General features: G+C 69.5%; 204 protein-coding genes, 3 tRNA genes and 1 pseudogene (2 of these 208 only partly in view). 102 read left to right on the plus strand and 106 right to left on the minus strand.

Translation table 11 applies throughout. The features are described from left to right. Positions 1-262, plus strand: the 3' portion of a protein-coding gene (locus SM116_RS12420) for a hypothetical protein (protein WP_320941292.1). Its footprint begins 317 nt before the window's first position; 262 of the gene's 579 nt are visible here — the last part of the coding sequence; the start codon falls outside the window, past its left edge; the stop codon is at positions 260-262. 16 nt (positions 263-278) lie between these two features. On the opposite strand, the gene pth is transcribed toward SM116_RS12420, so the two are convergent. Next, the gene (gene pth, locus SM116_RS12425; RefSeq protein ID WP_320941293.1) at positions 279-863 is read right to left on the minus strand and encodes an aminoacyl-tRNA hydrolase; all 585 of its coding nucleotides are present in this window, start codon (positions 861-863) and stop codon (positions 279-281) included. Positions 864-931: 68 nt separating this feature from the next. Next, positions 932-1,564: a 50S ribosomal protein L25/general stress protein Ctc gene (locus SM116_RS12430; RefSeq protein WP_320941294.1), complete on the minus strand. Its 633-nt coding sequence runs from the start codon at positions 1,562-1,564 to the stop codon at positions 932-934. Between the two features lie 205 nt (positions 1,565-1,769). On the opposite strand from SM116_RS12430, the gene SM116_RS12435 reads away from it, so the two are divergent. Next, complete coding sequence (locus SM116_RS12435) at positions 1,770-1,898, plus strand: hypothetical protein (RefSeq protein ID WP_320941295.1); 129 nt, start codon at positions 1,770-1,772, stop codon at positions 1,896-1,898. Here the strand turns inward: SM116_RS12435 and SM116_RS12440 are convergent, their stop codons facing one another. The 5 genes from SM116_RS12440 to SM116_RS12460 all read right to left on the minus strand — a co-directional run bounded on the left by SM116_RS12440 (position 1,899) and on the right by SM116_RS12460 (position 7,069). Beyond that, positions 1,899-2,612 (minus strand): ABC transporter ATP-binding protein, encoded by a 714-nt coding sequence (locus SM116_RS12440; protein ID WP_320941296.1) that lies wholly within the window; start codon positions 2,610-2,612, stop codon positions 1,899-1,901. Then, positions 2,599-3,342, minus strand: coding sequence for an ABC transporter ATP-binding protein (locus SM116_RS12445; protein WP_320944171.1), 744 nt, complete (start codon positions 3,340-3,342; stop codon positions 2,599-2,601). The genes SM116_RS12440 and SM116_RS12445 overlap by 14 nt, the downstream gene beginning before the upstream one ends. A 194-nt stretch (positions 3,343-3,536) precedes the next feature. Next, a complete protein-coding gene (locus SM116_RS12450; RefSeq protein WP_320941297.1) occupies positions 3,537-4,718 on the minus strand; it encodes a branched-chain amino acid ABC transporter permease in 1,182 nt (393 codons plus the stop codon). After that, a complete protein-coding gene (locus SM116_RS12455) occupies positions 4,715-5,743 on the minus strand; it encodes a branched-chain amino acid ABC transporter permease (protein ID WP_320941298.1) in 1,029 nt (342 codons plus the stop codon). The genes SM116_RS12450 and SM116_RS12455 overlap by 4 nt, the downstream gene beginning before the upstream one ends. A gap of 96 nt (positions 5,744-5,839) precedes the next feature. Next, positions 5,840-7,069: a branched-chain amino acid ABC transporter substrate-binding protein gene (locus SM116_RS12460; RefSeq protein WP_320941299.1), complete on the minus strand. Its 1,230-nt coding sequence runs from the start codon at positions 7,067-7,069 to the stop codon at positions 5,840-5,842. A 207-nt stretch (positions 7,070-7,276) separates the two neighbouring features. Here SM116_RS12460 and gndA point away from each other — a divergent pair, with 207 nt between their 5' ends. Then, complete coding sequence (gndA, locus tag SM116_RS12465; protein WP_320941300.1) at positions 7,277-8,725, plus strand: NADP-dependent phosphogluconate dehydrogenase; 1,449 nt, start codon at positions 7,277-7,279, stop codon at positions 8,723-8,725. Between the two features lie 30 nt (positions 8,726-8,755). Here gndA and SM116_RS12470 read toward each other — a convergent pair whose 3' ends face one another. After that, a complete protein-coding gene (locus SM116_RS12470) occupies positions 8,756-10,096 on the minus strand; it encodes an FAD-binding oxidoreductase (protein WP_320941301.1) in 1,341 nt (446 codons plus the stop codon). A gap of 92 nt (positions 10,097-10,188) precedes the next feature. Between SM116_RS12470 and SM116_RS12475 the strand changes: the two genes are divergently transcribed. The 6 genes from SM116_RS12475 to SM116_RS12500 all read left to right on the plus strand — a co-directional run bounded on the left by SM116_RS12475 (position 10,189) and on the right by SM116_RS12500 (position 17,293). Beyond that, positions 10,189-11,220 carry a glycosyltransferase family 4 protein gene (locus SM116_RS12475; protein WP_320941302.1) on the plus strand — a complete coding sequence of 344 codons (1,032 nt, stop codon included), beginning with the start codon at positions 10,189-10,191 and terminating at the stop codon, positions 11,218-11,220. A 60-nt stretch (positions 11,221-11,280) separates the two neighbouring features. After that, entirely contained in the window at positions 11,281-12,411 is a 1,131-nt protein-coding gene (locus SM116_RS12480; protein ID WP_320941303.1) for a glycosyltransferase, read from the plus strand. After that, entirely contained in the window at positions 12,408-13,436 is a 1,029-nt protein-coding gene (locus tag SM116_RS12485) for a glycosyltransferase (protein ID WP_320941304.1), read from the plus strand. The genes SM116_RS12480 and SM116_RS12485 overlap by 4 nt, the downstream gene beginning before the upstream one ends. After that, on the plus strand, positions 13,433-14,926 hold the full coding sequence (locus SM116_RS12490) for a glycoside hydrolase family 130 protein (RefSeq protein ID WP_320941305.1): 1,494 nt from the start codon (positions 13,433-13,435) through the stop codon (positions 14,924-14,926). Before SM116_RS12485 ends, SM116_RS12490 begins: the two co-directional genes overlap by 4 nt. An 82-nt stretch (positions 14,927-15,008) precedes the next feature. Further along, positions 15,009-15,743: a response regulator transcription factor gene (locus tag SM116_RS12495; protein WP_320941306.1), complete on the plus strand. Its 735-nt coding sequence runs from the start codon at positions 15,009-15,011 to the stop codon at positions 15,741-15,743. Continuing rightward, positions 15,740-17,293 (plus strand): sensor histidine kinase, encoded by a 1,554-nt coding sequence (locus SM116_RS12500; protein ID WP_320941307.1) that lies wholly within the window; start codon positions 15,740-15,742, stop codon positions 17,291-17,293. Before SM116_RS12495 ends, SM116_RS12500 begins: the two co-directional genes overlap by 4 nt. 8 nt (positions 17,294-17,301) lie before the next feature. Here the strand turns inward: SM116_RS12500 and SM116_RS12505 are convergent, their stop codons facing one another. The 4 genes from SM116_RS12505 to SM116_RS12520 form a co-directional block, all read right to left on the minus strand. Further along, positions 17,302-18,882, minus strand: coding sequence for an FAD-dependent oxidoreductase (locus tag SM116_RS12505; RefSeq protein ID WP_320941308.1), 1,581 nt, complete (start codon positions 18,880-18,882; stop codon positions 17,302-17,304). Between the two features lie 91 nt (positions 18,883-18,973). Continuing rightward, a complete protein-coding gene (locus tag SM116_RS12510) occupies positions 18,974-20,008 on the minus strand; it encodes a ribose-phosphate diphosphokinase (RefSeq protein ID WP_320941309.1) in 1,035 nt (344 codons plus the stop codon). Next, positions 19,983-21,458 carry a bifunctional UDP-N-acetylglucosamine diphosphorylase/glucosamine-1-phosphate N-acetyltransferase GlmU gene (glmU, locus tag SM116_RS12515; protein ID WP_320941310.1) on the minus strand — a complete coding sequence of 492 codons (1,476 nt, stop codon included), beginning with the start codon at positions 21,456-21,458 and terminating at the stop codon, positions 19,983-19,985. The genes SM116_RS12510 and glmU overlap by 26 nt, the downstream gene beginning before the upstream one ends. 1 nt (position 21,459) lies before the next feature. Beyond that, positions 21,460-21,531 (minus strand) — tRNA-Gln (locus SM116_RS12520). A gap of 87 nt (positions 21,532-21,618) precedes the next feature. Between SM116_RS12520 and SM116_RS12525 the strand changes: the two genes are divergently transcribed. From SM116_RS12525 to SM116_RS12540, 4 genes are all read left to right on the plus strand, one after another. Next, positions 21,619-22,116 carry a MarR family winged helix-turn-helix transcriptional regulator gene (locus SM116_RS12525; RefSeq protein ID WP_320941311.1) on the plus strand — a complete coding sequence of 166 codons (498 nt, stop codon included), beginning with the start codon at positions 21,619-21,621 and terminating at the stop codon, positions 22,114-22,116. Positions 22,117-22,195: 79 nt separating this feature from the next. Continuing rightward, positions 22,196-24,145 carry a primary-amine oxidase gene (locus SM116_RS12530; RefSeq protein WP_320941312.1) on the plus strand — a complete coding sequence of 650 codons (1,950 nt, stop codon included), beginning with the start codon at positions 22,196-22,198 and terminating at the stop codon, positions 24,143-24,145. Positions 24,146-24,233: 88 nt separating this feature from the next. Beyond that, a complete protein-coding gene (locus SM116_RS12535) occupies positions 24,234-24,650 on the plus strand; it encodes a group III truncated hemoglobin (protein ID WP_320941313.1) in 417 nt (138 codons plus the stop codon). Next, on the plus strand, positions 24,647-25,216 hold the full coding sequence (locus SM116_RS12540) for a helix-turn-helix domain-containing protein (protein ID WP_320941314.1): 570 nt from the start codon (positions 24,647-24,649) through the stop codon (positions 25,214-25,216). Before SM116_RS12535 ends, SM116_RS12540 begins: the two co-directional genes overlap by 4 nt. 30 nt (positions 25,217-25,246) lie before the next feature. Here SM116_RS12540 and SM116_RS12545 read toward each other — a convergent pair whose 3' ends face one another. The 3 genes from SM116_RS12545 to SM116_RS12555 all read right to left on the minus strand — a co-directional run bounded on the left by SM116_RS12545 (position 25,247) and on the right by SM116_RS12555 (position 29,156). Beyond that, positions 25,247-27,040: an ABC-F family ATP-binding cassette domain-containing protein gene (locus SM116_RS12545; protein ID WP_320941315.1), complete on the minus strand. Its 1,794-nt coding sequence runs from the start codon at positions 27,038-27,040 to the stop codon at positions 25,247-25,249. A 75-nt stretch (positions 27,041-27,115) separates the two neighbouring features. Beyond that, the gene (locus SM116_RS12550) at positions 27,116-28,045 is read right to left on the minus strand and encodes a 4-(cytidine 5'-diphospho)-2-C-methyl-D-erythritol kinase (RefSeq protein ID WP_320941316.1); all 930 of its coding nucleotides are present in this window, start codon (positions 28,043-28,045) and stop codon (positions 27,116-27,118) included. A 34-nt stretch (positions 28,046-28,079) separates the two neighbouring features. Beyond that, entirely contained in the window at positions 28,080-29,156 is a 1,077-nt protein-coding gene (locus SM116_RS12555; RefSeq protein ID WP_320941317.1) for an aldo/keto reductase, read from the minus strand. Positions 29,157-29,178: 22 nt separating this feature from the next. Here SM116_RS12555 and SM116_RS12560 point away from each other — a divergent pair, with 22 nt between their 5' ends. Next, positions 29,179-31,086, plus strand: a complete 1,908-nt coding sequence (locus SM116_RS12560) for a gluzincin family metallopeptidase (RefSeq protein ID WP_320941318.1) — start codon at positions 29,179-29,181, stop codon at positions 31,084-31,086. Then, positions 31,083-32,378 (plus strand): ComEC/Rec2 family competence protein, encoded by a 1,296-nt coding sequence (locus SM116_RS12565; RefSeq protein ID WP_320941319.1) that lies wholly within the window; start codon positions 31,083-31,085, stop codon positions 32,376-32,378. Before SM116_RS12560 ends, SM116_RS12565 begins: the two co-directional genes overlap by 4 nt. 9 nt (positions 32,379-32,387) lie before the next feature. Here the strand turns inward: SM116_RS12565 and SM116_RS12570 are convergent, their stop codons facing one another. The 5 genes from SM116_RS12570 to rsmI are packed head-to-tail and all read right to left on the minus strand — an operon-like array spanning position 32,388 to position 37,777. Continuing rightward, positions 32,388-33,485, minus strand: a complete 1,098-nt coding sequence (locus SM116_RS12570) for a T6SS phospholipase effector Tle1-like catalytic domain-containing protein (RefSeq protein ID WP_320941320.1) — start codon at positions 33,483-33,485, stop codon at positions 32,388-32,390. Positions 33,486-33,527: 42 nt separating this feature from the next. Beyond that, on the minus strand, positions 33,528-34,400 hold the full coding sequence (gene rsmA, locus SM116_RS12575; RefSeq protein WP_320941321.1) for a 16S rRNA (adenine(1518)-N(6)/adenine(1519)-N(6))-dimethyltransferase RsmA: 873 nt from the start codon (positions 34,398-34,400) through the stop codon (positions 33,528-33,530). A 19-nt stretch (positions 34,401-34,419) separates the two neighbouring features. Next, on the minus strand, positions 34,420-35,337 hold the full coding sequence (locus SM116_RS12580; protein WP_320941322.1) for a TatD family hydrolase: 918 nt from the start codon (positions 35,335-35,337) through the stop codon (positions 34,420-34,422). Next, the gene (metG, locus tag SM116_RS12585; protein WP_320941323.1) at positions 35,334-36,899 is read right to left on the minus strand and encodes a methionine--tRNA ligase; all 1,566 of its coding nucleotides are present in this window, start codon (positions 36,897-36,899) and stop codon (positions 35,334-35,336) included. The genes SM116_RS12580 and metG overlap by 4 nt, the downstream gene beginning before the upstream one ends. 59 nt (positions 36,900-36,958) lie before the next feature. Then, complete coding sequence (gene rsmI, locus SM116_RS12590; RefSeq protein WP_320941324.1) at positions 36,959-37,777, minus strand: 16S rRNA (cytidine(1402)-2'-O)-methyltransferase; 819 nt, start codon at positions 37,775-37,777, stop codon at positions 36,959-36,961. Between the two features lie 23 nt (positions 37,778-37,800). Between rsmI and SM116_RS12595 the strand changes: the two genes are divergently transcribed. Continuing rightward, positions 37,801-39,393, plus strand: a complete 1,593-nt coding sequence (locus SM116_RS12595; RefSeq protein WP_320941325.1) for a dolichyl-phosphate-mannose--protein mannosyltransferase — start codon at positions 37,801-37,803, stop codon at positions 39,391-39,393. 81 nt (positions 39,394-39,474) lie between these two features. Here SM116_RS12595 and SM116_RS12600 read toward each other — a convergent pair whose 3' ends face one another. Next, complete coding sequence (locus SM116_RS12600; RefSeq protein ID WP_320941326.1) at positions 39,475-39,780, minus strand: hypothetical protein; 306 nt, start codon at positions 39,778-39,780, stop codon at positions 39,475-39,477. Between the two features lie 278 nt (positions 39,781-40,058). Here SM116_RS12600 and SM116_RS12605 point away from each other — a divergent pair, with 278 nt between their 5' ends. After that, the gene (locus SM116_RS12605; RefSeq protein WP_320941327.1) at positions 40,059-40,583 is read left to right on the plus strand and encodes a hypothetical protein; all 525 of its coding nucleotides are present in this window, start codon (positions 40,059-40,061) and stop codon (positions 40,581-40,583) included. A 172-nt stretch (positions 40,584-40,755) separates the two neighbouring features. Here SM116_RS12605 and SM116_RS12610 read toward each other — a convergent pair whose 3' ends face one another. After that, the gene (locus tag SM116_RS12610; protein ID WP_320941328.1) at positions 40,756-41,973 is read right to left on the minus strand and encodes a hypothetical protein; all 1,218 of its coding nucleotides are present in this window, start codon (positions 41,971-41,973) and stop codon (positions 40,756-40,758) included. A 997-nt stretch (positions 41,974-42,970) separates the two neighbouring features. Here SM116_RS12610 and SM116_RS12615 point away from each other — a divergent pair. From SM116_RS12615 to SM116_RS12635, 5 genes are all read left to right on the plus strand, one after another. Then, a complete protein-coding gene (locus SM116_RS12615) occupies positions 42,971-45,478 on the plus strand; it encodes a glycoside hydrolase family 65 protein (protein WP_320941329.1) in 2,508 nt (835 codons plus the stop codon). Between the two features lie 361 nt (positions 45,479-45,839). Next, positions 45,840-46,772, plus strand: a complete 933-nt coding sequence (locus SM116_RS12620; protein WP_320941330.1) for an ABC transporter ATP-binding protein — start codon at positions 45,840-45,842, stop codon at positions 46,770-46,772. Continuing rightward, positions 46,738-47,538, plus strand: a complete 801-nt coding sequence (locus tag SM116_RS12625) for an ABC transporter permease subunit (protein ID WP_320941331.1) — start codon at positions 46,738-46,740, stop codon at positions 47,536-47,538. The genes SM116_RS12620 and SM116_RS12625 overlap by 35 nt, the downstream gene beginning before the upstream one ends. 131 nt (positions 47,539-47,669) lie before the next feature. Beyond that, positions 47,670-48,098, plus strand: a complete 429-nt coding sequence (locus tag SM116_RS12630) for a hypothetical protein (RefSeq protein ID WP_320941332.1) — start codon at positions 47,670-47,672, stop codon at positions 48,096-48,098. A gap of 47 nt (positions 48,099-48,145) precedes the next feature. Beyond that, positions 48,146-48,544, plus strand: a complete 399-nt coding sequence (locus tag SM116_RS12635) for a VOC family protein (protein WP_320941333.1) — start codon at positions 48,146-48,148, stop codon at positions 48,542-48,544. A gap of 72 nt (positions 48,545-48,616) precedes the next feature. Here SM116_RS12635 and hemC read toward each other — a convergent pair whose 3' ends face one another. Genes hemC through hemE form a run of 4 tightly spaced genes read right to left on the minus strand, consistent with a single transcriptional unit; the run spans position 48,617 to position 52,455 of the window. Continuing rightward, positions 48,617-49,567 carry a hydroxymethylbilane synthase gene (hemC, locus tag SM116_RS12640; RefSeq protein WP_425563265.1) on the minus strand — a complete coding sequence of 317 codons (951 nt, stop codon included), beginning with the start codon at positions 49,565-49,567 and terminating at the stop codon, positions 48,617-48,619. Beyond that, positions 49,510-50,658, minus strand: coding sequence for a ferrochelatase (locus SM116_RS12645; protein ID WP_320941335.1), 1,149 nt, complete (start codon positions 50,656-50,658; stop codon positions 49,510-49,512). The genes hemC and SM116_RS12645 overlap by 58 nt, the downstream gene beginning before the upstream one ends. After that, entirely contained in the window at positions 50,655-51,323 is a 669-nt protein-coding gene (gene hemQ, locus SM116_RS12650) for a hydrogen peroxide-dependent heme synthase (RefSeq protein WP_320941336.1), read from the minus strand. Before hemQ ends, SM116_RS12645 begins: the two co-directional genes overlap by 4 nt. Positions 51,324-51,375: 52 nt before the next feature. Next, positions 51,376-52,455 (minus strand): uroporphyrinogen decarboxylase, encoded by a 1,080-nt coding sequence (gene hemE, locus SM116_RS12655; RefSeq protein WP_320941337.1) that lies wholly within the window; start codon positions 52,453-52,455, stop codon positions 51,376-51,378. A 66-nt stretch (positions 52,456-52,521) separates the two neighbouring features. On the opposite strand from hemE, the gene SM116_RS12660 reads away from it, so the two are divergent. Then, complete coding sequence (locus tag SM116_RS12660; RefSeq protein WP_320941338.1) at positions 52,522-53,766, plus strand: glutamyl-tRNA reductase; 1,245 nt, start codon at positions 52,522-52,524, stop codon at positions 53,764-53,766. Here the strand turns inward: SM116_RS12660 and SM116_RS12665 are convergent. Further along, positions 53,763-55,628, minus strand: coding sequence for a thioredoxin domain-containing protein (locus tag SM116_RS12665; RefSeq protein WP_320941339.1), 1,866 nt, complete (start codon positions 55,626-55,628; stop codon positions 53,763-53,765). The two genes, SM116_RS12660 and SM116_RS12665, sit on opposite strands and share 4 nt — an antisense overlap. A gap of 10 nt (positions 55,629-55,638) precedes the next feature. Beyond that, entirely contained in the window at positions 55,639-56,475 is an 837-nt protein-coding gene (locus SM116_RS12670) for an aldo/keto reductase (protein WP_320941340.1), read from the minus strand. Positions 56,476-56,530: 55 nt separating this feature from the next. Here SM116_RS12670 and hrpA point away from each other — a divergent pair, with 55 nt between their 5' ends. Continuing rightward, entirely contained in the window at positions 56,531-60,508 is a 3,978-nt protein-coding gene (hrpA, locus tag SM116_RS12675; protein WP_320941341.1) for an ATP-dependent RNA helicase HrpA, read from the plus strand. Further along, positions 60,505-61,578, plus strand: coding sequence for a quinone oxidoreductase family protein (locus tag SM116_RS12680; RefSeq protein ID WP_320941342.1), 1,074 nt, complete (start codon positions 60,505-60,507; stop codon positions 61,576-61,578). The genes hrpA and SM116_RS12680 overlap by 4 nt, the downstream gene beginning before the upstream one ends. Here SM116_RS12680 and SM116_RS12685 read toward each other — a convergent pair. Further along, positions 61,575-62,417, minus strand: a complete 843-nt coding sequence (locus SM116_RS12685) for a sulfurtransferase (RefSeq protein WP_320941343.1) — start codon at positions 62,415-62,417, stop codon at positions 61,575-61,577. The genes SM116_RS12680 and SM116_RS12685 overlap by 4 nt on opposite strands. A 71-nt stretch (positions 62,418-62,488) precedes the next feature. Here SM116_RS12685 and SM116_RS12690 point away from each other — a divergent pair, with 71 nt between their 5' ends. The 9 genes from SM116_RS12690 to SM116_RS12730 all read left to right on the plus strand — a co-directional run bounded on the left by SM116_RS12690 (position 62,489) and on the right by SM116_RS12730 (position 72,618). Then, positions 62,489-63,832 carry an O-acetylhomoserine aminocarboxypropyltransferase/cysteine synthase family protein gene (locus SM116_RS12690; protein ID WP_320941344.1) on the plus strand — a complete coding sequence of 448 codons (1,344 nt, stop codon included), beginning with the start codon at positions 62,489-62,491 and terminating at the stop codon, positions 63,830-63,832. Positions 63,833-63,863: 31 nt separating this feature from the next. Next, the gene (locus SM116_RS12695; RefSeq protein ID WP_320941345.1) at positions 63,864-64,844 is read left to right on the plus strand and encodes a Gfo/Idh/MocA family protein; all 981 of its coding nucleotides are present in this window, start codon (positions 63,864-63,866) and stop codon (positions 64,842-64,844) included. A 28-nt stretch (positions 64,845-64,872) separates the two neighbouring features. Next, positions 64,873-66,063 carry an ROK family transcriptional regulator gene (locus SM116_RS12700; protein ID WP_320941346.1) on the plus strand — a complete coding sequence of 397 codons (1,191 nt, stop codon included), beginning with the start codon at positions 64,873-64,875 and terminating at the stop codon, positions 66,061-66,063. A gap of 9 nt (positions 66,064-66,072) precedes the next feature. Beyond that, positions 66,073-67,143: a sugar ABC transporter substrate-binding protein gene (locus SM116_RS12705; protein ID WP_320941347.1), complete on the plus strand. Its 1,071-nt coding sequence runs from the start codon at positions 66,073-66,075 to the stop codon at positions 67,141-67,143. Further along, positions 67,140-67,997, plus strand: coding sequence for an ATP-binding cassette domain-containing protein (locus SM116_RS12710; RefSeq protein WP_320941348.1), 858 nt, complete (start codon positions 67,140-67,142; stop codon positions 67,995-67,997). Before SM116_RS12705 ends, SM116_RS12710 begins: the two co-directional genes overlap by 4 nt. Next, on the plus strand, positions 67,994-69,223 hold the full coding sequence (locus SM116_RS12715) for a sugar ABC transporter permease (protein WP_425563266.1): 1,230 nt from the start codon (positions 67,994-67,996) through the stop codon (positions 69,221-69,223). The genes SM116_RS12710 and SM116_RS12715 overlap by 4 nt, the downstream gene beginning before the upstream one ends. 178 nt (positions 69,224-69,401) lie before the next feature. Further along, positions 69,402-70,475, plus strand: coding sequence for a sugar ABC transporter substrate-binding protein (locus SM116_RS12720; protein ID WP_320941349.1), 1,074 nt, complete (start codon positions 69,402-69,404; stop codon positions 70,473-70,475). Between the two features lie 89 nt (positions 70,476-70,564). Then, on the plus strand, positions 70,565-71,353 hold the full coding sequence (locus tag SM116_RS12725; RefSeq protein WP_320941350.1) for an ATP-binding cassette domain-containing protein: 789 nt from the start codon (positions 70,565-70,567) through the stop codon (positions 71,351-71,353). Continuing rightward, positions 71,350-72,618, plus strand: a complete 1,269-nt coding sequence (locus SM116_RS12730; protein WP_320941351.1) for a sugar ABC transporter permease — start codon at positions 71,350-71,352, stop codon at positions 72,616-72,618. The genes SM116_RS12725 and SM116_RS12730 overlap by 4 nt, the downstream gene beginning before the upstream one ends. A gap of 84 nt (positions 72,619-72,702) precedes the next feature. Here SM116_RS12730 and SM116_RS12735 read toward each other — a convergent pair whose 3' ends face one another. The 3 genes from SM116_RS12735 to SM116_RS12745 are packed head-to-tail and all read right to left on the minus strand — an operon-like array spanning position 72,703 to position 75,898. Continuing rightward, positions 72,703-74,226 carry an ATP-dependent DNA ligase gene (locus SM116_RS12735; RefSeq protein WP_320941352.1) on the minus strand — a complete coding sequence of 508 codons (1,524 nt, stop codon included), beginning with the start codon at positions 74,224-74,226 and terminating at the stop codon, positions 72,703-72,705. A gap of 3 nt (positions 74,227-74,229) precedes the next feature. Further along, positions 74,230-75,126 carry an LLM class flavin-dependent oxidoreductase gene (locus tag SM116_RS12740; RefSeq protein WP_320941353.1) on the minus strand — a complete coding sequence of 299 codons (897 nt, stop codon included), beginning with the start codon at positions 75,124-75,126 and terminating at the stop codon, positions 74,230-74,232. 4 nt (positions 75,127-75,130) lie between these two features. Then, positions 75,131-75,898 (minus strand): LLM class flavin-dependent oxidoreductase, encoded by a 768-nt coding sequence (locus SM116_RS12745; RefSeq protein ID WP_320941354.1) that lies wholly within the window; start codon positions 75,896-75,898, stop codon positions 75,131-75,133. A gap of 71 nt (positions 75,899-75,969) precedes the next feature. Between SM116_RS12745 and SM116_RS12750 the strand changes: the two genes are divergently transcribed. Next, positions 75,970-76,692 carry a DUF72 domain-containing protein gene (locus tag SM116_RS12750; protein ID WP_320941355.1) on the plus strand — a complete coding sequence of 241 codons (723 nt, stop codon included), beginning with the start codon at positions 75,970-75,972 and terminating at the stop codon, positions 76,690-76,692. 48 nt (positions 76,693-76,740) lie between these two features. Here the strand turns inward: SM116_RS12750 and SM116_RS12755 are convergent, their stop codons facing one another. Then, positions 76,741-79,284 carry an ATP-dependent Clp protease ATP-binding subunit gene (locus SM116_RS12755; protein WP_320941356.1) on the minus strand — a complete coding sequence of 848 codons (2,544 nt, stop codon included), beginning with the start codon at positions 79,282-79,284 and terminating at the stop codon, positions 76,741-76,743. 116 nt (positions 79,285-79,400) lie between these two features. Between SM116_RS12755 and SM116_RS12760 the strand changes: the two genes are divergently transcribed. Then, a complete protein-coding gene (locus SM116_RS12760; RefSeq protein WP_320944173.1) occupies positions 79,401-79,769 on the plus strand; it encodes a VOC family protein in 369 nt (122 codons plus the stop codon). 126 nt (positions 79,770-79,895) lie between these two features. Then, positions 79,896-80,186 (plus strand): hypothetical protein, encoded by a 291-nt coding sequence (locus tag SM116_RS12765; protein WP_320941357.1) that lies wholly within the window; start codon positions 79,896-79,898, stop codon positions 80,184-80,186. A gap of 39 nt (positions 80,187-80,225) precedes the next feature. Here SM116_RS12765 and nhaA read toward each other — a convergent pair whose 3' ends face one another. After that, positions 80,226-82,016 (minus strand): Na+/H+ antiporter NhaA, encoded by a 1,791-nt coding sequence (gene nhaA, locus SM116_RS12770; RefSeq protein WP_320941358.1) that lies wholly within the window; start codon positions 82,014-82,016, stop codon positions 80,226-80,228. A gap of 24 nt (positions 82,017-82,040) precedes the next feature. Between nhaA and SM116_RS12775 the strand changes: the two genes are divergently transcribed. Next, positions 82,041-84,890, plus strand: coding sequence for an aminotransferase (locus SM116_RS12775; RefSeq protein ID WP_320941359.1), 2,850 nt, complete (start codon positions 82,041-82,043; stop codon positions 84,888-84,890). Here SM116_RS12775 and SM116_RS12780 read toward each other — a convergent pair whose 3' ends face one another. Together SM116_RS12780 and SM116_RS12785 are read right to left on the minus strand one after the other, a co-directional pair. Then, the gene (locus tag SM116_RS12780; protein ID WP_320941360.1) at positions 84,891-85,355 is read right to left on the minus strand and encodes a DUF3817 domain-containing protein; all 465 of its coding nucleotides are present in this window, start codon (positions 85,353-85,355) and stop codon (positions 84,891-84,893) included. It abuts the gene before it with no gap. Between the two features lie 61 nt (positions 85,356-85,416). Continuing rightward, positions 85,417-85,833 carry a MarR family winged helix-turn-helix transcriptional regulator gene (locus tag SM116_RS12785; protein WP_320941361.1) on the minus strand — a complete coding sequence of 139 codons (417 nt, stop codon included), beginning with the start codon at positions 85,831-85,833 and terminating at the stop codon, positions 85,417-85,419. A 33-nt stretch (positions 85,834-85,866) separates the two neighbouring features. Here SM116_RS12785 and SM116_RS12790 point away from each other — a divergent pair, with 33 nt between their 5' ends. After that, positions 85,867-86,979 carry a class I SAM-dependent methyltransferase gene (locus tag SM116_RS12790; RefSeq protein WP_320941362.1) on the plus strand — a complete coding sequence of 371 codons (1,113 nt, stop codon included), beginning with the start codon at positions 85,867-85,869 and terminating at the stop codon, positions 86,977-86,979. A 125-nt stretch (positions 86,980-87,104) separates the two neighbouring features. Next, positions 87,105-88,559: a DUF222 domain-containing protein gene (locus SM116_RS12795; RefSeq protein ID WP_320941363.1), complete on the plus strand. Its 1,455-nt coding sequence runs from the start codon at positions 87,105-87,107 to the stop codon at positions 88,557-88,559. Between the two features lie 8 nt (positions 88,560-88,567). On the opposite strand, the gene SM116_RS12800 is transcribed toward SM116_RS12795, so the two are convergent. Both SM116_RS12800 and SM116_RS12805 read right to left on the minus strand, forming a co-directional pair. Continuing rightward, positions 88,568-89,059: a hypothetical protein gene (locus tag SM116_RS12800; protein WP_320941364.1), complete on the minus strand. Its 492-nt coding sequence runs from the start codon at positions 89,057-89,059 to the stop codon at positions 88,568-88,570. A gap of 275 nt (positions 89,060-89,334) precedes the next feature. Continuing rightward, positions 89,335-89,880, minus strand: coding sequence for a hypothetical protein (locus SM116_RS12805; protein ID WP_320941365.1), 546 nt, complete (start codon positions 89,878-89,880; stop codon positions 89,335-89,337). A 193-nt stretch (positions 89,881-90,073) separates the two neighbouring features. On the opposite strand from SM116_RS12805, the gene SM116_RS12810 reads away from it, so the two are divergent. From SM116_RS12810 to SM116_RS12830, 5 genes are all read left to right on the plus strand, one after another. Beyond that, positions 90,074-93,406: a hypothetical protein gene (locus tag SM116_RS12810; RefSeq protein ID WP_320941366.1), complete on the plus strand. Its 3,333-nt coding sequence runs from the start codon at positions 90,074-90,076 to the stop codon at positions 93,404-93,406. An 8-nt stretch (positions 93,407-93,414) separates the two neighbouring features. Further along, complete coding sequence (locus SM116_RS12815; protein WP_320941367.1) at positions 93,415-95,805, plus strand: fibronectin type III domain-containing protein; 2,391 nt, start codon at positions 93,415-93,417, stop codon at positions 95,803-95,805. Positions 95,806-95,822: 17 nt separating this feature from the next. After that, positions 95,823-97,250, plus strand: a complete 1,428-nt coding sequence (locus tag SM116_RS12820; protein ID WP_320941368.1) for a hypothetical protein — start codon at positions 95,823-95,825, stop codon at positions 97,248-97,250. A 118-nt stretch (positions 97,251-97,368) separates the two neighbouring features. After that, on the plus strand, positions 97,369-97,779 hold the full coding sequence (locus tag SM116_RS12825) for a hypothetical protein (RefSeq protein ID WP_320941369.1): 411 nt from the start codon (positions 97,369-97,371) through the stop codon (positions 97,777-97,779). Positions 97,780-97,947: 168 nt separating this feature from the next. Continuing rightward, positions 97,948-98,454, plus strand: a complete 507-nt coding sequence (locus SM116_RS12830; RefSeq protein WP_320941370.1) for a DinB family protein — start codon at positions 97,948-97,950, stop codon at positions 98,452-98,454. A 67-nt stretch (positions 98,455-98,521) separates the two neighbouring features. Here SM116_RS12830 and SM116_RS12835 read toward each other — a convergent pair whose 3' ends face one another. From SM116_RS12835 to nrdH, 6 genes are all read right to left on the minus strand, one after another. Beyond that, positions 98,522-99,136: a TetR/AcrR family transcriptional regulator gene (locus SM116_RS12835; RefSeq protein WP_320941371.1), complete on the minus strand. Its 615-nt coding sequence runs from the start codon at positions 99,134-99,136 to the stop codon at positions 98,522-98,524. Between the two features lie 68 nt (positions 99,137-99,204). Beyond that, a complete protein-coding gene (locus SM116_RS12840) occupies positions 99,205-99,564 on the minus strand; it encodes an SPW repeat domain-containing protein (protein ID WP_320941372.1) in 360 nt (119 codons plus the stop codon). Between the two features lie 175 nt (positions 99,565-99,739). Next, positions 99,740-100,714 (minus strand): class 1b ribonucleoside-diphosphate reductase subunit beta, encoded by a 975-nt coding sequence (gene nrdF / locus SM116_RS12845; protein ID WP_320941373.1) that lies wholly within the window; start codon positions 100,712-100,714, stop codon positions 99,740-99,742. Positions 100,715-100,726: 12 nt separating this feature from the next. Beyond that, positions 100,727-102,862, minus strand: a complete 2,136-nt coding sequence (gene nrdE / locus SM116_RS12850) for a class 1b ribonucleoside-diphosphate reductase subunit alpha (protein WP_320944174.1) — start codon at positions 102,860-102,862, stop codon at positions 100,727-100,729. A 20-nt stretch (positions 102,863-102,882) separates the two neighbouring features. Continuing rightward, positions 102,883-103,320: a class Ib ribonucleoside-diphosphate reductase assembly flavoprotein NrdI gene (gene nrdI, locus SM116_RS12855; protein WP_320941374.1), complete on the minus strand. Its 438-nt coding sequence runs from the start codon at positions 103,318-103,320 to the stop codon at positions 102,883-102,885. 33 nt (positions 103,321-103,353) lie between these two features. Next, positions 103,354-103,587 carry a glutaredoxin-like protein NrdH gene (gene nrdH, locus SM116_RS12860; RefSeq protein ID WP_320941375.1) on the minus strand — a complete coding sequence of 78 codons (234 nt, stop codon included), beginning with the start codon at positions 103,585-103,587 and terminating at the stop codon, positions 103,354-103,356. A gap of 399 nt (positions 103,588-103,986) precedes the next feature. Between nrdH and SM116_RS12865 the strand changes: the two genes are divergently transcribed. Genes SM116_RS12865 through SM116_RS12875 form a run of 3 tightly spaced genes read left to right on the plus strand, consistent with a single transcriptional unit; the run spans position 103,987 to position 107,114 of the window. Then, positions 103,987-105,198 carry an MFS transporter gene (locus SM116_RS12865; protein WP_320941376.1) on the plus strand — a complete coding sequence of 404 codons (1,212 nt, stop codon included), beginning with the start codon at positions 103,987-103,989 and terminating at the stop codon, positions 105,196-105,198. Between the two features lie 9 nt (positions 105,199-105,207). Beyond that, positions 105,208-105,963 (plus strand): alpha/beta fold hydrolase, encoded by a 756-nt coding sequence (locus tag SM116_RS12870; protein WP_320941377.1) that lies wholly within the window; start codon positions 105,208-105,210, stop codon positions 105,961-105,963. Then, on the plus strand, positions 105,960-107,114 hold the full coding sequence (locus tag SM116_RS12875; protein ID WP_320941378.1) for an acyl-CoA dehydrogenase family protein: 1,155 nt from the start codon (positions 105,960-105,962) through the stop codon (positions 107,112-107,114). The genes SM116_RS12870 and SM116_RS12875 overlap by 4 nt, the downstream gene beginning before the upstream one ends. Here the strand turns inward: SM116_RS12875 and SM116_RS12880 are convergent. Next, positions 107,111-108,238, minus strand: coding sequence for an aminotransferase class V-fold PLP-dependent enzyme (locus SM116_RS12880; protein ID WP_320941379.1), 1,128 nt, complete (start codon positions 108,236-108,238; stop codon positions 107,111-107,113). The genes SM116_RS12875 and SM116_RS12880 overlap by 4 nt on opposite strands. A 33-nt stretch (positions 108,239-108,271) precedes the next feature. On the opposite strand from SM116_RS12880, the gene SM116_RS12885 reads away from it, so the two are divergent. Further along, positions 108,272-110,353, plus strand: a complete 2,082-nt coding sequence (locus tag SM116_RS12885) for a S9 family peptidase (protein ID WP_320941380.1) — start codon at positions 108,272-108,274, stop codon at positions 110,351-110,353. A gap of 30 nt (positions 110,354-110,383) precedes the next feature. Here SM116_RS12885 and SM116_RS12890 read toward each other — a convergent pair whose 3' ends face one another. From SM116_RS12890 to SM116_RS12910, 5 genes are all read right to left on the minus strand, one after another. Beyond that, positions 110,384-112,459: a GMC oxidoreductase gene (locus SM116_RS12890; protein ID WP_320941381.1), complete on the minus strand. Its 2,076-nt coding sequence runs from the start codon at positions 112,457-112,459 to the stop codon at positions 110,384-110,386. Further along, on the minus strand, positions 112,446-113,339 hold the full coding sequence (locus SM116_RS12895; RefSeq protein WP_320941382.1) for a carbohydrate ABC transporter permease: 894 nt from the start codon (positions 113,337-113,339) through the stop codon (positions 112,446-112,448). The genes SM116_RS12890 and SM116_RS12895 overlap by 14 nt, the downstream gene beginning before the upstream one ends. Then, positions 113,336-114,319 (minus strand): carbohydrate ABC transporter permease, encoded by a 984-nt coding sequence (locus SM116_RS12900; protein WP_320941383.1) that lies wholly within the window; start codon positions 114,317-114,319, stop codon positions 113,336-113,338. The genes SM116_RS12895 and SM116_RS12900 overlap by 4 nt, the downstream gene beginning before the upstream one ends. 46 nt (positions 114,320-114,365) lie before the next feature. Continuing rightward, a complete protein-coding gene (locus SM116_RS12905; protein WP_320941384.1) occupies positions 114,366-115,682 on the minus strand; it encodes an ABC transporter substrate-binding protein in 1,317 nt (438 codons plus the stop codon). A 239-nt stretch (positions 115,683-115,921) separates the two neighbouring features. Beyond that, positions 115,922-116,197 (minus strand): metal-sensitive transcriptional regulator, encoded by a 276-nt coding sequence (locus tag SM116_RS12910; protein ID WP_320941385.1) that lies wholly within the window; start codon positions 116,195-116,197, stop codon positions 115,922-115,924. Between the two features lie 41 nt (positions 116,198-116,238). Here SM116_RS12910 and SM116_RS12915 point away from each other — a divergent pair, with 41 nt between their 5' ends. From SM116_RS12915 to SM116_RS12925, 3 genes are read left to right on the plus strand one after another with little or no spacing between them, the layout of a single operon-like run. Then, the gene (locus SM116_RS12915) at positions 116,239-117,519 is read left to right on the plus strand and encodes a DUF445 domain-containing protein (RefSeq protein WP_320941386.1); all 1,281 of its coding nucleotides are present in this window, start codon (positions 116,239-116,241) and stop codon (positions 117,517-117,519) included. Positions 117,520-117,539: 20 nt separating this feature from the next. After that, the gene (locus tag SM116_RS12920; RefSeq protein WP_320941387.1) at positions 117,540-117,887 is read left to right on the plus strand and encodes a gamma-glutamylcyclotransferase family protein; all 348 of its coding nucleotides are present in this window, start codon (positions 117,540-117,542) and stop codon (positions 117,885-117,887) included. Beyond that, positions 117,884-118,369, plus strand: coding sequence for a SixA phosphatase family protein (locus SM116_RS12925; protein WP_320941388.1), 486 nt, complete (start codon positions 117,884-117,886; stop codon positions 118,367-118,369). The genes SM116_RS12920 and SM116_RS12925 overlap by 4 nt, the downstream gene beginning before the upstream one ends. 9 nt (positions 118,370-118,378) lie before the next feature. Here the strand turns inward: SM116_RS12925 and hutI are convergent, their stop codons facing one another. From hutI to hutH, 5 genes are read right to left on the minus strand one after another with little or no spacing between them, the layout of a single operon-like run. Beyond that, a complete protein-coding gene (hutI, locus tag SM116_RS12930; protein ID WP_320941389.1) occupies positions 118,379-119,536 on the minus strand; it encodes an imidazolonepropionase in 1,158 nt (385 codons plus the stop codon). A gap of 4 nt (positions 119,537-119,540) precedes the next feature. Next, a complete protein-coding gene (locus tag SM116_RS12935; RefSeq protein ID WP_320941390.1) occupies positions 119,541-120,779 on the minus strand; it encodes a formimidoylglutamate deiminase in 1,239 nt (412 codons plus the stop codon). Beyond that, positions 120,776-121,978 carry an allantoate amidohydrolase gene (locus SM116_RS12940; RefSeq protein ID WP_320941391.1) on the minus strand — a complete coding sequence of 401 codons (1,203 nt, stop codon included), beginning with the start codon at positions 121,976-121,978 and terminating at the stop codon, positions 120,776-120,778. The genes SM116_RS12935 and SM116_RS12940 overlap by 4 nt, the downstream gene beginning before the upstream one ends. 1 nt (position 121,979) lies before the next feature. Beyond that, complete coding sequence (gene hutU, locus SM116_RS12945; RefSeq protein ID WP_320941392.1) at positions 121,980-123,638, minus strand: urocanate hydratase; 1,659 nt, start codon at positions 123,636-123,638, stop codon at positions 121,980-121,982. Between the two features lie 5 nt (positions 123,639-123,643). After that, complete coding sequence (gene hutH, locus SM116_RS12950) at positions 123,644-125,197, minus strand: histidine ammonia-lyase (protein WP_320941393.1); 1,554 nt, start codon at positions 125,195-125,197, stop codon at positions 123,644-123,646. Between the two features lie 61 nt (positions 125,198-125,258). On the opposite strand from hutH, the gene SM116_RS12955 reads away from it, so the two are divergent. The 4 genes from SM116_RS12955 (at position 125,259) to SM116_RS12970 (ending at position 128,549) form a co-directional block, all read left to right on the plus strand. Then, positions 125,259-126,023, plus strand: coding sequence for an IclR family transcriptional regulator (locus SM116_RS12955; RefSeq protein WP_320941394.1), 765 nt, complete (start codon positions 125,259-125,261; stop codon positions 126,021-126,023). Between the two features lie 119 nt (positions 126,024-126,142). Further along, positions 126,143-126,568 (plus strand): MarR family winged helix-turn-helix transcriptional regulator, encoded by a 426-nt coding sequence (locus SM116_RS12960; protein WP_320941395.1) that lies wholly within the window; start codon positions 126,143-126,145, stop codon positions 126,566-126,568. A gap of 92 nt (positions 126,569-126,660) precedes the next feature. Beyond that, on the plus strand, positions 126,661-127,263 hold the full coding sequence (locus SM116_RS12965; RefSeq protein ID WP_320941396.1) for a winged helix-turn-helix domain-containing protein: 603 nt from the start codon (positions 126,661-126,663) through the stop codon (positions 127,261-127,263). Next, entirely contained in the window at positions 127,260-128,549 is a 1,290-nt protein-coding gene (locus tag SM116_RS12970; protein WP_320941397.1) for an MFS transporter, read from the plus strand. The genes SM116_RS12965 and SM116_RS12970 overlap by 4 nt, the downstream gene beginning before the upstream one ends. On the opposite strand, the gene SM116_RS12975 is transcribed toward SM116_RS12970, so the two are convergent. Then, positions 128,470-129,480: a LacI family DNA-binding transcriptional regulator gene (locus SM116_RS12975; protein ID WP_320944175.1), complete on the minus strand. Its 1,011-nt coding sequence runs from the start codon at positions 129,478-129,480 to the stop codon at positions 128,470-128,472. The two genes, SM116_RS12970 and SM116_RS12975, sit on opposite strands and share 80 nt — an antisense overlap. 133 nt (positions 129,481-129,613) lie before the next feature. On the opposite strand from SM116_RS12975, the gene SM116_RS12980 reads away from it, so the two are divergent. Genes SM116_RS12980 through SM116_RS12995 form a run of 4 tightly spaced genes read left to right on the plus strand, consistent with a single transcriptional unit; the run spans position 129,614 to position 134,750 of the window. Then, complete coding sequence (locus tag SM116_RS12980; protein WP_320941398.1) at positions 129,614-130,867, plus strand: sugar ABC transporter substrate-binding protein; 1,254 nt, start codon at positions 129,614-129,616, stop codon at positions 130,865-130,867. Between the two features lie 4 nt (positions 130,868-130,871). After that, entirely contained in the window at positions 130,872-131,975 is a 1,104-nt protein-coding gene (locus tag SM116_RS12985; RefSeq protein ID WP_320941399.1) for a carbohydrate ABC transporter permease, read from the plus strand. Next, positions 131,968-132,888, plus strand: a complete 921-nt coding sequence (locus SM116_RS12990) for a carbohydrate ABC transporter permease (RefSeq protein WP_320941400.1) — start codon at positions 131,968-131,970, stop codon at positions 132,886-132,888. Before SM116_RS12985 ends, SM116_RS12990 begins: the two co-directional genes overlap by 8 nt. Then, on the plus strand, positions 132,885-134,750 hold the full coding sequence (locus SM116_RS12995) for a glycogen debranching N-terminal domain-containing protein (protein ID WP_320941401.1): 1,866 nt from the start codon (positions 132,885-132,887) through the stop codon (positions 134,748-134,750). The genes SM116_RS12990 and SM116_RS12995 overlap by 4 nt, the downstream gene beginning before the upstream one ends. 25 nt (positions 134,751-134,775) lie before the next feature. Here SM116_RS12995 and SM116_RS13000 read toward each other — a convergent pair whose 3' ends face one another. Then, complete coding sequence (locus SM116_RS13000) at positions 134,776-135,288, minus strand: hemerythrin domain-containing protein (protein ID WP_320941402.1); 513 nt, start codon at positions 135,286-135,288, stop codon at positions 134,776-134,778. 126 nt (positions 135,289-135,414) lie between these two features. On the opposite strand from SM116_RS13000, the gene SM116_RS13005 reads away from it, so the two are divergent. Continuing rightward, entirely contained in the window at positions 135,415-135,930 is a 516-nt protein-coding gene (locus SM116_RS13005; protein WP_320941403.1) for an ATP-dependent endonuclease, read from the plus strand. A gap of 66 nt (positions 135,931-135,996) precedes the next feature. Here SM116_RS13005 and SM116_RS13010 read toward each other — a convergent pair whose 3' ends face one another. Together SM116_RS13010 and SM116_RS13015 are read right to left on the minus strand one after the other, a co-directional pair. Continuing rightward, a complete protein-coding gene (locus SM116_RS13010) occupies positions 135,997-136,869 on the minus strand; it encodes an SDR family oxidoreductase (RefSeq protein ID WP_320941404.1) in 873 nt (290 codons plus the stop codon). A 182-nt stretch (positions 136,870-137,051) separates the two neighbouring features. Beyond that, positions 137,052-137,549, minus strand: coding sequence for a YbaK/EbsC family protein (locus SM116_RS13015; RefSeq protein ID WP_320941405.1), 498 nt, complete (start codon positions 137,547-137,549; stop codon positions 137,052-137,054). A gap of 40 nt (positions 137,550-137,589) precedes the next feature. Here SM116_RS13015 and SM116_RS13020 point away from each other — a divergent pair, with 40 nt between their 5' ends. Further along, the gene (locus SM116_RS13020; protein ID WP_320941406.1) at positions 137,590-139,479 is read left to right on the plus strand and encodes a heavy metal translocating P-type ATPase; all 1,890 of its coding nucleotides are present in this window, start codon (positions 137,590-137,592) and stop codon (positions 139,477-139,479) included. On the opposite strand, the gene SM116_RS13025 is transcribed toward SM116_RS13020, so the two are convergent. Next, positions 139,463-140,260, minus strand: coding sequence for a methyltransferase domain-containing protein (locus SM116_RS13025; RefSeq protein WP_320941407.1), 798 nt, complete (start codon positions 140,258-140,260; stop codon positions 139,463-139,465). The genes SM116_RS13020 and SM116_RS13025 overlap by 17 nt on opposite strands. A 112-nt stretch (positions 140,261-140,372) precedes the next feature. On the opposite strand from SM116_RS13025, the gene SM116_RS13030 reads away from it, so the two are divergent. Together SM116_RS13030 and SM116_RS13035 are read left to right on the plus strand one after the other, a co-directional pair. Beyond that, positions 140,373-141,965: an AMP-binding protein gene (locus tag SM116_RS13030; protein WP_320941408.1), complete on the plus strand. Its 1,593-nt coding sequence runs from the start codon at positions 140,373-140,375 to the stop codon at positions 141,963-141,965. Positions 141,966-141,999: 34 nt separating this feature from the next. Next, positions 142,000-142,866 (plus strand): LLM class F420-dependent oxidoreductase, encoded by an 867-nt coding sequence (locus SM116_RS13035; protein ID WP_320941409.1) that lies wholly within the window; start codon positions 142,000-142,002, stop codon positions 142,864-142,866. Between the two features lie 4 nt (positions 142,867-142,870). On the opposite strand, the gene SM116_RS13040 is transcribed toward SM116_RS13035, so the two are convergent. The 10 genes from SM116_RS13040 to galU all read right to left on the minus strand — a co-directional run bounded on the left by SM116_RS13040 (position 142,871) and on the right by galU (position 154,609). Further along, on the minus strand, positions 142,871-144,100 hold the full coding sequence (locus SM116_RS13040; RefSeq protein WP_320941410.1) for an MFS transporter: 1,230 nt from the start codon (positions 144,098-144,100) through the stop codon (positions 142,871-142,873). After that, the gene (locus SM116_RS13045; protein ID WP_320941411.1) at positions 144,097-144,729 is read right to left on the minus strand and encodes an ArsR/SmtB family transcription factor; all 633 of its coding nucleotides are present in this window, start codon (positions 144,727-144,729) and stop codon (positions 144,097-144,099) included. The genes SM116_RS13040 and SM116_RS13045 overlap by 4 nt, the downstream gene beginning before the upstream one ends. Positions 144,730-144,800: 71 nt before the next feature. Next, positions 144,801-146,810: a glycosyl hydrolase family 28-related protein gene (locus tag SM116_RS13050; RefSeq protein WP_320941412.1), complete on the minus strand. Its 2,010-nt coding sequence runs from the start codon at positions 146,808-146,810 to the stop codon at positions 144,801-144,803. A 157-nt stretch (positions 146,811-146,967) separates the two neighbouring features. Continuing rightward, positions 146,968-148,131, minus strand: coding sequence for a cation:proton antiporter (locus tag SM116_RS13055; RefSeq protein ID WP_320941413.1), 1,164 nt, complete (start codon positions 148,129-148,131; stop codon positions 146,968-146,970). Positions 148,132-148,208: 77 nt separating this feature from the next. After that, positions 148,209-149,675, minus strand: coding sequence for an APC family permease (locus SM116_RS13060; protein WP_320941414.1), 1,467 nt, complete (start codon positions 149,673-149,675; stop codon positions 148,209-148,211). Between the two features lie 154 nt (positions 149,676-149,829). Beyond that, positions 149,830-151,725, minus strand: a complete 1,896-nt coding sequence (locus SM116_RS13065) for an APC family permease (protein WP_320944176.1) — start codon at positions 151,723-151,725, stop codon at positions 149,830-149,832. Positions 151,726-151,976: 251 nt separating this feature from the next. Further along, positions 151,977-152,049, minus strand: a tRNA-Ala gene (locus SM116_RS13070). A 64-nt stretch (positions 152,050-152,113) separates the two neighbouring features. Next, positions 152,114-153,001, minus strand: coding sequence for a large exoprotein (locus SM116_RS13075; RefSeq protein WP_320941415.1), 888 nt, complete (start codon positions 152,999-153,001; stop codon positions 152,114-152,116). 76 nt (positions 153,002-153,077) lie between these two features. Next, entirely contained in the window at positions 153,078-153,707 is a 630-nt protein-coding gene (locus SM116_RS13080) for a GNAT family N-acetyltransferase (RefSeq protein WP_320941416.1), read from the minus strand. Positions 153,708-153,724: 17 nt separating this feature from the next. Beyond that, positions 153,725-154,609, minus strand: a complete 885-nt coding sequence (gene galU / locus SM116_RS13085) for a UTP--glucose-1-phosphate uridylyltransferase GalU (protein WP_320941417.1) — start codon at positions 154,607-154,609, stop codon at positions 153,725-153,727. A gap of 60 nt (positions 154,610-154,669) precedes the next feature. On the opposite strand from galU, the gene SM116_RS13090 reads away from it, so the two are divergent. Genes SM116_RS13090 through mscL form a run of 3 tightly spaced genes read left to right on the plus strand, consistent with a single transcriptional unit; the run spans position 154,670 to position 155,981 of the window. After that, a complete protein-coding gene (locus SM116_RS13090) occupies positions 154,670-155,266 on the plus strand; it encodes a 5-formyltetrahydrofolate cyclo-ligase (RefSeq protein ID WP_320941418.1) in 597 nt (198 codons plus the stop codon). Positions 155,267-155,280: 14 nt separating this feature from the next. Next, positions 155,281-155,538 carry an FmdB family zinc ribbon protein gene (locus SM116_RS13095; RefSeq protein ID WP_320941419.1) on the plus strand — a complete coding sequence of 86 codons (258 nt, stop codon included), beginning with the start codon at positions 155,281-155,283 and terminating at the stop codon, positions 155,536-155,538. A gap of 32 nt (positions 155,539-155,570) precedes the next feature. After that, the gene (mscL, locus tag SM116_RS13100) at positions 155,571-155,981 is read left to right on the plus strand and encodes a large conductance mechanosensitive channel protein MscL (RefSeq protein ID WP_320944177.1); all 411 of its coding nucleotides are present in this window, start codon (positions 155,571-155,573) and stop codon (positions 155,979-155,981) included. Here the strand turns inward: mscL and SM116_RS13105 are convergent. Together SM116_RS13105 and SM116_RS13110 are read right to left on the minus strand one after the other, a co-directional pair. Further along, positions 155,978-156,145, minus strand: a complete 168-nt coding sequence (locus tag SM116_RS13105) for a hypothetical protein (protein WP_320941420.1) — start codon at positions 156,143-156,145, stop codon at positions 155,978-155,980. The two genes, mscL and SM116_RS13105, sit on opposite strands and share 4 nt — an antisense overlap. Positions 156,146-156,170: 25 nt before the next feature. Then, complete coding sequence (locus SM116_RS13110) at positions 156,171-159,893, minus strand: AAA family ATPase (protein WP_320941421.1); 3,723 nt, start codon at positions 159,891-159,893, stop codon at positions 156,171-156,173. A gap of 147 nt (positions 159,894-160,040) precedes the next feature. Here SM116_RS13110 and SM116_RS13115 point away from each other — a divergent pair, with 147 nt between their 5' ends. From SM116_RS13115 to SM116_RS13130, 4 genes are all read left to right on the plus strand, one after another. After that, positions 160,041-160,550, plus strand: a complete 510-nt coding sequence (locus SM116_RS13115; RefSeq protein WP_320941422.1) for a methylated-DNA--[protein]-cysteine S-methyltransferase — start codon at positions 160,041-160,043, stop codon at positions 160,548-160,550. 124 nt (positions 160,551-160,674) lie between these two features. Next, a complete protein-coding gene (locus SM116_RS13120) occupies positions 160,675-161,526 on the plus strand; it encodes a LuxR C-terminal-related transcriptional regulator (RefSeq protein ID WP_320941423.1) in 852 nt (283 codons plus the stop codon). A 76-nt stretch (positions 161,527-161,602) separates the two neighbouring features. Next, positions 161,603-161,947 carry a histone-like nucleoid-structuring protein Lsr2 gene (locus SM116_RS13125; RefSeq protein ID WP_320941424.1) on the plus strand — a complete coding sequence of 115 codons (345 nt, stop codon included), beginning with the start codon at positions 161,603-161,605 and terminating at the stop codon, positions 161,945-161,947. 84 nt (positions 161,948-162,031) lie between these two features. Then, on the plus strand, positions 162,032-162,565 hold the full coding sequence (locus SM116_RS13130) for a MarR family winged helix-turn-helix transcriptional regulator (protein WP_320941425.1): 534 nt from the start codon (positions 162,032-162,034) through the stop codon (positions 162,563-162,565). A 25-nt stretch (positions 162,566-162,590) separates the two neighbouring features. Here SM116_RS13130 and mmsB read toward each other — a convergent pair whose 3' ends face one another. Genes mmsB through SM116_RS13145 form a run of 3 tightly spaced genes read right to left on the minus strand, consistent with a single transcriptional unit; the run spans position 162,591 to position 166,157 of the window. Next, complete coding sequence (mmsB, locus tag SM116_RS13135) at positions 162,591-163,490, minus strand: 3-hydroxyisobutyrate dehydrogenase (protein ID WP_320941426.1); 900 nt, start codon at positions 163,488-163,490, stop codon at positions 162,591-162,593. Next, a complete protein-coding gene (locus SM116_RS13140; protein WP_320941427.1) occupies positions 163,487-164,629 on the minus strand; it encodes an acyl-CoA dehydrogenase family protein in 1,143 nt (380 codons plus the stop codon). The genes mmsB and SM116_RS13140 overlap by 4 nt, the downstream gene beginning before the upstream one ends. A gap of 13 nt (positions 164,630-164,642) precedes the next feature. Beyond that, complete coding sequence (locus SM116_RS13145; RefSeq protein WP_320941428.1) at positions 164,643-166,157, minus strand: CoA-acylating methylmalonate-semialdehyde dehydrogenase; 1,515 nt, start codon at positions 166,155-166,157, stop codon at positions 164,643-164,645. A 233-nt stretch (positions 166,158-166,390) separates the two neighbouring features. Between SM116_RS13145 and SM116_RS13150 the strand changes: the two genes are divergently transcribed. Continuing rightward, positions 166,391-167,296: a S1C family serine protease gene (locus tag SM116_RS13150; RefSeq protein ID WP_320944178.1), complete on the plus strand. Its 906-nt coding sequence runs from the start codon at positions 166,391-166,393 to the stop codon at positions 167,294-167,296. Positions 167,297-167,300: 4 nt separating this feature from the next. Here the strand turns inward: SM116_RS13150 and SM116_RS13155 are convergent, their stop codons facing one another. The 3 genes from SM116_RS13155 to SM116_RS13165 all read right to left on the minus strand — a co-directional run bounded on the left by SM116_RS13155 (position 167,301) and on the right by SM116_RS13165 (position 169,483). Beyond that, positions 167,301-167,735, minus strand: a complete 435-nt coding sequence (locus SM116_RS13155) for a cupin domain-containing protein (protein WP_320941429.1) — start codon at positions 167,733-167,735, stop codon at positions 167,301-167,303. A 28-nt stretch (positions 167,736-167,763) separates the two neighbouring features. Further along, positions 167,764-168,750 (minus strand): aldo/keto reductase, encoded by a 987-nt coding sequence (locus SM116_RS13160; RefSeq protein ID WP_320941430.1) that lies wholly within the window; start codon positions 168,748-168,750, stop codon positions 167,764-167,766. Between the two features lie 94 nt (positions 168,751-168,844). After that, positions 168,845-169,483 carry an NAD(P)H-hydrate epimerase gene (locus SM116_RS13165; RefSeq protein WP_320941431.1) on the minus strand — a complete coding sequence of 213 codons (639 nt, stop codon included), beginning with the start codon at positions 169,481-169,483 and terminating at the stop codon, positions 168,845-168,847. A gap of 135 nt (positions 169,484-169,618) precedes the next feature. Here SM116_RS13165 and SM116_RS13170 point away from each other — a divergent pair, with 135 nt between their 5' ends. Continuing rightward, positions 169,619-170,392 carry a G1 family glutamic endopeptidase gene (locus tag SM116_RS13170; RefSeq protein ID WP_320941432.1) on the plus strand — a complete coding sequence of 258 codons (774 nt, stop codon included), beginning with the start codon at positions 169,619-169,621 and terminating at the stop codon, positions 170,390-170,392. Positions 170,393-170,510: 118 nt separating this feature from the next. Here SM116_RS13170 and SM116_RS13175 read toward each other — a convergent pair whose 3' ends face one another. Then, positions 170,511-172,580: a PKD domain-containing protein gene (locus tag SM116_RS13175; RefSeq protein ID WP_320941433.1), complete on the minus strand. Its 2,070-nt coding sequence runs from the start codon at positions 172,578-172,580 to the stop codon at positions 170,511-170,513. A gap of 88 nt (positions 172,581-172,668) precedes the next feature. On the opposite strand from SM116_RS13175, the gene SM116_RS13180 reads away from it, so the two are divergent. Further along, positions 172,669-173,928, plus strand: a complete 1,260-nt coding sequence (locus SM116_RS13180) for a PucR family transcriptional regulator (RefSeq protein WP_320941434.1) — start codon at positions 172,669-172,671, stop codon at positions 173,926-173,928. Positions 173,929-174,214: 286 nt separating this feature from the next. Here SM116_RS13180 and SM116_RS13185 read toward each other — a convergent pair whose 3' ends face one another. Next, entirely contained in the window at positions 174,215-174,604 is a 390-nt protein-coding gene (locus SM116_RS13185; protein WP_320941435.1) for a PPOX class F420-dependent oxidoreductase, read from the minus strand. Positions 174,605-174,735: 131 nt separating this feature from the next. Between SM116_RS13185 and SM116_RS13190 the strand changes: the two genes are divergently transcribed. Further along, complete coding sequence (locus SM116_RS13190; protein ID WP_320941436.1) at positions 174,736-175,485, plus strand: hypothetical protein; 750 nt, start codon at positions 174,736-174,738, stop codon at positions 175,483-175,485. Then, complete coding sequence (locus SM116_RS13195; RefSeq protein ID WP_320941437.1) at positions 175,485-175,730, plus strand: hypothetical protein; 246 nt, start codon at positions 175,485-175,487, stop codon at positions 175,728-175,730. Before SM116_RS13190 ends, SM116_RS13195 begins: the two co-directional genes overlap by 1 nt. 107 nt (positions 175,731-175,837) lie before the next feature. On the opposite strand, the gene SM116_RS13200 is transcribed toward SM116_RS13195, so the two are convergent. Continuing rightward, entirely contained in the window at positions 175,838-177,745 is a 1,908-nt protein-coding gene (locus tag SM116_RS13200) for a potassium transporter Kup (protein ID WP_320941438.1), read from the minus strand. A gap of 333 nt (positions 177,746-178,078) precedes the next feature. On the opposite strand from SM116_RS13200, the gene SM116_RS13205 reads away from it, so the two are divergent. Further along, positions 178,079-179,011 carry an alkaline phosphatase family protein gene (locus SM116_RS13205; RefSeq protein ID WP_320941439.1) on the plus strand — a complete coding sequence of 311 codons (933 nt, stop codon included), beginning with the start codon at positions 178,079-178,081 and terminating at the stop codon, positions 179,009-179,011. Between the two features lie 73 nt (positions 179,012-179,084). On the opposite strand, the gene SM116_RS13210 is transcribed toward SM116_RS13205, so the two are convergent. Both SM116_RS13210 and SM116_RS13215 read right to left on the minus strand, forming a co-directional pair. Continuing rightward, on the minus strand, positions 179,085-180,752 hold the full coding sequence (locus SM116_RS13210; protein ID WP_320941440.1) for a serine hydrolase: 1,668 nt from the start codon (positions 180,750-180,752) through the stop codon (positions 179,085-179,087). A gap of 82 nt (positions 180,753-180,834) precedes the next feature. Next, positions 180,835-182,181: a cation:proton antiporter gene (locus SM116_RS13215; RefSeq protein WP_320941441.1), complete on the minus strand. Its 1,347-nt coding sequence runs from the start codon at positions 182,179-182,181 to the stop codon at positions 180,835-180,837. A 203-nt stretch (positions 182,182-182,384) separates the two neighbouring features. Between SM116_RS13215 and SM116_RS13220 the strand changes: the two genes are divergently transcribed. Beyond that, positions 182,385-183,155: a DUF4386 family protein gene (locus SM116_RS13220; RefSeq protein ID WP_320941442.1), complete on the plus strand. Its 771-nt coding sequence runs from the start codon at positions 182,385-182,387 to the stop codon at positions 183,153-183,155. 149 nt (positions 183,156-183,304) lie between these two features. Then, positions 183,305-184,486 carry an alkaline phosphatase family protein gene (locus SM116_RS13225; protein ID WP_320941443.1) on the plus strand — a complete coding sequence of 394 codons (1,182 nt, stop codon included), beginning with the start codon at positions 183,305-183,307 and terminating at the stop codon, positions 184,484-184,486. A gap of 53 nt (positions 184,487-184,539) precedes the next feature. On the opposite strand, the gene SM116_RS13230 is transcribed toward SM116_RS13225, so the two are convergent. Beyond that, positions 184,540-184,899, minus strand: a complete 360-nt coding sequence (locus tag SM116_RS13230; RefSeq protein ID WP_320941444.1) for a hypothetical protein — start codon at positions 184,897-184,899, stop codon at positions 184,540-184,542. A 73-nt stretch (positions 184,900-184,972) separates the two neighbouring features. Here SM116_RS13230 and SM116_RS13235 point away from each other — a divergent pair, with 73 nt between their 5' ends. Next, a complete protein-coding gene (locus SM116_RS13235; RefSeq protein WP_320941445.1) occupies positions 184,973-185,980 on the plus strand; it encodes a TIGR00341 family protein in 1,008 nt (335 codons plus the stop codon). A gap of 223 nt (positions 185,981-186,203) precedes the next feature. On the opposite strand, the gene SM116_RS13240 is transcribed toward SM116_RS13235, so the two are convergent. From SM116_RS13240 to SM116_RS13250, 3 genes and pseudogenes are all read right to left on the minus strand, one after another. Beyond that, a complete protein-coding gene (locus tag SM116_RS13240) occupies positions 186,204-186,926 on the minus strand; it encodes a response regulator (RefSeq protein ID WP_320941446.1) in 723 nt (240 codons plus the stop codon). Positions 186,927-187,111: 185 nt separating this feature from the next. Beyond that, a protein-coding gene (locus SM116_RS13245) for an IS3 family transposase (RefSeq protein ID WP_320941447.1) occupies positions 187,112-188,304 on the minus strand; the annotation gives its coding sequence in 2 pieces (ribosomal slippage) (positions 187,112-188,017 and positions 188,020-188,304; 1,191 coding nt in all). Positions 188,305-188,384: 80 nt separating this feature from the next. After that, positions 188,385-189,541, minus strand: a pseudogene (locus tag SM116_RS13250) (IS3 family transposase). A 147-nt stretch (positions 189,542-189,688) separates the two neighbouring features. Here SM116_RS13250 and SM116_RS18440 point away from each other — a divergent pair. Both SM116_RS18440 and SM116_RS13255 read left to right on the plus strand, forming a co-directional pair. Beyond that, positions 189,689-189,796, plus strand: coding sequence for a DUF6994 family protein (locus tag SM116_RS18440; protein WP_425563267.1), 108 nt, complete (start codon positions 189,689-189,691; stop codon positions 189,794-189,796). A 329-nt stretch (positions 189,797-190,125) separates the two neighbouring features. After that, positions 190,126-190,494, plus strand: a complete 369-nt coding sequence (locus SM116_RS13255) for a hypothetical protein (RefSeq protein WP_320941448.1) — start codon at positions 190,126-190,128, stop codon at positions 190,492-190,494. A 512-nt stretch (positions 190,495-191,006) separates the two neighbouring features. Here the strand turns inward: SM116_RS13255 and SM116_RS13260 are convergent. Next, a complete protein-coding gene (locus SM116_RS13260) occupies positions 191,007-191,342 on the minus strand; it encodes a hypothetical protein (protein WP_320941449.1) in 336 nt (111 codons plus the stop codon). A 266-nt stretch (positions 191,343-191,608) separates the two neighbouring features. Here SM116_RS13260 and SM116_RS13265 point away from each other — a divergent pair, with 266 nt between their 5' ends. Beyond that, a complete protein-coding gene (locus SM116_RS13265; protein ID WP_320941450.1) occupies positions 191,609-192,055 on the plus strand; it encodes a helix-turn-helix domain-containing protein in 447 nt (148 codons plus the stop codon). Between the two features lie 101 nt (positions 192,056-192,156). Here the strand turns inward: SM116_RS13265 and SM116_RS13270 are convergent, their stop codons facing one another. Genes SM116_RS13270 through SM116_RS13280 form a run of 3 tightly spaced genes read right to left on the minus strand, consistent with a single transcriptional unit; the run spans position 192,157 to position 195,286 of the window. Next, a complete protein-coding gene (locus SM116_RS13270) occupies positions 192,157-193,284 on the minus strand; it encodes a hypothetical protein (RefSeq protein ID WP_320941451.1) in 1,128 nt (375 codons plus the stop codon). Then, a complete protein-coding gene (locus SM116_RS13275) occupies positions 193,284-193,883 on the minus strand; it encodes a hypothetical protein (protein ID WP_320941452.1) in 600 nt (199 codons plus the stop codon). Before SM116_RS13275 ends, SM116_RS13270 begins: the two co-directional genes overlap by 1 nt. Then, a complete protein-coding gene (locus tag SM116_RS13280) occupies positions 193,883-195,286 on the minus strand; it encodes a hypothetical protein (RefSeq protein ID WP_320941453.1) in 1,404 nt (467 codons plus the stop codon). Before SM116_RS13280 ends, SM116_RS13275 begins: the two co-directional genes overlap by 1 nt. A gap of 266 nt (positions 195,287-195,552) precedes the next feature. Between SM116_RS13280 and SM116_RS13285 the strand changes: the two genes are divergently transcribed. Continuing rightward, on the plus strand, positions 195,553-196,251 hold the full coding sequence (locus tag SM116_RS13285; protein ID WP_320941454.1) for an HNH endonuclease: 699 nt from the start codon (positions 195,553-195,555) through the stop codon (positions 196,249-196,251). Here SM116_RS13285 and SM116_RS13290 read toward each other — a convergent pair. After that, positions 196,234-197,131 (minus strand): IS5 family transposase gene (locus tag SM116_RS13290; protein ID WP_320941095.1). Its coding sequence is split into 2 segments (ribosomal slippage): positions 196,234-196,779 and positions 196,781-197,131, totalling 897 coding nucleotides; the frame shifts between segments, so codons are not numbered across the junction. The genes SM116_RS13285 and SM116_RS13290 overlap by 18 nt on opposite strands. A gap of 422 nt (positions 197,132-197,553) precedes the next feature. Here SM116_RS13290 and SM116_RS13295 point away from each other — a divergent pair. The 7 genes from SM116_RS13295 (at position 197,554) to SM116_RS13325 (ending at position 208,450) form a co-directional block, all read left to right on the plus strand. Continuing rightward, on the plus strand, positions 197,554-200,169 hold the full coding sequence (locus SM116_RS13295; protein WP_320944179.1) for a Z1 domain-containing protein: 2,616 nt from the start codon (positions 197,554-197,556) through the stop codon (positions 200,167-200,169). Continuing rightward, positions 200,159-201,982, plus strand: a complete 1,824-nt coding sequence (locus tag SM116_RS13300; RefSeq protein ID WP_320941455.1) for a hypothetical protein — start codon at positions 200,159-200,161, stop codon at positions 201,980-201,982. Before SM116_RS13295 ends, SM116_RS13300 begins: the two co-directional genes overlap by 11 nt. Continuing rightward, positions 201,979-202,875: a hypothetical protein gene (locus SM116_RS13305; protein WP_320941456.1), complete on the plus strand. Its 897-nt coding sequence runs from the start codon at positions 201,979-201,981 to the stop codon at positions 202,873-202,875. Before SM116_RS13300 ends, SM116_RS13305 begins: the two co-directional genes overlap by 4 nt. Beyond that, a complete protein-coding gene (locus SM116_RS13310) occupies positions 202,868-204,229 on the plus strand; it encodes a DUF6339 family protein (protein WP_320941457.1) in 1,362 nt (453 codons plus the stop codon). The genes SM116_RS13305 and SM116_RS13310 overlap by 8 nt, the downstream gene beginning before the upstream one ends. A gap of 64 nt (positions 204,230-204,293) precedes the next feature. Continuing rightward, positions 204,294-206,270, plus strand: coding sequence for an AIPR family protein (locus tag SM116_RS13315; protein WP_320941458.1), 1,977 nt, complete (start codon positions 204,294-204,296; stop codon positions 206,268-206,270). Between the two features lie 79 nt (positions 206,271-206,349). Further along, entirely contained in the window at positions 206,350-207,459 is a 1,110-nt protein-coding gene (locus SM116_RS13320) for a DNA cytosine methyltransferase (protein ID WP_320941459.1), read from the plus strand. Between the two features lies 1 nt (position 207,460). Further along, complete coding sequence (locus tag SM116_RS13325; protein WP_320941460.1) at positions 207,461-208,450, plus strand: restriction endonuclease PLD domain-containing protein; 990 nt, start codon at positions 207,461-207,463, stop codon at positions 208,448-208,450. Here the strand turns inward: SM116_RS13325 and SM116_RS13330 are convergent. Continuing rightward, on the minus strand, positions 208,447-209,442 hold the full coding sequence (locus tag SM116_RS13330; RefSeq protein WP_320941461.1) for an IS481 family transposase: 996 nt from the start codon (positions 209,440-209,442) through the stop codon (positions 208,447-208,449). The genes SM116_RS13325 and SM116_RS13330 overlap by 4 nt on opposite strands. A gap of 143 nt (positions 209,443-209,585) precedes the next feature. Here SM116_RS13330 and SM116_RS13335 point away from each other — a divergent pair, with 143 nt between their 5' ends. Together SM116_RS13335 and SM116_RS13340 are read left to right on the plus strand one after the other, a co-directional pair. After that, positions 209,586-210,080: a very short patch repair endonuclease gene (locus SM116_RS13335; RefSeq protein ID WP_320941462.1), complete on the plus strand. Its 495-nt coding sequence runs from the start codon at positions 209,586-209,588 to the stop codon at positions 210,078-210,080. Positions 210,081-210,636: 556 nt separating this feature from the next. Beyond that, positions 210,637-211,767, plus strand: a complete 1,131-nt coding sequence (locus tag SM116_RS13340; protein ID WP_320941463.1) for a tyrosine-type recombinase/integrase — start codon at positions 210,637-210,639, stop codon at positions 211,765-211,767. Positions 211,768-211,976: 209 nt separating this feature from the next. Here the strand turns inward: SM116_RS13340 and SM116_RS13345 are convergent. The 5 genes from SM116_RS13345 to SM116_RS13365 all read right to left on the minus strand — a co-directional run bounded on the left by SM116_RS13345 (position 211,977) and on the right by SM116_RS13365 (position 216,314). Further along, positions 211,977-212,048, minus strand: a tRNA-Arg gene (locus SM116_RS13345). Between the two features lie 48 nt (positions 212,049-212,096). Then, a complete protein-coding gene (locus SM116_RS13350) occupies positions 212,097-214,079 on the minus strand; it encodes an MDR family MFS transporter (protein ID WP_320941464.1) in 1,983 nt (660 codons plus the stop codon). 167 nt (positions 214,080-214,246) lie between these two features. After that, entirely contained in the window at positions 214,247-214,996 is a 750-nt protein-coding gene (locus SM116_RS13355; RefSeq protein ID WP_320941465.1) for an SDR family NAD(P)-dependent oxidoreductase, read from the minus strand. Beyond that, the gene (locus SM116_RS13360) at positions 214,996-215,505 is read right to left on the minus strand and encodes a dihydrofolate reductase (RefSeq protein WP_320941466.1); all 510 of its coding nucleotides are present in this window, start codon (positions 215,503-215,505) and stop codon (positions 214,996-214,998) included. The genes SM116_RS13355 and SM116_RS13360 overlap by 1 nt, the downstream gene beginning before the upstream one ends. After that, positions 215,502-216,314 carry a thymidylate synthase gene (locus SM116_RS13365; RefSeq protein WP_425563252.1) on the minus strand — a complete coding sequence of 271 codons (813 nt, stop codon included), beginning with the start codon at positions 216,312-216,314 and terminating at the stop codon, positions 215,502-215,504. The genes SM116_RS13360 and SM116_RS13365 overlap by 4 nt, the downstream gene beginning before the upstream one ends. Positions 216,315-216,427: 113 nt before the next feature. Here SM116_RS13365 and SM116_RS13370 point away from each other — a divergent pair, with 113 nt between their 5' ends. The 3 genes from SM116_RS13370 (at position 216,428) to SM116_RS13380 (ending at position 217,848) form a co-directional block, all read left to right on the plus strand. Next, complete coding sequence (locus SM116_RS13370) at positions 216,428-216,865, plus strand: thioredoxin family protein (RefSeq protein ID WP_320941468.1); 438 nt, start codon at positions 216,428-216,430, stop codon at positions 216,863-216,865. After that, positions 216,858-217,334, plus strand: a complete 477-nt coding sequence (locus tag SM116_RS13375) for a DUF4395 domain-containing protein (protein WP_320941469.1) — start codon at positions 216,858-216,860, stop codon at positions 217,332-217,334. The genes SM116_RS13370 and SM116_RS13375 overlap by 8 nt, the downstream gene beginning before the upstream one ends. Before the next feature lie 88 nt (positions 217,335-217,422). Further along, on the plus strand, positions 217,423-217,848 hold the full coding sequence (locus SM116_RS13380; protein ID WP_320941470.1) for an OsmC family peroxiredoxin: 426 nt from the start codon (positions 217,423-217,425) through the stop codon (positions 217,846-217,848). A gap of 6 nt (positions 217,849-217,854) precedes the next feature. On the opposite strand, the gene SM116_RS13385 is transcribed toward SM116_RS13380, so the two are convergent. Both SM116_RS13385 and dapB read right to left on the minus strand, forming a co-directional pair. After that, positions 217,855-218,304, minus strand: coding sequence for a hypothetical protein (locus tag SM116_RS13385; protein WP_320941471.1), 450 nt, complete (start codon positions 218,302-218,304; stop codon positions 217,855-217,857). Further along, positions 218,301-219,053: a 4-hydroxy-tetrahydrodipicolinate reductase gene (dapB, locus tag SM116_RS13390; RefSeq protein WP_320941472.1), complete on the minus strand. Its 753-nt coding sequence runs from the start codon at positions 219,051-219,053 to the stop codon at positions 218,301-218,303. The genes SM116_RS13385 and dapB overlap by 4 nt, the downstream gene beginning before the upstream one ends. Before the next feature lie 22 nt (positions 219,054-219,075). On the opposite strand from dapB, the gene SM116_RS13395 reads away from it, so the two are divergent. Then, entirely contained in the window at positions 219,076-219,552 is a 477-nt protein-coding gene (locus SM116_RS13395) for a GNAT family N-acetyltransferase (RefSeq protein WP_320941473.1), read from the plus strand. A gap of 6 nt (positions 219,553-219,558) precedes the next feature. Here SM116_RS13395 and SM116_RS13400 read toward each other — a convergent pair whose 3' ends face one another. The 3 genes from SM116_RS13400 to SM116_RS13410 all read right to left on the minus strand — a co-directional run bounded on the left by SM116_RS13400 (position 219,559) and on the right by SM116_RS13410 (position 223,813). Continuing rightward, a complete protein-coding gene (locus SM116_RS13400; RefSeq protein ID WP_320941474.1) occupies positions 219,559-220,161 on the minus strand; it encodes a histidine phosphatase family protein in 603 nt (200 codons plus the stop codon). A 91-nt stretch (positions 220,162-220,252) separates the two neighbouring features. Then, positions 220,253-221,302 carry an aldo/keto reductase gene (locus tag SM116_RS13405; RefSeq protein ID WP_320941475.1) on the minus strand — a complete coding sequence of 350 codons (1,050 nt, stop codon included), beginning with the start codon at positions 221,300-221,302 and terminating at the stop codon, positions 220,253-220,255. Positions 221,303-221,536: 234 nt separating this feature from the next. After that, positions 221,537-223,813, minus strand: coding sequence for a polyribonucleotide nucleotidyltransferase (locus SM116_RS13410; RefSeq protein ID WP_320941476.1), 2,277 nt, complete (start codon positions 223,811-223,813; stop codon positions 221,537-221,539). Positions 223,814-224,320: 507 nt separating this feature from the next. Here SM116_RS13410 and SM116_RS13415 point away from each other — a divergent pair. Beyond that, positions 224,321-224,503 (plus strand): DUF5302 domain-containing protein, encoded by a 183-nt coding sequence (locus SM116_RS13415; protein ID WP_320941477.1) that lies wholly within the window; start codon positions 224,321-224,323, stop codon positions 224,501-224,503. A 13-nt stretch (positions 224,504-224,516) separates the two neighbouring features. Continuing rightward, the gene (locus SM116_RS13420; protein WP_320941478.1) at positions 224,517-224,714 is read left to right on the plus strand and encodes a hypothetical protein; all 198 of its coding nucleotides are present in this window, start codon (positions 224,517-224,519) and stop codon (positions 224,712-224,714) included. 55 nt (positions 224,715-224,769) lie between these two features. Here SM116_RS13420 and SM116_RS13425 read toward each other — a convergent pair whose 3' ends face one another. Then, the gene (locus SM116_RS13425; protein WP_320941479.1) at positions 224,770-226,218 is read right to left on the minus strand and encodes a cation:dicarboxylate symporter family transporter; all 1,449 of its coding nucleotides are present in this window, start codon (positions 226,216-226,218) and stop codon (positions 224,770-224,772) included. Positions 226,219-226,393: 175 nt separating this feature from the next. Between SM116_RS13425 and SM116_RS13430 the strand changes: the two genes are divergently transcribed. The 3 genes from SM116_RS13430 (at position 226,394) to SM116_RS13440 (ending at position 229,124) form a co-directional block, all read left to right on the plus strand. Continuing rightward, complete coding sequence (locus SM116_RS13430; protein WP_320941480.1) at positions 226,394-227,656, plus strand: sensor histidine kinase; 1,263 nt, start codon at positions 226,394-226,396, stop codon at positions 227,654-227,656. Further along, the gene (locus tag SM116_RS13435; RefSeq protein ID WP_320941481.1) at positions 227,653-228,336 is read left to right on the plus strand and encodes a response regulator; all 684 of its coding nucleotides are present in this window, start codon (positions 227,653-227,655) and stop codon (positions 228,334-228,336) included. The genes SM116_RS13430 and SM116_RS13435 overlap by 4 nt, the downstream gene beginning before the upstream one ends. 86 nt (positions 228,337-228,422) lie before the next feature. Next, on the plus strand, positions 228,423-229,124 hold the full coding sequence (locus tag SM116_RS13440) for a hypothetical protein (RefSeq protein WP_320941482.1): 702 nt from the start codon (positions 228,423-228,425) through the stop codon (positions 229,122-229,124). 3 nt (positions 229,125-229,127) lie between these two features. Here the strand turns inward: SM116_RS13440 and SM116_RS13445 are convergent, their stop codons facing one another. Together SM116_RS13445 and SM116_RS13450 are read right to left on the minus strand one after the other, a co-directional pair. Continuing rightward, positions 229,128-229,772: an FMN reductase gene (locus tag SM116_RS13445; protein ID WP_320941483.1), complete on the minus strand. Its 645-nt coding sequence runs from the start codon at positions 229,770-229,772 to the stop codon at positions 229,128-229,130. Then, positions 229,769-230,686: the 3' portion of an LLM class flavin-dependent oxidoreductase gene (locus SM116_RS13450; RefSeq protein WP_425563257.1), read on the minus strand. 273 nt of this gene lie beyond the right edge of the window; only the last 918 of its 1,191 coding nucleotides appear in the window; its start codon lies beyond the right edge, outside the window; the stop codon is at positions 229,769-229,771. Before SM116_RS13450 ends, SM116_RS13445 begins: the two co-directional genes overlap by 4 nt.

Genomic DNA, 230,686 nt, shown 5'->3' on the forward strand with positions numbered 1-230,686 from the left:
GAACGCCTCGACGTCGGCGATGCTTGCGGCCCTCACCCCCGTCCGGGGCGAGGTGCTCGTCGCAGAGATCGCGTTCTGGGCGGGAATGATCCTCGGCATCTGGGCCATCGTCCAGGGCATCGTCGCGATCGCGACGCGGCGCGGCCGAGGGTTCGGCATCGCCGCGGTCATCGTCGCGGCCATCGGGCCTTTCGCCTACTTCGTCCTGCTGCTGATCTTCCTGGGCCTGGGTGCGGCGGGAGCGGTTCCCCCGAACGCCTGATCCGGGCGCCGGGCCATCAGGCGCGCGGGGCGTGGTGCTTCTGCTGGGCCGCGACGAGGCCGTCGCCGATCAGCAGCTCGACGGCATCCGCCGCATCAGAGAGCAGGAGCGGCAGCTGCTTGCGATCGGCCGCGCTGAACGGGTCCAGCACCCAGTCCGCCGGGTCCTGCCGGCCGGGAGGGCGCCCGATGCCGACGCGCACGCGCGGGAAATCGGCCGTGCCGAGAGCCTTCGCCACGTCGCGCACCCCGTTGTGGCCGCCGTGACCGCCGCCGACCTTGAGCTTGACGGTGTCGAACGGGATGTCGAGTTCGTCGTGCACCACCACGATGTGCTCGGCATCCACGCCGTAGTACTTCGCGAGCGCGGAGACCGGGCCGCCGGAGACGTTCATGTACGAGTTCGGCTTCGCGAGCACGATCTTCACCGCCCCCGGCCGCAGCCACGTCTCCGCGACACGCGCGTTCGCCTTGTGCGACGAGAACCGCTCGCGGCGGCGCTCAGCCAGTTCGTCGACGACCAGCTGGCCCACGTTGTGCCGGGTCAGCTCGTACTGCGGCCCGGGGTTGCCGAGCCCGACCACCAGCCAGGTCTGCACCATGGATCACATCCTTCTGCACTGAGAAGAGGGGGCGCATCCGCACCCCCTCTTCCGACGTTCTGCGAGGATCAGGCCTCGGTCGAGCCCTCGGCGGCCTCTTCCGACTGCTCCTCGGCGACCGCGGCATCGGCGGCGGCGATCTCCTCCTCCGCGGCGATGCCTGCCGCGGGGATGCTGACCGCGACGACGAGGGTCTCCGGGTCGGCCTGGAGCGACGCGCCCTTCGGGAGCTGCAGGTCGGCCGCGGTGATGTGCGTGCCGTCCTCGAGGCCCTCCACGGAGACCTCGATGTTCTCCGGGATGTGGGTCGCCTCGACCTCGAGCGTGATGGAGGTGGCGTCGAGGTTCACGATCGTGCCCGGGGCGGGCTCGCCGGTGACGACGATGGGCACCTGCACCTGGATCTTCTCGCCCTTCTTCACGACGAGGAGGTCGATGTGCTCGATGATCTGGTGCACCGGGTCCTTCTGCACGTCCTTGACGAGCGTGAGGAGGTGCTTGCCCTCGACGTCGAGCTCGAGCACCGCGTTCGCGTGACGCACGATGAGCGAGACCTGGTGGCCGGGCAGGGCGACGTGCACGGGGTCGGTGCCGTGACCGTAGATGACGGCGGGGATCTTGCCCGCGGCGCGCAGGCGACGGGCGAAGCCCTTGCCGAAGCTGTCGCGCAGCTCCGCGTGGACCTTGGTGTCTTCCGACATGGTGATTCTCCTAAAGCGGGCATGCAGCCCTGACGATGGTCTGTTCTCGACTCGAACGCGTGCGCGTGAGGAAAGCTGCTGCCTGCTCCACCGCGTCGATCACGGACGCCGCGCAGCGCGCAGCATCCCTCGCCGAAGTACGGGAATCGAGTCTACCAGTGCGACCGCTACGATGAAGACGCACCGATCCCGCACAGGAGGCATGATGACCATCGACAGCCAGACCCTCAGCGACGGCATCCTGGCCCTCATCGGCCTCATCGCCGCCATCGGGCTCGTCGGCACCGTCCTCGCGTTCTGGACGATGGGGCGCGCGGCCTACCGCAAGGACTGATCAGGCGACGCCGAGGTAGGCCTCCTTCACGGCCGGATCGGCGAGCAGCTCCCTGCCGGTGCCCGAGCGCGTGATCGAGCCCGTCTCGAGCACGAACGCGCGGTGGGCGCGTGCGAGCGCCTGATTCGCATTCTGCTCGACGAGCACCACGGTCGTGCCCTGCGCGTTGATCTCCGTGATGATCTTGAAGATCTGCCGGATGAACTGCGGCGCGAGGCCCATCGACGGCTCGTCCAGCAGCAGCACCCGCGGGCGGGACATCAGCGCGCGGCCGATGGCGAGCATCTGCTGCTCGCCGCCGGACATCGTGCCGCCGAGCTGCTTCTTGCGCTCATCGAGGCGCGGGAAGAGCGAGAACACGCGATCGTAGGACTCGGCGACGCCGGCGCGACTCTTGAGGCCGAACGTTCCCATGTCGAGGTTCTCGAGCACCGTCATGCCCGGGAAGATGCCGCGTCCCTCCGGCGCCTGAGAGATGCCGTTCAGCACCCGCAGGTGGGCCTTCATCTTCGTGATGTCCTGCCCCTCGAAGAAGATCGACCCCTCCGATGGATGCAGCAGCCCCGAAATGGTGCGCATCGTGGTCGTCTTGCCGGCGCCGTTGGCGCCGATCAGCGACACGATCTCGCCCTCGTCCACGGAGAACGAGATGTTCTGGATCGCCCGGATGCGTCCGTAGTGGACGGAGACGTCCCTCAGCTCAAGCAGCGTCATCTTCAGGCTCCCCGAGGTAGGCCGCGACCACGCGCGGGTCGTTGCGGATGGCGAGCGGGACGTCGTCGGCGAGCTTGCGCCCGAACTCCAGGACGACGATACGGTCCGTGACGCCCATGACGAGCCGCATGTCGTGCTCGATCAGCAGCACGGTGTAGCCCTCGTCGCGGATCGTGCGGATGAGCGCCATGAGGTCGTCCTTCTCCGCAGGGTTGAATCCGGCCGCCGGCTCGTCGAGGCAGAGCAGCTTCGGGTCGGTCGCGAGCGCGCGGGCGATCTCGAGGCGACGCTGAGAGCCGTACGAGAGCTCGCGTGCGCGCTTCTCGGCATGCTGGGCGATGCCCACGAACTCCAGCAGCGCCATGCCGCGATCGATCGACGTCCTCTCCTCGCGCGTGTGCCGCGGCAGGCGCAGCAGAGCGCCGGGGACAGACGTGCGGTGCCGCGCATCCAGGCCCACGACGACGTTCTCGAGGGCCGTCATCTCACCGAACAGCCGGATGTTCTGGAACGTGCGCGCCAGACCCATCCTCGTGATGTTGTGCTGCTTACGGCCCTTGAGCGAGACGCCCTCCAGCAGCACGTCGCCGCTGGTCGGCTTGTACACGCCCGTCATCGCGTTGAAGCAGGTGGTCTTGCCTGCGCCGTTCGGCCCGATGAGGCCCAGGATCTCGCCGCGCTTGATGTCGAACGACACATCGTCGAGCGCGGACAGGCCGCCGAACTTCATCGTCAGGTTGCGGACCTCGACGAGCCTCTCGCCCACCGCGACCGCGAGATCGCGCTCGGACTCGGCGCCCTCGACGAGAGCCGGCCCCTCAGCGTGGTCGGGGATGACCGGCGCGCCGATCGCGTCGTCCTCGACGGGCACGTGTGCCGCGCGGGCGATCTCCGCCTCTTCGCGGGCCCTCTCGTTCTCGTCGGTCACGACGATGCTCCTTCCACGGCCGGTGCCTCAGGCGGCGGGGGCGGGGCGGCCGTCCAGTGCATGGCCCGTCGGGCGAACGCCAGCAGCCGCATCTTCGCGGGGACCAGGCCCTGCGACCGGAACATCATCAGGAGAACGAGGACGATGCCGAAGATCAGGTACTTGTAGTCGGCGATCGCGGTGAATCGCAGGGGGATGTAGGCGACGATCGCACCACCCAGCAGGGCGCCGACCTTGTTGCCGGCGCCGCCGAGCACGACCGCGGCGACGAACAGGATCGAGGTCTGGACGTCGAACTTCTGGTTGTTCACGAAGCCGACCTGGCCCGCGAACAGCGCGCCCGACAGGCCGCCGACACCCGCTCCGAGCGCGAACGCCCACACCTTGTACTTGAACGTGGGGACGCCCATGATCTCGGCGGCATCCTCGTCCTCGCGGATCGCGACCCACGCCCGTCCCACGCGACTGCGCTCGAGGTTGCCCACCAGCAGCAGCACGATGATGATGATCGTGAGAGTCAGCCAGTACCACGGCGCACCGTTCGAATTCGCGAAGATCGGGACCCCGCTCGCGGACTCCCCCGGCGGGTGCCCGACGTTCTGGAACCCGACCTGGCCCTTCATGGCCGGGATGATCGTCGCCAGGATGCGCACGATCTCTCCGAAGCCGAGCGTGACGATGGCGAGGTAGTCGCCGCGCAGACGCAGCGTCGGCACGCCCAGCAGGACCCCGAAGAACATCGTGATCGCGATGGCGAGCGGCAGCGTCCACAGGTAGGGGATCTTCGCGAGCGGCGAGTCCGGACTCGTGAACATCGCGGCCGTGTAGGACCCGACCGCGAAGAACGCGACGTATCCCAGGTCGAGGAGACCGGCATAGCCGATCACGATGTTCAGGCCGACCGCCACGAGCGCGTACACCGCCATGGCGAAGCACGCGAGCTTCCAGTCGTTGCCGGGCTCTGTCGTCAGCGGGAAGAAGTTCAGATAGGGCAGCGCGTAGGCGATCGCCACGACGATCAGCAGCCACGCCCACTGGACGGGGCGCGCGAGCCCGTTCCACCTTTCGCGGAGGTTGAGGAACGGGCCACGCGGCGGAGACGCGATCGACTCCGTCTCGATGGTCTCCCGCGCCGATTCGGCGCCGGGCAGGACCTTGGGGCCTTCGGAAAAGCTCATGCGCGGCTCCTTCCGAGCGTCTGCCCGAGGATGCCCTCGGGCCGGATCAGCAGCACCAGGACCAGTACAACGAACGATACGACATCCGCCCACTGCGCGTCACCGAGGAGGATCTGCCCGTAGTTGGCGATGACGCCCAGCAGCAGACCGCCGAGGAGGGCGCCACGGACGTTTCCGATGCCGCCGAGCACGGCGGCGGCGAACGCCTTGACGCCGAGGATGAAGCCGCCGTTGTAGATGACGCCGGATGGCACCAGCATCACGTAGAACAGAGCGGCGGCACCGGCCAGGATGCCGCCGAGCACGAAGGTGATCATGATGATCCGCTCCTTGTTCACACCCATGAGCGTCGCGGTGTCGGGATCCTGCGCGACGGCGCGGATCCCGCGGCCCGTGCGTCCGCGCCGGATGAAGAGGTCGGTCGCGATCATCAGGATGACCGCGGCGGCGACGATGATCAGCTGCACGTCGTAGATGAGCGTGCCGAACACGTCGAACACGGGATGCTGCACGAACATGGTGATGCTCGGCATCGCGTTCGCACCCGACGGGCCGCCCAGGGGGCCCTGCAGAAGGAAGATCGTGTACTGGATCGCGAACGACATGCCGATCGCGGTGATGAGGAACGCCAGCCGCGGCGCGTTCCGCTTTCGCAGCGGGCGGTAGGCGACGCGTTCGATGAACAGCGCCGTCAGGGCGGACGCGATCATGCCGACCACCATCGCCAGCAGCAGATCTCCGATGATCGCCAGCGGGCCCAGGGTGGGGGCGCTCGGTCCGAAGCCGAGACTCGTGAGAGTGATGACGACGCCGTACGCGCCGACGATGAACACCTCGGAGTGGGCGAAGTTGATGAGGCTGAGGACGCCGTAGACGAGCGTGTAGCCGACGGCGATCAGACCGTAGACGGCGCCGAAGGTGAGGCCGTCGAATGTTGCGCTCCAGAAGTTCTGGACGAGCGCGTTGACGTCGAAGTTGATCCAGGAATTGTCGAGGAACGGTCCGCTGAGGACGAATTCGAGCATGCGGTCTCCGGAGGGGTGTCGGGGGCGGCGGAGCCGCACACGGGCGGCATCACGGGCAGGATGCCGCGGCGCCTGAGGCGCCGCGGCATCCTGATCTCATTGACCGATCGGGCCGATGTAGGCGATCTTGCCGTCCTGCACCTTGTAGCCGTAGACGGCAGGCGCCTGCAGCTCACCCGTGGAGTCCCACTTGTAGTGCTTGCTCAGGCCGTCCTTGTCGTAGGACTTGACCCAGCTCACCAGGTCGGCGCGGGTCTGCTTGCCCGCGTCGATGCCGCTCAGCAGGACCGTCGCGGCGTCGTACCCCTCGATGGAGTACGTGCCGGGCTCGGCGTTGTTGAGCGTCTTGTACTCAGACTCGAACTGCGTGAGGAGCTCACCGGGGATGCAGGGGCAGGTGAAGTAGGCGTTCTTCGACGCGTCGCCGGCCAGCTTGATGAACTGGTCGTCCTTCACGCCGTCGGGGCCGACGAAGACGCCGGTGTAGCCCTTGTTGACCAGCTGCTGGTCGAACGGTGCACCCTCTGCGTAGTAGCCGGAGTAGTACACGGCGTCGGGCTTCGCGTTCAGGATCTTGGAGATCGTGGCCGAGAAGTCCTTCTGGCCGGTCGTCACCTTGTCGGTGCCGACGAGGGCGCTGCCCAGGGCGGCCGACGTCGTGCCGGCGAGGCCGATGCCGTAGTCCGAGTCGTCCTGCACGAGGTAGACCTTCTTGGCCTTCAGCGTGTCGGTCAGGAACTTCGCGGCCGCCGGGCCCTGCTGCGCGTCGTTGCCGAGTCCGCGGTAGAACGTCGTCCAGCCGTTCTTCGTCAGGCCCGGGTTGGTCGCGGAGGGCGTGATGTGCACGAGGCCCTGCTGCTCGAAGATGTTGCCCGTGGCCTTCGACTCGCCCGAGAACGGCAGGCCGACGACGCCGATGATGTCGGCCTCGTTGACCGCCTGCGTGACGGGGCCGGTCGCCTTGTTCGGGTCGCCCTCGGTGTCGAACTTCTTGAACTGCACCTGGCAGTCGGGGTTCGCCTGGTTGTGCTGGTTCACCGCGAGCTGGATGCCGTTGAAGATGTTGATGCCGAGCTGGGCGTTGGGGCCGGTCTCGGCACCGATGTAGGCGATGGTCGTGGTCGACGGGCACTTGCCCTTGCCGTCGCCCTTCGGGAGAACGGCGTCCTTCGGCGTCTCGACGGACGTGACCGCGGGAATGTTGACTTTGCCGCCGCCGGTGGAGGTGCTGCCCCCCGTGGATCCCGACTGATTGGCGCAGCCGGCCAGCAGGACGAGAGCCGCCGCAGCGGTGGCCACCCCCGCAAGTGCCTTCTTACGAATCATGTGATTGCCTTCCGATTTCTTACCGCCGGCAAACGGGTTCACTCGCCGACGAGTTCAAGGTGCGCCGAGAGTATCGCGTCAGCGCCCGGTGCGCACGGTTTGAATCCGGATTGCGATCGATTCGATACTCGGTGTCACGTGCCTGAGAGCGCCCTCCGCGGCCTACTACGCTGAGAATGCACCCGACCCGAACTCGAGGAGAGCACTGTGTCTGAAGCCACCGCCAACATCGGGGTCGTCGGCCTCGCCGTGATGGGTTCGAATCTCGCCCGCAACCTCGCCAGCCGCGAGGGGAACACGGTGGCCGTGTTCAACCGCAGCCGTGCGAAGACCGACGACCTGGTCGCGGAGCACCCCGAGGCCGGCTTCGTCCCGAGCTTCTCGTACGAGGAGTTCGCGGCATCCCTGCAGAAGCCGCGCACGGCGATCATCATGGTCAAGGCGGGCGCGGGCACGGATGCCGTCATCGACGAGCTCGTACGCGTGTTCGAGCCGGGCGACATCATCGTCGACGGCGGGAACGCCCTGTTCACCGACACCATCCGCCGCGAGAAGGCGGTCCGCGAGACAGGCATCAACTTCGTCGGCATGGGCGTCTCCGGCGGCGAGGAGGGCGCGCTGCACGGCCCGTCGCTCATGCCCGGGGGCTCGGACGAGTCGTGGGTGACGCTCGGTCCGATCCTGCGCACGATCGCCGCGGTCGCCGAGGGCGAGCCCTGTGTCACGCACATCGGCCACGACGGCGCGGGGCACTTCGTCAAGATGGTGCACAACGGCATCGAGTACGCCGACATGCAGCTGATCGCCGAGGCCTACGACCTCATCCGGCGCGGCACCGGCAAGTCGCCCGCCGAGATCGCCGACGTCTTCGCCGAGTGGAACCACGGCGAGCTCGAGTCCTACCTCATCGAGATCACCGCCGAGGTGCTGCGCCAGGTCGACGCGGAGACCGGCAAGCCGCTCGTCGACGTCATCGTGGACCAGGCCGGCGCCAAGGGCACCGGCGCGTGGACCGTGCAGACGGCGCTCGATCTCGGCGTGCCCGTGTCGGGCATCGCGGAGGCCACCTTCGCGCGATCCCTGTCGTCGCACCCCGAGCAGCGCGAGGTCTCCGGGTCGCTTCCCGGACCGCTCGAGTCGCTCACCGTCGACGACGCGGATGCGTTCATCGAGGACGTGCGCCTGGCCCTGTTCGCCTCCAAGATCGTCGCGTACTCGCAGGGCTTCGACGAGATCCGCGCCGGTGCGGCGCAGTACGGCTGGGACATCGACCTCGGTGCGGTGTCGAAGATCTGGCGGGCGGGATGCATCATCCGCGCGCAGTTCCTCAACCGGATCGCCGACGCGTACGCGCAGACGCCCGACCTCGCCGTGCTCCTCACCGCGCCGTACTTCGTCGAGGCGCTCGAGCGCGCCCAGGGATCGTGGCGTCGCATCGTCGCCACGGCGGCCACGGGCGGCATCCCCTCCCCCGCGTTCTCGTCGTCCCTCGCGTACTACGACGGCCTGCGCGCCGAGCGGCTGCCCGCCGCGCTGATCCAGGGGCAGCGCGACTTCTTCGGTGCGCACACCTACAAGCGCATCGACCGTCCCGGCACGTTCCACACCCTGTGGTCCGCCGACCGCACCGAGGTCGAGGCCGAAGACACGCACTGAGCCCCGCCGCCGCCCTCGGCGCGGCGCCGATCACAGCGGGACGACGTTGTGATTGCGGGCGAACAGGTTGCGCGGATCCCAATGCGACTTCACCTGGGCGAGCCTCGCCATGGTCTGCGGGGGGTACATCCTGCTCGGAAGCGACGGATCGACCGAGGTCGTGAAGTTGCCGTAGACGGCGACGCCGTGCGCCTCGAGCTCGCGCCACGCGCTGTCCAGTCTCGCGCGCTCGGCGTCGTCGACCAGTCCGGGGATGTCGAACCCGCCCGCCATCGCGAACCACGTCGCGTCGCGCGCGGCGAAGGCCGTGGCATCCGCGCCGACGTCGCCGTACGCTCCGCCCAGCGATCGCAGGAACACGACGGACGCCTCCGTGGACTCGCGGAAATCGACGAGCCCGTCGATGAACGCATCGTCGAGCACGCGGACGAGCGTGTTTCCGCCGAGGAAGCCGGGAAGCTGCTGTCCTGGCTCGGGCTGGGGGTGCTCGAGGAGGATGCCGGCGTAGTCGCGAGGGGCAATGTCCTTCTCGGTCACGCCGTCGAGCGCGAGAAGCGGCGCGAGCGCCGAACGCAGGGCGTCGACGTCGCGCCCGATCCAGCACGCGGCGATGGATCTGCCGCCGGGGGCGCTCGGGTCCATGGCGGGTACGTCCATGTAGGTCACCGTCAGCTCACGGGGGGCCGTGGCGAGGACGTCCCGAAGCGTCCTCAGCACCGGGCGCGGGTCACCCGCCACCCCGAGCTCGGCGAACACGACGCCGTCGAGGTCATGCGCACGGAAGTCGAACCGAGTGACGACGCCGAAGTTGCCGCCGCCGCCGCGCAGTGCCCACAGGAGGTCCGGGTGCGACGCCTCCGTCACCTCGACCACGCGCCCCTCCGCCGTGACGATCTGGGCGCCCACGAGCTGGTCGGCCGCAAGGCCCCAGGCCCGCACCATCCATCCGATCCCGCCGCCGAGCGTGAGACCGCCGACGCCGACGGACGCGGTGTCTCCGGAGCTGATGCCGAGCCCCTGGGCGCCGAGTGCACGCGCGACGTCGCCCCATCGGGCGCCTCCCCCGACACGCACGAGCGCGCCGCCCTCAGGGTCGGCGACCACATCGATGGAGTCGAGGCCGGAGAGGTCGATCAGCACTCCGTCATCGAGCGTGCACCACACGCTGTGGCCGCCTCCGCGCACGACCGCGGGGCGGCGCGAGGCCGCGGCGAAGCGCACGGCCTCGCACACGTCGTCCACGCTCGCGGCGCGGATGATGACCTCGGGGCTGCCGGTGCCCGCAGGGGAGACGCGCGCGGCATCCCATCCCTGATCCGCCGCGGTGAGTACGGTGCCGGCGATGCTCGTCTGAAGGGGTGCGATATCCATGCGGGGCACAGTAGCGCGAGCCATCGACATCGGTGGTGGCAGGGCGTCAAGCCCATCGCGCAGGGCCCTCCGCGGCGCCTACCCTTCAGCTCATGAGGATCGCAATGCTCGGCCCGATCGCCTGGCGCACACCCCCGACGCACTACGGCCCGTGGGAGCGTGTCACCAGTCTCCTGACGGAGGGTCTCGTGCGGCGGGGAGTCGACGTCACCCTCTTCGCCACGGCGGACTCGGTCACCGCGGCACGGCTCGACGCGGTGTCGCCGCACGGCTACGCGGAGGACGCCGCCATGGACGGACGTGTCTGGGAGGCGCTGCACGTGGCGCACGCCCTGGAATCGTCGGGCTCGTTCGACCTCGTGCACAACAACCTCGACTGGCTTCCGCTGGCCTTCGACGCCTTCTGGCGGGCGCCCGTCGTCACGACGATCCACGGGTTCTCAGGCGCCGGCATCCTTCCCGCCTACGCCCGCTCGCGATCGGCCTATGTCTCGATCTCGGACGCCGACCGCTCTCCGGATCTGGACTATGTCGCGACGGTGCATCACGGCATCGACATGTCCGAGTTCCGCGACCTGCCGGCGCGCGGCGACGATCTCGTCGCGTTCGGGCGGATCCATCCCGACAAGGGGACGGCCGAGGCGATCGAGATCGCCGCGCGCGCAGGCCGGCGGCTCGTCCTGTGCGGGATCATCCAGGATCCGGCGTATTTCGCGGAACGCGTCGAGCCGCACATCGACGGGGATCATGTGGTCTACCGCGGCTCGGTGGGTCCGGCGGAGCGCACCGAGGTGCTCGGGAGTGCCGCGGCCCTCCTGCATCCGATCGGCTTCGATGAGCCGTTCGGCCTGTCGGTCGTCGAGGCGATGGCCTGCGGAACGCCCGTCATCGCCTACCGGCGGGGCTCGATGCCCGAGGTCATCGACGACGGCGTCACGGGCTTCGTCGTCAGCGGCATCGAGGAGGCCGTCGCATCCGTTCCGCTCGCCGTGCGACTGGACCCCGAGGCCATCCGGGCCCGCGCCCGCGAGCGGTTCGACGCGGAGCGGATGGTCGACGACTACCTCCGCGTGTACCGGTCGTTGCTCGAAGACCCGAGGTTTGTCAAGTCCCCGGGGATCTGAAGCAGACGGTGCTCTAATACCGGACACGTGCAGGGCGACAGCAGGAGGAAGGCTCACGTCATGCGGTTCGGGATCCTCTCCACCTATCCCCCCACGAGATGCGGTCTCGCGACCTTCACGGCTGCGCTCGAGACGGCGCTCGCCGAGACGGGTCGCGATGAGGTGTTCGTCGTCCGATCGCTCGATGGACCCGGCGGATGCAGCGCGCCGGCCTCTCCCGGGGGGCGGAACCCGCGCGCCGAGCTGGTCGCGGGCGACGGCGCCAGCATGCGACGCGCCGTCGCCGCACTCGACGCGTGCGACGTCGCGATCGTGCAGCACGAGTACGGGATCTACGGCGGCCCGGACGGTGAGGATGTCCTCCAGCTTCTCGCGGAGCTCGAGACCCCGGTCATCGCGGTGCTGCACACGGTGCTGCCATCGCCGTCGGAGCACCAGCGCGCCGTGCTGGAGAGCGTGTGCGCGCACGCCGCTTCCGTGGTCGTGATGACCCGGCTCGCGCGCGAAGTCCTCACCTCCCGCTATCGGGTCGCACCCGACAAGGTCGTCGTCATCCCGCACGGCGTCGCCGCTCACCACCACCCCGCCGTCCCTGCTCTCCGGTCGGAGAGGAGACGCATCCTCACCTGGGGCCTGATCTCCCCCGGCAAGGGGATCGAGTGGGGAATCCGCGCGATCGGGCGATTGCGAGACCTCGACGTCGAGTACGTCGTCGCCGGCCAGACCCACCCCAAGGTGCGCGCGGTGCAGGGCGAGGCGTACCGGGAGCACCTGCGCCAGGTCATCCGGGAGCTCGGTCTCGAATCCTCGGTCACCCTCGACGACCACTACCTGGACGACCGCGAGCTCGACGAGCTCCTCGCCTCGGCCGACGCTGTGCTGCTGCCCTACGAGTCGAGCGAGCAAGCCACCTCCGGTGTCCTCGCCGAGGCCGTCGCGGCCGGAGTCCCGGTCGTGTCCACCGGATTCCCGCACGCAGTCGAGCTGCTCGGCGGCGGTGCCGGCATCATTGCGGCCCACGCCGATCCCGCATCGATGGCGCGAGCCCTGCGCACCCTCCTCGACGCCGATGACGATGCGAGACGCGACAGGCAGGCGGCCGCGGCCCAGACCGCACCCGTCACGTGGACGGCCGCAGCGGAGGACTTCCGGCTGCTCGCGCGATCGGTGCGAGCCGAGCGGGCCGCATGACACCGTGGCGCGACGACGCGGTCTTCGCGCACCTGATCGCGATGAGCGATGACGGCGGCGTCTTCGAGCACGCGCTCCTGGACCGGCCTCGCCGGGACGGGGGGTATTGTGTCGACGATGTCGCCCGCGCGCTCGTCGTCCTCGCACGCGAGCCGCGCCTCGGTCGGGACGAGGCACGGCTCGCCTCGACGTGCCTCGCGTTCGTCGACGCCGCCGTCGGACCGGACGGGCGAGTACGCAACCGCCGGTCGCCTGATGGCGGGTTCACCAGCCCGCCGGCCCTCGGGGACTGGTGGGGCAGGGCCGTCTGGTCGCTCGGCGTCACCGCGGCCCGGTGGCCGGGGCAGGGCTCGGGCGACAGAGCCTTGGCGGGATTCCGGCGTGCCGCATCCCGGCGGTCACCGCATCCGCACGCCATGGCGTTCGCGGCGCTCGGCGCCTGCGAAGTGCTGCGCATCCACCCCGGGGAGTCGGACGCGCGCCGACTGCTTCGGGGTGCGATCGACATGATCCCGACGAAAGGGGACGCCATGTGGCCATGGCCGGAGGAGCGACTGCGCTACGCCAACGCGGTCCTGCCGGAGGCGCTCCTCGCCGCGGGGGACGGACTCGACGACGCGGTCGCGGTCAGCCGAGGCATCGATCTGCTGCGCTTCCTGCTCTCGGTCGAGACGATCGACCGACACCTGTCCGTCACAGGTGTCGGAGGGCGAGGCCCGGGCGAGGGCGGGCCCCTGTTCGACCAGCAGCCCATCGAGGTCGCCACGATCGCCGACGCGTGCGCGAGGGCGTACGAGCTCACCGGAGACAGCGAGTGGCGCGACGCCGTCGGTATGGCCTGGGATTGGTTCCTCGGCGACAACGACACGGGCATCCCCATGCTCGACCCGCAGACCGGAGCCGGCTACGACGGTCTGACCCGCGAGGGCCGGAACGAGAACCGTGGCGCCGAATCCACGCTCGCGATGCTGAGCACGTATCAGCAGGCCCGGCGAGTGGGAGCGATGCGCGAGGTCGCCGCATGAGCCTCACCGCGCACGACGCCCTCATCGACCACGACCCCGGTCGTGTCGTCACGCGTCTGTTCCTCCCCGGAGAGAGCCCGGCCTCGTCCGATGCCCGGGTGGATGCCGTCGTCGCGCGCGTGCTCGCCCTGCCGGCCGATACGCTGCGCGCCGCCGCGGAGCGGGCCGTCGCCGAGTTCGCGGCCCAGCACCGCGATCCTGAGGAGATCCTCGTCTCCCACGCCGAGGCGGTCCTGGATGGAGACGCCCTCACCGGGCGGCTCTCACGCGCGCAGGAGATCGTGATCGGCTCCGTCTTCACCGCCGACTACGCGGTCGAGGGCGCGGCCCTGTGCAACCCGAGCGCCGTGGTCCACCCGTCTCAGGCGGGACTCGGCCCGGATGATCTGCGTCTCGCCGTCTCGGTTCGCTGCATCGGCGAGGGGCACGTCTCGTCGGTCGGCTTCGCCGAAGCCGTCGTCACGGCCGACGGGTCCTGGACCTTCGCGGAACGCGCGCACCCCCTCACACGACCCGCGATCGAGACCGGAGAGTGGTCGCGGGCGCACTTCGCGCACACCCTGGCGGATGACGGCGGACTCAGCGACCTCGCCAGCACCGTCGTCTCGACGCTGCCGGAGCGTTTCCGGCCGGCCGATCTCGAGGCCGCGATCGACCGCCTGCCGTACACCGTGTCGATGCGCCCGAGCAGCATGCCCGTCCTCCACCTCCTGCGCGACATGTGCCGGTCAGCCTACGAAGCGGCCTTCCCCCCGGAGTCCGCGCTGTCCGCCCGCACCCTCCTGCCGGTGACTCCGGAAGAGCACAACGGCGTCGAGGATGCCCGGTTCGTCCGATTCGCCGACGAGGACGGCACGTTCTCGTATCGCGCCACCTACACGGCCTACGACGGCAGCACGATCGCGCCTCGGCTCATGACCTCGCCGGATCTGGTCCGGTTCGCGTTCCACCGGCTCACCGGTTCGGGGGCTCACAACAAGGGGATGGCTCTGTTTCCGCGCCTCGTGCGCGGTCAGCACCTCGCTCTCACGCGCGTCGGCGGCGAGAACATCTCCCTCGCCTCCTCGTCCGACGGCCTGGTGTGGAACGATCAGGGGCCCATCTGCCACCCGCGCGAGCCGTGGGAGCTCATCCAGCTGGGCAACTGCGGGTCGCCGATCGAGACCGAAGAAGGATGGCTCGTGCTGACGCACGGAGTCGGGCCGCTGCGAACCTACTCGCTCGGCGCGGTGCTGCTCGACCTCGACGACCCGTCGCGGGTGCTCCGCCGCACGCGGACTCCCCTTCTGCGGCCCGAGGGCGACCTGGTGCCCGGCTATGTGCCCCGCGTCGTGTACTCGTGCGGCGCCGTCATCCATCGCGGAACGCTGTGGATCCCGGTCGGGGTCGGCGACTCGCGCATCCGCGTGTACTCGATCGGCCTCGACGACCTCTGGCCGATGCTGGAGCCGGTCGAAGACGGTGGTCAGCCGGTACCCGTGGACCTATGACGCGGGCATGAGCTTCCCTTTCACAGCAACGCCATAGCATCCACCATGGATTGTCCCCTTCGACAGGAGCACAATCAGTGCCATGACGTCCCCTGCCGGCTCCACCACCCTGCGTCGCGCGGACGGCAGTGCGCCGCGCATCCTCGTCGTCGACGACGAGCAGATGCTCACCGATCTGCTGTCCATGGCGCTGCGCATGGAGGGCTGGGACGTCAAGTCGGCCGGGTCGGGATTCCAGGCCCTGCAGGTCGCACGCGACTTCGAGCCGGACGCCATGGTGCTCGACATCATGATGCCCGACCTCGACGGCATGTCGGTGCTGCAGCGACTGCGTCATTCCGGCAACGACGTGCCCGTCCTGTTCCTCACCGCGAAGGATGCCGTGGGCGACCGCGTGGCGGGGCTGACCGCCGGCGGTGACGACTATGTGACGAAGCCGTTCTCGCTCGAAGAGGTCGTCGCGCGTCTGCGCGCTCTGATGCGCCGCGCCGGCACCGCCCGCGCGAGCGAGGCCGAGCCGATCCTGCGCGTGGGCGACCTGTCGCTCAACGAGGACAGCCACGAGGTCATCCGCGGCGACGACGAGGTGGAGCTGACGGCGACGGAGTTCGAGCTGCTGCGCTTCCTCATGCGCAACCAGCGCCGTGTGGTCTCCAAGGCGCAGATCCTCGACCGCGTGTGGAACTACGACTTCGGCGGCCGTTCGAGCGTCGTCGAGCTGTACATCTCGTACCTGCGGAAGAAGATCGACCAGGGCCACGAGCCGCTCATCCACACGGTGCGCGGCGTGGGCTACATGATCAAAGCGCCGCAGTGACAGCCCTCGACATCCGAGAGACCACCACGACGACCGAAGAGCCGACCGAGACCGAGGCCGAGACGCGGCCGTCCCGGTGGCGTGGCCTGCGCGGTCCGTGGACACTGCAGACGCGGCTCATGGTCACGATCACGAGCTTCGTCGCGCTCATCCTCGTCGTCGTCGCGGTCGCCACGAGCACGATCCTCGGCGGTGTGCTGCAGCAGAACCTCGACAACAAGGTCGGCGACACGACGAACCTCGCCGCGCAGCAGCTCGTCGGCCTCCTGCGGTCGACCGGCCCCTTCCACGCGGTCACAGCCAACGACGTGCTCAGCCAGGGTTCCTACCCTCCGGGCTTCCTCCTGCTCGTGCGCTCCGGTGCGGGCACAGAGGATGCCGCGTACGTCGACGGCGACCACCTCGTCCCGCTGACGCTCGCGCAGCGGCACGCGCTGACCGATTCGCTCGAGCATCCGGGGATCACGACCGTCTCCATCCCCGGTCTCGGGGCCTACCGCGTCGACCCCGAGATCGTCGCAGGTCAGTACATCATCGTGGGCGGGCTGCCCATGTCGGAGCTCAACGAGACGATCACCCAGATCCTGGTGACGGTCGCCCTCGTGACGGCCGGCGGCCTCCTGCTGCTCGGGTCGGCGATCGCACTCGTCATCCGCGTCGGCCTGCGACCGCTGCGCGCCGTCGCCGACACCGCGACGCGCGTCGCGGCCCTGCCGATGGCGCAGGGCGCGGTCTCGATCGCCGAGCGGGTGCCGCCCGGGGAGTCCGACGATCGCACCGAGATCGGGCGGGTGGGGGCGGCGCTGAACACGCTGCTCGATCACGTCGACTCCTCGCTCGCGGCTCGCCAGCGCAACGAGGAGCGGATGCGGCGGTTCGTCGCCGACGCCAGCCACGAGCTGCGCACTCCCCTGGCCTCCATCCGCGGGTACTCGGAGCTGTCGCTGCGCGCCCTCCAGCACTCCCCCGCACCGGCGGCGGCCGAGACGACCGAGGCGTCGCTGGAGCGCATCCAGGCGCAGTCGCTGCGCATGACGACGCTCGTCGAGGACCTGCTCCTGCTCGCCCGCCTCGACGAGGGTCAGGAGCTCGTCTACGGCCAGGTCGACCTCACCCACCTCGTCATCGAGGCCGTGGGCGACGCCGGCCCCGCGGGACCGGATCACGAGTGGACGCTCGACCTCGACGACACCCCGATCTCCGTCGCGGGAGACGCCGGCCGACTGCAGCAGGTCATCGTCAACCTGCTCGGCAATGCCCGGACGCACACGCCGGAGGGCACCCGCGTCGTGGTCGGCCTTCACCGGGACGGCGACGAGGCGGTGCTCACGGTGCACGACGACGGCCCGGGAATCGACCCGGCGATCGCCGACGAGCTGTTCGAGCGCTTCTCGCGGGCCGACCGCTCGCGCGCACGCAAGACCGGGGGCACGGGCCTCGGCCTCTCGATCGCCCGCGCGATCGTCGAGGCCCACCACGGGTCGATCACGGCAGAGAGCGTGCCGGGCGACACGACGTTCACGGTGCGGCTGCCCGTCCGCCAGCCCTGAGCCGGGGCTCAGTAGCCGCTGAAGGCGTCGGTCGTCAGCGACTTCGCGTGGTCGATCGCCGGCGCGAGATCGGCGATGAGGGCTGCAGGCCCCGAGACGAGCACATGCCGCTCACGCAGATCGGGCACATGCTCGTGCAGGGCGGTGGCGTCGATGCGTGCACCGCCCGCCCACACCCAGTTCGCCGGCAGGTCGGCGGGCTCGTCGCGGGTGAAGACGACGACGGGGATGCCGGCATCCTCGATCTCGCTCCGATACGCGAGCTCCGACGCCTGCGACGCGACGTAGACGAGGACGATGTCGCGGCGTGCGCCGATGCTCCGCAGGTGGCGCAGGTGCGAGACGAACGGCGTCACCCCGATGCCCGCGGCGACGAGCAGGATACGGCTGTCGGGGTTCCGCGGCAGGAGGAAATCGCCCCAGACGCCGGTGACGGCAAGGGTGTCGCCGACCGACCGCGCGGCGAGCGCGCGCTTGTAGCTCGACTGGGGGCCCGTACCCTCGCGGAAGGCGATGCGGACGGACGGCAGGTCCTCCGGAGCGGAGACGATCGAGAACTCGCGCCGAGTGCCGCGTGCATCCGCCTTGCGATGCGGGACCTCGAGCTCGAGATACTGGCCGGGCAGGAACGAGAGCCTGCGCTTGGTGCGGAATGTGAGTTCCTGCGTCGTCGGCGTCGGGGAGGAGCGGCCCTCGAGGACCAGGCGCACGGCCGACCGCACGGAGAACGCGAAGGCCACCGCGTTCCCGATGAGAAGGGCCCACTCCTGGTCGAGTGTGAGCGCGCCGAGGGAGATCGCGCCGAGGTCGATCGGCCAGCCGGCCAGGACGCCGACGATCGCAGCCACGGTCAGCGCCTGCCAGCGTCGCGGCGGCTGCGTCAGGGGCTCGGACACCATGAACGCGCCGAGGAAGAGGAACGGCGACGCCCACAGCTGCTGGGCGATGACGTCGCCGATCGAGAGCGCGAACCCGCCCTGCTGCGTCTGCACGATCGTCCGGACGACGGCCACGACCACCGCGATCACCCAGAACACCGCGGCGACACGCAGCTTCTCGGCGCGGACGAGCACGACGAGGCCGAGCAGCAGCACGACGGGACCGAGGGCCGGCGTGCCGACCCACCAGGACGGTCCACCCAGCGCGTAGGCGCCGCTGATGCCGACGATGAGGGCGACGACGGCCGCGCCGACGGCCGCGGGGTTGAAGATGTGCCGCCCGCGATACGCGAGGAGGTACTTCGATCCGGATGCCGCGACCCCGGCGATCACGAGACCCACGATGCCGAGCGGGTCGGCTGCGGGACGCAGGACGAACAGCAGGATCCCGGTCGTGATCAGCGAGGACTCGAGCCGCCACGGCAGCCGCAGGAGCGCCTGGGCGCCCGCATCCACCGCCGCGCACACGACGGCGAGGACGGCGGCCGTCACGAGCAGCTCGACGGGACTCGGCGCCACGAGACCGGCGAACGAGAGCCCGAAGGCGACCACGGCGAGCAGGGCCAGCGCCAGGAAGGCCGTGCGGTACATCGACACGCGGCCCAGCAGCGCGAACAGGCGACTCCAGGCGGACGTGAGAGCAGAGATCACATGAACAACTCTGCCCTAAGGGCGCGCGACCGCTCGACGCGGCCGACCGTGGTCATGCGCACACGCTTCACGCCCCAGCGCGCGGTGCGACTCAGGCCGCGCCGTCGAACATGCTGGTGACCGAGCCGTCCTCGAAGACCTCGTGGATGGCGCGGGCCAGCAACGGCGCGATGGGCAGCACGGTCAGCCCCGGGAAGCGCTTGGCCGGCGGCAGCGGGATCGTGTCGGTGACGACCACCTCGTCGATCGCGGAATCCTGCAGCCGCTCCGGAGCGGGGTCGCTGAAGACGGCATGCGTGGCCGCGACGATGACGCGCTCGGCTCCGTTCGCCTTCAGGGCCTGCGCCGCCTTCACGATCGTGCCGCCGGTGTCGATCATGTCGTCGACCAGCAGACAGACGCGTCCGTCCACGGCACCGACGATCTCATTGACCGTGACCTGATTGGCCACCTTCGGATCGCGCCGCTTGTGGATGATGGCGAGCGGGGCGCCCAGGCTGTCCGACCACTGGTCGGCCACCCGGACCCGGCCCGTGTCGGGCGAGACGACCGTGAGCTTTGCGCGGTCCTCGGGCGTGAGGGTGCGCTCGAAGTACTCGAGCAGCACGGGCTTGGCGAACAGATGGTCGACCGGGCCGTCGAAGAATCCCTGGATCTGGGCCGCGTGCAGGTCGACGCTCATGACGCGGTCGGCGCCGGCGGTCTTGAACAGGTCCGCGACGAGCCGCGCGCTGATCGGCTCGCGCCCGCGACCCTTCTTGTCCTGGCGCGAGTACGGGAAGTACGGCGCGACGACCGTGATGCGCTTGGCCGACGCGCGCTTGGCCGCGTCGAGCATGATGAGCGTCTCCATCATCCACTCGTTGACCGGGGGCCCGAAGGTCTGGATGAGGAACAGGTCGCAGCCGCGGATCGAGACCTCGAACCGCGTCAGGATCTCGCCCGACGCGAACGTCCGGTACTCGGTCGGCACGAGCTCCGTCTTCAGGTGCTCGGCGACCTGGGCCGCAAGCTCCGGGTGGGAGCTGCCCCGTGCGACGACGAGACGCTTCTTCGTCTTGGCGACGAGGCCGGGGGCGATGTCGTTCGCCCGATCGAGTTCAACGGTCTTCGTCTTGCGCGCCATCGTCCGCCTTCTGTGCGCCGCGGGCTCGGGCGGCGACGTCCGCCGCCCCGGTTCCCGCTCGGTTCTTCTCGACCCAACCCTCGATGTTGCGCTGAGGGGCGACGCTCACGGCGAGGGCACCGGCCGGGACGTCCTTGCGGATGACAGCGCCGGCCCCCGTCTTCGCGCCGTCTCCGATCCTAACGGGCGCGACGAAGACCGTGTGAGACCCCGAGTGCACCTCGTCGCCGATCTGCGTGCGGTGCTTGTTCACGTCGTCGTAGTTCGCGGTGATCGCACCGGCGCCGAGGTTCACGTGGCGCCCGATCGTCGCGTCCCCCACGTAGGAGAGGTGCGGCACCTTGCTGCCTTCTCCGATCACCGCGTTCTTGGTCTCGACGAAAGTGCCGATCTTGCCGTTCTCGCCCAGCACGGTGCCCGGCCGCAGGTAGGACCACGGCCCGACCGTCGCTCCCGCACCGATCACCGCGAGCGTGGCATCCGACCGGCGCACCGTGGCGTTCTCGCCGACCTCGCAGTCGACGAGGCTCGTGTCCGGCCCGATGACCGCACCGGTCGCGACGGTCGTCGCACGGAGGATCTGGGTGTTGGGCAGGAGCGTGACATCCGGGGCCAGCGTCGCCGTGACGTCGATCCACGTCGTCGCGGGGTCGAGCACGGACACTCCGGCGAGCTGCCACGAGCGGACGGTGCGGGCGTTGAGCGTGCGGGCCGCCTCGGACAGCTGCACGCGGTCGTTGACGCCGAGCGCCGTCGCCGCGTCGTCGGCGACGCTCGCCGCGACGGGCAGGGATGCCGACCGGAACAGGCTGACGACGTCGGTGAGGTACTTCTCCCCCTGCGCGTTCGCGGTCCCGACCGAGCCGAGGTGGGTGCGCAGGTGCTCGGCGCGGAAGACGTAGACGCCGGCGTTGATCTCGCAGACGGCGGCCTCGTCGGCCGACGCATCCTTCTGCTCGACGATGCGCGAGACCGAGCCGTCGGACCCGCGGATGACGCGGCCGTACCCGGTGGGATCGTCGACGACCGCGCTCAGGAGCGTGACGGCGGCGCCGCTGGCGCGATGGGTGCGCACGAGCTCGGCGAGTGTCTCCGCCTCGAGGAGCGGCACGTCGCCGCTCAGCACGAGGACGTCGCCGCCGAATCCGGCTCCGCTGATTCCGTCCAGGCGCGCCAGCGCCACCTCGACCGCGCGGCCCGTGCCGGGGACCTCGTCCTGGTCGACGATCACGGCGGCGGGCTCCGCATCCCGCACCGCCGCCGCCACCAGGTCGCGCTCGTGGCGGACCACCACCGCGATCGACTCGGGATCGAGCCGCCGTGCCGTCGTCAGGACGTGCCCGACGAGCGTGCGTCCGCCGATCGAGTGCACGACCTTGGGAGTGGCGGATTTCATGCGCGTGCCCTGGCCTGCGGCGAGGACGACGACCGCCAGTTGTGTGCTGCTCATGCTCCGCCGCCAGGATTCGAACCTGGGCCTCACAGCTCCAAAGGCTGTCGTGCTGCCGTTACACCACGGCGGACCGGTCCCGTCGGACCGCACTCAAGTCTGCCAGGCCTCGACGCCGATGCTGTCCAGGGCTGCGACTGCGCCCGCGATAATGGGACGCGTGGCGCAAGAATCCGACGAGGTCGATCGCATCGTCGGCGCGTGGCTGCGCCAGCGGCCCGATCTCGACTTCTCGCCGCTCGAAGTGCTCTCCCGCGTCGACCGGCTGTCTCGGCACCTCGACCGCGCCCGACGCGAGGCCTTCCGCCGCAGCGACCTCGAGCCGTGGGAGTGGGACGTGCTGTCCGCTCTGCGCCGTGCGGGCGAGCCGTACCAGCTCAGTCCCAAGCAGCTGCTGCAGCAGACGCTCGTCTCGAGCGGCACGATGACGAACCGCATCGACCGGCTGGTCGGCCGCAGGCTCGTGCGCCGGGAGGCCGACCCGGACGACGGGCGCAGCATCCTGGTCACTCTCACCGCGGACGGGCGCACGCGCGTGGATGCCGCCATCACGCGGCTCGTGGATGCCGAGGCCGTGCTGCTCGACAGCCTCTCGCGCGCCGATCGCGAGCGCCTCGCGGGCCTGCTGCGCAAGCTCAGCCTCGGCTTCGACGCCTGACCTGTTCGGAGCCGCTCCCGTGCGGCAGAGTGATGTCACACGGCGAAGTGGACGTCGCATCCGAATGAAGGAGGCCGCCATGGGGGCGCACCCGCTGGATTCTCTGACCGGTGAGGAGTTCTCGCGGACCGCCGCGATCCTCACCCGGGAGCACGGCATCGATGCCGGGTGGCGCTACGCCTCGATCATGCTGCAGGAGCCGCCCAAGGCCGTCGTCAAGGCGTGGCGCGAGGGCGACCCCATCGTCCGCCGCGCGTTCGCGGTGCTGTGGAACAAGCAGTCGAACGAGGTCTACGAGGCGGTCGTGGACCTCACGGGGGACGTCGTGGAGTCCTGGACGCACGTCCCCGGGGTGACGCCGAACTTCACCCTCGACGAGTACCACGACGTCGACCACGCGATGAAGGTGCACGACGACGTGGCGGCGGCCCTCGCGCGCCGCGGCATCCACGACATGGATGCCGTCCTCTTCGACGTGTGGACATACGGGGGCGCCGTCCTGCCCGCCCAGTGGCGCGACCGGCGCCTGGGCTGGGTGGACATCTGGATGCGGGCCATGCCGGGCGGAAACCCGTACGCGCACCCCGTCAGCGGCCTGAAGATCATCGTCGACATGAACACGCTCGAGGTGCTCGAGATCGAGGACGACCATGACGACGGGTTCCCGGAGGTCGACGGGGAATACGTCCCCGAGCTGCGCGGCACCGAGCCGCGCACGGATCTCCGGCCGCTCGAGGTGGTCCAGCCCGAAGGTGTCTCGTTCGAGATCGACGGGAGTCGCATCCGCTGGCAGAACTGGGAGTTCCGGGTCGGCTTCAACTACCGCGAAGGCCCCGTGATCTACCAGGTGTCGTTCGACGACGCGGGGTCGCGGCGCGATGTCGCGTACCGCCTGTCGTTCGCCGAGATGATCGTGCCCTACCGCGACTCGAGCTTCGACCACTATCGCCGCACGGCGTACGACATCGGCGAGTGGGGGCTCGGCTACATGTGCACGTCGCTGGAACTCTGCTGCGACTGCCTCGGCGAGATCCGGTACCTCGACGCCGTGCTGCCCGATACCGCCGGCCGGCCGTGGACCATCGCGAACGCCGTCTGCCTGCACGAGGAGGACAACGCCGTTCTCTGGAAGCACGTCGACCCCGACACCGGCGCCGAGGTGCGACGGCAGCGGCGCTTCGTCCTGTCCGCGCACGCCACGGTCGCGAACTACGAGTACCTCGTCTACTGGCGCTTCTATCAGGACGGGAACATCGAGTGCGAGGTGCGGGCCACCGGCATCATGGTGTCCACCCCGATGGCGCAGGACGACGACAGCAGCCTGACCGGCACGACGATCGACCGCCGGACGTACGCGCCGTTCCACCAGCACTTCCTCATCGCCCGTCTCGACCTCGACATCGACGGGGAGCGCAACACCCTCGTCGAGTCGGACTCCGTGCCCGCACCTGTCAGCTCGTCGAACCCGCTCGGGCTGGACCTGCACACGGCGGGCACCATCGTGGAGTCCGAGGCCGAGTCCGGCCGCACGTACTCGTGGGAGCGGCAGCGCACGTGGAAGATGACCAACCCGGGCAAGCTCAACGCGTGGGGCTCCCCCGTCGCGTACAAGCTCGTGCCCTCGGCATCCATCCCCGCCATGTTCGACGAGTCCTCGCCGATCCTCACGCGCAACCCGGTCATCGGGAGCACGCTCTGGGTGACGCGCCACCACGACACGGAGATGTGGCCCGCGGGCGACTACCCGACGCAGTCCGTGGACGACAGCCACAACGGCATGAGCGCCTGGATCGCCGACGACGAGAGCCTCCTCGACGAAGACCTCGTGCTCTGGTACGTCTTCGGCATCCACCACATCACGCGCGTCGAGGACTGGCCCATCATGCCGGCCGACACCGTCTCGTTCTGGCTCAAGCCGTTCGGCTTCTTCGACCGGAATCCCTCGCTGGATGCGCCGCGTCCGGCGGATCACTGCACTCCCACGGGGTCCGCGGAGCACCACGGGCACGAGCAGCACGACCACCACTGAGCGGGCGCCCGTCAGGACGCCCGGATCGATCACGGTGTGGACGAATTTGAAGTATCAGAATCATTTCTAATCGACTACCGTGTCACACATGGACGACATCGCCGATCGCACCGACATCGAGCGGCTGATCGTCGCGTTCTACACCACGGCGTTCGCCGACCCGCTGATCGGCCCGATCTTCACCGACGTGGCCCACCTCGACCTCGACCGGCACCTGCCGATCATGGCCGACTTCTGGGAGACGGTGCTGCTGCGCGCCGGCACCTATCGGCGCAACGCGCTGCAGCTGCACCAGCTGCTGCACGCGCGGCATCCGCTCGCGGCACGCCACTTCGCGCGCTGGCTCGAGATCTGGACGGCGACCGTCGACGACCGGTTCGCGGGAGAAGTCGCCGAGCGCGCGAAGGTGCAGGCCGCTCGCATCGCCGGGTCGATCGAGCGGCGGCTCGCAGGCGGCAGCGGAAGCGAGCTCGTGACACTGACCCGACGCCCGGAGTCGTCGTGATCGACGCCACCCGCGACCGGGTGGCGCGGCTTCTCGCGGAGGCGGACGGGGCGATGGATGCGGCAGCCGTCGCCGCGGCGGTCGGCATCCACGTGACCACCGCGCGGTTCCACCTCGACCGCCTCGTCGACGCCGGCCAGGCCCTGCGGGCGCCGATGGCCGAAGGGATGCGCGGGCGGCCTCGCGTCGGCTACTCCCCCGCCGCGGCCATGCGGACCGAGCCGTCGCGTGCGGCGATGGTGGCGGCACTCGCCGGGGCGCTGGCGGACGATCCCGACGGGCCCGTCCGCGCACGCGCGGCCGGGCGGGCCTGGGCCGCCACGCTCGGCGGGGCACCCGAGCTCGTCGACGTGCTGGAGCGCCTCGGGTTCGCGCCGGAGTCGGACGGCGACGGCATCCGTCTGCGCGCCTGTCCGTTCCTGGATGCGGCACGCATCCACCCCGGAATCGTGTGCCAGGTGCACCGCGGGATCATCGAGCGGGTCGTGGGCGACGCCGCGGCCGACGTGCGGCTCATCCCCTTCGAGGGCACGCGCGGCTGCCTCGTCGCGCTGCCGATGAGCTGATCGCCTCGCCGAACGGGTGCGGAGCGAACGTCAGCCGAGCTGCTCGCCGAGCTCGAGCCAGCGGTCCTCGAGTTCGAGGAGCTCGGTCTCGAGCGCACCGATGCCGGCCATCTTCTCGCCGAGACCGACGTAGTCGGACTGGTCGTGCTCGGCGAGGGCCGTGCGGTCGGCGTCGATCTGCTGCTGCACGCGGGCCATGCGCCGCTCGATCGCGGCGAGCTCCTTGTCGGCCGCGCGGCGCTCGGCGCCCTGGAGGCCGGCGGAGGCCGGCGCGGCCGCGGCCGGCGCGGCGGCCGGAGGCTGGTTCAGCGCCCGGCTCCGCAGGCGGAGGTACTCGTCGATGCCGCCGGGCAGGTGCCGCAGGCGCCCGTCCAGGATGGCGTACTGCTGGTCGGTGACGCGCTCGATGAAGTAGCGATCGTGCGAGACGACGAGCAGCGTCCCCGACCACGAGTCCAGCAGATCCTCGAGCGCCGCGAGCATGTCGGTGTCGAGGTCGTTCGTCGGCTCGTCGAGGATCAGCACATTGGGCTGGTCGAGCAGGATGAGCAGCAGCTGGAGCCGCCGCCGCTGGCCGCCGGAGAGGTCCTTCACCGGCGTCGAGAGCTGGGTGCTCGAAAAGCCCAGGCGCTCGAGCAGCTGGCCCGGGGTGAGCTCCTGCGCCTTGGATCCGGTGCCGATCGTGTAGCTCGTGCGCAGGCGCTCGATCACGACCCGCACGGGATCGTCCAGGTGCTCGTCCAGCTCGGAGAGCCGCTGCGTCAACGTGGCGACGTGGACGGTCTTGCCGCGCTTCACGCGACCCTCGGTCGGCTCCACCGATCCGTCGACGAGGCCCAGGAGCGTCGACTTGCCGGCGCCGTTCACCCCGAGGATGCCGGTGCGCTCGCCCGGAGCGATGCGCCACTCGATGCGGTGCAGCACCTCCCGGCCGTCGTACGCGACCGAGGCGTCGAGGAGGTCGACGACATCCTTGCCCAGCCGCGTCACCGCGAGCGACTGCAGCGCCACCTTGTTGCGGATCTCGGGCACATCCTCGATGAGGGCGTTGGCCGCGTCGATCCGGAACTTCGGCTTGCTCGTGCGGGCGGGCGCCCCGCGGCGCAGCCACGCGAGCTCCTTCCGGGCGAGGTTCTGCCGTCGGGCCTCGCTGGCCGCCGCCATCCGGTCGCGCTCGACGCGCTGCAGGATGTACGCCGCGTAGCCGCCCTCGAAGGGCTCGACGATGCGGTCGTGCACCTCCCAGGTCGCATTGCAGACCTCGTCGAGGAACCACCGGTCGTGCGTGACGACGAGCAGCGCCCCCGCGTTCGGCGCCCAGCGGCGCTTCAGATGCTCCGCGAGCCAGGCGATGGCCTCGACATCGAGGTGGTTGGTGGGCTCGTCGAGGAACAGGATGTCCCAGTCGCCCGCCAGGAGCGCCGCGAGGGCGACCCGGCGTCGCTGCCCTCCGGAGAGCGCGGCGAGACGGGCGTCCCAGTCGAGATCCGCGACGAGACCTGCGATGACGTCCCGCACCCGAGCGTCGCCCGCCCATTCATGCTCGGCGAGGTCGCCGACGATCGTCGCGCCGACGGTGGCGTCGTCATCCAGTGTGTCCGCCTGGTCGAGCACGCCGATGTGGACGCCGCCGCGCATGGTCACGCGGCCGGTGTCGGGACTGCGCAGGCCCGCCAACATCCCGAGCAGACTCGACTTGCCGTCGCCGTTGCGGCCGACGATGCCGATGCGGTCGCCCTCCTCGACGCCGAGCGTGACAGAGTCGAAGACCACGCGGGTCGGGTACTCGAGGTGCAGGGCCTCGGCCCCGAGAAGATGCGCCATGTTCCTACCAGGGTAGGCGACGCCCGCACCGCTCGACGCGGTGGACGAACCTTCCGTGGGCCGGAGCTGTGTTCCTCAGCGGACGCGGGCGCCGGGTACCGGACCGTGCACGTGCAGCGCCTCGTGACCCTCGGCGCTCAGCACGACCTGCAGGTCGATGGCGGACTCCTCGTTCTCGGCGAGGAACGCGAGCGTCGGACCCGAGCCCGACACGATGCCGGCGAGTGCGCCCATCCGCTCGCCGCGCTCGAGGATCGCGCCGAGCGCAGGGCGCATGCGCAGGGCCGCGACCTGCAGGTCGTTGCGCATCGTGGCGGCGAGCGCCGTCGGATCCCCCGCCCGCAGGGCCTGGAGCACCCCGGGATCGACCGTCGGCCGGCGCCGCACGGGGGCGATGTCGGCGGCGTGCAGCTGCCGGTGGCGATCGAGCTCGCGGTAGACGTCGGGTGTCGACAGGCCCTCCCCGCTCGTCACGATCACCCAGTCGAAGCGCCCGCGCGCGAGGGCGGGGCTGAGCTCGTCGCCGCGGCCGGTGCCGACCGCCGTTCCGCCGAGGAGGGCGAACGGGACGTCGGCGCCGAGCCGCGCCGCGAGGGCATGCAGGTCGGCCGAGGGCAGCCCGGTGCCCCACAGCGCGTCGCAGGCGACGAGGGCTGCCGCCGCATCCGCCGATCCGCCGCCCATGCCGCCGGCCACCGGGACGCCCTTGCGGATCTCGAGGTGCACGCCGCCGGGATAGCCGGTCTCCGCGGCGAGCATGCGGGCGGCGCGCACGGCCAGATTGCGGTCGTCGAGCGGCACGCCCGAGACCTCCACCGTTCCCGACACCGAGACGGTGAAGCGGTCGGATGCCTCGGCCCAGACATCCTCGTGCGCGGAGACCGCCTGGTACGCCGAGGCGACATCGTGGTAGCCGTCCTCTTCGAGGTCGCCGACCTCGAAGAACACGTTGATCTTGCCCGGGGCGCGCACGTGCACGCGGTCGGTGGTCGCGGCCTCGCTCACGTCGCCCTCCGTTCCGCGGATGCGAAGAGCGTCGTCACAGCGTCGACGAGACGGCCCAGAGGTCCACGTCGTCCTCGTCGCCGAGGCCGCTCGAGAGCGTGTCGATGCGCTGCAGCTCCTCCGCCGTGAACTCCGGCCCGTCGAGGGCGGCGAGGTTCTCGTCGAGCTGCTGGGTGCGCGAGGCGCCGATGAGCGCCGAAGCCACGACCGGGCTGCGCAGCACCCATTGCAGAGCCATCTGCGCGAGGCTCTGACCGCGCTCGGTGGCGATGACGTCCAGGCCGCGCACGATCGCCAGGCCCTTCTCCGACAGCGGGGAATCCGGCAGGGAGCGGCGCTTCTGCGCGCGATCGGCGGGGCCGCCGGCGAGGTACTTGCCGGTCAGGAGCCCCTGCGCGAGGGGCGTGAACGCGATGGCGCCGAGGCCCTCCTGCTCGAGGACGCCCGTGAGCCCGTCCTCGACCCAGCGGTTCAGGATCGAATACGAGGGCTGGTGGATGACGAGCGGCGTCCCCAGCGAACGGGCGACGGCGACGGCCTCCGCCGTGCGTTCCGCGCTGTACGAGGAGATGCCGACGTAGAGCGCCTTGCCGTGTCGCACCAGCGTGTCGAGCGCGCCGATCGTCTCGGCCACGGGCGTGACGGGGTCGAAGCGGTGGGAGTAGAAGATGTCGACGTAGTCGAGCCCCATCCGCCGCAGCGACTGCTCCGCGCTGGCGAGGATGTACTTGCGCGACCCGTATTCGCCGTACGGGCCGGGCCACATGTCCCAGCCGGCCTTCGACGAGACGATCAGCTCGTCCCGGTACGGGCGGAAGTCCTCCGCGAAGATGCGGCCGAAGTTCTTCTCGGCGGACCCGTAGGGCGGTCCGTAGTTGTTGGCGAGGTCGAAGTGCGTGATGCCGCGGTCGAACGCGTGCCGCAGCAGGGCGCGCTGGTTGTCGAGTGGGAGGTTGTCGCCGAAATTCCACCACAGGCCGAGCGAGATCGCGGGGAGGAAGAGGCCCGAAGAGCCCACTTGACGGAACCGGGCTCTTGCGTACCTGTCGTCGGCTGCGGTATATGGACGATGAAGGTCGGGGATGTCGTGGTGGAACCGCTCGTCGCTCATCGCACCAGGTTATCGAGCGCGTGTGACCACCGCGATGTATCAGGGAACGGGGCCGCCGGCTCTGTGTCTCGAGTACCGCCCCGAGGGACCGGAGGGGACGATGACGAACCACCCGCCTGTGCGGATGCCCGATCGCCGTGTGCTGCGCATCTTCGCGTTCGATCCGATGACCTCCCGCCTGAGCGGCCGTTTCCTCCCTCTCAGCATCCCCTTCGAGGCGGAGCTCGGACCCGGACCCTCCGGCGAGCTCATCCAGGTCGTCGACTACGACTCGGCGCACGACACGTGGTACTCGCCGGTCGACCTGAACGATCCCTTCCTGCTGGCGCAGGACGGCCTGCGCCCCTCGGAGAGCGACCCGCGATCGCACCAGCAGATCGTGTACGCGGTGGCGATGAGTGTGATCGAGCGTTTCCAGCGGTTCACCGGTCGCCGCTTCCGGTGGCAGGGCGACGAGCGCCTCCGCATCGTCCCGCACGCCTTCGAGGGGCGCAACGCCTACTTCGACCCGGAGCGGCGCGCCGTGCTCTTCGGCTGGTTCCGGGCGGACGAGAGCGACACCGAGGCGAACCTGCCCGGCCAGCTCATGTTCACGTGCCTGTCGACGGACATCGTCGCGCACGAGGTGACCCACGCGATCGTGCACCGGGTCCGCGAGATGTTCACGTATCCGACGAACCCGGACGTCTACGCCTTCCACGAGGCGTTCGCCGATCTGATCGCCCTGTTCCATCACTTCCTCTTCCGGGACGTCGTCGAGGCGGCCATCGCCCAGTCCCGCAGCAATCTCGACGACGCGGAGGCGCTGTTCTCCCTCGCCGACGAGTTCGGGCGCGCCACCGGACGCGGCGGTCCGCTGCGCTCGGCGATCGCCGGCGACCGCGCCGGGCCGCCCGACCCGCGCGCCTTCACCCAGTCGACCGAGCCGCACACGCGCGGGGCGATCTTCGTGTCGGCGGTGTTCGACGCGTTCCTCACCACCTATCGCGACCGCATCGCGGACCTGCGGCGGCTGGCGACGGGGGGCTCCGGCATCCTGGGAGACGGTGAGCTGTCGCCGGATCTCGTGCATCGCATCGCGAACGAGGCGACCACCAACGCCGACCGTCTCCTCGGGATGGTCGTGCGCGCCTTCGACTACCTCCCCGCCGTCGACGTCACGTTCGGCGACGTCGTGCGGGCGGTGATCACCGCCGATCGCGATCTGTATCCCGACGACGAGCTGCGGCTGCGGGCTCGGCTCGTGGAGTCCCTGCGGCAGCGCGGGATCTTCCCTCCGGGCGTGTTCTCGCTGGCCGACCAGGCGCTGCTGTGGCAGCCGCCGCAGCAGCCGCTGAGCCTCGCCGAGGGCACGGCGGCGATCGACCTCGGACAGCTCGTGCGCGAGTCGACGGTCAAGCTCGACCAGACGGCCTCCGTCGAGGGCTCCTCCGAGCGCTCGCGGCGCCTGTTCCGGCAGGCGCGAGCGTGGGCGAAGACCCACGCGTACGAGCTCGGGCTCGACCCCGCCGTGGGGGGCATCGAGGCCCACGACATCCACGTGGCCTTCCAGACGGCGGCCGACGGCCAGCCGCGGCCGCGGATCTTCGCCCAGTTCGTGCAGCGGCGCGAGGACCTCGAGAAGAACGACGGGGTCCGCATCCATGCCGGCTGCGCACTCGTCGCGGCGGTCGACGGGACGGTCCAGTACCTGATCTCCAAGCCGCTCCCGTTCACGGACGCCGCCGCCGCACCGGCGCCGGTGCGCGAATTCGTGGGCGAGCAGGATGCCGCCGGCACCTCGCGGCTCGCCGGCATGCAGTCGTGGTTCGAGGCGGTGGCGGAGGCCGACCCCCTCGCACTGTGGCTCGAGGAGCCCGCGATCAACCGGCTCAGCTTCGCCCGCCTGCACGAGGAGGCCGGCGACGACTCGGAGGGGGACGCGTCATGAGCAGCGGCGTCACGGTCCGCATGTACAACCCCGGCTTCGGCGACTGCTTCCGGGTGACCGTCCACGACGATGACGCGACATGGCGCCTGCTCGTCGACTGCGGAGTGCACAGCCACGGGCGGGTGAAGGTCGGCGGGGTGTCGCGGAGCATCGACGAGATCGCGAAGGCCGTCGTCGCCGACCTCAGCGCCGAATGCGGCGGCGCACCCCACCTCGATGTCGTGGTCGCCACGCATCACCACCAGGACCACATCTCGGGCTTCGCGTGCGACGCGTGGGACGGGGTGGACGTCGACGAGGTGTGGGTGTCGTTCGTCGAGGATCCACAGGATGCGGATGCCGCCGCCCTCCGCGACGGCACTGCGAAGGTCGCGAACGGCCTGCGGCTGGCGGCCGAGCACGCGGCGAGCGCCCGCGCCCCCGGCCGGCCCGCCGAGGAGTGGCCCGCCACGCTCGCGCTCGCCCACGACTTCGCCGTCAACTCGTCGCCGAACCAGGAGGCCATGGGCCGGCTGACCTCCGGGCGCTTCCACGGCGCCGCGGCGCACGTCCGCTTCCTTCCCGACAAGGATGCCGCGGCCAACGTCATCCAGGTCGGCCCGCACGCCCGGGTGCACGTCCTCGGTCCGTCGCGCGATCCGGCGGATCTCGCCCGCATGAACCCGCCCGCGGCGGAGCACTGGCTGACCGGATCGGACGGGACGGACGCTGCCGATCCCGACGCCGAGCCGCTCTTCGACGCCCTGTACCGCGTGCCCCGTGCCGAGCTGCGCGAGCGCATCGGCGAGGAGGCCCTGCGCGCCCGCGTCGCGCTGAAGCTCGGAGATCTCGCGTTCGACGACCAGGCGCTGCTGGGAGCGGCATCCCTGCTCGAACGCTCGGTCAACAACACGAGCGTCTTCTTCGTCCTGGAGGTCGCCGGCCACCGCTTCGTCTTCGTGGGCGACTCGCAGGAGGGTGCGTGGGACCACGTGCTCGACGATCCCGCCGCGCTCGCGCTCGTCACCGCCCCGGAGTTCTACAAGGTCGGTCACCACGGCTCGAACAACGCCACGCCCAAGCGGTTCGTCGAGGGCGTGCTGGGCGACGACGCCTACGCGATGATGCCGGTCGGCCTGGTTCCCGAGTGGGCCGACCAGATCCCGTACCCGGCCCTCGTGACGGCGCTGCAGGACCACCACACGCATCTCGTGCGCGCGGATCAGCCCCCGGCGCCCTCGCACGACGGCGACGTGACGGTGAATGTCGATCCGGAAGGCCTGTGGAGCGAGCTCTCGTTCGAATTCGCGTGACGCCGGAGCCTACGGCGCCGGCGTCGCCGGCTGCGGCGTCGGGGTCTGCGGCGTCGGGGTCTGCGGCGTCGGGGTCTGCGGCGCCGCCCAGCCCTCGTCGTACCAGGTCGCCGAGACCGGGATCATCGGGTGGTAGTCGGGCACCGAAGCGATGCGCTCGCGCACGCTCGCGTGGATGCGAGCCTCCGGCGGAATCGGCCGCGGTCGCTTGACGAGGAGCCGCCACACGGGGTTGTCGCGGTGGACCGCTCCGAGCGCGTTGTCGGTCGTGATCTCGGCGAAGCGGGCGTCCGCGGCATCCGTCAGCAGCAGGCCCTCCTCGCGCGCGCCCTCCAGGATCCAGCGCAACGTGATCGCCGACAGCTTCGCGTCGTCCGGGAACGTCCCGCCCACGTCGGAGTGGATGCCGGCGAACCACACTTCCTCGAGATTCGGATGCTCCGGGTCGACGAGGTACTCGCGGAACGGCCGGCGCCATTCGTCGATCGAGACGGCGTGACGGATGCGGGCGGCATTCGGCAGCTTGCGCGTGTACGGCCACTCCGGGGCGAGGCGGGCGACGCCCATCGCCTTCACGGTGTCCCACACACCGAGGTACGTGATCGGCACGGTGCTGTGGCCGTCGACCTGCTGGGCGAACAGGGCGGAGAAGCGGTGGATCTCGTCCCACGGGATCTTCTTCTCGCCACCGCGACGGGCGTACTCGGCGACGGCGTACTGCAGCTGGTTCTCGGAGCCGGGGCGCATGAGGCCGACGAGCCGCAGCATCCCGACGAGCGCGCGGGCGGTGAACGCCCCGCGACTGAACCCGAACACGTAGACGCGATCGCCCGGCTTCCACTCCTGCATGAGCCAGAGGTAGGCGTCGCCGAGGTTCTCGCGCAGGCCGCCGCCCCAGATCAGGCCGCCGAGGCGCGTGAACCAGCGGGCGAACGGCGTCCAGGCGCCGGGAGCGGAGAACGTGCCCACACCGGGGTCGTAGAAGGCGATCTGCTTCGTCTCGTCGGACAGATCCAGCAGCTGGTAGGCGAGCACGCTGTTCGAGTCGCCCGGTCCGCGCACCTGACCTGCGGTTCCGTCCAGGCAGACGACGAGATTCCTCGGCATGGCGACCTCCCCAGGGCGCGCGTCTATGCGGAGCCTACGCGCCTATCGGGAGGAGGTGGGAACGTCCTGCGCTGATACCTCGCGCGCGACGCGCACGTAGTCGTCGATCCCGAGGTCCTCGCCGCGGGCGGTCGGCGCGACTCCCGCCTGCTCCAGAACCATGGATGCTGCGGCCGCCGACCCGCCCAGCACCTGCGACAGCGCCTGCCGCAGCATCTTGCGGCGCTGCTGGAAGGCCGCGTCGACGATGCGGAACGTGCGGGCCCGCAGCTCCTCGTCGCCGCGGGGCTCGGCATCCCGCTCGAATCCGACCAGCACGCTGTCGACGTTCGGAACCGGCCAGAACACCTGGCGCGACACCGTGCCGGCCAGCCGCCACGGTCCGTACCACGCGGCCTTGACGCTCGGTGCCCCATACACCTTCGATCCGGGGGCGGCCGCGAGTCGCTCGCCGACTTCGGCCTGCACCATGACGACCCCGCGCTGCAGGTGCGGAAAGGTCTCGAGGAAGTGCAGCAGCACCGGCACGCTCACGTTGTACGGCAGGTTCGCGACGAGCACCGTGGGCTCGCCCGGAAGCTGCGTGACCCGCAGCGCATCGGCGTCGACGACCGTCAGCGCGCCCGCCGGCACGCCGTGGTCGGCCGCGGTCTGCGGCAGGCGCTCCGCGAGGCGGTGGTCGATCTCGACGGCGGCGACGGATGCGCCGGCCTCCAGGATCGCGAGCGTCAGCGATCCTAATCCCGGTCCCACCTCCACGACGTGCTCCCCCGGCTGCACACCGGCGACGTGCACGATCTTGCGGACGGTGTTGCCGTCGACGACGAAGTTCTGCCCGAGCTTCTTGGTGGGCGTCACGTCGAGCTCGGCCGCGAGGGCGCGGATCTCGGCGGCGCCGAGGAGAGTCACGGGCATGCGATTCACTGTAGGACGTTCAGTCCTCGAACACTCCGTAGACCTCGACGGTGTTGGCGGCGACCTGCGCGCACAGCTCGTCGAGGTCGGCGTCGAGCTCCTCGGCGAGGAAGCGCATCGTGACGGGCACGAGGTACGGCGCGTTCGGGCGCCCCCGGTGCGGCACGGGGGTGAGGAACGGGGCATCCGTCTCCACCAGGATGCGCTCGCGCGGGGTCACGGCCAGCGCGTCGCGCAGGTTCTGCGCGTTCTTGAACGTGACGTTGCCGGCGAAGCTGAGGTAGTAGCCGCGCTCGGCCGCGATGCGCGCCATGTCGGCGTCGCCCGAGAAGCAGTGGAACACCGTGCGCGCCGGCGCGCCGACGCGCTCGAGCGTCTCGAGCACCGCGTCGTGCGCATCGCGGTCGTGGATCTGCATCGCGATGCCATGCTTCTTCGCGAGCGCGATGTGCGCCTCGAAGCTCTCGTGCTGCGCGGGCTGCCCCGACTCGTCCGTGCGGAAGAAGTCGAGGCCGGTCTCGCCGATCGCCCGCACGCGCGGCTGCGCGGCGAGCTCGTCGATCACGGCGATCGCCTCGGCGAGTCGCCCCGCCCCGGCGTAGGCCGGAGCCTCGTTCGGGTGGATCGCGACGGCCGCGAGGACGCGGGGGTGGGATGCCGCGGCCCACGCCGACCATCGGCTGGACTCGATGTCGCCTCCGGCCTGAACGACGCCCGCGATGCCGACGGCCATCGCGCGCTCGAGCTGCTCATCGAGCGTGAGCCCGACGGTCCCCGAGCCCGTCGAGGGGCCGTCCTCGATCTCGAGATGGCAGTGGTTGTCGTACACCGGCACCGCGAGAGGCTCGGGCGACGCCGGGTACGTGACGTCGCGCGAGCCCTTCTCGCGCTGCCGGACGTACCCCTCGACAGGCTCGCGGACCGAGGGATCCGTCATGCCTGCTCGATGCGCGGGAAGAGCGGCGAGAGGCCGTTCACGCTCGTGCCCGGGCGCAGCGCGCCCCAGCTGCCCGCCTCGCGGATCGGCTGGTCGACGATGCGTCCGACGGTCTCGCCGGCACCGAGCGACATCCACAGCTTCTCGGTCGCGATCGGCATCACGGGAGACAGCAGCACGGCGAGGGCGCGCAGGCCCTCCGCCGCGGTGTAGAGCACGGTGCCGAGGCGGCCGCGCTGCGCGTCGTCCTTGGCGAGCGCCCACGGCTCGTTCTCGGTGATGTACAGGTTCAGCGCGTCGACGATCGTCCAGATCGCGGAGATCGCCTCGTCGGTGCGGAACCGCTCGATCGCCGCATCGGCGGCGGCCGCCGCATCCCGCACCGTCTTCTGGATGCCGAGATCGACCTCGGCGTATTCGCCCGCGACGGGGACGATGCCCTCGTAGTAGCGCTCGATCATCGCGATCGTGCGGGATGCGAGGTTGCCGAAGCCGTTCGCGAGCTCGGCCTGGTAGCGCGCCGACAGGTCCTCCCACGAGAACGAGCCGTCGTGGCCGAACGGGATCGCCGACAGGAAGTAGAAGCGGTACGCGTCCGAGCCGAAGACGTCGGTGATCTCGGTCGGCGCGATGCCGGTGAGCTTGGACTTCGACATCTTCTCGCCGCCGACCAGCAGCCAGCCGTGCGCGATGACGCCCTTCGGCACCTCCAGGCCCGCGGCCATCAGCATGGCCGGCCAGATGACCGCGTGGAAGCGCAGGATGTCCTTGCCGACGACGTGGTAGCCCGGCCAGCGACGCTCGAACTCCGCCTCATCCGCGCCGTAGCCGATGGCCGTGGCGTAGTTCAGCAGCGCGTCGACCCACACGTAGATGACGTGCGACTCGTCCCACGGCACCTTGATGCCCCAGTCGAACGTCGACCGGGAGATCGACAGGTCCTTCAGGCCGTTCTTCACGAAAGAGACGACCTCGTTGCGCGCCGAGTCGGGCCGGACGAAGTCGGGCACGGTCTTGTAGAGGTCCAGCAGCGCGTCCTGGAACTCGCTGAGCTTGAAGAAGTAGTTCTTCTCCTGCAGCAGCTCGAGCGGCAGGGAATGGATCGCGCAGACCTTGAGACCCTCGAACGGGCCCGTGCCGTCGACGATCTCGGACTCGGTCTTGAACTCCTCGCAGCCGACGCAGTACAGCGCCTCGAACTCGCCCGCGTAGATGTAGCCGCGGTCGTAGATCGCCTGCACGAACTTCTGCACCCGCTCCTCGTGGCGCTCCTGCGTCGTGCGGATGAAGTCGTCGTTGGCGACGTCGAGCGTCTTCAGCAGCGGGAACCACGCCTCTGCGACGAGCTTGTCGACCCACTCCTGGGGCGTCGCCCCGTTCGCCGCGGCCGCGCGCAGCATCTTCTGGCCGTGCTCGTCCGTCCCGGTCAGCATCCAGGTGTCATCGCCCGCCTGGCGGTGCCAGCGCGCGAGCATGTCGACCGCCACCGTCGTGTATCCGTGGCCGATGTGCGGCACATCGCTCGGGTAGTAGATCGGCGTGGTGATGTAGAACGAACTCACCCGAAGAGTCTAGTGAGAGCGGGATGCGGCCAGCCGCGGTGTGACGGGCGTCCCCGGGTTCACGCGCGACGCGCGAGCACCGCCTGGTACAGCTCCCGACTCGAATGCCCGGTGTGTCCGGCGACCTCCGCCGCGGCATCCTTCAGGCGCACGCCCGAGCCGACGAGCTCGGTGACCTGAGACACGGCGTCGTCGAAGTCGACCGCGCGCGGGGCGGCGCCGGCGACGACGACCACGATCTCGCCGCGAACGCCGTCCTGCGCCCACGCGGCGAGTTCGGCGAGCGTGCCGCGGCGGACCTCTTCATGGAGCTTGGTGAGCTCGCGGCAGACCGCGGCGGACCGGTCGGCGCCGAAGGCGTCGGCCATGTCGGCGAGGGATGCGGCGACCCGCGACGGCGACTCGAAGAACACCATGGTGCGCGGCTCGGTCGCGACGGCGCGGAGCCACGCGCGGCGGTCGCCGGGCTTGCGCGGCACGAAGCCCTCGAAGGTGAAGCGGTCGGTCGGCAGTCCGGACACCGCGAGCGCCGTGACGACGGCGCTCGGCCCGGGGATCGCGGTGACGGTGACGCCCTCCGCCGCCGCGAGCGCGACGAGGGCGTAGCCCGGGTCGCTGACCGTCGGCATGCCGGCATCCGAGAGCACCAGGACGTCCTCGTCGCGCGCGAGCGCGACGAGGACGCCCGACCGCTCCTTCTCGTTGTGGTCGTGCAGCGCCACGAGGCGCGGGCGGTTGTCGACGCCGAGCGCGGCGAGCAGGCGCTGGGTGGTCCGGGTGTCCTCCGCGGCGACCACGGTGGCGTTCTCGAGAGCCTCCACGAGCCGCCGCGATGCATCCCCGAGATTGCCGATCGGCGTCGCCGCGAGGATGATCACCGCCCCAGCATAGGCTTGTGCGCGTGACGTCGATCGACGAGCCGCTGCTCGCCCATGCCCCGGCCGCGCGCCCGTCGCTGTACGACAGGTGGGCGTGGCGGGTCATGGCCGACCCGGGCCGCGCGCGCTTCTACGACTGGGCGGCGCCGATCGTCATCACGCTGCTCGCGGGCATCCTGCGCTTCTGGAATCTCGCGCAGCCTCACGAGCTCGTCTTCGACGAGACCTATTACGTGAAGGATGCGTGGAGCCAGTGGAACCTCGGCTATCCGTCGACCTGGCCGAACGACGCCGACCGCAGCTTCGCCGACGGCCACGTCGACATCTTCACGAAGGACGGGAGCTTCGTCGTCCATCCGCCGCTCGGGAAGTACCTGATCGGCCTCGGCCTGTGGATCTTCGGCGCCGAGTCGTCGTTCGCGTGGCGCGTGGCGGTCGCCCTCATCGGCACGGCGACCGTGCTCGTGCTGTACTTCGTCGCGCGCCTCATGTCCGGCTCGACGCGGTTCGCGGCGGTGGCCGGCATCCTCATGGCGATCGACGGGCTCGCGATCTCGATGAGCCGCGTCGCGATCCTCGACATCTTCCTCACCTTCTTCATCCTGCTGGCGGTGTGGTTCGTCCTGCTCGACCGCCGGACGCACCTCGAGCGTCTCGCCGTCGTCATCGGGGGCCGCTCCGAGGAGGCGGAGCCGCCCGCGTGGGGACCGGTGCTGTGGCGCCGGCCGTGGCTGCTCGCCGGCGGCGCGGCGCTCGGCGCCGCCACCGCGATCAAGTGGTCGGGCCTGTACGTGCTCATCGGCTTCGGCGTCTACGTGATCGTGACGGATGCGCTCGCCCGCCGGCGCGCGGGAGTCCGGCTCTGGCCGGTGGATGCGCTGCGCCAGGGTCTCGTGGCGTTCGTGTGGGCCGTGCCGATCGCGGCCGTCGTCTACCTCGTCTCGTGGACGGGCTGGCTCGTCACCGCCGGCGGCTACGACCGAGACTCCGCGGGCGCGGCATCCGGGATCTGGGGCTGGGTGCCCGCTCCCCTGCGCGCCCTGTGGAACTACCACCAGGCCATGTATCAGTTCCACGTCGGGCTCTCGACGCCGCACACCTACGCGAGCCCGGCCTGGCAGTGGCCGCTGCTCATCCGTCCGACGTCGATGTACTGGCATCAGGATCAGTTCGGCCAGCGCGGCTGCACGTTCGCCGGCAGCTGCGTGCAGGCGATTTCGAGCATCCCCAACCCGCTCATCTGGTGGGGATCGATCGCCGCGGCGATCTATCTCATCTATCGGTTCATCGTCGCCCGCGACTGGCGCTACGCCGTGATCCTCACCGGCATCGCGACCACCTACCTGCCGTGGCTCATGTACCCCGATCGCACGATCTTCCAGTTCTACACGATCGCGATGCTGCCGTTCCTGATCCTCGCCCTCACCTTCGCCCTGCAGGCGATCGCCGGGTCGGGGTCGAGCGACGCGCACCGGCGACTCGTCGGGCAGCGGGTCGTCTGGATCTACCTCGCGGTCGTCGTGGTCGTCTCGGTGATCTGGTACCCGGTCGTCACCGGGATGACGGTGCCCTACGACTTCTGGCGCCTGCACAACTGGTTCCCGACCTGGGTGTGAGTGACGGGCGCCGCGCGCTGGTCGCGGCGAGGGGCCCGCACGAACGGCACCGGGCGGTTCGGCCCTCCGGGATCGACAAGCTCACGGGGTCGCGATAAAGCCGTGGTCGGGGGCGGGAACGCCGTCCTTCCAGGTGTGCCAGGTGCCGACGATGATGCCGTTGGCGGCGATGTCGCGAGGCTCGAGGACCGAGTAGACCGTCTTCCCGTTTGTACCCTTCCCCGCGTAGGTGAGCGCGCCGGTGGTGAAGTCGGTGTAGGGCGACGAGGCGTCGAAGTTCTCGTGCGTGTACGAGCACAAGGTCCCGCGGGATGAGCACGGCGAAACCTGGCGGCCGCGCTCGAGAGCGTCCCGCTCGCGCGCATCGCCCGCACGCGGTTCCGTCAACGCAAGTGGCGGCCAAGATCGATACTCCGTCGGTCGCCCATTCCACCTCACTCGTGCCCCGGTATCGCGGACGCGCCAAGCACAACCGCGAGCACAAGGCCTGTGCCTTCAGGCCGACCGCGACCCTGGTCGAGCAATGCCGCTTACCCGCTGATCCCTCCGCGCACAGGGCCGCGCGCCGCGCAGGTCGAAAGTCCTCCGCCGTGAGTTGCACGAGGCATACGCTCATCGCGCCCCGGGCAATGGCGACGTGGTTCGAGCCTGAAGGGACGTGCCCTATGGAGACAGACCTGTTCGTCCACTTCGCCGAGATCGCCGGTGTCTTCGTCGGGTTCGGTGCACTGATCAGTGTGCGCAGCGCTCCGGTGAGCGATGTGCACAGTGTTGTCTACCTGCAAGGCGTCCTCGGACTGGGAGTCTGGGTGGTCATCTCCGCCCTCATCCCCATCGCGGTCAGCCAATATGGCGTCGACGACCACTGGCTGTGGCTATCCTGCGCCGTGGTGGCCATCGCCATCTGGGCCATCTTCATGATTGTCTTCAATCGCAGTTCGGATTCCCGACAGCTGAGCCGCAGCCGACAACGGATCGATCGGATCTTCCCCTTTGTCGGACTGCCGCTGAACGTCTGCATTGCGGGGAGCATGGTGCTCATCATCACCAATCTCTCGCCGGGCAACGACGTGGCGCTCTACGTCACGGGGCTCACCGCGGCAGTGATCTTCGCCGGCTATACCCTGCTAGCACTCGTCATGAGCCAACAGCGCGGTTCCGGCGGGGACAAACGACAGGGCGAGCCGTAGAGGCGCGGTCAAGGTAGTACGCCGTCAAGTGAAGCATCATGCCCAACACGAAGCTCCCCCTGCATCCAGCCAACGAGTCGCGAAGGGACCGCTGCCAGGGATGGGTGACGAACGAGCAAATCGCGAAAGACTCTGCGCGGCGGCGTATCTGTCGCAGGCGAACCTGCTGCGCTCACGGAAGGATCGCGTTGAGGAGCCGCTCCGCGTACACCTCGCCCGAAACGCTGATCAGGAACATCACCGTCGGCACGAGCAGCCCTGCGGCGGTGTGGAGCACGGTGTGGCTCGCCGAGATCGTGACCGGGGATTCCCGGATCCGCGTGTAGAGGTCCAGCAGGCCGCGCAATCGCGCTGATTCGTCGGTGGCGGGGTCGACCGTCCGCGGGTCGAACGCGGCGATGCGGTGGCGCAACGGGGCGAGCTGCCGCTCACGAGCGCGCCGCACGATCTTGCGGATGCTGCCTCGGATCCCGAACGTGGTGAGGATCACGGTGACGTAGCCGAAGCCGGTGAATCCGGCCGCGATCGGGAGCACGAGCGGCGAGCGCCACGAGACGAGCACGATCGTGAGGATCATGTAGAACGTCATCCACAGTCCTGTGGCCCAGGCGAACCCGATCTGGGTGGAGAGGGCTCTCCCGACCTCGGGCGAATCGGCGGGGCTCGCCCAGAACAGGTCGTGGTCGTATCGGGCCTCGCGCGACATGACGACCCAGGCGGTGGGTGTCGCGGTGACGGCGCCGAAGTCGAACAGGAGGAGCGCGATGAGCACGAGCGTTCCCGCGGCGATCTGGGTCAGCGCATCGGGCATCAGCAGCCAGGCGCAGCCGAGGGTGGTGACCGTCACGAGCGCGCCACTCAGGACCGCGGTCGACAGCCGCATCCACTTCCGGGCGAATGCCGCGAGGTCCACGGCATCCGACTCGTGGGTGAGGGTGGGAAGCAGCGCCATCGCATCGTTCACCATCGCCTTGAAGCCGGGCCGGGCGGGTTCGTCGAGCGGAGGCATCGCGAGTCGTGCGACCGAGTCGACGAACGCGTAGAAGGCCAAGACGATCACCCAGCCTAGCCAGTTCACGCGCACCCAGTCCCCGGCCACGGCGGTGGCGATCAGCGCCAGACCCAGCCGGGCTACCACGCCGGTCAGTCCCATAGTGACGGAGGCGCCCACGCTGTAGTAGGGCTGGCCGAGCTTGCGCCTTACCCAGTTCTCGGGCCGACGGAAGACGTAGTAGACGTCCGACCCGTAGCGTCGGCAGATCTCCTCTACAGCGGCTTCGAACCGAGCGCTCCGTGCGGGCCTCTCGGCCGCCGGCGAGGCGGGCGGAGCGCCGATCGCCGGCGCGGCAGCGGCGTGCATGCGGGATGCGGTGTCGACCACGTTGATCACCTCCCCAGTGTTGGCTTGGGCGGGCTTGCGCCCGAAGCGTAACGGGCCGAGGGGCCGCGCACGAGGGTCTTTCGTCCTCCCGCGTCCCGCTTCGTGACCGGTCGCGCGGAAGCGCTGCGGCAGGCGGCAGATGAGAGCGGGCCCACTCAGCGGAGGCCGACGGCACCCGCCAACGAGGATGTCGCGACGACGCCCACAACTTGATCGGGAACGAGCGCACGGGGAGCCGTCCGCGAGGTACCTTCACCGGGCGATGCCCGCTGAGGGATCCATCGGACCTGCGTGAAGGTGTCGAGTCACATCTCGCTCTGCATGCTCTCTCGCACTGCGCGGTTCATGAGCAGCTTCTTGATGCCGCTGAGTTCGGCCTCCAGGGTGAAGGTGACCTTCGTTCCTGTTCCTGCGGGTGTGAGGACGTAGCTGCCGACGGGACGGACGGGACCGCTGATGGTCTTGAACGCGTACTTCGTCGGAGCCGGTGTGCGAAGGACCCATCCCGCGCAGGGTCGAAAGTCCTTGGTCCGGGCGGGGCTGGCGGTGTTGGCTGGGCGTCGATCCAGAGACTGCCGCCCTCCTCGGGCGACGGCGGCTGGACGAGGAGTCAGATGTCTGCGCCGATGCTGCCTGGGACTGCTGCAGGGAGCCGCCTCTCGCGGCGCCCGAGATGCTCACACGCCCCGACGCTCGCCGTTCCGGGGCCACTGTGAGGGAGGGGGAGTTGGATCGGGATGCTGGGACCACTAGGTCCGAGCTTGCGGCCCCCACCATTGCAGGGCGCAGCCGCCGACACGCGGCGGCCGCGATGCGCGCGCCATACCCCGCCGTACTACTGGACGTACTCGGCGCAGGTCACTTCAGGGAGCGGCTCCGTCACGGCGGATTCGAGGTGATTCTCCTTCCAGGGAAACGCGGGGCGAGCACCGCGCCGGGCTCGAGTGCCGACGGGTTCCGTTCGGCTGCGGCTCGGATCGGCGTCCCGATCGAGAGTTGCGTGGCGGTGGTCTCTGAACCCAGTCACGCCCGGGCCGCGCGGGAGGCCGGGGTCGGCCTGGTTGTGGGCATCACTGACGTGAAGACCAGGGCTGCGCTCGAAACCGCCGGCGCCGACCGGGTGCTGGACGATATCGGACAATTGGACCTGGGCGGACTCGCGATCGATCCGTGGAATCTGACCTTCTACGGCTTCGACTCAGTGCACGAGGGTCACCGCGAGGCGCTCATGGTGACCGGCAATGGGTATGTCGCGACTCGAGGTGCCCAGGGGGAACGAACCGAGGGCCGTATCCATTACCCGGGCACCTACCTCGCCGGCGTCAACGACACGGCCTCAGCTCGCTCGCATGGACGGACCGTGCGCGAAGAACACCTGGTCAATTTGCCGAACTGGCTAGCGTTCGACCTTCGCATCGGCGCAGGATCTTGGTGGTCTGAGCAAACGGAGTCTGCACTCGAAGAGGAGGTCAGGCGGGTCGACCTGCGCCGAGGTGTGCTCACTCGCACAGCGATCGTGACAGACGGGATCAGGCGCTTGCGTGTGACGCAGACAACGTTCGTGTCGATGCGAGACCGGCATCTGATGATGCAGGAAACCGTACTCGAGCCGCTCGAATGGGCCGGGAAGATCGACGTGCGAAGCGGCATCGATGCCCACGTGCGCAACAGCAATGCCGGCACCGCTGCACGCCACCTGAGCCGACCCCGATTCACTGTGCATGGCGACGCACTGACATGCGAGGTGACCACGAGACACAGTCGCGTCGACGTCGCCTTCGCTGTCCGTCAGAGCGCGCACGGTCAGATCCGCCGGCAGAACTGGATCGACACCGGCACCGCCGGCCTGCTGCACCTGGAAGCAGCGGTTTCGCCTGCAACGCCACTCCGGATCAACAAGACTGCGGCGATCGCATCATCCCGCGATCCGGCGATCGACACGGCCGCGGCCGCAGCATTGCGGCACCTCGACGCGGTACCACCCGACCGCATTCGCCTGCGGCATGAAGCCGCCTGGCAGCGACTGTGGGAACGCTACGGGATCGAGATCGACGCCGACCCCCAGAGTCAGGCCGTCCTCAACCTGCACGTCTTCCATGTTCTCCAGGCCGTATCCGATCACACGCCTGAGGGGGCGGGCATCCCAGCGCGCGGGCTGCACGGGGAGGGATACCTCGGCCACGTGTTCTGGGACGAACTGTTCGTGCTTCCGGTCCTGGGTCTGCGAAACCCGCAGATCGCCCGTACGCAGCTCGATTACCGCTGGAACCGCCTGGAAGCCGCACGCGCGGCCGCGGCGGAGGCGGGTTTACCGGGCGCGCGGTTCCCTTGGCAATCCGGCACCGACGGCACAGAGCAAACCCCTGGCGCCCTCTTCAATCCCCGATCACACCGCTGGATGCCTGATCATTCCGCCCGCCAGCTGCACGTCGGCCTGGCCGTGGCCTACAACGCCTGGCAGTTCTACGAGCTCACCGCCGACCTCGTCTGGCTCGCCGACCGGGGCGCCGAGCTCATCATCGAAGTGGTCCGTCATTTCGTGGCAATGGCCGAGCACGACCCAGCGGATGGACGCTTTCACATCGACGGCGTGATGGGGCCGGACGAGTACCACGACGGGCCACCGACTGCGCCCGGAACCGGACTGCGCGACAACGCCTACACCAACGTCATGACCGCCTGGAGCTGTCGGCGCGCCCTTGACGCGCTCGACCGTCTCCGCGGACATCTCGCGGACGACCTGATCGCTCGCCTCGACATCCGTGCCGAGGAACGTGAGCAGTGGTCGCTTATTGCGACAAGGATGTTCCTGCCCCTGCACGGTCGGGGTGTGATCAGCCAATTCGATGGCTACGACCAGCTCGAGGAGTTCGACTGGAACGCCTACCGGTCCCGCTACGGGAACGTCGAGCGCCTCGATCTCATCCTCGAGGCCGAGGGCGATACCACCAACCGCTATAAGGTCGCCAAACAGGCCGACGTGCTCATGCTCGTGTACACCCTCGGAGTCGATGTGCTCACTGAATTGCTGGATGAGCTCGGCTATCAGGCCGACCTGCACGCCTCACTCGACTACTACCTGCCGAGGACCTCGCACGGCTCGACTCTCAGTCGGGTCGTCACCGCCTCAGTGCTCGCCCAGTTGCGCCCCGACGAATCGTGGCCTACGTTCCGGGAGGCACTCGACGCCGACCTCGACGACACCCAGGGCGGCACCACCCGGCAAGGCATTCACCTCGGCGCCATGGCCGGCACGGTCGACCTCGCCGTTCGAAGCTACGCCGGCCTCAGAACTCGCAACGACGAACTGCAATTCACTCCGCGGCTGCCCGCAGAGCTGCGAGGCGCCTCTTTCCGGCTTCATTACCGTGGCCAGGCGCTCGAGGTGCACCTCGACCACGCCAGACTCACCATCCGATCCCACGCATCCAGCGCGCCACCGATCCAGGTCACCGTGGGCGACCGCAGCGTGGCACTGGCGCCGGGCGCCGAACACAGATTCAGTCTTTCCTGAACACTGACTACCTCACTCAGCCGTTCCCTTCCACACCTTCGGGCCGCCGCCACAGCGGCGATTCTCCATTGCGCGCGGCGCGTGCGGAACAGACAGCGGCCGCACGACGGGTTACCGGGACGAGGGTCGTCCGGCGCCACCAGGCTGCCGTCCGCACCTGCCTCGCACGATGGGCGTCCCGGGTCCAAAGTCCCGGCCTCTCTCCCTGAACCGCGTGCATCCTGGTGAGGGCCGGATGCGTGGACAGCATCGCAACCGCCGACCGCGAGCCACCCGGAGGTGAGAGATGGCCTGACAGCAGGCGTGCGGCGACCCTCGCGGACGCTGCGCCCGTACACCGATTTCCAGGGAGGAGTACGACATGGATCCTGTTCCACCGATCGTCACCCAGGATCTGGCGAAGCGCTATCGGCACAGCCTCGCTTTGGACGGGGTGAGCCTGACGTTGGAGCCTGGTGAGGTGTTCGGCTACCTCGGTCCTAACGGCGCGGGCAAGACCACGACGATCCGGCTTCTGATGGGCATGCTGCGTCCCAGCTCCGGGCGCGCGGTGGTGTGCGGCTTGGATGCGTGGAGCGAGGCTCGGGATGTCCATCGCGTCGTCGGGTATGTTCCCGGCGAGCCTTCGGTCTATACGCGACTCACGGGCGCGCAGCACATCGACTACATCTGCCATCTGCGGGGGCGCAAGGACCACGCCCGCGCAGTCCAGGTGGCCGAGCGACTGTCGCTCGATCTCACCCGGAGGGCAGGCGTGCTCTCCCGCGGCAACCGGCAGAAGCTCGCGCTCGTCCTCGCGGTCATGTCCCGGCCGGCGCTTCTCATCCTCGATGAACCGACGTCTGGGCTGGATCCGCTGGTCCAGCATGAGGTCCACTCTCTCCTGCGCGAACACGCGCAGGACGGCGGGAGCGTGTTCCTCTCCTCGCACGTTCTCGGGGAGGTTCAGCGCGTCGCGACGAGGATCGGGGTCCTCCGCCAGGGCAAGCTCATCGCCGTGGAGCGCCTCGACGAGCTCAGCGCTCGCTCGCTCCACCGCGTCCGCGCCACGTTCGCGACGCCCGTCAGCGTGGAGGACTTCGCCGGAATATCGGGAGTGACAAACCTCGTCGCAATCGGCGAGCGCATGAGGTGCGAGGCGCCGCAGTCCGCGCTCGACGCGCTCCTCAAGCGGATCAGCGCCCACCCGGTCGTCGACTTCGAGTGCGCCGAATCGGACCTCGAGGACATGTTCATGACCTACTACGGAGGCGACCACGATGCTGAGCACCGTGTTCACGAAGTCGCTGTATGACCAGTGGAAGGCCCTGCTGTGGTGGGCCCTCGCCATCGTTCTGCTGATCGCGACCTACGTCGCCATCTGGCCCAGCATGCGGGACCAGCCCTCGATGGCCGACTTCCTCAACCAGATGCCCGAGGCACTGCGGAGCCTGTTCGCTACGACCGGTGCCGATCTCACGACACCGGTCGGCTACATCCAGGTCGAGCTCATGTCGTTCATGGCTCCGATCGTCCTGCTGCTGTATGCCATCGGGCGCGGGGTGTCTGCGGTCGCGGGTGAAGAGGAGGCGCACACGCTCGAGTTGCTCCTGTCCACACCGCTCGCCCGTGCGCGGATCATCGCGGAGAAGTTCGCAGCCATGACCGTCGGCGTCGCCTTCCTCGCCGCCGTCACCGGGTTCTCCCTCGTCCTCGAGGGATCGCTCGCAGATATGAACCTCCCCGCCCAGAACGTCGCCGCAGCCATGGTGCATCTCGGATTGCTCGCCCTCGTCTTCGGCACGCTCGCCCTGGTGCTCTCGGCATCCACCGGTCGCACAGGGCTCAGTCGCGGTATTCCTGCCGCCCTCGCCGTGGCTGCCTACGCGGTCAACGGCCTGGCACCCCTCGTGGACTGGCTGGAACCGCTGCAGAAGTACTCGCCGTTCTTCCAGTACGCCGGACACGATCCTCTCCGCAACGGCATCGACATGACCGACGTCCTGGTCGCTGCCGCAACCTGCCTCGTGCTGGTCGCCCTCGCGGCGATCGGCTTCCGATCCCGGGACACCGCCGCCTGACGAGCAAGGGGACCTTCGGCCCTGGCCGCCTGGGCGGCACCGTGCAGAGTGTGAATATGCCATCCCGACCACCCCTCACGGACAGCACCGGAGACCCCACGCTCAACGGTGGGAGCTCCGGACGCACGACGATGCGATCGGCACAAGTGCTCGGTATCGCGGGGACCGTGCTCGCCGGCATCCCGATCGCCGCGCCACTGGTCCTGCTGCTGGTCTCCCTCCTCACCGGGCGGGGAGCGCGCCTCGACTTCCTCCTGCCCGGCGAACTGATCGTCGCCGTTGTCCTCGGCGGACTGTGCCTGCTCGCGGCGGCGCTCCTGAGTCAGGGACTCCGCGTGATCGTCGGGACCACCCTCGGAGTGGTCGTGGCGTTGTTCGCACTCGTCGGCGTCACGGCGGACGCCACGGGGCTCGCGTCAGGTGCGACCCAGCCCGAGGGATGGCCCTTGGTTGTCGTCGGGACTGTATACGGCCTGTACGTCCTGGCGGTGATCGGTCAGTTCGCCGTCGGGGTGATGCTGTGCCGCCGGCTCTTCGCAGGCGAGCGGCACCGTCGGTGAACCGTCGCCGACGTCCGGCGTGTCGACATCGACGATGAGGAGGCAGCATGCCGCATCCGATCATTCACTTCGAGTTCGGTGCGCCCGACGGAGGGGCGCTCGCCGAGTTCTACCGCAGGCTGTTCGGGTGGGAGGTCCAGCCGGCCGGCCCCGAGTACTGGCTGCTCTCGCCGGGCGCAGAAGGGATCGGGGGTGGCGTGCTGCAGACCAGCCGCGGCATCCCGCCCTATTTCACTGTCTATGTCGCCGTCGACGATCTGGACGAGGCGCTGACGGATGCCGAGAAGCTCGGCGCAGCCCGCATCGTCCTGCCGACGTCCGTGCCCGGCGTGGGACGCTTCGCGATGATCCGCGACCCGGCCGGAAACATGGTGGGCATCATGGAGCAGAGCGAGCCTGGACCGTCGACCACTCCCGCCTCCGAGAGTCCTCTCCCGGCGGCATGAAGTCGTGCAACGGGCTGACCCCAGGTCCCGCCGGTGCCACGCGCTCGAATCAGCCCAGCCGCGAAGCGCGGATCAGCCGAGGGGCGCCAACTCCGCCGCGCCAGCTGCGAGCAGCTCCGCCGCGACGCGGGCGGCGACGTCGGCCGCGGCATCCTTCTGCAGCACGGTCGCGTGCGACGCCGTGAGGTGCGCGGAGCCGTCCGGGGCGTAGATGCGCGCCGTGAGGAACAGCATGTCGTCCTCGACGAACGCGTGCGCGCCGATCGGCGCAGCGCAGCCCGCCTCGAGCTCGGCGAGCACGCCCCGCTCGGCCGACGTGGTGAGGCGCGTGGGGCGGTGGTCGAGCCGCGACACGAGCTTCTCCTCGTCTCGGCGCGTCTCGATGGCCAGCGCGCCCTGGGCGGGCGCCGTCGGCCACGTGTCGAGGTCGAGGAGCTCGGTGACGGCGTCGGAGCGGCCGACGCGATCGAGCCCCGCGGCGGCGAGGATGACGGCATCCAGCCGCCGCTCCGGGTCGTCGGCGCCCACGCGACCGAGCCGCGTGTCCACGTTGCCGCGGATGTCGACGAGCTCGAGATCGGGTCGGAGGGACGCGACCTGCGCACGACGGCGCGGCGAGCCCGTGCCCACCCGCGCACCCTCGGGAAGGGTGTCGAACGTGAGGCCGTCGCGGGCGCACAGCGCGTCTCGCGCGTCGGCGCGACGCGGCACGGCGGCGACCGAGAGTCCGGAGGCCTTCGCGGTCGGCAGGTCCTTGTACGAGTGCACGACGGCGTCGATCTCGCCGGCCAGGAGCGCATCGCGCAGCGCCTTGGCGAAGACGCCCGTCCCGCCGAGCGACGCCAGCGACGCTGTGGAGGTGTCGCCCTCGGAGGTGATCACCACGAGCTCGCCCCCGAGAGCGTCGGCGATCGTGCCGGCCTGGGCGAGCGCCAGGGCGCTGCCCCGCGTGCCGATGCGGAGGGTCACGGCGCGATCCCCGCGACGGCGGGCTTGAATCCGAGGCGCACGTTCTCGCAGCATCCCGGCCGGCACACGTCGAACCACGGCCCGAGTGCGGTGAGAGCGGGCCGTTCGTCCGTCGGCACGCCGTCGCGGCGCTCGAGGACGAGATCGACCAGCCCGCTCACGAAGGCGGGGTGCACACCCGGCGTCGGCACGCGCACCGCGGTCATGCCGTGCGCATCGGCGGTCTCGAGGGCCTCGGTGTCGAGGTCCCACGCGACCTCCATGTGGTCGGAGATGAAGCCGAGCGGCACGATCACAAGACCTGTGACACCGTCGGCCGCGAGCTCTGCGATGCGGTCGTTGATGTCGGGCTCGAGCCACGGCTGGGTCGGCGGACCGGACCGCGACTGGTAGACGAGGTCCCAGCCGACACCCGGGTGGTCGGCCATGACGACCTCGGCGACCGCACGGTGCTGCGCGGCGTACGCACCGCCCGCGCCGAAGTCGAGGTCGCGGGGGCCGGAGCGGTCGGCATCCGCGATCGGCACGGAGTGCGTCGAGAAGAGCACGTGCGTCTTCGCGGTGCCCCCCACTTCCGCCAGCCCTGCCCGCACGCCGTCGACGAAAGGCTGGACGAAGCCCGGATGGTCGAAGAACTGGCGCACCTTGTCGATCGTGACGGTGCCTTCGAGTCCCGTCTCGGCGAGTGCCGCGGCGTAATCCTCGCGGTACTGACGGCAGCTCGAGTACGACGAATAGGCGCTGGTGCCGATGGCCAGGAGCGTCCTCAGGCCCCGCTCGTCGGCCTCCCGCAGCGCGTCGGACAGATACGGAGCCCAGTTGCGATTGCCCCACAGCACGGGCAGGTCGATGCCGCGCGCGGCGAGCTCCGCCTCGAGCGCGGCCTTGAGCGCCCGGTTCTGGTCGTTGATGGGACTCACGCCCCCGAACGCGCGGTAGTGGTGTGCGACTTCCTCGAGACGCTCCTCGGGGATGCCGCGCCCGCGAGTGACGTTGCGCAGGAACGGGATGACGTCATCCTGCCCCTCCGGACCGCCGAAGCTCGCGAGCAGGATCGCACCGTAGGCGACGGGGGCCTCGACGTGCGCGGCGCCCGAGGACGCGGCGGGCGAGGCTGCCAGGACCTGACAGTCGGCGGCACTCACGAGAGCACCTCGGCGAGCTCGCCTGCCTCGATCCGGCGGCCGGCGAAGAACGGGACCTCCTCACGCACGTGCAGACGCGCGTCGGTGGCGCGCAGGTGGCGCATGAGGTCGACGAGGTCGACCACGTCGTCGGCTTCGAGCGCGAGCAGCCACTCGTAGTCGCCGAGCGCGAAGCTCGCGACGGTGTTGCTCAGCACCTGGGGGTAGTCGCGGCCCTTGCCGCCGTGGTCGGCGAGCATCCGGCCGCGCTCCGCGGCGGGCAGGACGTACCACTCGTAGCTGCGCACGAACGGGTACACGGTCACCCAGCCCTTGGGAGCCAGGCCCCGGGCGAAGGCGGGCGCGTGGTCACGGCTGAACTCCGCCTGACGGTGCACGCCCATCGCGTTCCAGGTCGGCAGGAGCGGCGCGAGCTCGCGCGTGCGGCGCAGCACGCGCAGGTCGGCCTGCAGCTGCTCGGCCGAGTCGCCCGTGAGCCACAGCAGGATGTCGGCATCCGCCCGCATCCCCGACACGTCGTAGAGCCCGCGCAGACGCGGTGCGATCTGCGCCGCCGCCTCGGCGAACGGCGCCCTCTCCCCTCCGCCGCCCGACGTGTGGGGGTCGCGGCGCAGCACCGCGTAGAGCGTGAAGAAGTCGGACGGGGACGAGGTCGTGTCTGTCACCCCTCCATCATGCGATTACGAATGCCTGAAGCTTGACCGGGCGCCGAGGCTCTCAGCGAGCTGGAAGCTCGTGGACGAGCTCGACGATGCGTCCGAGCACATCCGGGTCGGTCTCCGGCGGCACGCCGTGGCCGAGGTTGACGATGTGCGCCGGAGCGGCGGCGCCGCGCTCCACGACATCGCGGACGTGGGCCGAGAGCAGCGGCCAGGGTGCGGTGAGCAGCGCCGGGTCGATGTTGCCCTGCAGCGGGACCGTGCCGCCGAGGCGGCGGTTCGCCTCGTCGAGCGGCAGCCGCCAGTCGATGCCCACCACGTCGGCGCCCAGGGCGGGGAGGGCGTCCAGCACGTCGCCCATGCCGAGTCCGAAATGGATGCGGGGCACCTCGAGGCCGCGGAGCGCGTCGAATGCGCGGCGCGAGTGCGGCGCGACGCGGCGGATGTAGTCGTCTCGCGACAGCGACCCCGCCCACGAGTCGAAGAGCTGCACGACGCTGGCGCCGGCCAGCACCTGGGTCTGCAGGAACGCCCCCGTGACGTCGGCGCACCAGTTCAGCAGCGTCGCCCACGCGCGCGGGTCGGTGCGCATGAGGGCGCGGGTGCGCAGCTGGTCCTTCGAGGGGCCGCCCTCGACGAGGTAGCTCGCGACGGTGTACGGCGCACCGCCGAAGCCGATGAGCGGCGTCTCGCCGAGCTCGGCGACCGTCATCGCGACGGCATCCGCAATCGGCTGGAGCGCCTCCGGTTCGATCGGACGCAGGCGCAGGATGTCGGCGGCCGACCGTACAGGCTCGTCGATGACGGGGCCGCGCCCGGAGACGATGCGCACATCCACTCCGGCGAGCAGCACCGGCACGACGATGTCGCTGAAGAAGACGGCGGCGTCCACGCCGTGACGGCGAACCGGCTGCATCGTGATCTCGGATGCGAGTGCCGGCGTGAGGCAGGCATCGAGCATCTCGGTGCCCGCCCGGCTGGCGCGGTACTCGGGCAGGGAGCGCCCGGCCTGACGCATGAACCACACCGGGAGTGTCTCGGGACGGGTGCCCTTCGCAGCCTGCACGAGCGGGCTGGATGCGGTGCGCCCGTCGCGCAGCGGATGGTCGGCGGGCAGGGCGATCGGGGTGGACGGCATCCCCCAAGGCTACGTGGAGTGTCGGTGTCGACCGGCTTCAGCACCTCTGACAGCTAAACTCCCGTCGTGCTCTTCTGCCTGACGGCGAATCACCGCAACACCGATTTCGACGTGCTGGATCGCATCTCGCACGTGACAGGAACCGACGCCGCGGACCGGATCGCCGCGCACGACTTCGTGCGCGGCGTCATCGTGCTGTCCACGTGCAACCGCTTCGAGGCGTATCTCGAGCTCGACGAGTCCCTCCTCGACGGCGGCGCCGTGGCTCGGACGGCCGTGATCGATGCACTGCGCGACGCGGGTGTGGATGCTCCGGATGCCGACGCCCTCGCCGCCTCGGCGGGATCGGTCGACGGCGACGACGTCGTGCACCACCTGTTCGCGGTGGCCTCGGGTCTCGAGTCGATGGTGGTCGGCGAGGAGGAGATCAACGGGCAGGTGCAGCGGTCGCTGTCGGCCGCGCGCACCGCCGGCACCACGAGCACCCTTCTCGAGCAGGCCTTCCAGCGCGCGGCCCACTCGACCCGCGCCGTGCGCGCGAAGGCCGACGTCGCCGCGGGCGGCCGCTCGCTCGCCCGCATCGCGCTCGATCTGGCCGGCTCCCGCGTCACCGACTGGTCGACCGTCCGCGTGCTCCTGGTGGGCACGGGGCAGTACGCCGCGACGACGATCACCGCGTTGCGTGCCCGAGGCGCCGAAGACGTGCGGGTCTTCTCCGCGACGGGGCGCGGTGAGAAGTTCGCCCTGAAGTACGCGGTGCGCGCGGAGCGCGACCTGGGCGAGGCGATCGCCCGCGCGGACATCGTCCTGACCTGCACCGCGCGGTACGTCATCACGGCCGACGACATCCCCGATTCGTCGCCGCGCCTCATCGTGGACCTCGGCCTGCCCCGCAATGTGGACCCCGCCGTCGGCGCGCTCCCGGGAGTGGAGCTCATGGACCTCGAGCTGCTCGGCCGCCACGCCGTCCTGCCGGAGCTCGGCCCCGGCGCGCACGAGCTCGTCGGCAACGCCGCGGCGACCTTCACCGCCGAGCGCGCCGCCGCCTCCGCGGTCGTCGCCGTCCGCACGCACATCCAGAAGCTGCTCGATGCCGAGCTGGCCCGGACCAGCTCCTCGCCCGACGCGGATGCCGTCGCCGCGGCGCTCCGGCACTTCGCCGGCGTGCTGTCGCACACCCCGTCGGTGCGGGCACGAGAGCTCGCCGCGGAGGGGCGCATCGACGAGTTCGAGGCTGCGCTCGGCACCGTCTTCGGTCTCGACGTCGCACCGCGCCTGCGCGCGATCGACGATGAGCGCGCCGCGGGTTAGAGCTCGGCCGGGTCTGTGACCGGCAGCCGGCAGGCGAAGTCGCGGCAGTCGTAGGCGGCCGGCATCCCGTCCACGGCGGTCTTGCCCTCGAACAGGGTGAATCCGGCATCTGCGAAGGCGCGCGCCTGCTCCTCTGTCACGATCGCGAGGACGTCGGACGGGATGCGGCGGGCCGCGGTCACGAGGTCGGCGTCTCCGGCGATCACGACCACCTGTCGTGGCGGGCGCGCCAGCAGCAGCGCCGCCTGCAGCATCGAGCCGTGGGCCAGCGGCTCGGCGAGCGCGCGGGCGGCGTAGCGGCGGACGATGTCGGCAGCCATCTCCCGGTACTCGTCGCCGGCGCCGAGCAGCCACAGCGCGAGCGCGCCGTGCGCGAGGGCGGACGGCGCCGAGGGGTGATCCGAGTCCGACGCATCGGGGGGATGCGGGGTGCCGTGGGCGCGGAGCACCGGATCGGCCCACTCCCGGGGCTGTGCGCGCGGTGTCGTTCCGCCTCGGTCGCCGGCGCTGCCGAGCTCATCCCCCGAGGGGCCGAACGGGCCCAGCACCTGACGGGCGGCGACGGCGTAGGCGACCTCTCCCGTGGCCGCGGCCAGCGCGGCGAGCCCGGCGGCCAGGAGTCCTGCGTCCTCTGCGGTCCCGGCGGCGCGTGAGGGCACATCGTCGAGCGACGCCCGCAGAAGCCGGCCGTCGGCGGAGATGTTCGATTCGAGGACGGCGTCGGCGGCCCAGCGCGCGGCCTCCAGCAGTCGGTCGTCCCCGAGTCGCGTGCCGGCCCGGGCGAGCGCGCCGATCGCGAGGCCGTTCCAGCCCGTGACGATCTTGCCGTCGGTCGCCGGCGGTTCGAGCTCGGCGCGGCCCGCGGCATCCCGCTGGTAGTACCCGCCCTCGCTGCGCTCCCCCGCGATCCAGGACTCCGAGTCCTGGGCGGCGGCGAAGCCGCCGGACGGCTGCTGCAGCACGTTCGTCAGGAACTGCGCGGTGCTGCGGACGAGGTCGTCGCGGCCCGCATCCAGCGACACGTCGATGAGCGTCGCGTTGTCGGTGAGCATGCGCTCGTAGTGCGGCTCGCTCCAGTCGCGCCGCGTCGCGTACCGGAAGAACCCGCCGTCCACCGCATCGCGCAGCGGCGAAGCCGCCATGGCCGCGAGGGCGCGGTCGGCCACCTCCTCGGTGTGCGCGGCGGCGTCGCGGCCGGCCCGCTGCAGGAACCCGAGCGCCGGCGTCATGGGGAACTTCGGGGTCGCGGCATCCGCCCCGCGTCCGGCGAAGCCGCCATGCTGCGGATCCTCCGCGGAGGCCGCGCGGCGAGCGGCGTCCGCCAGCTGGGCGAGGGTGGGCAGGTCGGAGGTCGCGGAGGCTCCGGCCTCCTCGAGGGCTGCGACGACGGCGGATGCGGCGGCATCCACCGTGTCGCGCCGCTCGGTCCACGCCTGCCGCACCGCGCCGAGCACCTGCGAGAACGACGGGATGCCGCCGCGCGGCTCGGGCGGGAAGTACGTGCCCGCGAAGAACGCGCGCCCGTCCGGGGTCGTGAAGACGCTGAGCGGCCAGCCGAGGCTGCGGGTGAACGCGCTCGCTGCGGCGAGGTAGGCGTCGTCGACCTCCGGATGCTCCTCGCGGTCCACCTTGACGCTGACGAACCCGTCGGCGAGTTCCGCGGCGATCTGCGGATCGGAGAACGACTCCCGCGCCATCACGTGGCACCAGTGGCAGGTGGAATACCCGATCGACACGAACACCGGGACGGCGCGCCGCCGCGCCTCGGCGAAGGCCTCCTCGCCCCACGGGAACCACGCGACGGGATTGGTCGCGTGCGCCCTGAGGTAGGGGCTCGCCGAGGTCGCGAGACGCTGGTTCACGGCACCCGGCTCAGTTGACCTCGTTGGGGTCGGCGCTCACGCGGCCCGACCCGTCCGGGTGGTCCAGGGCGTCGATGGCGGCGATCTGGTCGTCGGTCAGGGCGAAGTCGAACACGTGGAGGTTCTCCGCGAGACGCTCGCGGCGCACCGACTTCGGGAAGACGATGTTGCCGTGCTGGAGGTGCCAGCGGATGACGACCTGGGCCGGCGTCTTCTCGTGCGCGGCGGCCGCGTCGGCGACCGCCGGCGTGCCGAACAGGTCGTACTTGCCCTGGCCCAGCGGACCCCACGCCTCGATGCGGATGCCGTGCTGCGCCGCCCAGGTCGTGACCTCGCGCTGCTGGTGCGCGGGGTGCAGCTCGATCTGGTCGACAGCGGGGAGCTCGCCGGTCTCCGTGACGATGCGGTCCAGGTGCGGGACGAGGAAGTTCGAGACGCCGATGCTGCGGGCCAGGCCCTCGTCACGCAGCTCGATCAGGCGCATCCACGCGTTCACGTAGTTGTCGCGCGCCGGGGTCGGCCAGTGCACGAGGTACAGGTCGACCTGGTCGAGGCCGAGCTTGTCGAGGCTCTCCCGCAGTGCCGCCTGGGGTTCGTCGCCGTCGTGACGGTCGTTCCACAGCTTCGTCGTGACGAAGAGGTCGCCGCGGGCGATGCCGCTGGAGGCGATCGCGGCGCCGACGCCCTCCTCGTTGCCGTAGATCGCCGCGGTGTCGATGTGGCGGTAGCCGAGCTCGAGGGCCTCGCTCACGGCGCGCTCGGTATCGGCCGGCGGGACCCGGAACACGCCGTATCCGAGCTGGGGGATGGTGTAGCCGTCGTTGAGCTGCATGTCGGGGACAGTCATGCATCCAGCCTAGGAGGGCGCCCCCTGGTGCGGGCGGGCGATACGATCGAAGGCTGTGTCCGCCGCCGAACCCCTCATCACATACCCGCCGGAGCTGCCCGTCAGCGCCGCGCGGGACGAGATCGCGCGCGCGATCCGCGACCACCAGGTCGTGATCGTCGCCGGTGCGACCGGGTCGGGCAAGACGACGCAGCTGCCGAAGATCTGCCTCGAGCTCGGCCGCACGACGATCGCGCACACGCAGCCCCGCCGCATCGCGGCGCGCACGATCGCAGAGCGCATCGCGGAGGAGCTGCATACTCCCCTCGGCGGCATCGTCGGCTACAAGGTGCGCTTCACCGACAAGGTGTCGGCCGACACGCGCGTCGCGCTCATGACCGACGGCATCCTGCTCAACGAGATCCACCGCGACCGGATGCTGCGCCGCTACGACACGATCATCGTGGACGAGGCGCACGAGCGGTCGCTGAACGTGGACTTCCTGCTCGGCTACCTCCGGCGCCTGCTCCCGAAGCGACCGGATCTCAAGGTCGTCATCACGAGCGCGACGATCGACCCGGAGAGCTTCGCGAAGCACTTCGCGGATGCCGCCGGCCGACCCGCACCCATCATCGAGGTGTCGGGCCGCACCTACCCGGTCGAGATCCGCTACCGCGGCGGCGACGACGAGTCCGCCGAGGGGGACGAGGGCGGCGACGCCGGCCGAGACGACGTCGACGGCATCCTCGGCGCCCTCCGCGAGCTGGACCGCGAGCCCGCGGGCGACGTCCTCGTCTTCCTCCCCGGCGAGGCGGAGATCCGGGATGCCGCGGATGCCGTGCGCGGCATGTACGCGAAGGATGCCGCGCCCACCGAGGTGCTCCCGCTCTACGGCCGGCTCTCCGCCGCCGAGCAGCACCGGGTGTTCGAGCGTCCCTCGACAGGCTCGGGAACCAGGATGGCGGGTGTGCGCCGCCGGGTCATCCTGTCGACGAACGTCGCCGAGACGAGCCTCACGGTGCCCGGCATCCGGTACGTGGTCGACACGGGTACCGCGCGCATCTCGCGGTACAGCAATCGCAGCAAGATCCAGCGACTGCCGATCGAGGCCATCTCGCAGGCGTCGGCGCAGCAGCGGTCGGGCCGCGCGGGCCGCACGGCGCCCGGCATCGCGATCCGTCTGTACACCGAGGAGGATTTCGACCGGCGTCCGGAGTTCACGGAGCCGGAGATCCTGCGCACGAGCCTCGCGAGCGTCATCCTGCAGATGCTCTCGCTCGGGTTCGGCGACATCCAGGCGTTCCCGTTCCTCACTCCTCCGGACTCGCGCGGCGTCAAGGCGGCGTTCGACCTGCTCATCGAGCTCGGCGCGGTGTCGGCTCGGCACGGTGCCCGCGATGGCCGCGATGGCGGTGCCGCCGGCGGCGGCCAGCACACCCTCACCGACACCGGGCGTGAGATCGCCCGGCTGCCGATCGATCCGCGCTTCGCCCGCATGCTGATCGAGGCGCGCCGCACCGGGGTGCTGCCCGCGGTGCAGGCCATCGTCGCGGGCCTGTCGATCCAGGACGTGCGCGAGCGGCCCGAGGACCGCCGCGAGGAGGCCGACCGGCTGCACGCGCGCTTCACCGACCCGACGAGCGACTTCCTGACGCTCCTGAACCTCTGGAACCACCTCCAGGAGCAGCAGCGAGAGCTCGGGTCGAGCGCCTTCCGCCGCCTGTGCCGGGCGGAGCACCTCAACTACGTGCGCGTGCGCGAATGGTTCGACGTGCACCGGCAGCTCCAGACGCTCATCCGCGGCCCCGAGCGGCGCAGCGGCGAGACGACGGCGGAACCGGATGCGGTGCACCGCGCGATCCTCGCCGGGCTCCTGTCGCACATCGGCATCGTGGACGAGCGGTCGTCCGGTGCCGCCCGCGGCCCCGCGAGCAAGGGCAAGCCGGTCCGGCCCGTCACGCAGTACCTCGGCGCGCGGGGCGCGCGGTTCGCGATCTTCCCCGGTTCGGGTCTGCGCCGGTCTCCGAGCGCGTCGCGGGGTCAGCCCGCGGCCGTGATGGCCGCCGAGCTCGTCGAGACGAGCCGGCTCTTCGCCCGCACCGTCGCGGCGATCGACCCCGCGTGGGCGGAGCCGCTGGCGGGCGACCTCGCGAAGCGGCAGCTGAGCGACCCGCACTGGTCGAAGGATGCGGGGGCCGCCGTGGCCGCCGAGAAGGTGACGCTGTTCGGCGTCGAGATCGTGCCGCGGCGCCGCGTGCAGCTCTCCCGCATCGACCGCCCGCTCGCGCGCGAGATGTTCATCCGGCACGCGCTGGTCGAGGAGGAGTGGGATCCGACCCGCCTGGACAAGCGGCTGACGGCCTTCGCCCGCCGCAACCTCGAACTGCGCCACCGGCTCGAGAAGATCGAGGAGCGCCAGCGTCGCCGCGACATCCTCGCCGGCGACGAGACGGTGTTCGCGTTCTACGACGCACGCATCCCGGCCGACGTGTTCGACGTGCGCTCGTTCGAGGCCTGGTGGAAGGACGCGCAGCCCCGGACGCCGCGCCTGCTCGACATGTCCGAGGCCGACCTCGCAGAGGATGCATCCCGAGCCGACGAGCGCGAGTTCCCCGCGCGCTGGCGCCAGGGCGACCAGGTGCTCTCGCTCGCCTACCGGTTCGAGCCGGGAGCCCCCGACGACGGCGTGACGGTCGTCGTGCCGATCGCGCTGCTGCAGCAGCTGAGGCCGGACGGCTTCGACTGGCAGGTGCCCGGCATGCGCGACGAGCTCGTCACGGGTCTGCTGCGCGCCCTGCCGAAGGCGATCCGGCGGCATGTCGTGCCTGCGGCGGACTGGGCCGCGAAGCTGTCCGAGGAGCTGAAGGGCGCGGGCCCGGAGTCGCACCGGGGGCTGCCGCCGCTGACGCTGCGCGCCGCGCTGGCCGCCCGCATCCAGCGCGTCGCGAACCAGCCCGTGACCGCCGACGACTTCGAGCTCGATCGGGTGCCCGAGCACCTGCGGATGTCGTTCCGCGCGCTCGACGAGCGCGGTCGTCCCGTCGCGTCGGGCCGCGATCTTGCGGAACTCCAGGAGCGCCTCTCGGAGAGATCGCGCACCGCCGTGCAGAAGACGCTCACCCGGGCGACGCCGCCGTCGGCGATGCGTCCGACGGTGCCGTCGGCGGGCCCATCCGCCTTCGCCGAGCGCACGGGTCTGACCGCGTGGGATCTCGACGAGCTGCCCCGCGTCGTCGACACCAGGGTGGCCGGTGGCGTCGTGCGCGGCTACCCGGCGCTCGTCGACGAGGGCTCCACGGTGGCGACCCGCATCGAGGCGACGCCCGCGGCCGCCGAGCGCGCGACGGCCGCCGGCGTCCGTCGTCTCGTGCTGCTCGCCGTGCCGTCGGCTGCTCCCTACGTGCTCGAGCACCTCACGTCCGCGGAGAAGCTCGCCCTCGCGGCATCCCCCTACCCGTCCGCGAAGGCGCTCATCGAGGACGCGCGCGTGGCGGTGGCGGATGCTGTCATCCGCCGGATCGCGCCGTCCGGCGTCGTGCGCACGACGGCCGAGTTCGCGGCCGTGCGCGACGCGTTCTCGGCCGCAGCCGTGGACGAGGTCTTCGCGTGCGTCTCGCTGGCGGCCCGCATCCTGACCCGCTCGCGAGACGTCGAGCGCGCGGTGAAGGCGCAGACGAGCATGGCGCTCATCGGCCCGCTCGGCGACATCCGCGCGCAGCTCGGGGGACTCGTCTTCCCCGGGTTCGTCTCCCGCACGGGGGTCGAGCGCCTGCAGCACGTGCCGCGGTACCTCGAGGGCGCGATCGTCCGACTCCAGGGCCTGGCCGACAATCCGGGACGCGACCGCGCCTGGATGACCGAGTTCGAGCGCGCCACGACCGCCTTCACCGACGCCGGAGGCGGCATCCCGCCCGCGCCCGGCGCACCGGGACACCTCGTCCACGCGCGCTGGCTCCTGGAGGAGTACCGCGTCAGCCTGTTCGCGCAGCGCCTGGGCACGGCGGAGCCGGTGTCGCTCCCGCGCATCCTGAAGACGCTGACGCAAGGGGGTTGACCGCAGGCTCATGCGGCACCACGCTCGGAGACACCGGCGATCCGATGGTCCTCGACCTCGACGTCCACGACAGCGAGAAGGGAATGCAGCGACCGCCTGACGCGGTTGCGCCCACCATGGCACGCGCGATCCAGTACACCGAATTCGGCGGACCCGAGGTCCTCACGCTCGTCGACATCCCGGACCCCGAGCCCGGGAAGGGGGAGGTGGCGGTCCGCGTGGAGGCGGTCGGCATCAACCCGGTCGAGTGGAAGCAGCGCTCGGCGCTACGCGACACGGGGCGGATCACGTCGCCCCGCAGGCCCGGCTCCGACGCCGCCGGTGTCGTCACCGCCGTCGGCAAAGGCGTGGAGGGCCTGCGCGTCGGGGAGCCGGTCGTCGTCTTCCTGGCGACGGGCACCTACGCGACCGATATCGCCGTCCCCGCCTCGCACGTGCAGCCGCGACCTCCGGCCGTGTCGGCGGCGGAGGGCGCGGCCCTCGGCATCCCGGTCGGCACGGCCTACCAGACCGTGCGCTCGCTCGCGGTCGGCCCGGGCGACACGCTGCTGATCCACGGCGGCTCGGGTGCCGTCGGCCAGGCGGCGATCCAGTTCGCCCGGATGTGGGGCGCCACGGTCGTCGCGACGACCTCCGCTCGCCGCGCGCAGCGCGTGCAGGACCTCGGCGCCACGCCGGTCGGCTACGAGAGCGAGGGCCTGGAGGACCGCATCCTCGCCGCCGCCCCGCAGGGCATCACGGCGGCCATCGACATCGCCGGCACCGACAAGGCCATCGAGGCCTCGCTCGGGCTCGTCCGGGATCACGGGCGCATCGCGACCCTCGTGCGGGGGGCGGATGCTGCGCGCCTCGGCATCCGGGCCTTCTCGGGCGGCTCCCCCGAGCCGCTCACGCCGCTCGAGCTGGCGTGGCGCGCCGAGGCGATCCCGGTCGCGCTCGCGCTCATGGCCCACGGCGCGTTCGCCGTCGAGCTCGGGCCGTCCTATCCGCTGGCCGAGGCGTCCGAGGCGCAGCGGATCGTGCAGTCGGGCGTCGACGGGAAGGTCGTCCTGCTGCCCTGGGGCGATTAGGCCCCGGGCTCGGCGCCCGTCGCGACGGGCATGCCCGGAGTGTGGGACCACGCGCTCCACGAACCCGGGTAGACCGTGACGTCCACGCCCGCGATCTCTCCGGCCAGAGCGGTGTGCGCCGCGGTGACGCCCGACCCGCAGTACGCGGCGACCGGGACCGCCTCGGTCGCGCCGATCGCGGCGAACGCGGCGCGCAGCTCCTCGCGTGAGCGGAACCGTCCACGCTCGAGCAGCGTGGCAGCGGGCAGGTTCACCGCGCCGGGGACGTGCCCCGCGATCGGGTCGTACGGCTCCACCTCGCCGCGGTAGCGCTCGGCCGCGCGGGCGTCGATGAGCACCCCCGACTCCGGCCAGCGGGCCGCCCCGGCGGTGTCGACGACGCCCTCGGTCGGCTCGTTCACCACGACGTCGCCCGGCTCCGGGACGACGTCACCCTTCTCGAGCGGGAGCCCGGCCTCGGTCCAGGCGGTGATCCCGCCATCGAGCACGCGGACGTCGGCGACGCCCCCCTGTCGCAGCAGCCACCACGCGCGGGCGGCCGCCACGGAGTTGTAGTCGTCGCACACGACGACGGTGTCGCCGGTGTCCACTCCCCACCGTCGGGCGGCCGCCTGCAGCACGCCGGGCGCCGGCAGGGGGTGGCGCCCGTCCTCCGGACGGCCGTGCGTCGACAGCTCGGTGCCCATGTCGATGTACACGGCGCCGGGGATGTGGCCGGCGAGGTACAGCTGACGCCCGTCGTCCCGAGCGAGGTCCCACCGGGCGTCGAGGACGCGCGGCGGGGTGTCGGAGGCGAGGAGGGCGGACAGCTCGGCGGCGGAGACGATGGGCGATGGCATCCTCCCATCCTGCCCGCAACAGTTCGACACACGCCCTGGGCTGCGCAGGGCGTCGGCCCGACAATGGGTGGATGCCCGATTCGACCGACTGTCCCGCGCCCGCGAGCTCCTTCGCGACGGCGCAGATCCAGGCCGGGTACGCCGCGGGGGTCGCGCAGCACACGTCGGTCCCCCCCATCTACCAGTCGAACGCCTTCGAGTTCTCGTCGCTGAGCGAGGCGCGCGACCTGTTCGCCCTGCGCCGCGACGGCAACATCTACTCCCGGGCGGCCAACCCGACGGTCGCGGTGTTCGAGCAGCGCGTCGCGGCCCTCGAGGGCGGCATCGGCGCGGCCGGCGTGGCCTCGGGCCAGGCGGCTGTGGCGGTCGCGCTGCTCGCACTCGCGAAGTCCGGCGAGCACATCGTCGCGGCGCGCCAGCTCTACGGCGGCACGATCGACCTGCTCGCCGACACCTTCGTCGACTGGGGCATCGAGACGACCTTCGTCGACCAGCACGACATCGACGCGTGGCGCGCCGCGGTGCGGCCTACGACCCGGGCGCTGTTCGGGGAGTCGGTCACGAACCCGAACGCCGAGGTGCTCGACGTGCGCGCGGTGGCCGACGTCGCGCACGAGGCGGGCGTGCCGCTCGTGATCGACAACACCGTCGCGACCCCGTTCCTGCAGCGCACGAAGGACTTCGGCGCCGACATCGCGGTGCACTCCGCCACCAAGTTCCTGGGCGGCCACGGCACGTCGCTCGCGGGAGTCGTCGTCGACCTCGGCACGTTCGACTTCTCGGCCGAGCCGGAGCGCTGGCCGCAGCTGAACGCGCCCTACCAGCGCGTCCCCGGCGGCACGCTCGTGGAGCGCTACGGGAAGACCGCCTCCCCGTACATCGCGCTCGTGAAGACAAAGTACGTGCACGACCTCGGCCCATCGCTGTCGGCGTTCAACGCCTTCCAGCTGTTGCAGGGCATCGAGACGCTGGATCTGCGGATGCGGCGGCACAGCGCCTCCGCGCTGGTCGTCGCCCGCTTCCTCGACACCCATCCCGCTGTGGCTCGGGTGAACCACCCCGGCCTGGAGTCGAATCGCGGCTACGCCGCCGCGCAGACGTACCTGCCGCGGGGCGCCGCATCCGTCTTCTCCTTCGACCTGCGCTCGACAGGCGATCCCGAAGCTGACTTCGCGCTGGTCGAGCGGGTCATCGGCGCCCTCGAGATCGTGCGTCTCGTCGCGAACATCGGCGACGCACGCACCCTGGTCGCGCACCCCGCGTCCATGACGCACAGCCACATGCCGCCCGCGATGCTCGCCGAGGCCGGCATCACGTCGACGACGGTGCGGCTGTCGGTCGGCCTCGAAGACGCCGACGACGTCATCGCCGACCTCGACCGCGCCCTCGCCGTGGTGCTCACCGCCGTCGGCTGAGCCCCCGTCCGACCCCGATAGGCTCGGCGACATGACCGGCCTTCGATGGGGAATCCTCGCCACGGGCGGAATCGCCCACGCCTTCACCCGCGACCTGCGCACCGCTGGACTCGACGTCGCGGCGGTGGGCTCACGACGGAGGGATGCGGCGGACGCCTTCGCCGGCGAGTTCGACATCCCTCGCGCGCACGACTCGTACAAGGCCCTGGTGGAAGACCCGGGCGTCGACATCGTCTACATCGCCACGCCGCATCCCTCGCACGCCGGCAACGCGATCCTCGCCCTCGAGCACGGCAAGCACGTCATCGTCGAGAAGCCGTTCACGCTCACCGGCGCCGAGGCCGAGCGCGTCCGCGACGCCGCCCGCTCCGCGGGCCTGCTCGCCATGGAGGCGATGTGGACGCGCTATCTGCCGCACATCCAGCGCGTGCGCGAGCTCGTCCGCTCCGGCGCCCTCGGCGAGGTTCGCACGGTGTTCGCCGACCACACGCAGAAGATCTCGTCGGACCCGGCCCATCGCCTCAACGCGCTCGAGCTCGGCGGTGGCGCGCTGCTCGATCTCGGCATCTACCCGATCTCCTTCGCCTGGGACATGCTCGGGGCGCCGACGGCGATCACCGCGCAGGCGCGCCTGTCCGAGACGGGCGCCGACACCGAGGTGGCGACGATCTTCACGCATGCATCCGGTGCGCTGTCGACGTCGGTCTCGTCATCCCGGGCGGTCGGCCCGAACACCGCCCACATCGTCGGCGACGAGGCGCGCATCGATATCGACCGCGTGTTCTACAGCCCCACGACGTTCCGGCTCACACGTCCGGACGGCGAGGTCGCCGAGGTCTTCGAATCGCGCGTCGACGGCCGCGGCATGCAGTTCCAGGCTCTCGCCGCAGAGCGGATCATCGCCGAGGGCCGGCGGGACAGCGACCTCCTCCCCCTCGACGAGACCGTCGCGATCATGCATGCCCTCGACGCCATTCGCGCGCAGATCGGCGTGACATACCCGCAGGAGTGAATCAGGATCGGCGGAGTACAGTGACTCTGTGGCACGCGGGAACATTCCGCCCGGTTCTCAGACATCGCTGCGCGAGGCAAACCGGGCGCGCCTGGTCGAGTCGCTCAAACGACATGGGCGACTGACCCAGGTCGAGCTTGCCGGAAACACGGGCCTCTCCCCCGCCACGGTCTCCAACATCGTCAAGGAGCTGACGGCCTCCGGACTGCTGCACACCTCGAACATCACGTCGCGCAACGGCCGCCGGGCGACCCTCGTGTCGCTCGCGCGCGAGCTCGGCCTCGTGGCCGGCGTGCACTACAGCTCGCGGCAGCTGCACATCGCCATCGCCGACGCGACGCGGACGATCGTCACCCAGAGCTCCCTGCCCCTGCCCCTCGACCATCGGCACGATGCCGAGCTCGACCGCCTGAGCCTGCTGCTCGGCGACATGATGGAGTCGCTCGGCGGCAGCGTGAACGACCTGCTCGCCGTCGGCCTCGCCCTGCCCGCCCCCGTCGACCAGCGCACGGGCATGGTCTCGACGCCGGGCCTCCTGCGCGGATGGGAGGGCATCGACGTCGCCGAGAGCCTCACCGCCCGCATCGGCCGCCCCGTCTTCGTCGACAGCGAGGCCAATCTCGGCGGACTCGCCGAGGCGCGCGAGGGTGCCGCCCGGGACGCCGCATCCTCCGTCTACATCCGCGTCGGTCACACGATCAGCGCCGGCCTCGTCATCGGAGGCGACCTGTTCCGCGGCGTCAACGGCAAGGCCGGCCAGATCGGCCACGTGACGATCGACGAGAACGGCCCGATCTGCCGGTGCAGCAACCGCGGGTGCCTCGAGACATACGCCGCCGGGCCTGCTCTCCTGTCCCTCTTCCCACCGGGCGAGGGAATGCAGCGCCTCAGCGACCTCATCCAGGCCGCCGACGGCGGCGACGGGCGCTCGCATCGCGTGATCGCGGATGCCGGTCGCCACATCGGCATCGCCGCGGCGAGCCTGTGCAACCTCTTCGACCCCGAGCTCATCGTCATGGGCGGCGACCTCGCGCAGGCGGGCGAGATCCTGATGGCGCCGATGCGGCATTCGCTCGAGCGCACGGCGCTGACCTCCGCGAACGGGCTGCCCGAGATCGTCGGCACGACGTTCGGCGAATGGGCCGAGACCCGAGGTGCGATCGCCGTGGCGCTCGACCATGTCACCGTCGATGCCGACGTGGTCCCGGCCACCGCGTAGCCTCGAAGGATGCCGATCCGGAACAGGGCGCACAGGCTGGTGCGCACGGTCGCCCTCGCCGGGGCGGCCGTTCTGGCATCCGCGGGGCTCGCGGGATGCAGCGCGCGGCCTGCCGCCGACGGCACCATCGCGCTCCTGCTGCCCGAGGCGAAGACCGCGCGCTACGAGACGTTCGACAGACCGCTCTTCGAGGAGCGCGTGAAGCAGCTCGGCCACTACTCGGTGCTGTATTCGAACGCCGATCAGGATGCGGCGGCCCAGAAGCAGCAGGCCGAATCGGCGCTCGCCGCCGGGGCCGACGTGCTCGTCCTCGATCCCGTCGACTCGAAGGCGGCGGCGAGCATCGTGAGCTCCGCGCGCGCGCAGAACGTGCCCGTGATCTCCTATGACCGGCTGATCTCCGGCGGCGGCCTGTCGTACTACGTGTCGTTCGACAACGAGAAGGTCGGCAAGCTCCAGGCGACGGCCCTCGTCGAGGCGATGCGCGCAGCGGGCAAGCCGAACGGCGGCATCCTCATGGTCAACGGATCGCCGACGGACAGCAACGCCAAGCTCTTCCGCACGGGCGCGCACAGCGTCATCGACCGCAGCGGGCTGACCGTGCTCGCGGAGTACGACACCCCGGACTGGAGCCCGGACAAGGCGCAGTCGTGGGTCGCCGGGCAGATCGCCCAGTACGGAGACCGGATCGCCGGGGTGTACGCCGCGAACGACGGCGTGGCCGGAGGGGCGATCGCCGCGTTCAAGGCCGCGGGGATCTCGCATCCTCCTTTCGTCACCGGCCAGGACGCCGAGCTCGCCGCGGTGCAGCGGATCGTCGCGCGCGATCAGTACATGACGGTGTACAAGGCGATCAAACCCGAGGCGTTCACGGCGGCCGAGGCCGCCGTCGACCTCATCAAGGGCAGGAAGGTGACGGCGCCCCTGTCGACGGACGGCACGCCGACGACGCTGCTGAACCCGGTTCCGGTCCGGGTGGACGACATCGACGCGACGGTGATCGCCGACGGGTTCTGGACGGCAGCCGACATCTGCACGCCGGCGTACGCCGCTCAGTGCGCCCAGGAGGGCATCCGATGAAGGCCTCGCAGCCTCCGCGCCGCACGCGCGTGCTCACCATGACGGGCATCGGCAAGCACTTCGGCGCCGTGAAGGCGCTGACCGACGTCGACTTCTGGGTCAACGAGGGCGAGGTCGTCGCGCTGGTCGGCGACAACGGCGCCGGCAAGTCGACGCTCGTGAAGGTGCTCGCGGGCGTCCACCCGCCCGACGCGGGCAGCATCGAGTTCGACGGCGAGGTCGTGGAGATCGGATCGCCGGCGGACGCGCAGGATCTCGGCATCGCGACCGTCTTCCAGGATCTCGCCCTGTGCGACAACCTCGACGTCGTCGCGAACCTCTGGCTCGGCCGCGAGATGCTCGACGGACGCTTCCTCGACGAGGTCGAGATGGAGCAGCGCACCTGGACGCTGCTGCGAGAGCTGTCCGCGCGCCTGCCCTCCGTGCGGACGCCGGTCTCGACGCTCTCGGGAGGTCAGCGCCAGACGGTGGCGATCGCGCGCTCGCTCATCGGCGATCCGCGGGTCGTCATCCTCGACGAGCCGACCGCGGCGCTCGGCGTCGCCCAGTCGGCGGAGGTGCTGAACCTCATCGAGACGCTGCGCGAGCGCGGGCACGGCGTCATCCTGATCAGCCACAACATGGCCGACGTGCTGGCTGTCGCCGACCGCGTCGTCGTGCTGCGGCTCGGACGCAACAACGGCGTGTACAACGTGGTCGACGTCACGAGCGAGACGCTCATCGCGGCCATCACAGGCGCGATGGATCACTCGCACCTCCCGCAGACCAGGCCCCCGGTGACCAAGACCCCGGACAACGTCATCGATCTGCCCGCGAAAGGCGCGCGGCGTCCGCGCAGGAAGGGCGACGCATGACCGGCTCCACGGATGTCGACGACGATCGGATGCTGAGCGCCGGCGCCATCCGCCGCGGTGCGGGGCTGCTGGTCGCCCGCGTGCGGGGCGGTGACTTCGGATCGCTGCCGGTCATCGTCGGCCTGTTGATCATCTGGACGATCTTCCAGTCCTTGAACCCGGTCTTCCTCTCGAGCAAGAACCTCGTGAACCTCACGATGCAGTGCGCCGCCGTGGGCACCATCGCACTTGGCGTCGTGCTCGTCTTGCTCGTCGGCGAGATCGACCTTTCGGTCGGGTCGGTCTCCGGCCTCGCGGCCGCGATCCTCGCCGTGACGCTCGTCGAGCTGCGGTGGAACCTCGTCTTCGCCATCGCGGCGGGGCTCGTCGCGGGGCTTCTCGTCGGCCTGCTGTACGGCTTCCTCTACACGAAGTTCGGCCTGCCGAGCTTCGTCATCACGCTCGCGGGGCTCCTCGGCTTCCTCGGACTGCAGCTGCGCGTGCTGGGCGACACCGGCTCGATCAACCTGCCGTACGACTCGTGGATCGTGCAGTTCGCGCAGCAGATGTTCCTGCCGCCGTGGGCCTCCTACGTCGCCGTGGCGATCACCGCGGCGTCGTACGGCTGGTTCCTGCTGCGCCGATCCCGGCGCAGGCTGGCGGCGAACCTCGATAGCCAGAGCCTCCTCGAGATCGGCGTGCGGACGGGCGGCTTGCTCGTGTTCCTCGCGCTCGTCGCGTGGTACCTGAACCTGTCGCGCGGGGTCGGCGTGATGTTCCTGTTCTTCCTGGTGCTCGTGGTCGCCATGAACATCGCACTGACGCGCACCCGCTGGGGACGATCGGTGTATGCCGTGGGCGGCTCCGAGGAGGCGGCTCGGCGGGCCGGCATCCGCGTCCGCCGGATCTACTACTCGGTGTTCGCCCTGTGCTCGATGTTCGCCGCGCTCGGCGGCATCCTCGCGGCCGCCTGGCTGGGCGCCGCCAACCAGAGCTCCGGCGGCGGCGACACCAACCTCAACGCCATCGCCGCGGCGGTCATCGGCGGGACGAGCCTGTTCGGCGGCCGGGGCTCCGCCTATTCGGCCCTGCTCGGGATCATCGTCATCCAATCGGTGTCCTCGGGCCTGACCCTGCTGAATCTCGACGCCTCCGTCCGGTTCATGGTCACCGGCGTCGTGCTCGCGCTGGCCGTCATCGTGGATGCGCTCTCACGCAAGACCCGCGCGGCGACCGGCCGCGCCTGAGCCGTCTTCCCGGCCGTTCGGCGGCGACTTCTTGCGTTCACAGGCCGAACGCTGAATCGCCGTTGCCAAAGCGTTACGTTCAAGACTTGACGACAGTGGTCCGCGCGAACGAGGATCGCCTACGAGCAATGTTGCGACTCCTTTCTGGGGAGAGCAGTTCAACGATGAAAGGCAAGAGATGAAGAAGCGTTCCATCCTCGCGGTGGCAGCCCTCACGGGTGCGGCCGCGGTCATGCTGGCCGGGTGTTCCGGCACGGGCTCCGGCGGCTCGTCCGCGACGAGCTCCGGTGCGGCCGCCGGCAAGCGCGCGTGCGTGATCCTGCCGGACGCGGCCTCGTCGCCCCGCTGGGAGAACTTCGACCGCAAGTACCTGCAGGACGGCCTGACGGCTGCCGGTTTCCAGGCCGACATCCAGAACGCGCAGGGCGACACCAACAAGTACTCGACCATCGCCGACCAGCAGATGAGCAAGGGCTGCGGCGTCATGCTCCTCGTCGACTACAACGGCGCAGGCGCGGGTGTGGCGTCGAAGGCCAAGGCCCAGGGCATCCCGGTCATCGCCTACGACCGCCCCATCTCGGGCGCGGACTACTACGTGTCGTTCGACAACACCAAGGTCGGCGAGCTCGAGGGCCAGTCGATCGTCGACGGCCTGAAGGCGGCCGGCAAGGACCCGGCGACCGCCAAGGTCGTGTACATGGGCGGCGACCCGACCGACGGCAACGCCAAGATGTTCCACGATGGCGCCAACCAGGCGATGTCGGCCGCGGGCATCAAGCCGGCGGCGGAGCCCCCGGGGGTGTGGGACCAGGCCAAGTCGCAGACCAACTTCGAGCAGGCGCTGACCTCGCTCGGAGGGCACGTCGACGCGGTGTGGGTCGCCAACGACACCAACGCGGCCGGCGTCATCAAGGTCCTGCAGAACAACAACCTGAAGGGTGTGCCGGTCTCCGGCCAGGACGCCAGCACGGCGGGCCTGCAGAACGTCCTGCTGGGTTGGCAGACGGCCACGGTCTACAAGCCCGTCAAGGAGGAGGCGACCGCTGCGACGGCCCTCGCAGTGGCGCTGCTGAAGGGCCAGAAGCCGAGCGTCGACAAGAAGCTGGCCGACGGCACCCCGTACGTCGCCGTCACGCCGCAGCTGGTCGGCCCGAACGACGTCGAGAAGGTCGTGCAGGCGGGTGACGCGTCCGCGTCCGACCTCTGCACCGGCGACGTCGCCGCCGCCTGCGCGAAGTACGGCGTCAAGTAAGGGGAAAGTGCCGAAGGCGCCGCGTCGTTGACGCGGCGCCTTCGGCCGCCCCGGTACATTCCGTACATCCGAACCGCAAGGAAGCGAGCATGGCAGAACCGATCATCCAACTGCGCGGCGTGAAGAAGTCGTTCGGACCGGTCAGCGTCCTCAAGGGCGTAGACCTCGTCGTCCGTCCGGGCAAGGTCACGGCGCTCGTCGGCGACAACGGCGCCGGCAAGTCCACTCTCATCAAGGGTCTGGCAGGCGTCCAGCCGTACGACGAGGGTGAGATCCTCATCGACGGCACGCATCAGCCGCTGCACTCCCCGCGCGAAGCGCAGGGCCTCGGAATCGAGGTCGTGTACCAGGACCTCGCCTTGTGCGACAACCTCGACATCGTCCAGAACATGTTCCTCGGCCGTGAGGAGACCTCGACGGGTACGTTCGACGAGGGTCGCATGGAGCGCGACGCGTCGGACGCCCTCCGCTCGCTGTCCGTGCGCACCGTCAAGTCGGTACGACAGAAGGTGTCGTCGCTGTCCGGCGGGCAGCGCCAGACCGTGGCGATCGCGCGCGCGGTCCTGAAGAAGGCGCGCGTGGTCATCCTCGACGAGCCGACCGCGGCCCTCGGCATCGCGCAGACCGCGCAGGTGCTCGACCTCGTCAAGCGCCTCGCCGGCCAGGGCGTCGCGGTCATCATCATCAGCCACAACCTGGCCGACGTCTTCGAGGTCGCGGACGACATCGCCGTCCTCTACCTCGGCCAGATGGTCGCCCAGGTCGACGCCGACAAGACGAGCCGCGACGACGTCGTGGGCTACATCACCGGTACCAAGACGATGACCGGCGCCCCGGTCATCGACACCACCGCGATCGCGACGGGAGGAGCGCAATGACCACCACGGAACGCACCGAGGCGGCCCCTGACCCGCTGTCGAGCGACCTCATCGGCAGCGGCGTCGAGGGCGGCCTCGGCGACCAGATGTCGGCGTGGTGGCAGCGCGTGCGCGGGGGCGACATGGGATCGCTTCCCGCCATCGGCGGCTTCGTCGTGCTCAGCATCCTGTTCACGATCCTGAGCCCGTACTTCCTCACGGCCGGCAACTTCGCCAACCTGATCAACCAGGCGGCCACGCTCGTCATGCTCGGCATGGCGCTCGTCTTCGTGCTGCTCCTCGGCGAGATCGACCTCTCGGCGGGCGTCACGGGCGGCGTCGGCATGGCGATCTTCGTCGTGCTGGTGGATGTCGCCCACTGGAACTGGGTGCTCTCGCTCGTCCTCGCGTTCGTCTTCGGCATCGCGACCGGCGCCCTGATCGGCTTTCTCGTGGCGCGCGTCGGCATCCCGTCGTTCGTCGTGACGCTGGGTCTGTTCCTCGGCTACCAAGGTGTCGCGCTGTCGGTGATCGGCTCGGGTGGGCTGTACCGCATCCAGGTTCCCGCGCTCATCGCCCTCCAGAACGGGAATCTCCCCGTCTGGGCCGGCTGGGCGATGCTCGCGATCATGCTGGCGATCTCCGCCGGGACGTCGTTCTGGGACCGCGCTCGGCGCACCCGCGCCGGCGTGCCGAACCGTGCGATCTCGCTCCTGTGGATCAAGCTCGCCGTGATCCTGGTCCTCGGCGGGGTCGTCGTGTACATCCTGAACCTCGACCGCTCGCAGTCCGTGGTCCCCGTCCAGGGCGTGCCGATCGTCGTTCCGGTGGTGCTCGTCATCCTGTGGGTCGGCACGTTCGTGCTCGACCGCACGAAGTACGGCCGCTACATCTACGCGATCGGCGGCAACGCCGAGGCCGCCCGCCGCGCGGGCGTCAAGGTGCGCTGGATCAAATGGTGGGCGTTCGTGTGCTGTTCGACGCTGGCCGTCTTCGCGGGACTGCTCAGTGCGACGCGCGTCGGCTCGGTGGATGCCTCAGCCGGCCGTGACATCGTGCTGAGCGGTGTCGCCGCGGCGGTCGTCGGCGGCGTCAGCCTGTTCGGCGGCAAGGGGCGTCTCATGAACGCCGCCGTCGGTGCGCTCGTCATCGCGGTGATCACGAACGGCCTGGGTCTGCTCAACCTGCCGGCGGGTGTGAACTTCGTCGTGACCGGCGTCGTGCTGATCCTCGCCGCCACGGTGGACGCGCTCTCGCGGCTGCGATCCGGCGGAGCGAGAATCTAGCGGAGCTCACAGCGGCTCACAGTTGACGAAGGCGCCGGGCGGATGCATCCGCCCGGCGCCTTCGCGTCTCGCGAAGTCTGAGCGTCAGCCGCGCAGCAGCGCCCGCAGGCTCTGGATGGTGTCGGCCTCGTCGGGGCGCTTGTCGGATCGATAGCCCTTCACGCGGGCGAAGCGCAGCGCGACACCGCCCGGGTAGCGGGATGACCGCTGCACGCCGTCGATCGCGATCTCGACCACGGTGATCGGGCGCACGTGCACCGCGTACGCGGAGCGGTGCGTCTCGATCGTCGGGAAGTGCTCGGTCTGCCACCGCAGCGTCGCATCCGTCAGTCCCTTGAAGGTCTTGCCGACCATGACGAACCCGCCCGGCTCGCCGAACTCGCCCTCGGGATCGCGTGCCCCGAGGTGCAGATTCGACAGTTGGCCGGTGCGCCGACCCGAGCCCCACTCCACGGCCAGGACGACGAGGTCGTAGGTGAGGACGGGCTTGACCTTGAGCCAGCTCTTGCCACGACGCCCGGCGGCGTACGGCGCGCCGACGCCCTTGACCATGACGCCCTCGTGGCCCGCCGCGAGCGCCTCGCGGGAGAACTCCTCGGCGCGCTCGGGGTCGTCGGTCACGATGCCGGGCATGACCGACTCCCCCGCGATGGCGGACAGCAGCGCGCGGCGCACCGACAGCGGCTCGTCGATGAGGTCGCGGCCGTCGAGATGCAGGATGTCGAAGAACCACGGTCGCAACGCGATGGCAGCCGCGGTCTCGGAGCCGAACCGCGCCATGGTGTCCTGGAACGGCCGGGGGCCGCCGTCCTCGTCGAGCGACAGCGTCTCGCCGTCGAGGATCGCCCTGTCGACGGGGAGAGCGCGAGCCGCCTCGACGATCTCCGGCACGCGGTGCGTGATGTCGGCGAGACTTCGTGTGAAGACGTGCACGTCGGCGCCGTCGCGGTGCACCTGGATGCGGGCGCCGTCGAGCTTGTACTCGACCGAGCTCTCGCCCGCCTCGGCGATCGCTGCGGCGACGGATGACGCGGTCCCCGCGAGCATCGGGAGCACGGGCCGCCCGACCACGAGTCCGATGGCCTCCAGCGCCTGCGCCGATGCGGTCAGGGCGACGACGGCCGTCTCGCCGAGATCGCCGGAGAGCATCGCCGCCCGGCGAACGGCATCCGCCGGGCGGTCCGCGGCGCGCGCGATCGCCTCGAGCAGGACGCCCTCGAGCGCTCCGGTGCGCAGCTCGCCGAGGATGACCCGGGAGAGGAAGTCCCACTCCTGCGGCGTCGCCCGCTCGGCCAGATCGCGCAGCGTGGCCGACCGCTCGGCGGCGGACCCGGGCCCGCCATGCGCGGCCAGCGCGTCGAAGGCCTCGTCGACGTCGGACAGCGTCAGGGTCGGCGTGTTCGCGTGCTCGGCGTCCAGCGAGAACACCCCGCGCCACCCCACGCCGACGCGGCCCTGCCGGGGATTCGCGGTGAGCAGTCCGATCGCGATGGGGATCTCGTCCGGCTGCAGCTCGCGCAGCAGCCCCGCGAGCGCGTCGGATTTGGCCAGTCGCGACCGCGTGGCACCCACGACGGAGACGGTCGCGACCACCTCTGCCAGCAGCATCCGTCACCCCTCGATGAGCCGGGCGACCTCCCCGGCAGAGCCGTAGAAGTGGGCGAGGTCGGCGTCGCGGGTGGGCAGCAGGATGACGGCATCCACCCCGGCGTCGAAGAAGGCCCGCGCGCCGTGCGCGACATCCTCGGGGTCGCCGGCGAGGAAGCGCTGGTCGACATCCGCCGCAGGCTCCTCGCCGAAGACCGCCCGCGCCCGGGATGCGGCGTCCGCACCGAAGGCGGTCTGCACGTACGCGACGATGTCTATTGCGCCGTCGCGGGCGACGATGTCTATTGCGCCGTCGTGCGCTCTCTCCCGGCCCGCACGTACGGCCGCGACCGCCGTCGCGATCTCGGCGGGCGTGTGCCGGCTGTCGAGCACGACTCCCTGCGCGAGCTCCCCGGCGAGCGCCAGCGTCTTCGGACCCTCCGCCGCCGCATAGACGACCGGCGGGTCGGCGGGCGGCCAGCCGAGCGTCACGTCGTCGAGGGACACGTACCGGCCGGAGACGCTCACGGTCTCGCCCGCCAGCAGGCTCCGCAGTGCCGGGAGGTACTCGCGCATGAGCGTCAGCGGCGATGCGACGCGGGCGCCGATCTGCCCCATCCAGGACTGGACGCCGTGTCCCATGCCGGGCAGGATCCGCCCGGGGAACAGCCGCGCGACCGTCGCGATCTCCATCGCGCTCGTCGCGACGTTGCGCATCGGCATGGGAGAGATCCCGACTCCCACGCGCAGATTCTGGGTCGAGGCGAGGGCGACGGATGCCGCGGCATACGCCGAGTGGACGAAGCAGTCCTCCCACAGCCACAGCTCGCCGAGTCCCGCCGCCTCGGCGGCGCGAGCCGCGACCGGGAGGTCCTCGGGCGGATACCAGTGCGGAACGAAGATGGCGCCGATGCGAGTCATGTGCTCACTCTGCCAGGCGCGCCGCGGCCTGCACGAAGGACACGTAGTCCTCGACGTCGTCCCCCGCGACGATCGCCCGCAGCACGACCTCGTCGACCGCCGCGCGGTACTCCGCGACGCCGGTGCCGAAAGTGTCCGCATCGAGCACCGTGCCCGCCGCCGCGATGCCGAGGCGGTCGAAGTTCGCCCGATAGTTCGGGTAGGAGGCGTAGCGGTCGACCTCGGTCTGCAGCTTCGGGCCGGCCGCCGCATCCACAGCCGTCCGCACGTAGAGGGCGACGTGGGCGTCCGCCGAGACGCCGTGCGCCTCTGCCGCCTGCGCGGCCGCGATGTCCGGGGTGAGCCAGCTGAGGAGCGGTCCCTGCCCCGCGGTCACCGCGACCTCGCGCATCCTGGGGCCCAGTGCCCCGACGAGCACGCGCGCCGCGGTCTGCTCGCGCAGCCGGACCGCGGCGTCCGTCACGAGAGCCAGAGCCCCGGCGCGCGCCTGTCCGGAGCCGATCCCGAGGACGAGCCGCTCCTGCGGCAGCGACGCGATCGGCCCGGTGAGCGACGCGACCGGCCGCCGGTCGACCGCGATGACGCCGGTCGCGAGCACGAGGCGCTCGGTGACCTTCGCGGCCGCGGCCAGGGCGGCGAGGGCATCGCCCCCGGGCGTGTCGTTCACCCAGAGGGCATGGAAGCCCGCGGCCTCCACCGCCCGGGCGATGCGACCGATGGCGTCGGGACCCAGAACACCCGCCACACCGATGGAGACTCGTGCATCCGTCATGCTTCGAGCATGCCCCATCCCCCGAGCGCAAGGGGCCTGACAGTCTCGCCCGGAGGGCGCAGGGTGGAGGGATGGCGCACATCGGCACCTCCGGGTGGAGCTACGAGCACTGGGAGGAGGCGCTCTACCACGGCGTCGCGACAGGACGGCGCCTGCAGGTCTATGCGCAGGAGTTCGACACCGTCGAGCTGAACGCGAGCTTCTACCGCTGGCCCTCCGACGCGCGCTTCGCGGCGTGGCGCGACCAGCTGCCCGCGGGGTTCGAGGTGGCGGTCAAGGCGCCGCGGGGACTCTCGCACTCACGCCGGCTGCGCGACCCGGCCGAGTGGATCTCGCGGATCGAGCGGGGCCTGCGCGCGCTGAGCGACCGCCGCGGGCCGCTCCTCGTGCAGCTGCCGCCCACGATGGAGCGCGACGACGATCGGCTCGACGTCTTCTTGAGCATGCTCGCGGGCTGGACCCGTCCCGCGGTCGAGTTCCGGCATGCGAGCTGGAACGACGAGGACGTCTTCGCGATCCTGGAGCGCCACGGCACGGCGTACTGCATCATGAGCGGCGCGGGGCTTCCGACGGTTCTGCGGGTCACCGGCGCACTGGTCTACGCGCGGCTGCACGGCCCCGATCAGGAGCGGCTGTACCGCGGCAGCTACTCCGACGACGAGCTGCGCGAATGGGCGCGGCGCATCCGGGAGTGGGAGGCCGCCGGTCACGACGTCTACGTGTACTTCGACAACGACGAGGCCGGGCACGCCGTGCGCAATGCGCGCACGCTCATCGCGATGCTCGCCGGATAGCGCGAAGCCCCGGGGCCGGTCGTCCGACCCCGGGGCCTGTCGCACTCGTCACGCTGCGGTCGCGTACGCGCCGACCGCGACGGTGATGCCGTCGGCGGATGCATCCACCGTCACCGCCCCGCCGTCCACGAGCGAGCCGTCCACGAACAGGTCCGCGATGCGGTCGTCGACTTCGCGCTGGATGAGCCGGCGCAGCGGCCGCGCGCCGTACTCCGGCTCGTACCCGTGCTCGGCGAGCCAGTCGATCGCGGCGGGCGTCGCCTCGAACTCGACCTCGCGGGACGCCAGGCGGGATGCGGTGGCCTGCAGCTGCAGTCCGACGATGTCGCGCAGCTGCTCCTTCTCGAGCTTGCGGAACAGCACGATCTCGTCGATGCGGTTCAGGAACTCCGGCCGCATCGCCTCGCGCAGGCGCCCCATGACCCGGTCGCGCAGGTCGCTCTCCTCGTACTCCCGGCCACTGGTCGAGAACCCGATTGCGCCGGAGCGCGACGCCAGGAACTCCGAGCCGAGGTTCGAGGTCATCACGATGATCGTGTTGCGGAAGTGGACGGTCCGGCCCTGCCCGTCGGTGAGCCGGCCGTCGTCGAGCACCTGCAGCAGCAGGTTGAAGACATCCGGGTGCGCCTTCTCGATCTCGTCGAACAGCACGACGGAGTACGGGTTGCGGCGCACGCGCTCGGTGAGCTGGCCGGCCTCGTCGTAGCCGACGTACCCCGGAGGGGCGCCGACCAGGCGCGACACCGTGTGGCGCTCGCCGAACTCGCTCATGTCGAAGCGGATCACGGCATCCTCGTCGGAGAACACGGATGCCGCCAGGGCCTTCGCCAGCTCGGTCTTGCCGACGCCGGTCGGCCCGAGGAAGAGGAAGGAGCCGATCGGCCGGCGGGCGTCGCCCATGCCGGTGCGGTTGCGCCGCACGGCCTTCGCCACGGCCTCGACCGCGGTGTCCTGGCCGATGACGCGCCCGTGCAGCTCCTCGCCGAGGCTCGCCAGGCGCGCCCGCTCGGTCGCCGTCAGGCGGGACACCGGGATGCCGGTGGCCCTGCTGATCACGGCCGCGATCTCGGGCTCGTCCACGACGGCGGATCCGGTCCCCGAGCCTGTCGAGGGGCCGCGGGTCGCCGCCTCGTCGATCTCGGCCTGCACCTGCGCGATGCGATCGCGCACGGCCGAGGCCTCCTCGTACCGCTCGGCCACGACGGCGGAGTTCTTCTCCGCCTCGAGGTCGGCCAGACGCTGCATGAGCGACGAGACGTCCACCTTCGCGCCCAGCCGCAGGCGCAGTCGTGCACCTGCCTGGTCGATGAGGTCGATCGCCTTGTCCGGCAGCACGCGCTCGGTGACGTAACGGTCGCTGAGCTCGACGGCGGCGCGCAGCGCCTCGTCGGTGTAGCTCACGCCGTGGTGCTCCTCGTACGCCGGGCGCAGGCCCTGCAGGATGAGCACGGCGTCCGCGACCGACGGCTCGCCCACGCGCACCGGCTGGAACCGACGCTCCAGCGCCGGGTCCTTCTCGATCGTCCGGTACTCCTTGAGCGTCGTCGCGCCCACGAGGTGCAGGTCGCCCCGGGCGAGCCGCGGCTTCAGGATGTTGCCCGCATCCATCGTCCCCTCGCCGCCGGCGCCCGCGCCGACCACCGTGTGCACCTCGTCGACGAACGCGATGATCTCGCCCTCGGCCGCGGCGATCTCGTCCATGGTCTTCGTCAGGCGCTCCTCGAAGTCGCCCCGGTATCGCGCCCCTGCGAGCATCGCGGGCAGGTCGAGGACGAGCACGCGCTTGTCGCGCAGCTGCTGCGGCACCTCCTCGGCGACGATCGCGCGGGCCAGGCCTTCCACGATCGCGGTCTTGCCGACACCGGCCTCGCCGACGAGCACGGGGTTGTTCTTCGTGCGACGGCTCAGGATCTCGATCGTCTGCTCGATCTCGTCGACGCGCCCGATCACCGGGTCGAGCCGGTCGTCACGGGCCAGCGCGGTCAGGTCGGTCGCGTACTTGTCGAGCATGGGGGTGGTGGATGCGCGGTCCCCGGCGTCCTCCCCCGCAGCCTCGGGCGTGCCGGTCGGCATGGCCTCGCGCATCCCCTGCGTCAGCGCCTCCGCGGTCACGCCGGCGTGCGCCAGAATCTGGCCCGCGGGCGCATCCTGACCCAGCACGAGCGCGAAGAAGACGTGCTCCGGGTCGATGTACGTCGAGCCGCTCGAGCGTGCCACCTGATACGCGTGGAACAGGGCCCGCGAGGCGCTGGGCGTCACGGTCGCACCATCGACATCGGCCGGCGCGCCGGCCGCGGGCAGACGCGACTCGGTCGCGGCGACGATCCGCATGGGGTCGACGCCGACGCGACGGATCGCCTGGGCGACGGCGTCGTCCTGCACCAGCACGCGCAGGATGTGCAGAGCATCCAGCTCGGTCTGGCCGCGCTCCAGCGCGAACCGGCCGGCGTTCTGCAGGATCGCCTGCGTGCGCGTCGTCAGGAAACGGGTGAGGTCGATGGAGCGCGACTGTCGGGCCTGCTCACCCGCGAGGTAGCGGGCGAGGAAGTCGTCGAACGCGTTGGCTCCGTCGGCGTTGAATTCTTCGGGCACGTATCCTCCTGAAACTTGAGCGTGCTGCTGTCAAGTTCAACGACGGACCGCGTGAGGTATTCCCGAGGGATGTCCGAACCCCTCCCTAGCCTGGATGCATGACACAAGAGACCGCGATGGACTGGCGTATCGAGCTGATCTTCGTGCCCGTGACCGACGTCGACGTGGCGAAGGAGTTCTACACGAGGATCGGGTTCCATCCCGACCATGACCAGACCCCGTTCGAGGGCCTGCGGTTCGTGCAGATGACCCCTCCCGGCTCGGCGTGCTCGATCGCGTTCGGCACCGGACTCGGGATCGACCTCGAACCCGGCAGGCAGAACACGATCCAAGTGGTCGTTCCGGACGCCGACGAGGCCCTGGCGCACCTGCGCGCTGCCGGCGTCGAGGCGGACGGCGTCGACGACCAGGCATGGGGGCGCTTCGTCACCTTCCGCGATCCCGACGGCAACCGCTGGACGCTGCAGCAGCTGCCGCCGCGCTGAGGTCGCTGTTGAGTCGGCGCCATGCGCCCTCCGCGTCCTAGCTGCGGCTGCACGGGGTGTCAAGGGACGTGAGATCCGCCTGATTCCGTTCGATACTCGATACGCCGAACGAACGAGAGGGGCGATATGAGCGACGTCGCGAACAGCGGACAGGTTCCGCAGGGGGACCTCCGCGGGGCGGACATGTCCTGGCCCGACACGGATCTTCCGGGCCAGCCCCGAGAGCCGGAGATCCCCGCGCAGCCAGGCGCGCCGGTCGAGCCGGGCCTACCGGTCGGGCCGAGCGAGCCGGCGATGCCGGTGGAGCCGGGTCCTCCGAGCCCCGACGAGCCCCTGGCACCGAATCCGGACGAGCCGCTCGCGCCGAACCCGGACGAACCGCTCGCGCCGAACCCCGACGAGCCCACGCTGCCCTGATGCCCTCCTCGGGTCGCCCGCATGGCGGCCCGAGGAGGTTCACTCGCGCACGGTCTGCCGGGACGCCTCGAGCACGCGGATGAGCGTGCCGGAGTCGTACGCGCCGAGGTGCCGCTTCCCGCCGATGAAGAACGTCGGCGTGGAGTGCAGGTCCATCAGCTCGGCATCCATCCGGTCATCCTCGACCCGGCGCGCCGCCTCCGGCGAGCGCAGGTCGACGATGAACCGCTCGACGTCCAGGCCGAGCTCGTGCGCGTATCTGCACAGGTCGTCGGGCTCGAGGTGGTCCTGCGAGGCGAACAGCACGGGTCCGTAGTCGAAGAAGCGTCCCTGCATCGCCGCCGCCTCTGCGGCGACGGCCGCCGCCGTCGCATGCGGGTGCACGCGGTCCAGCGGCAGATGCCGGTAGACCCAGCGCACCTCGTCGCCGAAGTGCGCGAGCACCGCGTCGACCGAGCCGGTGGCACGGCTGCAGAACGGGCACTCGAAGTCCGCATACTCGACGATCGTCAGCGGGGCGTCCACCGGACCGCGGATGTGGTCGCGCGCCGGGTCGACGGGCCGGTTCAGCTTCGCGCCCACGGCTCGCGGAGGCCGCACCCGATCACCGACGCGGAGCACCGTCCAGCCGATCGCGAACGCGAGGACGGATGCGACGAGCACCCCGACGCGCGCGAGGTTCTGCGTGTGCGGGTCGGAGATCGCGACGGGCACGAGGAACAGTGCGATCGTGAAGCCGATGCCGCTGAGGGCCGCGCCGCCCGCGATGCGCGTCATGCCGAGGCCCGGCGCGAGCTCTCCGAGGCGGAGCCGGCGCAGGAGGGCCGTGATCCCGGTGATGCCGACGAACTTGCCGACGACGAGGGCGACGACGATCCCCCACGTGACCGGGGAGGCGGCGGCATCCATCAGCGTCTGCGGGTCGAGGGGCACGCCCGCGTTCGCCAGCGCGAAGATGGGCAGCACGCCGAGGGCGATGTAGGGGCGCCACGCGGCGTCGAGCCGCTCGTTGATCGAGAGCGAGTCGCGCACGCTCCGCGCGAGCGCCGAGGCGTAGTAGACGTTGGGCGACTCGCGGAACGCCTGGGTGAGCTCCGCGGCGCGCTCCACGTCGCGGCGCCGCGGCGGGAAGACCGGGATGAGCAGCGCGACGGCCACACCGGCGAGAGTGGGATGCACGCCCCCCAGCAGCACCAGCACCCACAGCGCCGTGCCGAGCACGGCGTACGAGAAGCCGCGACCCTCCGGCAGGAAGCGCACGAGCGCGATCGCGACCATGCACACGCCGGCGAGGACGAGCGGCAGCAGCTGGACCCCGCCGCTGTAGAACAGGGCGATCACCGCGAGCGCGCCGATGTCGTCGACGACCGCGAGGGCGAGGAGGAACGTCCGCAGGCGCGCCGGGAAGACCGGGGCGATCAGGGCCAGAGCGCCGATGAGGAATGCGGTGTCGGTCGAGATGACGACTCCCCAGGCGTGCGCCTCGCCCGTCCCCGCCGTGATCGCGACATAGAGGAGGGCCGGCACGATCAGTCCCGCTGCGGCGGCGGCCGCGGGAAGCACCGCCCGCCGCGGCGATGCGAGCTCGCCGATCGTCAGCTCGCGCTTGACCTCGAGGCCGACGAGGAAGAAGAAGAACGTCATCAGTCCTTCGTTGACGAGCCCGTGGACGGTGAACGTCCACGTCGCTCCGCCCACGCCCAGCCGCACCGGCGTCTCCCAGAAGTGGGCGTATCCGTCGCCGGGCAGGTTCGCCCAGATGATCGCGACGACCACGGCGCCGAGCATCAGCCCTGCGGACAGCCGGTCGCCCCGACGCTTGTTCGACATGTGCGCAAGGCTACAGAATCAGGTGTGCCCGAGACCGAATCGCTCGTCCAAGCGCCGCCGCCGGAGATCTCACCGGACGAGGCTGCCGATCTCGCCGCCGCACTGTTCGGTGTCACCGGCTCCGCGCGGCCGCTCGGCAGCAACCAGGACCTGAACTTCGTGATCGACGACGGCGTCGCGCCGCGGCTCCTGAAGATCGCCAACCCGGCCACTCCGGCCGCGGAGCTCGAGGCGCAGTCTCGGGCCGCCGCCCGTATCGCCGAGCGCTCCGACGTCCGAGTCCCGATGCCGCACGTCTTCGACGACGGCACCTCGGTGCGGGCCGTGGAGCTCGAGGGCGGCATCGCGCACGCGCGGCTTCTCGACTTCCTGCCCGGGCGGACACTCTCGGGCAGCAGGTACCTCTCCCCCGCGGCCATCCGCGCGATGGGACGGCTGGCGGCATCCGTCGATCTCGCGCTCGCCGGCTTCGCCGACCCGGGCGCCGAGCGGACGAACCAGTGGGACCTCCAGCACGCGCCCGCCGCATTGGCGGCGCTGCTGCCGTCGGTGGCGGACACCGCGCTGCGCGCCCGGCTGCGCTCGACGGCGGAGTCGGCATGGCGCGCGGTCGCCGTGCACGCCGAGTCGCTGCCCCAGCAGGTCATCCACGGCGATCTCACCGACGACAACGTGGTGACGACGGATGGGCGCGTGCCCGACGGCGTCATCGATCTCGGCGACCTCGGGCGCACGTGGCGCGTGGGTGAGCTGGCGATCACGCTGTCGTCGCTCCTGCACCACGACGGCGTCGACCTCCCCGCCGCTCTCGAGGCCGTGCGCGCGTACCACGAGGTGCTGCCGCTGGCCGATGCCGAGCTCGACGTCCTGTGGCCCCTGCTGGCGCTGCGCGCCGCGGTGCTCGTCGCGAGCGCGCACCATATCCTGCTCACCGACCCGGGCAACGAGTACGCCGCGGAGAATCTCGCACACGAGGAGCTCATCTTCGAGGCCGCCGTGTCACTCCCGCTCCCCGTCGCCACGGAGCTCGTCCGGCACGCGGTGGGAGCGGATGCTCCTCCCCTGCGCACGCCGTCAGGACGCCTGATCCGGCCGCGATCCACGCCAGGACTCCTCGACCTCTCCGTCGACAGCGCGCTGCTCGATGAGGGGCGCTGGCTGGATCCGGATGCCGAGAGCGAGCTGCTGCGGGCGGCGACGGCTGAGCACCCCGTCGCGACGCGGTTCGGCGAACCGCGTCTGACCCGGTCCCGTCCGTACGCCCACGACGGGCCGGCGAACGTGCCGCTCGGGCTGGACTTCGCGGTGCCCGAGCCCGTCGCGCTGCAGGCGCCATGGGACGGCGTGGTCGACCTGTCCGGGGATCTCGTCGCCGGCGGCCTGCGCCTCCGCCTTCGTGGTGCGAGCGACGTCGTGGCCGGTCCCGTGCGCGAGGGCGAGGTCTTCGCCGAGGTCGTCGACGTCGTCACGATCTCGCTCGTCGCCGACGGCGTCGACGTCCCCGAGTTCACGACGGCGGCACTCGCCCCGGCCTGGCGCCCGTTCGTCGCCGATCCCTCCCCGCTGCTCGGGCTTCCGCCGGCCGCGATCCGCACGTCCGACGCGGGTCGCCTCCTGCACCGGCGCGAGGAGCACGTCGCCGAGGTGCAGGAGCACTACTTCGACGAGCCGCCGGTCATGCTGCGCGGCTGGCGGGAGCTGCTCGTCGACGAGGACGGCCGCGTCTACGTCGACGCGCTGAACAACGTAACGTCGATCGGGCACGCGCATCCGCTGCTCGTCCACAACATCGCCCGGCAGTGGAGCCTTCTGAACACGAACTCGCGGTTCCACTACCCGCAGATCGCGGAGTTCGCGGAGCGGCTCGCGGGGCTTCTGCCCGACGGGCTCGACCAGGTCTTCCTCGTCAACAGCGGCTCCGAGGCCGTCGACCTCGCCCTGCGCCTCGCGCAGGCGCACACGGGCCGGAAGGACGTCGTCGCCGTGCGCGAGGCGTATCACGGCTGGACGTACCTGACGGATGCCGTGTCGACCTCGGTCGCCGACAACCCGAGTGCGCTCGAGACACGGCCGGAGTGGGTGCACACGGTGGACGCCCCGAACCCGTTCCGCGGGGTGCATCGCGACGACCCGTCGAGGTATGCGGTGGATGCGGTCGCCGAGGTCGAGCGCCTCGCCGACGCCGGCACCCCGCCCGGGGCGTTCCTCGCCGAGACGCTGTACGGCAACGCCGGCGGCGTCGCGCTGCCCGCGGGCTACCTGGAGGCGGTGTACGCGGCCGTCCGCGCGCACGGCGGGGTCGCCGTCGCGGACGAGGTGCAGGTCGGGTACGGCCGGTTGGGTCACTGGTTCTGGGGCTTCGAGCAGCAGGGCGTCGTGCCCGACATCGTCGCGGTCGCGAAGGCGATGGGCAACGGGCATCCCCTCGGCGCGGTCATCACGACGCCGGAGATCGCCGCGTCGTACCGGTCGCAGGGGTACTTCTTCTCGTCGGCCGGCGGGTCGCCGGTCTCGTCCGTCGTGGGACTCACCGTGCTCGACGTCATCCAGTCCGAGGGGCTGCAGCAGAACGCGGCCGAGGTCGGCGGCTACCTCAAGGAGCGGTTGCAGGAGCTCGGCACCCGCCATCCCCTCCTCGCCACCGTGCACGGGTTCGGGTTCTATCTGGGCCCCGAGTTCGCCCGTGAGGACGGGGCGCCCGCGACGGAGGAGACGGCGGCGATCTGCGACCGGATGCGGCGGCTCGGCGTCATCATCCAGCCGACGGGCGACTTCCAGAACGTCCTGAAGGTCAAGCCGCCCATGGTCTTCACACGCGAGAGCGCCGACGCGTTCGTCGACGCCCTCGACCGGGTGCTTTCTACGGGGTGGTGATCACTTCGACCCTCCCGGAGGGCCGACGATGAGCAGCACCGTGAAGAGCGCGACGATGGCGATGAGGATGAGGATGCCGAGCGCCCACGGGCGGCGGAGGAACCACCGCATCCATCGGTCGTACCAGGTGTGGTCCCGCGGGTCGGAGGTCTCCTCGAGACGCCAGGCGCCCTCGAGCCGACGGCTCCGGTGCAGCCAGAGTTCGCTCGGGATGGTGGCGAAGGGGATGACGGCGCTGGCGATCGCGACGGCCGCGGGCCACACCCCCCAGCGCTGGTTCATGGCGACGAGGATCGCCGTCGCGCCGTAGGACAGGAAGACGAAACCGTGGATGCCGCCCGCCACGGTGACGACGAGCGCGTTGCCCGTCGCGGCTCTGGCGATGAGCGCGGCGATCAAGAGCGCCCAGGTGATCGCTTCGGCGACCGACAGCGCACGGAACAGGTTGAGGGGGGTTCGGAACACATCCTTCAGTCTAGCTGAAGGGATTCAGCGATCCTGAAGGTCGCCTGGGTGCGACGGTCGTTCAGACTCCGAACGGCTGCTCGTGCAGGCCTTCGAGGGCGCGCGTGAGGTCTGGCGCTCCGGAGGAGAACGCCGCGTCGAGCGCGGCGAGGCGCTTCTCCGCCTCGGCGAGCACCCGCTCCCCCTTGTCCGTGACGCGCAGGTCGGACGCCGATCCCGCGTGCGCATTCGCGTCGTGGACGAGGGAGTCGTCCTGCAGGGCCCGCACCGCGGTGTGCGCGGTCTGCACGGTGATCTGCGACCGGCGCGCCAGGTCGCTGAACGAGATGCCGGGCGTCGCGTGGACATGCGCGAGGAGACCGTACTTGCGCGTCGTGAGACCGAGATCCTTCAGCGCCGCGCCGAGGCGCGCATCCCACACGGCCGAGACCGTCAGCAGAGCGATGACGGGTCCGAAGGGGCGACGCTCGGGAGGCATGGCTTCATGGTATCCCCGGGATACCGTGGAGCCATGTCCTCTCCCGCCGCGCACTTCGATGCCGACGCCCTGCGACGCTGGCCCGATCTCGAGGGACCGGACCTCCCGGCGATGGATGCAGCGGACCGCCTGATCCTCGAGGAGTGGTCGGCGCTGCGTACCGGATTCGAGGATGTCGTCGTGATCGGCGACGGATACGGCGCGCTGACGCTGGCGGCGGCGGATGCGGGCGCCCACGGCATCCGTGTGCATCAGGACGCCCTCGCCGGCGAGCATGCACTCGCCGCGAATGCTGCTCGGTTCGGGCTGCAGGGGTCTTATCGATCGATGCCGCTCGATGCGTCGCTGGTCGCCGGCGCACGTGTGGTGCTGCTGCGGCTGCCGCGATCGCTCGACGCGCTGCGCGACATCGCGGGCCTCGTCGCGGCGCACGCAGCGCCGGACGTGGTCGTCGTCGCCGGCGGACGCCTCAAGCACATGAGCGTGGCGATGAACGATGTGCTGCGGGAGCGGTTCGCTTCGCTGGATATCTCGCTCGCCCGGCAGAAGTCGCGGGTGCTGATCGCGCGGGGTCCCCACGACGGTGTCGACCCTGTGGCGCGGCGAGCCGTCGTGGACGGGCTCGTCGTCTGCGCCTACGGCGGCACGTTCGCCGGGCCGACGATCGATATCGGAACGCGGTTCCTGCTCGCGTCTCTTCCGGATCGCCTGCCCGACGAGGTGGTGGACTTCGCGTGCGGCACCGGCGTGGTCGCCGCGAGCGTCGCGCTGCGGCATCCGTCGGTCCGCGTGTATGCGTCCGACCAGTCTGCGGCCGCCGTTGCATCCGCCCGCGAGACGGTCGCCGCGAACGGCGTCGCCGATCGGGTGGACGTGGTGCGGGAGGACCTGCTGTCGTCGCGGGCGGACGGGTCGGCTTCGTTCATCGTGCTGAACCCGCCGTTCCACGTCGGCGGAGCGGTGACGGACGACATCGCTCCCCGACTGTTCGCCGATGCCGCGCGCGTCCTGCGCAGCGGCGGGGAACTGTGGTGCGTGTGGAACTCGGCATTGCGATACCGGGCCGCACTGGAGCGGATCGTCGGGCCCACCCGGCAGATCGATCGCAACACGAAGTTCACGGTGACGGCGTCGACTCGGCGCTGACGCGCCGCGGACGGAACCCGGCCGTCGGTTGCGCGCGAGCGAACGCCACGAGGAGCACGAAGGAACGAACGAGTGCGGTCGGATCGCGTGTTGCATGATGAGAATCTATGTTCTAGTGTGGATGCATGTCAAGCGCCGTTAGCTCCGATTCTTCTTCCTCTGGGGAATTCCCGGATGCGGCGCTGCTCGCGCACCTTTTCGACAGCGTTCTGGAGGACCAGTTCGCGGTGAATCAGCGCTCTGCGGCACGGGCCGAGACGCTGGCCGAGCTGCTGTCGTTCGCACGGACCCATCCGCACGTCTACGCCTTCACCGAGGATGCAGACGCGGTCGAGATCGCCGAGCGCGCGATTCTGCGCGACGCCGCCCTGCGGTTCGGCGTCTCCGAGAACACCATCCGGGGCATCGCAGCGACGGCCGAGGCGGCAACGACCAGACTCCCCCGTCTCTGGCGGCGCGCACGCGACGGCTTCGCCGCCTTCGCGCAGGTCGAGGCAGCGGTATCGCTCCTTCCGGTCATCGGCGACGGGCTGGAAGTCTTGGCGGGGTTCGACACCGAACTCGCGGACGCCGTCGTCCGCCTCGGGTCGGCCGGATTCCGATCCTTCGCGCATCGCGTCGCTCGACGGCTCTCGCAGGTGCCCCCGGCGATCCGGCATCAGGACGCCGCGGCCCGACGTCGCGTGATCGTCGATCCGGTCGAGGACGGCATGGCGTGGCTCTCGGCCTACCTCCCCCTCGCCGAGGCCGTGGCGGCGAAGCGCCATCTCACGTCGACCGCGAAGCACGTGGCGAAGACCGACCGGCGCGGCCGCACGCGTGATCAGATCCGGGCGGATCTTCTTTCGTCATGGCTTCGCGGCGAAGGAACCGCGACAGCAGTGAAGACCAAGGTGCTCGTCACCATTCCGGTGTCTGCGCTCTCCGGCGCCGCACGCGCGACGGTGCGAGACCGCCCGCACCGCGGCGCGGGTGGTGGCGCGGGCCCGGATCTGAACGACGGACCACTGCTGGATGCGACGACTCCCCTCGACGACAGCACCGCGGTGACGGCGCTCCTGCGCGAGGGCGCCTTCACCCGCGTCTTCACGGATCCCGTGACGGGAGTCATCCTCGACATGGACCGCAGGTCACGGAAGGCGACACGAGCCCAAGCCGAATGGCTGACGCTCGCCTATTCGACGTGCGCGGTGGATGGATGCGAGCACCCGGCCGCCGAGGCGGACATCGATCACTGGCTCGAGTTCCACGGGCCGCAGCGTGGGCGGACGAACATCGCGAACCTGCATCCGCTGTGCGGGAACGATCACAAACTCGCGAGCCGATCCAGGCTCGTGTACGAGCGTGCCGCTGACGGCGTGGTGCGGGTGCATTCGCCCGCAGAGGCTGTGCCGGTGCCGACGCCGGTGTCGATGCCAGTGCCGGTTCCGGTGCCGGTGCCGGTGTCGATGCCAGTGCCGGTTCCGGTGCCGTCCGAGTCGCCGGAACGTATGGAGGACGACCGCGAGGAGATTCGGCGCATCACATCGGCACTCGCCCGTATCGAGCGGCCGATCTACGGAAGTGAGCCGCCGTTCTGAGGGGCGGGTCAGCAGCCGGGCGCAGTCGGAGCCTCGGCGCAGGTGTGCGCCACCAACGCGGTGTGTGCCTCGTACACCTGGATGCCGGTCGTCATCGGCGCGCTGCGCACCTGCCCGATCACGGCGACCCACCTACCACTACCCCAGTCGACCGCGGCGTCGTACACGACACGGACGGTGACCGCGTAGGACCCGCGCTCCCGATACACGTGGCTCGTGGGGGTGGAGGTGAGCTGAGCTTGACGCAGAGAATCCCAGGATGCGCCACCCGTCGACGTCGTCGATCTCGAGCCGTCGCCGTAGTCGTACTCATACGCGGCGGGCGTGAACCGAACCGCGACGGGATAGTCGAACAGGGTGCCGGTGAGCGCGTGCGTCGGCACGGCGGCGACGAGATTCGTCGGCGCCCCCACGATGCCGACGCCGTCCGGTTCCACCGTGAGGGTGGGCCGCCGCGGGGTGAAGGCAGCGAGGTCCTCGGCATGCGGGGTCGGGAGCACGATGACGCTGTAGGTGTCGCGGCAGGCGATGGTATCGGTGACGCAATCAATGGGGATGGCAGAGGGCGACGGCGTGGGGCGAGGCTTGTTGGTCGTGGTCTTCGTCGGAGTGTTCTGGTGCGCGCCTTCGCGGGAAGCGCCAACGCTAACTGTCGATCCGTCATTGATTGCGTGACAGGTAGATCCCCACATATCGTTTCCACCACTACATTCCGAGGCCGTTAAGTGCCCAGCGCCCGAAACTAGACCAGCCGTCATCGCGACTGCGATGATTGCTACTCGCACGCGGGCGGTCCCTCACGTCCTGCCACTCGTTCAACTCGATACGCGAAGTCGGTCGACCGATCGGCAACAAGGCTAACGGTGACGGTTTGCGTGGGCACGCGGTCAATGTCCACGGCCGATGTGCCGTCAGTATTGGTGAGTCTTACCCCGGATACGTCAACACAGGCGGCCAGGTCAACACGCTCTCGATCAGTCGAAACATCGGACGGCTCAAGAAGCTTGATAATGGATATTCCGTCGATAGTGACCCCGTCTGCGTGATATCTGGAGAGGCCCTTGCGATCCGCTGCATTGGCATCCCCCGTGGTGAGTGCGAAGACAGGCTCGAACGTCTTGGGATCCGCGAGATCGACCTGGTTCAGGGCATCCACGTAGTCCCGATAGACCTTCTCCGCCGCCGCATAGGCGGCGGCGTCACTCGTGAACGCGGGCGTCGGAGTCGAAGGCGTGGCCGCAGGGTGGCCGGAGCATCCCGCCACTCCGAACGCGAGCGCACCGGCGACGACCAGGGCGAGAGCGCGGCGGCGGAACGTCATCCATCCACCCTATGCAAAGCGCATGGACCGCCCCGCCGTTATCCACAGGCACATCCGCGGACGTGGCTGGCGCCGCCGTCTCTTGTATCGGCGCGGGCAGAGGAGTACTCCTTCGGGCAGGGGAAGTTTCTCGAACGGTGGGGCAGACATGGATGCCGACGAGTCGACGCCGAGTAGTGCTGAGAGGAATCCGGTGCAGTGGCGCATCGGCGGATTCGACCTTTTCGTCGACCTCCGGACGGTCCGCCAGGGCAGGCCCGATCCGGTCGACGGCATCGTGCGCGGGGTGTCGGGACGGGGCTGGGTGCGCGTCCCGGGAGCACAGCCGACCGTGCTCGAGCCCTCACCGAAGGGGCGGCGCTTCGTGCACGCCGTCGAAGTCGTCGACCAGGTCGAGCATCCCGACACCGAGGTCGCCGTCGCGGATGCGCAGGCGGTCCGCCCTGGGGCGGCGATCGGCGAGACGGTCACCGTCGCGTTCGACGCCGACGCCGCGCAACTGCGGGGCATCATCGCCGAGGGCGGCAGCGTGACGGGCTGGCTTCGCACCGACCCGCCGACGTCGCTCGTGGCCGTGGAGTTCTCGGACCTCGCCGTCGACGTGGCCCATCACGTCGTCGTCGACGGCTCGGTCACCTACCCCATCGCCGGGCTGCTCCCCCCACCGCTGCAGATCACCATCGCCGGCTTCACCCTCGTCATCTCGAGGTTCGCGATCTTCCCGGTGCGCGGCTTCCGGGCGGATGCGTCGGTGATCCTGCCGTCGGGAGTGACGGATGCCGCCTCCTGCGGCCCCGCGGTCATCGAGCTGGGCAGCATCGCCCTGTCACCCACGGGCGACTACTTCTTCGACGAGCCCGACCGCGGATTCGGACCATGGCTGCTCGGCGACACCGGGATGGTCATCGGCGGGACGGGCTTCACGCTCGACCTCAGCCTCACGGCGAGCGCACCCGGCTGGCCGCCGCCGTGGCGCGGGCTCGTCCTGGTCGACGGCACCGCGACCGGCGAGCAGCATGTCCCCGAACCCTGCAACAGCGGCTACCTGCGCGGAACGTACGCGTTCCACCATGCGACGATCGACGCCACGGGACTGGCGGGACTGCTCGAGCTGACGGCGCCGGTGTCGTTCACGGCGCTCAATCCGTTCGGCCAGCCGTTCACCTTCTCGTCGGGTCAGCTCACCGTGCAGAGCAGCGCGATCGCGTCCGGTGGCTTCGACAACGGACGCACCGACCTGCTGCCGACGGCGGTGCGCGGCAAGAACGGCACGCACACCGTGTCGCTCGACCTCACCGCCGTGAGCGTGCAGCCCGACTACAGCCTGTCGGGCGTGCTCGATGCCGGCGGCACCGCGCTCTCGTGGGGCGAGCTCACGCATCCGGGCGAAGAGGTCCTCGTATGGACGGCGGCGGCCGGGCTCGCCTACCTCTACCTCCCGGGAGGATCGGTCACCTCCTACAGCCCGGTCTCGTCCGGCAGCTTCGTGAATCCCCCGGTCAACAGCGCCCCGGGCAGCACGCTTCCGGCCCTGGCCGCGGGCGCCGTCTCGGGCGTCACGCTGTGCAACTTCACGGACCTCCTGCTGCACACCCCGGATCGGCCCGGCGGGGCGTCCGTCCCATTCGCGCTCGGCCCCGCCTACGGCTGGCTGCGCATCGGCGTCACGGGCGTGGACGGCGAGCTGCGGCGCTTCTCCGCGCCGCTGCGCGAGCCGCTCGGCGACCCGGCAGGCACGGGGTACGTGGGCGTCGACTCGTTCAGCGCAACACTGTTCCAGCAGGACCGCCTCAATCTGCTCGCGGATCTCGTCACGAGCGCAGCCTTCGACTCGCACTTCAGCGGGAGCATCAGCATCCCCGATCCCGTGGACATCGGCCAACTCCCCTTCGCCGAGATGAAGATCACCTCGACCGCGTGTCTCGTCGGCGGCGATGTCGTGCTTCCGCCGGGAGGCATCCCGCTGCCGCGCTGGGGCCTGTCTCTCGTGTCGACCTCGACGACCGGGCAGGCCGGGGTCGTGAGCGTGCGCACGGGCCGCATCCTCTTGACGGCGGCAGGCCTTGCCGAGCCCCTGCACTTCGCTCGCCCGATCGGCCTGACGTGGGGGGAGATCCTCGCCGACGGGCAGATCGGCGACCTGTTCCTCGACTACAACGACTGGGGTCAGCGCTTCGACGGACTCGCCTTCCATCCGCACGAGGTGACCTTGGCCTACCCCTCCGCCACGGAGGCCTACCTGGGAGTGTGGGGATCGGTCACCTTCCCGTTCTTCGGTGCGCATGCCGTCAATGTGCGCGACGGACTCCCCGACCCGGCGCATCCATCGTTCACCCGCTGGGTCACCGTGCCGCACGATCCGATCACCGCACACGCCGGACCCACCGATCTGGCCCTCTCGGGCGTCTGGCACGACAGCCAGGGGTCGGTCGCGATCGACGTCGAGTGCCCCATCGACGTCGGGTACGACGAGACCGTCCAGCGCGGGTTCGCCGGCAGCGGCACCGCCGCGATCGGATGCCTTGGCAACGACGAGCTCCCCACGATCATCACGATCCGCGACGGTGCGAGCGACGTCCGGTTCACCTCGGGTCAGACGCACGATTTCGCGCTGCCGACCGTCGCTCGCCTCGGCGCCATGTCCGAGATCGCGGGAAGCCTCCGGGTCGAGGGCTTCACCGCCTCGAGGATGAACATCTTCGGGATGCTGGAGCAGTCGGCGCAGGTCGGGTGGATCCTCGGCCCCAAGGAGGGCTACGACGTCGAGGTGAACACCGTCGTGACGGCGACCTCGCTCGATTTCTACGCCTCGGGCGACATGCTCCTCGCGGTCGCGCTCACGCAGGTCGAGGCATCGGCCGTCGTGCACCTGCACGTCGACTACGCGGCGCAGACGGCCGAGGGCGAGGTGCTCGGCACCGTCTCGGCGTCGTCCGCGTTCAACGGCCTGCAGGGCAGCGGCCAGCTCACGTGGTTCGTCGGGCCTGGCACGATGTACATGCAGGGCAAGGTCGCCGTCGCGGTGTTCGTCGCGTTCGCGTCGTCCGAGACGCTCGAAGGCGGGTTCTTCGTCGGGTGGAACGCCCCCAACGCCGTCGCGTGGGTGCTCGACACGGGCGATTCGCGCTTCAAGATCTCGCGGTCGATGTTCCCGGCCTCGATCACGGGCGTCTACGGATACGGCCGGGCGTCGTACACCAAGACGTTCGCCTACGTCGCCCAAGCCGGCGTCGACGTCTTCATCGGCGGTGGCGCCTTCCTCGATCCGCTCTCGGGCGGTGCGCCGATCGCTCCGTTCGGAGGCGTGCTGCCCTATGTCGTCGCCGCGTGCGGCATCGGCATCCACGGCGAGATCGCGGGTGGCCTCGTGAGCGCCTCGGCGTGGGCCGAGCTCGCCGTCCGCGGGCCCCTCCCGCTGTACTTCGAGGGCACGTTCGGGCTGTCGGGATGCGTGGCCTGGGTGCTGTGCGCATCCATCACCCTCGCCGCCCGCTACACCGCCGACGGCCTCGAGCTGTCGGACTAGGAGTCGTCATGGTCGACATCGCGCTGTTGCAGGCCACCTCGGACGGTGTCGCCGCCGACGGCACGACGCGCATCGCGCTCCGGTGGGAGTCGGTCGGCGAGGCGATCGGATACCGCCTCCACCGGCGCACGCCGGGCGGCGCATCCGTCGTCCTGGGCGGAGCCGATCCGATCCGGCTCCCGCAATCCGCGACCGAGCTGCGCACAGTGGTGACCCCGGGCACGGTCGAGTGGAACACGATCGCACGCGTCCTGACGGCCGCGCAGTCTCCACCGCCCGCCGATCCCGACGTGCTGGTCGACCCGGGCGCGGTGTTCGACCGGGGACTGACGGACCTCGAGCGCGCGACCCTGCAAGCGGCGTCCCAGGCCGACCTCACCGTCGGTCGCGTCGACGGCATCGCGTACATCGACGCCGATGTGACGGCGGGCCAGGAGTACCTCTACGACCTGATCGCGGTGCGGGCGCAGGGCGGAGACCTGGTGCTGTCCACCGACGTGGCGGTGACCGCGGGCGTCTTCACCCTGCCCGCGCCACCGTCGGGACTCGTGGCGCAGCCCGGCGACCGTCGCGTCCTCGTGCTCTGGAATCGCAATCCCCTCGCTGCGACCTTCGTCGTGCAGCGCGCGAGCGCACCGGGCGGCCCGTATCTGCAGATCGACCCGCAGCCGATCGCATACGACACGACGACGGACATCGACGGCGCCGCGCTCCCCCTGCCGCAGCCCGGATTCCTCGACGTGGGAGCATGGGCCGCCGACGGCTCCCCGACATCCCGGATGGTCGCGGGCACCACCGTCGACGGACCCGATACCGGCATCACGTACTGGTACCGCGTGGCATCCCGCGACACCCTCAACAGGCTCGGGGCGTGGTCGGCTCCGGTCGCGGCGACGCCCGTCAGAAGTCTTCCGCCCCGCGCACCGGACGGGCTGCAGGTGACAGCGACGACGGCGGCGGACGGGCTCGCGCTGCAGTGGAACACCGTCGACCGCAACGTCGAGAACCACTGGCTCGTCGACCAGGGGATCCCCGACACGAGCCAGACCAATCTCGTCTATCGCGCCGACTCCAGGGAGCAGCTCGAGGACCTCGCGAACCTGCCCGCCCTGCTGGTCGCGACGATCCCGAGCGACCCGTACGACGCGACCAACCCGGTGCAGTCCTGGACCGACACGGACCCCGTCCTGATCCCGCCGTATGGCACGAAGCCGTTCTTCTACCGCGTGCGGGTCATGGATGCCGCCGGCATCCTGTCCGCGCCATCCGCCGTCATCGGCGCCGCCGTGCCCGATACGATCCCGCCTGGGCCGTCGACGATCACCGGAGCCGAAGGCAAGGCCGACCGCATCCATGTGGAGTGGAAGCCCAACCCCGAACCCGACGTCGCCGGCTACCAGGTGTGGCGCGGAGTCTGCGACAACGGCTACGTCTACGTGCCCGGAATCTCGCACCTCCCGCCCCAGAAGGGCGAGCAGCCTCCTTCGAAGGAGAGCAGGTACCACTGCGACCTGACTCAGGTCGGAGACATCCCGGTCGGGGACGCGCTCGCCATGATCGCGGCCCACGGCGTCATCGAGTTCGACGACACCACCGTGCCCGCGAACTCCCCGCTCTGCTACGCCTACTGGATCCGCGCGTACGACTTCGCCGGCAACCTCTACCCGGGCGACGTCCACGGATGCCCGAGGCCCGGCGAGTACCTGTGCGCGGGGCTGCGCGAGAAGACGCCGCCGCAGCTGCCGGTGCTGACGGCACTGCGAGCCCGCGACCACGGTGTCGAGCTCGAGTGGATCGGCGCACCCGAGCCCGACCTCCACGCATTCCACATCTACCGGGCCGAGAGCCCGACCGATGCGCCCGAGTTCCTCGCGTGCGTGTTCACCGACGGCACGGTCAGCTCGCTCCCGTGGTCGGGGCTGCCGCTGTCGTGCGCGGCCATCCCGGCCGTGGCCGACCCGCTCTCGGCACACGGCGCCTACGTCGACGCGGACGCCGAGCCCCACCGCATTTTTTGGTACCGCGTCTCGGCGGTCGACTGGCTCGGCAACGAGAGCAGCGCCGGCGACCTCGCCGCGATCCCGGCAGACAGCACCTTCGCCTACGCCAGCACGGTGCCGGCGACGCCGACGATCCTGCCGCAGGCGATGCCGCTACCCGACGGATGCGGGCTCGGCGTCTCCTGGGGTCCCCCGTACGACCCCGCAGCCGTGCAGGGCTTCGTCGTCTTCCGCGCTGCCGCTGGCCAGCCGTTCCGGCAGGTGTCGGGCGTCATCCAGGGCAACGGGTTCGACGACGAGACCGCTCGGCGCGGCGTGGACTACTACTACCGGGTGCAGGCGGTGGATGCGACGGGCGCCCTGTCCGAGCCATCCGCTCCCATGCTGCAGCGGTACTGACGGAGACGAGGCGAAACGTGGGCATCCTCCGGGACTTCGACTACAAGCACGACGGCTTCCCGTTCGCGAACTTCGACACGGACACCCTCGACTGGGACACGTACCGACGGACCTACCTGTCGATCTGGCCGACGAACGACGTCGTCGGCGCGCCGCTCGACGTCGCCTTCTACGCCGCCGCGTTCGAGCACGCCGCGAAACCCGGCCACTGCGTCGGGCTCTCGACACTGGCGATCACGATCTGGCAGCTCGGTGGATGGTTCGGCTTCAGCTCGCCCGCGAGCTTCTACCTGGGACCGCCGGACACCTACCCCCATCCCGGCCCCGAGAGCGACGATCTGCGCCAGGCCGTGCACATCCTCCACGGCCGGCAGTTCGACGCCGGCAACGTGACGGACGTGCTGCAGACCGCGAAGGCCGGTCACATCAACGACGGCATGGCCGCCTACGACCGCGTCGTCGACGGCCTGGCGAGCGGCGACCTGCAGCTCATCTCCATCTCCGACGGGCTCTCCGACGGACACGCCCACTGCCTGCTCCCGTACCGCTGCGAGACCCTGGCATCGGGAGAGCGCGACATCTACGTCTGGGACTCCGTCCGCCCGTACGCCCTGTTCCCCGACTACTATGACCTCGGCTACAACGTCATCCGCATCAACGGCCCCGCCGACTGGACCTACAACCAGAACCCCACCCCCGCCATCAGCGACGCCTACGTCTACGAGGGTGCACACCACGGCTGGCTGTTCGCGTTCTCGTCGACGGCGGTCCGCAACAAGGGAAGCCAGCCCTTCAGCGTCGGCTTCGCGATGTCGGACCTGTCCTACCTCGTGCTGTCCGGGTCGGCGTCGGTCGCGCAGATCGAGGACGACGAGGGCAGGCTGCTCTTCGAGACGGATGCCGCAGGCCGGCCGACAGGCTGGCGCACCACCACAGGGCTCGCGGTCCTCCCCTGGCCCTGGGCGGGCGGATCGGGCTCCGGCTCCGAGCTCTACCTGGTCCACGGTGACGAGACCGCGATCACCGTCCACGTCGACGGCCAGGACTACTCGCTGCAGCTGGCATCCGCCGGGAGGCTCACCGAGGTCGCCCCCCGCGGCGCAGGGCGCGCGACCGACAGCATCCGCATCGAGCGACGTGGCGCGTCGCACGCCCTGGAGCTTCGGACCTCCGCGCGCAGCCGCCGATTCGACGTGCGGCATGTCCACCAGCCGGAGCCGGGAGTGTGGGCAGGCGTGCGGGTGCAGGACGCCCTCGTCACCGACGACGCGGTGCGTGTCGAGCTCGCCGCGACGGCGGACTCCGCCCGGCTCTCCGGCGCACATGCGCGCCGGAAGGTCGACCTCGTTTTCGAGCGCTTCAGCGACGGGAGACTGTCCTCGTCGACGCTGACGGGCGCCCGGTTCGACCGCGATCACCCCCTGATCGCCACGGCTGAGCAGTGAGTGGACGAGTCGGCCGCCGCCGCACCGTGATTCCCGGAGGCGATTCCGGCGGCGAGCCCCGACGCATCGCGCTGCGTCCCCGTGCCGCGTCAGCGTGTGGGACCCCTACGCTGTCGACATGACGGAAACGCCGGCCCCTGCCCACTTCCGCATCCGCTGGGGCTGGTTCGTCGGATGCATCGCGCTCGGACTGGGCGCCATCGCGATCGGCGCCCTCGTGGCTCCCGTCGCCGCTCTGCCGGGCTATATCGCGGGAGTCCTGGCGAACGTGGGGACCACCCTGCTGCTGGTCGGCATCGTGCTGCTGCTCGAGCGGCGGATCGTCGATAGTGCGATTCGCGTGGTCCGCAGCGCCAATGCGCATTCGAACGACGCGATCCGGGCGCAGATCCGGGACCTCGAGGATCGGCTCGCCGCGGAGTGGGAGTCCGCGACCGCCGAGAACATCGCCGAGAAGAAGGCAGAGACCGCACGGGTGGTCGACGAGTTCACCCAGCGGGTCGTGGACGAGGCCACGCCCCACGAGTAGGGACCTGATGGGGATCAGTGCCGGAGCGTTGGTAGCGGTCTTCGCTGCTCTGTTCGTTGTCCTCGTGGTGGTGTTCCTCATCGTTCGACGCAGGCGGTAGTTTCTCGCCGGTCCGGCAAGGGATAACTCCTGTTGCCGTCGCTGGTGGAGCGGGGCAGAGTGTCGCACATGTTCGTGGATGACTTCGCTCAGCACAGCAAGGTGCTGCACATCATGACGGCGGACTTCGCGCGCGCTGTCCCCGACGAGAGGTGGGATTTCACGCCCGTTCCCCCTGGTTCGTCGGGCCGGCCGCCCGCTGCGTCTCGGCTGGGTGACGGATTCGGCCCGTTCTCCAAGCAACTCCGACACGTTGTGTGCGTGCGCGGCGTGCACAACGACGCGTTGGCCACCGGCAAGCTCGACTGGTCGAAGAAGCATGAGCACTACACCGGCCCGCTGGAACGCGAGCCCCTTCTGGACGCGCTCGAGCACGAGCAGCAGGAGCTGTTGTCTCTCTTGGCCGAAGCCCATCCCGAGATCACCATCGACTGGGACGGCTTCCCCTTCTCGCTGGCGATGTTCGCCGGCGACTTCGTTCAGCACGAAGCCATCCATCACGGCCAGTGGAGCGTCTACGCCGCCGTCGCCGGCTTCGATACGCCGCTGAGCTGGCGCCAGTCCTGGAAGCTGTAAGCGCGGCGCAACCGGCATCGGGGCTGCTGACGATTCGGTGACGCCGGAGCAGGCTCGTCCGAGTCCGTCAAGCGTCATCTCGCAGGCCGGCCGAGATCAGGTCGGCGAGTGTGGGCAGGTCGGCGGGATCTGACGGATCGATGTCCGCGTCTGACGCGACATGAGTCGTGCCGCCATCCATTGCGGTGTGGTGGTCATGCAAGGTCGGGGTCGTGAGGATCGCGACCCAGGCGGTGGCGGCAGCGCGGAGCCGGTGGGCGGCGATCGGATGACGGGTGCTCGCGCGCAGCACCTGCTCGACGAGGTTCTGCAGCTGACGGCGATAGTCGTGCAGACTCGCGTGCACCTCGGGATGCGTGCGCTGTTCGCGCCAGACGATGACGCGCCGCACGGCTGACTCCGCCTGCAGGCGGCGCAGCATATGCGAGATGTTGAGCAGTGCACGCGCGGGGTCTCCACGCGCGATGAGTGCGGTGGTGTCGATGGGATCGAGCTCGAGCCGCTCTCCGACCAATGCGCGAAGGAGGTCCGTCTTGCTGGGGAAGTAGTAGAAGAGCAGCCCCTTGGGCACGCCGGCGGAATCGGCGATCGCCGCTGTCGGCGTGGCATCGAAGCCGCGCTCGGCGAACAGGCGCTCAGCCGCATCCAGGATGAGTGCCCTGCTCTCCCGGCTTCTGGTCAAGACGGCATCCTCACACGCGCGACTGGGACGGCGGCCTCAGCCGTCGCCCCGGTCTCTCGAACGATGAGTCAATGCGGGAGGGTGCGATCGTGCGCGTGCATGGCCGGTCTGATGGCGATCGCCGCGACGATCGCCGCGACGGCGCCGCCGATCCAGCTGACCCACGCGGGACCCATGTTCGCTCCGCTCGCGTACTGGCCGATCCACGGCGCGATGGCGAGCAGGATGCCGAGCGCCAGCTGCACGTATTCGGTGGCGACGAGGCCGGGCATGGCCAGGTTCACGACACCGGAAGCGATCAGCAGGATGCCGAGCGTGAGCATCCAGGCCATCGAGGCGCCGACGTGCGGCATCACGAACGTCGACAGTGCGACCACGAGGCCGACGCCCACGGCGACCCAGTCCTCCCAACGCATCCATTTCTTCATTCGACTCTCCCTCCTTCGAAAGGTGATGGCTCCCGATCCGGGGGTCGCCTCAACGATAGATCTGACTGACCGCCCGGTCAACTGGGAGAGATGGCACGAAAGAGGCCCGGACCTGCAGAATTCTGCGGGTCCGGGCCTTTCAGCCGCCCTTGCGGTCGGTGCAGTCCGGGAACTCCTAGAAGTCCCAGTCCTCGTCCTCCGTCGCGACGGCCTTGCCGATCACGTACGACGAACCGGACCCCGAGAAGAAGTCGTGGTTCTCGTCCGCGTTCGGAGACAGCGCCGAGAGGATCGCCGGGCTCACGTCCGTGACGGTCGACGGGAACATCGCCTCGTAGCCGAGGTTCATGAGCGCCTTGTTCGCGTTGTAGTGCAGGAACTTCTTGACGTCCTCGGTGAGGCCGACGCCGTCGTAGAGGTCCTGCGTGTACTGCACCTCGTTGTCGTACAGCTCGTAGAGCAGCGAGAACGTGTAGTCCTTGAGGTCCTGGCGCTTCGCCTCGTCGACGAGCTCGAGACCCTTCTGGAACTTGTACCCGATGTAATACCCGTGCACGGCCTCGTCGCGGATGATGAGGCGGATCATGTCGGCCGTGTTCGTGAGCTTCGCGCGGCTCGACCAGTGCATCGGCAGGTAGAAGCCCGAGTAGAAGAGGAACGACTCCAGCAGGGTGGATGCCACCTTGCGCTTGAGCGGCTCGTCGCCCCGGTAGTACTCCATGACGATGTGCGCCTTGCGCTGCAGGTTCTCGTTCTCGATCGACCAGCGGAAGGCCTCGTCGATCTCCTTCGTCGAGCACAGCGTCGAGAAGATCGACGAATAGCTCTTCGCGTGCACCGACTCCATGAACGCGATGTTCGTGTACACGGCCTCCTCGTGCGGCGTCACCGCATCCGGGATCAGCGAAACGGCGCCGACGGTCCCCTGGATCGTGTCCAGCAGCGTCAGGCCCGTGAACACGCGCATCGTCAGCTGCTGCTCCTCGGGCGTCAGCGTGTTCCACGACTGGATGTCGTTCGACAGCGGCACCTTCTCGGGCAGCCAGAAGTTGCCGGTCAGCCGGTTCCACACCTCGACGTCCTTCTCGTCCTCGATGCGGTTCCAGTTGATCGCCTGGACCTTGTCCAGCAGCTTGAGCTTCTCAGTCATGTCCGTCTTCCCTTACAGCGTGCAGCTGACGCAGCCTTCGACCTCGGTGCCCTCCAGCGCCATCTGGCGGAGGCGGATGTAGTAGATCGTCTTGATGCCCTTCTTCCAGGCATAGATCTGGGCCTTGTTGATGTCACGGGTCGTCGCCGTGTCCTTGAAGAACAGCGTCAGCGACAGACCCTGGTCGACGTGCTGCGTCGCCGCGGCGTACGTGTCGATGACCTTCTCGTAGCCGATCTCGTACGCGTCCTGGTAGTACTCCAGATTCTCGTTCGTCATGAACGGCGCCGGGTAGTAGACGCGACCGAGCTTGCCTTCCTTGCGGATCTCGATCTTCGATGCGATCGGGTGGATCGAGCTCGTCGAGTTGTTGATGTACGAGATCGACCCGGTCGGCGGGACGGCCTGCAGGTTCTGGTTGTAGATGCCGTGCTTCTGGATGGATGCCTTCAGCTCGACCCAGTCCGACTGCGTGGGGATCGCGTGGCCGGCGAACAGCTCCCTGACCTTCTCGGTCTGCGGGGCCCACTCGGCGTCGATGTACTTGTCGAAGAACTCGCCGCTCGCGTACGTCGAATCCCAGAACCCGTCGAACACCTGCCCGCGCTCGATCGCGATGCGGTTCGACGCCGACAGCGCGTGGAAGAGCACCGTGTAGAAGTAGATGTTCGTGAAGTCGAGGCCCTCCTCCGACCCGTAGTGCACGTGCTCGCGGGCGAGGTAGCCGTGCAGGTTCATCTGGCCGAGGCCGATCGCGTGCGAGCGGTCGTTGCCGTCCTCGATCGAGCGGACGGACTGGATGTGGCTCTGGTCGCTGACCGCAGTCAGGGCGCGGATGGCGGTGTCCACGGTGCGGGCGAGGTCGCCGCCATCCATCGCCAGCGCGATGTTCAGCGAGCCCAGGTTGCAGGAGATGTCCTTGCCGATCTGCGCGTACGAGAGGTCCTCGTTGTACGTCGTCGGGGTGTTCACCTGCAGGATCTCGGAGCACAGGTTCGACATGTTGATCCGGCCCTTGATGGGGTTCGCCCGGTTCACGGTGTCCTCGAACATGATGTACGGGTAGCCCGACTCGAACTGGATCTCGGCGAGCGTCTGGAAGAACTGGCGCGCGTTGATCTTCGTCTTCTTGATGCGCGGGTCGTCGACCATCTCGCGGTACTTCTCGCTCACCGAGATGTCGCCGAACGGCACGCCGTAAACGCGCTCGACGTCGTACGGCGAGAAGAGGTACATGTCCTCGTCGTTCTTGGCGAGCTCGAACGTGATATCCGGCACCACGACGCCGAGCGACAGGGTCTTGATGCGGATCTTCTCGTCCGCGTTCTCGCGCTTCGTGTCGAGGAACCGCATGATGTCGGGGTGGTGCGCGCTGAGGTACACCGCACCGGCGCCCTGACGGGCGCCGAGCTGGTTCGCGTAGCTGAAGCTGTCTTCGAGCAGCTTCATCACCGGGATGATGCCGCTCGACTGGTTCTCGATCTGCTTGATCGGCGCGCCGGACTCGCGGATGTTCGACAGCAGCAGCGCCACGCCGCCGCCGCGCTTGCTCAGCTGCAGCGACGAGTTGATGCCGCGAGAGATCGATTCCATGTTGTCTTCGATGCGCAGCAGGAAGCACGACACGAGCTCGCCGCGCTGCGCCTTGCCGGTGTTGAGGAACGTCGGCGTCGCGGGCTGGAAGCGCCCCGCGATGACCTCGTCGACGAGCGCCTCGGCGAGCTTCTGATCGCCGGCCGCCAGACCGAGCGCCGTCATCACGACGCGGTCCTCGAAGCGCTCGAGGTAGCGCTTGCCGTCGAAGGTCTTCAGCGTGTAGCTCGTGTAGTACTTGAACGCGCCGAGGAACGTCTCGAAGCGGAACTTCTTGCCGTACGCGCGCTCGTTGAGCCGCTGGATGAACTCGAACGGGTACTGCTCGAGGACGGCCGGCTCGTAGTACTCCTTCTCGACGAGGTAGTCGAGGCGCTCCTTGAGCGAGTGGAAGAACACGGTGTTCTGGTTCACGTGCTGGAGGAAGTACTCCCGCGCCGCCCGCTTGTCGGCGTCGAACTGGATCCTCCCGTCGGCGTCGTACAGGTTCAGCATCGCGTTGAGCGCGTGGTAGTCCATGCCCTCGTAGCGCGCATCCGTCTTGAAGTCGAGCATGGCCTTGTCCTCGGGCGCTGTCACTGCTGCTTCCACCATCGTTCCAATCCGTCGCTCACGCGATCGACATCATGCGGCGTGCCGAAGAGTTCGAGCCGGTACAAGTGCGGCACATGGCACTTGCGGCTGACGATGTCTCCGGCGAGGCAGAAGTGCTCGCCGAAGTTCGTGTTTCCCGCGGAGATGACTCCGCGGATGAGACGTCGGTTCCGTTCGTCGTTGAGGAACCGGATGACCTGCTTGGGGACGGCGCCCTTCTCCTCGCCGCGGCCCTGTCCTCCGCCGTACGTGGGCGTCACGAGGACGAAGGGCTCGTCGACGACGAGAGGCTGCTCGTCACCCCTGATGGGGATGCGCACCGCGCGCATGCCCAGCTTCTCGATGAACCTCGCCGTGTTGCCCGACACGCTCGAGAAGTACACGAGCAGCGGCGCGGACGTCATGACCGGCGTGCGCATTGCTCGCCCCGCTTCCTGAGCTCCGTCGAACGGCTACGCCAATCGAGCCGCGAGCTCGTCGATCTTGTCGGGACGGAAGCCCGACCAGTGGCCGTCGTCGGTGATCACGACGGGAGCCTGCAGGTACCCCAGGGCCTTCACCTGCTCGAGGGCGTCGGGGTCCTGCGAGAGGTCGTGGACCTCGTATTCGATACCCTTCGAGTCCAGTGCGCGGTAGGTCGCTGTGCACTGCACGCAAGCGGGCTTTGTGTAGACCGTGATCGCCATGTCGACGTGTTCTCCCCTCGTTCGGTCTGATCTTCCGGCTTTTCCCCCGCCGGAGCACCAATACTACATATGGGTACGGACACTGGGAAGCACCACAAGGGCTAGTAGTTACATCCGTGTAGTTTTCCACCGTCCTCCCCATGTACAACACAGGTTGTCCACCGTTTCATCCACAACCACCCCATCTCGTCGCGACGCGGGATTCCGCCGATCCGGGGCCTCGAAAGCACCCCCGGAGGCCGTCATCCACAGGTGTGGACGGTACGCCGGGGTGCCGACATCCGATTTCGCGCTTCCGTGCACGCCCGGCGTGTCGCGCAGCCCCCGCCGTCCGCGCTGACGTCTGCGCCGCCGCCGGCGCTGTCGCGATTCAGCACCGCCCCGCGATAGCCTCGAGGGATGGCGGGCTACCGGGACCTCGTGCGCACTCCCGGGGTCCTTCGCATCATCGCCGCACAGCTGACCGCCCGCTTCCCGAACGGCATGACGAGCCTCGTCATCCTGCTGCACGTCGAGGGGATCACAGGCTCCTACGGCGCCGCCGGCACCGTGCTGGCGGCCGCGTCGATCGGCCAGGCCCTGGCGGGACCCGTGACGAGCCGCCTCATGGGCCGGTTCGGGATGCGCCGCGTCATCGCCCTGACGACGCTGGTCTGCGCCGCGGCCCTGACGGCGATGGCCTTCTGGATCGCGCCGCTGTACGTGTACATCGTCCTGGGCTTCATCGCGGGCCTGACGACGCCTCCGATCGTCGCCGCGGCCCGCACGATCTACCCGAAGCTCGTGACGTCGAGGCAGCTGACGGCGCTCTACTCCCTGGACGCGTCGCTGCAGGAGATCATCTGGATCATCGCGCCCGTCCTGATCACCGTCACGGCGACCCAGTTCGGCACGACCCAGGGCCTCATGCTCGTCGTCGTCATCCTGATCGGCGGCTGCAGCTGGTTCGTCCTGTCCCCCGAGGTCGGGCGCGTGCGCATCCCGCCGAGCAAGCGGGCGTTCGGCAAGGTGCTGAGCCGTCCGCCGGTGCTGCTGGCCGCGATCATCGGGTTCCTCTTCATCGGATCCTTCGCGGCGGTGGAGGCGAGCGTGGTCGCGACCTTCAACCACGAGGGCCTCGACGCCGGCATCGTGCTCGCCGTGTTCTCGATCGGCAGCCTCATCGGCGGCTTCGCCTTCGGCCACCTGCCCATGGGCCCGTGGGCCATGGCGCGCCGCCTCACCGTGGTCGCGATCGGCCTCGCCCTCGCGAGCCTGTGGCTGAACGTCTGGTGGATCAGCGTCACCCTCTTCGCCGCAGGGATCGGCATCGCGCCTGCTCTCGCCGTCGGCTCGGCCATCACCACCGCGAGCGTCAAGTTCAGCGACACCGCCGAGGCGTTCGGCTGGACGGGCACGGGCCAGCTCATCGGCGCCGCCGTCGGCTCGGCCGTCGCCGGGTTCCTCATCGACATCACGGGCGGTCCGGCCGCCGGCTACTGGGCCGCCACGGCCCTCTGCGCGCTCGCCCTCGTCGTCGCGGTGGTGTTCGTCCGGTCGATGCCCGACCTCCGGGTGCGCGGCGCTGCGCCTCTGCCTGACACGGACGTCATCCGCACCGTCACGCCGTAGAGTCGGGCTATGCCGTCACCGCTGGTCCTGCCTCGCCGATCCTGGGGGCACCATCACGCCGACCGCCGCGCACTGCTCATCCACGGACTGGGCTCCGACGGCGCTCTGATGTGGCGCTACGGCGTCGCCCTCGCGGACGCCGGATGGCGTGCGGATGCCGTCGACCTGCGCGGGCACGGCTCGGCTCCGCGCGCCCTCGACTGCACCCTGGAGGCGTACGCCGCGGACGTCGCCGAGGTGCATCCCGAGGACGGCGGACCCTGGGACCTCGTCGTGGCGCACTCCCTCGGCGGCGCGGCTGCGGTCATCACGAGCGCCGACCATCCGCGATGGACGCGCCGGCTCGTGCTCGTCGACCCGGCCATCCATCTGGACGACGAGGACCGCGAACAGGTGCGCGAGGGGCAGGAGGAGTCGTTCGCCGACCCGAGCGCCGACGCCGTGCGTGCGGCCCACCCGCACTGGCACGAGCTCGACATCGAGCTGAAGGCCGCCTCGACGCGCGCGGCGAGCCGGTGGATGGTCGAGCAGACGAGCGAGCAGAACACGACGTGGGACGTGCGGGGCGCCGCATCCCGTCTCTCCGTCCCGACGCACGTGCTCGGCGCCGACCCGGCCGTCTTCAGCATCTTCACCGGGACCACGGCCGAGGAGGTCCTGCGCAACCCGCTCGTGACGATGTCGGTCGTCGAGGGCGCCGGACATTCGCTTCATCGCGACCGCCCCGAGGCTGCGATCGATGCGCTGAGGGAGGCCCTGCGATGACGTTCGATCCCGCCGCGATCCTGCCCGACGACCTGCTCGCACGGTTCCGGGAGCGCGCCGCCGTCCACGACCGCGAGAACACGTTCCCGGACGAGGACCTCGCCGAGCTGAAGGCTGCCGGCTACCTCTCGATCCTGGTGCCTGCGGAGCTCGGCGGCGCGGGACTCGGTCTGGCCGAGGCATCCGTCCTCCAGCAGCGCCTCGCGGGCGCGGCACCCGCAACGGCCCTCGCCGTGAACATGCACCTCGTCTGGACGGGCGTCGCGAAGGTCCTCGCCGACCGGGGGATCCCGTCTCTGCGCTTCGTCCAGGAGGGCGCGGTCGCCGGCGAGGTGTTCGCGTTCGGCATCAGCGAGGCGGGCAACGATCTCGTGCTCTTCGGCAGCGACACGGATGCGGTGCCCCTCCCCGACGGCGGCTACGTGTTCACGGGCACGAAGATCTTCACCTCGCTCGCGCCCGTATGGACGCAGCTCGGCCTCCACGGCCTCGACACCACCTCGCCGGACGGGCCGAAGCTGGTCTACGCGTTCGTCCCGCGCACGGCGGCGGTGAGCACGCGCGACGATTGGGACACCCTCGGCATGCGCGGCACGCAGAGCCGGACGACCGAGCTCGGCGGCGTCGTGGCGCTGCCCGACAAGGTCGTGCGTCGCATCGATCCGGGTCCGTCCGCCGACCCGATCGTCTTCGGGATCTTCAGTGTGTTCGAGCTGCTGCTCGCGTCGGTCTACACCGGCATCGCGCGCCGCGCGCTGGAGCTGGCGGTGGATGCGGCGACCCGCCGCACCTCGAAGAAGACGGGGCAGGCGCTGAGCCAGGACCCCGACATCCGGTGGCGCATCGCCGGGATGGGAATCGCCTACGACGCGCTGCCGCTGCAGGTCGCATCGCTCTGTGCGGACGTCGACGCCGAGGTCGACCACGGGATGCGGTGGTTCCCCCTGCTCTCGGGCGTGAAGCACCGCGCCGTCACCATGGCGAAGCATGTCGTCGACGAGGCGATGCTCGTCGCGGGCGGGTCGTCGTACTTCACGCGCAACGAGCTCAGCCGCCTCTACCGGGATGTGCTGGCCGGGATGTTCCACCCCTCCGACCCGGAGTCGGCGCACTCCACGGCCGCCAACGCCCTGCTCGGGCCTCCGGCCTAGACGCCCATCCGGTCGAGAGCCGCGGCGAGGCGCGCGACAGCGCCGTCGACGTCGCCGAGCTTGTCGAGGCCGAACAGCCCGACGCGGAAGGTCGAGAACGTGTCGGGCTCGCCGCAGTGCAGCGGCACGCCCGCCGCCACCTGCACGCCCTGCTCCGCGAACCGCGCTCCGGTGCGCAGACCCGGATCGTCGGCGTGCACCACGACCACGCTGGGAGCATCGACTCCGGAGGCGGCCACCGACGGCAGCCCGCGGGATGCGAGCAGCTCCCGCACGCGGGAGCCCAGCGAGATCTGCGCCGCTCGCAGCTGCTCGAGCCGCCCGGCGGTCTCCACCATCGGACCGAGGTTGTGCAGGATCGAGTCGGTGGGCATCGTGGCGTGGTACGCGGCCCGGCCGTCGCGGTACGCATCCGAGATCTTCAGCCAGGTGCCGAGATCGACGGCGAAGCTCGTCGCCGTGCCCGCCTCGACGGCCGCTCGTCCCGTGGCACTCAGCATCACGTAGCCGACGCCGGGGGTGCCGCTCCATCCCTTCTGCGGCGCGCTCAGCAGCACATCCACGCCGAGCGCGGTCATGTCGACCCACATCGCGCCGGATGCGATGCAATCGAGCACCAGCAGGCCGCCGTTCTCGTGGACCGCATCGGCGAGCGCCCGGACGTACTCGTCGGGCAGCAGCATCCCCGCCGCCGTCTCCACATGCGGTGCGAAGACGACCTCCGCGCGCTCCGCGCGGATCGCCGCGACGACCTCCTCGATGAGCGCCGGCCGCCACGCGGCCTGATGCTCCTCGGAATCGGGCCGCGCTGCGCACACCGTGATGGCCGCGGGGATGCGTGCCGTCTCGAGGATCTGCGACCACCGGTACGAGAACAGGCCGTTGCGCACGACGACGACGCTGCGACCCGTGGCGATCCGCCGGGCGACGGCCTCCATCGCGTAGGTGCCGCCGCCGTTGACGAGCGCGACGCTGTCGGCGTGGTAGGTGGTGCGCAGGATGTCGAGCGTCTGCTGCATCGCGCCGATGAAGCGCGCCGACATGTGGTTCAGGGAGCGGTCGGTGAAGACGACCGAGTACTCCAGCAGTCCGTCCGGGTCGATGTCGTCATGCGGAAGGCTCATGCGCCCAGCATCCCACGGCGATAGCGTGGCAGGATGGCGACCCCCTTCGATTCCCTCGACGACTACATCGCACTTCCCCGGATCGAGGGCCTCGCCCTCTCCCCCGACGGCGCGCGCGCCGTCCTCACGATCGCGACCCTGAAGAAGGACGGCACCGGCTACGAGCGCGCGCTGTGGTCGATCCCCGCCGATGGGAGCACGGGCGCGGTCAGACTGACCCGCTCGGCCAAGGGCGAGTCCTCGCCGGCGTTCACCGCTGACGGCGACGTGCTGTTCGTGTCGGCGCGCCCGGACGGCGACGGAGAGGATGCGGACGGGCAGGTGTGGCTGCTGCCGGCGGGCGGCGGCGAGGCGCGCGCCGTGACGGCCGTCGCGGGCGGCGTCGACGGCATCGCGGCCGTCGCCGACGGCGCGGATCGCGTCCTCATCACGGCGGGACTGCTGCCGGCGGCGGAGGGTGTGCTGGAGGCGCATGCGAAGCTGCACGCGGAGCGCAAGAAGCACAAGGTGTCGGCCATCCTGCACGAGACGTATCCGGTGCGGTTCTGGGACCACGACCTCGGGCCCGCCGAGCAGCACCTGCTCGCGCTCGATCTCGGCGCACTGCACGAGCAGGTCGGCGTCCCGCGGGGCGACGAGGACGAGGGCGCGGAATCGGAGGACAAGACGGAGCCGTACCCGGCATCCCTCCCCCGCCCTCGCGATCTCACGCCACGGCCCGGTCACCCGACCTCCATCCCGTCCGCCGCCCTCACACCGGACGGAACGCGTGCGATCGTGACGCAGGTCGTCCGCGAGGGGTACGACGAGCGCTATCGGCTCGTCTCGATCGACACCGGTACGGGCGAACTCGTGGTCCTGCGCGACGAGGTCGGCTTCGACATCGAGAACCCGGCCGTGAGCGGCGACGGCACCCGGATCGCGTTCGTGCGGACGGCGAGGCCGAACCCCTCTGCACCGTCGCAGATGGAGCTCTGGGTGGCCGATCTCGACGGCTCGTCATCCGGCCGCGTCGCCGAGCAGTGGGACCGCTGGCCGACCTCCGTCGCGTTCGACCACGACGACGCGGCGCTCGTCGTCACCGCCGACCAGAACGGCCGCGGCCCGATCTTCCGCATCCCGCTCGACGGGTCGGACGTCGACCAGCTCACCGACGACGACTTCACTTACACGGATGCGCACGTCGACCGCGCGACGGGCGACGTCGTCGCTCTCCGCTCGAACTGGATGGCGCCATCGCATCCGGTGCGCGTCGGCCGTGACGGCGCCGTCACGCTGCTCGCGGCGCCGGTCGCACCGCCCGAGGCGCCGGCGACGATGGTCGAGGTCGACACCACCGCGGCGGACGGCGCGCGCGTGCGCGGGTGGCTCATGCTGCCGCCGGGGGCGACGGCGGATGCGCCGGCCCCGCTGCTGCTGTGGATCCACGGCGGCCCGCTGCACAGCTGGAACGCCTGGAGCTGGCGCTGGAACCCGCAGCTCGCGGTGGCCCGCGGCTACGCGGTGCTGTTGCCCGATCCTGCACTGTCGACGGGATACGGCCTCGACTTCATCGCCCGGGGCTGGAACGCGTGGGGCGCGGCTCCCTACACCGACCTCCTGGCGATCACCGACGCCGTCGTCGCACGGCCCGACATCGACGAGAGCCGCACCGCGGCCATGGGCGGATCGTTCGGCGGTTACATGGCCAACTGGGTCGCCGGGCACACCGACCGGTTCCGCGGCATCGTGACGCACGCGAGCCTGTGGGCACTCGACCAGTTCGGTCCGACGACCGACTTCTCGCCGTACTGGCAGAGCATCTTCACCGCCGAGGCGATGGAGGAGAACTCTCCGCACCGGTTCGTGGACGAGATCCGCACGCCGATGCTCGTCGTGCACGGCGACCGCGACTACCGGGTGCCGATCGGCGAGGGCCTGCGGCTGTGGTCCGAGCTCAACCAGCGCTACGCGGGCGCGGACGGCTCGAGCCCGCACCGGTTCCTCTACTTCCCGGACGAGAACCACTGGGTGCTCAAGCCCCCGCATGCGGTGGTCTGGTACGAGACGGTGTTCGCGTTCCTCGCGCAGCACGTGCTCGGCGCGGAGTGGACCCGGCCGGCACGCATCGGATGAGGGCTGGTCGCTCCGCGGAGCCGCGGACTCTCAGCGCGGCCACTCCTCCACGAGGCGCTGGGACACCCGGAACGCGTTCGCGACGATCGTGAGCGTCGGATTGACGGAGCCGTTGGTCGGGTGCAGCGAGGAGTCGCACACGTAGACGCGGCGCGCACCGTGCACCCGTCCGCCGGCATCCGTCGCCGAGGTCTCCGGCGAATCGCCCATGCGCATCGTGCCGCACGAGTGCTCGCCCGCGGCCGATGCGGTGGCGGGACCGGCCAGCCGGCGGATGCCGCGCACGCCGGCGGCATCCAGCCAGCGCTCGGCCTGCACCGCCATGCCGTCCTCGACGAGACGCGACGCCGCGTGGACGTTCTTGCGCAGGGCGGCGGCCGGGCGCCCCCAGCGGTCGCGCACCTGACTCGCGAGCGTCACCCGCGAGGAGGGCATCGGGATCTCCTGCCCCATGCCGAACACGCCGAACACATGGGCCCGGCCCTCGCGCATCCACTGCTTGTGTCCCGCACCCCACGCCGGGACGCCTTCGTCGGCCGGGGCCATCGCCGAGGTGAGCGGGAGCAGCCCCATGAGGTCCACGAGCACGCCGCCGCCCCACGGGATGCTCGAGGCGTGGACGTGGTCGAGCGTCGCGACGGAGTGCCCCGGCCCGACGAACGGCTTCACGGGCTCGTCGACGGTGCCGACCACCGTCGTGAAGCGGTGGTCGTGCAGATGCCGTCCGACCTGGTCGTTGCCGATGCCGCTCGCCAGGAGCAGTCGCGGCGTCTCGACGGCGCCCGCGGCGACGATGACGACGTCGGCGCCGATCGTCAGGCTCACCGGCTGGCTCGAGGCATCCGCCATGATCGCCACGCTCGCCCCGGCTGCGCCGTCGCGAACCTCGACGACCTCGGCATCCATGAGCACGTCGCACCCACCGGAGGCCACCGCCCGCGCGATGAAGGTGTTGTGGGCCCCGTTCTTCGCATCGACCGGACACGCGTGGCCGACGCACTGCGGACACCGCACGCAGGCGGCCCGTCCCTCCCGCGGCACACTGTTGATCGCGAGGGGAATCGGTCCCCACCCCCAGCCGAGCCTCTCGGCCGCGCGCGAGAGAAGCTCCCGCGCGGGCTCGGTGCCCATCGCCGGCATCGGATAGCCGGCCGACCGCGGAGTACGCCGGGTGAGCGCACCCTCCTCGCCGGCGACGCCGAGCTCCCACTCGGCCCGGGTGTAGTGCGGCTCCATCTCGTCGTAGCCGACCGGCCAGTCCGCGAGGCTCGCACCGTCGGGGTTGCCGTATCCGGTGGCCATCGAGAAGTCCTCGGGGAGGAAGCGCCACGACATCCCCTGCCACAGCCGGGTGCCTCCGCCGAGGGCGTCGGCGTTCAGCCCGTAGAGCCCGGCATCTCCGGTGCCGTCCACGACCTCGTCGTGGTCCCCGGCCTGGATCAGACGCGGATGCCCGGCTCCCGGGCCGGCGCTCGGCCAATAGACCGCGTTGCGCTTGCCGTGCAGGTGATCGCCGCGCAGCGCCGAGTTCGGCAGCATCGGGGCGCGCTCCACGAGCAGCACCCGGCGGCCGGCCTCGGTGAGCACCTGCGCCGCCACCCCGCCACCGGGGCCGCTGCCGACGATCACGGCGTCATAGCGCGCCGCCACCTCTCGCGGCGCCACGGTGACGGGCATCGAGGGGTCGACGGTCTCCACGCCGGGGGGGACCGGGCGGTATCCCACCATGTCGAGACCGGCAGGCGTCCGCCCGTCGGCGGCCGCGTAATACCCTTCCCAGCACACCCGGCGCAGCGCTTCGAATCCGGCGGACCCGGACTCGCCCGCCAGCAGCTCGTCCTGACGTGTCGCCGTGAGCGATGCGAACCCCGCGGACCCATCGGCCGAGGCGGCGTCGTCCAGTCGCTCGGCGAGGGATGACAGGAGCGGTCGCGCCCACGCGAGGTCCCGATGCGCCGGCCCGGGGTCGGTCAGATAGGCGCCGACTCCGCCGTCCCAGCCCGCCGGCCACGCGTCGCCCGGGATGATCCGATCGACGGCGGCCCGAAGCGTCGGAAGCGCACGGCGGAATCCGCCGTGCGCCCCCGAGGCTTCACCGTCCGGCAAGCGAGCCGCCGATGCCGCCGACGCTGAAGTACTTGTTCAGGAACGCGAAGACGATGACCGGCGGGATCATCATCACGACCGCCACCGCCATCACGGATCCCCAGTCGGTGGCGTTCTGCTGGAAGAACGTCTCGAGGCCCTTCGGCAGCGTGTACACGCTCTGGTCCTGCAGGAAGATCAGCGCGATCAGGTAGTCGTTCCATGCCAGAAGGAACGAGAAGATGGCCGTCGACAGGATGCCGGGCAGCGAGTTGCGCATCACGATCCGCGTGAAGGAGCCGAACACACTCGCGCCATCCATCCACGCCGCCTCCTCGAGGGAGATCGGGATGGAGTCGATGTAGGCGGCCATCATCCAGATCGCCACCGACATCGTCGAGCCGATGTAGACGATGGCCACACTCGCGAGCGTGTTCGTCAGTCCGAGGACCGAGAAGGTGATGAACAGCGGGATGACCGCTGTGACCACCGGGAGCGACTGGATGACGAACAGGATGAGCGAGTACCCGGAGACGAGGCGGTTGCGCACCCGCGACAGCACGTAGCCCGCCGGCGCCGCGACCGCCACCGCCACGATGACGGTGGCGAGGGCGACGATGATGCTGTTCTGGAGCCACAGCAGCACGTCCGTCTGCGTGAAGACGAACACGTAGTTCGCCAAGGTGAACCCGGTCGCGCTGCTCGTCGACTGGCTGGGCTGCGTCGAGAGCACCACGACGGCGATGATCGGCGCGATGATCAGGAGGGTGACGACCAGTATCAGCAGGAAGCGCCACCACTTGCCGCGCTGACCCGTGGAGATGTCCGCCTTGCCGCTCTTGCTGTCCAGCCTCCCGAGCGTCACCGGAGCCTGGGAATCAGCGTGAAGTATCTGGCTCATTCGATGTTCACCTTCTTGATCTGGCGGTACAGCACCACGGAGATCAGCACCAGCACGGCTGTCATGATGAACGCGATCGCGGTTCCGATGCCGGTCTGCAGGTTCTGGAACGCGTACTGGTACGCGAGCACGATGAGGGTGGTGGTCGCGTTGACCGGACCGCCCTGGGTCAGCAGGAAGATCGTCGGGAAGTCGTTCACGCAGAAGATCGTCATGAGGATCCATGCGATGTACGTGCTCCGCGAGATCATCGGCAGCGTGATCCCGGTGAACGTCTGCCAGCTGTTCGCCCCGTCCACCCTGGCCGCCTCGTAGACGTTGGTGTCCACCGACGCGAGCGCCGCCGACATCATCATCATCATGAACGGGAAGCTGATCCACACCTTGAAGACGCACACCAGGATCTGAGCGAGCAGGGGATCGCCGAGGAAGTTCACGTTGTCCAGGCCGAACCACGAGAAGAGCACCGGCAGAGGGCTCTGCGGGGTGGCGACCAGCCAGTTCCACGCTGTCGACGAGACCACGATCGGCACGATCCACGGCAGCAGGAGCAGGACTTTGAAGACGGTGTTCGCGGGGATACGCGTGCGCAGCAGGAGCGCGAGCCCGAGGCCGACGATCCACGAGCCGAAGACGCCGACGATCGTGAAGACCAGGGTGAACTCGGCGGCCTGCCAGAACTGCGGCGACGTCAGAACGGTGACGTAGTTCTGCAGGCCGACGAAGTCCGCTTCCCACGGCAGCGTCGACGGCGTGCCGTTCTGCAGCGACTGCAGGAATGCATAGATGACGGGGAAGAGATTGAGAAGAACGAGCAGGATCAGCGACGGCAGGGCGAACGCGGTCAGCGTCCCCCAGGAACGACCGAGTGTCGTTCGTCCCTGCCGCCCGCGCGGCGAGGGGGTGGCCGGGCCACGCCCGGCCACCCCCACTCCACGTCTTGCTCTCTTCAGTCCCTCCACGGCGTTCGTCGCTGTCATTGCGACTCCCCTCTTTGCGGTCGCGTCACCGGGCGAGACTGCCGGATCACGCGGACTCGAGCGCCTTCTGCAACGTAGTCAGGGCGTCCTTCGCGGTCGTGTTGCCGCCGAGGATACTCTGTGCGAACGCGATCATCGGCTGGGTTCCGTCGACCTTGGTGACGTTGTAGAACACCGTGTTCGATCCCGGCGCACCCCACGTCTTCGAGATGGGCTGCCACGTGTCGATGATCTTCGTCGCGCTCGGGTCGTCGGCGTAGGCCGCCTGCGCGATCGACTTCAGCGGGGGAAGGCCGATACCGGTCTTCTTCGTCCACAGCGTCTTCATGTTCTGGTAGTAGTAATTCAGGAACGCCTCCGAGCCAGCGATGCTCGGAGAGTTCTTGAACATGAAGATGTTGTTCGGGAAGTAGAGCGCGCCCTTCTGCCCGGACGGACCGACCAGCGGATCGCCGACCACCAGTTGGCTGGCCACGTTGGCATTGACGTTCGCCGGCGTGCCGGCGCCGTCCCAGATCATGCCGAAGGCTCCGGCGTTCATCTGCGAGTAGGCGTTCGCCGACGTGTACGTGGCGCTGCGGGGGTCGACGTACCCGTTCTTGACGAGGCCGAGCACCCACTCCATCGCCTGGATGTTCTGGTCCGTGACCACGTTCACGTTCTGGTCCTTGTCGAACAGACCGCCGCCGTTGTTGATCATGTGTGCAACGAGCGTGTGACCGCCGGTGAAGGCACCTGCACCCGAGTACGTGCCGTACCCGAACACGCCGATCTTCTTCAGCGCCTTGCAGGCCGCCTCGAAGGAATCCCAGTCGGTGGGCAGCGAGGCGCCCGCCTTGTCCATGAGCTGCTTGTTGTACCAGTACAGCCGCATGTCGAGGTTGTACGGCACAGCGGCGTAGCCGTTCTTGGTCTTCATCGTGTCGAGCAGTCCCGGCAGGAAGTCGTCCTTGATGCCGTTCGAGGCCCACACCTTGTTGATGACGTCATCGGCGTAGTGGATCTTGCCCTCCTTCTCGAACAGGAACGCCGTCGTGCCGCCGCCCGAGCTCACCGACGGGTTGGTGTTGGCGGCCACCGCCGTGGTGAACGTCTGCGTGAAGTTCGCCCACTGGATCTGCTGGTACGACACCGCCGGCAGGCCGCTCTTGGGCTTGTACGCGGCGACGATGGCCTTGTCCTCCTGCGGGAAGGCCGTCGGGGCGCCCCACGGCATGTTCCAGAACTTGATGGGCTTCGTGCCGGAGGATGAGGACCCCCCTCCGGCGGAACACGCCGCGAGAAGTGTGCTGGCGGCGGCCGCTCCCGCCAGGCCGATGAAGCCTCGCCGGGTGAAACCGTTGACCTTGGATTCGGATGTCATCTTGGACCCCTTCTGCACTCGCCTCGGGGGCGGGTGTCTTCGTTCTCCGTCGAACTGCTGGTGCACGGTGCAGCCTCGCGTCGTGCGGGCACGTCATCGAGGTTGCGATCCAGTCTTCAAGGCTTTGTCGTCGTCGTCAACATTTATCTTCCATCGTTATGCAACCGCTCCCACGGGCGGAATTCCGCGCCCGTGTCGACATGACCCGCTCCGGGCCGCGATTTCCGGGCACGAGGCGACTAAGACCGCGTTTCGAAGTCGAACGCCCTGAGCAGCTCGGCGACGGCCTTCTCGCGCTGTTCGCCGCCGTGCTCGAACATGTGCGAGACGTGGGTGCGCAGGTGGTTCTCGAGGAGGAGCTTGTTCAGCGAGTCCAGCGCCTTCTGGATCGCGCGGGACTGCCCGATCATGTCCATGCAGTACTCCTCGTTCTCGATCATCCGGGCCAGCCCGCGCACCTGGCCTTCGATGATCGCCGTGCGGTGCAGGGCGCGCTTCTTGATGTCCTCGATCACGGGGACAGGGTACCGCCGACCTCGCATGACAGGATGACGGCATGGCGCGCACACCCACCGCCCTGCTGAGCCCTGCCGATCGCGAACGTCTGCGAGGGCTGCGGATCATGAAGGGCATCGCCCTCGGGGCCCTGATCGCGCTCTCGATCGTCTTCGTCTTCGCCTTCGCGCTGGAGGGCCGCTACCCGTGGCTGGCGTACGTGCGGGCCGCCGCCGAGGGCGGCATGGTCGGCGCCCTCGCCGACTGGTTCGCGGTCACGGCGCTCTTCCGCTACCCGCTGGGCATCCGCATCCCGCACACGGCCATCATCCCGACGCGCAAGGACGAGATCGGGCGCACCCTCGGCGAGTTCGTCGAGACGAACTTCCTGTCCGGGGAGGTCGTGCGCACGAAGATCCAGGGAACTGCCGTCGCCCGCCGGCTCGGCGAATGGCTGCGGGAGCCCGAGCACGCGGAGCGCGTCGCCGCCGAGGCATCCGGAGTCGCGGCCGGCATCCTGCGCGCGCTCAGCGACGAGGACGTGCAGGACGTCCTCGCGGGGCTCGCGCGGGAGCACCTCATCGCGCCGGAATGGGGGCCGCCCGCCGGCGAATGGCTCGAGCGCGTGGTCGAGGCGGACGCCCACCGCGGCGCGGTCGACCTCGCCCTCGACTCGATCACGACGTGGCTGCAGAACAACAAAGCCTCCTTCGACGGCCTCGTCTCGCGCCGGCTGCCGGCGTGGGTTCCGTCGATCGCCCACCGCTTCGTGGACGAGACGGTGTACAAGGAGGCGCTCACCTTCGCGCACGCCGTGCAGGCCGACCCGCAGCATCCGGCCCGCCGCGCGATCGACGGCTACCTCACGCGCCTGGCCGACAACCTGCAGCACGACCCCGCGATGATCGGTCGTGTCGAGGACGCCAAGCTCGCCGTCTTCGACTCCCCCCGCGTGCGCGCGCTCGCGGGCGAGGCGTGGAACGCGGCCAAGGCCGGACTGCTCACCTCGCTCGCGGATCCCGAGAGCGGGCTGCGCCGGCGCGGGGCGGAGGCCGTGGCGGAGATCGGCGAGCGGCTGGCGACGGATGCCGCGCTCCAGAGCAGGGTCGACACGTGGGTCGCCGGTACCGCGGTGCTGCTCGTCGACCGCTACCGGCACGACATCGCCTCCATCATCACCGAGACCGTCGAGCGGTGGGACCCGGCGGAGACCACGGAGAAGATCGAGCTCATGGTCGGACGCGACCTGCAGTACATCCGCCTCAACGGCACGATCGTCGGCGCCATCGCGGGCCTCGGGATCTACACGATCGCGCAGGCCCTCCTGGGCGTGTCGGGCTGAGCGGGCGGTAGCCTGGCCCCGTGACCGACGCGCCAGTCGACCAGCTGCTCTTCTCGTACGGGGACCTCCAGCAGCCGGATGTGCAGCTCGACATCTTCGGGCGCCTCGTCCACGGCGACGTGGACTGGCTGCCGGGGTACACGGTCGACTACGTGGAGATCGAGGACCCGCGCGGGACCGACGTCTCCGGCCTGTCGGTGAAGCCGGTGGTGCGCGCCACCGGCAACCGCCTCGACCGGGTGCCGGGACGCGTGCTGCACCTCACCGAAGAAGAGGTCGAGGCCGTCGACGAGTACCAGGTCGAGCTCTACCGCCGCGAGCGGGTGATGCTCTCCAGCGGCCACGCGGCGTGGGTGTACGTCCCATGATCCGGCTCGCCCTCGTGCGCCACGCGAAGTCGGACTGGTCGTCGCCCGGCCTCGCCGATCACGATCGGCCCCTGAACGAGCGCGGCGAGCGGGATGCGCCGGTGATGGCCGCGCGTCTGGCCGGGGAGGGATTCGCCCCCGACGTGATCGTGTCGTCCACGGCCCTGCGGGCCCGCACCACCGCGCAGGCGTTCGCCGACGAGTTCGGGATGCCGGTGGACCTGCAGCGGCGGCTGTACGCCGCATCCGGCTCGACGCTCCTCACCGCCGTTTCGGATGCCGGTGCCGCGGGCAGCGCGTCCGTCATCCTCGTCGCGCACAATCCCGGCATCACCGACCTCGCCTACGCCCTCTCGCAGGAGCGCATCCAGCGTATGCCGACGTGCGCGATCGCCCGGTTCGCCTGGGACCTCGGTACGCAGGAGTGGAGTGCCATCGATTCCGTCGAGCCGGTCGAGTGGAGCCTCGACGTCCCTCGCTAGCCGATTCGGCTACGCGATCCGCACACCGTCCTTGTAGACGCTGTCGATCATCGGGACACCCGGCCGGTAGGCCAGGTGCACGCGCGTCGGCGCGTCCAGCACGACGAGGTCGGCGCGCATGCCGGTGGCGATCGCCCCGATGTCGTCGCGCCGCAGCGCACGGGCGCCGCCCGCGGTCGCCGCCCAGACCGCCTCGGAGGGCGTCATCCGCATCTCGCGCACCGCCAGCGCGACCATGAGGGGCATCGAGCTCGTGAAGCACGACCCGGGATTGCAGTCGCTGGCGATCGCGACGGTCGCCCCGGCGTCGAGGAGACGGCGCGCGTCGGGGTACGGCGAACGCGTGGAGAACTCCACTCCGGGCAGGAGCGTCGCGACCGTGTGCGACCCGGCGAGGGCGGCCACGTCGTCCTCGCTCAGGTAGGTGCAGTGGTCGACGGATGCCGCCCCCATCTGCACGGCCACCTGCACCCCCTCGCCGGGCCCGAGCTGGTTGCCGTGCAGGCGCGGCACGAGCCCGTGCTCGATGCCGGCGGCGAGGACTCTGCGCGCTTCGGCCGGGCTGAACGCGCCGGTCTCGCAGAACACGTCGATGTACTTGGCGTGCGGCGCGACGGCGCGCAGCATCGGTCCCGTCACGAGATCCAGGTAGTCCTCGCGGGCCTCGGCGTACTCGGTGGGCACGACGTGCGCGCCCAGGAACGTGACCTCGGGCGTGACCTCCGCGGCGAGCCGGGCGGCTCGGGCCTCGTCGTGCACCGTGAGTCCGTAGCCGGTCTTGACCTCGATCGTCGTCGTGCCCTGGCGGGCGCACTCGTCGACGAGCCGGCGCAGGTTGCGGCGCAATGCGTCGTCTGAGGCGGCACGCGTCGCGGCGACGGTGCGGCGTATGCCTCCCGCGGCATAGGGCACCCCCGACATCCGCGCCTCGAACTCGTCGGCGCGGTCTCCCGCGAAGACGAGGTGCGCGTGGCTGTCGACGAAGCCCGGGATGACGGCGCGCCCCCGGGCATCGAGGACCTCGGCGTGCTTCGGGGCGTCAGCCGCCGCTCCCACCCACGCGATGCGCTCGCCCTCGATCACCACGGCGGCATCCGTCACGGTGCCGAGCCGGTCGTCGCCGGACGGCACGTTCGTCGTCAGCTCGCCGATGTTCGTGATCAGCATGATGTCACTCCTCGGGGCGCGTGACACGGCCGGCCACGATCGTCGCGGTGACGTCGCCCGCGCGGGCGACGAGGGGAAGCTGGTCGATGTCCGCGCCGCGCACGCGCACGGAACCGAGACCGAGCTCGACGGCGTCGAACGGCGCTCCGACGCGGAGTCCCTCCGTTCCGGATCCCGCGCGCCACAGCTGCGCAGGAGAGAAGACGCCGCGACGCTGCAGGCGCAGCCGCTGGTCGAGCTCGAGGCGTGCGACCTCTTCCCAGGGGTCGATGACGGCGTTCTGATCGGACCCGATCGCCAGGCGCGCGCCGGCCGCGAGCAGCTCCGGCGCCGGGCCGATGCCGTCGCCGAGGTCGGCCTCGGTCGTCGGGCACATGACGACGGTCGCACCCGCGTCGCCGAGCAGGCGGATGTCCGCGTCGGTGAGGTGCGTCGCGTGGACGGCGTGAAGCCGGTCGGTGACGAGACCGTGCTGCGCCAGCAGCGCCGTCGGGGAGACGCCGTAGGCCGCCAGGCACTGCTCGTTCTCCGCCGGCTGCTCCGAGACGTGCACATGCAGCGGCACGTCCTGCGGGAGGCCGGTCGCGACCGCGGACAGGTCGGCCGGCTCGACCGCGCGAACCGAGTGCACGGCCGCGCCGAGGGTCACGAGCGGGTACGACGCGAGCGCGTCGCGCAGGGAGTGCCACCGCCGCAGCCACGCGTCCGCATCGGCATCGCCGAACCGCCGCTGCTCGGGTGCGAGCGGCACGCCGACCCCGCCGCGCAGGTACAGCGTGTCGAGGAGCAGCAGCCGGATGCCGACGGCGTCGGCGGCATCCGCGAGCGCCACCTCCATGTCGTGCGCGGCATACGGTGTGCCGTCGACCTGGTGGTGCACGTAGTGGAACTCGCTCACCGAGGTGTAGCCCGCATCCCGCATCTCGCTGAACACCCGCGTCGCGAGCTCGCGGTAGCCGCTCGGCGTGAGCGCCGCAGCCTGGGCGTACATGCGCCTGCGCCACTGCCAGAAGTCGCCGCCGTCGGCGTGCGTGCGGCCGCGGAGGCTGCGGTGGAACGCGTGCGAGTGCGCGTCGACGAAGCCGGGGACGACGGCGACCAGACTGTGGTCGCCCGGCTGGGCGGTGGTGCCGAGGTCGATGCCCGTGATGAGTCCGCCGTCGGTCTCGACGCGGACGCCCTGCTCGAAGCGGCCACCGGTCTCGGAGGCGACGCGTGCGAGCCCGCAGTGGAACGACGTCATGAGGCCAGCTCTCGCAGGGTGTCGGCGAGCGCGGCCGCTCCCGCCTCGCAGTCCTCGTCGCGGGCGCCTTCCCCCGGCGCGTGAGAGACACCCGTCGGGTTCCGCACGAAGATCATCGCGGTCGGCACGGAGGGGGCGAGGATGCCCGCATCGTGTCCGGCGCCGGTCGGGATGGCGGGCACTCCGCCGAGGATGCCGCCGATGCGCTCCGTCAGGCCCGCGTCGAAGGCGACGATCGACGAGAACGACTCCTCGGCCACGGTCAGCGTGCAGCCTTCCGCGGCGACGAGCTCCTCGGCCCGTGCGAGAGTGTCGGCGAGAAGGGTGCGGACGTCGTCGTCGGCGCCTGCGCGGATGTCGAGCCACGCCTCGGCGCGCGACGCGATGACGTTGGTGCCGTTCGGCGTGACGGCGAGACGGCCGACGGTCGCGCGGGCGCCCCGGCCTGCGGCGACGGCGGTGTCGCGCGCCGCCAGCACGACCTCCGCGAGGGCGACGATCGGGTCGTGGCGCGCGACCATGGGTGTGGTGCCGGCGTGGTTGCCCTCGCCGTCGACCGTCAGCCGCCAGCGGCCATGCGGGATGATCGCGGATGCCGTGGCCAGCGGCATCCCGCGATCCTCCAGATCGACGCCCTGCTCGACGTGCAGCTCGATGAACGCCCCGAGGCGTCCGAGGCGCTCGGGGTCGGGTCCGATGGTCGAGGGATCGAGGCCCGCGGCCGTCCACGCCTGGTCGAACGTCACGCCCTCGCGGTCCGCGCGGGCGCGCACGTCGGCCGGATCGGACGCACCGACCATGAGCCGGGATCCGAGGCAGGGCAGGCCGAAGCGGCTCCCCTCCTCCTCGGCGAAGACCACCACGGCGATCGGGCGGGTCGGGCGGAAGCCCTCCGCCTGCAGCCGCGCCACGGCCTCCAGAGCGGAGGCCACCCCGAGCGGCCCGTCGTAGGCGCCGCCGCCGGGCACGGAGTCGAGGTGGCTGCCGGTGGCCACGGCATCCATTCCCGGCTCGCCCCACCATGCCCACAGGTTGGCGTTGCCGTCCTGCTCGACGAAGAGCCCGAGCGACTCGGCCGACCGGCGGAACCAGTCGCGCAGGGCGAGGTCGGCGTCATCCAGCAGGTGCCGCGAGTAGCCGCCCCGCACCGGGTCTCGCCCGATGTCGCCGATCTCGTCGAGCCTCGCGCGGACGCCCACGTCAGGCGTCCAGCATCGGGATCTTCAGGCCGCGCTCGCGGGCGACATCCTTCGCGTGCTCGTAGCCGGCGTCGACGTGGCGCATGACACCCGTGCCGGGGTCGTTCGTCAGCACGCGCTCGATCTTCTCGGCGGCCAGCGCCGAGCCGTCGGCGACGGTGACCTGGCCGGCGTGGATGGAGCGGCCGATGCCGACACCGCCGCCGTGGTGGATCGAGACCCAGGAGGCGCCCGACGCGGTGTTCAGCAGCGCGTTCAGGAGCGGCCAGTCGGCGATCGCGTCGGAGCCGTCCTTCATCGCCTCGGTCTCGCGGTACGGCGAGGCGACCGAGCCCGAGTCGAGGTGGTCGCGGCCGATGACGATGGGTCCCGTGAGCTCGCCGGAGGCCACCATCTCGTTGAACTTCAGACCGGCGAGGTGCCGCTCCTTGTAGCCGAGCCAGCAGATGCGGGCGGGCAGCCCCTCGAAGTGCACGGCCTCGCCGGCCTTCTCGAGCCAGCGGTGCAGCGACGCGTCCTCGGGGAAGAGCTCGGCGACGGCGCGGTCGGTCTTGCGGATGTCCTCCGGGTCGCCGGACAGCGCCACCCAGCGGAACGGGCCGCGGCCCGACTCGAACTGCGGGCGGATGTACGCGGGCACGAAGCCCGGGAATGCGAACGCGCGGTCGTAGCCGCCCAGCTGCGCCTCGGCCCGGATGGAGTTGCCGTAGTCGAACACGGCGGCACCGGCATCCATGAATCCGACCATGGCCTCGACGTGCGCGGCCATGCTCGTGCGGGCCTTCTCGGTGAAGCCCTCGGGGTCGGCGGCGGCCGCATCCTTCCACTCCTCGAACGCGATGCCGAGGGGCAGGTAGGCGAGCGGGTCGTGCGCGCTCGTCTGGTCGGTCACGATGTCGATCGGCACGCCCCGGCGCAGGAGCTCGGGGAAGATCTCCGCCGCGTTGCCGACCACGCCCACCGAGTGAGCCTGGCCGGCCTCCTTGGCGGCCACGGCACGCGCGATCGCGGTGTCGAGGTCGGTCGTGTACTCGTCGAGGTAGCCGTGCTCGACGCGACGGGCCAGACGCGACTCGTCGACGTCGACGATGAGCACCGCACCGTCGTTGAGCGTGACGGCCAGCGGCTGCGCGCCGCCCATGCCGCCCGCTCCGGCGGTGAGGCTGAGCGTGCCCTTCAGCGAGTCGCGACCGAGCGAACGGGCGACCGCGGCGAAGGTCTCGTACGTGCCCTGCAGGATGCCCTGCGAGCCGATGTAGATCCACGAGCCGGCGGTCATCTGGCCGTACATCGTGAGGCCGAGGTCCTCGAGGCGGCGGAATTCGGGCCAGGTCGCCCAGTCGCCGACGAGGTTCGAGTTGGCGATGAGCACGCGCGGCGCCCACTCGTGCGTGCGGAACACGCCGACCGGCTTGCCGGACTGCACGAGCAGCGTCTCGTCCGGCTCGAGCTCGTCGAGCGTGCGGATGATGGCGTCGAACGCCTGCCAGCTGCGGGCCGCGCGCCCGGTGCCGCCGTAGACGACGAGATCCTCCGGGTGCTCTGCCACCTCCGGGTCGAGGTTGTTCATGAGCATGCGCTTCGCGGCCTCGGCGCCCCAGCTCTTCGCGGTGCGCTCAGTGCCGCGCGGCGCGCGGATGGTGCGGATGTCGGTGGTCATCGTGTTCACTCCTTCGTAGCGGCGGCGAGCGCCGTGCGGGCGAGGGCGCCCGAGATCACCAGGGCCGTCACGGCCTCGATGTCGGGCGAGAGGAAGCGGTCGGGGCCGGGGCCCTCGACCTCGGTGCGGACGAGGGCGCGCACGGCGCTCGTCACGGGGCCGGGCTGCAGCGGTGCGCGCAGGTCCAGGGCGCGGCATCCCGTGACGACCTCCACCGCGAGCACGCGGGAGAGCCCGTCGATCGCGCGGCGGAGCTTGCGGGCGGCGGCCCACCCCATCGACACGTGGTCCTCCTGCATCGCGGACGACGGGATCGAGTCGACGGATGCCGGGACCGCCAGGCGCTTGAGCTCCGAGACGATCCCGGCGGCGGCGTACTGCGCGATCATGAGGCCCGAGTCGACGCCGACCTCGTGCGCGAGGAACGGCGGGAGACCGTGGCTGCGGGCCGGGTCCAGAGCGCGGTCCGTGCGGCGCTCGGACACCGAGGCGACGTCGGCGACCGCGATCGCGAGGAAATCGAGGACGTACGCGACCGGTGCGCCGTGGAAATTGCCGTTGGACTCGACGCGGCCGTCGTCGGTGAGTACGGGGTTGTCGACCGCGGCGGCCAGCTCGCGCCCGGCGATGAGGGCCGCGTGGGCCATCGTGTCGCGGGCGGCGCCGTGCACCTGCGGCGAGCAGCGCAGCGAGTAGGCGTCCTGCACGCGGCCGTCCTCCGGGCCGCGGTGGCTCGCGACCATGGGCGAGTCCGCGAGGAAGGCCCGCAGGTTCGCGGCCGACTCGGCCTGGCCGACCTGGGGGCGCAGCAGCTGCAGGTCCGCCGCGAACACGGCGTCGGTGCCCAGCTGGCTCTCCACCGACAGCGCGGCGGACAGGTCGGCGGTGTCGAGCAGGATGCCCAGATCGTGCAGGGCGAGCAGCAGCATGCCGAGCATCCCGTCCGTGCCGTTGATGAGGGCGAGACCCTCCTTCTCGCGCAGTTCCAGGGGGGCGATGGATGCGGCGGCCAGGGCCTGCGCCGCATCCATCTCGACGCCCGCCGCGTCTCGGACGCGACCCTCCCCCATCGCCGCGAGCGCGACATGGGCGAGGGGGGCGAGGTCGCCCGAGCATCCGAGCGAGCCGTACTCGCGCACGATCGGCGTGATGCCGGCGTTCAGCATGGCCGCGTACGTCTCGACGACGATCGGGCGCACGCCCGTGTGACCGGTGGCGAGGGTCTGCAGACGCAGCAGCTGAAGCGCACGCACGACCTCGCGCTCCACCTCGGCGCCCGTGCCCGACGCGTGCGAGCGGATGAGGCTGGCCTGCAGCTGCATGCGGCGCTCGAGGGGGATGAATTTCGTGGCGAGCGCGCCGAAGCCGGTGGAGATGCCGTAGTGCGGGTGGGGGTCGTCGGCGAGTCGGTCGACGAGGGCGCGGGATGCGGCGACCTTCTCCAGCGCGCTGCCGGCGATCTCGATCTCGGCGCCGCGGCGTGCGACGGCGACGACGTCGGCGGGACTGAGCGGTGCGGCACCCACGAGGACGGTACGGAGAACGGGGGCGGAAGTCATAAGGCGATTCCACACCGCGCCACTACCGGGCGCGAGAGGTTCGTGGCATCCTGTGTCTGCCATGCCAGACAACTCCCCCCAGGTCCCCGCGGCGGATCAGACGCTGCGCATCCTCGCCTATCTCGCCCGCCAGCCCGGCCCCGTCGCGGCCGCGACCATGGCGGCGAGCCTCGGGATTCCGCGCTCCAGCGTCTACCACCTGCTCGGCTCGATGCAGCAGCACGGCTTCGTCGTCCACCTCCCCGAGGACCGCCGGTGGGGTCTCGGGACCGCCGCGTTCGAGCTCGCCGGCGGGTACTCGCGGCAGCAGCCGATCGCCCGCCTCGGCCGCACCCTGATCGCCGCCCTCGCCGACCGGTCCGGAGAGAGCGCGCACCTCGCGGTCATGACCGGGCGCGACGTGCTGTACGTCGTGGAGGAGCGTGCGCCGAGGCGCCCCGCCCTCGTCACCGACGTCGGCGTGCGCCTTCCCGCGCACCTCACGGCGACCGGGCGGGCGATGCTCGCGGCCCTCCCCCGCGAGCAGGTGCGGGCGCTCTACCCGGATGCCTCGGCCTTCGCCGATCGCACGGGTCGCGGCCCGAATCGCCCGAGCGACCTGCGCGAGGTGCTGCGTCAGGTGCGCGCCGACGGGTTCGCGAGCGAGGACGGCGAGGTGACTCTCGGCCTCCGCTCGGTCGGCGTGGCGGTGCGCGATCACACCGGCTGGCCGCTGGCGGCGCTCGCGGTCACGTGGCCCGAGGAATCCGCGCAGGATGCCGCATCCATGGCCCCTCTCATCCAGGCGGCAGCCGGCGAGCTCCAACGCCGGCTGCGCCGCCGTTGAGGCGCGACCATCATGTCGCTCGTCGGTGCAGTGGCGTCCTTCAGCCGAGGACGTCACTATGTTCACACAGAGGAGAACACGCAGGCCGACCCCCGGCCGGTGTCCGCCGAGGAGGTTCGATGAACGCAACACGCACCAGTCAGGATGCGGCGCGGCTGGCGATCGCGATCGGCCGGATCAACCGGCGCATCCGTCCGCCCGAAGACGGCATGACGCACGGGCAGCTCTCCGTCCTCTCGACGATCGTCCGGCGGGGGCCCCTTCGTCCCGGGGACATCGCGCGGCGCGAGCACCTCGCACCGCCGTCGGTGACCCGCCTCGTCGCCGACCTCGAGTCGCGGGGCCTCGTCGGGCGCGAGCCCGACCCGGCCGACCGGCGATCGTTCTTCGTGCTCGCCACGCCCCAGGGCGAGAGGGCGGTCTTGCGGGCGCGCGCCGAGCGCGCCGAGCGGATCGGGGTGCTCCTGGCGGCACTGGACGACGACGAGCACGCCGCCGTCGTGGCGGCTCTGGACGCGCTGGAGCGCATCGCCGAGCCGGGCTGAATCCAGGATCCTGAAAAGGTCTTTCACTTTTCACGTTCAGGGCGTACTCTGAAAGAGTCTTTCGAAATGCTCTTTCAGACTGGAGGTGCGCCATGGCGGAGCCCAAGCCCGAGATGCGGCGACGACTGGACGACCCCGAGGCGATCGAGGCTCTCGCTCATCCGGTCCGCCTGAATCTCCTCGGCTACCTCATGTCGGAGGGTCCGGCCACCGCATCCGCGTGCGCGCGTGCCGTGGGCGACTCGCCGTCGAACTGCAGCTACCACCTGCGCGTTCTGGCGAGGCACGGCCTTGTCGAGCCGGTGGATTCCGTCGACGGGCGGGAGCGGCCGTGGCGGGCCACGGTCACCGGCCTCGACACGCATCTCGACTCCGCCGATCCCGACGTCGCCGCGAGTGCCGAGGGCATGATCGCCGCGGCCCTCCAGCTCGAGTACCAGCTGGCGCGCGAGCATCTGCGCACACGCGACCGCCTCGACCCCGACTGGCGCGAGACGGATGCGCACATGACCTACGGCCTGCGGGTGACGCCGGCGGAGCTGCGCTCCCTCGTCGAGGGCATCGACGCGCTCCTGCGCCCCTACATCGCCGCGACCCGGGGCGACGCACCCGACGGGTCGGCGGTCGCCGAGGTGTCGGTGCTCGCGTTCCCGCGACCGTCCTTCGGCGCGCCCGAGCCGGGGGTGCAGTCATGAGCAGCGCGTTCGGCATCCCCGCCTTCCGCCGCCTGTGGGTCGCGGGCCTCGTGTCCGACACGGGCGACTGGTTCCTGTTCATCGCGCTGCCGCTCGTCGTGCTGCGCCTGAGCGGCTCGGCCGTCGGCACGTCGCTCGCGTTCCTCCTCGAGCTCGCGCCGGCGGTCGTCCTCGCGCCCCTCGCGGCCCGGCTCGCCGGGCGCCTGGACCGACGCCTCCTCATGGTCTGCACGAACGTGGGCCAGGCGCTCGCGCTGATCCCCCTGCTGTTCGTGCGCTCACCCGAGGATCTGCCGATCGCGTACGCGGTCATCGCGGTGCACGCGTCGCTCGCCGCGCTCTTCGAGCCCGCGAAGAACTCGATGCTCCCGGATCTCGTCGAGGCCGACCGGCTGGTCAGTGCGAACGCCCTCATCGGCCTGAACCAGAACCTCGCGCGGCTGGTCGGCGGGCCGCTCGGCGGCGTCGCGCTCATGGTCGGCGGGCTCGGTCTCGTCGTGGCTCTGGATGCCGCGAGCTATGTGATCTCGGCGATCCTCATCGCGACGCTCCCCCGCGCCGCCGGTCGCCCCGCGGGCGTGGGCGAACATGAGACGGCGTCGGCGCCGATGGGCGTCGGCGCGGCGCTGCGGCTGCGCGCGCTGCGGGCGGTCTACGCGATCGTCGGCCTCGCGAGCGTCGCGCAGGGCATGTTCCTCGTGCTGTTCCTGCTTTTCGTCACCGACCCGCTGCACGGCAGCGACGCGGATGTCGGGCTCCTGCGCGGCATCCAGGCGATCGGCGCGATCGTCGCCGGTCTGGCACTGGGGTTCTTCACGCGGGGGGCGAGCCCGCGCGCCCTGACCATCGGCAGCGTGTTCGCGTTCGGGCTCGTCTCGCTCGTGACGTGGAACCTGCCGAGTATCACCACCCAGCTCTGGCCGTACGTCGTGCTGTTCGCGATCGTCGGCGCACCGGGCGTCATCATGATGACCGGCGTCATGAGCATCATGCAGACCGCGGCCGCTCCCCGCGAGCGCGCAGCGGCGTTCGCCTCCCTCGGTCTCGTCGCCGCCGTGGGTCAGGCGGTCGGCATCCTGCTCGCGGGACTGGCGGGTGACCCCGCGCTGCTCGTTCCGCTTCTCGACCTGCAGGCGTGCCTGTACCTCGCTGCGGGCGTCGTCGGACTGATCTGGATGCGGCGCCCCGCCGCCGACGCGGAGCCGGCTACGCCGCGGGGCGGCGCACGACCAGTCGAGGCTCCACCAGCACGTGGGCGTGACCGGGAGAGGCCGAGCGGGGACTGATCGCCGTCCGCTCCCCCATCAGCAGCTCGAGCACGCCCTCGGCCACCTTCTCCGGCAGCTGCTCGACGCTGGAGATTCCGAGAGCCTCCGCCGCCGGAGTGTTGTCGAAGCCGATCACCGGCATGTCCGCGCCGGCGTCCGTCGCCGCGAGATGCGCGCCGATCGCCAGCACGTCGCTCGCGCACACCAGAGCGTCGAACTCGCGCGACGCGAGCGCCGCGGCGGCAGCGGCGCGACCCTCGGCGACGCTCTCCACCGCGGTCAGCCGTGGCGCGGGGGGCAGGCCGCCGCGGGCCTCCAGCCATCCCCGCTCGCGGTCGTCGCCGGTGCCCGACCCGCCGGGCCAGCCGAGGAACGCGACCCGCGGGCCCACCTGGCCCATCGCGTACTCCGTCGCCGCGCGCGTTCCGGCGGCCCCGTCGACGTCGACCCAGAGATGCGCGGGGTCGTCGATGTCGTCGACGCCCCACGGACGCCCGAACGACACGAACGGCAGGTCGCGCTCGGCGAGCCAGACCGTGCGCGGGTCGCCGTGGAACGTCCCGGTGATGACGACGGCGTCGATCTCGCCGCCGTCCGCGAGCTCGGCCATCCGCGCGATCTCGTCCTCGGGAGATCGCGCCGCGTACACGAGCACGCGCTGCCGCCGCTCGCCGGCCTGCTCGGTGAGCGCGTGCACGAATCGGTCGAGCACGACGCCGGAGATGCCTCCGGCGTACGGATCGAGGTGGATGCCGATGGTGGAGCTGCGCTGCAGCCGCAGCCGACGGGCGGACGCGTGCGGGGCGTAGCCGAGAGCGGTGATCGCCGCACGGACCCGCTCGCGCGTGGCCTCGCGCACGATGTCGGGCGCGTTGAGCACGTTGCTGACGGTCTGCCGCGACACTCCGGCCGCCTGCGCGACGTCCTCGATGGTCGCGGCTCGGCGCATCGTCATCCCTCGCCACCCCCTTGACACTCGTGATGGCATCACCTTATCGTGGCTCTGCGTCCGGGATTTGAACGATCAAATTTTCCCAGCAGTCGACTTCCCGACGCTCACCGATGCAATCGAAGGAGATCTGATGTCGCGACACACAGCACGCGCCGCCATCGCCGTGGGCGGCACCGTCATCGCCGCCCTCGCGCTCGCCGGCTGTGGCCAAGGGTTCAGCAGCGGCGGCTCGTCGGGGTCGGCCGGAGGCCTGACCTCGTCCAAGAAGCCGATCACGCTCATGATCGGCTCCAGCGGAGACGCGGAGACGAAGGCCGTTCAGGATGCCGCGTCCGCCTGGTCGAAGAAGTCCGGCGTCGACGTGACCGTCGTGCCCGCGACCAACCTCTCGCAGCAGCTCTCGCAGGGCTTCGCGGCCGGCTCGCCGCCGGACGTGTTCTACCTGTCGACGGACGCGATCGCGGGTCTCGTGCAGAACAAGTCGCTGAAGGCGTACGGCGACATGCTCGGCAACAAGAGCGACTTCTACCCGTCGCTCGTGAAGAACTTCAGCGTGAACGGCACGTTCTACTGCGCGCCGAAGGACTTCTCGACGCTGCAGCTGATCATCAACACCGACCTCTGGACCAAGGCGGGCCTGACGGATGCCGACATCCCGAAGACATGGGACCAGCTGGCCGAGGACGCCAAGAAGCTGACGAGCGGCACCACCAAGGGCCTCGTCTTCAGCGGCGAGTACGCCCGTATCGGCGCCTTCATGGCCGAGGCCGGCGGACGGCTCGTGTCGGAGGACGGCAAGAAGGCCGAGGCCGACAGCGCCGCGAACGTGAAGGCGCTCGACTACGTGAAGCAGCACCTGAACGACGGCACGTTCGCATACGCGAAGGATGTGGGGGCAGGATGGGGCGGCGAGGCGTTCGGCAAGCAGCTGGGCGCCATGACGATCGAGGGCAACTGGATCACCGGCGCCATGCAGAGCGACTACCCGAACGTGAAGTACAAGGTCGTCGAGCTGCCCGCGGGGCCCGCCGGCAAGGGCACGCTGCAGTTCACGAACTGCTGGGGCATGTCCGCGGCGAGCAAGAACCAGAAGGCCGGGCTCGACTTCATCCAGTTCCTCACGTCGTCCGAGCAGCAGCTGACCTTCTCGAAGGCCTTCGGGCCGATGCCGTCGGTGAAGTCGGCCGCCGCCACGTGGAAGGCCGACAACGCGCCGCTCGTGCCGTTCCTGACGGGTGCGGACTACGCGCAGGGCGTGCCGACGAACGCCGGCGCGGCCGATGTCATCGCGGACTTCAACTCGCAGCTCGAGACGTTGAAGACGGCGGATCCGAAGACGATCCTGCAGTCGGTCCAGACGAACCTCGAAGCGGTCGTCAAGTAACACCATGACCGCTCCTGCCGCGCCGCGAACGGCCTCCGCCCCTCGCCGCCGCGGGTCCTCCGGGATCCGCGGCGGGGAGGGGGTGGCGGGGTGGCTCTTCGTCCTCCCCGTCGTCCTCATCCTCGGCGTCTTCCTGTTCATCCCGGTGCTCATGGCGCTGTGGGTGAGCTTCTCGGACTGGAACGGCAACGGCAGTCCGCTCTCGCCGAGCGTCAGCTTCATCGGGCTTCAGAACTATGCCGACGTCACGACGAGCGGCGGTCTGGCCGAGCGCAACTTCGGGCTGTCGCTGCGCAACAACGCCTGGTACGTGCTTCTCGTGGTGCCGCTCCAGACGGCGCTGTCGCTCTTGCTCGCCGTGCTGGTCAGCCGTGCGATGCTGCGCGGCCGCGGCTTCTTCCGCACCGCCTACTACTTCCCCTCCGTCACGAGCTCGGTCGCGATCACGGTGCTGTGGCTGTTCCTCTTCTCCACCACCGGCGTCGTGAACCAGATCATCGGATGGTTCGGCGGCCACGGGCCGAACTGGTTCCAGGATCCGCGCGGCCTGTTCCACCTGCTGGCGGGCACCACGCCAGGACCCGAGGTCCTCACGCAGGGGAAGTTCCTCGGCGTCACGTGGTGGGAGTGGACCGCAGGACCGTCCGTCGCGATGTTCGCGTTCATCCTGATGGCGATCTTCACCACGAGCGGCACGTTCATGCTGCTGTTCCTCGCCGCCCTCCAGAACATCGGCCCCGAGCTCGCCGAGGCGGCCATGGTGGACGGCGCGAACGGATGGCAGCGCTTCTGGCGCATCACGCTGCCCCAGCTGCGGCCCACGATCTTCACCGTCGTGACGCTCGGCCTTATCGGCTGCTGGCAGGTGTTCGACCAGATCTACACGGGAACCCAGGGCGGCCCGGGCAAGACCACGCTGACTCCCGCCTACCTGTCGTACCAGGCGTCCTTCCAGGATCAGAAGTGGGGCGACGGCGCCGCCATCGCCTTCATGCTGTTCGTGATCATCATCCTGTTCACCCTCCTCCAGCGTTGGGTGCTGCGCGACCGTCCCGTCTCGCGCCGCCGCATCCGCGCCTACCAGCCGAAGGGCGTGCGACATGGCTGAACCGGCCCTCCGCGAACCCGCCGTCGCGACGCATCCGCCGAGCCCGCCCACCGCAGCGCCCGCACGGCGCCACCGCGGCAGGCGCGGCGGCTCCCTCGGGAGCCGGATCGGCCTGTACGCGCTGCTCGTCGTGATCGCGCTCGTGTACATCTACCCGTTCCTCGTGCAGGTGTCGACCTCGTTCAAGACCGAGTCGGAGGCGGCGGCCGACCCCCTCTCGCTCATCCCGCAGACGTGGTCGTTCGCGGCCTACGATCGCCTGTTCGCGCACAGCGACTTTCCGCTGTGGTTCGCGAACTCGGCGATCGTGACGATCTGCGTGACGCTCGGCCGCGTGTTCTTCGTGTCGCTCGCCGGCTATGCGCTGGCGCGGCTCCACTTCCGTGGGCGCGGCGTGATCTTCGCGCTGGTCGTCGCCGTGATGGCCGTGCCGACGGTCGTGCTGCTCATCCCGAAGTTCCTCGTCCTGAACCAGCTCGGCCTGTACGACTCGTACTCCGGAATGATCCTGCCGCTGCTGGTGGATGCCGCGGGCGTGTTCATCATGAAGAACTTCTTCGAGTCGATCCCGGTCTCGGTGGAGGAGCAGGCGCGCATCGACGGCGCCGGCAGCTTCCGCATCTTCTGGTCGGTCGTGCTGCCGATGGCGCGTCCCGCGCTGATCACGATCGTCATCCTCTCGTTCCAGGGGTCCTGGAACGAGCTCGCGCACTTCATCGTGTCGACGCAGTCGCCGGCGCTCACGACGCTCACCAAGGGCGTCGCGGGGCTCGCCTCCGGCCAGCTCAGCCAGGGCAGCCAGTACCCCCTGAAGCTCGCCGCCGCCCTGCTCATGACCATCCCCGTCGCCGTGCTGTTCTTCATCTTCCAGCGGCGCATCATGAACACCAGTGAAGGAGCCGTCAAAGAATGACGTCGGGTCGACAGCCTTATCTCCACGACGCCGTCATCGCGCTCGCCGCCCCGACTCAGGCCTGGTCTCGCGACACCGGAGACATGGTCGCGCCGATCGACGGCGTCTATCACGGCGACCGGCGATTCATCGGCGGGATGGCGCTGCGCTGTGCGGGCGCCGTGCCCGAGCCGATCGGCGCCGCGCAACCCGTCATCTCGCACGTCGTCTTCGACGCGACCGTGCGCGAGATCGACGATCCCTCGCCGGATCCGCACGTGCGGCTCACGCGCGACCGGTCGGTCTCGCCGGGGGTGTTCGCCGAGACCATCACCCTCGCGTCGGTCGCGCCGGACCCGGTGGATGCCGTCGTCGCCCTGCGGGTCTGCCCGGACTTCCGTCAGCTGCAGGAGGTCAAGGCCGGCCTGGGCGCCGCGCGTCCCTGGGACGTCCGCCTCGAGGGCGAGAACGCGACGGTGACGGCCGAGCACGCCGAGCTGGTGCTGACCGCCGAAGGTGGCGCCTGGCGCCTGAGCGGGGACGAGCTGGAGGCGACGTGGTCGCTCCGGGTCGAGCCGGGGGATGCCGCATCCTTCACCCTCTCCGCCACCATGCGCGATGCGGAGCTCGTCGTGCAGGCGGCCCCGCCGGTGTCGTGGTCGCTCCCCGACGCGGGCGTCGATCCGCGCCTGGCCGCGTGGGTCCGCACGGCGCTCGGCGATCTCGCCGCCTTGCGACTCGCCCTTCCCGACCACCCCGCCGACGCATTCCTCGCCGCCGGTGCACCGTGGTTCCTCACGCTCTTCGGGCGCGACAGCCTGTGGGCCGCGCGGCTGATGCTGCCCGTCGACGTCGGGCTCGCCGCATCCACGCTCCGCGTGCTCGCGCGCCTGCAGGGCACGAAGGACGATCCCCATACCGAGGAGGAGCCGGGCAAGATCGCGCACGAGCTGCGCGCCGGCGAGTTCCGCATGCCGGGCGAAGGGATCGTGCTGCCGCCGCTCTACTACGGCACCGTCGACGCGACCGCACTGTGGGTGAGCCTGCTCGTCGAGGCGGCGGACCGCGGGATGCCGGAACCGGGGGTGCGGGAGCTGCTGCCGAACCTCCGCGCCGCCCTCGACTGGATCGTGCGCAGCGCCGGCGACGGCTTCCTCTCCTACATCGACCGCTCCGGGCGGGGGCTCGCCAACCAGGGCTGGAAGGACTCGGGCGACTCGATCCAGTGGCGGGACGGGTCGCTCGCCGACGGACCGATCGCCCTCTGCGAAGTGCAGGGCTACGCCTACGAGGCCGCCGTCGGCGCCGCGGGGCTCCTCGACCGGCTCGGCGAGGGCGGTGGCGACGACCTCCGCTCGTGGGCCGAGACGCTGCGCCGGCGGTTCGCCGAGAGCTTCTGGGTCGAGACGCCCGAGGGCCGCTACCCGGGGGTCGCGCTCGACCGCGACGGCCGCGCGGTGGACACCCTGACCTCGAACATCGGCCACCTGCTCGGCACGGGCATCCTCTCCCCCGCCGAGGAGCGGGACGTCGCGCGTCTGCTCGTAGGTTCATCGATGTCGTCCGGGTTCGGCATCCGGACGCTGTCGACGGATGCCGCCGGCTACTGGCCGCTCGGCTACCACCGGGGATCGGTGTGGGCGCACGACAGCGCGATCGTCGCGCACGGGATGCTGCGCGCCGGCCTCCGCACGGAAGCGCTCGAGGTCGTCGATGGACTGCTGGGCGCGGCAACCGCGTTCGGCTACCGCATGCCGGAGCTGCACAGCGGCGATTCATCGGCCGATCGCGCCGTGCCCGCACCGTACCCGGCCGCCTGCCGCCCGCAGGCGTGGTCGGCGGCGGCCGCGATCACCTGCCTGGAGATCGTCCGCGCGGGGTGAAACGGCCATCCGTGCCCGCGAGCGCTCAGCTGTTCTCGCGGATGTATTGCTCCGGGTCCCGGTCGTGCGCGGCGATGCCGCCCGCTTGCTCCGACTCGAACGCCACGAAGGCGACGGCCATGGTGTGGCGCTCCTCCAGCTCGATGTGGCGACGGAAGTCGGTGAGACCTTGGCGCTCCTCCTCGGCCATGTGGTCGCTGTTGACCTCGTTGACGTGAGCGACGGCACGCTGCCACTCGGTCGAGCCGACGACCTGGCCGGAGACGCCGGCGATCGCATCCCGGATCTCGTTGTGATCGTGGATGGCGTCCTCCGTCTCCTCCCCGGGCGACTCCTGTTCGATGAGGTCCTTCTGCAGTTTCAGCAGTCGCGGGTAGAAGAGCTTCTCCTCGGCGGCGGCGTGCACCTCCAGCAGGATGCGCAGGCGCTTCCACACCGCGCTCAGCGCTGCGGTGTCGGCCGGGTCGATGTCCTCGAGCATGCCGAACATCCGGCGCTGTTCGTGATGGTCGTTGAGGATGACCTCGGTGATGTCCACGCTCTCCTCCTTCGTCGCACGTGCTGTCAAAAGTACCCGCGGCGGCGCGTGACGAGGCCGCTCGCCGGATTCCGACCGGGACGGCAGTCGTCTTGCGTCATCGGAACTCGCGGATACCCTGCTGACGTGGAAGCCTCGTTGATGGCCGTCATCATCGTCGAGGGTGAGAGCGATCGCGTCACGCTGGAAGTCCTCAGCGCGCGAATGGGAATCGCCCTTCCGACGATCGTGGCCGCAGGCGGCGCAAGCGGTGTGCGCCGAGCCGTCTCCGACCTGTCCGACGCGAGCATCGTCGGACTGGTCGATGTCGACGAACGGGCGCAGTTCGAGCGCGTGATCGAGCGGGTCTTCGTGTGCGACCCGGACCTCGAGGGCGAGCTCGTCCGCGCACTCGGCATCGATGGCGTCGTGTCCGTCATCGCCGCAGAGGGAGAGCTGGAGTCCTTCCGCCGTCTCCAGAATCAGCCGGCGCAACGCGGACGGCCCGTCGAAGCGCAGCTCGCACGCTTCTTCGGGGGGAGGAGTGGCAACAAGTATCGATACGCACGGCTTCTCGCCGCGGCAGTTCCCCTGGAGCGGATACCCGCGCCCCTCGAGGGGATCATCCGAGCGGCCGCCGTCGCGCCGCCACCTTCCGAGTAGGCGATATCGGACGACAGACGACATCGATGCGGATCCCGAGGTCCACGAGCTCGGTGGGCGCGGTCGTCAGACGGCTCGTCGGCCGCCGTCCCGCTCGTGCACACCCGCGTCCACGACGCTGATCTGCAGTGGCATGCGGTTGGCGCGGCGGAGGCGTCCCGTGAGGATGCTGCGCACCCCGCGGGTGAGCGTCCTGGCAGGGGTCAGGTACCGGAACTGGGCCGCGTCCGATGTGACGAGTCTGAGGACGGGCGCCGCGGCGGTCTCGGGAGGCTGGCCCCACAGACCGACGACGACCTGCAATGCGCCGAGCCGTCCCTCGTAGCCCGACTGGGCGGTGACGTGTCGCAGAAGGTCGGTCGTGACCAGGCCGGGATTCATGCCGTGCACACGCACCCCGGTGTCCTTGCACTCTCGTCGCAGCGTCTCGGTGAATTGACGCACCCACCGTTTGCTGGACGCGTACGCGTTCTGCTGTGCGACGGGCCCCTTGTCGCCTTGTCCGTAGAGGTTCACGAGGTCGCCATGGCCTTGAGCCAAGAACACGGGCAATGCGACGCGCGAACCGTGGAAGGTTCCGAGGATGTTCGTGCGTACGACGCGTGCGAAGTCGTCCACCGGCGTGGACGCCGTCGGCCCGTAGATGCCCGAGGCGCCGGCATTGTTGACCCAGATATCGAGCGTCCCGCGGCTGAGCGCCTCATCGCGCAGGGTTTCGACCTCGGCGATCTCGCCCACATCGCACCGGCACCCCGAGACCGAGATCCCCTCGCGCTGCAACCGCGCGACCGCAGCTTCGAGGTGGGCATCCGATCTGGATGCAAGCACCACCGTCGCGCCGTGAAGACCCAACAGCCGGGCCATGGCCAGCCCGAGACCGCGTGTGGATCCCGTCACCACCGCGACGCGCCCGCGCAGATCCACTCGTCGTGCATCCATACTGCTCCTCACGAGCCTCGATGCAGAACAAGACGGCCCTGCGCTCGACCCTCACGCATCCAGCACAGCGCCACCCGGCACGAGGACTCGCCGTCAGGCTATGGCCGAGAAGGGCGTTCCCTGAGGGGCTTTGGTCCCGCGCCCGACGCCGGCCACCGCCCCATCCTGGGGCGCGACGTCCGTCAGTCCACCTTGGCGACAGTGGCGGCGGTGAGCCGCACGAGCTGGTCGTACGTGAGCGGGAACACCGTGTGCGGCGTCCCGCCCGCAGCCCAGATCTCGGGGTAGGCGGCCAGGTCTTCGTCGACGATCGTGGTGAGAGGCGCGGGATGACCGGTGGGCGCGACGCCGCCGATCGCCTGACCGGTCGCCGCGCGCACCTGGTCCGGCGTCGCGCGGGCGATCTTTCCGCGGCCGAGTCGGGCGGCGAGCGCGGCCGTGTCCACCCTGTGGGCACCGCTGGTCATGACGAGCAGGGGCTCGTCGTCCGACCAGAACACGAGCGAGTTGGCGATCGCTCCGACCTCGACCCCGAGCGCCTCGGCCGCGAGAACGGCAGTGGACGCAGCATCCGGCAGCACCACGATCTCACCGGGAATGCCGGCGGCGCGAAGAGCGTCGTGGACGAGGATGCTGCGGGCGGGCAATGCGGGCGAAGCGGGGGCGGCGTCGGTCACCACCCCACCATATCGACGGCTCCGAAATGCCAGAGTGAGAGGCATGAGGTTCTTGCGCTGGCTCGCCCGATACCCGCTCGTGTGGCTGACGGTGATCGTGCTCATCGTCGTCCTCACGCTCGGGGCGGCCGGATTCGCGCGCACCTCGGCCGGGATCGCGATCGGCTACGTCTCCCTGGTGATCGCGTGGACCCTCGTCGGGATGATCCGCGACGTCCTGCGCGGCCACGTCGGCCTCGACGTCCTGGCCGTCGTGGCCATGGTCGCCACTCTCGCCGTCGGCGAGTACGTCGCCTCGCTCGTCATCGTGCTGATGCTCGCGGGCGGGGAGGCCCTGGAGGATTACGCCGGCCGCCGCGCCAAGCGCGAGCTCACCGCGCTGCTCGACCGCTCGCCGCAGATCGCGCACGTCCTCGTGCACCCGAACTCCGACAGCGACGAGGTGCAGGATGCCGCGGCCGACGACGTCGAGGTGGGCGACGTCCTGCTCATCCGGCCGGCCGAGGTCGTGCCGGTGGACGGCGTCCTGCTGAGCCCGGCGGCATCGTTCGACGAGTCGTCGCTCACCGGAGAGAGCATGCCGGTGCATCGCAGCGCGGGTGACGAGGTGCTCTCGGGCGCGGTCAACGGATCGCGGGCCGTGCGCATCCGCGCCGTGCGGCGCAGCGCCGACAGCCAGTACCAGCAGATCGTCGCGCTCGTGAAGCAGGCTCAGGATGACCGGGCTCCGACCGTGCGGCTGGCCGACCGGTTCGCCATCCCGTTCACGGCGGTCTCCCTCGTGATCGCGGGCGCCGCTTGGGGGCTCTCGGGCGACCCCGCGCGCTTCGCCGAAGTGCTCGTGCTGGCGACTCCGTGTCCCCTCCTCATCGCCGCGCCCGTCGCCTTTCTCGGGGGGCTTTCACGCGCCGCGAAGGCGGGCGTCATCATCAAGGGCGGGGGTGTCATCGAACAGCTCGCCCGCATCCGGTCGGCGGCGTTCGACAAGACCGGCACGCTCACGGAAGGCCGGCCCGACCTCGTCGCCGTCGACCCGGCGGCGGGCTTCGACGCCGACGAGCTTCTGGCCCTCGCCGCATCCGCCGAGCAGTACTCGAGCCATGTGCTCGCCGACGGCATCCGCCGCGCCGCCGCGGAGCGGGGCATCGCGCTGCGGCCCGCCGCGGAGGCCAGCGAGGTCGCGACCAACGGCGTGACCGCGGTGATCGGCGGGCGCACCGTGCTGGTGGGAAAGCCCGCGTACGTGGCATCCATCGCCCCGGACACCGTGCGTCGCGACATCGCATCGGGCGAGGCGGCGGCATACGTCGCCGTGGACGGCCGGTTCGCCGGCGTGCTGGTCCTGGCCGACGACCCGCGTCCGGAGGCGGCGGCGGTCGTCTCGTGGCTGCGGGCCCACGAGGTGGAGCGCGTCACGATGCTGACCGGCGATGCCCGGGCCACCGCCGAGGCCATCGCGCACACCGTCGGCATCGACGACATCCACGCCGAACTCCTCGCGCCCGAGAAGGTGCATCTCGCCGCGCAGATGCGCCCCCGACCGGTTCTCATGGTGGGCGACGGCATCAACGACGCACCCGTGCTCGCCGCCGCCGACGTCGGCATCGCGATGGGCGCGAAGGGCGCGACCGCAGCGGGCGACGCGGCGGATGCGGTCATCCTCACCGACTCGCTCGCCAAGGTGGCCGACGCCGTCTCGATCGGCAAGCACACCCTGCGCGTCGCATACGCCGCGATCTGGATCGGCATCGCGATCAGCATCGTCCTGATGCTCATCGCGTCGACAGGCGTCATCCCGGCGGTCGCGGGCGCCCTCATCCAGGAGGGCGTCGACCTCGCGACGATCCTCTACGCCCTGCGCGCCCTTCGCGGACCCGCGACGGGGCTTGTGGTGCCGGCAGCGGAGAAGGAGACCGTCAGCCCCGCGCGATGATCTCGCCGTGCGGCATCAGCAGCCATCCGTCCTCGCTCGCCGCCCATTCGCGCCATCCGGCCGAGATGCGCTCCAGCACCTCGTGATCGGCGACGCCGAGATCGATCGCGCGGCGGGCGAAGTCGGATGCGACGACCCGGTCCGCCCACATGCCGCCCCACCACGCGCGGTCCGCAGCATCCTCGAACAGCCACGACGTGGCGCTCGAGACGACCTCCGCGAAGCCCGCCTCGCGCGCCCATGCCTTGAGGCGCCGGCCCGCGGCCGGCTCGCCCGACGACCCGCGATGCGTGGCGAGGTAGACCTCGAGCCACTCGTCGAGCGCCGGGATCAGCGGGTACCAGATGACGCCCTCGTAGTCCACGTCGCGGGCGGCGACGAGGCCGTCGCGCTTCACCACGCGGCGGAACTCGCGCAGCGCGTCCACAGGACGCTCCAGGTGCTGCAGCACCTGATGCGCGTGCACGATGTCGAAGGCGTCGTCCGCTGCATCCAGCGCATACGCGTCGTCGACGACGAAGTCGACGTTGCGCACCCCCGTCTCGAGGACGAGGGTGGCCGCCTTCTCGACGATCGCGGGCGCCGTGTCCACCCCCGTGACGTGCCCGGGAGCGACGCGCGCCGCGAGGTCGAGCGTGATGGTCCCCGGCCCCGAGCCCACGTCGAGCAGCGAGAGGCCGGGCCGCACATGCGGAAGGAGGTACGCGGCGGAGTTCTCGGCGGTGCGCCACTCGTGCGACCGCAGAACGCTCTCGTGATGACCGTGCGTGTAACTCGCCATGATCCGACGCTACTGCAGACGACAAGGAGGGACTGGGTTCCACGATATGTGGCACTCGGTCGCACCCAGGGCATGGCATGATGGACCACAAACGGCGATCAAGGGAGATACCGTGTTCACCAGCCTCATACCCGACGTCGAGATCCCCGAGCTCAGCGTCTACGACTACCTGTTCGCCTCGCTGACCGACGAGGAGCAGGGCCTGATCGCCCTCATCGATCCGGCGACCGGCGAAGAGACGACGTACGGCGCCCTGCGCGCGCAGATCGACTGGTTCGCCGGCGCCCTGGCCGCCCGCGGCGTCGGCACCGAGACCGTCGTCGGCCTGCTGTGCCCCAACGTCCCCGCGTTCGCGACGGTGTTCCACGGGGCCCTGCGCGCGGGTGCCACGGTCACGACGATCAACTCCCTGTACACGCCCGGCGAGATCGAGAAGCAGCTGAAGGATGCCGGTGCCACCTGGCTCATGACGGTCAGCCCGCTCCTGCCCCAGGCCCAGGTCGCCGCGCAGGCGTCCGGCATCCCCGCCGAGAGACTCATCGTGCTCGACGGCGCTCCCGGGCACCCGAACCTCCGCGAGCTCCTCGGCGAGCAGCGCCCGGCACCCGAGGTGTCGTTCGACCCGGCGACGCACATCGCCGTCCTGCCGTACTCGTCCGGCACGACCGGCATCCCCAAGGGCGTCATGCTCACCCACCGCAACCTCGTCGCGAACGTCGCCCAGTGCCGGGCGAGCCTCGACCTCGTCTCGACCGACCGCGTGCTGGCGGTGCTCCCGTTCTTCCACATCTACGGCATGACCGTGCTGCTGAACCTCGCGCTCCGCCAGCGCGCGAGCCTCGTCACGATGCCGAAGTTCGACCTGGTCGAGTTCCTGTCGAACATCCAGAAGTACGGCTGCACCTACCTCTACATCGCGCCGCCGATCGCGGTCGCGCTCGCCAAGCATCCCGTGGTCGATCAATACGACATCTCGACGGTCCACACGGTGTTCTCCGGAGCAGCCCCGCTCGACGCCGAGACGGCCGAGGCCGCGGGCCGCCGCATCCATGCCCACGTCCTGCAGGGGTACGGCATGAGCGAGTCGAGCCCGGTCTCGCACGCCATCCCGGTCGGCCGGCCCGACATCCCGGTGAGCTCGGTGGGCCTGCTCCTTCCCAACATGGACGCCAAGATCGTCGACCTCGACACGGGCGAGGAGATCGTCGAGTTCGACGAGAGCGGATTCACCGCGCGCGGGGAACTGTGGATGCGGGGCCCCAACATCATGCACGGCTACCTCAACCAGCCGCAGGCGACGGCGGACACCGTGGACGAAGAGGGCTTCCTGCACACGGGCGACGTGGCCGTGTATCACTCGGACGGCTACTTCACGATCGTCGACCGGGCCAAGGAGCTCATCAAGTACAAGGGCTACCAGATCGCTCCGGCCGAGCTCGAGGCGCTGCTCCTGAGTCACCCGAAGGTGATGGATGCGGCGGTCATCGGCGTGCTCGACGAAGACAGGCAGGAGATCCCCAAGGCGTTCGTCGTCACGCGCGCCGGCTCGGGTCTCGAGGCCGACGACGTGATCGCCTTCGTCGCCGCGAACGTCGCGCCGCACAAGAAGGTGCGTGTGGTGGAGTTCATCGAGGCCATCCCCAAGTCGAGCTCGGGAAAGATCCTGCGCAAGGACCTGCGGGCCCGGGAGGCTCGGGAGGCCTGAGCCGATACCCCCGGCGCGGGCATAGCCTGGCGTCATGCGCGCAGGAATCCACCTCTGGAACTACACCACGCCCGAGGGCGAGTCATCGATCGCCCGCACCGTCGCCGACACGGCCACCACCGCCGAAGCCGGCGGCTTCAGCCAGTTCACCGTCATGGACCACTGGTTCCAGATGGAAGCCGTCGGCGACCCGGCGGAACCCATGCTGGAGGCGTTCACGACACTCGGCTACGTCGCCGCCATGACGAGCACGCTCCGGCTCGGCCCGCTCGTGACCGGCGTCACGTACCGGCATCCGGGGCTGCTCGCGAAGATCGCCACGACCCTGGACGTCCTGAGCGGTGGCCGGTCCATCCTCGGCCTCGGCGCCGCATGGTACGAGCGGGAGCACCACGCCCTCGGTGTGCCGTACCCGGCACTCGGCGAGCGGTTCGAGCGCCTCGAGGAGGCGCTGAAGGTCGTGACGCAGATGTGGTCCGAAGACAACGGCCGGTACGAGGGGCGGCACTACTCGCTGAACGAGACGCTCAACAGCCCGCGAGCCGTGAGCGCGCCGCATCCTCCGATCATGATCGGGGGTCGTGGTGAGAAGAAGACGCTGCGCCTCGCCGCGCAGTACGCGCAGATCGTGAACTTCACGGCCTTCGACCCGGACGATGTCGCGCACCTGCTCGACGTGCTGCGCGGGCACTGCGACGCGCTCGGCACGGACTACGACGCCATCGAGAAGCAGATCATGGCGACCCGCCTGCAGCCGGACTCCGATCAGTTCTGGCCGACCATGGAGCGCCTCGCCGCTCTCGGCATCGACCTCGTCGTCTTCGGCGTGCGTCCGAACGATCAGGTCGCGACAACGAGCCGGCTTGCAGAAGCGGTGCTGCCGCGGCTCGCGGAGCTGTGACCGGTCAGGTGCCGGCGGGCACCCCCGCCGGCACCTCATGCCGCGCCCCCGAGGAGGCGAGCACCGCGGCGGCCGAGACGACGGCGACCATGATGAAGATCAGGATGCGGTAGTCCACGACGGCGATGATCGAGGCGCCCACGATGCTGAACAGCGTCTGCGGGACGTTGATCGCGACGTTGCCGGCTGCCGCCGTCCGGCCCTGCAGCTCCGGCGGCGTGCGGCGCTGGCGCAACGTGGCGAAGCCGACGGCGACGAGCGGGATGCCGAAGCCGATGACCGGCAGACCGATCACGGCGAGGAGCAGCGAGGTGCCCGCGGTCGGCAGCGCACCGATCGCGACCATGAGAAGCCCCAGCGCCACCGTCCGCGATTCGCCGAGCCGGCGCACGAGCATCGCGGACAGCACGCCGCCGACCACGGCGCCGACACCCTGCAGCGGAACGAGCCAGCCGAGTGCGGATGCCGGCAAGTGGAGCCCCTGATCGAGAGTCGCGAAGACGGTGACATTGAGCAGGCCCACCGCGGCGAAGGCGATGACGAGAGCGAGGCTCAGCCGGTTCAGCGGCGAGGTCCGCGCCAGGTGGGCGAACCCGGCGCCGAGCTCGGCGAGGTACCGTCCGCGCGCGGCGCGCGGAGCGGGGGGCGACTCCTCGACGCGCACCCGGGTCATCTGCACGGCCGCCAGAGCGAAGGAGACCCCCGTCAGCAGCACCACGGCATCCGGACCCGCCGCGACGTACAGTGCCGTCCCGATGAGCGGCGAGATGAGCCGGAAGCCCTGGTCGAGCGTGGTCAGCGCGCCGTTCGCCGAGCCGAGGGCGCCGTCATCGACGAGGTCGCGGATGAGCCCGGACTGCGCGGCGGCGAGCAGGTAGCCCATCGTCCCGTAGAGGAAGACGACGAGGTAGACGATCCAGAACATGCCGGTCGGCGCGACGAGCAGCAGGCACAGGACGATCGGCACCATCGCGGCCATCGACCAGACCATGAGCCGCTTGCGCGACACGCGGTCCGCCAGCGCACCGAGGAACGGCGCGATGAGCGCCGGGAGTCCGAGTGCGATGAAGACCGTGGCCGCCGCAGCATCCGAGTCGGTGAGGTCTTTCACCCAGACGGCGGCCATGAGGTAGAGGGCGCTGTCGCCGAGATTGGCGAAGACCCACGTCAGCGTGAGCTGCCGGAAGCCGCGCACCTCCCAGGCGGGCAGCCGACGCCCGATGGCGGCATTCACGACTCCGCCTCCTTCGCGTCGGGCGTCTGCGCCGCGTACGGCGACGACCACGGCTCGGGATTGGCCACCGCGACCATGCGCGAGAACCGGGCTCCGGGCGGACGCAGCGAGGGATCCGCGCTCCGCCCCGCGAAGCGATCGGTGATCTCCTGGAGGTCGCGGCTCAGCTGGGCGAGCTCCTCCGCGGTCGCCCAGAACGTGCTGCGGGTGAACGTGGATGCCTGCACCCACTGGTCGGGCTCGGCATCCATCTCTGCGAAGAACGAGCGCACCCGCCCCCACTCCGCGTCGATGCCGAGCACCGCGACTTCCCGCATCGCGGCCAGCGATCCGGGCTGGGCGGGGTCGGGCCGCATGTCCCACGACCGCGCGACCGGCCGCCACGGCTTCTCGCGCCCGCGCGCCTGCGCCCGCTCGATGAAGCCGTACTTCTCGAGCATGCGCAGATGGAAGGAGCAGCTGGCGGCCGACTCCCCCAGCGCCTCTGCGCATTGCGTGGCGGTCAGCTCTCCGCGTTCGGTCAGCAGGTCGAAGAGCTCGAGCCGGATGGGATGGGCGAGGGCGCGCAAGCGCGCCGGGTCGGTGACGCGCGCCTGACCGGGTCGCTCGGGCGGGAAGTTGTCTGACACGGCACCGACGATAGATCCTAAAGCCTTCTTGCGCAAGACTTCTTTAGGGTCTATCGTCGGCGCGATTCACCTCACCACGGCGAGGGCGCCGGCGGCGCGACGACGGGCGGACGATCGTCGCACGTGATCGTGTTCGGCAGCTCCCACGAAGCCATCCACGGCCCCGTCGTACCTCCGCCGTCGTTGCCGCCCAGGTCGCCGACCGAGAACTCGCTGCCGGCGGGCGTGAAGTGGAACGAGCCGCAGTTGTTGATGCCGACGGCGCCGACATTGCGGGCGTCGACGTTCTGGAACGTTGCCACCCCCGCCACCCGGGCGCTCAGCACGGAGGTCCCCGTGCCGTCGACGTGGATGTCCCGGAACGAGACACCGCTGATGGTGTACTGGTCCTTCACGGGCCAGTCGGCGACGAGCAGCACCGCGTTGTACGTCGAGTCGAGGTAGTGGTCGCCGACCACGCGGATGCCGGAGATCGAGCCCTCGAGGGCGTAGATCCAGAGTGACCCGAGCCCGATCTTCCAGTTCAGCTCGAACGTCCCGGCGCGCACCGTCGTGTTGTCCTGGAACGTCAGCGTGCCCGCGAACGGGTGCGCGCCGAACCGCGAGCCGGCGTGCAGCGCGCTCCCCTCCCGGATCGTGTCGGCGACGAGGTTGCCCGACACCGTGTTGTCGGTGCCGCCGTAGACGGCGATGCCGTTGGCGAGGGTCGGGGTCTGCACCGTGTTGTGGTCGAAGACGTTCCGCGCGTTCGTCTGCGTCGTCCCGCCGAGCGACTCGGCCCACATCGCGAGGCCGTCATCGCCCGTGTTGCGGACGACGTTGTTCCGCACGACCGAGTCCGTCACGCCGATGTGGAAGTTCAGGCCGTCGGCGATCGTGTCGGCGACCTGGTTGTCCGCGACGGTCACGTTCGACATCGGCCCGTCGAACCAGAATCCCGCCTTCGTGTGATGGACGTACAGACCCGAGAACGACGAGTCGTGGAATGCGCCGCCGACCGCGTTGACCTGGTCGGTGTCGACGCGCTCGCGCACGTCGCCCACGATGGCGAAGCCGGACAGGTGCACGTTCGTGCTGCCGCCGGCCGCGGCATCCTTCCCGTAGAACCCGACTCCCGTGTGGACCGAGCCGTCGGGTGCCGGGGTGGAGAGCGTCACCTGTCGGCCGAACACGGTCGTGAACCAGCTGCCCGCACCCTGGATGCTCACGTCGTCGACGATGATGTGGCGGTCGACGCGGAAGCGCCCCGGGGGCAGCCACACGGTGGCTCCCGACGCGCGCGCGGCAGCGATGGCGCGATCGAACGCATCCGCCGACGACGTGCGGCCGCTCGGGTCCGCTCCGTACTTGACGACGTTCGCGATCTTGCCCTTCGGCGCCGGGGAGGGTGCGACGAGCTGGCTGTCCATGAGGTCGATGACCGTCCAGGCGACGCCCTCGGGAGCGGTGAGGCGCACCTTCTGCCCCGCGGGGTGGGTCTGACCGAGCAGGAGCCGCTCCTCGTCGTAGAACTTCATGGGGCGGAACGGCGTCGTCACCTGATAGTCGGGGCCGGGCACACAGGCGCACTCGGTGATCCACCAGTCGGGATGCAGCACGCCGGCGTTCGGGTCGTTCGTGAAGGGGTAGAGGTTGTAGAGGTACGAGTACTGCGACGTCATCGGCAGACTCGTCGTCTCGGCACCGGCGGTGACGCCGAGCTTCGCGGTGAGGCCACCGCCGGTCGGCGCATCCGGGATGCTGTAGCGCACCGTGATCGCATTCGCGGCCGCGGGCAGCGTGAACTCGACGTACTGGCCGGGCAGGAGCTTCACGGCTGTGCGCCCCGACGCCTCGGCGGCGATGTCGTACGCGTCGCGGCTCGGCCCGAGGATCGTGCCGTTCGTGGCGGCGTTCTCGGCCTCCTGCTCGAGGAACGGCACCGTCGCGCCGCGCCCATGCACCAGCGCGGGATCCAGGGCCGCCCGCGTGACCACAGCACCCGGCGGGTCGGCGACCGCGGCGGGCGCCGCGGCGGCCAGCGTCGCGAGGGAGAGGGATGCCGCGGCCACTGCGGCGATGAGGGTTCGGGGTCGTGCCATGTCGACTCGCTTCTCGGAGGGGCCGGGCGACGATGCCCGATCGCGCTCAATCTAGAGCCGGATCAGTCCCACCCTCAAGCGGATATCACGAAGTTCCGTCATTTCATTCGTTTCTTGCGCTGTGCGCGCAAGCGACTGCAAGAGTTGCGCGATTGCGTCAGGCGCTCCGCGGCGCGGCGCTGCCGTCCGCCGCGCGCTTCGCGCGCCGCGAGGCGAGTCCCGTCGCGACCGCCGAGGTGGCGACCGTGAGCAGGGCGCCGAGCAGGATGGCCGCGCCTTCGCCCGGCTGCAGCGCACGGGTCTGGATGCCGAGAGCCACGGCTGCGATCGGCACGCCGAGCTGCCCGGCGGACGCGACCGCCTGCAGCCAGGGCAGGCCGACGGCGCGGGCCGCGAGGTGCGCCACGACGGCGCCGAGTCCGAGCAGCGCCCCGAGAAGAACCATGCTCGGGTGGTCGACGAAGGCGCGCAGGTCGATGGATGCGCCGAGCCACACGAAGAACAGCGGAGCGAAGAAGCCCTCGGTGATGCCGAAGAGCTGCCGCGCGAGCCTGCGGGGCTCCCCCACCGCGGCGAGCACGAGCCCGAGCGAGAAGCCGGCCACCATGACCGACACGTGCGTGAACTGGGCGATGGCGGCCAGGACGAACAGGATCAGCAGGCTGATCCGCAGCTCGAGCGCGAAGTGGCGCCGCTCGGAGAAATGGTGCACGCGGCGCCACGCGCCCGAGCGGTGGGCCCGGTGGAGCACGACGCCGAGGATGATCGCGATGGACGTGATCGTCAGCGCGCCGAGCGCCGCGTCCAGGGCGCGGACCGGATCCATGACGAGCGGCAGTGCCACGATCGCGGCGATGTCCGCGACCGCGATCTGCGCGATCAGCCGAGGGGCCGAGGTCGCGGCGATGCCGAGCGAGTCCAGCATCGGCAGCACCAGCGCCGCGGACGACGACGCGAGCAGCACCGCGTACAGCAAGCCGTGCGGCGAGTGGACGGCCAGTGCGATCAGCGGTCCCAGGATCGCCGCCACGACGCCCACGACCGCGGCGCCCAGCACACCCCAGCCCACCGCACCGCGCACGCCGCGGTCGCGCACCGGGATCTCCGAGCCGATGACGAGCATCGTGAGCCCGAAGCCGATGGAGGCGAACAGTGTCAGCGTCGGATCCGTCGGCTCCACCAGCCGGAACCCCGAGGTCCCGATGACGAGGCCCGCCAGCAGCTCGCCGATGACGAGGGGGACGCGCCATCCCTCCCGCGCCGCCAGGAGCGGACCCGCGAGCCCCGCCAGCACGATCAGTGCGAGGGTCGAGTAGGTCACGCCGCCACGGTACCGCGCCTACGAACGGGGGGACGGATGCCACGGCATCCGCCCCCCCGTCGCGATGGTTCAGCGCATCACGCCTCGAAGTCGGCGGGCACCTCGAGCGGCTTGCGCGTGAAGTACGTCTCCTTCGCCTTGCGGTAGAAGAGCGCGAGCGGGATGAGGCCGATGACAATCAGACCGAGGCCGAGGACGTTCACCACGAGATCGTTGTTCGGGATGGCCGCGAAGAAGATGTACATCATGAAGAGCGCACCCACTGCCGGCCAGAGGCCGATCAGGATGAAGTTCTTCACGGATTTGAAGAGCACCTTGCGGAATCCGATCACGACGGCGAAGCCGGCCAGCGAGTAGTAGAACGCGATCTGCAGGCCGATCGACGAGATCGCCCAGCCGAGGATCTGTCCCACGCTGTCGCCGAAGACGTTCGCCAGGACGAACAGCACGAGCGAGACGGCCACGACGACGAGCGTCGCGAACACCGGCGTCTTCCAGCGGCGGTTGATCTTGCCGAAGGCGAACGGGATGGTGCGGGCGCGCCCCATCGCGAACAGGGTGCGGCTCACCTGCACGAGCGTGGTCTCCAGCGTCGCGATCGTCGACAGGGCGACCGCGATGATCATGATCTTGCCACCGATACCGGGCATGATCGCGTTGCCGAGCACGTCGAGGATGTTCGCCGCGTTGTCTTCGATCGTCTTCCCCGGCAGCAGCACGAGCGTCGTCGTCGTGTAGATCTCGAACAGGATGAACACGATGATGATGCCGAGGATGCCGGCGAGGCCCGTCGTCTTGTGCGCATTCTTCGTCTCCTCGCCGAGGTTGGCGGTGACGTCCCAGCCCCAGTAGTAGAAGGCGGCGATGAGCGCGGCCGACACGAAGACACCCGCGCCGGTGAGGTGCCCGAAGCCGAACCAGCTCCACGAGAAGGCCTCGCCGGGGTGGCTCGAGCTGAAGAGCTTCGGCAGCGCGAGCGCGGCGAACACGACGAGGATGCCGACCTCGATGGTCGACATGATCCACTGGGCCCGCTCGGTCGTGTGGACGCCGAAGATCACGGCCGCGGCCATGACGAGGAACCACACGGAGCCCACGAGCGTCACGAGCAGCGTGTTGTTGGCCTGATCGGGTGCGAACAGCGACACGGTCATCGCGCCGGCAGGCAGGGCGCCCGCGACCATGAAGATGGTCGCCGAGATGACGACGGCCCATCCGGCGAGGAAGCCCAGCCACGGGGTGAGGCCGCGGGCGACCCACGAGAACGAGGCACCCGCGTGCGAGTCGACACGCGCGAGGTAGCTGAACGCGAAGGCGATGCCGAGCATCGGGATGCCGCACCACAGCAGCGCGGCCGGAGCGCCGACGCCGGCGGCGCCGATCAGCAGAGCCGTGCTCGCGGCGATGGAGTACGCGGGCGCACTGCCCGCGACGGCCATGAGGGTCGATCCGGCCTTGGACACGCCACCGGCTTGCAGCGCGTGTTCCTCGTACTCGATCGCCCGTTGGTGAGACGTCGCCGTCTCGAGGTTTTCATGCGTCATTGCATCCCTGTCTTCTTCGGGTTTTGGGGAGGACGGAGTGACGCTAGCACGACAATCGGTCCGGACAACACACCCCTACGGCGAACTGGACGTTACAGCTTGTACGGGACGTACAGTGCTTCAGGACACATCGGCGCCGTCGTGCACGCGCTTCTCAGACGACGTGGACGGCCGGGCGCCGGCGGACGTCGTGCTCGGCCTCCCGCAGGACCTCCCGGGTGACGGGGGCGACCTCCCCCACGCCGGTGATGAGGTATCGCCACATGTTCGACACGGGGTTCCCCTCGGTCCATTCGAAGTACACGGTCGGGGCGACGCCGGTCAGGTCGCGCGCGGCCAGGAGCACCGCCGCGATGGTGTTGGGGACGTTCGCGCTCGTGACCTTCAGCACGCGGTACCCGTACTTCTTCACGCCGCGGACGAGGAGGTCCTCCTCGAAATCGGAGGAGTCGCTGGGATGCACCTCGAGGAAGATCGTCCTCGCCTCCCCCGGGATGTTGCTGAACCTGCGCTCGTCCTCGTCCTTCTTCGAGTACTCGCGGTTCACGTCGACGTGCGGCTCGTGCGCGATGATGTGCAGCGCTCCCGTCGCGGCATCGCCGAGGAGGAACTGCTGGGCCGCCGCATCCAGTGTCACCGACGTCGCGCGCAGCTGGAACGACCGTCCGACGCGCGAGACGAGCGAGATGACGAGGATGCCGATGATGAACAGGGTCGCGATGCGGATGCCGTCGGGACGCTCGAAGACGTTGAGCACCGTCGTGTAGATGAAGACGGCGGTGACCGCGCCGAAGCCGACCACCCGTGCACGCTGCCGCTTGCGCCACGCGGACGCCGCCACGGCGAAGGAGGCGGACGTGATGAGCACCAGCACGCCGGTGGCGTAGGCGCCGCCCTGCGCATCCACGTTGGCGTCGAACACGATCGTGATGAGGAACGCGATGGCCGTGAACACGATGACGAGCGGTCGCACCGCCCGCGCCCACTGCGGAGCCATCCCGTAGCGCGGCAGGTAGCGCGGCACCAGGTTCAGCAGGCCCGCCATCGCGGACGCGCCGGCGAACCACAGGATGAGGATCGTGCTGATGTCGTAGAACGTGCCGAAGACGGGTCCGATGTACTCGTGCGCGATGTAGGCCAGCGCCCGGCCGTTCGCCGGGCCGCCCGGCTGGAAGTCCTTCTGCGGGATGAGGAACGTCGTCATGAAGCTCGACGCGATGAGGAAGACGCTCATGATGAGGGCGGCGGTCGTCAGCAGTCGACCCGCACCGAGGATGCGCTTCTTCGGGTAGTCGTCGGGGTCGGTCTCAGATCCCTTGATCTGCGGCATGACCGCGACGCCGGTCTCGAATCCGGACAGTCCCAGCGCGAGCTTGGGAAAGACGATCAGCGAGATGGCGACGACGGTCCACGGGCTGCCGTGGATCTGCGTGAGCGCCGCCCACCAGTCCGTGACGACGATCGGGTTCTGCACCACGTGCTCGATCCCGACGACCACGACGACGGCGTTGAGGGCCAGATAGACGAACACGAGGATGACGGCGACCCCGATCGCCTCCTGGAAGCCGCGCAGGAAGACGACGCCGAGAAGCGCGATCAGCGTCAGCGTGATCCACATGTTCCCGTTGTGGAACCACGACGGCGCGAGCGGGTTCTCGATCGCGTGGGCCGCGGCATCCGCCGCCGACAGCGTGATGGTGATCATGAAGTCCGTCGCCGCGAAACCCAACAGGATGAGGACGAAGATCTTGCCCGCCCACCACGGCAGCAGGCGCTCCAGCATCGCGATGGAGCCGGAGCCCCGGAAGCTCTCGCGTGCGACGCGCCGATACACGGGCAGCGCTCCGAGGAGCGTGAGCGCGACCAGCACGATGGTGGCGAACGGCGAGATGAAGCCGGCGGCGAGGGCCGCGATCGCCGGCTGATAGCCGAGGGTCGAGAAGTAGTCCAGACCCGTGAGGCACATGACGCGCCACCACGAACTCTGCTTCTCCGCGTGCTTGGCGTGCGGCCCCTGGTGGCCGCCGGTGTCGTCGATCAGGCCCTTCATGAACCAGTCGCGGACGGGCCGGCGCCGCTCGGCGCGACCGGTGCCGCCGAGAAGGGTCACGGACCCGTCGGGCGACGGAACCGGGGCTCCGGCCTGTGTCGTGTCGATGGCCATGGCTCCTCGTTCCGCTTCAGCGACCTTCGAGCGTACCCCTTTTCACCCCGCTCTTCACGGTGAGAAGGCATCGAGCATCCGAAGACGACCGGTGCGTCAAAACCCCCGGCAGCGACTGCTGACCGGGGGTTTCTCGGTGGACCTGAGGGGATTCGAACCCCTGACCTCTTCATTGCGAACGAAGCGCGCTACCAACTGCGCCACAGGCCCGTGAACCTCAGAAAGACTATCACGTCGCTGAGGATGCTCCTGCACCGCAGGCCGTGCCCGGCGACTACCCCGCGGCCCTCCGCCGGAGCAGCTCGCGCACGTGCGCTTCGATCTCGGCGTCGTCCGCAGCGGGTCGCAGCTGGGGCGGGCGACGGCGCTCCGCCTCGGCGCGCAGGGCCTCTTCGAGGGCCGCCTGACGCAGCGCTTCGCGGGCATCGACCACATCCCGCTCCACGGCCGCACGTGAGCCGGCACGGGCCGTCAGCGGACGCGGCAGCTGCCGCGGGGTCCACGCCGACGTCTGGTCCGCCAGCTCCTCCACGGTCTGCGGAGCGGGTGCCGGCACGTGCTCCGGCTCGGGCGCAGCATCCACCACCTGCTCATGCGCCACCGCACGCGATTCGACCCGCATCATGCGCGCGCGCACGAGCATGCACGCCAGCGCCACCACGACCGACGACCACAGCACGAGCTGGGCCCCGGTCGTCACGACCTCCCATGCGCCCCACAGTGCGAGGCCGACGGCCGCGATCGCCGTGGTCGTCACCGTGAGTCGCGCGCGCCTGCGCGCGCGAGTGCGCCGGGCCTCCGGGGAGCGGCGGGCGGCGACGCGGGCCGCCCGCTCGGACTCGCTCGCACGCAGCTGCTCGATCCGCGCCCGCTCCAGCTCGCCGCGCGCCTGCGCGAGCTCCGCCTCGTGCCGCGCCTCCTGCACCTGCTTCGCGAGCCTCTGCTGGGCGAGCGCCGTGCGCGCGCTCAGCTCGAGGTGCACCTCTTCCGGCGTCTCGCTCGTCTCGGCGAGCACGCGCAGCGCCTGATTCAGCCGCACCGCGTTGCGCTCCGCTGCGTCGAAGCGATACCGGCTGTGCATCGACGGCAGCAGATACACGAGCCACAGCAGCACGGCGACGAGCGCGATGACGCCCCCGCCCAGAACCTGCCCCCCACCCATGGCATACACGGTAGGCGACAGCCGGGGCGGCCAGAGCCACCTTCCCGCGTGTCGCCCGAGCTCGCGTCAGGCCGGTTCAGGCATCGGCACGGTCCGACGGCGGCACCGTGGCGGCATCCCGCGGCGCCCGGCCCTCGATCCAGCGCGCCAAGACGCCCTCCGGCACCTCCTCGCGCACCAGCGCGAAGCAGTAGTGGTCGCGCCAGTCGCCGTCGATGTGGATGTACCGCTTGCGCAGCCCCTCGTACCGGAAGCCGAGCTTCTCGACGACGCGCAGGCTGGCGTGGTTCTCGGGGCGGATGCAGATCTCCATGCGGTGCAGGCGCAGCTCGCTGAAGCACACATCCGTGGCGAGTGCGACGGCGGTGGGCGTGATGCCGCGACCCGCATACCGCTGGGAAACCCAGTAGCCGATCGTCGCGGAGGCGAGCGAGCCGCGGGCGATGCCCCACACATTCAGCTGACCGGCGATCTCGCCGTCGTACTCCATGACGAACGGCACCCCGCCGCCGTCGCGGTACTGCTGCAGCAGGCGCCGGATGCCCATCCGCATGTCGAACGAGACGGGACCGTCCGGGCTCGTCGCCTCCCACGGCCGCAGCCATGACCGGTTCGACATGAGCTCGCTCTGCAGGATGCGCGCGTCCTTCGCGCGCACGAGCCTGATCGAGACGGGACCGTGCAGTCGCGGACCGCTCAGCTCCACGTGTCCCCTCCCACCCCTCACAGGGTCGCGGCGAAGTCCTTGAACCACGGCCGCAGAGCCGGGCCGATATCCTCCCGCTCCGAGGCGAGCTGGACGATGGCCTTGATGTAGTCCACCTTATCGCCGGTGTCGTAGCGCCGACCGCGGAAGACGACGCCGTACACCCCGGCATCCGGGTCCGCTGCGAGCTCCTGCAGTGCGTCGGTGAGCTGGATCTCCCCGCCCTTGCCGGGCGCCGTGTGCTCGAGCACGCCGAAAACGGCCGGGTCGAGCACGTAGCGGCCGATGATGGCCAGATTCGAAGGCGCATCCTCCGCGCTCGGCTTCTCGACGAGGCCCGTCACGCGCACCACGCCGTCGTCGTCGGTCGGCTCGACGGCGGCCACGCCGTACATGTGGATGTGCTCGGGGTCGACCTCCATGAGGGCGATGACGGATGCTCCGCGCTTGTCGTACTCGGCGATCATCTGCGGCAGCAGCGGGTCGCGCTCGTCGATCAGGTCGTCGCCGAGGAGCACCGCGAAGGGGTGGTCGCCCACATGCGCCTTGCCGCGCAGCACGGCGTGGCCGAGGCCCTTCGGCTCGCCCTGCCGCACCAGGTGGATGTCGGCGAGGTCGGTGGAGTGCATGACCTTCGACAGACGCTCGGCGTCGCCCTTGGCGCGGAGGTTCTCCTCGAGCTCGGGCATGGAGTCGAAGTGGTTCGCGATGTTGTTCTTGTTGCGTCCGATGATCAGCAGCACATCCTGGATGCCGGCCGCCACGGCCTCCTCCACCACGTATTGGATGGCGGGCTTGTCGACGACCGGCAGCATCTCCTTCGGCATCGCCTTCGTGGCCGGCAGGAATCGAGTGCCGAGACCGGCAGCGGGGATGACGGCTTTGAATGCGCGATGAGACATGGAGCCCATGCTAACCGGGCGCCCGCGACCGCCCGCCAGCCCCTCGCCTAGAATCGACGCATGGGAGACGGCACCGACAACGCGAAGCGCGCGCTGCGCGCCGATCTTCGCGAGCGCCGGCAGATGATGTCGCAGGCCGCGCGAGAGGCCGCGGCCGCCGGCATCCATTCCCAGCTCGACGCCCTCGTCGACCGCTTCGGCGCGCGCACGATCTCGTGCTTCCTCTCGACGACGACCGAGCCCGGCACGCGCGGGTTCGTGACGGATGCCGTGGCCCGCGGCATCCGGGTCCTCCTGCCGGTCACGCGCACCGACGGCCTGCTCGACTGGGCCGTCGCCACACCCGACGGCGAGATCGCCGAGGGTCTGTTCGGCCTTCCCGAGCCGGTCGGCGAGCTGCTCGGGCCCATCGCGCTCGACGAGGCGGACCTCCTCGTCATCCCGGCGGCGGCGATCGACGCGCGCGGCATGCGGCTCGGCTGGGGCCGCGGCTTCTACGACAAGACGCTCGGCTCCATGAACCACTGCCCGCCCGTCTATGCCGTCGTCTACGACTCCGAGGTGCTCGACGACGTGCCCAAGGACACTCACGACCAGGCCGTGTCCGGGGTGGTCACCCCCACGCGGACCATCGACTTCGCGCGCGTCGCGCGCTGAACCACCGGAGAGACATGCCCACCTACGCCTACGCCTGCACGCACTGCGGCCACCGCTTCGACGCGGTGCAGTCCTTCGCCGACCCCGCCCTGACCGAGTGCCCCGAGTGCGGCGGCTCGCTGCGCAAGGAATACGGCTCCATCGGCGTGACCTTCAACGGCTCGGGCTTCTATCGCACGGATTCCCGCACGTCGGTTGGCACGGGCGAAGGATCGTCGTCATCATCGAAGTCGGAGGCGAAGGCCTCTCCGGCTGCCAGCAGCTCCTCGTGATCTGACGAAGCCGGCGATCCTGAGGAGACATGATGATCAAGGGCTTCAAAGAATTCATCACCCGCGGCAATGTCATCGACTTCGCCGTCGCGGTCGTCATCGGCGCAGCATTCACCGCGATCATCACGGTGATCGTCAAGTCGCTCATCGACCCGCTGCTCGGCGCATTCGTGCCATCCGGCGACCTCGGAAGCTGGACCATCACGATCCCGGGCCTCTTCGCGGATGCGCACATCGGAATCGGCGCGATCATCTCGGCGATCATCAACTTCCTCGCCGTCGCCCTGGTCGTCTACTTCGCCCTGGTCATGCCGATGAACAAGTTCAAGGAACGTCAGGCCCGCAAGGCCGGCGTCTCCGAGACCGAGGAGGAGCCCGTGCTCACCGAGCAGCAGCTGCTCGTGCAGATCCGCGATCTCCTGGACAAGCAGCAGCAGAGCTAATAGTGCGGCGGAACGTCCCGCCGCATGCGCTCGTCGTTCGGACCGGATGCCGTGCTCCCCGCATCGGGGGCGGCATCCGGTTCGTCGTCTGCGGGCACGGGCTCGGCGGATGTCCCGGGTGCGGGCGTCAGGCGCGCTCGGCGCCGTCCGGGCACCTTCTCCACGCGCTGACGATCGCTGCGCCCGCTGTCACTCGATGACATCGAGGGGCTGCGTGTCGGGGTCGACGGCCGCGGCATCCGGCCCGATGCCGAGCATCGCCGCGATGCGCGCCGCGACATCGGCGGGGTCGCTGTACAGGTCGAAGGCGTGCACGCGCACGTAGTGCCAGCCGAGACGTCGCAGGATCTGCGGCCGCAGCCGCAGCGACTCGCGCAGGGACTCGCCGTGCGCCTCGGGATCGCTCTCCGCGACGACCGCCTTGCCGCCGTGCTGCGCGACCAGCGGCAGCAGGCCGCGGTAGTGCACGTCGACGGAGACGCCGAGGCGCCGCAGCTCGCGTGCGAGCGCGAGGGTGAGCGGATCGGCGAGGTCCTCGAGACGGGCCTCACGGGCGCGGGCCGCGATGCCGCCCAGGATGCCCATGAGCGTCGCGGCCCCGTACTCGAGCCGGCCCTCGTCGAACGCGCTCGGCCGGATCGACGACACGATCACCATCGAGCGCCGGGCGCGCGTCATCCCGACGGTCAGCAGGCGCTCGCCGTCCGGGGTCGAGAGGTCGCCGAAGTCGCTGAGCACACGCCCGTGCTTGGTGAGCCCGTAGCCGAGGGAGAAGATCACGCGGTCGCGGCTCTCGGCGACCGACTCCTCGAGCGCGAGCACCGCGAACGGCTCGGCGGTGTCGCGCGCGACGAAGTCCGCGACGTCGGAGCGTCCCGCGAACGCCTCGCCCACCGCGGCGCGCACGCGCTCCGCGTGGCGACGGGATGCCGTGACCACCATGAGCGACTCGGAGCCGCGGTTCACGGCGTGCTCGACGACGAGCGTGACGACGCGGGCGACCTCCGCGTCCGGGCTCTCGACCGCTCCCGTGACCGGATCCGGCACGCCCACGCCGCCCTCGACGTAGTCGACGGCGAGGCTGCCCCGCCCGAGGTACGAGCCGGCCCACGGCAGCGACACGATCTCGCCGCCGTAGAACGCGTCGTTGACGAGTTCGGCCAGGTCTTCGCCGCCCGCGCGATAGCTGCGCGTGAGGGTCTCCACCGGCAGCAGTTCGGCCAGCCGCTCGAAGACGCTGGCGTCATCGAACGGCGCGTGCTCGCCCTCGTCGGCGCGCAGCTGCGACGCGACCTCGAACGGCGTGGGCTTCTGCGTGACGGGATCGCCGAAGACGACGACCTGACGTGCCCGGCGCAGGGCGGGAGCGGCCTCCGCGAGCGACAGGGCGCCCGCATCCGCGATCAGCACCGCGTCGAATAGGGGATCCGCCGGGATCTCGGGCACCTCGTACGGGGATGCGAGCCACACCGGTGCGAGCGCGCGCATGAGCACGGGCGCCGTTGCAGCGAGCTCGGCAGGCGCCGCCGTGCCGGCCTTCAGCGCCTGCTTGAGGGCCGTCGCCTCGTCCGGCTCGTCGACGATGCCGATCCGCCACTGCGTGGCGAGCTTCGCGGCGAGCAGGGGGCCGGATGCGGCGGCGTGCGCCTCGTCGACGAGACGGAAGTCCCGCTCGAGGCGATCGACGACCGCCGTGTTCGCGCCGAGCAGGGCCTTGTCCGTACGCAGCAGGTGCTCGAGCGCGGACTGCCACCACGTGAACTCGAGCTCGTCTCCCACGCGGTCCTCCGGCACATGCCGCACGGAGAGCTCGGCCAGCAGCGGCTCGAGCCCCATGGCGGCGAGCTCGGAGCGCATGGTCGCCCGCTCGACGAGGTTGTCGAAGTAGGTGGAGTCGGCGGCCAGGCCCGCGAGCGCACGGACGAGTCCGGCCACCGGCAGCGACGCCAGGCGGTCCGCCCCGTGGCGGCCCAGCACGGCGTCGAGCTCGCCGAGCTCGGCGTGCACCCGTTGCCACGCGACGAGGACGTCCGCCAATCCGACCGGGACCTCGGGCGCGATGCCCGTGGCGACCAGTCGCTGCCACTCGGTGCGCTGCTGCTGGATGCGCACGAGCGCGTCGTACATGTCCGGGACGTGCACGCCCGGCCGCACGTACTCGCGCGCGAGCCGCTTCAGCCGTCGTCGCTGCGCGCCGGCGATCTGCGATGCGTCTCCGCGTGGCGCGTGGGCCTGGATCAGCTCGCCCAGCGGACGCTCGAAGGCGGTCATGCTGAAGCGGTCGAGCGAGTCGCGGATGCCCTGCAGCAGGCGCAGGTAGGCGCCCAGCTCGTCGATCGTCTGGAAGGGCCGCATCCGGGTCTTGCCGATGAGCTCGTAGCCGCGCTCGAGCAGCGCCGGCACCTCCTGATGGTGCAGCTTGCGGGCACGCGCATGCGCGGCGCGCGCGGCCTCGGTCGTGGCGAACGAGACGCCGTACCACGGCGAGTCGTTGGGTCCCCACCGGAATTCGCCGAGTCGCGCGGCGGCGGCGAGCTTCTGCGCGGCCGCGCGCCGACTACCGGCGAGGCGGGCGAGGGTCGCGGCATCCAACCGGGCTGTCGTCGAGGGGGCGGGGCTCTGCGCCGCGAGCGCGGTGAGCCGCCGCACGATGTCGAGCGTGGAGACGCCGAACGCATCGTGGCGCTGCGTGAGCGCGGCGCGGTAGTCGCGCAGCACGGTGCGCAGCCGGACGAGGGCGTCGTCGATGTCGGCGACGCGAGGCTGCTCGGCCTTCTCGTTGCGTCCGATCGCCCGCACGAGATCGCGACGGATGCTGCGCGGCGACACCGCGAGCCCGTCCAGGCCGATGCCCGCGAGCCGGTGCCGCACGCCCTCGAGCGTCGAGCGACGCGCACTCACGACGAGCACGCGCTGACCAGCGCCGACCAGGGCGCCCAGGGCGTTGATGACCGTCTGCGTGCCGCCCGTGCCCGGCAGCGTGTGCACCGCGAGCGAATGCCCGGCCGCGATGCGCGCGAGGACGGCCTCCTGCTCGCCGTCCGCGTCGAGGAGGAGGGTGTCGGATGCCGGCGGCCTGTCGTCCGCGTTGACCGCTGTCGGCGGCTCCCGCCGCAGCTTGAGCGTCTCGCGCGCATCGATGTGCCCGGCGAGCGCGTCGAGCACCGGGTGCTCGAGGTCGACGACATCGCGGGCCATGCCCGACGCGACGTCGGCGAAGGTCGAGATGACGAGGCGCGGCTTGACAGTGAAGCTCGGGATCTCGGTCGTCAGCGCCCGCAGGTGGTCGATGACGGGCTGCGGCTTGAACACGCCGGCGTCGTGCGCGAGGGAGGCGAGGGTGCGGCCGTGGACCGAGACGCCGTACTGCTGCTCGAGCGAGCGGACGAGCTCGGGGTTCGCGAAGAGCGAGCCGTGCGGCTTCAGCTCGAAGTCCGAGTGATGGCGCCGGATCGCGAGCGGCCGCAGCAGCACCGGGCCGCAGAACTCCTCGTCGTCGAAGCGCCAGTTCGCGAGACCGACCGCGAGGTACACGACGTCGAGACCCCGCGCGGTGCGCAGCTCGACGTTCTTGGCGGTGATGCGCTCGGCCGCGAGGCGGGCGTTGCGCAGCGCGACCTCATCGCGGAAGAGGTTCGAGAGAAGAGTGGATCGCCCGGTGAAGAACTGCGGGAGGCTCCCCGGATGCGCTTTCGTGATCTCGAGTCCGGCGTCGGTGCCGTCGCGGAAGTGCAGCAGCGTCGACCGGCCGCCCAGGCCTGCCGCCTGTTCCCTCAGCCGCTGACGTTCAGGTTCGGCGATGTGCGTCACGGTCACCCCCGGCTCCCCGAGTCCGAGATTCGCCGGCTTCACGGCCGAAGGGAGGACGGGGTCCTCCAGTCCGATCGCCGCACGCTCCTCGCCTCGCCACACACGAGCCAGCGTATGCGCGCAGGGGCGCTCCCCCGGGCATTTCGGCCGGTATTCACGGGATTCCTCCCCAGGATGCGACGGATGCCGGCACTGCCCTCCCCTCTCGGCGAGCGCCCGGGCGTGGGCATCCCGGTTCAGGATGGACGCATGACCACCGCCTCCTTCACCACGCACTCCACGCCCGTCGGTGACATGCTCCTCGTCTTCGCGGACGATCGGCTCGTCGCGCTCGACATGCTCGACGGTCCGGAGGACGCCGCGATCGAGCGCATCGCACTCCGGCTGCGCACGGCACCCGTCCACGATCCCGAGCCGGCGGCGGCCCTGAGCGCGCAGCTCGACGAGTACTTCGCGGGGATGCGGCGCGAGTTCGACGTCGACCTGGACTGGGGCGACGTGGGCGGCTTCACCCGCGAGGCGCTGGAGGCCGTGCGCCGCATCCCCTACGGCGAGACCGCGAGCTACGGCGAGGTCGCCGCCCTTGCGGGCAGGCCGCGCGCACATCGTGCCGTCGGCACGGCGTGCGCCCGCTCCCCCTTCTCCCTCGTCGTGCCCGCCCACCGCGTCGTGCGCTCCGACGGCTCCCTCGGAGAGTACGGCGGCCACCCGGAGATGAAGCGGGCCCTGCTGGACCTGGAGCGCGCCGCGGGCGTGTAGGCCGCGTGCGGCGCGCTTCGGCCCGGGCTCCACGGGATGCGCTGAGCGTGCGATGGTATCGTCAGTGCCCACGGCCAGGGGCGGCCGGATCATCCCTCGTGCGGCAGCACAGACAGGAAAGCGGATGCGCGCAGCGACGACCGACGTGTCAGAGCACGCCGTCGTCGCGCGTGCCGTCACCGCCCTGACTCAGCGCACGAGCTTCCCGCTCGCCTTCGGCGGGCTCGAGCATGACGGAGCCGTGCACGTCTCGGCGATCGCGGGCGCGCGCACCCGTCATCTCGAGGGGCTCGTGGTCCAGGCCTCTCGCGGTCTGGGTGGCCGCGCCTTCGTCGAGCGCCGTCCACGTCTCGCGCTCGACTACCGCACCGCGAAGACCATCACGCACGATTACGACCGCGCGATCCTCGGCGAGGGCATCGCCACGCTGTTCGCCGTGCCGATCCTCGTGAGCGGACGCACCCGTGGCGTCCTCTACTGCGGTTCGTGGGCTCAGGCGCCGGTCGGCGACGCGGTCGCGCGCCCGGCCTTCGGCATCGCAGACGAGGTGGCCGCGGAGCTGCGGATCCGTGACGAGGTGCAGCGCAGACTGGCGCACATGCCCCAGCCCGCCGAGACATCGGGCATCGCGCCTGCGGCGCGCGAAGAGCTCCGCGAGAGCTATGCCGAGCTGCGTGCCATCTCGGCCGAGGTCGGCGACGCGGGCATCCGCGAGCGACTCCGGCGACTCGAGCGCCGACTGGCCGCCCTGTCGCGCGAGCAGGCGGATCCCGCGCTCGACGTCCGGCTCTCGCCGCGCGAGATCGACGTGCTCGCGTGCGTCGCACTCGGCGCGACGAACGCCGGAGTCGCAGACGCACTGGGGCTGAAAGAGGTCACCATCAAGTCCTATCTGGCTTCAGCCATGGCGAAACTCGATGTGACGACAAGACATGCCGCAGTGGCCAAGGCGCGACGCGCGGGATTGATGCCCTGAATCCATTCTGTGGAGATACCCGATATATCGCATTCGAACGTGACATACGTTCATATGCGCCATTACTGTTGACATCATGGCCAAGAAGATCATTCATCAGCTCGTCGACGATGTCGACGGGTCCCTCCTCGAGGTCGGCGCGGGAGAGACGGTGCTCTTCTCGCTCGACGGCATTCCCTACGAAATCGATCTCTCGTCCAAGAATGCCGCGGCCCTGCGCGAAGCGTTCGAGCCGTACATCCGTGCGGGTCGTCGCATCTCCGGCGGGTCCGCATCGGCGCCCCGGCGCCCGCGTTCCCGCCGCGGTGCAGCGAACGAGAACGCCTCCATCCGGGAGTGGGCGGAGTCGAACGGCTATGCGGTCGCCACTCGCGGACGCATCCCGGAGAACATCATCGCCGCATACCACGCCGCGAACTGAACGCATTTCACCTGCAATGCGCACGGCCGACGGTACTGGCCCGTCGGCCGTGCGCATTGTGATCTGCTACGGAGAACCGCGCCCATGACACGCCACGATCCCCTTCCGATAGACCCCATTGCCGAGGCGAAGAGGCAATGGATCGCGCACGGATGGGACGACGCGGCCGAGGGCATGACGGTCGTCACATCGATCATGCGCGCACAGCAGCTGCTGATGGCGCGAATCGAATCGGCACTGCGCCCATTCCACCTCACATTCGCGCGATTCGAGCTGCTGCGACTCATCGCATTCACCCATGACGGGCGCGTGCCGCTCACTCGCGCGGTCAAGCGGCTCCAGGTGCATCCGGCAAGCGTGACGAGCGCGCTGGACCGGCTCGTGAAGGACGGCCTCGTCGAGCGCGAGCGGCACCCCGACGACGGACGCGCGGCCGTTCTCACGATCACGGATGCGGGTCGCGACCTCGTCGATCGCGCGACCGCCGTGCTCAACGGCGACGTGTTCGCCGACATCGGCATGCCGCAGGAGGATGCCGTCGCCCTCGTGCGGATCATCGCGCGGTTCCGCGAGCGTCAGGCGGACTTCGTCATCCGCCCGACACCCGACCGCCTCTGAGGACCCCGGCGGGCCGCTCCCGCGCTCAGCCGGCCGCGCGGATGACGTTGATGATCGCGGAGAAGTCCTGCCCCGCGCCGTCGCCCTCGGCGAAGGCGGCATAGATCTGCTGCGCGTGCAGCCCGAGCTGCGCGTCGGCTCCGGTGAGGGCGATCGCCTGCGCGGCGAGACCGAGGTCCTTGGCCATCAGTGCGCCGGCGAAGCCCGGCCGGTAGTCGTTGTTGGCCGGGCTCGTGGGGACGGGCCCGGGCACGGGGCAGTTCGTCGTCAGCGCCCAGCACTGCCCGGAGGCGTGCGAGGCGACGTCGAACAGCGCCTCGTGCGACAGCCCGAGCCGCTCCCCGAGCACGAACGCCTCGGCCACGACGATCTGGCTGACCCCCAGGATCATGTTGTTGCAGACCTTGGCCGCCTGACCGAGGCCCGGACCGCCGCAGTGGACGATGCGGCCGCCCATGCGCTCGAGCAGCGGCAATGCGGCGGCGAAGTCCTCGTCGGAGCCGCCGACCATGAAGGCGAGAGTGCCCTTCTCCGCACCCACCACGCCGCCGGAGACGGGCGCGTCCACGGAGCGATGTCCCGCCTCCTCCGCGAGCAGGTGCGCCTCGCGCGCCTCGTCCACGGCGATGGTGGAGGAGTCGATGAACAGCGTGCCGGGCTCGGCGGCCGCGAGAAGGCTCGCCTGGCCGTTGGTGCCGCGGTACGCGTCGAGCACGTGACGACCCGCCGGGAACATCGTGATGACGACATCGGCGGATGCTGCGGCATCCGCCCCCGACGAGGCCACGGGCAGTCCCGCGTCGCGCGCCGCCTCGACCGCGGCGGGGACGACGTCGAACACCGTGACATCGTGCCCGGCGGCGGCCAGGTTGCGCGCCATCGGCAGACCCATGTGGCCCACGCCGAGGAAGGCGACAGCGGTCATGATGCGCTCCTTCCGGAAGCGAGGAGGTCGCGGGCGATGATGCGCAGCATGATCTCGTTGGAGCCCTCCACGATCTGGTGCACGCGCAGGTCGCGCACGACCCGCTCGATGCCGAACTCGTGCAGGTAGCCGTAGCCGCCGTGCAGCTGCAGCGCCTGGTTGGCGACGCGGAAGCCGGCATCCGTCGCGAAGCGCTTGGCGACGGCGCACGCCACCGTGGCGTCGGGGGCCCCCGCATCCAGCTTCGCCGCCGCCCGCTGCACGAGCGCCCGCCCCGCCTGCAGGTCGATCTCCATGTCGGCCAGCGCGAACTCGATGCTCTGTCGTGTCGCCAGCGGCGCACCGAACGTCTCGCGCTCGTGGACGTAGCGCAGGGCGCGGTCGAGGGTCCACTGGGCCCCTCCCAGTGAGCATGCGGCGATGTTGATGCGGCCGCCGTCGAGGCCCTTCATCGCGATCGCGAAGCCGTCGCCCTCCTCGGCCAGGCGGTTGCCGACCGGCACCCGCACGTCCTCGAAGATCACCTGGCGCGTCGGCTGGGCGTTCCACCCCATCTTCTTCTCCGCAGGCCCGAACGAGAGGCCGGGGGTGCCGGCGGGCACGACGATGGCACTGACCCCGCGTGCGCCGGGCCCTCCGGTGCGAGCCATGACGACGTAGACGGCAGACGTTCCGGCGCCGGAGATGAACTGCTTGACGCCGTTGATGACGTACTCGTCGCCGTCGCGGACGGCGGAGGTGACGAGCGCGGCCGCGTCGGATCCGACACCCGGCTCGGTGAGGCAGTAGCTGCCGAGATCCTCCATCGTGCACAGGCCCGGGAGCCATCGCTGCCGCTGCTCCTCGGTGCCGTGGGCATCGATCATCCAGGTCACCATGTTGTGCACCGAGATGTAGGCGGCGACGGCCGTGTCGCCCTTGGCGAGCTCCTCGAAGATGGCGACCGCGTCGCTGCGGGTGAGCTCCGAGCCGCCGGACGACTCGCGGACGACGATGCCGCCGAGCCCCAGCTCGCCCGCGGCGCGCAGCGCGTCCAGGGGCAGCGCCTTCTCGGTATCCCGCTGGTTCGCGAACGGTGCGAGGTGGACGTCCGAGAAGTCCCGGACGGCGTCGATGAGCGCCGTGCGCTCCTCAGTCATGTCTACGTACATGTCAGTGCATCGTCGGGATGACGAAGCTCACCCCTTCCGTCGGTGCCTGAGCCTGTCGAAGGCCGGACGGCCAGCGGCTCGTCACGGTCTTGGTCTTCGTGTAGAACCGGAACGCGTCCGGGCCGTGCTGGTTCAGGTCGCCGAACATCGACCGCTTCCACCCGCCGAACGTGTGGTACGCGATCGGCACGGGGATCGGCACGTTCACCCCGACCATGCCGACATCCACCCGTGCGGTGAAGTCGCGGGCGGTGTCGCCGTCGCGCGTGAAGATCGCGACCCCGTTGCCGTACTCGTGGTCTGTGGCCATCGCCAGGGCGTCCTCGTAGTCCCGGGCGCGGGCGATGACGAGGACGGGGCCGAAGATCTCCTCGCGGTAGATCGACATGTCGCGCGTGACGTGGTCGAACAGTGTCGGGCCGAGGAAGAAGCCGCCCTCATGCCCGGGCACGCTGAAGCCGCGGCCGTCGGCGAGCAGGGTCGCACCCTCATCCACCCCCTTCTGGATGTACCCCTCCACGCGCTGCTTCGCGGCGCCGTTCACCAGCGGGCCGTAGTCGATGCCCTCCTCGAGCGACGGCCCGATCCTCAGGTCCTTCACCCGCTGCGCCAGCCGCTCGGCCAGCGCGTCGGCGACCGCCTCGCCGACCGGGACGGCGACTGAGATCGCCATGCACCGCTCCCCCGCCGAGCCGTACCCCGAGCCGATCAGCGCATCGACGGCCTGGTCCAGGTCGGCGTCGGGCATCACGATCATGTGGTTCTTCGCGCCGCCGAAGCACTGCGCGCGCTTGCCGTTCGCGGCCGCAGTCGCGTAGATGTACTGCGCGATCGGCGTCGAACCGACGAATCCGATCGCGCGCACGCGCTCGTCGGTCAGCAGCGCATCCACCGCTTCCTTGTCGCCGTTGACGACGTTCAGGACGCCTGCCGGCAGTCCCGCCTCGAGGAACAGCTCCGCGATCCGCAGCGGCACCGAGGGGTCGCGCTCGCTGGGCTTGAGGATGAAGGCGTTCCCGGCCGCGAGCGCCGGGCCCATCTTCCACAGGGGGATCATCGCCGGGAAGTTGAACGGCGTGATCCCGGCCACCACGCCGAGGGGCTGCCGCAGCGAGTACACGTCGATGCCTGTTCCGGCGCCCGTCGAGTACTCGCCCTTCAGCAGATGCGGCGCTCCGACGCAGAACTCGATGACCTCGACGCCGCGCTGGATGTCGCCCTTCGCATCCTCCACCGACTTGCCGTGCTCACTGGCCAGCAGCCGCGCCAGCGACGGCGTGTCCTGCGCGATCAGCTCCAGGAAGCGCATCATCACCCGAGCCCGCTTCTGCGGATTGGTCGCCGCCCACCCGGGCTGCGCGGCGCACGCGGTCGCGACCGCCGCCGTCACCTCCTCGGTCGATGCGAGCGGCACCCGCGCCTGCACCTCTCCCGTGCTCGGATCGAACACGTCGCCGTATCGACCGGATGCGCCGGCCCTGTGCTCGCCTCCGATGAAATGCGTGAGTTCCCGCATGTGCTCCGCCTCTTCGCGTTGTGCGCTGTCCGCGTGAATGGGCGCGATCGGATGGATCGCGTTACTTGGATATCAAACTAATTGCTTGGCATCCAAAATGGAAGTGCGTGCGCTGGGAGTCTCGGCTGAATCGCAGCTGTCGTGCGCCCTCGGCGAACTCGGGCCGACCCGCACGACGGCGGTCCGAGACTGTGTGCGTGGACGATGCGGATGCCGATGCCGAGGCGGAGGCGATGGATGCCTACTCGGCCGCGGTGATCCGGGTCGCCGAGACGGTGCTGCCCTCCGTCGCATCCGTCGCCGTGCGCACCCGGCAGGGCGGCGGCGCCGGCAGCGCATCCGTCATCACCGACGACGGGCTCCTCCTCACGAGCGCGCATGTCGTTGCCGGGGCCGTCGCGGTCGAGCTCGCCTTCTCCGACGGAACGACGACTCCGGCAGACATCGTCGGCGCCGACGTGCTCTCCGACCTCGCCCTCCTGCGCGCGCGGGGCGGGACGCCGCATCCCGTCACCCTCGGCGATGCGGCACGGCTGAAGGTCGGCCAGCTCGTCGTGGCTCTGGGCAACCCGCGCGGCTTCGCCGGGAGCGTCACGGCCGGCATCGTCTCGGCGCTCGGCCGTTCTCTGCCGACGAGCGCGGGTCGCGTCATCGACGAGGTCATCCAGACCGACGCCGCGCTGAACCCGGGCAACAGCGGCGGTGCGCTGGCCGACAGCTCCGGTCGCATGATCGGCGTCAACACGGCCGTCGCCGGCGTCGGGCTCGGGCTCGCCGTGCCCATCAACGCGACGACTCGCGCGATCATCGACGCGCTCCGAACGAGCGGCCGCGTCCGCCGCGCGTGGCTGGGAGTGGCCGGCGCGAAAGTGGCCCTGAGCCCGGACGCCGCGACGAAGGTCGGCTCACCGAACGGGCTGCAGATCGTGTCGGTCATCGCCGGGAGCCCTGCCGCGGAGGCCGGTGCGCGCCCGGGCGACATCGTCCTGTCGATCGACGGCACGCCCGTGTTCGACCCGACCGGCCTTCAGCGCCGGATGATCGAGGACGCCATCGGCCGCCGCATGGAGATGACCGTGTGGCGCAACGGCGCGCTCGTCGACGTGGTGGTCGAGCCGCAGGAGCTGCGAGTCGGCTGAGCGGTCAGTCGGTCCAGGGCGCCGGGCGCTCCTCGTCGCGCGTCGAGTCGTCCGGCAGGTGCGGCAGCTCGTACCCGCCCGCGCGGATGCACAGCCACCGCAGCTGCTCCGGCGTGTCGGGCATGGCCCGCCACGTGCGCCAGACGCCCGGGCCGACGCGGACGACCGTGCCGGGCCCCACATCCACCACCACGTCGTTCAGGCCCATCTGGCCGAAGCCGTCGAGGAAGACGTAGAGCTCCTCGACGCGCGTATGCGTGTGCCAGTAGCCGGCCTGCTCCCCCGGCTCGAAGGAGTTGGCCGTCATGCCGATGTAGGTCATCTCGAGGTCGTGATCCACGACCCGACGGCCGTCGCGCGAACTCTGCGGACGGAATCCTCCGTAGTGGCTGCGCCACTGGTCGAGCCCGCCCATCTCCAGTACCTGGTAGTCGCTCATGCGGCCAGCGTAAACCGCGGTCGCGGATTCAGAGGCCGACCATCCGCATCCCGGATTCGTCGTAACGCTCGCCCGCGATCCCGAACCGTTCGACGAGTCGATCGAGGTCGGCCATGTCGTCGGCCGACAGCGCCAGAGCCGTCGCGCCGGCGTTCTCGTCGATCCGCTCCCGGCGTCGGGTGCCGGGGATCGGGACGATGAAGGGATGTTGCGCCAGCAGCCACGCGAGAGCGACCTGGGCCGGCGTTCCGCCCCTAGCCTCCGCGAGCGCCCGCACGTGGTCGATCAGAGCCTGGTTGGCGGCGAGGTTCTCCGCCTCGAAGCGCGGCACCCGGGCGCGGATCTCTCCGGGAGCGAACGACGAGTCCGCCGAGACCGTGCCGGTGAAGAAGCCCTTGCCGAGCGGGCTGAACGGAACGAAGCCGATGCCGAGCTCGACGAGGGCGGGCAGGACCTCCGCCTCGGGATCGCGTGTCCACAGCGAGTACTCGCTCTGCACGGCGGTCACCGGAAAGACCGCGTGGGCGCGACGGATGGTGGATGCGCCCGCCTCCGAGAGCCCGAAGTGCTTGACCTTTCCCTCTCCCACGAGCTCCCCCACGGTGCCGGCGACGTCCTCGATCGGCACCGCCGGGTCGACGCGGTGCTGGTAGAAGAGGTCGATGCTGTCGACGCCGAGCCGGGCGAGGGATGCGTCGGCGACGCGGCGGATCTGCTCCGGCCGCGAGTTCGTGCCCTGCATCCTCCCCTCGACGATGTTCCAGCCGAACTTGGTCGCCACGACCACCTGGTCTCGCACAGGGGCGATCGCGTCTCCGACGAGTTCCTCGTTCTCGTAGGGGCCGTAGACCTCCGCGGTGTCGATGAAGGTGATGCCCTGCTCGATCGCATACCGCAGCACGCCGATCATGTCGCTGCGATCGCCCGGATTCGGTCCGTAGCTCATCGACATCCCCATGGCGCCGAGGCCGATGGCCGACACCTCGAGTCCTTGACCCAGTCTTCTCGTGTGCATGCGGGGCTCCTTCCGTCGCCGTGTCCCCTCCATTCGACCGCAGCGCGAGCATCCCTTCCAGGGCCGCGTGATCCAGGTACCGGCGGTACCCCTGTCAACCCATGCGGATCTCGGCGACCTCGGCCGACCCGACAGGATCGCCCGGATCGAGCCCCAGCTCCACGAGCACGATCCGCCCGGCGACCTCGGGGCCGCTCCCCCGCGCCAGCCCGGACTTGACGGCGCCGAACGTCACCGTCGTGTCGGCCGGCAGGACGACTCCGTCGGATGCGCCGTCGTCCGGGTCGAGGCCGCTCGGCAGATCGACGGCGACCATCCGCGGCCTCATCGGCAGCAGGGATGCGACGACCTCGCGGGCACGTCCGCGCAGGCCGCCGCGGGCGCCGATGCCGAGGATGCCGTCGAGCACCAGGTCGTACTCGGCATCCATCGTCTCGACCTCGCGGGCGCCCGCCGCGAGCGCGGCCGCCCACGCGCCCTCGTGGACGCGGTCGGACGTGCGCAGGATGTCGACGTGGACGCCGCGGGACGCCGCATCCGCCGCCGCGAAGAGGGCGTCGCCGCCGTTGTCTCCCGCCCCCGCGAGGACGAGCAGGCGCGTCGGCGAGAGCTCGGCGACGATGGATGCGAGGGCCCCCGCGGCGCGCTGCATCAGCGGCACTCCAGCGGCCAGCAGCGGCGCCTCGGCCGCACGCACCTGCGCGGCCGTGTACGTCGGCACGAACGGGCTCACACCACCAGGTTACGCTCGTGCGGCGCCATCCTATGGTTCTGCTGGATGCGCCCACAGCAGACGCCGAGCCCGCCCTAGACTTGCGTCCTCTTCGCCTGCATCGGAGCCGGCGAAACGATGAGAGCGGGGTGGGCTATGGTCTGGCGCAGGATGGTCGCGACGGTCTCTTCGGTCGGATTGGTGGCGGCAGCGCTGCTCGGGCCGACCGCATCCGGTGCAGAGGCGATCGTCCACAAGCCACGAATTCCCAACCACTCGGCGACCACGACCGCGGCGGCCTGGTCGTCGTCCAACTGGTCGGGGTACGCGATCACGTCCGGTGCGCCCTACAACGCGATCACCGGGACGTGGACAGTGCCGGCGGCCGGGTCGACCAAGACCGCGACGTACTCGTCGAACTGGATCGGCATCGACGGCTTCAACAACTCGAACCTGATCCAGACCGGCACCGAGTCCGACAACTCGCACGGCCGGGCGACCTACGCGGCGTGGTGGGAGATCCTCCCCGCTTCCGAGACGCGCATCAGCTCGATCACCGTGCACCCGGGCGACGTGATGACCGCCTCCATCGTCAAGGGCTCAGGAACGTCCTGGACGATCACCCTCACGGACACGACGACCGGCGGGTCGTTCTCGACCGTGCAGAACTACACCGGACCGCAGACGTCGGCCGAATGGATCGAGGAGGCGCCGCAGGTCGGCGGCAAGGTCGCAACGCTCGCCCACTACGGCCAGTCGACGTTCGATCCGGGCACGGTCAACGGCATCAACCCCGGCCTCACGACCGGTGACAGCGGCGTCATGGTGCAGAACCGCGTCCAGGTCTCGACACCCTCGAAACCGGATGGCGACACCGACGGCTTCAACGTCGCCTACGGGTCGGCGGTCCCCGCCCCTCCGGCCAGCTGAGTCCGGAGCACGCGGCCGGCGGGATGCGGATCCGAAGCGGCGCATCCCCGACGTGAGTCGCGAAGGCGGTGTCTCCCACCCGGCCACGCCGGGATGGGAGACACCGCCTCGATGCGGGTCAGTTGATGTGCACGTCTGTCGTCGCGGTGTTGCCCGCCCCGTCCGTGATCGTCACGGATCCGTCCATGTGCTTGTGCGGCATGGTGATGGTCGGCCCGTCGGCAGTCGTGCCATCCGCGAACGTCCAGTGCGCGGCCAGGACCTTCGTCTGCTGCCCGCCACGAGCGTGCGCAGTCAGGACGATCGTGTTCCCCCGCTCGGGGTCCTCGTCGACGGCCGCGGACAGGGGCCGGTCGATCTGCACCGATTGCGTCCAGGTGTAGGTGTGGTCGAGGTTGTCGGTGACGCTCGCGCGCACCTGGTAGATGCCCGGTCGCGCGAACGTGTGGGTGAAGCGCGCCGAGATGGGGTGGATCTCGGTCGTGCCGTCACCGAAGTCCCAGCTGATCGCGCCATCGCGCTGCGTTGCCGCAGTCGATCCGATGGACGTCGACGCGGAGCCGGACGCCTGCGCCTTCTTCGCCGTGCCGTAGAAGCTCACCGTCGGGTCATCGCTCTCGACCTGGTCGGGATAGAACTGGATCGTGGGCTGCGAGAACGCGTTCGGGTTGTCGATCTGCGCGTACGGCTGCTCAGCAGTCGGATGCAGACCCAGCAGCTCGCCGGCGGCGCGGACCGCGTCGACGTTGTCCTGCGCGAGCTGCGAGCCGACGTTGAACCTGGCGAAATCGCTCTGCGCGAGCTGAGCGGGCGGATAGACGCCCGGCCGCTGATCCCAGTAGTAGCCGAGCTGGTCGCCGCCGTGGTCGATGATGTGCGCGGCGCTGATGCCCGGTGACGCGGCAAACGACCGTTGGATCGCGGCCGTGACCTCAGGGAAGGCCTCGCCCGGGGCCGTGGCGTACACCTGATCGCCCACCCGGGCGACGGTCGCCGACGTGCCGATGCGGCCGGCGGCGGTGAAGTACGGCGCATCGAGTGAGCGGTTGACCGTGAAGATGCCACCGACCGCACGCCAGTCCCACGTGCCGCTGGTGCCGTTGCTCGCCGGCTCGCTGAGCGGGCCAGGGCAGCCGAGCGGCCCGTTCGCGTGGTTGCACGACATCGCGGCGAGCAGCCCTTGGTTCTCGGCTGCGGTCGAGAACGACTGGCTCGCGGCCGCCAGCGTGGTGTCAGTGATGCGATGCGCAGTGGTGAGCGCCCGAGTGACCGCGTTTGTGACGAAGCGTCCCTGCTCAGTGACCTCGGCGTAGTCGCCGGCCGCCCCGATCGTCTCCTGACGGCCGAGTGTACCCGCGGCGATCACTGCGGTGCCGCCGAACAGTTGGGCAAGGCGATCACGGACGTACCCGGGGTAGTCCGCGCTGAACTGGTTGTTGCCCGGGTCGCTGGGGTCGTACTCGTCGACGTGGACCGGAACGTCGGCGTACATGCCGATCGTCGCGCCGGTGCCGGGTTCGCGGGCCCACAGGATCGGCAGCTGGTCGTCGACGGCGAACCCGGCCATCTGATCGGTGCCCTGGACCTGGGAGAGCAGGCCGTGGATGGTGCCGGTCGCCGACCACAGCTCGGCCGCGCGCGCGTTCGCCTCCGCATCGAGGACGGCCTGGACCGCGGCCTCCTTGACGCGGTGCACGTATGTCGGGTCGGTGTGACCCCAGATGCCCATGATCGTCGGGGCTGCGTGGTCGTGCGTGGCCGACACGACGATGTTGGCGGCACTGACGTCGTACCCGCGCGTGGAGAGCGCAGCGGCGGCATCCTGGCGTGCGTCGTCGGCGCCGTCGCCGACGTTCGGCGCCTGATAGGCGGCGAACCACCCCTGCGAGTCCACCGACACGAACGTCACGGCCTGCGTGCCGTGGCCGACGAAGAACGCCCGCACCTGCAGCGGATCGTGAACACCCCCGGTGACGAGGTAGTTCGAGCTATAGCCGCCGTCGACCATCGGCTTGTCGGGCGAGATGTCGACGACCGCGGTGCCGACCTGGAAAAGGGCGGGATCGGCATGGGGCTTCTCGGATGGGGGCGCTGGCGCGGCATATGCCGACGACGCACCCGCGGCCGACAGCAACAGCACGCCGGCGGCGGCGACGAGCGCGGTGGCGCGAGCGAGATGACGATGCATGGTTGTTTCTCCTCAGTGGACATGTGCAGTGCGTCACGGCGTGCCTCGGGAACATCGCGCGCGCCTACGACGGGCCGCGGTGAGGGTCATGAAGCGCCGCGCAGCGCTGCGCGTCGGGATCCATGTCAGGCTCACATCCGACCAGCACGTTGGCGAGAGGACCCGTCTCAGAAATATTGTGATCCGTCACAATGGTGGGGTGGGGAAGATCAGCCAACCGCCTGCGGCTCTGACCGAGCGGATCGACCGCGACGATCTCGCCGAGGCCCTGCTCGACGCATTCCGTACCGAGATCCCCGGCTACTCGCGCCTGCCCGAGTCCGTCCTCCGCGGCCAGATCCTGGAGGTCATCCGCCAGAACCTCGACCTGTGCCTGGCTTGGGTCGCCGGCGGTGAAGAGCCTCAGACCGCGCACCTGGATGAGTTCGGCGCGTCCGCCAAGAACCGCGCGGCCGAAGCCATGCCGGTCGAAGACCTGCTGCGTGCTTACCGGATGGGAGCCACCGCAGTGTGGCGCGTCCTGGTCGCGGAGGCCGCGGCCGACGAGCGTGACGCGCTCCTGCGCGCCGCCGAGCTGGTGATGAGCTACCTCGATCGGGTCTCCGGCATCGTCGCCGCCGCGTACCTCGAGGAGCGCCAGCACCTGGTCTCGGAGCAAGAGCGCGAGTTGCGAGCGCTGCTGGACGCGCTGCTCGAAGGCGATGCCCTCGACACGAGTCACCACGAAGCCGCCGCCCGCCTGGGCCTATCGGTAAGCGGCAGATTCACAACGTTCGCGGCGACGATTTCGGGCGCGGGAACGCACGCACATGCCCGGGCCGCGGCCGGACTGCGAGCAGGCGGCGTGCTCGCACTGACCGAAGGGGATCGAGTCGTCGGGCTCTCATCGCCACGCCGCGATCCCACGATCGCTCTGCCGGCCGCTGCGGTGGCGGTTGTGGACGTCGAGGTCGCGCGCGAAGAACTCGCCGAGAGCCTCGCCAACATCCGGCTCGGTATCGACATCGCCGTGCGTGACAGCCGGACCGGGATCGTGCCGATCGGAGACTTGACCCTCGACCTGCTGCTCGCCCGCGCGCCGCGCCTGGCGGCCGACCTCCGCCGCCGCGTCACCGATCCGCTCGGCGCGAAACAGAGCGGTCCGAGCGGCGACCTGCGACGTACGGTCGCGACCTACGTCGAGCTGCATCGCGACCGCCAGCAGACCGCCAAGCGCCTGCACATCCACCCCAATACGCTCGATCACCGCCTGCGCCGTGCGCGGGAGCTGACCAAGCTCGACCTCGACGACCCGGAGGACCTCGCCACGATGGTCCTCGCTCTGCGCGGGGACCGGATGACATCGTGACGTCGTCGATGCTCATGAGGCATCGAGGCGACAGGACCGGCGACCCCTGCCGGGACACGGGCTGATGCATGCGCTGAAGCCGCCGACGTGGGGGCCATGGAGAGGCCCGCCGACGGTCACGAGTATCGCGGTTCACTTCCTGCGGCGGACGACCAGCACGATATACAGAGCCACGAAGACGGCGACCAGGGCTCCCACGGTGATTCCCACTGTTGGTTCTTCTCCTCAAGAAATCGCTGCGCCAGGGGCGGCAGCATCCCGATTCACGCGATGACGTCCCCGGACATCAGCGCTCGATGAGCAGCCCTGCACTCCCCATGATCCGGTGCGGCACCACGTGGATCGCCACCCGGTGCGGGTTCTCGCGCGGCTGGCGATAGCGCTCCGCGTACAGGGCGACCGCACGCGCGACGTCGGCGGGGTCGTCGTGGATCGAGGCCGCGCCCTGAAACGCGATCCATGTCGCACCCTCGACCTGACTGACGGTCGCGGTCGGATCGCGGCGCACGTTCAGCACCTTCTGCGACTGGCGCGACGCGATGATCCGCAGGATGCCGTCGTGGAAGGTGAACCCGACCGGCACCGCATGGATGCCACCCCATGGGGCGAGCGTCGACAGAGTCGCGAGATGACGCTCTGTCACGAACGCCCAGCCGCTCTCGGTCAACTCACGCACAGCACAAACGCTACCGTCGCGGGCGAGAGGCTTTACGGAACCCTGACATGTGGATGACATCAGCCGAACGGTCCCCGCCGACACTGATCTCGTGCACCGCATCCGCGGCGCCACGAGACCAGGAGAATCCCATGAATCGATCCCTGTGCACCGCCATCGTCTCCGTCGGAGCCGCGACGGCGATCGCGGTCGGCGGTGTCGCGCCGGCCTTCGCCGCCACCGGCGCACCCGCGCCCGCGGCGACGCATGCCGCGGCGTCCCTGAGCACCGTCCAGCAGCGCGGCGCGACGCTCATCGCCGAGCGGCTGGCGTCGCTCGGGACCGCGATCACCCGGGTGACCGCCGCGAAGGATGCCACCGCATCCGATCGCGCCAAGATCCTGGGCACGCTCACGTCCGACAAGAGCGCTCTCACTGCGCTCGCGGCGAAGATCCACGCCGACACGAGCATCGCGACCGCGCGTGCCGATGTGGCGTCGATCTTCACCACTTATCGGGTCTACGCGGTCGCTCTTCCCCAGTCGTACATCGCGATCGGGGCGGACCGCATCGGTGACACCGCCGTGCCCCGGCTGCAATCCGCGCACGATCGGCTGCAGGGACGCGGTGCCGACAAGGCGCAGCTCGCCGTGATGCAGAACGACATCGACACGGCCGCGCAGGATGTGAAGGGCCTGGACTCCGAGGCGCTCGCCGTCACTCCGGCGGCGTTCAACGCCGATCATTCGGTGATGTCGGCGCTGCGAGCGCGGCTGAAGGACGCTGTCGCGCACATCAAGGCGGCGGCGATGATCGGCAAGGAGCTCGTCGGCCAGAAGGCTCCGCACGCATCCGCTCCGATCACCCCGAGCCCGGATCCCAGCGCCACGGGAGTGTCCTGATGCGGCGTCGTGAGGCGGGGGTCGCTGCGGTGGTCGTCGGCCTGTCGCTGGCACTGGCGGGCTGCGGCTCCCCGCACCCCGCCGGCCCGAGCGGGTCGGCGAAGACCTCCGCATCGAGCCCTTCGCCCGGAGCCTCGACGGATGACGTGACGCAGGACCTCGACTCCGCGCTGTCGTCGGCGGGCAATGCGGACTCCGACGCGAACTCGGCCCAGCAGGCCGCGAACACCTCGGATAGCCCGTGACCTGAGCGCGGTCTGCACGCGTCGGCGTCGTTGCGCGCTCAGTCCTGAGGCGGCCGACGCAATCGCTTGACGTCGGTGCGCTGCTTCTTGGCCTTCCTGAGGGCTGGTCAGATCTCGACGTCGTTGCCCATCGTGACGGTGCGCAGGGCCGGGAGGCGGAAGCGGGCGGCAGGGTCGGCCGCGTTGTTGGCGAGGCCGATGAACAGTGACCTCCGCCACCGGGCCATTCCCTTCTCGCGTGCGCGCCGGATCGTCCCGCGCGAGATGAAGTAGGAGGCGCGGTTGAAGTCCGCTGCCTTCAGCGGGAGCACCCCTTCACGACAGGCGACGCGGAGCGCGCGCGGGATGTCCGGGTCGTCCGAGAAGCCGAAGCGGATGGTGAGGTGGTCGATGCCGTCGTCCGCGTCACCGAGATCGTCGTAGATGTAGGCGTCGGATGCGGGAACATGCGGCACGCGGGCGGTGGTCGTCGACACGATGATCACTCGTTCGTGCACGATGTGGTTGTGCTTGACGTTCGCACGCAGCGCGAGCGGAGTGCTTTCCTTGTTCTGATGGGGGAAGACCGCTATTCCCGGGACCCGCGGCACCTTCTGCAGGCGAACCTCCTCGATGAACGCGGCGAGCGATCCTTCCTTCTTCTTCCGATCTGCTTGCACGAGCTGACGTCCGCGTCGCCACGTGGTCATGATGGTGATGACAGCCGCCGCGATGAGCAGCGGCACCCACCCGCCGTTGATGATCTTGGAGAGGTTGCCGGCGAGGAATGTGAGTTCCAGACCGCCGAAGACGACACCCGCGGCGACGATCTTCCACGCTCGCCAGTGCCACAGCGGCCGGGCGACCAGCAGCAGCAGCAGCGTGTCTACGACGAGCGCTCCTGTCACGGATATGCCGTATGCCGTTGACAGCCGCTCGGATGAGCCGAAGGCGAGCATCACGGCCATGACGCCGATGAACAGCAATCCGTTGAGGGCCGGCAGATAGATCTGGCCGCCCTCCTTCTTCGACGTCTGACGGATCGTCAGCGGCGGCAGCACCCCGAGCGACACCGCCTGGCGCGACAGCGAGAAGGCTCCCGAGATGACGGCCTGACTCGCGATCACGGTCGCGACCGTGGCCAGAATCACGACGGGCAGGCGGCCCCACTCCGGGATCAGCAGGAAGAACGGATTGGCCTTGGCCGCGGGATCGTGAAGGATCAGCGCGGCCTGGCCGAGATAGTTGATCGTGAGCGCGGGGAATACGAGGAAGAACCAGGCGCGACGTATCGGCGTCGGGCCGAAGTGCCCCATGTCGGCGTAGAGCGCCTCCGCGCCCGTGATGACCAGGACGACGGCACCGAGCGCGATGAACGAGATCGACGGATGCGCCACCAAGAACACGACCGCGTAACTCGGCGAGAGACCGAGCAGAACGGAGGGATACCGGATCACCACGGCGAGTCCTGCCACGGCCATCACGACGAACCACAGCACCATCACGGGGCCGAACAGGCCGCCGACCTTGCCGGTTCCGAATCGTTGGAAGACGAACAGCCCGATCAGGATCACTGCGGCGATCGGAACGACGAGATGTGCGATCTGCGGGGTGGTGACATCCAGGCCCTCCACCGCCGAGAGGACGCTGATCGCCGGAGTGATGATCGAATCGCCGTAGAAGAGGGATACCCCGACGATGCCGATCACCAAGAGCGCGCCCGCCCGCCCCGCGCGCGTCGCATACAGCCGCTGAGCGAGCGCAGCCAGCGCCATCACTCCGCCTTCGCCGTCGTTGTCCGCACGCATGAGGATCGCGACGTACTTGATCGACACGACGATGGTGATGCTCCAGAACATCAGCGAGATGACGCCGAACACGTCCTCCTGATTCGCGCGGACGGCTCCGCCGTCGAGGAGGAACACCGTCTTGAGGGCATACAGCGGACTGGTGCCGATGTCGCCGAAGACGACGCCCAGGGCGGCGACCGCCGCCATCACGGCGATACGCGGCCCGCGGGCCGAGGCATGCGCCACGACCGGATTCCGCTGCGGCCCGGAATCCGCTCCCTCCGCTGAGGCCGACGTGGACTCGGTCATGTCACCCGGCGGCCCGAGCCGCGGAATCCTCGGCATCGCATTGGGCTCACGTTACCCTCTGTCGACGGTCATGGACCCGGACGGCACGCGCTTGGGATCCCACCGGGATGCGCGCGCCGCCGGCCGCATCCGGATTGCCCGCAGGCACGGGTCTCCACTGCATTCCCGAGGGCGGCCGCGGGACGACTCCACCGCCGGCATCCCGGCCGCGCCTTGATGCTGCGGAAGTCAACGATCCGTGCCTGGTCGCCAGGGGCCTACGCTTCGATCATGAAGTGGCGGACCGCAGGTGTCGGCTGCGGCCTGCTGATTGCGCTGGCGGTGACCGGGTGCACCGGGAATCAGGGCGGCCCGGTGACCCCGCCGCGACCGGGTGCTTCGCCGCTGGAGCAGACCGGCGGTCGGCCGGGCCAGGCGAAGCTCGAGCACATCGTGATCATCGTGGACGAGAACAAGCCGGCGACCTCGATCATCGGCAACCCGGATGCCCCGTACCTCAACAGCCTCGCGCAGACCTACGCATGGGCGGACCACTACTCCGCAGTCACGCATCCGAGCCTGCCCAATTATTTGGCGTTGACTAGCGGGACGACCGCCGGGATCAGATCGGACTGCGCGCCCGGCGGCTCGTGCCTGGTGACCGGCCCGAACCTCGCCCAGGCGATCGATCGCTCGGGACGAACCTGGAAGATGTACGCCGAGAGCATGACTGCGCCGTGCACCGCGGCGAATACGAACACGTACGCGGTCAAGCACAACCCCTTCCTCTACTTTCCGAGCGTCACGACAGACCGCGCCTACTGCTCGTCGCACGACGTGCCCTATGACCGCTTCGTGGCCGACCTCGCCGGCACGAAGACCTTGCCGGACTTCGCATTCATCAGCCCGAACCTGTGCAACGACATGCACGACTGCTCGATCCAGGCGGGCGACCGCTGGCTGCAGGCCAACATCCCCCGCATCCTGTCCTCGCCTGCATTCACGTCTCAGCGCTCGCTCCTGGTGGTGACATTCGATGAGGGCGACGCGGCCGACAACACGATTGCGTGCGTCTTCGCCGGACCGGCCGCGCGCTCGCACGCTCGGTCGTCCACACCCTTCACTCATTACTCGCTGCTTCGTACCATCGAGTCGGAATGGGGCATCGCCCCCTTGACCGCGGAAGACGCCGCGGCCACCCCGATGACTGCGCTCCTCAACTGAGGTCGGTCGCACCTCACGGGGTGCACCGTGGAGGGTAGAGCACGAGGACTGACACCGGCGGGCTCGCGACCCCTCAGCCCGTGCGGGTGAAGACCCCGAGTCCCGTCGGCGTGGAAACCTGCGGGTAGGAGTTGAAGTAGGTCAGGGTCACGCCGGTGACTTTCCCCGCGGTGCGGGTGAAGACGGCGGATGACAGCGACCCGGGTAGCGCGTTCTCCCCGTGCGGCGCGAACGACAGCGTGTCGCCGTTCCAGGGGTCGATCGCGAAGGTGTAGCCCCCGGTCGGCCCCATGGCCCCCTGGAGCTTCCCGTTCTTCTCGGTGATGGTGAGGGTGCCGAAGTACGGGCTCGAGTAGGTCCCGGTGTAGTCGGTCGTCGGCCCGGGAGCGGCGGCGGCTGCGGGCGGTTCTTGGCCCGCGAGGTCGCCCGACGGGGCGTTGTAGTTCGCGAAGAACCCGCTCATCGTGCCGACCCAGTCGCGCGTCGGAGCGCCGTACATGACGTTGTCGAGGAACTCCTGCGTCACCGCCTCCGGCACGCCGATGGGCGCTCCGTTCGTGAGGACGACGATGCCCAGATCGAGGTCGGGGACCATGGATGCCGCGGTCGCCGTCCCGAGCCCGAAGGCTCCCGAGTGGCTCAGCACGACGCGTCCGCCCGCCCCGGAGCCGACGTTGATCCCGAACCCGTAGTGGCCGGGACGCTGGTCCAGCGTCGTGTTGTGCGAGCTGACGATCTGCGCCGAGAACGCCTGGGTCAGCGGCGCGGGGTCGATGAACGGCTTGCCGGCGACCTTCCCGTTCGCGAGGACCATCGCCATCCACTTCGCGACGTCGCCCGCGGTCGACGCGATGCCCCCTGCCGGCGCCTCCGCGTCCGGGTCGCGATCGAACAGCGGCTCGAAGCTATCCTTGCCGATCCGCGCGTGCTGGACCGCCCGATCGGGGCTCGCGAGGAAGACCGCGTGCGACGAGGTCGTCGACGTCATCCCGAGGGGCCTGAACAGCAGGTCGTCGGCGGTCTGCTCCCACGATTCGCCGCGGGATGCTGCGACCGCCTCGGCCCCCGTCGTGAGGCCGAAATTCGAGTACTGGTATGTGATCCGGAACGGCGCGAGCGGAATGTCGTGCAGGTGGTCGAGGATGTACGCGCGGTCGTACCCGAGGTCCTCGAGGTCGTCGCCGCCGCCCGTCGGAATGCCCGTGCGGTGCGCGAAGTAATCGCCGATCTGGGCATTGTCCGTCACGTACGGGTCGTTCATCGTGAAGCCGGGCAAGAGATCGCGTACAGGAGTCGACCACGAGAGGCTCTTGTCCTCGGTCATCGCTTTCGCCGCGACGGTCGCCGAGATGGGTTTCGACAGCGAGGCGATCAGGAAGAGCGTCTTGTCGTCGACCTTCTGCCCCGTCCGCACGTCGCGCACGCCGAACGACCCCTGATAGATGGTCTTCCCCTTGGACACCACGGCGACCTGCGCGCCGGGCACGCCCGTGCGCTTGAGGGCGTCCTTCACCTCTCCGGGAAGCTTCTTCAGTGCGGCCTGGATCGCTCCGCCCTGCCCCGTGTACAGCGGGATGACGTCCTGGTTCGGCGCCTGTCCCGTGTCGACGGCGATGGTGGATGCCGCTTCGGCCGATGCCGCCGCGCATCCTGCCGTCGTCCCCAGCGTGAGTGCCGTCAGCGCGACAGCGACGGTCGCCCGCCGTGCGAGCACGCTCCGATTCATGTCCCCGATGCGCATAGCGATCCCCTTCCCCATCTCACGCTAAGGCGGGTGCGAATCCAGGGGCTAGGGACTCAGGTCCGGGTTTCGGGGTGGCGCTTCAGCCGGATGCACCGCCGTGATCTGTCTGATCGGGCGCGGAGAGGTGGCGTCGCGGACGGGACATGGTGGCCGGCACCGCTTCGGCCGCGGTCGGGTGTTCGGCGGTGTGCGCCTGGTACCAGCGGTGGTAGAGGGCGATCAGGGGAACCGATGTCAGGCCGTGCAGGATGACGCTGAGTGCCACGGTGACGATCACGGTGGTGAACACCACATCACCGTCGGGCACGCCGTGTTCGAATGCGAGGAGAGCGAAGACGAGGGATGCGAGTCCGCGTGGGCCGAACCATCCGATGAACGCGATCGTCGGGAGCCGCACGCTCTGGCCGATGAAGGCGATGGCGACAGGGATCATGCGCACCACCGTCAGGCTCAGCACGGCGTAGAGGATCACCTGCCATGTGATGTGCGGGCCGGCCAGTGTGAGCGCCAGCGCTCCGAAGCCGATCCAGGTCACGGCGGCGAACAGGCCGCCCGCCTCCTCGGTGAGCAGGGTGACGACGGTCCCTCGGGCGCGGGAGACGCGTCCGAACGCGAGGCCGCCGACGAACGCGGCGATGAAGCCGCTGCCGCCGAGCAGCAGTGCGAGCGTGTAGGCGAGCAGCGCCACCGCCAGGGGGATGACCTGCCGCCATTCGCGGCCGATCCAGCCACGGCGATCGGCGATGCGGAACAGCAGCCCGCCCACGATGCCGGCCACCAGCCCGCCGGCCAGTCCCCATCCGATCTGCACGACCATGTTCTGGACAACGGCCCAGCCGGGAAGCGTGTCCAGCTCGGCGTTGGCGACGTCGAGCGCGACGAGGAAGAAGGGAACGGCCAGTCCATCGTTCAGTCCGCTCTCCACATCGAGCGCCTGTCGGGTTCGAGCCGGGACGGCGCTGTCGGTGACGACCCTCTGCCCGAGCGCGGCATCCGTGGAGGCCAGCATGGTGGCGAGCAGAATCGTGGATGCGAGCGCCATGCCGGGGAAGACGAGCACCCCGGCTCCGACCCCGGCGAGCATGGTCAGGGGCAGGCCGATCAGCAGCAGCCGCGCCGGCCAGGACAGCTCGCGGCGCAGCGACTGCAGATCCAGTCGCGCGGCGTCGCTGAACAGCAGGAGGACGAGAGCGATCTCGGCCACGCGTTCGACGACCGGGGACTCCAGGGGCAGATCGAGCCAACCCAGAGCCGATGTGCCGATCACGAGCCCGGCGGCCGTGAGAAACAGCGCTGAGGTGACTCCGTGCCGGTCGAGCGGTCGCGAGAACACGCTCCAGAGAAGGATGAGCGCCAAGACCGCTGTCGCCGCCACCATGCGGACTCCGCTCTCGAGCAACCAGTCCGGACATCTTGCCAGGCCCATCGTACGGACGCTACGACGCGACGCGGAAGGATGCGTGGTGTGAGCATCCGCGGTTCCGCCGGTTTCCTGCATCCCGCGGACTGCCGGGTCGATGTTCACCCGGCTTTGAACTCGGGACCTTCGGCCTGGGGCTGACGTGATCGGCGGACTTGGATGGGTGCTCGTAGGCGACCAGCAGGCGCATCGGCGGATCGGGGGCATTCATGGATGTCGAAGCGCGGGAACGCGTCGAACCGTCCGACATCGTGGACGCGCAATGGCGGCCGCTGCTCCGAATCGGCGCCGTTGCGGCGGTGTTCGTCGTGATCATGATCCCGATCCAGGCGCTGGTGTTCATCCTCATCCCCCCGCCGCAGACCGTCGTCGAGTACTTCGACCTCTTCCAGCGCAGTCCGCTGCTCGGTCTGCTCGACCTCGACCTCCTCCTCACGATCGACTACTTGGCGATGATCCCGTTCTACCTCGCGCTGTTCGTGGTGGTCCGGCGGGTGTCGGCGACCTCCGCACTCATCGCGCTGGTCTTCGGCCTGTTCAGCGTGGCGCTGTTCCTGTTCTCGCGCGAAGCGACGTTCTCGATGTGGCTGCTGAGCAACCAGCACGCATCGACCGCTACGGCGGCGCAGCGGGCCGCGCTGGTGGCCTCCGGCCAGACGCTGCTCACGCTCTACAACGGCGGTTCGTTCGGTCTGAGCTACATCCTCGGCGCTGCCAGCACGCTGATCTTCTCCGTCGCGATGGTCCGATACCGCGTCTTCGGGCGTCTGCCCGGCATCGTCGGAATCATCACCGGAATCACCATGCTCGTTCCCGCGAACCTCGGCCAGATCGGTGTGCTGATCGCGATGCTCTCGCTGATCCCGACGCTGGTGTGGCTGATCCTGCTCAGTCGTGCGCTCTTGCGCACCGCCCGCGGGATCCCCGCGCCCGCTGGATCCACACCGCCGTCCACGCGGAAGGCAGCGCCTGTGCCCTGAGAGGCTCAGAGAACAACGGGAGCGACCGGCACCGAGGCAGTGAGACGTGGCATGGCCGCCGCGTGATGGAGCAGCGCAGTCCCCTTCTGCTGTTCCCCTCACCGTGGTTGCATTGCAACAGGTGACGTCGAACGACCGGGGGTACGGGAATGGCTGCGACGCGGCGGGTGATCGTGTTCCTCCAGGAGAACAAGACCCCGGACTTCTATTTCCCGACGATGTCGGCCTGGGGCGCGGCTGTCGCGAACTCGGGCAACCTGCTGACCGCGCCGCCGAACTTCGACCAGCCGCATGACCGCAACGCGTGGGTGCATTACGCGATGGGTGACTATCCGGCCGAGCGGCTGCAGCTCGACAACGACACCGTCATCCCCTTCTACAGCTGGCTGGCCAAGCAGTTCGTGTTCAGCGATCACCACTTCGGCGCGGGCTCCAATTCCACGCCCGGCCACATGCTGGCCGTCGGCGGGCAGATGCCGACGTTGAAGAACCCGCCGTTCGTGGGTCCGCATCCGGTGTGGAATCTGCCGTCGATCTTCAGCCTCGCGGAGTCGGCGAAGGTCTCGTGGGCGGCGTTCCCGGATCAATCCGGTTACCCGACGAAGTTCTACACGTCGCTGACCTCCGCCCCCGGCAACAGCAACGTGTTTCGGCCGGCGGAGTTCATCCCGATGGCCAAGGGCGGCACGCTGCCGGAGATCTGTTACGTCTGGTCGCCGGCGGGCTACGACGAGCATCCGCCGGCGGTGAGCACGCCGGACTACATCAGCAAGGGTCAGGGACTGGTCTGGGATCGGGTGCAGGCCGTGATCGACGGCGGCGGTTGGGAGGAGACGGTCTTCATCCTCACGTGGGACGACTGGGGCGGCTACGCCGACTCCGTCCCGACGCCCGATATCGAAACGGCTCCGGATGCTCTGCACCCGAACGGGTTCCAGGTCATCGGGGGTTCCCGCATCCCGCTGATCATGTTCGGCGGCAACGTCGTGCAGCGGATAGACCCGGAATGGCATTCGCACGCATCCATACCGAAGACGATCATGGATCTGCTCGGACTTCCCCCGATGGGCGTGCCGCGCGTGGATGACGCTCCCTCGCTCGCCCACATGGTCGACCCCGCACTGACCCGCCCCGAGCCGCCCGTTCCGGGATCTGCCGTGGTCCAGCCCACGCCGCCGACACCCACGCCGACACCGGTCGCCCCGCAGCCGTGGCCCGGACCACTCCACACCCCGCTGCCCGAGCTCATCACCCTCGACGGAACACCGCTCCCGGCCCCGACCGACGGCGTCGTCCGCAAGACCCCGCCGAAGCCGCCCAAATCGGCCTAACGCCGGGGGTCTGGGTCGTGGACGTGTCGTTCACGCATCCACTGGCCGGGCAGCTACTCCTCGTTCGCTCGTTCCTCTATCCAGTCGACCGCGTCGTCGCTGAGGTAGCGGGCTTCAGCGTCCTCCTCCTCCTCGTCCTCGAGATCGTCCGCATCGTCGTCGGGATCGGTTCCGAGTCCACTCACGTCGGTTGCCGGAGTGTGCGCCCAGACATCCTCCCCATCAACCGCGTCGATGAGTTCATCGATTTCCGCCGCGATGTCAGCGGGAATCGCGTCGCCGTTGTTGGCGACCAACCAGTCCCGGGTCGCCGGAGCCAGCTGCTGCCAGATCTCTTCCATCGCCATGGCCGAAGTCTCGCACTCCGGGCCATGACCGTCCACCGGCGGGAACGAACCGACGGAGTCCGGCATGTGAACTGCTCGAGTCGCGATCGGACCGCGCGCGCGGCCCGGATCCGGGGCAACCGTCCGGGATGATGTGCGCATGGCGACTCTCTCCGAGATGCTGCACACTCTGATCCCGCCGACGCAACGTCAAACCGTCGATGAGGTGACGGAGGCGCTGGATCTCGGCTCGGGCGACCGGGTCGGCAAACGCAGCGGCTTCCTCATCATGCTCACGCTCGCGGGGATCATCGCCATCGCCGGGGTGATCACCGACTCGACGGCGACGGTGATCGGCGCCATGATCATCGCGCCGCTGGGCACGCCCATCCTCGCGATCGGGCTCGGCATCGTGACCGGACGGCTCAGTCTCGTCGTGCGCTCGATCCTGTGGGTGCTGGCCGGGCTGGTCATCGTCATCGTGCTGGGCCTGGGGTTCTCGGTCTTCGTGGCGACGCCGGAGAGTCTCGCGACGAACTCGCAGGTGGTGGGTCGCACGTCGCCGAGCTTCATGGACCTCGTCGCGGCCCTGGCGACCGGGTTCGCGGGCGGATTCGCCATGTGCCGCAAGGACTTGAGCGCCGTGCTCCCGGGCGTCGCGATCGCGATCTCGCTGGTTCCTCCTCTCGGCGTCGTGGGCGTGTGCGCAGGGCAGGGATTATGGACGGATGCGCTGGGGGCGCTGTGGCTCTTCTTTTCCAACGTGATCGCGCTCATCATTGCGGGCAGCATCGTCTTCACACTCGCCGGATACGCCCGCGATCCCGGCTCGTCGCCCGTGGCGAACCGTCGCCGCGCCTACGTGATCGTCGGAGTGCTCGCCGTGATCATCACCATCCCGCTCGCTGCGAACTCGATCGTCTCCGTCGCCCTTGCGCGCTGGTCAGTATCGATCCAGGATGCGACGGCCACGTGGCTCTCCAGCGAGCAGGGGGCGCGCGTGTACGGGGTCGAGTGGTCGGGCCGTACCGCCACCGTCGAGATCACCACGAGCGACGGTTCGACCCCGCCGATCGCCGAACTGCAGAAGTCGATCGCTGCAGCCGTACCGTCCTTCGTCGGGGTGGTCGTCGACGTCGGACAGGGCCAGGAGGTCACCATCCAATAGCGGCAGGCGAACGGCAAGACCGGCGCTTGACCCCGACTCGTCGATGCGCGGTGACATTGTCCACCGCAAGTTCAGCGCTGTTCCTCCAAGTTGCAGCTTCGCACTTGGGACCGCGACGCTTTCGCTGCTCCCGACGTTTGAGGCAGAACGCATGCAAGCAGGGCAGTCACGCGCGTGGGTAGCCGCCGGCGCGGGTGGCGCGAAATAAGAGCGGCGCCCGCGGCTAACGCGCAACCAGTGCCGACGTCACCATGCTGATGAGTTCTGCCGCGCGGTTGGTCGACCCCTGCGCCCCTCGCTTGCGGGCCTCGATGACGTGTTCAGGGAGGCTGGAGCCGGCGTAGATGAAGAACGGCGTATCCATGTGGTCCGCGCGCACGTCGGCGAGGAGGTCATAGCCGGCGCGTGTGTTATAGCCATCACGCTCCGCACGACCCATATCCGAGATGATCGCGTCGAATTCGTTGGTCTTGAGGAGCTCCTTCGCCTGATCAGTGGAAGTTACCTGCACCACCACGGCACCGAGCTGGTGAAGCGCATCCACCACATACCTGTTGTTACTCGGGACGTCGTCCACCCAGAGAACGCTCGACCCGGCGATCTTCGCGGCCGCCTCGTCGTTAGGAATCGCCTCGGTCAGCACCCGACGGGCCTGATCGGTAGTCACGGGTCCGCCCGCGGCTCCCGGTTGTTCGCTTGCTGTCGCCACCAACTTCGACGCCGAGTCGATCCGTCCGCTGAAGGATAGCCCTGCGAACGAGACACTTGCCTCGCCTCCACCGCCCGCCGCGATTCGCTCTTGCACTCCGTGCGCGATCGGTTCAATGAGTCGTGCCAGCGGTTTTCGGAATCGAAGGATCAGAAACAGGAACACCAGCGGCCATATAAGCGCGGTGAGAAGCGAAATAACGCTTGAGATCACCGCTGCGATCGAGGCATCCGACACGCCACGATTGTATTTGCCCGTTACTGGATACGCCGTGCAATCTGCGCCCTGCTGCGGAGGAGGCACCGCAGCCCGACAGCCTTTTGCCATCCGAGGCAGTGGTTGCAAAATCTGCAACAACTCCCATGCGCTCCGACTCACCATCGGCGAAGGGGACTGCTGCACGGATAGGTGACAGTTTGTAGTCACGCCGCCAGTGCGACGGTCGTGTTCATGATGGTCTCGAATTCGATGGGCGTCAAACGGCCCAGGCGGGCCTGACGGCGTCGGCGGTGGTAGGTCCTCTCGATCCAGGTAACCATCGCGATCCGCAGCTGCTCGCGGGTGGTCCAGGCTCGGCGGTCGAGGACGTTCTTCTGCAGCAGCGCGAACCAGCTCTCCATGGCTGCGTTGTCCCCGCTCGACCCCACTCTTCCCATGCTCCCGACCATCCGGTGACGGGCCAGAGCCCGGAGCATCTTCCGACTGCGGAATTGACTGCCTCGATCGCTGTGAACGATGCAGCCGGCGACGTCACCGCGCATGGCGACGGCGTTCTCGAGGGCCTGGACAGCCAGCCGCGACTTCATCCTCGAGTCGATCGAGTACCCGACGATGCGGCCGGAGAACACGTCTTTGATCGCGCAGAGGTAGAGCTTGCCCTCCGCAGTCTTGTGCTCCGTGATGTCCGTCAACCAGAGCTCGTTCGGCGCGCTCGCGGTGAACACGTGCCGCACACGGCCGTCCTCGTCGATCACGGCGCAGAGGTCGTCGTGCACGGGCGGGCCGGGCCGACGCTGCTTGCCGCGCTTGGGCTTCCCGAACACGCTGAACCAACCGTTGCTCGACGCGATCCGCCACGCCGTTCGGTCCGACATCGCTTCGCCGTTGTCGCGGGCCTCGTCGGCGAGCAGCCGGTGCCCGAACTCCGGGTCATCCTTGTGTGCGTCGAACAACGCATTCGCGCGATACGCCTCCACCACCTCGCTCGCAGTGATGGGGTCTGCCAGCCACCGGTAGTAGGGCTGACGAGAGAGCTTGAGCACCCGACACGTCACCGTCACAGGGATCCCTGCGGCGGCGAGCTCCGTCACGAGCGGGTAGAACCTTTTCCCGGCAGGTTCGCCTGCGACAGATACGCCGCCGCACGTCGGAGGACCTCGTTCTCCTGCTCGAGCAGCCGGTTCCGTTTCTTCAACTCGCGGATCTCGGCCGCCTCGGTCCGGGTCTGGCCGGGCTTGGTCCCCTCTTCGATGTCGGAACGACGCAGCCACTTCTGCAACGTCATCGGGTGGACGCCGAAGTCTTTCGCGATCTGCTCGATCGTCACTCCGGGCTCGCGGTTCCTCGCGACGCGCACGACATCGTCACGGAACTCGCTCGGGTAGGGTCTGGGCACAGCAACATCCTTCCAGGCCGCCCTCCCGGGCAAGCCAGATCAGATGACCTGCCCCACCTGATGGGTTCCAGTCACGGTCGCTAACTGGCAGCGCGGATGGTGTTGTCGTTGAGTCTTTCGTATTCGGTCGGGGTGCGGTAGCCGAGAGCAGAGTGGCGGCGCTGTCGGTTGTGAAAGATCTCGATGTACTCGAAGATCGCGTTCGCCAGTTCGACCCGGGTCTTCCACTTCTTCCGGTTGAGCAGCTCGATCTGCATGGACGACCAGAAGCTTTCCATCATGGCGTTGTCGAGCCCATCGCCGACGGTTCCAAACGAGGGCAGTAGCCCCGCGGAGCGGATCTTGTCCCCGAAGACCCAGGAGGTGAACTGCGTGCCGTGGTCGGCGTGCACAACGGCCCCGGGCTCGGGCCGGCGGTTGCGGATCGCCATGTCGAGCGCGTTGACAACGAGTGTGGCGTCCTGCTTCGAGTCGATCGACCAACCCACGATCCGGCGGCTGTAAGCGTCGAGGACAGCGGCACAGTAGACCCAGCCTTCTCGCGTTCGATGTTGCGTGATGTCCGTGACCCAGAGCTCGTTCGGACGGGCACGGTGGAACTTCCGGTTCACGAGGTCGTCAGCGGTGACCACTCCGCGCAGCCGTTTCGATCGGACCGGCCCAGGAAGCCCGTAGATTCCGGCCAGGCGCATCAGTTTGTACACGGTGCGCTCGCACACGGTCACGTCCATGGCCATCGTCAGTTCGGCGTGCACCCGTCGGTATCCGTAGGTGCCGCGGGAGGCGACGTGCACTTCGCGGATCAGCCCGGTCAGCCATTGCCGCCGCAGCTCGGACTGCGTCATCGGTCGACGCTTGTGCTTGTAGTAGTTCTGCCTGGCGATCCCGAGGACCTGGCAGCACCGGTCGATGGGAACCCCGGCGTCGGCGAGACGGTCGATCACCGGGTAGAACCTTTTGGGCGGGGACGCTCCTCATCGAGGAACTTCGCCGCTTGACGCACGATCGCCAGCTCCGTCTCAAGCTCGCGAATGCGCCGCTTGGCGGCACGCAGCTCCGCGGACTCTGACGTCGGAACGCCGGGCCTTCGCGCGTTGTCGATATCGTCCTGACGGATCCACTTCGACAACGTGACGGGGTGGATACCCAGCTCGACAGCGGTCTGCTTGGCCTGCTTCCCCGCACGTACCAGCGCGACAGCACGGGCACGGAACTCGGGCGGATAAGGACGGGGCATGAGGATGAGCCTCTCGGATCAGGCCGCTAGTTAGCCATCGAAACTGGAACCCAATCCGTGGGGCAGGTCAAGATGTCACCTATCCGTGCAGCAGTCCCCGCTTCGACGTGAATCTCGAGTGCCTCCGACGGCATTACGACGGGAGCAGTGGGCAGCCCGCTTGCCGATGTACCCGACGACTTGCATGACTTCTTCGCGTTGTTCGGCAGCTTCGACGGCTACGCCAGCCACGTCCTGCTTCAGGACCTCATATAACCTGATCGGCCGGTGCGGCCTCTCCTGCCGTTTGACGACTTCGAAGATGACCCCCTGATGGCTCGAAGCGTCGGCGAGTTTCGCGAAAACATTTCGCGATCGATGGACTTCATGAGGATGCCCAACGCACGAATCGACCGCTGGACTCGCGTGGACACACGGTTCCACCGATCACGGAGCTCTGCCGAGCCTTGCCCGTTGGGACTGGTTGCGGTGGATTGGTCCATCGCACCCGGGAGTTCCGCGGACCAACCGATTAGCCAGCCATGATGAGCGTTTCCAGCGCACGCGGAAGGCCGCTCCGTAAACTTGGGACGGAGGACAGAGACATGGCCGAGGCACCGATGACCCAGAACCCGTATGCGTTCGAGGAGTGGCTGGAAGAGAATGGCGTGGACCGCTGGTCCGATGTCCCGTGGGGCGAGCAACTGTCCGACCACTACCAGCGCGAGCAGGCTCGCCGGAACGCAGAGTCCGCGAAGATCCACGCCGGTGAGAACCCGGTGCTGCACATGGTCCACGTCGATTGCCAGCCCGACGCTGAATGGCTAACGACCCACTGCGGCATTGCAGTCGAGCGCCACGCTCAGCGCACCGACCCCGAGATCGCCACCGTCGAGAAGCCGCTTTGCCCCGAGTGCACCGCCGTCCTGCGCGCCTCGACCGTCTGCCATCTTTGCGGAACAGACCTCGCGTAATGGCCGGTAACTAAGTTCCCGGAGATAACCAGCGAGGAACTGTTGACGCTCGACGTGCTGGCCTCCAGCGGAGCACCCTGGGCCGAGGTTTGGAGCGGCTGGGAAGGGCCAGCAAGGGAGGGCGACCCCTACCAGGGGTGGGCGTACTTTCGTGAGTTCTAGGGCAAACACGTCCCGCCGTAACCCGCGAACGGTAATCGAAGCCTACGCGTTCAGGTCGAACTCGCCACTGATGCCGTGCAGACCGCTCACAAGCGCTCGTCGGCTGGCGCGAGCGCGTCGGCCACGCCTCACGTTCGACAAGCCGACAAACGTTTCGGTGATCGACAGGGATTGGGATACAACAGACCTTCGTATGCGGGGCCGACCAGGCCCGTGGAACCGTAACCGGGCATCGCCAGCTGGAGGCACCCGGCGTACTGCTCCGGGTCCGGTTGTTGGCTATGGCTCAACGTTCGGCGAACATCCAGTGCACGATGGCTTTCAATCCATAGCCTCACGGACCCAGCTGTTCAGTCCCGGTCGGTGGCCGCCACGTGAAGCAGCTCGTCATCGAGAATCACGTCGATCGCTGCACGGTCGAACTGGTCCGACGTGCGCGCTCCAGCCATGAAACCGGTCTCGCCGCCGTTGAGACCCCACGTTGCGACAGTCTCCGCCCGATTCTGCAGATGCGCCCTTGCGTCCCGGCCCCAGACCACGAAGCTGCTGCCGTACACGCCCCATTCGCCGACGGCTCGGTGCTCAGCTACCAAGTCATCGATCCAGTTGAGCCCGGAGATGCCTGATTGAAACTCAGCGATCGTCACCGTCTCGCCGAGGTCCACTTCAGTTGCTGTGTTCGGCAACGTCTCAGCCGTGGTCGGAGTCCTAGCCCGACTCACCGCCACATACCACCCAAGCGCCATGTCCATCTCTCCCTTCCACCAGGACGATATCCGCCACCCGCACAAGATCTTCTGTCGAAGAAGTGCCACCCGTCAGCGCCGCCGCTCGCCTCCGTCCCAGCACTTCCGTGCGCTCGGTGCCGCTCGCGGCGATGACCTAAGAAGCAGCGGTAAGAACGGAATCGGCGCCAATTGCAGTACAAAATCTCTTCTGAGAGCATAGACCTATGGTCAAAGGCACCGAACATCGGCGATCCGGCGCATCGACGCCATCGCCTCGTACCGGCGACCTCGACCTCGGCCGCAGGATCGCCGCGCGGCGAGAGGACCTCGGGATGAGCCGCAAGGACCTCGCCTCGGCAACTGAGCTGTCTTACCCCTACATCGCTCAGATCGAAACCGGGTACCGGCTTCCATCGTCAAAGCATCAACCGATGTTCGCCAGAGTGCTGGGCATGTCTCTCGACGAGCTTTTCGGCACGGTCGAATCGGCTCCGCCGCTACGCGCCGAGCACCCAATCACGGGAGCACCCCGGCCGTCACGAGAAGAAGCCATCGAGCGCGCGGTCCGCGAGCTCGAAACGCTTCCCGCATCCGTACGGCTTGAAGCGCTTGCTCAAGTCCAGATGAAGGTCATGGCGGGCATCGTGGAGGATCGCAGCCGAACACGCTGAGCAAAGAGCGCTCCACAATTCGCGCCGACTCCGATGAATTCTGGACCGCGGATTCGTTTGCCCGCCGGTCAGCCTCAGCTCTACCGACAACATCTCCTCTCCTAACTCAAATGGCCCGGGAACCACGTGCTCGGCGTCGCCACCGCGAGGCGCGTCATCCCCCGGTCATCGATGTAGAGCACGTCACCGTAGTTGGTGACGCGGATCGTTCCGCCGGGCTCGGCCTGCGACACGACGGCATTCTGGATGGCCATTGCGGTAGCAGCTGCACCTTCGGGCACGAGTTCGGTGAGCGCCACGCCGCTATCGAGATCCACGAGCTTGCCATCGAGGATGTCGTAGTAGCGACGCACCAGGAAGCCGCGCGCGATCTCGCCGGCGGGGTCGGGCCCGGTGTAGCCGAGCAGACGCTCCTCGCCATCGATGAAGCCGCCTACGGCGCCATCTGCGTCGACCCAGAGCTCCCCCATCGGCTGCGCGGACGTCCACTGGCGAAGCTTCTCGGAAAAGCTCCCATCGACCTCGGACCGCAGGGAGCGGCCTGTCTGAACATCCACGACGTCCCGCGTTCGCGTCACCCTGACGCGACGTTCAGGGATGTCCCCACGCCACAGCCCGCCAATCGGAGGGCGGCTCGGACGCTCCGCCGTCTCGAGCTCGACTTCAGCGGGCGGTTCGTCCCCGCCGTTCGACGCAGGCTCGGGCTGTGCCGGGGTCTGCGGCTCGGATGCCGCGGCCTGATACTGCCCGGATCGGATTCGATCGATCCGCTTCATCATCCGCGCTGCGGGACCCTGGATCCCCATGGAAACCTTCTGGCCGAAGGCCCGCACGAGATCCGCCGCTTCCCGTAGCTGTGCGGCAGACGGCTCATCGCTGAAGTGCAGCCACGTGTTCCGCATGTCGACGATCTTCTTCGAGATCACCCGCAAGTCGCCGCTGTTAGGAATTACCTCGCGATATATCGTCCCCGGCGCTCTGAGGTACTCGCCCAGGAAGAAGCTTGGGTCCTCGGGAGACTGACGGCGCATGACCCGCTGCGGATCCTCGGCCCTGCGGCGCTCCACGTAGTCGTCGAACCACGCTCGCCCGTAGGTGGGGATGAGCAGGCGATCACTGCGACGTGCGAACTCAATGCCGAATCCACGCATGAGCGAGAAGTAGCCCTTCATCACCTCGCCGTACGTGTTGTGCTCCGGAAGTTCGACCCGAAACGCTTCGATGGCCATCAGTACAATGCCTCCACGTCACGCTCGATGCCGAATCTCTTCATGATCGGAAGGACGCGGGTCGTCGCGTACGCTGCGAACACGGCTTCGACACCGCCCTCGTCGACCATGAATGCCGGGTGACCCGCGTGCTGGCGGGCGCCGCCCTTCAGCTCGCCGTACTCACCGATGGCGACGGCACCGTGTGATGTGAGGAGCTCGGCGACATCCGTTCCCGCCACCTCGTTGAGGTCATCCCACGTCACCGAGGCGAGCGTCGGATAGCCGCGGTCGCCGTACTTCAGTGTGCGAAGAAGCGCGACGCGCCGGCCCGCAGCCGCCTCGCCGAGGGTCATGCGCCCCGCCGCCTCTAGACGACGGTAAGGATCGGGGCCCGCGAGGAAGTCGAGCGGCTGCACGTCAGCAGAGCCATCCGTCCACACAGTGCATCCGACGGTCATGCGGAGGCCGTCGCTGGACTCGATAACAGCCTCGCGGAGCCTTCCAGACTGCTCAACGCCCGCACGTCCCGATGCCACCGACACACCGGTGAAGTCGACGTCTTCAGGCCGCATTGTCACCGCGATGAGGCCGACATTGAACTCGATGTCCTCACTCATCAGGCCGCGCCTGCAGCCAGTAGCAGGTTGGTGTAGGCATCGCGCACGAGTTCGTAGGCCGCTCCGGACTTGCCGATCTTCTGAGGGTCGAAGTCCATTGTCTGCATGATCATCTTGTACTTCTTCGCGATCTCTCCGAGGTGCCTGTTAAGGAATGCGATGGGATCGGTCTTCCAGGCGATGGTTCCGTCGGTGCGGCGCTCGAGCAGCGCGGTCAGCCCGTAGACGAGCGGAATGATGAACCCTTCGGGGCTGGCGTAGTCTGCCTCCTGGTCGGAGAACTTCGTGTGGTGCTTCCTCGCGGTCTGCGGGTTCATTTTCCGCACAGCCACGATCGCACCATACCGACCGTCGTTCTGGTTGTATGCGATCGGGAACTTTCGGTAGATGAGCTCGTAGAGCTCGGGCATCTGGCCCGCGATCGTCAGCGCGCTGAAGACCGGCAGATTGCGGAGCTCGGCGAGCGCCCCGTGCACGCACGTGACCGAAGGCGAGCTCATGAGCCGTTCGAAGCGGACAATGCAGTCGCCTTTGTTGCGGTACAGGTTCTGGGGTAGCGGCGCGGTCACCGCCTTCGCATCGTCGTCCTCGGGCATCGGCTCGAGAAGAGCGAGCGGCACCCAGGCGAGGGCGACCACATCGGCGACCTTCACCGGCTTCGGGTCGCCCTGCTGCCATTCGACCCGATCGCTGATGTACTTCGGCAGCGTCTGCTTGATGTCATCGAAGTAGCCGCGCTTGTTCGCCTTTGCTTCGACCCTCAGCTGGACGTTGTTATTGCGCGCTGCGCAGATGTCGAGGATTGAGGACTCGAAGGCCTCGACGACCGCGGTGTCGGACACATCCGAGGGGACGATCAGCTCCACCGGGATGAGGAAGTCCAACTCAGTCGAGTCCCCCTCGGCGCGCCGCACCTTAGCGCGTAGCTCGTCGACCCTCTCGGCTTCCTGATGCCAGAGATCGCGGAAGTCGGACCAGACCTTGACCTTCCTGATGGCCTGCTCGGGAACACCGGCGACCGACAGGACATGCAGTCCGATCGCGAGCGTGTTGTGACCGCCGTCGAGGATGCCCTCGATCTTGCGGTCGGCGAAGTTGACGCCGATGCGATCGCGATCGAGCTTGCGGTAGTCGGAGGCCCCGAGCAGGATCCCCTTCGTCTTGAACGGGAAATCGTCGGGCGTGTTCTCTATCGAGTCACGGATCGCCGCAGTGACCTGACCGACTTTTGATGAGCGCGGATTCGCCTCGAGGTCGAGTACCTCAATGACGGGAATGAAGTGGCGGGCCGGAACGAAGCCGGAGAACCGCGTGATGCGATCCACCGTCTGCTCCACGAGCTTGTCGAACTTGACGACGGCGTGGAACGCCGAGAATGCTGCTTCGTTACTGTCTTGCCTCATTGCTCTCTCTCATTCTGCCGAGGGAGAGCCCCTGGACGCGCAAATGGCCGGCTCTGGAGCCGGCCGAGTCTGCTCTTGGGGTCGGTCGAGTCGACCCTTCCAGAAGCCCTGCCGGGATTCTTCTTAGTTTGTCGCGGGCCCCTCGTGGGCGCCGATTCGGCTATTCCGCCAGGCTTCTCAGCCCGGCACTTTCATGGTGACATGCGACGCGCTGATTGCACAAGCAGGTGTTTGCGGAGCGCATAGTGGTGCGCTAGAAACTACTCATGAGCGTGGACTGGACGTACGAAGAAGTCGTAGTTGTCGCGGATGTCGTGCAGCAACACGGGTGGCGCTCGCTGAGACGCGACGACACGGAAGTCACTCGACTCTCGGAGCTGCTGCGCGCGGCGAAAGTGCACCCCGTCGACTCCAGGGACGACAAGTTCCGCAACCCGGCAGGTGTCGCACGCAAGACCGCAGACCTCGCGACAGCGCACCCGGACTATGAGGGCAAGACCACTAGGGGCGGAAGCATGACCCTCCAGGTGCTTGAGGCGTTCCTAGACGACCCGGAGGGCATGCGGCCTATTGCCGCTTCGATCCGAGAGGCCCTGCGTAGCGGTCAGCAGGTTGAGGTCAATGAGCTCGTGCCCCCCGGCGAAGGGGACGGACTTCGTGAAGGCCGCCTGCTTCTCGCGCTTCACGTCAAACGCGAGCGCAACCGCGCATTGAGGACTGCACGCATCAATGGCGCCCTTGCGTCCGGCATGGGGCTGGCGTGCGAGGTATGCGGGTTTGACTTCGAGAAGAAGTACGGAGCTCGCGGTGCCGGATACATCGAGGTGCACCACACGCTCCCACTTCACGTGTCAGGCGAGGTCAAGACGAAGCTCGAAGATCTCGCCCTTCTGTGCGCAAACTGCCACCGAATGGCGCACCGAGCTCCCTGGGTCACCCCCCGACAGCTAGGGCGTGTCTCCTAACCGTTTGAGCCAGAGGGTGATGGCTCTTAGGACGGCTCCGCCGCGGTAGGTGAGGGCGAGTTTGTCGTAGCGGGTGGCGAGGCCGCGCCACTGCTTGTCTTCGTTGAAGCCGCGTTCGACGACGTTTCGGCCCTTGTAGTCCTGGATGTCGTAGCTGACCGGCCGCCCGCCGCGGGAGCCGCGCCGTTTGCGATGGCCCTGCTGGTCCGACGGCTCGGGTATGACGGCGACGATGTCCCGGTCCCGCAGGTGCTGCCGGATCGCACGGGACGAGTACGCCTTGTCGCCGCGGAGCCGGTCAGGGCGGGTGCGCGGCCTTCCGGGTCCGCGCCGGGCGACTTTGAGGTGGTCCATCAGGACGGGGAACATCGGCGCGTCGCCGGCTTGTCCCGGCCCGACGAGCACCACCAGCGGACGCCCGCGACCGTCGACGAGGTGATGGATCTTCGTGCTCAAACCGCCGCGTGACCGGCCGATCGCATGGTCAGGCGGTTCCTCGCGCAGATTCTTGTAACTCGAGAGAGCCCCCTGTGTCGCGCCGAAGGTTCGTCGCGTGCTGATGCGCACGGTTGATCGTGGAGTCCACGCTCACCGCCCAATCGATCTCACCGGCAGCGTCGGCGTCAGCGAGGATCTCCGCGTAGATCCGATCCCACGTGCCATCGCCGCTGAACCGGCGGTGCCGCTTCCACGCCGTCTGCCACGGCCCGAACTCGGCAGGCAGGTCACGCCATGGCGAACCGGTCCGGTACCGCCACACGATCCCCTCCACGACCCGCCGGTGATCCTGGAAAGGGCGACCGCCCTTCCGCGACGCGACCGGCATCAACGGCTCGATCCGAGCCCACGCAGCATCCGACAGCGACTCAGTACGCGACACGCTCACCAGCCTGCCGCCAACCACCCCGACAGGTTAGGAGACACGCCCTAGCCGCGGACCTCCCCGAGCAAACGTAAGCGCGGCTACCACCGGCACACATCGAGTCACGATTCCACTGCACGCGCCACTTCGCCGTCCTCTGACTACACTCCACACTGCCGGAAGGCGGAGTCTCTGACTTTGCCCGGCACATGTCGCCTGTGGGCCCGGGTCCTGACCCACGGGTACGGCAGAACGATCGCCAATCGCAGAGCATGAGTTTTGCTTAGAGCATAGACATGTGGTGAGACTGTCGGTATCGTGCCTTGCGGGACGAACACTGCGAGCGGTCTGAGACCAGGGCTTCAGGCTTGAGTAGGAATTTCAGCAGCGCCAAGACACATCTGAACTGCCGCCCTTACGTGAGGAGCTTTGTGAGCGAGATGACAGACGCATACCCGGACGATCGGATCGACAACTTCGCTGACATGGTCGGCGCCTGGGTCGCAGGCGGCCAGTCACTGGACTCTGTGCGCAGCTACCTGAGGATCACGAAGACGCCCGACGACCTGATCGAGCTGGCGATCGCGCGATTCGAGATGCGGATGTCCGACATCAACGGCGTTGAGGTCGTGGTCGACCCCGAGGGCGATCACACCGCCTGGTACGCCGGCCCCAAGGCCGCAGACCGCTTCTGGCCGCCCGTGAAGGCCGCGCTCCAGCAACGCCTGCCCGCTGGCGCGGTGACGGACGTCGACAAGGTGACCAGCCTCACGCTGTCGAAGCTCCACGCCCCGGGGACCGCGCAGTTCTCAGATCGCGGTCTCGTCCTCGGCTATGTCCAGAGCGGCAAGACCACGAACTTCATGGCGCTTGCGGCCAAAGCGGCCGACGCGGGATACAAGCTCATCGTCGTCCTCTCGGGCGTGACGGACAGCCTCAGAGATCAGACCCAGGAGCGCGTGGACGAGGTGCTCGTCGGAGACTCAGCCGACTGGTTCCCCCTCACCAAGCGTGGCGATGACTTCGCCCACTCCACAGGCGCACGGGCGCTCTTCACTAAGTTCAACGGAGCGCTGATCGCCGTCGTCAAGAAGAACCCCGCGCGCCTGCGACGTCTGCGTGATTGGATGACAGGCGCCGGCAAGATCGCCATGGAGCACGCTCCCCTGCTGTTGATCGACGATGAGGCCGATCAGGCGAGCATCAATGTTGGCGATGCGGCTCGCGCGTCCACGATCAACGCGCTCCTGCGCGACATCCTGAAGCATCCGCGAAGCGCGTATGTCGCGTACACGGCGACGCCGTTCGCCAACCTGCTGATCGATCCCCGCAATGAGAGCGACCTCTACCCGCGCGACCTCATCGTGTCGATGCCCAAGCCCGCCGGCTACTTCGGCCCCGAGCGTCTGTTCGGCAACATCGATCTACCGGATGACGCGGGACTCGACATGATCAGAACAATTCCTGCAGGCGAGGCTGTGTCTGCTCGCCCCCCGGCTGGTCTCGGAGCGGTCAACACATGGAACCCCGTGCTGGGCTCGGAGCTACGACGATCCATCCTGTGGTTCATCCTGTCGACGGCCGCCAAGCGCCAGCGGAACGGCAACGGGCAACACTCGACCATGCTCATCCACACATCCATGCTGTCGGAGGCGCACTTCCGTACACGTGACATCGTCTCCGCCGCGCTCGACGCGATTCGCGTCGGCATCGCCACGGACGACGTCGGAGTGATCAACGAACTTCACGAGGTCTGGGTCGCTGAGTCGACGCGGGTTCCCGCGAGCCGCTTCGACCACGCGAGTCTCGAATGGGATGATCTGCTCCCGGCGCTGCGAGGGACCGCAGATGACATCGACATCGTGGTCGACAACTACAAGTCCAGGGACCGTCTCAGCTATGCGTCCATCACCCCGACCACGGCGATAGTCATCGGCGGCAACACCCTGTCCCGCGGTCTGACACTCGAGGGTCTGACAGCCAGCTACTTTGTCCGCTCAGCATCCGCCTACGACACCCTGCTGCAGATGGGCCGCTGGTTCGGGTACCGCAGCGGCTACGAGGATCTATGCCGCATCTGGATGACCGATGAGCTGCGCAGGTGGTTCCGCGACCTGTCTCGGGTCGAGCAGGAGATCCGTGACGAAATCGCGCGTTACCGACGCGAGGGTCTCTCGCCTCTGGAACTGGGCGTGCGGATCCGACTACACCCCGACCTCGCCATCACTGAGGCGTCCAAGATGCAGAACGCGGTGAACGCGTCACTGTCGTACAGCGGCCGCAACCCGCAGACCACGGTCTTCCGCAGGCACGACAGCGAACGGCTGGATCGCAACATAAGGGCCGCGAAGCACCTGCTCGAGACCATCCAGCGTCATGGCGGCGCAGTCGAGGAGTTCGCTGCCGGAGGCTCTCTCAACCAGCTCCTCAGGGGCTTCCGCGACGTTCCGGCCGAGTACATCCTGCGGTTCCTCGCTGAGTACGAGTTCGACGAAGACCAGCGCGAAATGACCCGCGAATTGCTCTCGACTTACATCCGTGACGAGCTCAAGAACGGGTCGCTGGAGAAGTGGCGCGCCGTCGTCATGGAGGGCCCCAGCGGCGAAAAGATTGAGCTTCCGGGTGTGGGGCAGGTGGGTACCGTCGTCCGCAGCCGAATCGCTAACACGGATGATGACATCGCGAACATCCGGATCCTCACGAGCGCGGAAGACCGCGTCGCGGGGATCGACTGGGAGTCCGACGAGACGCCTCCCAAGGGCGCAGACCTGCTCGTCGAGCGTTCGAAGCGACACCCGAAAGAGGGCATCCTTCGCCTCTACCTGATCGACCGCACGTCAGCTCCGAAGGCAGGGTCGCAGACCCGCGCGGCGCTGGATGCCGCGGGGATCGTGACGGGAATCTCAGTCGACTTCCCGGAGTCGTCGACACCGGACCAGAGCATCGGATATGTGATCGCTGCAGTTCCGGGCGCAGAAGACGTCGAAGAGGCAGAAGCAGCCAGCGCCGCCGACGACGCGGATGAGAAGGAGCTGGACGATACCGATGAGGCTTGAGCTCTACTCCGAGAAGGTACCGCCCACAGGCACGATCGACGGCGATGCCACTCGGCGCGCGCTCGGCAAGCCCAACCTCGGATTCTGGGAGGTGTTCCTGCGTGAGTCGCTGCAGAACAGCTGGGACGCCCGGCTCGAGCGAGACGCATCGATCGACTTCGCGATCGATGCGGTCCGTTTGAGCGCGGATTCCATTGCCGTGCTCCGGGATGTGGTCTTCGCCGACTCGCTGCCTGCGCCCGCAGACGCGCTAGGCAGGCTGCTCGGTTCGGGCGGAGTCGATGCACTCATGGTGCGGGACGGCGGGACTCGAGGTCTCGCCGGCCCGGCACCTGCGGACCAGGCAGTTCCCGAAGGCGTGCGAACCGACTTCCGGAACTTCGTCTTCGACATCGGGCGTGATCCGCGGCGTCAGCTTGGTGGGGGCACCTACGGTTTCGGCAAGGGCGTGCTCTACGATGCGAGCCAGGTGCGCACCTGCCTCGTCTACACGCGCACGCAGCTCGAGGGCGAGCTTGTCGATCGCTTCATCGCCACCAGCGTCGGCTCGGGATTCGAGCACGCAGGTTTCCGATACACCGGACGCCACTGGTGGGGCCGGCGTCCGGAGCAGGGAGTGCTGCCGCTCGAGGGTTTCGCGGCGACCGACCTCGCAGACCGCCTCGGCATGCTCACGCCCGATGGCGGGTCCGGAACCACAATCGCGGTACTGGCGCCTCGGGACCCGTCCGCCGATTTGGGCGAGCCGCTGGAAGCGGTCATGGAGTCGATTCGTGAAGCCACCGTGACGTGGGCGTGGCCACACCTCACGGCCGCGAGCGGCGAAGCCAGCATCCGTTTCGCGTATTCCATTCATGGCGAGCCGTTACCCCTACGAATAGACGACTATCCGCAGATCCAGCAGTTCGCGCTCGCATATCGCGAGGCCACGCGCGTCCAGTCCGAACCCGGCTACCAGCACTCGTGGCAAGTCGAAGCGCACTCGCTGCCACTCGACGCCAACCGTCCCCGAACAGGCGTGCTCGTTGTCCGTCGCGCTGTCCAGGCAGAGGCTATGGAGAAGCGGCTCAGCCGGGATCTCGATTCCACGGTCGCCCTCATGCGCGGCCCGCGATTCGTCGTTCGCTACGAGAAGATCGACTCGGACCCACATGGCCAGTACGTCGCAGGCGTCTTTCTCGCCGACCCGCGGATGGAGGATGTGTTCGCGCGCTCCGAACCCGTGACGCATGATTCGTGGGCACGTGAGCGCGGCCGCGCAAACATGCGGCCGATCGGATGGACGCTGAACGACATCCAGACGGCCACCGCTGTCCGACTTGACGTTCCTGACCCCGAGGATTCGAAGTCCAGCATCGGCGGTGTGGCGCAGCTCTCGCGCACACTCGCAGAGAACCTCGTGGGCTTCAGCGGCAAGGGCGCCGAGAAGCAATCCCGTCGAAGCCCCAGCGGCATGCGCTCCCGCGTTGAGCTGTCGGTGACGGGGGCGGGGGCCCCCTCTCCCGTGGGTGTGGACGGCGAGCAGATCACGGTTGACTTTCCGCTCACCGTGCGCATCCGTCCGGGTGCGGACCTGTCGCGGTGGATCGTCCACGCTGAACCTCGGGTCATCACAGAGGCCGGAGGTGGTGCAGCGAAGGCTGAGTCGGACACTCCCGTGGCGGTGATCGGGTGGTTCGTCGGGGACGAGATGGTTGCGGCCGGAGACCGGATCGGCGGACTCGAGCTCAAGCTCGAAGACATGGCTGTGCGTGTGACGCATACGCGCAGAGCCGCCATCGGCGTGACTATCACGAAGGAGGCTCTCGCGTGATGCACCCCAGCCGGGGCTATCGTACTCTGCCCGTCACAGCTGTCCGCGCGGACCGCTGGACGGTGGCCGTTGAAGACGGCCCTTCCTACGACAACATGACGGTCGCGACCGATTGGACGTACTACCAGAGCATTCAGGCGAGCGTCGACTTGCTTGTCGACGCGTCAGGTCTCGCCGTGCTCGTCGGACTGCCCGATGACGCCGAGTTCGGTGCGACTCTGTCGTGGCGGACCACTCGGGTGGGTCTGCGCGGAAGCTCACCCGTCACCGGGATCGACGGCGGCGAGGTTTCGCTGAGCACGCTGATCCCGATCGGCGAAGTGGGGGGCTCACTCACCCTCGAAGCGAAAGTCATTCTGGTTTCCCCGGGAAGCGGCTGTAAGGACGAGCTTGCGCCGACGGAGCTTGGCTCGATTCTGTGGACGGACGAGTGGCCGGTTGTGCTGGAGGGCATCGCAGCCAGACTGCCGATCATTCCAGTCTCCATGGGTCAGCACCCGTTCTACGACCTCCACAACGCGCGATGGCTCGTGAAGGTCGAGATGGCCGACCTCGAAGCGCCGATCGACGCGGCGGTGCGCATTTTCGTGAATGAGTCGAATGAGAACGTCCAGCGCATGATGTCCGAGCCGGGCGGAGAGACCGCGAACGCGATGACATCGTCGCTGCTCATCGACATCCAACGTGAGCTGATGCGCCTCGCGCTCGCCGAGGACAGCGCCTACGAGCATGACCGCGATTATCCCGATGGGTCCCTGGGCGACGCACTGTCCGCCTCGCTCCGTCTGTTCCCGAAGGACTTTGAGCTGTTGCAGAACATCGCGCAGTACGACGGCGCAAGCTTCGACGTCGAGCTGCAGGGCCGGCTGGGTGAGGAGCGGGTAAATGGCTGAGCACGCGTTCCCTGCGGCATGGCCACGAATGCCGATCGATGAGGCGGTTATCACCCTCGCGAAGCTTCGAGAGCTGTCGACGCTGGAGGCACAGGACTTCGTCTCCACCGATGTCGAGAGCCGCCGATTCTATGCGACCGCACCCACCCGCGTCGACAAACGGCGACTCGACGAGCTTCGCGCCTCGGTGGTCAGGCTTGCAGAGAGGCACGGATTCCCGCGAGAGCGCGACGAGCGCGCCAAGCCGACGTTTGACCAGGAGCTGGCTGTTCTCTTCGCGACGTCGGTCCCGATGTTGCCTGTCGAGGCCGCGGATGAGGAGGTCTGGGCGTTTCTCACGCTTAGCGTCCTACCGGATGTTGCTGTCTGGCGCTGGCCGGCGAAGCCCGGTGACCCCGATCGAACGGTTGTTGTCGACGAGGACGAAGATGCCTCCAAGTCAGACTCACGGGCGGAGCGCTTGCTTGGGCGACGGCGCGGCGTGTTCCGCCAGGCATGGTGGCGCGCGCACCTGCTCGGCACTGAAGCGTGCCTGAGGCTCGACGAGGACAACTTCATTAATCTGACAGATCGCGTCTCCTTGACTGGTTACCGCCTCATCGGCGCACTGGTCACACAATCCCACCTCGCGCGGATCGACCGCGGGTCCTACGATCGCCGCTTCTCCCTGCGCCGAGCTCTGGTTCTGATTGGCCGTGAGTTCGGCCGCCTCGCGGTGGAGGCGCTTCCCGAAGAGTGCGTCCGGATTGTCATTGAAGCCGCGTTCGACCAGGCGGAACTCGATGTGGCCGAGGAGAAGGCGCGCAGGGCGGAGGAGAAGGCCGGGAGGACTGCGGCGGAGAATACAACCAACGGCCTCGCGACGCCCTTTGGCCAGGAACTGGCGTCTGGCGAGACACGCGAGCCCGCTGCCGCTGGCCCGGTCGGGTCGACCGAGGAGCCGGCAGATGAGACGGTCATCGACGAGGGCGACGGCGTCGAAGCTCAAGCAGGGATGACAGACGCGCGAACTCGGTTCCTGCAGGCCGCAGCGCCGTATGCGTCCATCCTCGAGCCGATGCTGCTGCCGGTCGACTACGCCACTGCGATGGCGATGCTCGCACAGGCGGAGCAGCATGTGCGAGCGCTTAAGGGCGATCCCATCGCCGCCCGCATCTTCGATGATCTGAGCGGTGTCATCGGCGACTGGGCCTCGCTCGAACACGTTGAGCGATCAATCGTCTATGCCGCGCTCGCGTACTTCGTCGAGGACGACGACATCACCGCAGACACCGGACCAGGCGGGCTCCTGGATGATGCCGAGGTTGTAGACGCCGCCTTCGTTGCACTGGGCCGCGAGCGGGAATTGGGCTGACGGGAACACGGAGGACTTGCGACCAATGACAGAACCGATTAGCCCACTGGACACGCTGCGGAGCATGGTGGAGATCTCCGCCGAGGACGAGAACGTCTCGGAAGCCTTTGCTTTCAGCGGCCAGAGCATGGCTCTGCTCGAAGAAGCCGGTGAGCTTAACGGACCCGAGCGTTTCGGTGCACCGCTCGGCCGGGTCGACGCCCTCGACTGGGATGCCGACACAGGCCGTCTCACGGCGATCGTCACCGACTTCGCTCCCAGCCGATGGGGTGATGTCCGAGAGCGCCAGGAGCTGCTTCCCGTCGTCAACGAAGCGGTCGCCCAGATGACACGGCTGATCACGGCTTCACGCAGTGGCGGCGGCGACAGCAGCGAACGCGTCCTTTCGTATCTGAGCGATATCAGCAAGGACATCCGAGCGATCCGACTGATCGCAGTCTCCAATGGGTCGTACGAGACGCAGCAGGCGACCCTTGATGACATCGCGCACGCGCCGGCGGACCTAGCCATCTGGGATGCCGGCGACCTCGCGACTGCTATCCAGCACACCGCGGCGCGAGAGCAGACCATTGACTTCCGCGATCAGCCCGATGGCGGCATCCGTATTCTCGGGCCGATTGGCGAGCGCGGTTTGAGCTCATACCTGATGGTATTGCCGGGCGACCTCATCGCTGACCTCTACCAGGCGCACGGGGCCAGCATTCTCGGTCGCAACATCCGCGCGTTCCTACAGGTGAACAATCGGGTCAACAAGGGCATCCGGCTGAGCCTCACGGAGATGCCGGCGTCGTTCTTCGCGTTCAACAACGGGCTCTCTCTGACGGCAACGGGGCTGAAGCGAGCCCTCGCGGGCGGCCAGCCGGTCGTCACTGAGATCACAGGGCTCGAGATCGTCAACGGCGGGCAGACCACTGCGTCGCTTCACAACGCCAAGTACCACGACGGGGTCAGCCTGGCGAATGTAAGGGTCCAGGCGAAGCTCACCGTTCTGCCGACGGTCGACTCCGATGAGATGGCTCTGCAGATCGCACGATTCGCAAACAGCCAGAGCCCAGTGCGAATGGGCGATCTGACCTCGAACAACCGGTTCTTCCAGAGCATTGAGCAACTCTCACGCACCGTCGACTTTGCAGCGGACCAGTCCGGGCGACTCTGGTTCTTCGAGCGGACTCGCGGCCAGTTTGCGACGGAGTCGGCCGCAGCGCGAGCTCTTGGCGCTGAAGCCCGATTCAAGCGCAAGTATGACCGCACCCGACGGTTCGACAAGTCCGAGCTGGCGAAGTTCGAGCTTGCGTGGCTCCAGATGCCCCAAGTCGTGGCAGCGGGCGCCGAGAAGTCCCTCGCTACTTTCATGAATCTCGAGCATGGCCCGGCCTCGGGCGGCGTGCCAGATGAAAAGTACTACCGTCGCCTCGTCGCTAAGGCTGTCCTGTGGGCAGAGACGGATAAGGTCATCGGTTCACTTGATCTCGGAGGCTACAAGGCGATCGACGTCGGTTACACCATTGCACTCATCTCGAAGCGAACGGCAGGGCGAATCGACCTCGACGCCATAGCCCAACACCAGGACGCCGGCGACGCATGGCGAGCGGCCGTCGCGTCGCTTGCGCCGGCAGTTCACGAGAACCTGATCGCGCGGGCCGGGGCCCGCAACGTGTCGAGCTGGTCGAAGACGGCGGCCGCGTGGGCAGGCGTTCAGGAGATCGACTGGGCTCCTGAAGCGACCCTTACGAGCTACCGCCCCGCAGGGGACGAGACGCGAGTATCCGTCGCCGCAGGTCAGTCCGCGATCGGGCTTCGCGCCGCCGAGGAGGATATCGAAGCTCGCAGACGGGTCGAGGAGTACGGGAGCCAAGCATGGTTCCAGCTGAGCTCGTGGGCAAAGGAGACAGACCGTCTTCAAGGCTGGCAGCGGGGCATCGCCTTCAGCATCGGCAGAGTCTTGGCGTCCGACAAATCTCCTACAGCTAAGCAGGTGACGCAGGCGGTCAAGATCCTCGATGAGGCAAGCAGGCTCGGCTTTGTCCCCACTCGCGGCTGAGGGGTGAGCTCAGGCTTAGGGCGTGGCACCAAGTGATGTCAGAAGCCCAGGCGACAATGGAGGGGACGGACGGAGACACATGACTACCTTTGCGCTCGGCGAGCTTTTCTGCGGGCCTGGGGGGATCGCCCTCGGCGCCCACCGAGCAGCCGCCGAGGTACCCGGCGTCGAGGTCATCCATGCCTGGGCGTCGGACTACGACCGCAGCACATGCGACACCTACCTGCGGAACATCCCTGGCGCGTCCACCGACACGGTTATCCATGAGGACGTGCGGAAGCTTGATATCGACGGCCTGGCACCCATTGACGGGCTTGCATTCGGGTTCCCCTGTAACGACTTCAGCCTCGTCGGCGAGCAAAAGGGCATCGACGGTACATTCGGACCGCTTTACCAGTACGGTGTGCACGCGCTTGACGCGCACAATCCGCGCTGGTTCGTCGCTGAGAACGTCGGCGGCCTGCAGAGCAGCAATGAGGGCCGCGCTTTCAAGCTAATCCTTTCCGCGCTGCAGTCAGCGGGTGAGCATGGCTATCGCCTGTATCCGCACCTCTACAAGTTCGACCAGTACGGCGTTCCGCAACGCCGCCATCGGATCCTCGTGGTCGGCATCCGCGCCGATCTTGAGGTCGACTTCACCGTGCCGTCCCCCTCGCTCTACGAGTCGATCGATGTGAGCGTTGGCCGGCGTCTCAGCCACCCCCCCATCGCCCCCGACGCCGCCAACCATGAACGTACGCGGCAGTCGAAGAATGTCGTCGAGCGACTTACTCACATTCTTCCGGGCCAGAACGCGTTCACCGCCGATCTGCCTGACCGTCTGAAGCTAAACGTGGCCGGTGCGAAGATTAGTCAGATCTATCGTCGACTCGAGTTCGACAAGCCTGCCTACACGGTCACCGGCTCCGGCGGGGGCGGCACGCACGTCTACCACTGGGAAGAGCCACGCGCGCTGACCAATCGTGAGCGGGCACGCATCCAGACCTTCCCCGATGATTACGTGTTCGCCGGCTCCAAGGAAAGCGTCCGAAAGCAGATCGGCATGGCCGTTCCCGTGCAAGGTGCACAAGCAGTCTTCACGGCGCTCTTCCGATCGTTCGAAGGAATTCCGTACGACAGCGTCGCAGCCAATCTCGCCCACCTGGTCGAGCGAAGCGCCGACGAAGACCACCTGGCCATCGCCAACTGAGATGGCCGCGCTCGTCCGCGACGATCTGCTTCAGCGCGTCCTGCTGTCGCCGACGGGCGATGGGTGTGACGAGCTTCATGTGCTAACCGGATATGCATCGGCACAGTTCGCCCTGTTCCACATTCTTGAGTTGCGCGAGCAACTGGGGAGGGACGTCGCAGTTCGCCTGAACATTGGCATGACCGGCGAGGAAGGGCTTGAGCTCTCCGCACACCAGGGATTCCTCGGGGCGATAAGCGCCCTTTCGGGCGACTGGCTGCGCGTGTCGTACGCGCCGCACGGCGTTTCTGATCACACCAAGCTCTACGTCTGGAACTGGAGCGGGCTTCCTACCATCGCCTGGTTCGGCTCGGCCAACTACACCGCGCATGGCTTCGGGCTGAGCGGGACCCGCAGGGAATCGATGATCCGTGTAGAACCCGAGTCGGCCTGGTCCACCATGGAGTCCGCGACAGCGGGCTTCATCTCCGCGACGGACGAATCCCTGTTTAGCCGGGTCCACGTTTATGAGGCCGATGCGCCGGAACAACGACGCCAGGTCCTCGCGCCGACGCGGCTCGCGCGGCCCCCTCTCGGAACGCTTGACTCGGTTGACCTGCCGTTGGTGCAGACGACAAAGAGACCAGGGGAGGTCCACAACGCCGGCGCGGGGCTGAATTGGGGGCAGCGAGGGAGTCGACGCCGATCCGAAGCCTATATACCGGTCCCGGCGGCCGTCGCTCGATCTGGATTCTTCCCGCCTCGCGGCCTTCCCTTCGCGGCACATACCGATGACGGGGCGACGCTTTTCCTTATCGTCGCCCAGGATGGCGACAAGGCGCTGCACAGCGTGCCCGACAACGGTGCGATCGGGCGCTGGTTTCGGCGTCGGCTCGGGCTTGCCGATACTGCCTTCGTGCAGACCGAGGACTTGGAACGGTACGGCTCGACGCATGTGACGTTCAGCGCGCTTGCCGATGGCTCATACTTCATGGACTTCGAGCCCCACTAGGTGTGATGTCCAGGCAGGTTGTTGAGCCTGCTGATGGGTGGGGCTCCGATGGCGGAGTGGCGCCTGTGCTGATTGTAGAAGTGCAGCCAACGGGGTAGGGCGTCGCGTCGTTCGCTCTCTGATCCGTAGAACCTGGCGTAGGCCCAGCCGTCGGCGAGGGTGCGATGGAACCGCTCGATCTTCCCGTTGGTCTGCGGCCGGTAGGGGCGGGTTCGTTTTGGTGTGATGCGGAGCTCGGCGCACGCGTCCCGCCAGGCGAACGAGCGATACGCGGACCCGTTGTCGGAGAGCACGCGTTCCACGGTCACACCGCGGTCGGCGAACCACGCGACCGCGCGTTGCAGGACCGCGATCGCGGTGACAGCCTTCTCATCGGCGCAGATCTCGACGTAGGCGACCCGGGAGTAGTCGTCGATCACGGTGTGCAAGAACGACCGTCCGATGCGGGGGTGGTAGTCATCGGTCCATTCCCCGGTGCGGCGGGCTGTGGCCGAACGGTTCTGCTTCGCTGCGTCGCGGCCGAGGTATCGCCATCCGCCGCCGTCGGGGATGTTGCCGAACTTGGTCACGTCGACGTGGATCATCGACCCAGGGTGATCGTGCTCGTAGCGGCGGATCGGCTCACCCGTGACCCGGTCGATGCGGGAGAGCCGGTTGATCCGGCACCGCACGAGCACCGCGTGCACCGTCGACGCCGGCGTGCCCAGCTCCCCGCCGATCTGCACCGGCCCGAGCCGGCGCCGCCACCGCGCGCGCACGATCCGCTTCACGATCTCCGGTGGTGTCTTCGACGGCAACCGGTGCGGGCGGCTCGAGCGATCGGCCATTCCTGCCGGGCCCTCCGTGCGATAGCGGGACGCCCACTTCCGGGCGGTCACCGGCGAGACCATGAACATGTTCGCCGCGACGGCCACCGGCCATCGCTCGTCGACGATCAGCCGCGCGAGTCGCAGTCGAGCGCGCGGAGTCAGAGCAGCATTAGCGTGGGACACGAAGGCCTCCTGGTTGCGTGAAGCGGTTCCTTAGACAGCTCCACTTCACAACCGGAGGCCTTCGCCCGTCAGCAGATCAACCGCGATTCACGCAACAACGTCCCTGGACATCACAACTAGGCCCCGTTGCCTATGCTGGAGCAATGGCGCAGGTGCCCGTTCCAGCCGCTAGCAGCGAGGCGATTCGTCGCACAATGGTCGCCAACCGCCGACGCGATACGGCGCCTGAGATCGCGGTCCGACGTTTGTTGCACGGCCGAGGTCTTCGGTACCGTGTCGACTTCCCACCCATGCCTAGTCTTCGCGCTCGCGCGGACATCGTCTTCACGCGACAGAAGATCGCCGTGTTCATTGATGGATGCTTCTGGCATCAGTGCCCGGACCACTTCGTGATGCCGAAGTCGAATGTCGACTACTGGGGGCCTAAGCTTCGCCGCAACGTCGAGCGTGACCGCGCCACAGACATGGCACTCGTCGCGGCGGGTTGGGTCGTCCTCCGGTATTGGGAGCACCGGGACGCGGGCGGCATCGCCGTCGCCGTTGAGCGCGAAGTTCTGGCTGCGACGGCCTCGAGGTCGCCCCTCAATCGACACGAAGTGCAGGCGAGAATGGCCGGCCATCTCGAGGAGATGAAGTAGGCGCCGTCCACCATGCTGAGAGCTGACGGCCGAGGCGAGTGCGCCGCGCCCGCAACCTGAGGATCACTCGTCGGACGCGACTCCCAGCTACCTGGTCAGCCCGCAAGGGCCGCCAGCATTCTCCCGCACGGCGTGTTGCGCCTGTCGCGCGCCAGCGAAATCGGCGTAGTTCCGCGGCTTGCACCGTCGGCGTTTCCCGCCACCGCCCGTATGCCTTTCCTCAGGGCAGCTAACGCACGATGAGCCGAACTCTCGGTAGGGCACTCCCGACACTCAGCCAATTGGCGATCGGGGTCAGCGCAGTGCTCGACGGCGAACGGCTGGTAAGCGGAGCGCGCCAGCGCGGAGTCTGCAAGGAGTGAGCGGCGAGAACGGAGCCGAGCTGGATAGCTATGCTCTCGCCGTCGGAGGGACGCGATCCGTTCCTCCACCACCAACACCTGACGACGTTTCCCGGCATCGGCCCGCATACCGTTTCACCGCCGTTGACGACAGCGTCACCATGTCCGACACTGGCCGAATACTGAGCATCGAGCCGGCATGAGCGGAGGTCGTGATGGGCACCATCACCTCGTACGAATCGACGAAGGGCCGCCGCTACCGCGTGCGCTATCGCCGGCCGGATGGCACCGAAACGCAGAAGCGCGGCTTCACGACGATACGCGACGCGCAGCTGTACCTCTCCATGGTCACAGTGTCCAAGTCGAAGGGCGAGTACATCGACCCGGTGGCGTCGCGGGTTCCCGTCAGGATGTTCGCCGACAGCTGGCTGCGATCCAAACGGCCGCCGATGTCGAAGCCGTCGTACTACATGACGCTCGAGCAGGCGTGGAAGAACCACGTCGCGCCGGTCTGGGCCGACCGGGAGATCTCCTCGATCCGTCGCTCCGAAGTTCAGGACTGGGTGTCAGAGCTCGCGACGCAGAAGTCCCGCACCGTCGTCCTACGCGCACTGGGGGTCCTCGCCGGTATCCTCGACGTCGCCATCGACGATCGTCGCCTTGCGAACAATCCGGCCCGCCACGTCCGCAATCTCCCTCGGAGTGGTCCGGGCAAGCGCCGCGTCTATCTGTCGCACGACCAGGTGGCGACGCTGGCGGCGTGCTCCGCCTATCCGACACTTGTGCTGACGTTGGCGTACACCGGCCTCCGCTGGGGCGAGGCCACAGCGCTGCGCGTGCGCAGCGTGAACAGGCTGCGTCGCCGCTTCGTCATCGAGGAGAACGCGGTGATGATCGCCTACGAGATCCACGTCGGCACGCCGAAGACGCATCGGACGCGTTCGGTCCCATACCCGGAGCGTCTCGCTCCGATGATCGAGCAGGCATGCTCCGGCAAGGGCCCGGAGGGACTGCTGTTCGGCGACGGGGTCAATCACATGCGCAACTCCGGCGAGAAGGGCTGGTTCGCAAACGCGGTCCGACGCGCACAGGCGGTGGATCCATCGATCCCGCGGCTCACTCCGCACGACCTCCGCCACACCGCCGCCTCGCTCGCGATCAGCTCGGGCGCCAACGTGAAGGCCGTGCAGCGCATGCTCGGGCACGCGTCGGCGGCAATGACGCTCGACACGTACGCCGATCTCTTCGACGACGATCTGGATGCCGTGGCCACGCGGCTGAATGACGCCATGCCGCTGGTGGCACTGCCGACGGGTCCGCAGACCCGCTACGCGCGACCCCAGTGACCGCAGAGAGCAGATTGCTCAGTTTTCCGACGGGCCCACGAGACGCTCAGAAGGCTCGATTTCGCCGTTCTGAAACGCCCTTCGAAGCGCTGTGCGGGGCCTCGTTTGCGGCTCACAGCGTTTTCAAATGCGGCCAAAAAGCGGCCAAAAGTGGGATTGTCTGTGGTCTGACCACAGAAGAATCCCTGATCAGAGCCAAAAAAGTACTGTGCCCCTGGAGGGACTCGAACCCCCAACCCTCTCCTTAGGACGGAGCTGCTCTTCCATTGAGCTACAGAGGCAGGCGGCATCCAGTCTATCGACCGGACGCCGCCTGCCCCGACAGCAGCTCAGTAGGGCTCGACGAGAGCCCCGGCCTCGTCGGCGGCGATCTTCGCCTGCAGCCTGGCGTCGTCGTGCGCCTCCTGCAGCGCCGACTTCGCCCGCAGCGGCGGGGTCTTGAAGAAGAGCGACAGGATGAAGGCGATCACGACGACGAACAGCGCCACCCAGTACACCGTCACCATCGACTCGGTGAAGGCGATCAGGATCGGCTTACTCAGCCGCGGATCGGCGCCGTTGAGGAACGACGTGTCATTGCTGTCGAGCGAGCTGCCCTTGGCCGACCCGGAGCCGCTGGAGGGCAGGTGGCTGACCGCGGTGTCGACGAAGTCCTTGCGCGCGGCATCGTTCGAGAAGTCGAGCGAGACCGTGCCGTCCGAGGCGACCTGCGCGGCGGGCACCTGCTTCTCGATGGCGGCGCCGGCCGCCTTCGTGGCTGCGGCGACGGCCGCGGCCTCCGCAGCAGGCTGTGCCGCCGCGGGGATCTTGCCGGCCGCGACCTGCTCGGCGACCGCATTCTTCGCGGCCTCCTGCGCCTTCGTGACACCCGCCTGCAGCTGCTTCACCGTCGCGTCGGTGGCCTTGGTCACGATCGGGCTGTAGACCTTGTCCATGATCGCCTTGTTCTGCGGCGCGGCGGCGACGGACGGGTCGAACGCGGCGTCGAGGGCGTCGGTGAGGATCGCCTTGTCGGCGAACGCGGTCTGGAAGTTCGCGGGCAGCACCGTGAACAGGAGCGAGACGAGCACCGCCGTGCCGAGCGTTCCACCGATCTGACGGAAGAACGTCGAGGCGCTGGTGGCCACACCCATGTCGCGCAGGCCGACCGAGTTCTGGCTGGCGATGGTCAGCGTCTGCATGAGCTGCCCGAGGCCAAGCCCGATGAGCAGCATCGCGAGGGCGACGTAGGGATACGGCGTGTCGTACTGCAGACGGGTCAGGACCAGGAAGCCCGCAGCCAGGCACGCCGTGCCGATGATGGGGAACATCCGATAGCGGCCGGTCCGCGAGATGATCTGCCCACTGCCGATGGATGCGGCCATCATGCCGAGGATCATCGGGAACAGCTGCAGGCCGCTCTCGGTGGGGCTCGAGCCGAGGACGATCTGCAGGTACAGCGGCAGGGTCATCATCGCGCCGAACATGCCGAAGCCGACCAGCACGCCGATGACGGTCGCCATCGAGAACGTCGGCGACCGGAACAGCTTCAGCGGGATCAGGGCGTCGTCCTTCATCACCGACTCGATGATGACGAACGAGATGATGCCGAGCACGCCGATGACGTAGCACGCGATCGCCGCCGGCGAGTCCCATCCCCAGTCGCGACCCAGCTCGGCCACGAGCAGCAGCGGCACGAGCGCGATGATGACGGTCGCAGCTCCCCACCAGTCGATCCGCACGCTCGGGTGGCCGTGTCGGGGAATGTGCAAGAACCGCAGCACGATCAGCAGCGCGACGATGCCGATCGGAACGTTGATGAGGAACACCCAGCGCCAGCCGGCGATGCCGAGGATCTCGGGGGTTCCGGCGAACAGACCGCCGACGAGTGGGCCGATGACGCTCGAGATGCCGAAGACGGCGAGGAAGTAGCCCTGGTATTTCGCTCTCTCGCGTGGCGCGAGGATGTCGCCCATGATCGCGAGCGGCATCGACATCAGACCGCCGGCGCCGAGGCCCTGGATCGCCCGGAAGATCGCGAGCTGCTCCATCGACTGCGAGAACGAGGCGGCGATCGACCCGATGATGAAGATGACGATGGCGATGATGAACAGCGGACGGCGGCCGAAGATGTCGGAGAGCTTGCCGTAGATCGGCGTCGAGATCGTCGACATGATCAGGTAGGCCGTCGTCACCCAGGCCTGCTGGCTCAAGCCGTGCAGGTCGTCGCCGATCGTGCGGATCGCCGTTCCCACGACCGTCTGGTCGAGGGCCGACAGGAACATGCCGGCCATCAGGCCGAAGATCACGAACATGATCATCCGGTGGGTCATCACCGGGGTGGTACCCGTAGTGGGCGCCTTCACTGAAACGTCAGACATGGGGCCTCGAAAAAGGGAGCGTTCACGGAAGGGATGCTGCGGCCGGATACGGCCGGGAGAACGTTCATCCTACGCGTGTTGCCCCACGCAGATTCATCAGGAACCCGAAGGTTCCGCTGTCAGCGGCCGCGCTGCCCGAGCTGCGCCGAGATGCGGGCCGGCAGCAGGCCCACGAGGCGCGCGAGCACCTTGTAGCGAAGCGAAGGGATGCTGACGCCCTTGCCGCGCGCAGCATCCCGCAGTCCCTCGCTCACGACCGTGGATGCGTCGATCCACATCCACCCCGCGATGCCCTCCTCGCCGGGCGGGAGTCCGAGCCGCTCGTGGAAGTTCGTGTGCACGAACCCGGGGCACACCGCCGTCACCGTCACGCCGCGCGGGCCGTAGACCGCGTTCGCCCAGCGACAGAAGCTCACGAGGAACGCCTTCACCGCGCCGTACGTCGAGCGCGGCATGAAGGCGGCGACGGATGCCACGGCGATGATGCGCCCGCTCCCCCGCGCCAGCATCGGATCCAGCGCCGCGCGAGCCAGCCGCAGGAAGACCTCGTCGTGCAGCCGCAGGTGCCGCACCTCGACGTCGATGTCGTTCCGCTCGAATGCGAGGGGCAGCCCGTAGCCCGCATTGCTCACCAGCACGTCGACGCCCTCGGCGACGCGGGCGACCACGCGCTCCATGTCCGCAGGCTCGAGCAGGTCGGCGACGAGCACCTCGGCCCGGCGCCCCGCGGCGCGCACCTCGGCCGCCACCCGCTCGAGATCCGCCTCGGTGCGGGCCACGAGGACCACGTCGGCGCCCTTGGCGGCGAGCTGGCGGGCGAACTCGGCGCCGAGGCCGGAGCCGGCACCGGTCACGAGGGCAGTGGGCATCAGCGTTCCCATCTCAGAAAGCGGTAGCGGATGCCGGTGCGGGAGGTCGACCAGGCATCCCGTCCCGGCTCTGCCGCCACGACGCGCCATCCGTCGCGGTCGGGGGCGAAGGTGTCGCCCGCGACCTCGAGGTCGAGTTCCGTGACCTCGAGGACGTCCGCGTCCGCCATGGCCAGCCCGAACAGCTCCGCACCGCCGATCACCCACACGGTGTCGGCATCCCCCACACGCTCCTCGGCATCCGCGAGTGCCTCGTCGAGGGATGCGGCGCGCACGGCGCCGTCCGCGGACCACTCGGGATTGCGCGTCACGACGATGTTCGCCCGCCCCGGGAGCGGCCGGAACCGGTCGGGGAGCGAGTCCCACGTCCGCCGGCCCATGACCACCGGCGAGCCGAGAGTCAGCTCCTTGAAGTGGGCGAAGTCCTCGGGCACGTGCCAGGGCATGCCGCCCTCAGCGCCGATCACGCCGTGCGCGGCCTCGGCCCAGATCAAGCCGACGCGCGTCATACCGCGACGGCCGCCCGGATGGCCGGGTGGTGCTGGTAGTCCTCGACCACGAAGTCCTCGTAGGTGTAGTCGAAGATCGAGTCGGGCTTCCGCGCGAAGCGGAGGGTCGGATACGGGTAGGGGTCGCGGCTGAGCTGTTCGGCCACCTGCTCACGGTGGTTGTCATACACATGGCAGTCGCCACCCGTCCAGACGAAGTCGCCCGGCTCGAGTCCCGTCTGCTGCGCGATCATCATCGTCAGCAGCGCGTACGAGGCGATGTTGAAGGGCACTCCGAGGAAGAGATCGGCACTGCGCTGGTACAGCTGGCACGAGAGGCGGCCGTCGGCGACGTAGAACTGGAACAGGGCGTGGCAGGGCGCGAGAGCCATACGGGGGATGTCGGCGGGGTTCCACGCCGACACGATGAGCCGACGCGAATCGGGGTTCGAGCGGATCTGCTCGACGACCTGGCTGATCTGGTCGATCTGCTCACCGCTGGGCGTCGGCCACGAGCGCCACTGCACGCCGTAGACGGGTCCGAGCTCGCCGGCCTCATCGGCCCACTCGTCCCAGATCGAGACGCCGTGCTCCTGCAGCCAGCCCACATTCGACTCCCCGCGCAGGAACCAGAGCAGCTCGTACGCCACCGACTTGACGTGCACGCGCTTGGTCGTGATGAGCGGGAAGCCCTGCGAGAGGTCGAAGCGGATCTGCCGGCCGAACACGCTCGTCGTGCCCGTTCCCGTGCGGTCGTCCTTGTGCGTGCCATGCGCGAGCACATCGCGCAGCAGGTCCTCGTAGGGCGTCGGGATGCTCACGGATGCCACGATACCCGCGCACCGTCGGTCCGAGACGGGCGGCGCACCGGCACGCGACGACACATCCCGACGCGCTCCGACACACTCGACCCACCCTTACCCCGACCCCATAGCCTGGAACCGTGAAGATCATCGCCGCGCTCCTGCTGATCGCCCTCCTGCTGGCGATCACGATCGGCGTCGGCGTGTACCTGCGCTGGCGGCAGAGCCGCCCGCGCAGGCACATCGCGCACGAGGTCGTGCAGCCGGAGCGGCTGGGCGCCGACGGGCTCGGCGAGAACGCGACGCTGCTGCAGTTCAGCACTGAGATGTGCGCGCGCTGCCCGGGCGTGCACCGCATCCTCTCGTCGATCGCCGACGACCACGAGGGTGTTCTCCATCTCGACGTGGACCTCACCCACCGGCCCGATATCGCCAAGCACTTCCACGTGCTCCAGACGCCGACGACGCTCGTGCTCGACGGCACGGGCACGGTCCAGACCCGGTTCGGAGGCGCGCCGAGCCGTGATGTCATCGAGCTCGAACTCGCCCGTCTGCACGGAAAGGCCGCCCATGCCTGAGACGCCCTCCCCCGCCCCAGCGGGCATCGACCCCCGCGGCCCCCGCTTCGGTGCCGCCATCACGTCGGTGCTTCTGCTCGTCGACGTGTTCCTGGCCCTCATCGACCTCACGTCGGCCGCCTTCTGGCTCCTGGTGGTGATCGCGGTGCTGTTCCTGTGGAGCGTGGTGTCGCCCCGCACCGCGCCGTGGGGCGTGCTCTTCCGGCGGGTCGTCCGGCCGCGCCTGTCGGCGCCGACCGAGCTCGAAGACCCGCGCCCGCCGCGCTTCGCCCAGGGCGTGGGCCTGCTCGTGACGACACTCGGCATCGTCCTCCACCTGCTCGGGGTGCCGTTCGCCCTGCCGATCGCGGCGGCCCTGGCCTTCGTCGCCGCCTTCCTCAACGCCGCGTTCGCCTACTGCCTCGGCTGCCAGATCTGGCTCCTGCTGCAGCGAGCAGGACTGGTCGGCCGCGAGCAGCGCGCCGCCTGAGCGACACCTCGCCCGAGCCCTCCGGGGCCGGTTAGGCTGGCCGCGGAGCACCGCGACGTGCGGTGCACGCCGATACTCGGAGGTAGCGATGACCGTCACCAGTGAAGCAACCACCGCCTGGAAGGGCAGCCTCTTCGAGGGCGAGGGCGTCGTCTCGTTCGCCTCGTCGGGCATCGGCTCGTTCCCCGTCAACTGGAAGGCGCGCAGCGAGGGGTCGAACTCGGTCACAACGCCCGAGGAGCTCATCGCCGCGGCGCACTCGGCCTGCTTCAGCATGGCGTTCTCCAACGCGCTCACCGACAACGGCACCCCGCCCACGTCGATCGACACCACGGCATCCGTGACGTTCAAGCCCGGAACGGGCATCACCGGCAGCCACCTCAACGTCAACGCGGTGGTTCCCGGTATCGGCCAGGAGGACTTCGACCGCATCGCGGCGGAGGCGAAGGCGGGATGCCCGGTGTCTCAGGCCCTCGCCGGCATCGAGATCACGCTCGAGGCCACGCTGGCCTGATCGCCGTCACGCCCGCGCCGCGGCGCGGTGCATCGAGATCGCCTTGCGGATCGCCTCGCGTGCGCGACGCCGGTCGCCGGCCGCGTCGTAGGCGATCCCGAGGCGGTACCACGCACGCCAGTCGTCGGGATGCGCCTCGACGTCCGCGCGGTACGCCGGGAAGGCGGCATCCGCATCCGCCCGCTGCACCCGTCCGCTCGGACGCAGGGCGACCTCGTCGTCGGGCAGCGCGCCCTCCTTCTCGAGCTCGCGGCCCAGCTGCTCGGCGCGGATGCCGAACATGAGCTCGCGCCACAGCGCCCACGCCGCGATGACCGGCAGGACGATCAGGGCGGCACCCATCACGACGCCCACGGGCTGGCCGCTGACGAGCAGCAGCCACGCCCGCTGCGCGACGAAGACGATGTACAGCCCGAGCAGCACCGCCATGACGGCGACGCCGATGCGTGCGCTCATGCTCCGCGCCGCGCCGCGAGACCGAGGTCGAGGAAGCTGTCGAGTCCGACGATGACGCCCCGCGCATCGCGTGCCGCGGGGAGGGCGATCCGGATGCCGGGCGCGTACGCCAGCGCCGGTTCCACGGTGTCGTGCACGATCGACAGGGACTCCCCCGCGCCGGACAGGACGACCTCCTGACGCGCGATGACCCCCGGACGGCGCAGCGAGTGGATGGGCACGCTGGCCACCTGCTGGCCGCGCGCCCGCTGGTCGACGTGCGGGGCCGCGACAGGGCCCACGTCGGAGCGGGCCGCGGCGATCAGTTCGGCGGTGCGGACGGCGGTGCCGCTCGGCGAGTCGATCTTCGTGTCCTTGTGCGCCTCGACGATCTCGATCGAGGGGAAGAAGGATGCGGCGACCGCAGCGATCGCCGAGCCGATGACGGAGCCCAGCGAGAAGTTCGGGATGAAGACGGCTCCCGTGCCGGCGGCCTCCACGAGCGGCTTGATCTGCGCGATGCGCTCCGCCGACCAGCCGGAGGTGCCCACGAGAAGGTTGGCCCCGCGCTCGATCGCGGCACGCACGACGTCGCCCGATACCGACGGCGTCGTCGCGTCGATGACGAGGTCGGCGCCCTCGATCTCGGCGAGGTCGGTGCGCGACGAGAGCGCGGCGAATACCTCGTACCCCGGCTCGTCCGAGACGACGTCGTGGATCACGGCGCCGAGCTTTCCTGTCGCACCCACGATGGCCACACGCGTCGTCATGGATCAAGCCTAAAGTGAGAGCGTGGTGTCCCTGCGCGAAACCCCTGTCGACGACCCGGCGGCCCATGAACTGCTCGCGGAGTACTTCGCGTCCCGTGAGATCGGCTTCGCCCACCAGAACGTGGTCTACACGATCACGTTCCCCGATCCTCGCGCGTTCACCCCTCCGGCGGGCGAGTTCCTCCTGCTGCTCGACGACGAGGACCGGCCGGTGGGATGCGGCGGCATCCGTCGCATCCCGGACGGCGATCGCGGCGTCCGCTACGAGGTCAAGCACATCTATCTGAAGCCCGAGACCCGGGGACGCGGCTGGGGCCGCCTGCTGCTGGACGGCCTCGAGGAGCGGGCCCGCGCGTACGGCGCGGCCGAGCTCGTGCTGGACACCCATCACTCGCTCGAGGCTGCCGCGCAGCTCTACCGCTCGACCGGCTTCGTCGAGATCGCGCCCTTCAACGAGAACCCGAACGCCACCCGCTGGTACGGCAAGCTGCTCGTCTGAGAGGGCTCAGACCGGCGGGAGCTCCGGCAGCCCCGTGCGCAGCTCGAACGGCAGATGACCGAGGTCGTTGTGGGTCACGAGCGTCCACGGACGGCCGTTCTTCTGCGCGAGCACCGTGAGTCCGCAGTGCGCCTGGTTCAGCGTCATCCATCGCCATTCGGGCATGTCGAGCGCCTCGCGCACGAACCACGCGATCACCGCGTTGTGCGTGATCAGCAGCTCGTGGACGTCGCCGCTCTTGCGCACGAGGAACTCCGCGACGGCATCCGCCATCTGCGCCGAGCCCGCCTCGATCTCGTCCTCGGTGACGCCGCCGAAGAACGGCTCGAACGCGGCGGGAGTCTCGGGCGTCATTCCGGTCGGGATGCAGTCGAACAGCAGCGCCGACGGCTCGGGCGAGACCGACGGCAGACGATCGGCCACCGCCCGCGCGGTCTCGGCCGCCCGCTCCAGAGGGGAATGCCGCACGGCGCTCAACGGCACGCCGGAAAGCCTGTCGGCCAGGGCGGCCGCCTGGCGGCGACCTCGCGGCGACAGCGGACCGTCGACCAGCCCATGCTCGGCGTGCTGATGCTCACCGTGCCGCACGAGATACAGATAATGCGTCACGCAAGCTCACTTCGTCGGGGGTTGGGAGGCACCCGGGCATCCCGCCCGAGGCACTCTCTCCAGCCTACGTCAGGAGACTGGAGGAATCCTCTCAGGCGTTGGCGCGCGCGATGTCGGCCAGCTGCGCGCGGCTGAGCCGCACGCCCGCGCCCTGCACCATCTCGAACACGTGGCGCTCGTTGAACGCGTTGACGATGGGCGCCGCGACGGTGCGCTGGGCGAGCAGCCACGCGATGGCGACGGCGCTGTCCGGCACCCCGATCTCGGCGCCGATCGTGTCGAGCGCCCGGAGCACGCGGCTGCCACGACGGTTGAGGCTCGATGCGATCTGCACGCCGCGCTGTCCCAGCGGGAGGCGACCACGCGAGCGATGCGCACCGGTCAGGAACCCGTGCTCGAGGGCGTGCGACGGCGTCACCGCGATCCCCTGGGCATCGGCGACCAGTCGCAGGTCGCCGTCGAACTCCTGGCGTCGAAGGATGTTGTAGGGCACGTCGAGCACCGTCACACGCGGGAACCCGGCGGACGACAGGATGCGCGCCTCCACGAGATCCGCCGCGGTGAAGCCGAAGGCGCCGATCGCCCGGACCTTGCCCGCCTCGACGAGCCACTCCGCGGTCGCGAGCGTGTCCTCGAGGGCGGCGCGGCCGCCCGTGGCATCCAGGTACAGCACGTCGATGCGGTCGGTGCGCAGTCGTCCGAGCGAGGCCTCGACCGCGCGGACGAGGTTGACGGGGCCGATGCCGGGGTTGTCCGGGTGACCGCCGACGCGCGCGGCGACGACGATGTCGTCGCGCAGCCCGCGCGACTCGAGCCACTGCCCGATGATGTGCTCGCTGCGGCCGCCGGAGAAGCTGTCGGCCGTGTGGAGCGAGTTGCCGCCGAGCTCGACGTAGCGGTCGATGATGTCGTGGCTGGACTCGAGGTCGACGTTCCAGCCGAACTCGGCGCCGCCGAGCGTGAGCGGGAAGATCTCGAAGCCCGTCTCGCCGAGGGCGACGCGGAGGTTCGAACCGATCGCCGGCCCCACGACCGGGATCGGGGCGGATGGATGCGGGGTGTCGGTCGAGGATCCGCGAACAGGGGCGTCCACGACCGCGCGCAGCGAGCCGGTGATGGAACCGACGCCGAAGATGGCCATGACACCCCCCTCACGGTAGATCCGTGCGATCTTGCCGCACCCCCCGGTGCGTACTACGAGGCTAAGCCCGCCCCGGAACCGATCCCGACGTTGTGACGTCCAATCGGTGAACTTTCCATAACGCTTCTGTCACGAACGGGGATTCCGGCATCCATTGTCCCCCATTTGGGGGACAAGCGCGACGCACCCGCCCTCATTGATCATGAGAGCGGGTGCGCCGGTGTGATACGGGGATCAGCCCTCGACCGGGGCCTCCTGGCCCTCGTCCGCCGAGGCGCGACCCTCGCGGTCCGCGTCGTCGAGCACGGGCTCGAGCGACAGCTTGCCGCGGTCGTCCACCTTCGTGATGCGCACGAGCAGCTTCTGGCCGACCGAGAGGACGTCCTCGACGTTCTCGACGCGCTTGCCGCCCGCGAGCTTGCGGACCTCGCTGACGTGCAGCAGTCCGTCACGGCCCGGCATCAGCGAGACGAACGCACCGAAGGTCGCGATCTTCACGACCGTGCCCAGGAACTGCTCACCGACCTCGGGGTTGTGCGGGTTGGCGATCGCGTTGACCTGGGCGCGGGCGGCCTCGGCCGACGCGCCGTCGACGGCGCCGATGTAGACGGTGCCGTCCTCCTCGATGGAGATGTCGGCGCCGGTCTCGTCCTGGATCGCGTTGATCGTCTTGCCCTTCGGGCCGATCAGCTCGCCGATCTTGTCGACCGGGATCTGCACGCTGATCACGCGAGGCGCCGTCGGCGCCATCTCGTCCGGGCTGTCGATCGCGGCGTTCAGGACACCGAGGATCGTCAGACGGGCGTCGTGGGCCTGCTGCAGCGCGGCGGTCAGCACCGACGACGGGATGCCGTCGAGCTTCGTGTCGAGCTGGATCGCCGTGACGAACTCGCTCGTGCCGGCGACCTTGAAGTCCATGTCGCCGAGCGCGTCCTCCGCGCCCAGGATGTCGGTCAGCGCCGCGTAACGGGTCTGGCCGTCCACCTCGTCGGACACGAGACCCATCGCGATGCCGGCGACGGGGGCGCGCAGCGGCACACCCGCGTTCAGCAGCGACAGGGTCGAGGCGCACACCGAGCCCATCGACGTCGAGCCGTTGGAGCCGAGAGCCTCGGACACCTGGCGGATCGCGTAGGGGAACTCCTCGCGGCTCGGCAGCACCGGCACGAGCGCGCGCTCGGCCAGGAAGCCGTGGCCGATCTCGCGGCGCTTCGGGCTGCCGACACGACCGGTCTCACCGGTCGAGTAGGGCGGGAAGTTGTAGTGGTGCAGGTAGCGCTTGTGCGTCACCGGCGACAGCGAGTCGATCTGCTGCTCCATCTTGAGCATGTTCAGCGTCGTGACGCCGAGGATCTGCGTCTCGCCGCGCTGGAAGATCGCCGAGCCGTGGACGCGCGGGATGACCTGCACCTCGGCGTCGAGCGGACGGATGTCGGCCAGCCCGCGACCGTCGATGCGCACACCCTCCGAGAGGATGCGACCGCGGACGATCTTCTTCGTGACCGACTTGTACGCGCCCGAGAACTCGGCCGTGGCGACGGCCGGCAGCTCGCCGGCCTCGACGGCGGCGAGCAGCTGGCCCTTGACCCGCTCCTTGACCGCGTCATCCGCGTTCTGCCGCTCGATCTTGTCGGCGATCTGGTAGACGCCCACGAGGTCGTCGTAGGCGCGGCCGGCGACGAAGTCGTACGTCTCCTGGCTGTAGGCCGGGAAGACCGGGTACGCCTGGATCTCCTTGGCGGCCGTCCGCGCGACGACGTTCTGCGCGGCGACGAGCTCCTTGATGAACGGCTTCGATGCCTCGAGACCCTGCGCGACGACAGCCTCGCTGGGCTTGACGGCGCCGGCCTTGATGAGGTTCCAGCTGCCTTCCGTGGCCTCGGCCTCGACCATCATGATCGCGACGTCGCCGTCGGGCAGCACGCGGCCCGCGACGATGAGGTCGAAGACGGCGTCCTCGAGCTGCGCGGCGTTCGGGAAGGCGATCCACTGATCGGGGTGGTCGCCGTGGCCCGGCATGAGCGCGAGGCGCACACCGGCGATCGGGCCGGAGAACGGCAGGCCCGAGATCTGGGTCGACAGCGACGCCGCGTTGATCGCGAGCGCGTCGTAGAACTCGCCCGGTGCGATCGAGAGCACCGTGACGACGATCTGGATCTCGTTGCGCAGGCCGTCGACGAACGACGGACGCAGCGGGCGGTCGATCAGACGGCAGACGAGGATCGCCTCGGTCGAGGGACGGCCCTCGCGACGGAAGAACGAACCCGGGATCTTGCCGGCTGCGTACGAGCGCTCTTCGACGTCGACGGTCAGCGGGAAGAAGTCGAAGCCCTCGCGCGGCTGCTTGCTCGCGCTCGTGGCCGACAGGAGCATGGTCTCCTCGTCGAGGTACGCCGCGACGGCGCCCTGCGCCTGCTGGGCGAGGCGTCCGGTCTCGAACCGGACGGTGCGGGTGCCGTAACGGCCGTTGTCGAGAACGGCCTCTGCGGCGGTGATTTCCGGACCTTCCAAGAGGTCCCTCCTTCTTTGTTTAGACTCGCGGACGCGTTTCGTCCGCGAGATCGTGCGAAGGAGCAGGAACAGGCAGTGTCGGCGCGCGGTCGTGACCGCGGAACCGCCTGCGCTGGCCACCAGTAGAAGATCACCATGCGTCGCATGGGAACCCACCACAGGGGACCAGCTCCTGCCGGCCTGCTCCGTGAGCCCAACATCTCGTTGAGCGGATGCCGCGAAGGCAACCTTGCCGATCCTACCAGTGCCGCCCTGATCGGGGATATTCGGCCCCATCGTCGTCCGCCGGGGTCGCCGTTGCCGGGGCGCGGAGCCCCGGCACGCGCACAACCGCGGGTGGCATGGACGACACGCCGGGACAGGGATGCGGTGCCCCGGCGTGTCGGGCACGCCACCCGCAGTTGTGCACGGCCGAGGAAGGCCCCGGGCCCGGCGACCGCGCCGGCGGCCGAGGGAGGCCCCGGGCCCGGTATTGAAGGCCCATCGGCCCGCGGGTAGCGTTGCGGGATGAGCACCGAGGAGAACACGACCAGCGCGTCCGAGGACATGAAGCGGAAGTTCAAGGAGGCGCTCGACAAGAAGAACGCGGCCCAGCACCCCGGTGAGGGTCACCTCGACGGTCACTCGCCGGTCGACCGCACGCAGGGGCGTGCGGGCCACAAGCGGGAGTTCCGCCGCAAGAGCGGATGAGCGGAGGCCTGCCATGAGCGTCATCCAGCCGACCGAGCCGCCTGAGGGCGCGGACCCGGACGAGGAGCGCGTCGTCGACCTCGACGACGACGCCGAGCTGCGGCTTCCGCCGCCGACCCTCGACCCCGACGAGAGCGTCGAGGACGACGTCGACGAGACCGAGCTCGAGGAGCGCGAGTCGGCCATCGAGTACGGCGAGATCGAGCCCTGACGACGCGATCCGAGGCCGCCCCCACGGGGACGGCCTCGGACGCGCGTGCCGGCGGTCAGCGCGTGAGCGCACGCTCCCGGGCCCGCTGCTCCTTGGCTGCGGCCTCCGCTACCGCGGCCTCTTCGAGCCCCTGCGTGCCCACGGCATCCGTCGCCGTCGACATCCCGTCGTGGTCGTCGTCCTGCATCGTCGTCTCGTCGAACGGGAGATCTCCGCGCAGCACCGCCCGTGCGCGTGCGCTGTCGAACTCCTTGACCCACGTTCCGATGAGGATCGTCGCGACGGCGTTGCCCGTGAAGTTGGTGAGCGCGCGGCCCTCGGACATGAAGCGGTCGATGCCGACGATGACACCCACCCCGTTGACCAGATCGGGACGGTAGGCCTGGAGGCCGCCCGCGAGCGTCGCGAGGCCGGCGCCGGTCACGCCGGCGGCGCCCTTGGACGCGATGATCATGAACACCAGCAGCCCGATCTGCTGCGGGATGGACATCGGCGCGCCCATGCCCGACGCGATGAACAGCGCGGCCATCGTCAGGTAGATCGCCGTCCCGTCGAGGTTGAAGGAATAGCCCGTGGGCACCGTGATGCCCACGACGGCCCGCTGCACGCCGAGGTGCTCCATCTTCGCGATGAGCCGGGGCAGCGCCGATTCGCTCGAGGACGTGCCGACGATCAGCAGATACTCGCGGGCGAGGTACTTCATGAGGCTGAAGATGTTGATCCGCGTGACGACGAACAGCAGCGTTCCGAGGATGCCGACGATGAAGAGGAAGCACGTGATGTAGAAGGCGACCATGAGAAGCCCGAGGCTCCAGATCGCGGCGGCTCCCGTCGACCCCACGACGGCGGCGATCGCACCGAAGGCGCCGATGGGGGCGAGCCAGAGGATCATGCTCAGGATGCGGAACACGAGCGCCTGAAGGTACTTCACGGCGGTCATGATCGGAGCCGCCTTTTCGCCCATGCCCTGCAGGGCGAATCCCACGAGCAGGGCGATGAACAGCACCTGGAGGATGCTCTCGCCGGTGAAGGCCGAGAAGAACGTGACGGGGATGATGCCGAGGAGGAAGTCCTGCGTCGTCGCGGCCTCGGTCGTCGAGGTGTCGTACGTGGACGTCGCCATGTGCAGGCCGGCACCCGGGTGGAGGATGTTCCCGACGACGAGACCGATCGCCAGCGCGAAGGTCGACATCACCATGAAGTACACGAGCGCCAGCCCGCCGATCTTGCCGACCGTCGCGGCCTTGGCGACGGACCCGACCCCCACGACGATCGTGCAGAAGATGATCGGGGCGATCAGCATCTTGATGAGCGCGACGAACGCCGTGCCGAGCGGCTTCAGTGCGACGCCGGCCTCCGGCCAGACCAGTCCCACGATCGCGCCGAGCACGACGGCGAGAATGACGGACAGGTACAGCCACGTGTGCTTGTCCCACGCATACTTGCCCTTGCGCCAGTTGTAGCCGGGCAGTCTGAACGAGTTCGTCCGGGTCGAAAGAGCCATCGTCGCCTCCTTGAAGAGATCCATCGTCGGATGCCGCCGAATCAGCGGGTGATCACAGCGTGCGCGCCCTCTGCGGGCGCGCCGAGTTGTGGTCGTATTGGTCCCGGCGCGGTCGTGTCGCATCGGCGCCTCATGTGGTCGGATGGGTCGTGACGGGCTCGGAGGGAGCGGCGCGATGACGGGTCGGCGACGAGCGACGAGCGCGGCGACGCGCGTCGTCGTCGTGCTGCTGGGCGCCGTCGTCATCGTCGGCGCGCTCGTGGCCCTGCTGCTCGTGATCGACGCGCAACGGTCGGTGCGGGCCGAGGCCGAGCGGGTGACGCGGGCGCTCGCCTCGACGATCGCGACGACGGATGCCGTGCAGCAGGCGCTGCCGGGACCCGACGCATCCGCCCGACTGCAGTCCTACGCGGAGCGGGTCACCGCGCGGTCGGGGGTGGATTTCATCACGATCATGACGCCGGACGGCATCCGGGTGACCCACCGGGATCCGGCGGAGATCGGCAAGCACTACATCGGCACCATCCCCACGGGCGAGCAGACGCTCACAGAGGAATACTCCGGCACCCTCGGTCCCTCGGTCCGCACGATCACGCCCGTCGTGTCGGACGGACGCCTCGTCGGATGGGTGTCCGTCGGCGTGACGGTCGAGTCCCTCGCCTCGGCGCTCGCCCCACGCCTGCCGTTCGCGATCGTCATCGCACTCGCCGTGGTCGCGGCCGGCGTGCTCGGCGCCCTCGTGGCCGGTCGGGCGACCAGGCGCGTGACCGGCGACCTCCCGGCCGGCAGCGTGCGGGATGCGGTCTCGTCGTACGAGTCGGTCCGCACGCTCGGCGAAGCGCTGCGCGCGCAGACGCACGAGCACGGCAACCGCATGCACACCGCGGTCGCACTCATGGAGCTCGGCCGCACCGACGAAGCGATCGAGCTGCTCACCGAGACCGCCCGCTCCAGCCAGGACCTCGTCGACAAGGTCGTCGCCAGCGACGGCGACCCGACCGTCGCTGCGCTGCTGCTCGGCAAGGCGGCCCAGGCCGCCGAACGCGGAGTCGAGTGGACCGTCGACATGCAGCCCGGCATCCCTCGCACCGCCCTCGGCGCGGTCGACGCGGTGTCGCTCGTGGGCAACCTGGTCGACAACGCGATCGACGCGGCGGCGGCAGGCCAGCCGCCCCGCTGGGTGCGGGTGGGAGTCGCCTCGGCTCCGCAGGGCGATGTCGTGCTCACCGTCGCCGACAGCGGCACGGGGGTTGCGGACGACCTCAGAGACCGCATCTTCGAGCACGGCTTCAGCACGAAGCCCGCGGGCAAGGCCGGACGCGGCGTCGGGCTCGCCCTCGTGCGCGCGATCACCGAGGCGGCAGGCGGCACGATCGAGCTCGGCATGCATCCGACCACGTTCCGCGTCACCCTGCCCGCCCAGGGGGCCCGGCGATGATCCACGTGCTGATCGTCGACGACGAGCGCCTGACCCGCGAGCTCCACCGCGAGTACATCGCACGGCTGCCCGGCTTCGAGGTCGTGGCCGAATGCGACGGCGCCCGCGCCGCGCTCACCGCCGTGTTCGACACTCCGCCCCCGGGCGGGATCGACCTCGTGCTGCTCGACATGACGATGCCCGACGGCCACGGTCTGGACGTCGCGCGTCACATCCGGGCGCGCGCCGCCGACGTCGACATCATCGCGATCACGGGCGTGCGCGATGCCGACGTCGTGCGCGCCGCGGTGGGGCTCGGCGCCGTGCAGTACCTCGTCAAGCCGTTCTCGTTCCCCGCCTTCCGCGACCGGCTCGAGCAGTACGCCGACTACCGGCGACGCATGGTGGAGGCCGCCGGGCCGGCCACCCAGGCCGAGATCGACGCTCTGCTGGGCTCACTCCGCCCGGTCGGTGCCGCCGACCTGCCGAAGGGCCTCTCCGCCGCCACGCTGGAGCTGGTGGCCGCGACGCTGCGCGGCGGCGAGCCGCTGTCGGCGGCAGAGACGGCCGAGCGGCTCGGGATGTCGCGCGTCGCCGCCCGACGATATCTGGAGCACCTCGCGAACGCCGGACGGCTCGACCGCAGCCCCCGGTACGGCACGCCCGGCCGCCCCATCACCGAGTACGTCTGGGTGCGCTAGTCCCGGCGCGGGGTCGTGCGGGACGGGACTTCGGTCCCATGCCGCCGCCGGATCAGCGGCCACGATCGGTGGAGAAGGAGAAGAGCATGCTCGACGATCCCGTGGTCACCGACCGGAGCACTCCACCGCCGTCGCTGCTGCGGTGGACCGCCCTGTGCGCGGCCGCGGAGACGCTCGGCATGGCCGCATCCGCCGTCGCAACCCGGACAGCGCAGACGCTCGTCGCCGATCCGGCGCGAGGGCTGTGGATCATCGTGGCAGGCGGGCTCATCGAGGGAATGGCACTCGGTGTCGCGCAAGGCGCCGGGCTGGCGAGATGGCTGCACGGCCGACGACTGCGCTGGGTCCTCGTGACGGTTCTGGTCGCCGGGATCGGGTGGGCCGCCGGCTCGGCGCCCGCCGCTCTCACGACCGACGAGGGCGGCGGCGAGCCGCCACGCCTGCTCATCCTGGCCGGTGCGGCAGGCCTCGGACTTGTCATGGGGGCACTGCTGGGCGCCGCCCAGGCCGTGGTTCTGCGAGGTCGTGCAGCCCACCCATGGCGATGGATCCCCGCGAGCGCGCTCGGCTGGACGGCCGCGATGCCGGTGGTCTTCCTCGGAGCCGGGTTCGCGGGAGCGGACTGGCCGCTCGCGGCGGTGGCTGCGCTCGGCGCCGTGACAGGTATGGTCGGGGGCGCCGTCCTGGGGCTCGTCTCCGGCCCCTTCCTGCGGACCCTTCAGGGTCCACGGGTGCGCAACGGCCGTGCCGATGCGTCGGGGGGACGCATCGGCACGGCGCGGAGGTGAGAGCTACTCCCCTGCGAGGCCGCCGAGGAGGTGGCCGAAGGACTTGCCCTCGCCCAGGTAGTTGTCCGGATCGAACGGGTCGCTCGTCACGACGGCGGCCCGGGCGGCGACGGCATCGGCGAGCTCGGTGGCGCCCTTCACGATGCGCGAGGCGAGGGGGGCGACGTCGTCGCCCGCTCCACCCCAGTCGGCCGATGCCGCGAACACACCCGTCGACACCGGCTGCGCGTGCAGGTAGGCGAACAGCGGCCGGATGGCGTAGTCGATCGCGAGCGAGTGGCGCGCGGTGCCCGCGTTGGCCCCGATGAGCACAGGCTTGCCGGCCAGCGCGTCGGGGTCGAGGATGTCGATGAACGATTTGAAGAGCCCCGAGTAGCTCGTCGAGAAGATGGGCGTCACGACGATGAGCGCGTCGGCCGAGACCACCGCGTTCACCATCGACTCGAGCGCGGGCGGAGCGAAGCCCGTGAGCAGGTTGTTCGTGATGTCGTGCGCGTGGTCGCGCAGCTCGAACGTGTCGACCTCGACCTCGATCCCCCGCTCGGCGAGCCGCGCGACGGTCGCCGATGCGAGGCGGTCGGCGAGCATGCGCGTGGACGAGGGGTTCGACAGCCCGGCCGAGACGACGGCGATCCGGCGGCCGCTCATCGCTTCACCCCGAACGCGGAGCCCTGCGGAGCGGGGGTGTCCTCGTAGGGGCGGTCGCCGACGAGGTTGTCGCCGCGGTTCGCTCCCGGGCGCGGCTGCCGCGCCTGCTCGTCGCCGTACTTCGCCTGCACGAGCGACTCGTGGGTCGGCGCATCCGGGACCTCCGCCGGGCGGTTCTTCGCCAGCTCCTTGCGGAGCACCGGAACGACCTCGCCGCCGAGGATGTCGAGCTGTTCGAGCACGGTCTTCAGCGGAAGGCCGGCGTGGTCGAGCAGGAACAGCTGGCGCTGGAAGTCGCCGAACGCGTCGCGCATGCCGGCGTAGCGGTCGATGACCTGCTGCGGCGAGCCGACGGTCAGCGGGGTCATCTCGCTGAAGTCCTCGAGGCTCGGGCCGTGCCCGTAGACCGGGGCGTTGTCGAAGTACGGGCGGAATTCGCGCACCGCATCCTGCGAATTGGCGCGCATGAACACCTGTCCGCCGATGCCGACGATCGCCTGCTCGGGCGTGCCGTGCCCGTAGTGCGCGAAGCGCTGGCGGTACAGCTGGATGAGACGGGCGAAGTGGTCCTGGGGCCAGAAGATGTTGTTCGCGAAGAACCCGTCGCCGTAGTACGCGGCCTGCTCGGCGATCTCGGGGGTGCGGATCGATCCGTGCCACACGAACGGCGGCACGTCGTCGAGCGGGCGCGGCGTGGAGGTGAACCCCTGCAGCGGGGTGCGGAAGGTGCCCTCCCAGTCCACGACGTCCTCACGCCACAGCTTGTGCAGCAGCGCGTAGTTCTCGATCGCCAGCGGCAGGCCCTGGCGGATGTCCTTGCCGAACCACGGGTACACCGGACCGGTGTTGCCGCGGCCGAGCATGAGGTCGGTGCGGCCGCCCGACACATGCTGCAGCATCGCGAAGTCCTCGGC

Source organism: Microbacterium rhizosphaerae (assembly GCF_034120055.1).
In the GTDB taxonomy this organism is placed as follows: domain Bacteria; phylum Actinomycetota; class Actinomycetes; order Actinomycetales; family Microbacteriaceae; genus Microbacterium; species Microbacterium rhizosphaerae.

Coding starts and splice junctions, on each gene's coding strand:
- pth (WP_320941293.1), bottom strand. CDS start 863: ATGGTGCAGACCTGGCTGGTGGTCGGGCTCGGCAACCCCGGGCCGCAG.
- SM116_RS12430 (WP_320941294.1), bottom strand. CDS start 1,564: ATGTCGGAAGACACCAAGGTCCACGCGGAGCTGCGCGACAGCTTCGGC.
- SM116_RS12435 (WP_320941295.1), top strand. CDS start 1,770: ATGACCATCGACAGCCAGACCCTCAGCGACGGCATCCTGGCCCTCATC.
- SM116_RS12440 (WP_320941296.1), bottom strand. CDS start 2,612: ATGACGCTGCTTGAGCTGAGGGACGTCTCCGTCCACTACGGACGCATC.
- SM116_RS12445 (WP_320944171.1), bottom strand. CDS start 3,342: ATGAAGTTCGGCGGCCTGTCCGCGCTCGACGATGTGTCGTTCGACATC.
- SM116_RS12450 (WP_320941297.1), bottom strand. CDS start 4,718: ATGAGCTTTTCCGAAGGCCCCAAGGTCCTGCCCGGCGCCGAATCGGCG.
- SM116_RS12455 (WP_320941298.1), bottom strand. CDS start 5,743: ATGCTCGAATTCGTCCTCAGCGGACCGTTCCTCGACAATTCCTGGATC.
- SM116_RS12460 (WP_320941299.1), bottom strand. CDS start 7,069: ATGATTCGTAAGAAGGCACTTGCGGGGGTGGCCACCGCTGCGGCGGCT.
- SM116_RS12470 (WP_320941301.1), bottom strand. CDS start 10,096: ATGGATATCGCACCCCTTCAGACGAGCATCGCCGGCACCGTACTCACC.
- SM116_RS12475 (WP_320941302.1), top strand. CDS start 10,189: ATGAGGATCGCAATGCTCGGCCCGATCGCCTGGCGCACACCCCCGACG.
- SM116_RS12480 (WP_320941303.1), top strand. CDS start 11,281: ATGCGGTTCGGGATCCTCTCCACCTATCCCCCCACGAGATGCGGTCTC.
- SM116_RS12485 (WP_320941304.1), top strand. CDS start 12,408: ATGACACCGTGGCGCGACGACGCGGTCTTCGCGCACCTGATCGCGATG.
- SM116_RS12490 (WP_320941305.1), top strand. CDS start 13,433: ATGAGCCTCACCGCGCACGACGCCCTCATCGACCACGACCCCGGTCGT.
- SM116_RS12495 (WP_320941306.1), top strand. CDS start 15,009: ATGACGTCCCCTGCCGGCTCCACCACCCTGCGTCGCGCGGACGGCAGT.
- SM116_RS12510 (WP_320941309.1), bottom strand. CDS start 20,008: ATGGCGCGCAAGACGAAGACCGTTGAACTCGATCGGGCGAACGACATC.
- glmU (WP_320941310.1), bottom strand. CDS start 21,458: ATGAGCAGCACACAACTGGCGGTCGTCGTCCTCGCCGCAGGCCAGGGC.
- SM116_RS12530 (WP_320941312.1), top strand. CDS start 22,196: ATGGGGGCGCACCCGCTGGATTCTCTGACCGGTGAGGAGTTCTCGCGG.
- SM116_RS12535 (WP_320941313.1), top strand. CDS start 24,234: ATGGACGACATCGCCGATCGCACCGACATCGAGCGGCTGATCGTCGCG.
- SM116_RS12545 (WP_320941315.1), bottom strand. CDS start 27,040: ATGGCGCATCTTCTCGGGGCCGAGGCCCTGCACCTCGAGTACCCGACC.
- SM116_RS12555 (WP_320941317.1), bottom strand. CDS start 29,156: ATGAGCGACGAGCGGTTCCACCACGACATCCCCGACCTTCATCGTCCA.
- SM116_RS12565 (WP_320941319.1), top strand. CDS start 31,083: ATGAGCAGCGGCGTCACGGTCCGCATGTACAACCCCGGCTTCGGCGAC.
- SM116_RS12570 (WP_320941320.1), bottom strand. CDS start 33,485: ATGCCGAGGAATCTCGTCGTCTGCCTGGACGGAACCGCAGGTCAGGTG.
- rsmA (WP_320941321.1), bottom strand. CDS start 34,400: ATGCCCGTGACTCTCCTCGGCGCCGCCGAGATCCGCGCCCTCGCGGCC.
- SM116_RS12580 (WP_320941322.1), bottom strand. CDS start 35,337: ATGACGGATCCCTCGGTCCGCGAGCCTGTCGAGGGGTACGTCCGGCAG.
- SM116_RS12605 (WP_320941327.1), top strand. CDS start 40,059: ATGGAGACAGACCTGTTCGTCCACTTCGCCGAGATCGCCGGTGTCTTC.
- SM116_RS12620 (WP_320941330.1), top strand. CDS start 45,840: ATGGATCCTGTTCCACCGATCGTCACCCAGGATCTGGCGAAGCGCTAT.
- SM116_RS12625 (WP_320941331.1), top strand. CDS start 46,738: ATGCTGAGCACCGTGTTCACGAAGTCGCTGTATGACCAGTGGAAGGCC.
- SM116_RS12630 (WP_320941332.1), top strand. CDS start 47,670: ATGCGATCGGCACAAGTGCTCGGTATCGCGGGGACCGTGCTCGCCGGC.
- SM116_RS12635 (WP_320941333.1), top strand. CDS start 48,146: ATGCCGCATCCGATCATTCACTTCGAGTTCGGTGCGCCCGACGGAGGG.
- hemC (WP_425563265.1), bottom strand. CDS start 49,567: ATGCTGCGAGAACGTGCGCCTCGGATTCAAGCCCGCCGTCGCGGGGAT.
- hemE (WP_320941337.1), bottom strand. CDS start 52,455: ATGCCGTCCACCCCGATCGCCCTGCCCGCCGACCATCCGCTGCGCGAC.
- SM116_RS12670 (WP_320941340.1), bottom strand. CDS start 56,475: ATGACTGTCCCCGACATGCAGCTCAACGACGGCTACACCATCCCCCAG.
- SM116_RS12685 (WP_320941343.1), bottom strand. CDS start 62,417: ATGCCATCGCCCATCGTCTCCGCCGCCGAGCTGTCCGCCCTCCTCGCC.
- SM116_RS12690 (WP_320941344.1), top strand. CDS start 62,489: ATGCCCGATTCGACCGACTGTCCCGCGCCCGCGAGCTCCTTCGCGACG.
- SM116_RS12695 (WP_320941345.1), top strand. CDS start 63,864: ATGACCGGCCTTCGATGGGGAATCCTCGCCACGGGCGGAATCGCCCAC.
- SM116_RS12705 (WP_320941347.1), top strand. CDS start 66,073: ATGCCGATCCGGAACAGGGCGCACAGGCTGGTGCGCACGGTCGCCCTC.
- SM116_RS12710 (WP_320941348.1), top strand. CDS start 67,140: ATGAAGGCCTCGCAGCCTCCGCGCCGCACGCGCGTGCTCACCATGACG.
- SM116_RS12715 (WP_425563266.1), top strand. CDS start 67,994: ATGACCGGCTCCACGGATGTCGACGACGATCGGATGCTGAGCGCCGGC.
- SM116_RS12720 (WP_320941349.1), top strand. CDS start 69,402: ATGAAGAAGCGTTCCATCCTCGCGGTGGCAGCCCTCACGGGTGCGGCC.
- SM116_RS12725 (WP_320941350.1), top strand. CDS start 70,565: ATGGCAGAACCGATCATCCAACTGCGCGGCGTGAAGAAGTCGTTCGGA.
- SM116_RS12730 (WP_320941351.1), top strand. CDS start 71,350: ATGACCACCACGGAACGCACCGAGGCGGCCCCTGACCCGCTGTCGAGC.
- SM116_RS12735 (WP_320941352.1), bottom strand. CDS start 74,226: ATGCTGCTGGCAGAGGTGGTCGCGACCGTCTCCGTCGTGGGTGCCACG.
- SM116_RS12740 (WP_320941353.1), bottom strand. CDS start 75,126: ATGACTCGCATCGGCGCCATCTTCGTTCCGCACTGGTATCCGCCCGAG.
- SM116_RS12745 (WP_320941354.1), bottom strand. CDS start 75,898: ATGACGGATGCACGAGTCTCCATCGGTGTGGCGGGTGTTCTGGGTCCC.
- SM116_RS12750 (WP_320941355.1), top strand. CDS start 75,970: ATGGCGCACATCGGCACCTCCGGGTGGAGCTACGAGCACTGGGAGGAG.
- SM116_RS12760 (WP_320944173.1), top strand. CDS start 79,401: ATGGACTGGCGTATCGAGCTGATCTTCGTGCCCGTGACCGACGTCGAC.
- SM116_RS12765 (WP_320941357.1), top strand. CDS start 79,896: ATGAGCGACGTCGCGAACAGCGGACAGGTTCCGCAGGGGGACCTCCGC.
- nhaA (WP_320941358.1), bottom strand. CDS start 82,016: ATGTCGAACAAGCGTCGGGGCGACCGGCTGTCCGCAGGGCTGATGCTC.
- SM116_RS12785 (WP_320941361.1), bottom strand. CDS start 85,833: ATGCCTCCCGAGCGTCGCCCCTTCGGACCCGTCATCGCTCTGCTGACG.
- SM116_RS12790 (WP_320941362.1), top strand. CDS start 85,867: ATGTCCTCTCCCGCCGCGCACTTCGATGCCGACGCCCTGCGACGCTGG.
- SM116_RS12795 (WP_320941363.1), top strand. CDS start 87,105: ATGTCAAGCGCCGTTAGCTCCGATTCTTCTTCCTCTGGGGAATTCCCG.
- SM116_RS12805 (WP_320941365.1), bottom strand. CDS start 89,880: ATGACGTTCCGCCGCCGCGCTCTCGCCCTGGTCGTCGCCGGTGCGCTC.
- SM116_RS12815 (WP_320941367.1), top strand. CDS start 93,415: ATGGTCGACATCGCGCTGTTGCAGGCCACCTCGGACGGTGTCGCCGCC.
- SM116_RS12825 (WP_320941369.1), top strand. CDS start 97,369: ATGACGGAAACGCCGGCCCCTGCCCACTTCCGCATCCGCTGGGGCTGG.
- SM116_RS12830 (WP_320941370.1), top strand. CDS start 97,948: ATGTTCGTGGATGACTTCGCTCAGCACAGCAAGGTGCTGCACATCATG.
- SM116_RS12840 (WP_320941372.1), bottom strand. CDS start 99,564: ATGAAGAAATGGATGCGTTGGGAGGACTGGGTCGCCGTGGGCGTCGGC.
- nrdF (WP_320941373.1), bottom strand. CDS start 100,714: ATGACTGAGAAGCTCAAGCTGCTGGACAAGGTCCAGGCGATCAACTGG.
- nrdE (WP_320944174.1), bottom strand. CDS start 102,862: ATGCTCGACTTCAAGACGGATGCGCGCTACGAGGGCATGGACTACCAC.
- nrdI (WP_320941374.1), bottom strand. CDS start 103,320: ATGCGCACGCCGGTCATGACGTCCGCGCCGCTGCTCGTGTACTTCTCG.
- nrdH (WP_320941375.1), bottom strand. CDS start 103,587: ATGGCGATCACGGTCTACACAAAGCCCGCTTGCGTGCAGTGCACAGCG.
- SM116_RS12865 (WP_320941376.1), top strand. CDS start 103,987: ATGGCGGGCTACCGGGACCTCGTGCGCACTCCCGGGGTCCTTCGCATC.
- SM116_RS12870 (WP_320941377.1), top strand. CDS start 105,208: ATGCCGTCACCGCTGGTCCTGCCTCGCCGATCCTGGGGGCACCATCAC.
- SM116_RS12875 (WP_320941378.1), top strand. CDS start 105,960: ATGACGTTCGATCCCGCCGCGATCCTGCCCGACGACCTGCTCGCACGG.
- SM116_RS12880 (WP_320941379.1), bottom strand. CDS start 108,238: ATGAGCCTTCCGCATGACGACATCGACCCGGACGGACTGCTGGAGTAC.
- SM116_RS12885 (WP_320941380.1), top strand. CDS start 108,272: ATGGCGACCCCCTTCGATTCCCTCGACGACTACATCGCACTTCCCCGG.
- SM116_RS12895 (WP_320941382.1), bottom strand. CDS start 113,339: ATGAGCCAGATACTTCACGCTGATTCCCAGGCTCCGGTGACGCTCGGG.
- SM116_RS12900 (WP_320941383.1), bottom strand. CDS start 114,319: ATGACAGCGACGAACGCCGTGGAGGGACTGAAGAGAGCAAGACGTGGA.
- SM116_RS12905 (WP_320941384.1), bottom strand. CDS start 115,682: ATGACATCCGAATCCAAGGTCAACGGTTTCACCCGGCGAGGCTTCATC.
- SM116_RS12915 (WP_320941386.1), top strand. CDS start 116,239: ATGGCGCGCACACCCACCGCCCTGCTGAGCCCTGCCGATCGCGAACGT.
- SM116_RS12925 (WP_320941388.1), top strand. CDS start 117,884: ATGATCCGGCTCGCCCTCGTGCGCCACGCGAAGTCGGACTGGTCGTCG.
- hutI (WP_320941389.1), bottom strand. CDS start 119,536: ATGCTGATCACGAACATCGGCGAGCTGACGACGAACGTGCCGTCCGGC.
- SM116_RS12935 (WP_320941390.1), bottom strand. CDS start 120,779: ATGACGTCGTTCCACTGCGGGCTCGCACGCGTCGCCTCCGAGACCGGT.
- hutU (WP_320941392.1), bottom strand. CDS start 123,638: ATGACCACCGACATCCGCACCATCCGCGCGCCGCGCGGCACTGAGCGC.
- hutH (WP_320941393.1), bottom strand. CDS start 125,197: ATGACTTCCGCCCCCGTTCTCCGTACCGTCCTCGTGGGTGCCGCACCG.
- SM116_RS12955 (WP_320941394.1), top strand. CDS start 125,259: ATGCCAGACAACTCCCCCCAGGTCCCCGCGGCGGATCAGACGCTGCGC.
- SM116_RS12960 (WP_320941395.1), top strand. CDS start 126,143: ATGAACGCAACACGCACCAGTCAGGATGCGGCGCGGCTGGCGATCGCG.
- SM116_RS12965 (WP_320941396.1), top strand. CDS start 126,661: ATGGCGGAGCCCAAGCCCGAGATGCGGCGACGACTGGACGACCCCGAG.
- SM116_RS12970 (WP_320941397.1), top strand. CDS start 127,260: ATGAGCAGCGCGTTCGGCATCCCCGCCTTCCGCCGCCTGTGGGTCGCG.
- SM116_RS12975 (WP_320944175.1), bottom strand. CDS start 129,480: ATGCGCCGAGCCGCGACCATCGAGGACGTCGCGCAGGCGGCCGGAGTG.
- SM116_RS12980 (WP_320941398.1), top strand. CDS start 129,614: ATGTCGCGACACACAGCACGCGCCGCCATCGCCGTGGGCGGCACCGTC.
- SM116_RS12985 (WP_320941399.1), top strand. CDS start 130,872: ATGACCGCTCCTGCCGCGCCGCGAACGGCCTCCGCCCCTCGCCGCCGC.
- SM116_RS12990 (WP_320941400.1), top strand. CDS start 131,968: ATGGCTGAACCGGCCCTCCGCGAACCCGCCGTCGCGACGCATCCGCCG.
- SM116_RS12995 (WP_320941401.1), top strand. CDS start 132,885: ATGACGTCGGGTCGACAGCCTTATCTCCACGACGCCGTCATCGCGCTC.
- SM116_RS13010 (WP_320941404.1), bottom strand. CDS start 136,869: ATGGATGCACGACGAGTGGATCTGCGCGGGCGCGTCGCGGTGGTGACG.
- SM116_RS13020 (WP_320941406.1), top strand. CDS start 137,590: ATGAGGTTCTTGCGCTGGCTCGCCCGATACCCGCTCGTGTGGCTGACG.
- SM116_RS13025 (WP_320941407.1), bottom strand. CDS start 140,260: ATGGCGAGTTACACGCACGGTCATCACGAGAGCGTTCTGCGGTCGCAC.
- SM116_RS13035 (WP_320941409.1), top strand. CDS start 142,000: ATGCGCGCAGGAATCCACCTCTGGAACTACACCACGCCCGAGGGCGAG.
- SM116_RS13050 (WP_320941412.1), bottom strand. CDS start 146,810: ATGGCACGACCCCGAACCCTCATCGCCGCAGTGGCCGCGGCATCCCTC.
- SM116_RS13060 (WP_320941414.1), bottom strand. CDS start 149,675: ATGACGCATGAAAACCTCGAGACGGCGACGTCTCACCAACGGGCGATC.
- SM116_RS13065 (WP_320944176.1), bottom strand. CDS start 151,725: ATGAAGGGCCTGATCGACGACACCGGCGGCCACCAGGGGCCGCACGCC.
- SM116_RS13075 (WP_320941415.1), bottom strand. CDS start 153,001: ATGGGTGGGGGGCAGGTTCTGGGCGGGGGCGTCATCGCGCTCGTCGCC.
- galU (WP_320941417.1), bottom strand. CDS start 154,609: ATGTCTCATCGCGCATTCAAAGCCGTCATCCCCGCTGCCGGTCTCGGC.
- SM116_RS13090 (WP_320941418.1), top strand. CDS start 154,670: ATGGGAGACGGCACCGACAACGCGAAGCGCGCGCTGCGCGCCGATCTT.
- SM116_RS13095 (WP_320941419.1), top strand. CDS start 155,281: ATGCCCACCTACGCCTACGCCTGCACGCACTGCGGCCACCGCTTCGAC.
- mscL (WP_320944177.1), top strand. CDS start 155,571: ATGATCAAGGGCTTCAAAGAATTCATCACCCGCGGCAATGTCATCGAC.
- SM116_RS13115 (WP_320941422.1), top strand. CDS start 160,041: ATGACCACCGCCTCCTTCACCACGCACTCCACGCCCGTCGGTGACATG.
- SM116_RS13120 (WP_320941423.1), top strand. CDS start 160,675: ATGCGCGCAGCGACGACCGACGTGTCAGAGCACGCCGTCGTCGCGCGT.
- SM116_RS13125 (WP_320941424.1), top strand. CDS start 161,603: ATGGCCAAGAAGATCATTCATCAGCTCGTCGACGATGTCGACGGGTCC.
- SM116_RS13130 (WP_320941425.1), top strand. CDS start 162,032: ATGACACGCCACGATCCCCTTCCGATAGACCCCATTGCCGAGGCGAAG.
- mmsB (WP_320941426.1), bottom strand. CDS start 163,490: ATGACCGCTGTCGCCTTCCTCGGCGTGGGCCACATGGGTCTGCCGATG.
- SM116_RS13140 (WP_320941427.1), bottom strand. CDS start 164,629: ATGACTGAGGAGCGCACGGCGCTCATCGACGCCGTCCGGGACTTCTCG.
- SM116_RS13145 (WP_320941428.1), bottom strand. CDS start 166,157: ATGCGGGAACTCACGCATTTCATCGGAGGCGAGCACAGGGCCGGCGCA.
- SM116_RS13150 (WP_320944178.1), top strand. CDS start 166,391: ATGGATGCCTACTCGGCCGCGGTGATCCGGGTCGCCGAGACGGTGCTG.
- SM116_RS13155 (WP_320941429.1), bottom strand. CDS start 167,735: ATGAGCGACTACCAGGTACTGGAGATGGGCGGGCTCGACCAGTGGCGC.
- SM116_RS13160 (WP_320941430.1), bottom strand. CDS start 168,750: ATGCACACGAGAAGACTGGGTCAAGGACTCGAGGTGTCGGCCATCGGC.
- SM116_RS13170 (WP_320941432.1), top strand. CDS start 169,619: ATGGTCTGGCGCAGGATGGTCGCGACGGTCTCTTCGGTCGGATTGGTG.
- SM116_RS13175 (WP_320941433.1), bottom strand. CDS start 172,580: ATGCATCGTCATCTCGCTCGCGCCACCGCGCTCGTCGCCGCCGCCGGC.
- SM116_RS13180 (WP_320941434.1), top strand. CDS start 172,669: ATGAAGCGCCGCGCAGCGCTGCGCGTCGGGATCCATGTCAGGCTCACA.
- SM116_RS13190 (WP_320941436.1), top strand. CDS start 174,736: ATGAATCGATCCCTGTGCACCGCCATCGTCTCCGTCGGAGCCGCGACG.
- SM116_RS13195 (WP_320941437.1), top strand. CDS start 175,485: ATGCGGCGTCGTGAGGCGGGGGTCGCTGCGGTGGTCGTCGGCCTGTCG.
- SM116_RS13205 (WP_320941439.1), top strand. CDS start 178,079: ATGAAGTGGCGGACCGCAGGTGTCGGCTGCGGCCTGCTGATTGCGCTG.
- SM116_RS13210 (WP_320941440.1), bottom strand. CDS start 180,752: ATGCGCATCGGGGACATGAATCGGAGCGTGCTCGCACGGCGGGCGACC.
- SM116_RS13215 (WP_320941441.1), bottom strand. CDS start 182,181: ATGGGCCTGGCAAGATGTCCGGACTGGTTGCTCGAGAGCGGAGTCCGC.
- SM116_RS13220 (WP_320941442.1), top strand. CDS start 182,385: ATGGATGTCGAAGCGCGGGAACGCGTCGAACCGTCCGACATCGTGGAC.
- SM116_RS13225 (WP_320941443.1), top strand. CDS start 183,305: ATGGCTGCGACGCGGCGGGTGATCGTGTTCCTCCAGGAGAACAAGACC.
- SM116_RS13230 (WP_320941444.1), bottom strand. CDS start 184,899: ATGCCGGACTCCGTCGGTTCGTTCCCGCCGGTGGACGGTCATGGCCCG.
- SM116_RS13235 (WP_320941445.1), top strand. CDS start 184,973: ATGGCGACTCTCTCCGAGATGCTGCACACTCTGATCCCGCCGACGCAA.
- SM116_RS13255 (WP_320941448.1), top strand. CDS start 190,126: ATGGCCGAGGCACCGATGACCCAGAACCCGTATGCGTTCGAGGAGTGG.
- SM116_RS13265 (WP_320941450.1), top strand. CDS start 191,609: ATGGTCAAAGGCACCGAACATCGGCGATCCGGCGCATCGACGCCATCG.
- SM116_RS13270 (WP_320941451.1), bottom strand. CDS start 193,284: ATGGCCATCGAAGCGTTTCGGGTCGAACTTCCGGAGCACAACACGTAC.
- SM116_RS13275 (WP_320941452.1), bottom strand. CDS start 193,883: ATGAGTGAGGACATCGAGTTCAATGTCGGCCTCATCGCGGTGACAATG.
- SM116_RS13280 (WP_320941453.1), bottom strand. CDS start 195,286: ATGAGGCAAGACAGTAACGAAGCAGCATTCTCGGCGTTCCACGCCGTC.
- SM116_RS13285 (WP_320941454.1), top strand. CDS start 195,553: ATGAGCGTGGACTGGACGTACGAAGAAGTCGTAGTTGTCGCGGATGTC.
- SM116_RS13295 (WP_320944179.1), top strand. CDS start 197,554: ATGACAGACGCATACCCGGACGATCGGATCGACAACTTCGCTGACATG.
- SM116_RS13300 (WP_320941455.1), top strand. CDS start 200,159: ATGAGGCTTGAGCTCTACTCCGAGAAGGTACCGCCCACAGGCACGATC.
- SM116_RS13310 (WP_320941457.1), top strand. CDS start 202,868: ATGGCTGAGCACGCGTTCCCTGCGGCATGGCCACGAATGCCGATCGAT.
- SM116_RS13315 (WP_320941458.1), top strand. CDS start 204,294: ATGGTGGAGATCTCCGCCGAGGACGAGAACGTCTCGGAAGCCTTTGCT.
- SM116_RS13320 (WP_320941459.1), top strand. CDS start 206,350: ATGACTACCTTTGCGCTCGGCGAGCTTTTCTGCGGGCCTGGGGGGATC.
- SM116_RS13325 (WP_320941460.1), top strand. CDS start 207,461: ATGGCCGCGCTCGTCCGCGACGATCTGCTTCAGCGCGTCCTGCTGTCG.
- SM116_RS13335 (WP_320941462.1), top strand. CDS start 209,586: ATGGCGCAGGTGCCCGTTCCAGCCGCTAGCAGCGAGGCGATTCGTCGC.
- SM116_RS13340 (WP_320941463.1), top strand. CDS start 210,637: ATGGGCACCATCACCTCGTACGAATCGACGAAGGGCCGCCGCTACCGC.
- SM116_RS13350 (WP_320941464.1), bottom strand. CDS start 214,079: ATGACCCACCGGATGATCATGTTCGTGATCTTCGGCCTGATGGCCGGC.
- SM116_RS13355 (WP_320941465.1), bottom strand. CDS start 214,996: ATGCCCACTGCCCTCGTGACCGGTGCCGGCTCCGGCCTCGGCGCCGAG.
- SM116_RS13360 (WP_320941466.1), bottom strand. CDS start 215,505: ATGACGCGCGTCGGCTTGATCTGGGCCGAGGCCGCGCACGGCGTGATC.
- SM116_RS13375 (WP_320941469.1), top strand. CDS start 216,858: ATGCCTGAGACGCCCTCCCCCGCCCCAGCGGGCATCGACCCCCGCGGC.
- SM116_RS13380 (WP_320941470.1), top strand. CDS start 217,423: ATGACCGTCACCAGTGAAGCAACCACCGCCTGGAAGGGCAGCCTCTTC.
- SM116_RS13385 (WP_320941471.1), bottom strand. CDS start 218,304: ATGAGCGCACGCATCGGCGTCGCCGTCATGGCGGTGCTGCTCGGGCTG.
- dapB (WP_320941472.1), bottom strand. CDS start 219,053: ATGACGACGCGTGTGGCCATCGTGGGTGCGACAGGAAAGCTCGGCGCC.
- SM116_RS13405 (WP_320941475.1), bottom strand. CDS start 221,302: ATGGCCATCTTCGGCGTCGGTTCCATCACCGGCTCGCTGCGCGCGGTC.
- SM116_RS13415 (WP_320941477.1), top strand. CDS start 224,321: ATGAGCACCGAGGAGAACACGACCAGCGCGTCCGAGGACATGAAGCGG.
- SM116_RS13420 (WP_320941478.1), top strand. CDS start 224,517: ATGAGCGTCATCCAGCCGACCGAGCCGCCTGAGGGCGCGGACCCGGAC.
- SM116_RS13425 (WP_320941479.1), bottom strand. CDS start 226,218: ATGGCTCTTTCGACCCGGACGAACTCGTTCAGACTGCCCGGCTACAAC.
- SM116_RS13430 (WP_320941480.1), top strand. CDS start 226,394: ATGACGGGTCGGCGACGAGCGACGAGCGCGGCGACGCGCGTCGTCGTC.
- SM116_RS13435 (WP_320941481.1), top strand. CDS start 227,653: ATGATCCACGTGCTGATCGTCGACGACGAGCGCCTGACCCGCGAGCTC.
- SM116_RS13440 (WP_320941482.1), top strand. CDS start 228,423: ATGCTCGACGATCCCGTGGTCACCGACCGGAGCACTCCACCGCCGTCG.
- SM116_RS13445 (WP_320941483.1), bottom strand. CDS start 229,772: ATGAGCGGCCGCCGGATCGCCGTCGTCTCGGCCGGGCTGTCGAACCCC.